This window comes from Pantoea sp. Cr_R13, from assembly GCF_029222565.1.
GTDB lineage: Bacteria > Pseudomonadota > Gammaproteobacteria > Enterobacterales > Enterobacteriaceae > Pantoea > Pantoea eucalypti.
Genome location: NZ_JARHXL010000013.1, coordinates 461373 through 689518, shown reverse-complemented (window position 1 = coordinate 689518; position 228146 = coordinate 461373). Strand labels below are relative to the sequence as shown.

Annotated in this window: 227 protein-coding genes, 2 tRNA genes, 1 other RNA gene and 1 pseudogene (2 of these 231 cut by a window edge); 106 read left to right on the top strand and 125 right to left on the bottom strand. The window is 54.4% G+C overall.

Annotated elements, in window-relative coordinates; all coding sequences use genetic code 11:
• Nucleotides 1–951 carry the 5' portion of an HNH endonuclease gene (locus P2R09_RS10925; protein WP_275769594.1) on the bottom strand. The gene continues 261 nt to the left of window position 1, outside the view, so 951 of the gene's 1212 nt are visible here — the first part of the coding sequence; the start codon lies at nucleotides 949–951; the stop codon falls past the left edge of the window.
• Nucleotides 952–1048: 97 nt separating this feature from the next.
• The gene (locus P2R09_RS10920; protein ID WP_275769591.1) at nucleotides 1049–1888 is read right to left on the bottom strand and encodes a phage repressor protein CI; all 840 of its coding nucleotides are present in this window, start codon (nucleotides 1886–1888) and stop codon (nucleotides 1049–1051) included.
• A 114-nt stretch (nucleotides 1889–2002) separates the two neighbouring features.
• Between P2R09_RS10920 and P2R09_RS10915 the strand changes: the two genes are divergently transcribed.
• The 10 genes from P2R09_RS10915 to P2R09_RS10870 all read left to right on the top strand — a co-directional run bounded on the left by P2R09_RS10915 (nucleotide 2003) and on the right by P2R09_RS10870 (nucleotide 9469).
• Entirely contained in the window at nucleotides 2003–2404 is a 402-nt protein-coding gene (locus P2R09_RS10915; RefSeq protein WP_086905965.1) for a hypothetical protein, read from the top strand.
• Nucleotides 2405–2435: 31 nt separating this feature from the next.
• Nucleotides 2436–2945, top strand: a complete 510-nt coding sequence (locus P2R09_RS10910; protein ID WP_275769584.1) for a phage regulatory CII family protein — start codon at nucleotides 2436–2438, stop codon at nucleotides 2943–2945.
• A gap of 9 nt (nucleotides 2946–2954) precedes the next feature.
• Nucleotides 2955–3143, top strand: coding sequence for a phage filamentation protein Fil family protein (locus P2R09_RS10905; RefSeq protein ID WP_275769582.1), 189 nt, complete (start codon nucleotides 2955–2957; stop codon nucleotides 3141–3143).
• Nucleotides 3107–3448: a DUF5347 family protein gene (locus P2R09_RS10900; RefSeq protein ID WP_275769579.1), complete on the top strand. Its 342-nt coding sequence runs from the start codon at nucleotides 3107–3109 to the stop codon at nucleotides 3446–3448. Before P2R09_RS10905 ends, P2R09_RS10900 begins: the two co-directional genes overlap by 37 nt.
• A 67-nt stretch (nucleotides 3449–3515) precedes the next feature.
• Nucleotides 3516–3746, top strand: coding sequence for a DUF2732 family protein (locus P2R09_RS10895; protein WP_275769576.1), 231 nt, complete (start codon nucleotides 3516–3518; stop codon nucleotides 3744–3746).
• Nucleotides 3746–3970 (top strand): TraR/DksA family transcriptional regulator, encoded by a 225-nt coding sequence (locus P2R09_RS10890; RefSeq protein ID WP_275769574.1) that lies wholly within the window; start codon nucleotides 3746–3748, stop codon nucleotides 3968–3970. The genes P2R09_RS10895 and P2R09_RS10890 overlap by 1 nt, the downstream gene beginning before the upstream one ends.
• Nucleotides 3970–6198: a replication endonuclease gene (locus P2R09_RS10885; RefSeq protein ID WP_275769571.1), complete on the top strand. Its 2229-nt coding sequence runs from the start codon at nucleotides 3970–3972 to the stop codon at nucleotides 6196–6198. The genes P2R09_RS10890 and P2R09_RS10885 overlap by 1 nt, the downstream gene beginning before the upstream one ends.
• A gap of 109 nt (nucleotides 6199–6307) precedes the next feature.
• Nucleotides 6308–6484 (top strand): hypothetical protein, encoded by a 177-nt coding sequence (locus P2R09_RS10880; RefSeq protein WP_003854585.1) that lies wholly within the window; start codon nucleotides 6308–6310, stop codon nucleotides 6482–6484.
• Nucleotides 6485–6782: 298 nt separating this feature from the next.
• On the top strand, nucleotides 6783–7745 hold the full coding sequence (locus tag P2R09_RS10875; protein ID WP_275769566.1) for a hypothetical protein: 963 nt from the start codon (nucleotides 6783–6785) through the stop codon (nucleotides 7743–7745).
• Nucleotides 7742–9469 carry an RNA-directed DNA polymerase gene (locus P2R09_RS10870; protein WP_275769563.1) on the top strand — a complete coding sequence of 576 codons (1728 nt, stop codon included), beginning with the start codon at nucleotides 7742–7744 and terminating at the stop codon, nucleotides 9467–9469. Before P2R09_RS10875 ends, P2R09_RS10870 begins: the two co-directional genes overlap by 4 nt.
• 3 nt (nucleotides 9470–9472) lie before the next feature.
• Here P2R09_RS10870 and P2R09_RS10865 read toward each other — a convergent pair whose 3' ends face one another.
• Both P2R09_RS10865 and P2R09_RS10860 read right to left on the bottom strand, forming a co-directional pair.
• Nucleotides 9473–10498, bottom strand: coding sequence for a phage portal protein (locus P2R09_RS10865; protein WP_275769561.1), 1026 nt, complete (start codon nucleotides 10496–10498; stop codon nucleotides 9473–9475).
• Nucleotides 10498–12261 (bottom strand): terminase ATPase subunit family protein, encoded by a 1764-nt coding sequence (locus P2R09_RS10860; RefSeq protein WP_275769558.1) that lies wholly within the window; start codon nucleotides 12259–12261, stop codon nucleotides 10498–10500. Before P2R09_RS10860 ends, P2R09_RS10865 begins: the two co-directional genes overlap by 1 nt.
• A 144-nt stretch (nucleotides 12262–12405) precedes the next feature.
• On the opposite strand from P2R09_RS10860, the gene P2R09_RS10855 reads away from it, so the two are divergent.
• From P2R09_RS10855 to P2R09_RS10715, 29 genes are all read left to right on the top strand, one after another.
• The gene (locus P2R09_RS10855; RefSeq protein WP_275769555.1) at nucleotides 12406–13254 is read left to right on the top strand and encodes a GPO family capsid scaffolding protein; all 849 of its coding nucleotides are present in this window, start codon (nucleotides 12406–12408) and stop codon (nucleotides 13252–13254) included.
• Between the two features lie 52 nt (nucleotides 13255–13306).
• Nucleotides 13307–14386 carry a phage major capsid protein, P2 family gene (locus tag P2R09_RS10850; RefSeq protein ID WP_275769552.1) on the top strand — a complete coding sequence of 360 codons (1080 nt, stop codon included), beginning with the start codon at nucleotides 13307–13309 and terminating at the stop codon, nucleotides 14384–14386.
• A gap of 3 nt (nucleotides 14387–14389) precedes the next feature.
• Nucleotides 14390–15058 (top strand): terminase endonuclease subunit, encoded by a 669-nt coding sequence (locus P2R09_RS10845; RefSeq protein WP_275769550.1) that lies wholly within the window; start codon nucleotides 14390–14392, stop codon nucleotides 15056–15058.
• Between the two features lie 92 nt (nucleotides 15059–15150).
• Nucleotides 15151–15621 (top strand): head completion/stabilization protein, encoded by a 471-nt coding sequence (locus tag P2R09_RS10840; RefSeq protein WP_275769547.1) that lies wholly within the window; start codon nucleotides 15151–15153, stop codon nucleotides 15619–15621.
• Nucleotides 15621–15824, top strand: a complete 204-nt coding sequence (locus P2R09_RS10835; protein WP_064704198.1) for a tail protein X — start codon at nucleotides 15621–15623, stop codon at nucleotides 15822–15824. Before P2R09_RS10840 ends, P2R09_RS10835 begins: the two co-directional genes overlap by 1 nt.
• Nucleotides 15825–15826: 2 nt before the next feature.
• A complete protein-coding gene (locus tag P2R09_RS10830; RefSeq protein WP_010255079.1) occupies nucleotides 15827–16045 on the top strand; it encodes an HP1 family phage holin in 219 nt (72 codons plus the stop codon).
• Nucleotides 16029–16538, top strand: coding sequence for a lysozyme (locus P2R09_RS10825; protein WP_275769538.1), 510 nt, complete (start codon nucleotides 16029–16031; stop codon nucleotides 16536–16538). Before P2R09_RS10830 ends, P2R09_RS10825 begins: the two co-directional genes overlap by 17 nt.
• On the top strand, nucleotides 16535–16957 hold the full coding sequence (lysB, locus tag P2R09_RS10820; protein WP_192072557.1) for an Rz-like lysis system protein LysB: 423 nt from the start codon (nucleotides 16535–16537) through the stop codon (nucleotides 16955–16957). The genes P2R09_RS10825 and lysB overlap by 4 nt, the downstream gene beginning before the upstream one ends.
• A complete protein-coding gene (gene lysC, locus P2R09_RS10815; protein WP_275769532.1) occupies nucleotides 16854–17126 on the top strand; it encodes an Rz1-like lysis system protein LysC in 273 nt (90 codons plus the stop codon). The genes lysB and lysC overlap by 104 nt, the downstream gene beginning before the upstream one ends.
• Nucleotides 17059–17526 carry a phage tail protein gene (locus tag P2R09_RS10810; protein ID WP_275769529.1) on the top strand — a complete coding sequence of 156 codons (468 nt, stop codon included), beginning with the start codon at nucleotides 17059–17061 and terminating at the stop codon, nucleotides 17524–17526. Before lysC ends, P2R09_RS10810 begins: the two co-directional genes overlap by 68 nt.
• Complete coding sequence (locus P2R09_RS10805; protein WP_275769527.1) at nucleotides 17523–17969, top strand: phage virion morphogenesis protein; 447 nt, start codon at nucleotides 17523–17525, stop codon at nucleotides 17967–17969. The genes P2R09_RS10810 and P2R09_RS10805 overlap by 4 nt, the downstream gene beginning before the upstream one ends.
• A 580-nt stretch (nucleotides 17970–18549) precedes the next feature.
• Nucleotides 18550–19731 carry a reverse transcriptase family protein gene (locus P2R09_RS10800; RefSeq protein ID WP_194717614.1) on the top strand — a complete coding sequence of 394 codons (1182 nt, stop codon included), beginning with the start codon at nucleotides 18550–18552 and terminating at the stop codon, nucleotides 19729–19731.
• The gene (locus P2R09_RS10795; protein WP_275769522.1) at nucleotides 19728–19940 is read left to right on the top strand and encodes a retron Se72 family effector protein; all 213 of its coding nucleotides are present in this window, start codon (nucleotides 19728–19730) and stop codon (nucleotides 19938–19940) included. Before P2R09_RS10800 ends, P2R09_RS10795 begins: the two co-directional genes overlap by 4 nt.
• A 110-nt stretch (nucleotides 19941–20050) precedes the next feature.
• Nucleotides 20051–20635 (top strand): phage baseplate assembly protein V, encoded by a 585-nt coding sequence (locus P2R09_RS10790; RefSeq protein ID WP_275769520.1) that lies wholly within the window; start codon nucleotides 20051–20053, stop codon nucleotides 20633–20635.
• Nucleotides 20632–20982, top strand: a complete 351-nt coding sequence (locus P2R09_RS10785; RefSeq protein ID WP_275769518.1) for a GPW/gp25 family protein — start codon at nucleotides 20632–20634, stop codon at nucleotides 20980–20982. Before P2R09_RS10790 ends, P2R09_RS10785 begins: the two co-directional genes overlap by 4 nt.
• A 4-nt stretch (nucleotides 20983–20986) precedes the next feature.
• Nucleotides 20987–21895 carry a baseplate assembly protein gene (locus P2R09_RS10780; RefSeq protein ID WP_275769517.1) on the top strand — a complete coding sequence of 303 codons (909 nt, stop codon included), beginning with the start codon at nucleotides 20987–20989 and terminating at the stop codon, nucleotides 21893–21895.
• Nucleotides 21888–22496: a phage tail protein I gene (locus P2R09_RS10775; protein ID WP_275769516.1), complete on the top strand. Its 609-nt coding sequence runs from the start codon at nucleotides 21888–21890 to the stop codon at nucleotides 22494–22496. The genes P2R09_RS10780 and P2R09_RS10775 overlap by 8 nt, the downstream gene beginning before the upstream one ends.
• A complete protein-coding gene (locus P2R09_RS10770; RefSeq protein ID WP_275769515.1) occupies nucleotides 22493–23722 on the top strand; it encodes a phage tail protein in 1230 nt (409 codons plus the stop codon). The genes P2R09_RS10775 and P2R09_RS10770 overlap by 4 nt, the downstream gene beginning before the upstream one ends.
• Entirely contained in the window at nucleotides 23722–24132 is a 411-nt protein-coding gene (locus P2R09_RS10765; protein ID WP_182685674.1) for a tail fiber assembly protein, read from the top strand. Before P2R09_RS10770 ends, P2R09_RS10765 begins: the two co-directional genes overlap by 1 nt.
• A 219-nt stretch (nucleotides 24133–24351) precedes the next feature.
• Nucleotides 24352–24651: a hypothetical protein gene (locus tag P2R09_RS10760; RefSeq protein WP_182685664.1), complete on the top strand. Its 300-nt coding sequence runs from the start codon at nucleotides 24352–24354 to the stop codon at nucleotides 24649–24651.
• A 186-nt stretch (nucleotides 24652–24837) separates the two neighbouring features.
• Nucleotides 24838–26007: a phage tail sheath protein gene (locus P2R09_RS10755; protein WP_275769514.1), complete on the top strand. Its 1170-nt coding sequence runs from the start codon at nucleotides 24838–24840 to the stop codon at nucleotides 26005–26007.
• A gap of 12 nt (nucleotides 26008–26019) precedes the next feature.
• Nucleotides 26020–26529 carry a phage major tail tube protein gene (locus P2R09_RS10750; RefSeq protein WP_010246672.1) on the top strand — a complete coding sequence of 170 codons (510 nt, stop codon included), beginning with the start codon at nucleotides 26020–26022 and terminating at the stop codon, nucleotides 26527–26529.
• 58 nt (nucleotides 26530–26587) lie between these two features.
• A complete protein-coding gene (locus P2R09_RS10745) occupies nucleotides 26588–26866 on the top strand; it encodes a phage tail assembly protein (protein ID WP_275769512.1) in 279 nt (92 codons plus the stop codon).
• 32 nt (nucleotides 26867–26898) lie between these two features.
• Nucleotides 26899–27024 (top strand): GpE family phage tail protein, encoded by a 126-nt coding sequence (locus P2R09_RS10740; protein ID WP_111207766.1) that lies wholly within the window; start codon nucleotides 26899–26901, stop codon nucleotides 27022–27024.
• On the top strand, nucleotides 27014–29476 hold the full coding sequence (locus tag P2R09_RS10735; protein ID WP_275769509.1) for a phage tail tape measure protein: 2463 nt from the start codon (nucleotides 27014–27016) through the stop codon (nucleotides 29474–29476). The genes P2R09_RS10740 and P2R09_RS10735 overlap by 11 nt, the downstream gene beginning before the upstream one ends.
• 3 nt (nucleotides 29477–29479) lie before the next feature.
• Nucleotides 29480–30007 carry a phage tail protein gene (locus tag P2R09_RS10730; RefSeq protein WP_275769506.1) on the top strand — a complete coding sequence of 176 codons (528 nt, stop codon included), beginning with the start codon at nucleotides 29480–29482 and terminating at the stop codon, nucleotides 30005–30007.
• Nucleotides 30004–31179, top strand: a complete 1176-nt coding sequence (locus P2R09_RS10725) for a phage late control D family protein (protein WP_275769504.1) — start codon at nucleotides 30004–30006, stop codon at nucleotides 31177–31179. The genes P2R09_RS10730 and P2R09_RS10725 overlap by 4 nt, the downstream gene beginning before the upstream one ends.
• Before the next feature lie 78 nt (nucleotides 31180–31257).
• Nucleotides 31258–31473 carry an ogr/Delta-like zinc finger family protein gene (locus tag P2R09_RS10720; protein WP_069026604.1) on the top strand — a complete coding sequence of 72 codons (216 nt, stop codon included), beginning with the start codon at nucleotides 31258–31260 and terminating at the stop codon, nucleotides 31471–31473.
• Between the two features lie 104 nt (nucleotides 31474–31577).
• Nucleotides 31578–32642 carry a tyrosine-type recombinase/integrase gene (locus P2R09_RS10715; RefSeq protein ID WP_275769502.1) on the top strand — a complete coding sequence of 355 codons (1065 nt, stop codon included), beginning with the start codon at nucleotides 31578–31580 and terminating at the stop codon, nucleotides 32640–32642.
• A 300-nt stretch (nucleotides 32643–32942) separates the two neighbouring features.
• Here the strand turns inward: P2R09_RS10715 and P2R09_RS10710 are convergent, their stop codons facing one another.
• The 3 genes from P2R09_RS10710 to copC are packed head-to-tail and all read right to left on the bottom strand — an operon-like array spanning nucleotide 32943 to nucleotide 34576.
• A complete protein-coding gene (locus P2R09_RS10710) occupies nucleotides 32943–33290 on the bottom strand; it encodes a DUF2511 domain-containing protein (protein ID WP_003849240.1) in 348 nt (115 codons plus the stop codon).
• A 28-nt stretch (nucleotides 33291–33318) separates the two neighbouring features.
• Nucleotides 33319–34194: a copper homeostasis membrane protein CopD gene (gene copD / locus P2R09_RS10705; protein ID WP_275769500.1), complete on the bottom strand. Its 876-nt coding sequence runs from the start codon at nucleotides 34192–34194 to the stop codon at nucleotides 33319–33321.
• 4 nt (nucleotides 34195–34198) lie between these two features.
• Nucleotides 34199–34576 (bottom strand): copper homeostasis periplasmic binding protein CopC, encoded by a 378-nt coding sequence (gene copC, locus P2R09_RS10700; RefSeq protein ID WP_003849236.1) that lies wholly within the window; start codon nucleotides 34574–34576, stop codon nucleotides 34199–34201.
• Nucleotides 34577–34726: 150 nt separating this feature from the next.
• Between copC and P2R09_RS10695 the strand changes: the two genes are divergently transcribed.
• Both P2R09_RS10695 and exoX read left to right on the top strand, forming a co-directional pair.
• A complete protein-coding gene (locus tag P2R09_RS10695; RefSeq protein ID WP_008925353.1) occupies nucleotides 34727–34960 on the top strand; it encodes a DNA polymerase III subunit theta in 234 nt (77 codons plus the stop codon).
• Nucleotides 34957–35628, top strand: coding sequence for an exodeoxyribonuclease X (exoX, locus tag P2R09_RS10690; RefSeq protein WP_008925354.1), 672 nt, complete (start codon nucleotides 34957–34959; stop codon nucleotides 35626–35628). The genes P2R09_RS10695 and exoX overlap by 4 nt, the downstream gene beginning before the upstream one ends.
• On the opposite strand, the gene P2R09_RS10685 is transcribed toward exoX, so the two are convergent.
• The gene (locus P2R09_RS10685; RefSeq protein ID WP_008925355.1) at nucleotides 35622–37685 is read right to left on the bottom strand and encodes a prolyl oligopeptidase family serine peptidase; all 2064 of its coding nucleotides are present in this window, start codon (nucleotides 37683–37685) and stop codon (nucleotides 35622–35624) included. The two genes, exoX and P2R09_RS10685, sit on opposite strands and share 7 nt — an antisense overlap.
• Nucleotides 37686–37810: 125 nt before the next feature.
• Nucleotides 37811–38467: a DUF533 domain-containing protein gene (locus tag P2R09_RS10680; RefSeq protein WP_275769495.1), complete on the bottom strand. Its 657-nt coding sequence runs from the start codon at nucleotides 38465–38467 to the stop codon at nucleotides 37811–37813.
• A 164-nt stretch (nucleotides 38468–38631) separates the two neighbouring features.
• Here P2R09_RS10680 and purT point away from each other — a divergent pair, with 164 nt between their 5' ends.
• Nucleotides 38632–39810, top strand: coding sequence for a formate-dependent phosphoribosylglycinamide formyltransferase (gene purT / locus P2R09_RS10675; RefSeq protein ID WP_275769492.1), 1179 nt, complete (start codon nucleotides 38632–38634; stop codon nucleotides 39808–39810).
• 34 nt (nucleotides 39811–39844) lie between these two features.
• Here the strand turns inward: purT and P2R09_RS10670 are convergent, their stop codons facing one another.
• Nucleotides 39845–40483 (bottom strand): bifunctional 4-hydroxy-2-oxoglutarate aldolase/2-dehydro-3-deoxy-phosphogluconate aldolase, encoded by a 639-nt coding sequence (locus tag P2R09_RS10670; RefSeq protein ID WP_008925358.1) that lies wholly within the window; start codon nucleotides 40481–40483, stop codon nucleotides 39845–39847.
• A gap of 214 nt (nucleotides 40484–40697) precedes the next feature.
• Entirely contained in the window at nucleotides 40698–42173 is a 1476-nt protein-coding gene (gene zwf, locus P2R09_RS10665) for a glucose-6-phosphate dehydrogenase (RefSeq protein WP_003849222.1), read from the bottom strand.
• 364 nt (nucleotides 42174–42537) lie between these two features.
• Between zwf and P2R09_RS10660 the strand changes: the two genes are divergently transcribed.
• From P2R09_RS10660 to P2R09_RS10650, 3 genes are all read left to right on the top strand, one after another.
• Nucleotides 42538–43416, top strand: a complete 879-nt coding sequence (locus P2R09_RS10660) for a MurR/RpiR family transcriptional regulator (RefSeq protein ID WP_275769487.1) — start codon at nucleotides 42538–42540, stop codon at nucleotides 43414–43416.
• Nucleotides 43417–43523: 107 nt separating this feature from the next.
• Nucleotides 43524–44966 carry a pyruvate kinase gene (gene pyk / locus P2R09_RS10655; protein WP_003849220.1) on the top strand — a complete coding sequence of 481 codons (1443 nt, stop codon included), beginning with the start codon at nucleotides 43524–43526 and terminating at the stop codon, nucleotides 44964–44966.
• Nucleotides 44967–45050: 84 nt separating this feature from the next.
• Nucleotides 45051–46283, top strand: coding sequence for an MFS transporter (locus P2R09_RS10650; protein WP_275769484.1), 1233 nt, complete (start codon nucleotides 45051–45053; stop codon nucleotides 46281–46283).
• A gap of 125 nt (nucleotides 46284–46408) precedes the next feature.
• On the opposite strand, the gene lpxM is transcribed toward P2R09_RS10650, so the two are convergent.
• The 3 genes from lpxM to znuA all read right to left on the bottom strand — a co-directional run bounded on the left by lpxM (nucleotide 46409) and on the right by znuA (nucleotide 49801).
• Nucleotides 46409–47383: a lauroyl-Kdo(2)-lipid IV(A) myristoyltransferase gene (lpxM, locus tag P2R09_RS10645; RefSeq protein ID WP_275769481.1), complete on the bottom strand. Its 975-nt coding sequence runs from the start codon at nucleotides 47381–47383 to the stop codon at nucleotides 46409–46411.
• A 125-nt stretch (nucleotides 47384–47508) separates the two neighbouring features.
• Nucleotides 47509–48840: a murein DD-endopeptidase MepM gene (gene mepM / locus P2R09_RS10640; protein ID WP_275769478.1), complete on the bottom strand. Its 1332-nt coding sequence runs from the start codon at nucleotides 48838–48840 to the stop codon at nucleotides 47509–47511.
• Between the two features lie 13 nt (nucleotides 48841–48853).
• Nucleotides 48854–49801 (bottom strand): zinc ABC transporter substrate-binding protein ZnuA, encoded by a 948-nt coding sequence (znuA, locus tag P2R09_RS10635; RefSeq protein ID WP_275769474.1) that lies wholly within the window; start codon nucleotides 49799–49801, stop codon nucleotides 48854–48856.
• 77 nt (nucleotides 49802–49878) lie between these two features.
• Between znuA and znuC the strand changes: the two genes are divergently transcribed.
• Nucleotides 49879–50634, top strand: coding sequence for a zinc ABC transporter ATP-binding protein ZnuC (gene znuC / locus P2R09_RS10630; protein ID WP_275769471.1), 756 nt, complete (start codon nucleotides 49879–49881; stop codon nucleotides 50632–50634).
• Entirely contained in the window at nucleotides 50631–51416 is a 786-nt protein-coding gene (znuB, locus tag P2R09_RS10625; protein WP_003849211.1) for a zinc ABC transporter permease subunit ZnuB, read from the top strand. Before znuC ends, znuB begins: the two co-directional genes overlap by 4 nt.
• Here znuB and ruvB read toward each other — a convergent pair whose 3' ends face one another.
• The 6 genes from ruvB to aspS all read right to left on the bottom strand — a co-directional run bounded on the left by ruvB (nucleotide 51417) and on the right by aspS (nucleotide 56941).
• Nucleotides 51417–52421 carry a Holliday junction branch migration DNA helicase RuvB gene (ruvB, locus tag P2R09_RS10620; protein WP_003849208.1) on the bottom strand — a complete coding sequence of 335 codons (1005 nt, stop codon included), beginning with the start codon at nucleotides 52419–52421 and terminating at the stop codon, nucleotides 51417–51419.
• A gap of 8 nt (nucleotides 52422–52429) precedes the next feature.
• Entirely contained in the window at nucleotides 52430–53044 is a 615-nt protein-coding gene (ruvA, locus tag P2R09_RS10615; RefSeq protein WP_003849207.1) for a Holliday junction branch migration protein RuvA, read from the bottom strand.
• Nucleotides 53045–53140: 96 nt separating this feature from the next.
• Nucleotides 53141–53668, bottom strand: coding sequence for a crossover junction endodeoxyribonuclease RuvC (gene ruvC / locus P2R09_RS10610; RefSeq protein WP_003849205.1), 528 nt, complete (start codon nucleotides 53666–53668; stop codon nucleotides 53141–53143).
• A 34-nt stretch (nucleotides 53669–53702) separates the two neighbouring features.
• Entirely contained in the window at nucleotides 53703–54446 is a 744-nt protein-coding gene (locus P2R09_RS10605) for a YebC/PmpR family DNA-binding transcriptional regulator (RefSeq protein ID WP_003849201.1), read from the bottom strand.
• 285 nt (nucleotides 54447–54731) lie between these two features.
• Nucleotides 54732–55163: a dihydroneopterin triphosphate diphosphatase gene (nudB, locus tag P2R09_RS10600; protein WP_275769455.1), complete on the bottom strand. Its 432-nt coding sequence runs from the start codon at nucleotides 55161–55163 to the stop codon at nucleotides 54732–54734.
• Nucleotides 55163–56941, bottom strand: coding sequence for an aspartate--tRNA ligase (aspS, locus tag P2R09_RS10595; protein ID WP_275769452.1), 1779 nt, complete (start codon nucleotides 56939–56941; stop codon nucleotides 55163–55165). Before aspS ends, nudB begins: the two co-directional genes overlap by 1 nt.
• A 211-nt stretch (nucleotides 56942–57152) precedes the next feature.
• On the opposite strand from aspS, the gene P2R09_RS10590 reads away from it, so the two are divergent.
• The 4 genes from P2R09_RS10590 to cmoB all read left to right on the top strand — a co-directional run bounded on the left by P2R09_RS10590 (nucleotide 57153) and on the right by cmoB (nucleotide 60214).
• Nucleotides 57153–57974: a DUF72 domain-containing protein gene (locus tag P2R09_RS10590; RefSeq protein WP_275769450.1), complete on the top strand. Its 822-nt coding sequence runs from the start codon at nucleotides 57153–57155 to the stop codon at nucleotides 57972–57974.
• A gap of 69 nt (nucleotides 57975–58043) precedes the next feature.
• Nucleotides 58044–58439: an MAPEG family protein gene (locus tag P2R09_RS10585; protein ID WP_003849188.1), complete on the top strand. Its 396-nt coding sequence runs from the start codon at nucleotides 58044–58046 to the stop codon at nucleotides 58437–58439.
• Nucleotides 58440–58520: 81 nt separating this feature from the next.
• Complete coding sequence (cmoA, locus tag P2R09_RS10580; protein WP_003849187.1) at nucleotides 58521–59249, top strand: carboxy-S-adenosyl-L-methionine synthase CmoA; 729 nt, start codon at nucleotides 58521–58523, stop codon at nucleotides 59247–59249.
• Nucleotides 59246–60214 carry a tRNA 5-methoxyuridine(34)/uridine 5-oxyacetic acid(34) synthase CmoB gene (gene cmoB, locus P2R09_RS10575; protein WP_003849185.1) on the top strand — a complete coding sequence of 323 codons (969 nt, stop codon included), beginning with the start codon at nucleotides 59246–59248 and terminating at the stop codon, nucleotides 60212–60214. The genes cmoA and cmoB overlap by 4 nt, the downstream gene beginning before the upstream one ends.
• Before the next feature lie 3 nt (nucleotides 60215–60217).
• Here the strand turns inward: cmoB and P2R09_RS10570 are convergent, their stop codons facing one another.
• Complete coding sequence (locus tag P2R09_RS10570) at nucleotides 60218–60841, bottom strand: LysE family translocator (protein ID WP_275769446.1); 624 nt, start codon at nucleotides 60839–60841, stop codon at nucleotides 60218–60220.
• 138 nt (nucleotides 60842–60979) lie between these two features.
• Between P2R09_RS10570 and P2R09_RS10565 the strand changes: the two genes are divergently transcribed.
• Complete coding sequence (locus P2R09_RS10565) at nucleotides 60980–62077, top strand: glycerol dehydrogenase (protein ID WP_275769444.1); 1098 nt, start codon at nucleotides 60980–60982, stop codon at nucleotides 62075–62077.
• Between the two features lie 30 nt (nucleotides 62078–62107).
• Here P2R09_RS10565 and P2R09_RS10560 read toward each other — a convergent pair whose 3' ends face one another.
• Together P2R09_RS10560 and cutC are read right to left on the bottom strand one after the other, a co-directional pair.
• Nucleotides 62108–62953 (bottom strand): hypothetical protein, encoded by an 846-nt coding sequence (locus P2R09_RS10560; RefSeq protein WP_275769442.1) that lies wholly within the window; start codon nucleotides 62951–62953, stop codon nucleotides 62108–62110.
• 290 nt (nucleotides 62954–63243) lie between these two features.
• A complete protein-coding gene (gene cutC, locus P2R09_RS10555; RefSeq protein ID WP_003849180.1) occupies nucleotides 63244–63996 on the bottom strand; it encodes a copper homeostasis protein CutC in 753 nt (250 codons plus the stop codon).
• A gap of 85 nt (nucleotides 63997–64081) precedes the next feature.
• Here cutC and P2R09_RS10550 point away from each other — a divergent pair, with 85 nt between their 5' ends.
• The gene (locus P2R09_RS10550) at nucleotides 64082–65227 is read left to right on the top strand and encodes a PatB family C-S lyase (protein ID WP_275769438.1); all 1146 of its coding nucleotides are present in this window, start codon (nucleotides 64082–64084) and stop codon (nucleotides 65225–65227) included.
• On the opposite strand, the gene P2R09_RS10545 is transcribed toward P2R09_RS10550, so the two are convergent.
• Nucleotides 65224–65814, bottom strand: a complete 591-nt coding sequence (locus tag P2R09_RS10545; RefSeq protein WP_275769436.1) for a VOC family protein — start codon at nucleotides 65812–65814, stop codon at nucleotides 65224–65226. The genes P2R09_RS10550 and P2R09_RS10545 overlap by 4 nt on opposite strands.
• A gap of 284 nt (nucleotides 65815–66098) precedes the next feature.
• Here P2R09_RS10545 and P2R09_RS10540 point away from each other — a divergent pair, with 284 nt between their 5' ends.
• The 4 genes from P2R09_RS10540 to P2R09_RS10525 all read left to right on the top strand — a co-directional run bounded on the left by P2R09_RS10540 (nucleotide 66099) and on the right by P2R09_RS10525 (nucleotide 70364).
• Entirely contained in the window at nucleotides 66099–66221 is a 123-nt protein-coding gene (locus P2R09_RS10540; protein ID WP_275769434.1) for a hypothetical protein, read from the top strand.
• 211 nt (nucleotides 66222–66432) lie between these two features.
• Nucleotides 66433–68163 (top strand): arginine--tRNA ligase, encoded by a 1731-nt coding sequence (gene argS / locus P2R09_RS10535; protein ID WP_275769433.1) that lies wholly within the window; start codon nucleotides 66433–66435, stop codon nucleotides 68161–68163.
• A gap of 90 nt (nucleotides 68164–68253) precedes the next feature.
• A complete protein-coding gene (locus P2R09_RS10530) occupies nucleotides 68254–69195 on the top strand; it encodes a LysR family transcriptional regulator (protein WP_275769432.1) in 942 nt (313 codons plus the stop codon).
• Between the two features lie 170 nt (nucleotides 69196–69365).
• A complete protein-coding gene (locus P2R09_RS10525; RefSeq protein WP_275769431.1) occupies nucleotides 69366–70364 on the top strand; it encodes an aldo/keto reductase in 999 nt (332 codons plus the stop codon).
• 140 nt (nucleotides 70365–70504) lie between these two features.
• Here P2R09_RS10525 and P2R09_RS10520 read toward each other — a convergent pair whose 3' ends face one another.
• From P2R09_RS10520 to otsB, 18 genes are all read right to left on the bottom strand, one after another.
• Nucleotides 70505–70897, bottom strand: coding sequence for a flagellar protein FlhE (locus P2R09_RS10520; protein ID WP_008925370.1), 393 nt, complete (start codon nucleotides 70895–70897; stop codon nucleotides 70505–70507).
• Nucleotides 70897–72990: a flagellar biosynthesis protein FlhA gene (gene flhA, locus P2R09_RS10515; protein ID WP_008925371.1), complete on the bottom strand. Its 2094-nt coding sequence runs from the start codon at nucleotides 72988–72990 to the stop codon at nucleotides 70897–70899. The genes P2R09_RS10520 and flhA overlap by 1 nt, the downstream gene beginning before the upstream one ends.
• Nucleotides 72983–74131: a flagellar biosynthesis protein FlhB gene (gene flhB / locus P2R09_RS10510; protein ID WP_003849164.1), complete on the bottom strand. Its 1149-nt coding sequence runs from the start codon at nucleotides 74129–74131 to the stop codon at nucleotides 72983–72985. The genes flhA and flhB overlap by 8 nt, the downstream gene beginning before the upstream one ends.
• Nucleotides 74132–74319: 188 nt before the next feature.
• Nucleotides 74320–74961: a protein phosphatase CheZ gene (gene cheZ, locus P2R09_RS10505; RefSeq protein WP_003849160.1), complete on the bottom strand. Its 642-nt coding sequence runs from the start codon at nucleotides 74959–74961 to the stop codon at nucleotides 74320–74322.
• A gap of 9 nt (nucleotides 74962–74970) precedes the next feature.
• Complete coding sequence (gene cheY, locus P2R09_RS10500) at nucleotides 74971–75360, bottom strand: chemotaxis response regulator CheY (protein WP_003849158.1); 390 nt, start codon at nucleotides 75358–75360, stop codon at nucleotides 74971–74973.
• A gap of 39 nt (nucleotides 75361–75399) precedes the next feature.
• Complete coding sequence (locus tag P2R09_RS10495; protein ID WP_003849155.1) at nucleotides 75400–76449, bottom strand: chemotaxis response regulator protein-glutamate methylesterase; 1050 nt, start codon at nucleotides 76447–76449, stop codon at nucleotides 75400–75402.
• Nucleotides 76449–77321: a protein-glutamate O-methyltransferase CheR gene (gene cheR, locus P2R09_RS10490; protein WP_003849153.1), complete on the bottom strand. Its 873-nt coding sequence runs from the start codon at nucleotides 77319–77321 to the stop codon at nucleotides 76449–76451. Before cheR ends, P2R09_RS10495 begins: the two co-directional genes overlap by 1 nt.
• A gap of 80 nt (nucleotides 77322–77401) precedes the next feature.
• Complete coding sequence (locus P2R09_RS10485; protein ID WP_275769419.1) at nucleotides 77402–79078, bottom strand: methyl-accepting chemotaxis protein; 1677 nt, start codon at nucleotides 79076–79078, stop codon at nucleotides 77402–77404.
• A 105-nt stretch (nucleotides 79079–79183) separates the two neighbouring features.
• Complete coding sequence (locus P2R09_RS10480; RefSeq protein ID WP_008925374.1) at nucleotides 79184–80746, bottom strand: methyl-accepting chemotaxis protein; 1563 nt, start codon at nucleotides 80744–80746, stop codon at nucleotides 79184–79186.
• A 193-nt stretch (nucleotides 80747–80939) separates the two neighbouring features.
• A complete protein-coding gene (locus P2R09_RS10475; protein ID WP_008925375.1) occupies nucleotides 80940–82613 on the bottom strand; it encodes a methyl-accepting chemotaxis protein in 1674 nt (557 codons plus the stop codon).
• Between the two features lie 160 nt (nucleotides 82614–82773).
• Nucleotides 82774–83271: a chemotaxis protein CheW gene (cheW, locus tag P2R09_RS10470; RefSeq protein WP_003849145.1), complete on the bottom strand. Its 498-nt coding sequence runs from the start codon at nucleotides 83269–83271 to the stop codon at nucleotides 82774–82776.
• A 23-nt stretch (nucleotides 83272–83294) separates the two neighbouring features.
• Nucleotides 83295–85277, bottom strand: a complete 1983-nt coding sequence (gene cheA / locus P2R09_RS10465) for a chemotaxis protein CheA (RefSeq protein ID WP_275770674.1) — start codon at nucleotides 85275–85277, stop codon at nucleotides 83295–83297.
• 11 nt (nucleotides 85278–85288) lie between these two features.
• Nucleotides 85289–86230 carry a flagellar motor protein MotB gene (gene motB, locus P2R09_RS10460; RefSeq protein WP_003849141.1) on the bottom strand — a complete coding sequence of 314 codons (942 nt, stop codon included), beginning with the start codon at nucleotides 86228–86230 and terminating at the stop codon, nucleotides 85289–85291.
• Nucleotides 86227–87114 (bottom strand): flagellar motor stator protein MotA, encoded by an 888-nt coding sequence (gene motA / locus P2R09_RS10455; RefSeq protein WP_003849139.1) that lies wholly within the window; start codon nucleotides 87112–87114, stop codon nucleotides 86227–86229. Before motA ends, motB begins: the two co-directional genes overlap by 4 nt.
• Nucleotides 87115–87246: 132 nt before the next feature.
• Complete coding sequence (gene flhC, locus P2R09_RS10450) at nucleotides 87247–87825, bottom strand: flagellar transcriptional regulator FlhC (RefSeq protein WP_008925378.1); 579 nt, start codon at nucleotides 87823–87825, stop codon at nucleotides 87247–87249.
• A complete protein-coding gene (gene flhD / locus P2R09_RS10445; RefSeq protein WP_003849135.1) occupies nucleotides 87822–88175 on the bottom strand; it encodes a flagellar transcriptional regulator FlhD in 354 nt (117 codons plus the stop codon). Before flhD ends, flhC begins: the two co-directional genes overlap by 4 nt.
• Nucleotides 88176–89217: 1042 nt before the next feature.
• Entirely contained in the window at nucleotides 89218–90654 is a 1437-nt protein-coding gene (otsA, locus tag P2R09_RS10440) for an alpha,alpha-trehalose-phosphate synthase (RefSeq protein WP_003849133.1), read from the bottom strand.
• A complete protein-coding gene (gene otsB / locus P2R09_RS10435; protein WP_275769406.1) occupies nucleotides 90651–91439 on the bottom strand; it encodes a trehalose-phosphatase in 789 nt (262 codons plus the stop codon). Before otsB ends, otsA begins: the two co-directional genes overlap by 4 nt.
• Nucleotides 91440–91892: 453 nt before the next feature.
• Between otsB and eptA the strand changes: the two genes are divergently transcribed.
• From eptA to P2R09_RS10400, 7 genes are all read left to right on the top strand, one after another.
• Complete coding sequence (eptA, locus tag P2R09_RS10430) at nucleotides 91893–93521, top strand: phosphoethanolamine transferase EptA (protein WP_039660016.1); 1629 nt, start codon at nucleotides 91893–91895, stop codon at nucleotides 93519–93521.
• Entirely contained in the window at nucleotides 93521–94201 is a 681-nt protein-coding gene (gene pmrA / locus P2R09_RS10425; protein ID WP_003849128.1) for a two-component system response regulator PmrA, read from the top strand. Before eptA ends, pmrA begins: the two co-directional genes overlap by 1 nt.
• Entirely contained in the window at nucleotides 94198–95256 is a 1059-nt protein-coding gene (gene pmrB / locus P2R09_RS10420; protein ID WP_078804498.1) for a two-component system sensor histidine kinase PmrB, read from the top strand. Before pmrA ends, pmrB begins: the two co-directional genes overlap by 4 nt.
• A 307-nt stretch (nucleotides 95257–95563) precedes the next feature.
• Entirely contained in the window at nucleotides 95564–96130 is a 567-nt protein-coding gene (locus P2R09_RS10415; protein ID WP_181162200.1) for a flavin reductase family protein, read from the top strand.
• A gap of 59 nt (nucleotides 96131–96189) precedes the next feature.
• Complete coding sequence (gene msrA, locus P2R09_RS10410) at nucleotides 96190–96723, top strand: peptide-methionine (S)-S-oxide reductase MsrA (protein ID WP_003849120.1); 534 nt, start codon at nucleotides 96190–96192, stop codon at nucleotides 96721–96723.
• A 176-nt stretch (nucleotides 96724–96899) separates the two neighbouring features.
• Nucleotides 96900–96987: transfer RNA gene (locus P2R09_RS10405), tRNA-Ser, on the top strand.
• A 219-nt stretch (nucleotides 96988–97206) separates the two neighbouring features.
• Nucleotides 97207–97335: non-coding RNA, RtT sRNA (locus P2R09_RS10400), on the top strand.
• A 117-nt stretch (nucleotides 97336–97452) separates the two neighbouring features.
• Here P2R09_RS10400 and P2R09_RS10395 read toward each other — a convergent pair.
• The 8 genes from P2R09_RS10395 to P2R09_RS10360 form a co-directional block, all read right to left on the bottom strand.
• Nucleotides 97453–98457, bottom strand: a complete 1005-nt coding sequence (locus P2R09_RS10395) for a LacI family DNA-binding transcriptional regulator (RefSeq protein WP_275769399.1) — start codon at nucleotides 98455–98457, stop codon at nucleotides 97453–97455.
• A gap of 93 nt (nucleotides 98458–98550) precedes the next feature.
• The gene (locus P2R09_RS10390) at nucleotides 98551–100464 is read right to left on the bottom strand and encodes a beta-glucoside-specific PTS transporter subunit IIABC (RefSeq protein WP_275769396.1); all 1914 of its coding nucleotides are present in this window, start codon (nucleotides 100462–100464) and stop codon (nucleotides 98551–98553) included.
• A gap of 245 nt (nucleotides 100465–100709) precedes the next feature.
• Entirely contained in the window at nucleotides 100710–101498 is a 789-nt protein-coding gene (gene phoH, locus P2R09_RS10385; RefSeq protein ID WP_003852284.1) for a phosphate starvation-inducible protein PhoH, read from the bottom strand.
• 572 nt (nucleotides 101499–102070) lie between these two features.
• Entirely contained in the window at nucleotides 102071–103348 is a 1278-nt protein-coding gene (gene efeB, locus P2R09_RS10380; protein ID WP_275769391.1) for an iron uptake transporter deferrochelatase/peroxidase subunit, read from the bottom strand.
• Nucleotides 103349–103350: 2 nt separating this feature from the next.
• The gene (efeO, locus tag P2R09_RS10375) at nucleotides 103351–104466 is read right to left on the bottom strand and encodes an iron uptake system protein EfeO (protein WP_275769389.1); all 1116 of its coding nucleotides are present in this window, start codon (nucleotides 104464–104466) and stop codon (nucleotides 103351–103353) included.
• 55 nt (nucleotides 104467–104521) lie between these two features.
• On the bottom strand, nucleotides 104522–105346 hold the full coding sequence (gene efeU / locus P2R09_RS10370) for an iron uptake transporter permease EfeU (protein WP_275769387.1): 825 nt from the start codon (nucleotides 105344–105346) through the stop codon (nucleotides 104522–104524).
• 190 nt (nucleotides 105347–105536) lie between these two features.
• Complete coding sequence (gene putP / locus P2R09_RS10365) at nucleotides 105537–107021, bottom strand: sodium/proline symporter PutP (RefSeq protein ID WP_275769384.1); 1485 nt, start codon at nucleotides 107019–107021, stop codon at nucleotides 105537–105539.
• A 15-nt stretch (nucleotides 107022–107036) separates the two neighbouring features.
• A complete protein-coding gene (locus P2R09_RS10360; RefSeq protein WP_275769381.1) occupies nucleotides 107037–107354 on the bottom strand; it encodes a hypothetical protein in 318 nt (105 codons plus the stop codon).
• A 116-nt stretch (nucleotides 107355–107470) separates the two neighbouring features.
• Here P2R09_RS10360 and putA point away from each other — a divergent pair, with 116 nt between their 5' ends.
• Complete coding sequence (gene putA, locus P2R09_RS10355; RefSeq protein WP_275769378.1) at nucleotides 107471–111418, top strand: trifunctional transcriptional regulator/proline dehydrogenase/L-glutamate gamma-semialdehyde dehydrogenase; 3948 nt, start codon at nucleotides 107471–107473, stop codon at nucleotides 111416–111418.
• 966 nt (nucleotides 111419–112384) lie between these two features.
• Here putA and P2R09_RS10350 read toward each other — a convergent pair.
• The 11 genes from P2R09_RS10350 to P2R09_RS10300 all read right to left on the bottom strand — a co-directional run bounded on the left by P2R09_RS10350 (nucleotide 112385) and on the right by P2R09_RS10300 (nucleotide 123440).
• A complete protein-coding gene (locus P2R09_RS10350) occupies nucleotides 112385–112729 on the bottom strand; it encodes a hypothetical protein (protein ID WP_275769375.1) in 345 nt (114 codons plus the stop codon).
• Nucleotides 112730–112963: 234 nt separating this feature from the next.
• Nucleotides 112964–114040, bottom strand: coding sequence for an acyltransferase family protein (locus P2R09_RS10345; protein WP_275769372.1), 1077 nt, complete (start codon nucleotides 114038–114040; stop codon nucleotides 112964–112966).
• Nucleotides 114041–114502: 462 nt separating this feature from the next.
• On the bottom strand, nucleotides 114503–115255 hold the full coding sequence (gene tcyN / locus P2R09_RS10340) for an L-cystine ABC transporter ATP-binding protein TcyN (protein WP_275769370.1): 753 nt from the start codon (nucleotides 115253–115255) through the stop codon (nucleotides 114503–114505).
• The gene (gene tcyL, locus P2R09_RS10335) at nucleotides 115252–115920 is read right to left on the bottom strand and encodes a cystine ABC transporter permease (RefSeq protein ID WP_003854540.1); all 669 of its coding nucleotides are present in this window, start codon (nucleotides 115918–115920) and stop codon (nucleotides 115252–115254) included. Before tcyL ends, tcyN begins: the two co-directional genes overlap by 4 nt.
• On the bottom strand, nucleotides 115920–116720 hold the full coding sequence (tcyJ, locus tag P2R09_RS10330) for a cystine ABC transporter substrate-binding protein (RefSeq protein WP_275769366.1): 801 nt from the start codon (nucleotides 116718–116720) through the stop codon (nucleotides 115920–115922). The genes tcyL and tcyJ overlap by 1 nt, the downstream gene beginning before the upstream one ends.
• 113 nt (nucleotides 116721–116833) lie before the next feature.
• Nucleotides 116834–117820, bottom strand: a complete 987-nt coding sequence (locus P2R09_RS10325) for a D-cysteine desulfhydrase (protein ID WP_275769363.1) — start codon at nucleotides 117818–117820, stop codon at nucleotides 116834–116836.
• A 217-nt stretch (nucleotides 117821–118037) separates the two neighbouring features.
• Entirely contained in the window at nucleotides 118038–118541 is a 504-nt protein-coding gene (gene fliZ, locus P2R09_RS10320) for a flagella biosynthesis regulatory protein FliZ (protein ID WP_008926851.1), read from the bottom strand.
• A 50-nt stretch (nucleotides 118542–118591) separates the two neighbouring features.
• On the bottom strand, nucleotides 118592–119314 hold the full coding sequence (locus P2R09_RS10315) for an RNA polymerase sigma factor FliA (RefSeq protein ID WP_003854529.1): 723 nt from the start codon (nucleotides 119312–119314) through the stop codon (nucleotides 118592–118594).
• Nucleotides 119315–119458: 144 nt separating this feature from the next.
• Nucleotides 119459–120427: an HNH endonuclease signature motif containing protein gene (locus tag P2R09_RS10310; protein ID WP_275769358.1), complete on the bottom strand. Its 969-nt coding sequence runs from the start codon at nucleotides 120425–120427 to the stop codon at nucleotides 119459–119461.
• Between the two features lie 224 nt (nucleotides 120428–120651).
• The gene (locus tag P2R09_RS10305; protein ID WP_105099080.1) at nucleotides 120652–121425 is read right to left on the bottom strand and encodes a glycosyltransferase family 25 protein; all 774 of its coding nucleotides are present in this window, start codon (nucleotides 121423–121425) and stop codon (nucleotides 120652–120654) included.
• 272 nt (nucleotides 121426–121697) lie between these two features.
• On the bottom strand, nucleotides 121698–123440 hold the full coding sequence (locus tag P2R09_RS10300) for a FliC/FljB family flagellin (protein ID WP_275769352.1): 1743 nt from the start codon (nucleotides 123438–123440) through the stop codon (nucleotides 121698–121700).
• Between the two features lie 337 nt (nucleotides 123441–123777).
• Between P2R09_RS10300 and fliD the strand changes: the two genes are divergently transcribed.
• From fliD to amyA, 4 genes are all read left to right on the top strand, one after another.
• A complete protein-coding gene (gene fliD / locus P2R09_RS10295) occupies nucleotides 123778–125193 on the top strand; it encodes a flagellar filament capping protein FliD (RefSeq protein WP_275769350.1) in 1416 nt (471 codons plus the stop codon).
• Nucleotides 125194–125204: 11 nt separating this feature from the next.
• A complete protein-coding gene (gene fliS, locus P2R09_RS10290; protein ID WP_275769347.1) occupies nucleotides 125205–125612 on the top strand; it encodes a flagellar export chaperone FliS in 408 nt (135 codons plus the stop codon).
• Nucleotides 125612–125977: a flagella biosynthesis regulatory protein FliT gene (gene fliT / locus P2R09_RS10285; RefSeq protein ID WP_275769344.1), complete on the top strand. Its 366-nt coding sequence runs from the start codon at nucleotides 125612–125614 to the stop codon at nucleotides 125975–125977. The genes fliS and fliT overlap by 1 nt, the downstream gene beginning before the upstream one ends.
• 101 nt (nucleotides 125978–126078) lie before the next feature.
• On the top strand, nucleotides 126079–127560 hold the full coding sequence (gene amyA, locus P2R09_RS10280) for an alpha-amylase (RefSeq protein WP_275769341.1): 1482 nt from the start codon (nucleotides 126079–126081) through the stop codon (nucleotides 127558–127560).
• A 71-nt stretch (nucleotides 127561–127631) separates the two neighbouring features.
• On the opposite strand, the gene yedD is transcribed toward amyA, so the two are convergent.
• Nucleotides 127632–128105 carry a lipoprotein YedD gene (yedD, locus tag P2R09_RS10275; protein WP_275769339.1) on the bottom strand — a complete coding sequence of 158 codons (474 nt, stop codon included), beginning with the start codon at nucleotides 128103–128105 and terminating at the stop codon, nucleotides 127632–127634.
• A gap of 241 nt (nucleotides 128106–128346) precedes the next feature.
• On the opposite strand from yedD, the gene P2R09_RS10270 reads away from it, so the two are divergent.
• A complete protein-coding gene (locus P2R09_RS10270) occupies nucleotides 128347–128670 on the top strand; it encodes a DUF6388 family protein (RefSeq protein ID WP_008926858.1) in 324 nt (107 codons plus the stop codon).
• A gap of 191 nt (nucleotides 128671–128861) precedes the next feature.
• Here the strand turns inward: P2R09_RS10270 and iraP are convergent, their stop codons facing one another.
• Nucleotides 128862–129161: an anti-adapter protein IraP gene (gene iraP / locus P2R09_RS10265; protein WP_013358264.1), complete on the bottom strand. Its 300-nt coding sequence runs from the start codon at nucleotides 129159–129161 to the stop codon at nucleotides 128862–128864.
• Nucleotides 129162–129336: 175 nt separating this feature from the next.
• On the opposite strand from iraP, the gene P2R09_RS10260 reads away from it, so the two are divergent.
• Entirely contained in the window at nucleotides 129337–129576 is a 240-nt protein-coding gene (locus P2R09_RS10260) for a DinI-like family protein (RefSeq protein WP_003854508.1), read from the top strand.
• Between the two features lie 38 nt (nucleotides 129577–129614).
• On the opposite strand, the gene P2R09_RS10255 is transcribed toward P2R09_RS10260, so the two are convergent.
• The 3 genes from P2R09_RS10255 to P2R09_RS10245 all read right to left on the bottom strand — a co-directional run bounded on the left by P2R09_RS10255 (nucleotide 129615) and on the right by P2R09_RS10245 (nucleotide 130744).
• Nucleotides 129615–129881 carry a hypothetical protein gene (locus tag P2R09_RS10255; RefSeq protein ID WP_013358265.1) on the bottom strand — a complete coding sequence of 89 codons (267 nt, stop codon included), beginning with the start codon at nucleotides 129879–129881 and terminating at the stop codon, nucleotides 129615–129617.
• A gap of 151 nt (nucleotides 129882–130032) precedes the next feature.
• Entirely contained in the window at nucleotides 130033–130278 is a 246-nt protein-coding gene (locus P2R09_RS10250; protein WP_236263628.1) for a hypothetical protein, read from the bottom strand.
• A gap of 82 nt (nucleotides 130279–130360) precedes the next feature.
• On the bottom strand, nucleotides 130361–130744 hold the full coding sequence (locus P2R09_RS10245; RefSeq protein WP_033783371.1) for a hypothetical protein: 384 nt from the start codon (nucleotides 130742–130744) through the stop codon (nucleotides 130361–130363).
• Between the two features lie 136 nt (nucleotides 130745–130880).
• Between P2R09_RS10245 and P2R09_RS10240 the strand changes: the two genes are divergently transcribed.
• Entirely contained in the window at nucleotides 130881–131513 is a 633-nt protein-coding gene (locus tag P2R09_RS10240; RefSeq protein WP_275769331.1) for a helix-turn-helix domain-containing protein, read from the top strand.
• Nucleotides 131514–131578: 65 nt separating this feature from the next.
• On the opposite strand, the gene P2R09_RS10235 is transcribed toward P2R09_RS10240, so the two are convergent.
• Nucleotides 131579–131827, bottom strand: a complete 249-nt coding sequence (locus P2R09_RS10235) for a hypothetical protein (protein WP_013358269.1) — start codon at nucleotides 131825–131827, stop codon at nucleotides 131579–131581.
• A 319-nt stretch (nucleotides 131828–132146) separates the two neighbouring features.
• Here P2R09_RS10235 and P2R09_RS10230 point away from each other — a divergent pair, with 319 nt between their 5' ends.
• Both P2R09_RS10230 and P2R09_RS10225 read left to right on the top strand, forming a co-directional pair.
• Nucleotides 132147–132347 (top strand): hypothetical protein, encoded by a 201-nt coding sequence (locus tag P2R09_RS10230; protein ID WP_010247636.1) that lies wholly within the window; start codon nucleotides 132147–132149, stop codon nucleotides 132345–132347.
• Nucleotides 132348–132741: 394 nt separating this feature from the next.
• Complete coding sequence (locus P2R09_RS10225) at nucleotides 132742–133098, top strand: hypothetical protein (RefSeq protein ID WP_275769322.1); 357 nt, start codon at nucleotides 132742–132744, stop codon at nucleotides 133096–133098.
• 29 nt (nucleotides 133099–133127) lie between these two features.
• On the opposite strand, the gene P2R09_RS10220 is transcribed toward P2R09_RS10225, so the two are convergent.
• Nucleotides 133128–133631: a hypothetical protein gene (locus P2R09_RS10220; RefSeq protein WP_275769320.1), complete on the bottom strand. Its 504-nt coding sequence runs from the start codon at nucleotides 133629–133631 to the stop codon at nucleotides 133128–133130.
• Between the two features lie 804 nt (nucleotides 133632–134435).
• Between P2R09_RS10220 and P2R09_RS10215 the strand changes: the two genes are divergently transcribed.
• The 4 genes from P2R09_RS10215 to P2R09_RS10200 all read left to right on the top strand — a co-directional run bounded on the left by P2R09_RS10215 (nucleotide 134436) and on the right by P2R09_RS10200 (nucleotide 138953).
• Nucleotides 134436–134795, top strand: a complete 360-nt coding sequence (locus P2R09_RS10215) for a GtrA family protein (RefSeq protein WP_275769318.1) — start codon at nucleotides 134436–134438, stop codon at nucleotides 134793–134795.
• On the top strand, nucleotides 134792–135715 hold the full coding sequence (locus tag P2R09_RS10210; protein ID WP_275769316.1) for a glycosyltransferase family 2 protein: 924 nt from the start codon (nucleotides 134792–134794) through the stop codon (nucleotides 135713–135715). The genes P2R09_RS10215 and P2R09_RS10210 overlap by 4 nt, the downstream gene beginning before the upstream one ends.
• The gene (locus P2R09_RS10205; protein ID WP_275769314.1) at nucleotides 135712–137316 is read left to right on the top strand and encodes a DUF6311 domain-containing protein; all 1605 of its coding nucleotides are present in this window, start codon (nucleotides 135712–135714) and stop codon (nucleotides 137314–137316) included. Before P2R09_RS10210 ends, P2R09_RS10205 begins: the two co-directional genes overlap by 4 nt.
• A gap of 1016 nt (nucleotides 137317–138332) precedes the next feature.
• Complete coding sequence (locus P2R09_RS10200; RefSeq protein WP_275769311.1) at nucleotides 138333–138953, top strand: site-specific integrase; 621 nt, start codon at nucleotides 138333–138335, stop codon at nucleotides 138951–138953.
• Nucleotides 138954–138984: 31 nt separating this feature from the next.
• Here the strand turns inward: P2R09_RS10200 and fliE are convergent, their stop codons facing one another.
• The gene (gene fliE, locus P2R09_RS10195; protein ID WP_003854485.1) at nucleotides 138985–139296 is read right to left on the bottom strand and encodes a flagellar hook-basal body complex protein FliE; all 312 of its coding nucleotides are present in this window, start codon (nucleotides 139294–139296) and stop codon (nucleotides 138985–138987) included.
• Nucleotides 139297–139527: 231 nt separating this feature from the next.
• Here fliE and fliF point away from each other — a divergent pair, with 231 nt between their 5' ends.
• From fliF to P2R09_RS10120, 15 genes are all read left to right on the top strand, one after another.
• Nucleotides 139528–141249, top strand: coding sequence for a flagellar basal-body MS-ring/collar protein FliF (fliF, locus tag P2R09_RS10190; protein ID WP_003854484.1), 1722 nt, complete (start codon nucleotides 139528–139530; stop codon nucleotides 141247–141249).
• A complete protein-coding gene (gene fliG, locus P2R09_RS10185) occupies nucleotides 141246–142238 on the top strand; it encodes a flagellar motor switch protein FliG (RefSeq protein WP_008926874.1) in 993 nt (330 codons plus the stop codon). The genes fliF and fliG overlap by 4 nt, the downstream gene beginning before the upstream one ends.
• Nucleotides 142231–142929 (top strand): flagellar assembly protein FliH, encoded by a 699-nt coding sequence (gene fliH, locus P2R09_RS10180; protein WP_275769307.1) that lies wholly within the window; start codon nucleotides 142231–142233, stop codon nucleotides 142927–142929. Before fliG ends, fliH begins: the two co-directional genes overlap by 8 nt.
• Entirely contained in the window at nucleotides 142929–144299 is a 1371-nt protein-coding gene (gene fliI, locus P2R09_RS10175; protein ID WP_275769305.1) for a flagellar protein export ATPase FliI, read from the top strand. Before fliH ends, fliI begins: the two co-directional genes overlap by 1 nt.
• Nucleotides 144300–144318: 19 nt before the next feature.
• On the top strand, nucleotides 144319–144762 hold the full coding sequence (fliJ, locus tag P2R09_RS10170; protein WP_003854478.1) for a flagellar export protein FliJ: 444 nt from the start codon (nucleotides 144319–144321) through the stop codon (nucleotides 144760–144762).
• The gene (locus P2R09_RS10165) at nucleotides 144759–146024 is read left to right on the top strand and encodes a flagellar hook-length control protein FliK (protein ID WP_275769301.1); all 1266 of its coding nucleotides are present in this window, start codon (nucleotides 144759–144761) and stop codon (nucleotides 146022–146024) included. The genes fliJ and P2R09_RS10165 overlap by 4 nt, the downstream gene beginning before the upstream one ends.
• A gap of 128 nt (nucleotides 146025–146152) precedes the next feature.
• The gene (fliL, locus tag P2R09_RS10160; RefSeq protein ID WP_008926878.1) at nucleotides 146153–146638 is read left to right on the top strand and encodes a flagellar basal body-associated protein FliL; all 486 of its coding nucleotides are present in this window, start codon (nucleotides 146153–146155) and stop codon (nucleotides 146636–146638) included.
• 4 nt (nucleotides 146639–146642) lie between these two features.
• Nucleotides 146643–147650 (top strand): flagellar motor switch protein FliM, encoded by a 1008-nt coding sequence (gene fliM / locus P2R09_RS10155; protein WP_003854473.1) that lies wholly within the window; start codon nucleotides 146643–146645, stop codon nucleotides 147648–147650.
• Complete coding sequence (fliN, locus tag P2R09_RS10150; RefSeq protein WP_008926879.1) at nucleotides 147643–148050, top strand: flagellar motor switch protein FliN; 408 nt, start codon at nucleotides 147643–147645, stop codon at nucleotides 148048–148050. The genes fliM and fliN overlap by 8 nt, the downstream gene beginning before the upstream one ends.
• A gap of 10 nt (nucleotides 148051–148060) precedes the next feature.
• On the top strand, nucleotides 148061–148459 hold the full coding sequence (gene fliO / locus P2R09_RS10145) for a flagellar biosynthetic protein FliO (protein WP_003854470.1): 399 nt from the start codon (nucleotides 148061–148063) through the stop codon (nucleotides 148457–148459).
• On the top strand, nucleotides 148459–149190 hold the full coding sequence (gene fliP / locus P2R09_RS10140) for a flagellar type III secretion system pore protein FliP (protein ID WP_275770672.1): 732 nt from the start codon (nucleotides 148459–148461) through the stop codon (nucleotides 149188–149190). Before fliO ends, fliP begins: the two co-directional genes overlap by 1 nt.
• A 26-nt stretch (nucleotides 149191–149216) precedes the next feature.
• A complete protein-coding gene (fliQ, locus tag P2R09_RS10135) occupies nucleotides 149217–149486 on the top strand; it encodes a flagellar biosynthesis protein FliQ (RefSeq protein ID WP_003854466.1) in 270 nt (89 codons plus the stop codon).
• Nucleotides 149486–150271 (top strand): flagellar biosynthetic protein FliR, encoded by a 786-nt coding sequence (fliR, locus tag P2R09_RS10130; protein WP_008926880.1) that lies wholly within the window; start codon nucleotides 149486–149488, stop codon nucleotides 150269–150271. The genes fliQ and fliR overlap by 1 nt, the downstream gene beginning before the upstream one ends.
• Nucleotides 150272–150895: 624 nt before the next feature.
• The gene (gene rcsA / locus P2R09_RS10125; RefSeq protein ID WP_008926881.1) at nucleotides 150896–151531 is read left to right on the top strand and encodes a transcriptional regulator RcsA; all 636 of its coding nucleotides are present in this window, start codon (nucleotides 150896–150898) and stop codon (nucleotides 151529–151531) included.
• 141 nt (nucleotides 151532–151672) lie between these two features.
• Nucleotides 151673–153379 carry a methyl-accepting chemotaxis protein gene (locus P2R09_RS10120; RefSeq protein ID WP_275769276.1) on the top strand — a complete coding sequence of 569 codons (1707 nt, stop codon included), beginning with the start codon at nucleotides 151673–151675 and terminating at the stop codon, nucleotides 153377–153379.
• A gap of 107 nt (nucleotides 153380–153486) precedes the next feature.
• On the opposite strand, the gene dsrB is transcribed toward P2R09_RS10120, so the two are convergent.
• Both dsrB and P2R09_RS10110 read right to left on the bottom strand, forming a co-directional pair.
• Nucleotides 153487–153681 (bottom strand): protein DsrB, encoded by a 195-nt coding sequence (dsrB, locus tag P2R09_RS10115; protein WP_008926883.1) that lies wholly within the window; start codon nucleotides 153679–153681, stop codon nucleotides 153487–153489.
• A 62-nt stretch (nucleotides 153682–153743) separates the two neighbouring features.
• Nucleotides 153744–153902, bottom strand: a complete 159-nt coding sequence (locus tag P2R09_RS10110; protein WP_003854456.1) for a YqaE/Pmp3 family membrane protein — start codon at nucleotides 153900–153902, stop codon at nucleotides 153744–153746.
• A 316-nt stretch (nucleotides 153903–154218) separates the two neighbouring features.
• Between P2R09_RS10110 and P2R09_RS10105 the strand changes: the two genes are divergently transcribed.
• The 3 genes from P2R09_RS10105 (at nucleotide 154219) to P2R09_RS10095 (ending at nucleotide 156849) form a co-directional block, all read left to right on the top strand.
• A complete protein-coding gene (locus tag P2R09_RS10105; RefSeq protein ID WP_008926884.1) occupies nucleotides 154219–154437 on the top strand; it encodes a DUF2525 domain-containing protein in 219 nt (72 codons plus the stop codon).
• Between the two features lie 369 nt (nucleotides 154438–154806).
• The gene (locus tag P2R09_RS10100) at nucleotides 154807–155598 is read left to right on the top strand and encodes a mannosyl-3-phosphoglycerate phosphatase-related protein (RefSeq protein ID WP_275769270.1); all 792 of its coding nucleotides are present in this window, start codon (nucleotides 154807–154809) and stop codon (nucleotides 155596–155598) included.
• Nucleotides 155599–155628: 30 nt separating this feature from the next.
• Nucleotides 155629–156849 (top strand): glycosyl transferase, encoded by a 1221-nt coding sequence (locus P2R09_RS10095; protein ID WP_003854447.1) that lies wholly within the window; start codon nucleotides 155629–155631, stop codon nucleotides 156847–156849.
• Between the two features lie 85 nt (nucleotides 156850–156934).
• Here P2R09_RS10095 and P2R09_RS10090 read toward each other — a convergent pair whose 3' ends face one another.
• The 5 genes from P2R09_RS10090 to vsr all read right to left on the bottom strand — a co-directional run bounded on the left by P2R09_RS10090 (nucleotide 156935) and on the right by vsr (nucleotide 159195).
• Complete coding sequence (locus P2R09_RS10090) at nucleotides 156935–157111, bottom strand: hypothetical protein (RefSeq protein WP_003854445.1); 177 nt, start codon at nucleotides 157109–157111, stop codon at nucleotides 156935–156937.
• A gap of 189 nt (nucleotides 157112–157300) precedes the next feature.
• Nucleotides 157301–157432: a hypothetical protein gene (locus P2R09_RS10085; protein WP_275769266.1), complete on the bottom strand. Its 132-nt coding sequence runs from the start codon at nucleotides 157430–157432 to the stop codon at nucleotides 157301–157303.
• A 33-nt stretch (nucleotides 157433–157465) separates the two neighbouring features.
• Entirely contained in the window at nucleotides 157466–158377 is a 912-nt protein-coding gene (locus P2R09_RS10080) for a DUF808 family protein (protein WP_275769263.1), read from the bottom strand.
• An 11-nt stretch (nucleotides 158378–158388) separates the two neighbouring features.
• Nucleotides 158389–158664 (bottom strand): hypothetical protein, encoded by a 276-nt coding sequence (locus P2R09_RS10075; RefSeq protein ID WP_003854439.1) that lies wholly within the window; start codon nucleotides 158662–158664, stop codon nucleotides 158389–158391.
• Nucleotides 158665–158715: 51 nt separating this feature from the next.
• Complete coding sequence (vsr, locus tag P2R09_RS10070; protein ID WP_003854438.1) at nucleotides 158716–159195, bottom strand: DNA mismatch endonuclease Vsr; 480 nt, start codon at nucleotides 159193–159195, stop codon at nucleotides 158716–158718.
• Between the two features lie 190 nt (nucleotides 159196–159385).
• Between vsr and dcm the strand changes: the two genes are divergently transcribed.
• The gene (gene dcm / locus P2R09_RS10065) at nucleotides 159386–160762 is read left to right on the top strand and encodes a DNA (cytosine-5-)-methyltransferase (RefSeq protein ID WP_275769262.1); all 1377 of its coding nucleotides are present in this window, start codon (nucleotides 159386–159388) and stop codon (nucleotides 160760–160762) included.
• Nucleotides 160763–160805: 43 nt separating this feature from the next.
• On the opposite strand, the gene P2R09_RS10060 is transcribed toward dcm, so the two are convergent.
• Complete coding sequence (locus P2R09_RS10060) at nucleotides 160806–161087, bottom strand: Arc family DNA-binding protein (RefSeq protein ID WP_275769259.1); 282 nt, start codon at nucleotides 161085–161087, stop codon at nucleotides 160806–160808.
• Nucleotides 161088–161158: 71 nt separating this feature from the next.
• Nucleotides 161159–161863: a phosphohydrolase gene (locus P2R09_RS10055; protein ID WP_275769256.1), complete on the bottom strand. Its 705-nt coding sequence runs from the start codon at nucleotides 161861–161863 to the stop codon at nucleotides 161159–161161.
• A 611-nt stretch (nucleotides 161864–162474) separates the two neighbouring features.
• On the opposite strand from P2R09_RS10055, the gene P2R09_RS10050 reads away from it, so the two are divergent.
• From P2R09_RS10050 to P2R09_RS10040, 3 genes are all read left to right on the top strand, one after another.
• Entirely contained in the window at nucleotides 162475–163152 is a 678-nt protein-coding gene (locus P2R09_RS10050) for a hypothetical protein (RefSeq protein ID WP_003854430.1), read from the top strand.
• A gap of 171 nt (nucleotides 163153–163323) precedes the next feature.
• Nucleotides 163324–164097 (top strand): DgsA anti-repressor MtfA, encoded by a 774-nt coding sequence (gene mtfA / locus P2R09_RS10045; protein ID WP_275769250.1) that lies wholly within the window; start codon nucleotides 163324–163326, stop codon nucleotides 164095–164097.
• A gap of 103 nt (nucleotides 164098–164200) precedes the next feature.
• Nucleotides 164201–164276, top strand: a tRNA-Asn gene (locus P2R09_RS10040).
• A 405-nt stretch (nucleotides 164277–164681) separates the two neighbouring features.
• Here P2R09_RS10040 and P2R09_RS10035 read toward each other — a convergent pair.
• From P2R09_RS10035 to P2R09_RS10025, 3 genes are all read right to left on the bottom strand, one after another.
• A complete protein-coding gene (locus P2R09_RS10035) occupies nucleotides 164682–164837 on the bottom strand; it encodes a hypothetical protein (RefSeq protein ID WP_275769248.1) in 156 nt (51 codons plus the stop codon).
• Nucleotides 164838–164977: 140 nt separating this feature from the next.
• Complete coding sequence (locus P2R09_RS10030) at nucleotides 164978–166090, bottom strand: beta-propeller fold lactonase family protein (RefSeq protein WP_275769245.1); 1113 nt, start codon at nucleotides 166088–166090, stop codon at nucleotides 164978–164980.
• Nucleotides 166091–166283: 193 nt separating this feature from the next.
• Nucleotides 166284–167693 (bottom strand): EmmdR/YeeO family multidrug/toxin efflux MATE transporter, encoded by a 1410-nt coding sequence (locus tag P2R09_RS10025; protein ID WP_275769241.1) that lies wholly within the window; start codon nucleotides 167691–167693, stop codon nucleotides 166284–166286.
• Nucleotides 167694–168158: 465 nt separating this feature from the next.
• On the opposite strand from P2R09_RS10025, the gene P2R09_RS10020 reads away from it, so the two are divergent.
• Complete coding sequence (locus P2R09_RS10020) at nucleotides 168159–169613, top strand: AMP nucleosidase (RefSeq protein ID WP_275769238.1); 1455 nt, start codon at nucleotides 168159–168161, stop codon at nucleotides 169611–169613.
• A gap of 1292 nt (nucleotides 169614–170905) precedes the next feature.
• Here P2R09_RS10020 and P2R09_RS10015 read toward each other — a convergent pair.
• Entirely contained in the window at nucleotides 170906–172204 is a 1299-nt protein-coding gene (locus P2R09_RS10015) for an NCS2 family permease (RefSeq protein WP_275770670.1), read from the bottom strand.
• A 422-nt stretch (nucleotides 172205–172626) separates the two neighbouring features.
• Between P2R09_RS10015 and P2R09_RS10010 the strand changes: the two genes are divergently transcribed.
• A complete protein-coding gene (locus tag P2R09_RS10010; protein WP_003852465.1) occupies nucleotides 172627–173370 on the top strand; it encodes a response regulator transcription factor in 744 nt (247 codons plus the stop codon).
• A 36-nt stretch (nucleotides 173371–173406) separates the two neighbouring features.
• Here P2R09_RS10010 and P2R09_RS10005 read toward each other — a convergent pair whose 3' ends face one another.
• Entirely contained in the window at nucleotides 173407–174138 is a 732-nt protein-coding gene (locus P2R09_RS10005; RefSeq protein ID WP_275769236.1) for an SDR family oxidoreductase, read from the bottom strand.
• Between the two features lie 165 nt (nucleotides 174139–174303).
• Between P2R09_RS10005 and P2R09_RS10000 the strand changes: the two genes are divergently transcribed.
• The gene (locus tag P2R09_RS10000) at nucleotides 174304–175176 is read left to right on the top strand and encodes an AraC family transcriptional regulator (protein WP_275769234.1); all 873 of its coding nucleotides are present in this window, start codon (nucleotides 174304–174306) and stop codon (nucleotides 175174–175176) included.
• Between the two features lie 98 nt (nucleotides 175177–175274).
• On the opposite strand, the gene P2R09_RS09995 is transcribed toward P2R09_RS10000, so the two are convergent.
• From P2R09_RS09995 to P2R09_RS09980, 4 genes are all read right to left on the bottom strand, one after another.
• On the bottom strand, nucleotides 175275–175958 hold the full coding sequence (locus P2R09_RS09995; RefSeq protein WP_275769231.1) for a D-lyxose/D-mannose family sugar isomerase: 684 nt from the start codon (nucleotides 175956–175958) through the stop codon (nucleotides 175275–175277).
• Between the two features lie 333 nt (nucleotides 175959–176291).
• Complete coding sequence (locus P2R09_RS09990; protein WP_003852461.1) at nucleotides 176292–177230, bottom strand: ABC transporter substrate-binding protein; 939 nt, start codon at nucleotides 177228–177230, stop codon at nucleotides 176292–176294.
• Nucleotides 177231–177320: 90 nt separating this feature from the next.
• A complete protein-coding gene (locus P2R09_RS09985; protein WP_275769227.1) occupies nucleotides 177321–178301 on the bottom strand; it encodes a ribose ABC transporter permease in 981 nt (326 codons plus the stop codon).
• A 10-nt stretch (nucleotides 178302–178311) separates the two neighbouring features.
• Nucleotides 178312–179826 carry a sugar ABC transporter ATP-binding protein gene (locus P2R09_RS09980; RefSeq protein ID WP_078805179.1) on the bottom strand — a complete coding sequence of 505 codons (1515 nt, stop codon included), beginning with the start codon at nucleotides 179824–179826 and terminating at the stop codon, nucleotides 178312–178314.
• 147 nt (nucleotides 179827–179973) lie between these two features.
• Here P2R09_RS09980 and P2R09_RS09975 point away from each other — a divergent pair, with 147 nt between their 5' ends.
• Nucleotides 179974–182592, top strand: a complete 2619-nt coding sequence (locus tag P2R09_RS09975) for an ATP-binding protein (RefSeq protein ID WP_275769222.1) — start codon at nucleotides 179974–179976, stop codon at nucleotides 182590–182592.
• Here the strand turns inward: P2R09_RS09975 and phnE (P2R09_RS09970) are convergent.
• From phnE (P2R09_RS09970) to P2R09_RS09870, 21 genes are all read right to left on the bottom strand, one after another.
• Nucleotides 182546–183430 carry a phosphonate ABC transporter, permease protein PhnE gene (gene phnE, locus P2R09_RS09970; protein ID WP_275769221.1) on the bottom strand — a complete coding sequence of 295 codons (885 nt, stop codon included), beginning with the start codon at nucleotides 183428–183430 and terminating at the stop codon, nucleotides 182546–182548. The two genes, P2R09_RS09975 and phnE (P2R09_RS09970), sit on opposite strands and share 47 nt — an antisense overlap.
• Nucleotides 183427–184287, bottom strand: coding sequence for a phosphonate ABC transporter, permease protein PhnE (phnE, locus tag P2R09_RS09965; RefSeq protein ID WP_039659943.1), 861 nt, complete (start codon nucleotides 184285–184287; stop codon nucleotides 183427–183429). The genes phnE (P2R09_RS09970) and phnE (P2R09_RS09965) overlap by 4 nt, the downstream gene beginning before the upstream one ends.
• A 95-nt stretch (nucleotides 184288–184382) precedes the next feature.
• Complete coding sequence (phnD, locus tag P2R09_RS09960; RefSeq protein WP_275769218.1) at nucleotides 184383–185309, bottom strand: phosphonate ABC transporter substrate-binding protein; 927 nt, start codon at nucleotides 185307–185309, stop codon at nucleotides 184383–184385.
• Nucleotides 185310–185335: 26 nt separating this feature from the next.
• Nucleotides 185336–186166 (bottom strand): phosphonate ABC transporter ATP-binding protein, encoded by an 831-nt coding sequence (gene phnC / locus P2R09_RS09955; protein ID WP_003852452.1) that lies wholly within the window; start codon nucleotides 186164–186166, stop codon nucleotides 185336–185338.
• A gap of 79 nt (nucleotides 186167–186245) precedes the next feature.
• Nucleotides 186246–187016, bottom strand: a complete 771-nt coding sequence (phnP, locus tag P2R09_RS09950) for a phosphonate metabolism protein PhnP (protein WP_275769215.1) — start codon at nucleotides 187014–187016, stop codon at nucleotides 186246–186248.
• Nucleotides 187017–187080: 64 nt separating this feature from the next.
• Nucleotides 187081–187617: a ribose 1,5-bisphosphokinase gene (gene phnN / locus P2R09_RS09945; protein WP_275769212.1), complete on the bottom strand. Its 537-nt coding sequence runs from the start codon at nucleotides 187615–187617 to the stop codon at nucleotides 187081–187083.
• Nucleotides 187617–188753: an alpha-D-ribose 1-methylphosphonate 5-triphosphate diphosphatase gene (gene phnM / locus P2R09_RS09940; protein ID WP_003852448.1), complete on the bottom strand. Its 1137-nt coding sequence runs from the start codon at nucleotides 188751–188753 to the stop codon at nucleotides 187617–187619. Before phnM ends, phnN begins: the two co-directional genes overlap by 1 nt.
• Nucleotides 188750–189463: a phosphonate C-P lyase system protein PhnL gene (gene phnL / locus P2R09_RS09935; protein WP_003852445.1), complete on the bottom strand. Its 714-nt coding sequence runs from the start codon at nucleotides 189461–189463 to the stop codon at nucleotides 188750–188752. The genes phnM and phnL overlap by 4 nt, the downstream gene beginning before the upstream one ends.
• A complete protein-coding gene (gene phnK / locus P2R09_RS09930) occupies nucleotides 189464–190225 on the bottom strand; it encodes a phosphonate C-P lyase system protein PhnK (protein WP_275769208.1) in 762 nt (253 codons plus the stop codon).
• A complete protein-coding gene (locus P2R09_RS09925) occupies nucleotides 190215–191063 on the bottom strand; it encodes an alpha-D-ribose 1-methylphosphonate 5-phosphate C-P-lyase PhnJ (RefSeq protein WP_008926903.1) in 849 nt (282 codons plus the stop codon). Before P2R09_RS09925 ends, phnK begins: the two co-directional genes overlap by 11 nt.
• A complete protein-coding gene (locus tag P2R09_RS09920) occupies nucleotides 191056–192132 on the bottom strand; it encodes a carbon-phosphorus lyase complex subunit PhnI (RefSeq protein ID WP_275769205.1) in 1077 nt (358 codons plus the stop codon). The genes P2R09_RS09925 and P2R09_RS09920 overlap by 8 nt, the downstream gene beginning before the upstream one ends.
• Nucleotides 192132–192707 (bottom strand): phosphonate C-P lyase system protein PhnH, encoded by a 576-nt coding sequence (phnH, locus tag P2R09_RS09915; RefSeq protein WP_008926905.1) that lies wholly within the window; start codon nucleotides 192705–192707, stop codon nucleotides 192132–192134. The genes P2R09_RS09920 and phnH overlap by 1 nt, the downstream gene beginning before the upstream one ends.
• Nucleotides 192707–193153 carry a phosphonate C-P lyase system protein PhnG gene (phnG, locus tag P2R09_RS09910; protein ID WP_008926906.1) on the bottom strand — a complete coding sequence of 149 codons (447 nt, stop codon included), beginning with the start codon at nucleotides 193151–193153 and terminating at the stop codon, nucleotides 192707–192709. The genes phnH and phnG overlap by 1 nt, the downstream gene beginning before the upstream one ends.
• A complete protein-coding gene (gene phnF / locus P2R09_RS09905; RefSeq protein WP_003852432.1) occupies nucleotides 193153–193866 on the bottom strand; it encodes a phosphonate metabolism transcriptional regulator PhnF in 714 nt (237 codons plus the stop codon). The genes phnG and phnF overlap by 1 nt, the downstream gene beginning before the upstream one ends.
• 153 nt (nucleotides 193867–194019) lie before the next feature.
• Nucleotides 194020–194829, bottom strand: a complete 810-nt coding sequence (locus P2R09_RS09900; RefSeq protein ID WP_345799214.1) for a Brp/Blh family beta-carotene 15,15'-dioxygenase — start codon at nucleotides 194827–194829, stop codon at nucleotides 194020–194022.
• The gene (locus P2R09_RS09895) at nucleotides 194826–195539 is read right to left on the bottom strand and encodes a bacteriorhodopsin (protein WP_275769198.1); all 714 of its coding nucleotides are present in this window, start codon (nucleotides 195537–195539) and stop codon (nucleotides 194826–194828) included. Before P2R09_RS09895 ends, P2R09_RS09900 begins: the two co-directional genes overlap by 4 nt.
• A 743-nt stretch (nucleotides 195540–196282) precedes the next feature.
• Complete coding sequence (locus tag P2R09_RS09890) at nucleotides 196283–197821, bottom strand: methyl-accepting chemotaxis protein (RefSeq protein WP_275769195.1); 1539 nt, start codon at nucleotides 197819–197821, stop codon at nucleotides 196283–196285.
• 575 nt (nucleotides 197822–198396) lie between these two features.
• Nucleotides 198397–198600: a hypothetical protein gene (locus tag P2R09_RS09885; RefSeq protein WP_275769192.1), complete on the bottom strand. Its 204-nt coding sequence runs from the start codon at nucleotides 198598–198600 to the stop codon at nucleotides 198397–198399.
• A gap of 91 nt (nucleotides 198601–198691) precedes the next feature.
• Complete coding sequence (locus P2R09_RS09880; protein WP_275769189.1) at nucleotides 198692–200608, bottom strand: methyl-accepting chemotaxis protein; 1917 nt, start codon at nucleotides 200606–200608, stop codon at nucleotides 198692–198694.
• A 658-nt stretch (nucleotides 200609–201266) separates the two neighbouring features.
• A complete protein-coding gene (locus tag P2R09_RS09875; RefSeq protein WP_275769187.1) occupies nucleotides 201267–202094 on the bottom strand; it encodes a universal stress protein in 828 nt (275 codons plus the stop codon).
• Nucleotides 202095–202111: 17 nt separating this feature from the next.
• Nucleotides 202112–203590 carry a SulP family inorganic anion transporter gene (locus tag P2R09_RS09870; RefSeq protein ID WP_275769184.1) on the bottom strand — a complete coding sequence of 493 codons (1479 nt, stop codon included), beginning with the start codon at nucleotides 203588–203590 and terminating at the stop codon, nucleotides 202112–202114.
• Nucleotides 203591–204083: 493 nt separating this feature from the next.
• Between P2R09_RS09870 and P2R09_RS09865 the strand changes: the two are divergent.
• Nucleotides 204084–204312: pseudogene (locus tag P2R09_RS09865) on the top strand (BCCT family transporter); the annotation flags it as partial.
• Between the two features lie 51 nt (nucleotides 204313–204363).
• Here the strand turns inward: P2R09_RS09865 and P2R09_RS09860 are convergent.
• Nucleotides 204364–205455: a mechanosensitive ion channel domain-containing protein gene (locus P2R09_RS09860; RefSeq protein WP_275769181.1), complete on the bottom strand. Its 1092-nt coding sequence runs from the start codon at nucleotides 205453–205455 to the stop codon at nucleotides 204364–204366.
• A 417-nt stretch (nucleotides 205456–205872) separates the two neighbouring features.
• Here P2R09_RS09860 and P2R09_RS09855 point away from each other — a divergent pair, with 417 nt between their 5' ends.
• The gene (locus P2R09_RS09855) at nucleotides 205873–208053 is read left to right on the top strand and encodes an EAL domain-containing protein (protein WP_275769178.1); all 2181 of its coding nucleotides are present in this window, start codon (nucleotides 205873–205875) and stop codon (nucleotides 208051–208053) included.
• Between the two features lie 27 nt (nucleotides 208054–208080).
• Here P2R09_RS09855 and P2R09_RS09850 read toward each other — a convergent pair whose 3' ends face one another.
• From P2R09_RS09850 to P2R09_RS09775, 16 genes are all read right to left on the bottom strand, one after another.
• The gene (locus tag P2R09_RS09850) at nucleotides 208081–208767 is read right to left on the bottom strand and encodes an isochorismatase family cysteine hydrolase (protein ID WP_275769176.1); all 687 of its coding nucleotides are present in this window, start codon (nucleotides 208765–208767) and stop codon (nucleotides 208081–208083) included.
• Nucleotides 208748–210064, bottom strand: coding sequence for a cytosine permease (locus tag P2R09_RS09845; RefSeq protein WP_275769173.1), 1317 nt, complete (start codon nucleotides 210062–210064; stop codon nucleotides 208748–208750). Before P2R09_RS09845 ends, P2R09_RS09850 begins: the two co-directional genes overlap by 20 nt.
• Nucleotides 210061–211497, bottom strand: a complete 1437-nt coding sequence (locus tag P2R09_RS09840; RefSeq protein ID WP_275769170.1) for an amidase family protein — start codon at nucleotides 211495–211497, stop codon at nucleotides 210061–210063. The genes P2R09_RS09845 and P2R09_RS09840 overlap by 4 nt, the downstream gene beginning before the upstream one ends.
• A gap of 484 nt (nucleotides 211498–211981) precedes the next feature.
• Entirely contained in the window at nucleotides 211982–212824 is an 843-nt protein-coding gene (locus P2R09_RS09835; protein ID WP_275769167.1) for an oxidoreductase, read from the bottom strand.
• Nucleotides 212825–212922: 98 nt separating this feature from the next.
• Nucleotides 212923–214704 carry a thiamine pyrophosphate-requiring protein gene (locus tag P2R09_RS09830; protein WP_275769165.1) on the bottom strand — a complete coding sequence of 594 codons (1782 nt, stop codon included), beginning with the start codon at nucleotides 214702–214704 and terminating at the stop codon, nucleotides 212923–212925.
• A 61-nt stretch (nucleotides 214705–214765) separates the two neighbouring features.
• Nucleotides 214766–216724, bottom strand: coding sequence for a hydantoinase B/oxoprolinase family protein (locus P2R09_RS09825; protein ID WP_275769162.1), 1959 nt, complete (start codon nucleotides 216722–216724; stop codon nucleotides 214766–214768).
• 1 nt (nucleotide 216725) lies between these two features.
• Nucleotides 216726–218771 (bottom strand): hydantoinase/oxoprolinase family protein, encoded by a 2046-nt coding sequence (locus P2R09_RS09820; protein WP_275769159.1) that lies wholly within the window; start codon nucleotides 218769–218771, stop codon nucleotides 216726–216728.
• A gap of 18 nt (nucleotides 218772–218789) precedes the next feature.
• Nucleotides 218790–219236: a GNAT family N-acetyltransferase gene (locus P2R09_RS09815; RefSeq protein WP_275769157.1), complete on the bottom strand. Its 447-nt coding sequence runs from the start codon at nucleotides 219234–219236 to the stop codon at nucleotides 218790–218792.
• 252 nt (nucleotides 219237–219488) lie between these two features.
• Nucleotides 219489–219998 carry an Lrp/AsnC family transcriptional regulator gene (locus P2R09_RS09810; protein ID WP_003852391.1) on the bottom strand — a complete coding sequence of 170 codons (510 nt, stop codon included), beginning with the start codon at nucleotides 219996–219998 and terminating at the stop codon, nucleotides 219489–219491.
• Nucleotides 219999–220164: 166 nt separating this feature from the next.
• Entirely contained in the window at nucleotides 220165–221481 is a 1317-nt protein-coding gene (gene gabT, locus P2R09_RS09805) for a 4-aminobutyrate--2-oxoglutarate transaminase (RefSeq protein WP_275769152.1), read from the bottom strand.
• A gap of 113 nt (nucleotides 221482–221594) precedes the next feature.
• The gene (locus P2R09_RS09800; RefSeq protein ID WP_275769150.1) at nucleotides 221595–222728 is read right to left on the bottom strand and encodes a M20 aminoacylase family protein; all 1134 of its coding nucleotides are present in this window, start codon (nucleotides 222726–222728) and stop codon (nucleotides 221595–221597) included.
• 1 nt (nucleotide 222729) lies between these two features.
• Entirely contained in the window at nucleotides 222730–223656 is a 927-nt protein-coding gene (locus P2R09_RS09795) for a glyoxylate/hydroxypyruvate reductase A (protein WP_275769148.1), read from the bottom strand.
• Entirely contained in the window at nucleotides 223656–224498 is an 843-nt protein-coding gene (locus P2R09_RS09790; protein WP_275769145.1) for a GNAT family N-acetyltransferase, read from the bottom strand. The genes P2R09_RS09795 and P2R09_RS09790 overlap by 1 nt, the downstream gene beginning before the upstream one ends.
• 11 nt (nucleotides 224499–224509) lie before the next feature.
• Nucleotides 224510–225841 carry an FAD-binding oxidoreductase gene (locus P2R09_RS09785; RefSeq protein WP_275769143.1) on the bottom strand — a complete coding sequence of 444 codons (1332 nt, stop codon included), beginning with the start codon at nucleotides 225839–225841 and terminating at the stop codon, nucleotides 224510–224512.
• 122 nt (nucleotides 225842–225963) lie between these two features.
• Complete coding sequence (locus tag P2R09_RS09780; RefSeq protein ID WP_275769140.1) at nucleotides 225964–227628, bottom strand: ABC transporter ATP-binding protein; 1665 nt, start codon at nucleotides 227626–227628, stop codon at nucleotides 225964–225966.
• On the bottom strand, nucleotides 227625–228146 hold the 3' portion of the coding sequence (locus P2R09_RS09775; protein WP_003852377.1) for an ABC transporter permease. 330 nt of this gene lie beyond the right edge of the window; the window shows 522 of its 852 coding nt (coding positions 331–852); its start codon lies off the right edge, out of view; it ends in the stop codon at nucleotides 227625–227627. The genes P2R09_RS09780 and P2R09_RS09775 overlap by 4 nt, the downstream gene beginning before the upstream one ends.

The following is a 228146-nucleotide window of genomic DNA, read 5'->3' as shown; positions in this document are numbered from 1 at the left end:
ACTCGCTCTCAACAAATCAGGAAGCTCAATTCCAGTTACAATACATTTTTTATGTAATGCAATTACATCCTGCCTAAACTTACCCTGCCCTATTCTTGCATCGACAAGCTGTTGGCGCTCGGTCACAGGAATGTTTATGTTTTCTTCAATTTCTGAAATGTCTTTATTTATCTCACTTATCTCAACATCATTTTTTTGTACATCAGGAACTGCTTTATCGATAATTTCAAAACCCAATTTTTTCAAAATCTCAAAACACGGTGTGCCATTACCACCTGAAAACTCGTCTGAAAACAATGGCCTGTTTATTACTTTGGCTGCTGCGAAGCCAAATATAACCTTTGGAGCAAAAAGTTCGAGTCCATACTTAAGATCATAAGTTGATGATTGCTGATATTTATAATGCGATTTATTCAATGTGTTATAACTTTTTATAACATTCAAAACATCACTTCGTTTAAGTTCAACTAGCAGTTCAGCAAGGTTATGCACTCGGTTGTTCAAACCTTTTTTTAATGCAACTGCTTTACCATTAGATAAAAAAACGCCTGCTCTTGAGAGTAAAAAATTAGCCACATTAGCTGGGATATTAGAGCAGTAACCCTCTTGGGATTTTCCCTCAGAAGTTATTGGTGAGTACTTTATTTTTTTATTATCCACCAAATACTCTTTGTGCTCTAAAATCGAAACGGGATTTTCCAATTTAAAATGCTTAAACTTTACTCTCCATAGTTCGCCTTCCTTATCTTCACTATATATAACTGAGCTTTCTGTAACTCCAATATATGAAATTATTCCTTTGGAGCAGAAGAATAACACATCTCCTTTTCTTATATCCTTGACTGACTCCCTATAATAACTGTAATTTACAGAGGGCCGCGAGTTAATGTAGCCCTCTTCCAATTCTTTAAGCTGAGATTTCGGTTTTTGTGTGATCCAGAAATAATCCATCTTAATGCACCTCCAATTTAAAAGTTTTTTTATTTTTCATGCTATCAATCTATTGAAATATTAGCAGAATAAGCCTGAATGAAAATTGCAATTCATATTAATTATAAGTCAGTGTTAGCACCACTTTACCAGCAGCTTTTATTTCCTCGACGCCACATGTAAAATTATTGCCCTTACCTGTCACGTTTAACTTTCGGCCCGGCAATAGTGCTATATCATAGATATCATATTTATCATCAATGCCAATTAGCCAGCGGCCGTTACTTATGTCTTTAACACTCTGGTCTACTATCCATGCCTCGACGTTACCTGAAATAAATATTGGCTCAATAATTGGTTGTTTAATGAAGCTAAAATCTGCTAACCAAGTCCCGCTATCAATCAACACACCTGCTGCCAAATTCTTATGCGGGATCTCATGACCACTTAAATCTTTAAGACAATTGTTGTGATGCTTACCCTTCCCTGTAGCGAGCCACTCTAATGAGGCACCTGTATCGAGTGCACAAGTCACTACTACATCTCCAGGAAAATAATTTCTGCGCACCCATGTACTGACTGTGCCGGATGATATGCCAAACAGGTCGCAGAGTTGCTTCTGAAGCGTAAAGCCATAAGCATCCATGATCCGACGTAGTACAGGCTTGCCGCCGTTTGAAGTTATCTCGCTATAAAGAGCCTCGCCTTTTGGAGCATTAGGTTCATTTTCAAATTTTGCTTTTGCAAGTTCACCCGTTACTAGCCATTGCAAATCGGCACCAGTGTCCAACGCGCACTTGATTATTGAGTTTCCTGGAACACTATCACGCTGCGTCCAGCCACTAATGTTGTTTGCAGGAATTTCAAGGGCTGCTGCAAGGTCTTTCTGCGTGCTAACACCATAAGAAGACATCAATCTTTCGAGAATCTGAGCGCTACCGCCTTTCTCTGCAATCATAAAAACACCAAAAAGTGATAAATAATCATTTACCAAATCGTTTTTACGATCTAAAGTGCATTCACACCACATGAAACACGATAGAACAAAACGGACCAAAGGAGATATTGCGTTATGCATACTGAAAATGCAAACAGCCAGAACGCATTTGACTTAGTGCAATCTCAAGATTTTATTGCCAATGTCGCAGCGATTTTGATGCCAGCTATCAGCGACGCGGTAAACGACGCCGTAAACAAAGCTGTCACGCTCGCCACATCCCCAACCATGTCTAAGCAGGACTTTGCTGCAGCCAACCGCATCAGCCTGTCTGTGCTGGAGAAATGGATTGCTAATGGCGTTGTCTTGCTTGCCCCTACTCCATCTTTCACCTACACACAGAACCGCACTAATCGTAAGACCGGCGAAGTGGTAGAAACCACCATGACGAAACATGGCAATCCTCTTATCAATGTTGCTGCATGGCGTGAGAAGAACCGCCAACAAGCAATCAAATGCCGCTATATCAAACCATAACTTGATTTTGCAAGTTAAGAAGGATCTGAGCATGTTTGATTTCAAGGTTTCTACCCATACCCATTACGATGATGCCTGTCGCAAATTCGCGTTAGCTCACAACATGGAAGACGTCGCTAAGCAGTCCGGCATGCGTGCGCAAACGTTGCGTAACAAGCTGAATCCAGACCAGCCACATCAGCTTACCGTCTTAGAGGTTTTAGCCCTTACCGATGTCACTGAGGATGCAACGTTGGTTGATGGCCTGCTGGCGCAAATACAGTGCCTCCCCTGTGTGCCGGTAAACGAAGTAGCTGATGAAAAATTCCCCCTGTATGTCATGAAAGCCACCGCAGAAGTGGGCCAGTTAGCAGCTGGGGCAACCTCTACAGAACCTATGACTGCCAATTGTAAACGTGGCCTGCTGCAAAATGTTAATAGCGGTATTCGCTGCTTAACACTGGCCGCAATGGCAGTACAGGCGCGCATTCAGGCTAACCCGGCACTGTCCTCAACTGTCGATGCTATCAGCGGCATCGGTGCATCGTTTGGCATGAGTTGAGGGGGAATCATGATCTCACTGGCTGCAAGGCTCACACGCCAAAGCCCATCCATGTCATACGGACACGGCTGGATTATGGGAGAAAACGGTAAGCGCTGGAATCCGGCAACACCGTCAGCTTCAGAAGTCAAAGCACAAGCATTACCTAAGAGGAGCAAATCATGGCTATCGAAGGCGATTCCATGCTGGTCGAACTGACAACCGGTCAACGCGTTGCCGCACTGAATCATGTCGCTCTACTCCGCGCGCAATTGATGGGCGGTAATTGTGAAAAAGATGTAGCCCGTTTTATTGCTGAAATGCGCGATGTAACAGACAGCAATTATCAGGATAACAAGCGTGCTTTAAGTGCCATTTTCTTTCTGGCAAACATCGGTAAAGACCGGCACTCAGCCGATTTTACTGATCTCACTACTGATGAAAGAAACGCGTTGATTCGCACAATGAACCACCTGAAAGCCGTTGTGAGTTTATTTCCCAAACGAATGACTCTTTTAAGCTAAATAACCCAAAGCAATTAATTGGCGTAAACCCGCCGGGATTCGCTTTGCCTGAAGAAAGGAAAATCACATGCTGAATAAATCATCTGGTACCACTAAGCCTGGTTCCTATATCGAACTCGATATGATGCTGAATGATGCGCGCAAGGAAGAGCGTCTTGCTCGTGCAGAACTTATGGCCTCACGCCTCAATGTATTGGCATGGAAGATCCGTAGTGATGGAATGACACACATCGAAGCAGCCGAGCTACTTAATCAGGAAGCGGAAAAAATTCAGGCTAAGATTGAGGAGGCGCACTAATGGCTGACTCAATGGACATCGTGCAGCAGCGCACCGATGAAATGCTGGCTCGAAATATCGCCAATATCGTCAATCGCGCGCCTGCTATAAGCGCCTCATTTTGTGAAGACTGTGATGACCCAATTCCTGAAAAGCGCCGGCGCGCGTATCTGGGTGTAACTCGCTGCGTTTCCTGCCAGGAAATTGAGGAACATCGCAGTAAACACCGGCAGGGTAATTCCTGATGCATGAGGAATTTGCTTACCCGTGGAATGCTCCACGGGAAGCCATTGCCAGCCCCTATCCCACTTATGAGGAAATGCACAGCCGCAGTCAGATGATTGCGGCTTTAGTGCGTGCGCAGGAGTTGCTCGTTATGCAGCCTGCTCTGATACAACTCGACGTTAAACGCCGCATCAGCGATCTGGAAAAGACGCAGGGAACAGCCCGCGCCAATGCGTACTTAGCAAAGACATTTGTTGAGCGCACATTGCCACGCGTTGAAACCGTTAACGCTCAATATCGTGTCGGGGTAATGAAGGGGAGCACATTAAAGTTACTCGGCGGTAACGCAACTGAGCGTGACAATGCGGCTGTAGCCGGTGGTCAGCTTTTCAATCTGATGCGCCGCTTCAACCGACTGCCTGACATGGCGCGCGCCGACGTCGATCTACTGGCCGGGGATGTTGCTAATTTCATCCTCGCCGAGCTGGTACAGGCACACGCGCAGGCCAGCGACGAGTCAGATTACAAATACACGCACCGTGTTTACATGACCGCCTCCACCATCACCCGCGAGCTGAGCCAGACGCCCCCCCTGTGGGAAAAGGTCACGTCGCGCCTTTTTGACCCGGAGGAAGTTACTCCGGCAATCCTGCGTATGCAGACGGAAAAGTGGTGGAAAGGCAGGCTGCGTCGCGTGGCCGCATCATGGCGTGAACATCTTCAGATTGCCCTGGCTAACGTCAGCAAAAAGCACACCCCCTACGCCAGCACCATGACCGTTTCAGAGTGGCGCGAGCAGAAGCGCCGCACCCGTGAGTTTCTGAAGGGAATGGAACTAGAAGACGAAGAAGGCAACCGCATCAGCTTGATTGAAAAATACGACGGCAGCGTGGCTAACCCGGCGATCCGCCGCTGCGAGCTGATGACCCGCATTCGCGGTTTCGAAAATATCTGCAATGAAATGGGCTTTATCGGCGAATTCTACACGCTGACCGCCCCCGCGCGTTATCACGCCACAATCAAAACCGGGCATCGCAACCGTAAATGGAACGGTGCCAGCCCGGCAGAAACGCAGCGTTATCTCTGCAGTGTCTGGCAGAAAATCCGCGCTAAGTTGCACCGCGAAGAAATCCGCATCTTCGGGATCCGCGTTGCTGAGCCTCATCATGATGCAACCCCGCACTGGCACATGCTCATGTTTATGCGCCCGGAGCAGGCTGAGCGCGTGCGCGAGATTATGCGCGACTACGCCTGGCAACAAGACGGCAGCGAGCTGACAACCGACAAAGCCCGTAAGGCCCGCTTTCACGCTGAGGCTATCGACCCGCATAAAGGCAGCGCGACAGGTTACGTCGCTAAATACATTTCCAAAAATATTGATGGTTATGCGCTGGATGGTGAGACAGACGACGAGAGCGGAAAAGATCTGAAAGAAACTGCCTCGGCCGTTTCTGCCTGGGCGGCACGCTGGCACATCCGGCAATTTCAGTTTGTGGGCGGTGCGCCGGTCACGGTTTACCGCGAGCTGCGCCGCATGGCAGACAGCGAAACCGCGCACGGCCTGAGCGTTGAGTTTGCGGCCGCGCATGACGCCGCCGACGCAGGAGACTGGGCCGGATACGTTAACGCGCAGGGTGGCCCGTTCGTGCGCCGCGACGAGCTGGCTGTGCGCACCTGGTATCAGGCAAGCGAAGAGATAAATGAGTACGGAGAGGAAACCGTGCGTATTAAGGGTGTTTACGCAACTGAAGTTGGCGACGATACGCCAATTTTAACCCGTCTGATGCAATGGAAGATTGTCCCAAAACGTGCCGTTGATTTGGGTTTTGAATTTAAGGACGCGCCTGCGTCCTCTCGGAGTTCTGTCAATAACTGTACGGAGCCAACAGATTCTAAAGCTGCTATCGATTTCTCTAAGCCCCCTACTCGCGCCGTGCGCAGAAGGATTATTAAGCGATTAAGAGAAAAGCCAGCACAAGAGCAACCTGAGCCGGACAAATATCACTATGAACTGAGTCATTACGCAGAACGGGATGCTTTGAAAAAGAGTTTCTTTGAGATCTCAAGGTTGACACTGTCCGACGGTGAAGCTGTCCGCATGATGAAAGGTCACAAAATCAAAGTTGGTGAGCTTTCTTACTGGAGCGGTACAAGCGGGTATCTCTTCCATAGACGTCGCAAAAATGCCGCCCCATTAAAGCGCTTCAATGCACTAGCGAGAAAAAGAGGCATACAGTTGCCTGATTAATAAAACGGCAGTCGGACTAATCTGAGCCGCACGATTGTTTACGATTTTAGTTCATCATGATACTGTTTATACATACAGTATATTTTGACTAGAAGGAGTTAATCATTTGATGAACATAGATAATCTAAGTGAAACAGTTGCCCGCATTCAATTCATTGCTGACGTATCGCTGATCGCACATTGCAAAGAAGACGAATTAAAAATGGCACTATCGATGATCAGTGACATGGCAGGGACAATCGACACAGCTATTTTCGAAGCCGCTATTTACTGTCAGGCAGAATGATTGATTGCCCCTTCCATACCGTTCACTAGCCACCTTTCAGGTGGCTTTTTGCTTCTGCATCAAAGTGCATATGCTTGCATGAATCCGCATGATCCAAATTGGATCGCTATACGTTTGTAAGGCCAGAGCTGGCACGCTCAGAGCTGGTACATGCACATGCATGAAAAGCGATGCATAAAGCGGGCAGGCGTGGCGGGGATAGCATTGCGCGAGAACACATGTAAATCAAAAAATAAATTGAGTTTTTCTTAAAAATTATTTAATTTGACCCACCTCCTTTTCAACTAAAAATAACAAAATGATATTAAGAGAAAAAAAACGTTTTCTTCCCTTAAACCAAATCCCAGTTTCTCTATGGGATGTTAAGGAGGAGACTCTAAAATTGCCCGGAGAGTTAATTTCAAGCTGGGTTCAATTACTTGATAGTGAAAACCTACGAGAGATGGCTTTAAATGATAGTGTTAGTAATAGTACAGGTGGGCAGGATAAATGCGAAACCGACACGCATCTAGCCAATAAATACACTGGCTCATGTGCCAGAACAATTCTTTCTATTATTGATCCACTAGATAAAGCTAAACTTGCATCAGATACATATATATCCATATTTTCTGGCGGAGACGTTTTCTTATTAGATATTCCTGCAGGAGCTGGTTCTGGAAGCGTATCTATATTATCAACACTATATGAATTAAGAAGTAAAAATATCCTCCCCAGATATCCACTTAACTTGAAAATACTAGCTGGCGAAATTTCGCCATCAGCAAGAGATTATTTTTCTAGGCAAATTGAAGGATTAAAACCACTATTAGCGACTCAAGCAATAATTGTGGAGTATGAGATAACAGATTGGGATGCAGTTAATCTTCAAAATAACTTAGATTTTGTTGTCAAGATGTATGAGAAAGGAAAAGGGATTCCGTGCAAACTGATTTTAATAACTAACTTTTCCGGTTTTTTAGGAAGCGAACAAAACTGGGATTCAGCAAAAAATAGCTTCGAATCAATTTTCCATGTTAACAAAGATGATAATAGTCATGTCATATGGATTGAACCACAAATCAGTAAGGCAAGAAAAATTGTCGGAAAAATAGCAAAGTGGTTCTTCACAAAGTTCCCTTTCTTTATTCAAGAAAACAAAATTGAGGATGACCTACATTGTGAAACTGAGATTAACTGCTCGCATCCACTTAAGGATGTTAAGTTCAAAACAAGAATGAAAATTATGTGTTTTAGACTAACTCAAAGGAATGATCAATGAAGACCACTCTAGCCGTCAAAGCATTATCTGCATATCGTAAAAGAGATATCATCCCTTACTTAGCTTTAAGGTATTATCTTGAAGCACCGACGTCCAAAACAGATTATTGGATAAGTAACATTTGTACACGACTTGCTAACAACACAAAAAAAAACTATATAAATGTTAAACACTTTAAAGAAACCGTTGGCGATGAATACATTTTTCGTGACATATTTTACCCTTCACCTAACGAAGCATTGGCCGAAACTTTCCTAATAACTGAGATTAGCAAAGTATCAAAAATGCACCCTGAGAACTATGTCTACAGTTACATGCTTGAGGACGCCACATCAAAAAATGGTGTTTTCATTAATTATTTCGATGGATTAATTAGAAGACAAAAAGATATAGCTTTAGCATGTAATTCAAATATTGGTAAGAAACTTTCATATAGTGATATTAAAAAGTTTTATCCTAGCATTTCCTTAGAAGATGCTAAATCCACATGGGAAGAACACACTACCAAAAACAATATTGACAGGAAGTACATTGACCTCGGGTTGGTTTTATTAGAAAACCAAATTACAGCTTCGACATTTTTTCATGACAACCAAAAGCTTCTTGTCGGCCCGTCATTCAGCCATGTTATCGCAAATCTAATATTAAAAGACATTGATATCAAAATGCATGATATAACAGATGGTCATTACTACCGTTACGTTGATGACATTATAATGATAGGTGATGAGAAAGAAATTGAATCTTGGAGAAGCATTCTAAGAGAAACCCTGCTTGAAAAGAAGTTAGAACTACACGACAAAACCAAAGATTTTGTGATATCTACCAACGAATGGCTTTCAGGTGAACACGACTTTTCAGATAATCTAAGCCGAGGCTGGGGCTATTTAATTGGTGATATTAAGAAATATTTATTACTCAATCCTGAAAAGACAGACTCTTTACAATCAGAGTTTAAAGAAAATGGAATTAGGATACCTGTTTTAGACTACTCAAATTCCATTCGTAATAAAAGTTACATTGAGAGATTCATTAGCAATTACAACTTTAAAAAGTGGTTTCGGCGAAAGTCAAAATCCTTATCGATTGAATCCATATTATTATCAGCTAAGAAATGCAAGAATAGCTTATTGAGGGTTTTGGATGAAGAAGATGCATTATTTAATTCAGCTGAGTCTGATTATGAGAAAAAAAGAAGAGTCCCTAAGATAAGATATACAGCTGGAAGACTATTATACTTGCTCAACAAAGAAGAGTTAAATGTTTTGTTGAGTAAAACGATAAAATATCCAGAGCTGTATCTGCTTAATGCAATCGCAAAGAGCTTAATTAGTAGAGATGTTACTCAGATTATTCAGATGGGTCTTAATACCACACAGGCAGCTGCGCAACTACTTGTTGCTGATGGAAATGAGGTGACATTTGATATATCAAAACTTGAAGATAGCGATCCTAGCGTAGTAGAACAATCACTATCTATTTTAGGATTATATAAAATGAATTTCCCTAACACTGAGTTTGGTGGGAACTTCATAAAACTACTTTCTGGCGATGAGAATGACATTACCGAAATGATGAGCTCTAAGAATGACTTTATCAAAGAGTTTGCTTGTCTGCATGGCATTTCCCATCCAGACCACCTAAAAGTCTTACAATCAGGGTTCGATGAGGATGAAGATATTGTGCTCGATCTTCTAGATCAAATACAACCATCGAGCACATAAAAATTAAAGGTCGTAATTTTTAAACTTGACTACATCTATTCCAACCCACTCGTTCATATCTGAGATTCTATTTTGTAAGGAATGGAGTTCATTCCTTACAAAAACTTTTGCCGCTTTTTCCACATCTCCAAATCCTCCACTGTTTTCAGGTAAAATACCCATCATCTGCGGCGGCACGCGGTGCGCGCTTAACAGGTCGTCGCGGCTGGCCTTCTTGATGTTAAAGAAATCGTCTTTCGTCGCCACTTCACTAAGCGGCAGGATCTTAATGCCGTCCGGCTTGCCGTTCGGCGCGTACATGAACAGGTTACGGAAGTTACCCAGCCCTTTTGTATCGCGCATCGCCTGGCGCATCCGGTCAACGTCGCTGCTGCTCTGCGCCGCGTCAGTCATGTAGAGCATATAACCGGCGTGTGCGCCGTTCTGATAATACTTGCGGCGGAACAGCGTCGCCGCCTCATTCAGCCAGGCGGAGTTAAGCGCGCTGAGGTATTCCGGCAGGCCGTAAAGCTCCTGATTGATATCCGGCTCCAGCAGGTGAAACACGCTGCCGGCCGAAAATTCATGCGGCTCTTTCCAGTCATTCACAAACCAGTAAACGCCATCCTTCACGCCCCTGCGGGTGAATTTGGCCGGGGTGGTTTCAAGGCGCAGCGGCTTACCCAGGCTGTTACGGCGCAGCTCGGCAAAGGCGTTACCGAAGACCAGATAATCAAGCGCAAACTTGCTGAATTCCTGCTGACTGAGCATTGGGTGCGGAATGAAGGTCGAAGCCAGAATGTTGCGCTTTACGTAAATCGGCGAGCTGTGATGCACGGCCGAGCGCAGGCTCTTAGCCAGCCCGCTGAAACTGACCGGCGGCTCAAACCAGCGCCCGTTACCGATGCACTCGGCGTAATCCAGAATGTCGCGCTTATCCATGACAGGCGTCGGATCGCCAAAGGTAAACGCTTCGGCGTGCTGCTGCGGTGCGGTTGCCTGTACCGGCTGTGTGGTGGTGTGAGCCTTGCGGCCTCTGCGTTTGCTCATCAGTAAAATTCCAGAATAGAGGGGTTAGCGCCGCCGCTGGCTGCGGTAAGCGGTTCGTTTAACAGTGCGTGCATGATGGCCCAGGCAACGTCTGCATGGCTGGCTTCTTCGCTGCGGCTCGCTTCATAGGTTGAGCGGTTGCCGCTGGCCGTCATGGTTTTGCGGATAGCCATAAACGACTGCGTGATATCTGTCGCCCCGGCGTCATACTCAAGCCGCCCGCTGCTGATAGTGTCTTTTGCCTTCAGTACCATCGCCGTTTTGACTTCGGGTGAGTATTTGATTTCGCGCGCGGCCGGATAAAACTGGCGTACCAGCTGGAAAACACCCTGGCCGATGCCGGTTGCATCCACGCCGATATATTCCACGGTGTATTTTTTCGTTAAGTTCTCGATAGATTTCGCCTGCGCGGCAAAGTCCATGCCCCGCCACTGGTGACGCTCCAGCACGCGGAACTTTCCGCCCGCAACGAGCGGCGGCGCGATAACCGCACAGCCTGCGCTGTCGCCGGTATGCGACGGGTCATAGCCAATCCAGACCGGCCGGTATGCAAACGGGCGCGGCAGGTACGGGTTAAAGTCTTCCCACTCTTCTAGGCTGTCGATCATGCAGCTTTGCAGCTCGGCGAACGGGAACACGCTCGCCTCATCATCGACAAACTCACACATCAGCAGGTTCTGATATTCCGCCGGGCTGTACTCAAGCTGCAGCTGGTCAATGTCGAACAGGTTACAGCCGCCGGTCAGCGCATCCTCAACCGTGACAATCTGCCGCCACTGTCCGTCACCGCACAGCGCGCCTTTCGCCAGGTGAGAATGCGACAGGTCTATCTCGATGCGGTCATCTTTGCTGCGACGCCCCTTGTTAAACAGCTCGCCTGACCAGAACGGATAAGCACTGTGCGACAGGGCCGACGGCGTGGAAAAGTACGTTGTGCGCCATTTTTTGTGCAGCGACATGCCGCTGGCGACCTTGCGCAGCTCCTGGAATTTCGGGATCCAGAAATATTCGTCCAGGTACAGGTTGCCGGTGTAGCTCTGCGCGGTACGCACGTTGGTGCCGAGGAATATCAGGCGCGCCCCGTTCGGCAGCACGATGGGATCGCCTTTCAGGTCAACATCAGCCTGGCGGGCAAAGTCGATGATGTAGTTTTTAAAGACGTGCGCCTGCGCCTTGCTGGCCGAAAGAAATATCTGGTTGCGCCCGGTGGTCAGCGCGTCGATCAGCGCCTCGCGGGCAAAGTAAAACGTTGCGCCAATCTGACGTGACTTCAGGATATTGCGGATGCGGTGAGTCAGCCCGGCTTTATGCCAGTTGAGCTGATACTCAAAGCAGTTATCCATAAACACGCCGGTCAGCTTGTCTGTCTGTTCCTCGCTGAATTCATTTTTAACAACCGGCTGGCGCTCGCCTTTGTTGCGATTGCGCACGTTAGGGTTTAAGTCGGCCTCGTTGCCGCTGCTGCGGTAGCGCTCAACGCGGGCAAGGCGCTCAATCTGACGGCCGAGCGCGTCTATCTCTTTGTAATCACCATTCCCCTTTACCTCTTTCATGATGAGCTGGATCAGCCGGGCTTCCATGCTGGATTCAACGCGACTGATGGGCGCAACGTCGTCCCACGCGTCGCGCAGCTTCCAGCTCTGCACGGTTGGCGTTTTCTGTCCGAGCGTCTCCGCAATCTGGCGCACGGAATAACCCTGCCAGTAAAGCAGCGCGGCCTGACGGCGCGGATCGCTGATGATGGTTGTCGGTGTCATGTTCATACCGGCAAGGCTACCGGGGCCGAAAATGGCGCGCCTGCTGTCCCTGTTTGCTGATGCATCAGCGGGCTGGCATTCGTTGAGCGATTGGGTGGCGACGGGGAAACTGGCCCCGAACCGACCCAACACCTGACCGGAGCCTGATTAATGGCAGCAATAAAAGCAAAGCGTTTTCGTATCGCAGTTGAAGGCGCAACCACTGACGGCCGTGTCATTTCCCGTGACTGGATTTCGCAGATGGCGAAAAACTACAGCCCGGAAATGTACGGCGCACGCATCAACATGGAACACATCCGGGGCTATGCCGCTGACAGCACCTTCCGCCGCTTTGGCGACGTGACCGCCGTCGAGGCGGAAGAAATCGGCGACGGCCCGCTCAAGGGCAAGCTGGCGCTGTTCGGCTGGATTGATCCGACGCCTGAGCTGGTCGGGCTGACCAAAGCGCGCCAGAAAATCTACACCTCTATTGAAGTTAACCCGGAGTTCGCCGACACGGGCGAGGCGTATCTCGTCGGCCTGGCCGTCACCGATGACCCGGCAAGCCTCGGCACTGAGATTCTGAGCTTCAGCGCCACGGCCAGAGTTAATCCGCTGGCGTCCCGCAAGCTGGATAAAGGCAACCTCTTTACCGCCGCTGAAGAAACCGTCATCGAGTTTGAGGAAGTGGCCGAGCCGTCACCGTCCCTGCTGGCGCGCATCTCGGCGATGTTCTCTGCCAAAAAGAAAACCGATGGCGAGCAGTTCGCCGACGTCAGCGCGGCGGTAACAGCCGTCGCCGAGCAGGTGCAGCTGAACGCGGAGAGCCAGACGCAGGAGCTGTCGGCGCTGGAGCAGTCCGTCACCGCACGTCTGGAGGCCATCGAGCAGCAGGCCGGGGAAGACCGCGCCGCATTCGCTGCGCTGCAGGGCCAGCTTTCGCAGACCGACGGCAGCTTTAACCGCCGCCCGGCGGCAACCGGCAGCGATCCGAAGTCCGGCGCGCAGACCGACTGCTAATCAGGCGTTGCCTGAACGTTAAACCCCAACACAGAGATAAACAGGAACGCCAATGCGCAAGAATACCCGCTTTAAGTTTAACCAGTTCATGACCCGCCTCGCCGAGCTGAACGGCGTCGAAACCGACGACATGAACAAAAAGTTTACCGTTGAGCCGTCGGTCACGCAGACCCTGATGAGCCGCGTGCAGGAATCTTCCGACTTCCTGACCCGCGTCAACATCGTGCCGGTGTCCGAAATGAAGGGCGAGAAAATCGGGATCGGCGTGTCCGGCTCGATTGCCAGCGTGACCGACACGGCAGGCGGCGATGAGCGCGAAACCGCTGATTTTGCTGCGCTGGACTCTAACGGCTATGAGTGTGTGCAGGTCAACTATGACTTTCATATCCGCTATAACACGCTCGACCTGTGGGCGCGTTATGAAGATTTTCAGGCCCGTCTGCGTGACGCCATCGTAAAGCGCCAGGCGCTTGACCGCATCATGATCGGCTTCAACGGCGTGACCCGCGCCAAAACCTCGAACCGTGCGAAGTTCCCGATGCTGCAGGACGTAGCCGTGGGCTGGCTGCAGAAGTACCGCGAGCATGCGCCGGAGCGCGTGCTGAGCAAAGTCACCGACGAAACCGGTGCCGTGGTGTCGGCGAAAATCCGCGTCGGCAAAGGCGGCGATTATGCCAACCTCGACGCGCTGGTGATGGATGCCACCAACACCCTGATTGAGCCGTGGTATCAGGAAGACCCGGAACTGGTTGTGATCTGCGGCCGTCAGCTGCTGGCTGACAAGTACTTCCCGATCGTCAACCAGTCGCAGGCCAACACCGAGCAGCTGGCAGCCGACCTTATCGTCAGCCAGAAGCGAATCGGCAACCTGCCAGCGGTGCGCGTGCCGTACTTCCCGGCCAGCGCACTGATGATCACCCGCCTCGATAACCTGTCGGTTTACTGGCAGGAAGGCACGCATCGCCGCCTGATTGACGAAGTGCCAAAACGCGACCGCATCGAAAACTATGAATCCATTAACGAGGACTACGTGATCGAGGATTACGCGGCCGGTTGCCTGGTTGAAAACATCGAAGTCGGTGAGTTCAGCGCGGCTGCAAAAGCCCCGGCAACAGTAACCCCGGAGGCGTAACGCATGTTAAGCCCTGCCCGATGTCACCGCATGCGCCAGGAGGCTATCGAAGCCTCGCAGAGTGCCGACAACCCGCTGCGTCACGCCAGCGGCTATGAGCAGATGCTCATCAAGCTCAACGACGATAAGCGCCGCCTGAAGAAAGTGCACTCTAACGAGCGCAAGGCGGAGCTTAAGCGCCAGATGCTGCCGGAGTACCTGCCGTGGGTAGCGGGCGTGCTGGAAAAAGGCAAAGGCGCACAGGATGCCGTGCTGATGACCGTCATGATCTGGCGGCTCGATGCGGGCGACGTGCCCGGCGCGCTGGAGATTGCCCGGTACGCGCTGCCGCATGGCCTTATGCCGCCTGACGGCTTTAAGCGCGCCAGCCTGCCTTATCTGCTGGCCGAGGAAGTCGCCAGCGCGGCAACGCGCGCCTGGACGGCAAAAGCGCCGGTCGATGTTGACCCGCTGCTGGCAACCATTGCGATGACAGAATCCGAAGACATGCCCGATCAGGTGCGCGCCAAGCTGCACAAGATAACCGGGTATGTGCTTCGCGATGCGGGCAGGGCTTCGGAGGCGATGACCCACCTTGTAAGGGCGCATCAGCTGCACGACGGCTGCGGCGTCAAAAAAGACATTGAGCGGCTGGGAACGGCGCTGAAAAAACAGGCCATCGCCAGCCGCTGACCGAACGCGACCCCGCGCACGGGCGGCAGGACGGCAACGCACTTACAGTGTCTGCGCCCTCCTCCACCGCCCACCTATTTCAAAGGCCGATTATGAATAACACGGTTATTATCCCCGCCCCGCGACCGGCAGACGCTGCCGAGCCGCCGGTAAAGAATACGTTTTTCTGGCCTGACGTTGACCTGCAGCAGCTGCGCGATTCGCTGCGCTATGAGGGAACGGTCACGGCGCAGCGCCTGCGCCTGGCCGTGAAGACGGCGATTTCAGAAGTGAACGCCGAGCTGTACGACTGGCGCGCCGCGCAGATTGCGGCGGGCTTTAAGGTGCTGGCCGACGTGCCTGCGGAATCGCTGGACGGCGAGAGCGAAAAGATTACGGCCTACCTTGCCGCCGTCGGCGCGCTGACCGCCGCCACCATCGTTGAGCGCTATCGCGGCTACGACGCCAGCGGCACGAAAAAGGCGGGAGAGATTGAGGCGAGCGCCGACGAGTACTGGCGCGACGCACGATTCAGTATAAGCCGCATCGCCGGTAAGCCTGGCTGCATTGTGGATCTGCTCTGATGAACGTTTACGCGCAGCAGGGCGATACCGTTGATGAAATCTGTCAGCGCTATTACGGGCGTACCGGTCAGGCCGTCGAACTGGTTTACGCGGCTAATCCGGGCCTCGCCGAAAGCGGGCCGGTACTGCCGCACGGCTGCGAGGTGACGCTGCCTGATCTGCCGGAATCTTCAGCAGGTGAAACCGTCAACCTGTGGGACTAAAAATGGAAAAAATCAGCTCTGTGATCAATTACCTGATTGGCCTCATCCTGATGTGGTTCGGCCGTCATACGCCACAGGATATCGCCTTTATGGTCGGTTCCGGCGTGGCCGTTATCACGCTCATTACTAACGTGGCGACGTTCTTTATCAACTGGCATTACCGCCGTAAAACCTACGAGCTGCAGCGCCTGCGGGGGGTGAGCCTTGAGCCAGACCGTTAAACGCTGCGCCGTGGTGGCCGTACTGGCAATTGCCGCGCTGCTGCCACAGTTTAAAACCCTGAAAACGTCCGAGGCCGGACTTGCGCTTATCGCCAACGCCGAGGGGTGCCGCACCTCGCCCTATCAGTGCAGCGCCGGAGTCTGGACTAACGGAATCGGTCACACAGAGGGCGTGAAGCCGCAAAGCCAGATCAGCGAGCGACAGGCGGCGGTCAATCTGGTGTATGACGTGATGCGCGTCGAGCGCGGGATCGATGCCTGTATGCGCAGCGATATGCCACAGCCGGTCTATGACACGGCCGTTTCATTCGCCTTTAACGTCGGCGTGCGCGCGGCCTGCAGCTCGACATTTGCCCGTTACATCATGATGCAGCACTGGCTTGATGCCTGTAATGAGCTGCGGCGCTGGATGTTCGTTAAGGGCGTGAAAAATCGCGGGCTGGAAAACCGCCGCGCTGCGGAAACGGCTTACTGCCTGCGGGGTGTCAAATGACGCGCCTGATAGCTCTGCTTCTGGCGGTGGCTCTGCTGGCGCTGGGCGTGACTGGCTGGCAGTGGAAAGTCGCCAAAGACGATCTGACCAGTGCGCAGCGCATTATCGGCACGCTGTCGGCCGGTATCGAAAGCCGCGATAAAGCGATAGCCAGGCTGGATGCCGATGCGAGGGCCAGCCAGAAACGTGAGGCCGAGCTGCGGCTGATGCAGGGACGCGCCAGCACGGCCGCGCTTAACCGTGAAATGACCATACAGAGAGAAACCGATGCTAATCCGATACTGCGTGACTGGTCTGCTGCTGCTTTGCCTGACGATGTTATCCGGCTGCACGCCCGCCCGGCATTCGCCAGCGCCAGAGATTATCTGGATTGGGTGTCCGCGCGTGACAAGCTGCCCGGTGCCGGGAAACAGCCTTAAAACCGCTGGCGATCTGGCGGCTGACAATCGTCAGCTTGAGGCCGCACTCGCCGCCTGCGGGCTGCAGGTCGAAATAATCAAAGACTGCCAGGAACAACACGATGCTGAAACCACAACAACTGCGTCAGGCGCTGACCGACAGCGTGCCGGAGCTGCAGCGAAACCCTGACGCGCTGAACGTGTTTATCGACAGCGGGCGCATCGTCTCGACGCTTGCCAGCTCGCTGTCGTTTGAATACCAGTACCGGCTTAACATGGTCATTACCGACTACGCCGGTAACATCGACCTGCTGATCGTGCCGCTGCTTGCCTGGCTGCGAACGAATGAACCCGAGATTATGGCAAGCGAGGAAAAGCGCCGGACGGGCTTTACCTTTCAGGCGGATGTTATCAGCGACACGGCCAGCGATATCAGCATTGAGCTGCAGCTGAGCGAGCGCGTGATCGTGAAGCGGGCCGACGACGGGCTGCACGTGACCCACGTCGGCGAGAACCCGCTGCCGGAGAATGACGCCCGGCCGGTGCAGCTTTATGTTCATGGCGAGCTGGTCAGCGAGTGGCAGACATGAGCGAGCTGCAGCGGGTAAATGACCGGCTTGAGGCGCTTATCAGCAGCCTGTCAGCCCCGGCGCGTAAAGAAATGGCGCGTACCATCGCGAAGAAGCTGCGCGCGAATCAGCAGCAGAACATTAAGCGCCAGCAGGCACCAGACGGCACGCCGTTCAAGCCCCGCAAAACGCAGCCGGTGCGCAGCAAAAAGGGCCGCATAAAGCGCGAGATGTTCGCAAAGCTGCGCACCGCTAAATATATGAAAACGCAGGCCAGCCCGAATGAAGCCGTGATCGAGTTTGCGGGCAACGTGCAGCGCATGGCCCGCGTGCATCATTACGGGCTGCGCGACAGGCCATTACGTGGTGCTAAACAAGTTCCATATAGCGAACGCCCGCTTTTAGGCGTGAATGAGACTGACACGCATTTAATTGGTGAAATTATCATTTCTCACTTAAGTTAAATTTATCAGTAAAGTGAAAAAAAATGTTGCTTCTGATGACTGAAGTTGTCTATTATCAAAAAGCAACATTATTCAGGTGTATCGCGCCTGTTGCCGCTCTTTTACAAATGTCATTTAATAAGGTAACGATGCCTTTTGGCGATCCCTCGGGATCATGACCGGCCTCACGGGTATCATTAGTGCGTTTCGTGCAATATGCGTTTTGCAGCATGTTATGCAGCTAATTTATCCGACTATTGTCTGGCGTACGGAGTTAGGAGTGTTTAAGTCGACATAATTTACCTTATTTGACCTCTGGTCTGGCGGCACAATTTTGTGTCCTAAACAGAGATATCAAAGATGAAATTTAATTTCAAACTTAAACTTAATATGACATTTGGTTTTAAAAAGGGTATGACATTACCTAAAACAGAATCAAGTAATGCTCATGAGCAAGTCGACGGAAACAATAAAAGCAATTTGATGACTGCGTTAGTGGCTTCAATCGCTTTGGTTAATTTTTTAACTGCGGTTATGAAATTTCTTCATGCATGGTTAATCAATTAATTTACTCCTAACTCATTTACGACGCGAAATTCTTATGGACAAGCCTTATTACCCTCATAAAGCAATATCATCTGTAAATGTTCTCGCTAAAACTCTCGGTATAAGAGAGAGTCTTCTCATTGAGTTATCAATAAAAAGTGATACTTCATATCATGAGTTTACCGTCTGCACTAAGAAGGGAAAAGATAGGACGGTTTATGAACCTAAGCCTCTCTTAAAAAGATTGCAGAAAAAAATCAATTCTAGAATTTTTGAGAAAGTGAAATACCCTATTTATCTTCAGGGTGGAATCAAAGATGAAATTAGTAAGCGTGATTACGTAGAAAATGCTCGCTTACATTCAAAGTCAAAACCAAGCCATTTGATAGGCTTAGACATTAAGTCTTTTTATGACAATATAAAGACTCCAAAAGTACATGACATTTATAAATACTTCTTCAAGTTTCCAGATCCAGTATGCGATGTCTTAACTAAGCTGACAACTCATAAAGGCAAACTGCCTCAGGGTGCATGCACTTCTTCATATCTTGCAAATCTAGTTTTTTTCAATAGCGAATACAGCCTAGTTTCTTATTTTAGAAAAATGGGTGTGACCTATACTAGGTTACTCGATGACGTGACTTTATCCTCACCTGTACAATTAAGCGAGCATCAGGTTGGGGAAGCTATAAAAAAAGTAGTGGGTTTGTTTAAAAAATATAATCTCAAACATAACAATAAAAAAACCAGCATTGAGAACAATAAGAATATCAAGAATGGTTTTCAGGTTACAGGCTTGTGGGTAGGACATTCGGAACCTAAAACAACTCGGGACGAGCGTCGATACATAAGAATTCTTGTAAAAACTTGTGAACAAAAACATAAGTCAGATCCCTATAGTCAAGAATTTCATGAACTATGGAATAAATCATCAGGCCTTGTTGCAAAACTTAAAAGATTAGGCCAGCCAAGTCATGACTCTCTTAGAGCCAGACTTTCTGTTGTATTACCTCTATATGATCAGAAAATGGCGTCAAAATTGATTATGGAGTGTAAAAGTCTCCTAACCATAAAAAACAAAATACAATACAGTGCTGGAGAAGTCAGTAATATAAATAAGACTTTATATAAGCTTGGTATTTTATCAAGAAACAATCCCATATCATCTTCTATATGGCGAAAAAGAATTAGAGCTAATTTTAAGAACCTACCCAGCAAGAAGGAGTTATGGGAATGATTATTGAAGAGGAGCATTCAGGAGTTGTAAAAACCTTTGATCCCTTCAAAGGCTTTGGTTTTATAACTCGAAAAAAAGGGAAAGACGTTTTCTTTTTCTATGAAGATATTGCTGAGGATTCACATCTTTTTGCAGGTGCTCCAGTGAGTTTCATAATTAAAAAAGGTGCTAAAGGTCCAAGGGCATATAACATAAAGAAAATAAAATGAATGTTATCCATAACTCCTTAAATTGCAGTTAACTTTTTACACTGTTTGTCTATCCTTCAGTAAACATTCATACATACTCTTTTCAATGATTCATAGTCATATTAATGGCTATGAATGAACAACTCTTAGAAATCAAGCGCCTGCTGCGCAACCTGATCCGCATCGGAACCGTGTCGGCTGTCAATCTTGACGGCGGGCTGTGCCGTGTCGATACAGGAAAAAATACGACCGGCTGGCTGCACTGGCTGAGCGCCCGCGCGGGTAAAACCCGTTCCTGGAATGCGCCATCAGTGGGCGAGCAGGTGCTTGTTCTGTGCCTCGGCGGAGAACTTGATACCGGCTTTGTGCTGCCAGGGATTTTCTCTGATGACAACCCGGCTCCGTCAGCCTCGGCCGATGCGATGCGCTGGTCATTTCCTGACGGCGCGGTGATCGAGTACGAGCCGGAAAACGGCGCGCTGACTGCAACCGGCATACAGACCGCAGCTATTAAAGCGGCGGTAAAAATCCTGTTCGACTCGCCGGAAGTGGAATGCACAGCACTGCTCAAAACAGCGCAGCTGGAAGTCACCCAGGGCGGCACGATGAAAGGCGACGTGACGCATACCGGCGGCAGCCTTTCATCAAACGGCAAGGTTCTACACAAGCATAAACATCCTGGCGACAGCGGCGGCCAGACGGGAGAACCGATATGACAACCGAAAAATATATCGGCATGAACCGGGAAACCGGCGGCGCGCTGATCGACCTCGATCATATACGGCAGTCAGTGCGTGACATTCTGCTGACTCCTGTCGGCACCAGGGTGATGCGTCGCCAGTATGGTTCGCTTTTATCCGCCCTGATTGACCAGCCGCAAAACGAGGCGCTGCGCCTGCAGATTATGTCGGCCTGCTATATGGCGATCCTGAAATGGGAGCCGCGCGTAAAGCTGACTGCCATCAACTTTGAGTCGGATATCAACGGCGCAATGGTGGTTGAGCTGTCCGGCAACCGCACCGACAACGCGCAGCCTTTTTCCTTAACCGTTCCTGTGAGCTGAGACTATGGCAACTATCGACCTGAGCCAGTTGCCCGCGCCAGATGTGGTGGAGTCGCTGGACTATGAAACCCTGCTGGCCGAGCGGAAGGAGACGCTGATTTCCCTTTACCCTGCTGACCAGCAGAACGCCGTCGCCCGCACGCTGACGCTGGAGTCAGAACCTATCGTTAAGCTGCTGCAGGAAAATGCCTATCGTGAGCTGATCCTGCGCCAGCGCATCAACGAGGCGGCAAAGGCCGTCATGGTTGCGTATGCGCTGGACGGCGACCTTGACCAGCTCGGCGTAAACAATGGCGTACCCCGCCTGATCATTACCCCGGCCGACGATACAACCATTCCGCCAACCCCCGCAGTGATGGAAAGTAACGATGATTTCCGGCTGCGCATCGCCTCCGCCTTTGAAGGGCTGAGCGTGGCCGGGCCAACCGGCGCTTATGAGTACCATGCCAGAAGTGCTGACGGCCGGGTAGCCGATGCATCAGCCATAAGCCCGTCGCCTTCAGTGGTCACGGTGACAGTGCTCGCGCGTGAGGGCAACGGCGTGGCCGGTGATGATCTGCTTGCCGTGGTGAATACAGCGCTCAATGATGAGGACGTGCGCCCGGTTGCCGACCGGGTGAGCGTGCAGTCAGCAAAGATTGTGGAATACGAAATCGTGGCCGAGCTGTACCTCTATCCGGGGCCGGAAGCGGAGCCAATCCGCGCCGCCTCAGAGGCAAAGCTCGCAGCCTTTGTCAGTGTGCAGAAGCGTCTCGGCCGCGACATTCGCCTGTCTGCGCTGTATGCCGCCATGCACGTTGAGGGCGTGCAGCGCGTCAACCTTATCAAGCCTTCTGCTGACGTGGTGCTAGACAAAACCCAGGCCGCTTACTGCACAGGCTACACGCTGACCGTGGGAGGCTCGGATGAGTGATCGCCTGCTGCCGACCGGCTCGTCAGCGCTTGAGGTTGCTGCCGCCGAGGCGCTGGCAAGTCCCGGCGCTATGAGCGTGCCGCTGCGCCAGTTGTGGAATCCCTACACATGCCCGGTGGTGCTTCTGCCCTATCTGGCGTGGGCGTGGTCGGTTGACCGCTGGGATTCAGCCTGGCCTGAATCAACAAAGCGCGCCGTTGTTGCCGCCTCGCAGTATGTGCATCGGCACAAGGGCACGATAGGTGCTATTCGCCGCGTCGTTGAGCCGCTGGGCTATCTCATCAAAATAATCGAGTGGTGGAAAACCGGTGAGGCGCCAGGCACGTTCCGGCTGGATGTGGGCGTACTCGATACCGGCATTACTGAGGAAATGTATAACGAGCTGGAGCGCCTGATAGCCGATGCAAAGCCCTGCAGCCGTCACCTTATCGGCCTGTCTATCAATCTTGACGTGAACGGCGCGCTGCCGGTTGCCGTTGCCAGCTACAGCGGCGACGAGCTGACCGTTTATCCCTATACCCCTGAACTTATCAGCGTCGGCGGGCCGGGTTATTCCGGCGTGGCGGTGCATCTTATTGACCTGACGGAAGTGAGCGCATGACGACAAAATATTTTGCCCTGCTGACCAATCAGGGCGCGGCTAAGCTGGCGAACGCCGCCGCACTTGGCACAAAAGTGAATATCACCTCGATGGGCGTCGGCGATGGTGGCGGCACGCTGCCGACGCCTGACGCGGCGCAGACTAAGCTCATCGGCGAGAAGCGCCGCGCGCAGCTTAATTCGCTGACCGTTGACGCGGCAAACAGTAGCCAGATTATCGCGGAGCAGATTATCCCGGAAAGCGAGGGCGGTTTCTGGATCCGCGAGATTGGTCTCTATGACGCCGACGGCGTACTGATTGCCGTTGCTAACTGCCCGGAAACCTATAAGCCGCAACTGGCTGAAGGCAGCGGGCGCACGCAGACCGTGCGTATGATTTTAATCGTGAACAGCACAACAGCCGTTACGCTGAAGATTGATCCGTCAGTCGTGCTGGCGACGCGCAAGTATGTTGATGATGCCGTGCTCGAGGTGAAAGCCTACGCTGACAGCGTAATGAAAACTCACACCGATGCTAAAAACCCACACAGCCAGTACCTGCAAATCGCAAGCGCCCTGGCAGAAATCAAAGACGCCGGGCTGGTTGCTGACGTTCTTAAAAACCTCGGTATTAGCGAAAAGTTTTCCGGGCGCTGGATTGGCCGCCAGATTTTCACGACGCCGGGCGCGATCAGCTACAAACCCACACCAGGCACTAAACGCGCACGAATCATCATTACCGGCGGCGGCGGGCGCGGTTATGGTTTTCTGGGCTGGGGCGAAAACTATCGCGCACGCGGTGCCGGTGGCGGCGCTGGCGGTACGGCAATCGCAATGTTGGCTGTTGATGACAGCAAAACGTATGCGGGGGTTGTTGGCGCTGGCAGCAAAGAGAGCATCAATTCAACCAGCAGTGCCTTTAACGGGCAGATTACAGCGGGCAACGGTGCGAACTCAGTTGGTGATGCAGGAGGAGCCGGGGGAACTGCAGTTGGCGGGGATATCAATATTCAGGGCGGCGACGGCAGCGATTCCCCCGGCGTTATTACCGGAGGCACTAACCCTTATCGTGGGGGTTCCGGGGACGGTGGAGCCAGCTATTGGGGAGGTGCTTCACGGAGTGGCGAAGGGATTGCATCAAACGACCGGGCTTCATTTGGTGTGGGCGGCGGAGGCAACATCCGAACTTCGCCTTACTACGGTAACTACGGGGCTGACGGTATTATATACATTGAGGAATTCAGCTGATGAAAACTTATGCCCGGATTGAAAATCAGTGCGTTGCTGAGATCGTCTCGCTGAATGGGAAGCCTGAAAAACTCTATCATCCGTCACTGGTATGGGTGGATATTACCGCGCTACCCGAACAGCCCGATGTAAATTATCACTACAGTGGCGGCGTGTTTAGTGCCCCGGCTACAGAAGCTGAGAACGCAGTACTGATTGCCAGCAGCAGGCTTGCCGCTGAAATGGATGTGGCAAACCGGACAATCGCGCCGCTGCAGGATGCGGTTGATATCAGTATTGCAACAGAAGAAGAGATTGCCCGTCTGGCTGAATGGAAACGATATCGGGTGGCTCTCAGCCGGATTGATACCAGTGATAGGCAAGGTATCGTATGGCCGGATAAACCAGAACAGTTAAAAGCTATTATTTAGCAATTTGATAGGGGTGCACGGATTACGGTTGCAGAAATGTATAAAAGATACAGTTAAGCTCAACGTCTAAAGCGTGTATGATTAAAAGTCATTAATTTAAAAGCAGTGAATCAATTTTAAACTATCATAAAAATGTATGCAATTACAGGCTAGTATTAATAGCCAAAGTTTTTATTCGATAGTAGATATAGCCAAATGCCTTATCAATAAGGAGTAAGAATGTTTAGCCTAAAAGAAATTGAAGATACGATTGCAGAATGGGAAGATGAAGCCGAGGAAGCAGTAAAAGAAGAATTAGATATACAAAGAATGAAGGAGCTATCTCAAGCAATAGATGAGCATATTCAGGAGCATCATAGCAAAGAAATTGAAGACATGATTCGCGAGTTGACCGAAAGGCAAGCCGGTATTTTCTCAGATCATGATGAACTAACTTCTGAAAGTCAGAAAGAAGACGATATTCAACAGGATGAAGCCATTGACGAATTGCTTGATAAGTTAAGGCAGTATCAAAAATAAGATCAAATATTTATTAATGCTATGACAAGATTTTTTAAGAGGATGCATGAGGAGTATTGTACTTCGTGCATCCGTTTTTTTTGAATATTGCTAATTGTTTTACTGACAGACCAACAAACCGTAACAGCATGCATCCTATTCAATGACCTGACACCCTGAGCACACCCTCAAAACGGAGTGCATCAGATGTCTGATTATCATCATGGTGTCCGCGTCGTCGAAGTCAACGACGGCACGCGCACCATTTCAACCGTATCAACCGCAATCGTCGGCATGGTCTGCACCGCGCAGGATGCGGACGCGGCAACCTTCCCGCTTAATACGCCGGTACTCATCACCAACGTGCAGGCAGCTATCGGCAAAGCAGGTAAAAAAGGCACGCTCGCCGCTGCGCTGCAGGCTATTGCCGATCAGTCCAAGCCTGTGACCGTCGTCGTGCGCGTGGCTGAAGGTGCCGACGAAGCCGAAACCACGTCCAATATCATCGGCGGCACGGATGAAAACGGCCAGTATACCGGCATGAAAGCGCTGCTCGCCGCGCAGACCCAGCTCGATGTGAAGCCGCGCATCCTTGGCGTGCCGGGACTGGATTCACTGCCAGTGGCAACCGCGCTTGCCAGCATTGCGGAGCAGTTGCGCGCCTTTGCCTATGTGTCAGCATGGGAATGTAAAACCATTTCCGAAGTCCGCCTGTACCGCCAGAACTTCAGCCAGCGCGAAATCATGGTTATCTGGCCTGATTTCGTTGCATGGAACACCGCAACCAGTAAATCCGATACCGCCTTTGCCACTGCCCGTGCGCTGGGCCTTCGCGCCAAAATCGACAATGACACAGGCTGGCATAAAACTCTGTCTAACGTCGGCGTAAACGGCGTGACCGGTATTTCCGCATCGGTGTTCTGGGATCTGCAGCAGACCGGCACCGACGCCGACCTGCTCAACGAGGCCGACGTTACGACGCTGATCCGTAAAGACGGGTTCCGCTTCTGGGGCAACCGCACCTGCAGCGATGACCCGCTGTTTCAGTTTGAGAACTACACCCGCACGGCGCAGGTGCTGGCCGACACGATGGCCGAGGCGCACATGTGGGCGGTTGATAAGCCGCTGACGCCGGTTCTGGTGCGCGAGATTATCGCGGGCATCAATGCGAAATTCCGCGAGCTGGTTAACGCCGGTTATCTGCTGGGGGCGTCAGCCTGGTATGACGAAAGCGCCAACGATAAAGACACCCTGAAGGCGGGCAAGCTCTTTATTGATTACGACTATACGCCGGTTCCGCCGCTGGAAGATTTAACCCTGCGCCAGCGCATTACCGACACCTATCTGGCGAACTTCGCCGCATCCGTGAACAGCTGAGGAGCCGGATAAATGGCACTGCCACGCAAACTGAAGGGCATGAACCTTTTTAATAACGCCAACAGCTATCAGGGCGTCGTCACCGCCGTGACCCTGCCGAAGCTGGCGCGCAAGCTCGACCCATTCCGCGCGGGCGGCATGAGCGGCGCGGCCTTCATTGATAACGGTCTGGAAGATGACGCGCTCGATGTTGAGTGGAGCATCGGCGGTATTGATGAGCTGGTACTCACGCAGTGGGGGGCGTCTGACATCCCCCTGCGCTTTACCGGCTCTTACCAGCGCGACGATACCGGCGAGGAAATCGCGGTAGAGATTGAGGTGCGCGGTAAGCATCAGTCGTTTGATTTTGGCGAAGCCAAACAGGGCGAAGACACCGAAACCAAAATCACCAGTAAAAACACCTATTACAAGCTCACCTTTAACGGCAAAGAGCTGATCGAAATCGACACCATTAACATGGTGGAGAAGGTCAACGGCGTTGACCGTCTTGAGCAGCGCCGTAAAAACCTCGGCCTGGTATAAACCCTGACGCCAGCGCCCGCCGCTGGCTTTACCTGACTACAGTGAACAGAGAACAATCATGGAAAAGAAAGATAACATTGTTGAGTTTGAAACCCCGCTGCTGCGCGGCGAAACCGAAATCAAAAGCGTGGAGCTGATTAAACCGACGGCCGGAAGCCTGCGCGGCGTGCGCCTGGCCGATTTGTGCCAGTCAGATGTTGACTCCCTGCTGACCGTGCTGCCCCGCATTACCCTGCCATCACTGACAAAGGCCGAGTGTAACGCGCTTGATCCGGTTGACCTGATTGCGCTGGGCGGAAAGGTGATCGGTTTTTTGCAGTCGAAGTCGGACGACTAGACTGGCCGCACGGCCTGACGGTCAATGACCTGATGGCCGACATTGCCACGATATTTCACTGGCAACCCTCCGAGATGTACGACATGCCGCTGGCCGAGCTGATGGACTGGCGGCATAAAGCCTTTATCCGCAGCGGAGCAACCCCGGATGAGCAATAACCTCAAGGTGCAGGTGCTGCTGAACGCGGTAGACAAAGCCTCGCGCCCCTTCAAAGCCGTGCAGACCGCCGCTAAAAACCTGTCGTCAGACATACGCCAGACGCAGACGACTATTAAGGAGCTGGATGCGCAGGCCGGGAAAATTGACGGCTTCCGCAAGGCCAGCGCACAGCTGGCCGTCACGCAGCAGAGCCTCAAAGACGCAAAGCAGGAGGCGGCCGCGCTGGCCGTGCAGTTTAAAAACACCGAGCGCCCGACGACACAGCAGGCCCGCGCATTGGAAAAGGCCCGGCAGGCGGCGGCAGAGCTGCAGACGAAGTCCAACAGCCTGCGCCTTTCGGTGCAGCAGCAGCGCGAGGCACTTAACGCCGCGGGGATTTCCACCAAAGCCCTTAGCAGCGAGCAGCAGCGCCTGAAATCCGCCTCGGCGCAGGCAACCGTCAGCCTGAGTCGGCAGAAAATGGAGCTGCAGCGGCTGAATGCACAGCAGGAGCGACTGAACCAGACCAGCGAACGCTACCGCAAAGGGCAGGAGCTGTCGGGTAAAGTGCGCAACATGGGCGCGGCCGGTATCGGTGCGGCAACGGTCGGCGGCATGGCGGCAACCTCGCTGCTGATGCCGGGGTTTGATTTCGCACAGAAGAATTCCGAGCTGCAGGCCGTGCTCGGCGTGGGAAAAGAATCGCCGGAAATGAAGGCCCTGCGTGCGCAGGCGCGTCAGCTGGGCGATACAACGGCCGCCTCTGCCGATGATGCGGCAGGCGCGCAAATCGTTATCGCCAAAGGCGGCGGCGATGCCGCTGCTGTTCAGGCCGTTACGCCGGTTACGCTCAACATGGCGCTGGCAAACAAGCGCACGATGGAGGAAAACGCCGGGCTGCTGATGGGGATGAAATCAGCCTTCCAGCTTTCAAACGATGAGGTGGCACACATCGGCGACGTGCTGTCGATGACCATGAATAAAACGGCCGCTGACTTTGACGGGCTTAGCGATGCGCTGACCTACGTCGCCCCGGTAGCGAAAAACGCGGGCGTCAGCATTGAGCAGGCGGCAGCGATGGTCGGCGCTCTGCACGATGCCAAAATAACCGGCTCAATGGCCGGTACGGGAGGCCGCGCCGTGCTGAGCAGGCTGCAGGCACCGACCGGCGAATCATTCAAGGCTATCAAAGAGCTGGGAATTAAAACGGCAGACGGCAAAGGAAATACCCGCCCGATCTTCACCATCCTGAAAGAAATGCAGGCGAGCTTTGATCGTCACAAGCTGGGAACGGGCCAGCGGGCCGAGTACATGAAAACCATCTTTGGCGAGGAGGCCAGCTCATCGGCCGCCGTGCTGATGACCGCCGCCTCAACCGGCAAGCTCGACCAGCTGACCGCCACGTTTAAAGCCTCTGATGGCAAAACCGCCGAACTGGTCCAGGTCATGCAGGATAATCTCGGCGGCGACCTGAAAGAGCTGCAGTCTGCTTATGAGGCTATCGGCACCGACCTGTTTGATCAGAACGACGGCAGCCTGCGCACGCTTACCCAGGACACGGCGGCGCTGCTGCTCAAGGTGGATGGCTGGATTAAGGCTAACCCTGAGCTGGCGGGCGGTATCGCAAAAGTGGTAATGGGCGGGCTGATGCTGGCCGGGGCGCTGGGCGCAATCGGGCTGGTAGCCTGGCCGGTGATAGCGGGCGTGAATACCCTGATTGCCGGGGCGGGCTTCCTAGGCACGGCATTCAGCATCGCAGGCGGCGCGATTACGGCCGCGCTCGGCGCTATCACGCTGCCGGTTCTGGCCGTCGCGGCAGTAATCGTGGCCGGGGCGCTACTGGTGCGGAAATACTGGGAACCCATCAGCGCCTTTATCGCGGGCATGGCCGAAGGCTTCACCGCAGCGATGGGGCCGATCAGTGACTCCTTCGGTTCGTTAAAGCCGGTGTTTGATTGGGTGGGTGGCAAGGTCAAAGAGCTTTGGGACTGGTTCGGCAAACTGCTGGAGCCGCTGAAATCCACGCAGACCGAACTCGCCGCCGCCGGAGACATGGGTAAGAAGTTCGGCAACATGCTGGCCGAGGCGCTGAAAATTCCAGGTCACGCACTCGATCAGCTTATGGGCGGCATTAACTGGGTGCTGGATAAGCTCGGCATTATCGACACGAAATCCGATGGCCTGAAAGACAAGGTTCCGACGCCCGATGCGGTAGCAACCGGCGGCGCGGGCGCAGATACCGGCGGGCTGCAATACAACATCGCTTACGGTGGCGCGCCTTACCGCCCGGTTTCAGCTCCGTCAGCCGGGAGCGGATTCACCGACCGCAGCCAGAATACCTATCAGTATGAAATCAACATGCACGAGGGCATGACCAAAGACGACGCAATGGCGCTGATGGCGCAGCACCAGGCTAAAGAGCAGCGCAACCGGCAGGCACAGAACCGCAGCAAAATGGGCTGGGAGGATTAAACGATGATGATGATTTACGGCATGATGCCGTTTATGCGACAGACCCTGCCTTACGGGGATATGCAGCAGAATATCGACTATCGCTGGCCCACTAACAGCCGGTTCGGGCAGCGTCCGGCGGCGCAGTTTATCGGGCCGGGCGATGAAAAAATCACGCTATCCGGGGAGCTGCGCCCGGAAATCACGGGCGGCTCGCTGTCGCTGATGACAATCCGCCTGATGGCCGACGAGGGGGCAGCGTGGCCGCTGATTGGCGGCAGCGGCATGATTTACGGCATGTACGTGATCGAGAGTATTTCTAACACCTTCAGCGAGTTTTACCCCAACGGAACGGCCAGCAAAATCATGTTTACCCTGAGCCTGAAGCGCGTTGACGAGGCGCTTACCTCGATGTTTGGCGACCTGAAGAAACAGGCTGACGGGCTTATCAGCGGCTCCGCCAGTCTGCCAGGGCAGCTCACGTCAGCAATTAACGGCGTGAAGTCGGCGGCCGGTAGCCTGATTTCAACTGCAGGGGGGCTGCTCGGATGATCGGGATAAGTAGCCTGCCGGTGCAGGCCGGGGCGCAGTTGACGCCAGATTTCATGCTGAAGGTTAACTCTAAGGACGTCACAACCAATATCCGGGATCGCCTTATCTCGATGACACTGACCGATAATCGCGGCTTTGAAGCTGACCAGCTGGATATTGAGCTGGACGACGCCGACGGCCAGCTGGCAATGCCGGTACGCGGCGCAGTGATAACGCTGTTTCTCGGCTGGAAGGGGCAGACGCTTTTCGGCAAAGGTAGTTTCACCGTTGATGAGGTTGAGCACCACGGCGCGCCTGACACCATGACCATTCGCGCCCGCAGTGCCGATTTTCGTGGCTCGCTTAATTCCCGCCGGGAGGTGTCCTATCACGACACCACCCTGGGGGAAGTCGTGACGCAGATAGCCGCACGAAATAACTTAAAGCCCATGCTGGCTGATGGGTTCGCCGGAATTGCCGTAGCGCACATTGACCAGACGCAGGAGACAGATGCTAAATTCCTGACGCGACTCGCCACGCTGTACGGCGCGGTTGCGGCAGTGAAGGCCGGGCGGCTTCTTTTTATAAAGCCCGGTAACGGTGTCACCGCCAGCGGCAAACCAATCCCGCAGATGACGATTACGCGACAGGACGGCGACCGGCACAGCTTCAGCATTGCCGACCGTGGCGCATATACGGGTGTCGCGGCAAGCTGGCTGCACACCAAAGACCCTAAGCCCAAGAAAGTTAAGGTAAAGCGTAAGCCGAAGGTTAAACACCTGCGTGCGCTGGAGCATCCGGCGGCTAAAAAGAAAAAGACGACTGCGACCAAAACACCAGAGGCCCGAGAGGGCGATTACCTCGCAGGGACTGAAGACAACATTTTTACGCTGACGACCGTGTATGCGACGAAAGCGGCCGCGATGCGGGCAGCTAAAGCAAAGTGGGATAAGCTGCAGCGCGGCGTCGCTGAGTTCTCGCTTACGCTCGCGATGGGACGTGCCGACCTGTACCCGGAAACGCCGGTCAGGGTGAGCGGCTTTAAGTCGGTGATCGATGCGCAGCCGTGGATTATCAGTAAGGTGACGCATAGCCTGAGCGGCAGCGGGTATACAACCACGCTTGAGTTTGAAGTGCTGCTTTCAGATATTGAATATCAGTCAGAAACAGAGGGTGAAACGGAAACTGCTTAATTCGGGTGTAATTTGCAAAACACGATTTGCATATTCAAACTAAGTAGCTCTCCCCTGCCCTTTTTGAGGATATTGATGATGATGCACTGCCCTTTATGCCAGACAGCAGCCCACGCAAAAAGCAGCCGCTATGTTTCAAAAGAAACAAAAGAACGTTATCACCAGTGCCAGAATATTAATTGCAGCTGCACATTCAAAACGCACGAGACCGTGACTGGAATGATTGTCTCGCCTGGGCAAATCAATAAGGTGCCACTCTACACCAGCCAACAGCAACCTTCCCTGCTGCATTAATTTAGCCCGCTCAGCGGGCTTTTTCATGTTTGAAAATCCATAATCATACATTGAATACTGTTTTTATATACAGTAATTTAGTCCCCTTTTATCAAGGGGGCTTCATGGCAATAAGGAAATTAAATACAGGTAAGTGGCTCTGCGAGTGCTATCTCAATGGAAGGGATGGTAAACGAGTGAGGCGGCAGTTCAGGACCCGAGCTGAAGCCATTGCCTTTGAGCAATACACTCAGGACGAAATGAAGGCAAAACCCTGGCTGGCTGAAAAAGAGGATAACCGCAAGCTTAGCGAACTTATCGAGCTATGGTACAAACTGCACGGTTGCTCACTAAGTGACAGAAAAGGCCGACTCGGCAAACTCAACATTATCTGTAATGGCATGGGAAACCCCGTTGCTGCCTCTATCACTTCGAAGGATTGGGCACATTATCGGGAGCGACGTTTACAGGGCCTCATAAAGAACGGATACAAAACCAGTGATAAATCTTTAAAGGTCTCACCGGGTACCATTAACTGTGAACATGCATTTCTGCGCGCTCTTTTTAATGAGCTGGAACGGCTTGGCGAAATCAGCTACCCCAACCCACTTAAAAATATACGGGAGTTTGATCAGCCAGAGAAAGAAATGGCATGGTTGACTGAAAACCAGATACAAAAGCTTTTTGCCGCCTGCAAAGTTCACGATAACCCTGATCTGACGCTGATTATCAAAATCTGCCTTTCAACCGGGTGCCGGTGGAGTGAAGCCGCGAATCTTAAAGCCTCACAATTGGCTCCAAACAAAATCACTTTCATCAATACCAAAGGCAAAAAGAACCGCTCGGTACCCATCGACAACGCCCTGTATAACGAATTAAAAGACAAAGAGGGACGTTTTTTTGCAGAGTGTTATCGCCAGTTTTATCGGGTCATTCGCCTAGCCGGTATTGAATTACCTGAAGGTCAGATGAGCCATGTACTGCGCCATAGCTTTGCCAGTCACTTTATGATGGCCGGGGGAAATATCATCGTGCTGCAGCGAATTCTCGGGCATTCCGACATCAGGGTGACGATGCGTTATGCGCACTTCGCGCCAGACCATCTTGAGGATGCAATTCGTTGTAATCCGCTGGCATTGATGGCGAAGAAAAATGGCGACAAAGTGGCGGCACAGAGTCCAGCAGAGTAGAACAGAAGGCAACAGGGTGGCTTTCAACTCATTGATTTTAATCTAAGATGCTGTTTTTAAATGCCAACCAAAAAAAGACCGAATACGATTCCTATATTCGGTCCAGGGAAATGGCTCTCAAGGAGCCGTGCGCTAAAAGTTGGCATTTATGAAGGCGGTGTCGCCTTGCCATTTAAGATTAGAACAGCGCGGTGGAAATGCCAGCAAACGCGGGAATCAGGGCCATAAACTGGATCAGATTGTGATCGCAACGGCAAAATTTCGGAGAGTGGGCGCAGCGCGAGGCTGCACCCGAAAGGCCTATTTTCCGCACAGCGCCTGAGTGCGTTCGATAATCGGCTGCAGGCTCATCATCTGGCCCGGATGGGCTTTGTCTTCGGCCTGAATCACGCTGATCGGCTGGGCTTTCACCTGCTTGTTTTTAAACAGTGTGTCAGCGATGTCGTTCAGCGGGTATGTCATCAGCGTACTCGGATTGATGGCAAACATCGCACCATCTTTCTCGCAGGTCAGCATCACCTCTTCACGATTAAAGGGCCACTTATCTTTACCGATCTCAAAGCGGCTGACGGTAATGATTTGCGCCGCCAGCGCCTGGCCGCATACGGATAACAACAGGATTGCGGGAATCACTTTCTTCAGCAACATAACTACCCTTTTCTCTCTTAAACTACATTCAGGCTGGCGACAGCGTGGCAAATACGCTGACCAGCCCAACCACGCCGCATGCCAGCAGTAGTTCAAGCTGCGTCATGCGAATAAATTTTTGCTGCGCCCCGCTGCCCGCCAGGCGGAATCGCGGCACCAGCCAGTATCGATTAATCAGCGCCACCAGAACCATCAGAGCAACCAGCAGCACTTTGCACAGCAGCAATATAACGTAGCGTGAATCGTGCCACATCAGCGGCCAGCCCGCGATCATTACGCTGTTTATCACCCCGCTGAGCAGCGTTAACGCCACCGCCAGATGACCATAGCGTGAGAAACGCATCATAGTGCGAATCGCATCGGTGCGGCGATCAACCTGCCGTGCCTCGCGCATCAACAGCAACAGTGGCAGTAATCCACCTGCCCAGAACGTCGCCGCAATCAGATGCAGTGCATGGTTAATCTGCTGAAGAACGCCGGGCCAGCTATCGCGCATCGCAGCATGGCCTATTAGCGCCATGCAGGACAGTTGCAGAACGCCAGCCAGCAGTAACACCTGCTGACGCAGGCGTCCGGTCAGTAATAGCGCACCAACAGCCAGCACGCCGAAAATGATTTCCCACTGCCACACCGCACCGAAGTGCGTGCTCAGCACCGCCAGCCAGATATGGATGTCGGTCAGGTTAGTGCTGGTGCCGCTCATTAACACATTCTGGCAGGCCAGCATCGCCACAGCACTGAGCAGCGCCAGCCAGGCACTCCCCTTCACCAGCGGATTTAACTGAATCGCCAACAGGGATCGGTAGCGTTTGGGCGCCAGCAGCGCACTGTAACAGGCGCTGCCTGTAAGCAACATCACGGCAGTAAAATGCAGCGCGCGCAGCAGGATCCAGAGGGTTGTCACCGGGTTACTTCACACTAAAGCGATAGCTTCCAGCGGTTTTATGTCCATCCACCGACAGCACATGCCAGTTAACCTGATAGCTTCCCGCTTTTAGCGGCTGCGGCAGGCCAACAATCAGGCGTTTTTTCTGGTCAGACTCAACGCGGGCTTTGGCGGTCACGACGGGCTTCTGTGCACTGTCCAGCAGCGTCACGCCACTGAACGCCGCTTCAATATCTTCACTGAAGTTCAGCGTCAGCGCATCAGGGGATGTCGTAACCTGCGCTTTGGCCGCCGGGAGAGAAGACTGGAGGTGTGCATGCGCCCCCGCCAGCGAGCTGAAGGCCATCATGCCCGCGGCCGTCACTGCTATAATCATGCGGGAAATAGTTTTTTTCTGCATAAGATCATCCTTTTAACCGCCGCCAGGGCGTAAACGTGGCAAAAGGATACGCTGCTGGTTTTACACTGTCGAGGCCAGCGATGCGATCCTTTATCCTTGATTCAGACCGACGAAAACATTACTTTTGCCGGCTATCGTCAGGAGATAATTATGAGCCGTAACCTTGCATTGCTGTCCCAGGAAGAGAAAGACAAGATAAATGTCGATTTGGCGGCCGCAGGCGTGGCGTTTAAAGAGCGCTATAACATGCCGGTCGTCGCCGAGATGGTGGCGCAGGAGCAGCCTGAAGCGCTGCGTGACTGGTTTCGTCAGCGTCTGATGCAATACCGTCAGGCATCACTCAGCCTGTCGCGCCTTCCTTATGAACCGAAGATGAAGCAATGATGTTCCGCGTTATTGATACCGAAACCTGCGGCCTGCAGGGCGGCGTAGTTGAAGTTGCGTCCGTGGATGTGGTCGACGGTAGAATTGTGAATCCGATGAGCGATTTGACCCTACCGGACCGCCCGATCAGCCGTCAGGCGATGGCCGTGCATCGCATCACCGAAGCAATGGTCGCCGGTAAACCCACGATTGAAGAGGCAATTCCACGCTATTACGGCAGCGCTTTTTATGTCGCGCACAACGCCAGTTTTGATCGGCGGATGCTGCCTGAAATGTACGGCGAATGGATCTGCACCATGCAGCTGGCGCGCCAGCTCTGGCCGGGCATTAAATATGGCAACCAGGCGTTACGTCATTCGCTGAAGCTGGATGTCACGCCACCCGCTGAGCTTCATGCGCACCGCGCACTGTATGACTGCTATGTCACGGCGGCGCTGCTGATCCGTATCATGGAGACCTCCGGCTGGAGTGCCTCCGAAATGATTGTGCGTTCGCAACCGGCGGCACAGCGCGACGATATTCTGCCGTTCGGCAAATATCGCGGTCAGGCGATTGCCGTAATTGCCAGAAAAGATCCTGGCTACCTGAAGTGGGTACTGAATAATGTCAGTGATTTGCGCCCGCCATTGCGGCAGGCGCTGAATAAATACCTCTCTGAATCTCAGTAATCCTGGGCTGGCGGCAAGGTACCCTGCGCCAGTCCGAGCAGGAAGGTGTACTCCATCGCGATCCCTTCGTAGGCTTTGTAGCGTCCGGACTTGCCGCCGTGACCGGCATCCATGTCGGTGCAGAGCAGCAGAAGATTATTGTCGGTTTTCATCGACCTTAGCTTCGCCACCCACTTGGCCGGTTCCCAGTACTGCACCTGTGAGTCGTGCAGGCCAGTCGTGACCAGCAGATGGGGATAATCCTTCGCCTCGATATTGTCATAGGGGCTGTACTGGCGGATATAACGGTAATATTCAGGATCATTGGGGTTGCCCCACTCGTCATACTCACCGGTGGTCAGCGGGATCGACTCATCCAGCATCGTGGTAACCACATCCACAAATGGCACCTGAGCCACCACGCCGTGGAACCGTTCTGGTGCCAGGTTAATGACCCCGCCCATCAACAGCCCGCCTGCGCTACCGCCCATGGCATAAAGCCGCTCCGGGTGGCCGATGCCGCGTGCCACCAGCGCATCCGTCACCTCAATAAAATCAGTAAAGCTGTTCATTTTGTTCAGCAGGCGACCGCCGTCATACCATTGCTGTCCCAGCTCACCGCCACCGCGTACCTGAATCAGGGCATAGACAAAGCCGCGATCCAGCAGGCTCAGACGGCTGACGCTGAAATCGGCATCCATGCTGCTGCCATAAGCGCCGTAGCCATAGACCAGCATCGGGTTCTGACCGGGCTGATAATGCTTGCGGTGATAAACCAGTGAGACCGGCACTTCGGTGCCATCGCTGACTTTGATCCAGTGGTGCTCGCTTTTGTAATCTTCCGCGTTAAAGCCTTTCACCGCGCTCTGTTTCAGAATGCGACGTTCACCCGTATCCATATCCAGTTCAAACAGCGTGGTCGGCGTGGTCATGGACGAGTAGCCATAACGCAGTTTGCTGGTGCGGGGCGTGGGATTATAAGCAAGCCACGTCACATAGGTCGGATCGTCAAAGGCGATGCCACTGGTCTCGCCGCTGGCCCAGTTGATCTGACGCAGACTGGTTAAGCCGCGCTGACGCTCTTCCACTACCAGCCAGTCGCGGAACAGCTGAAAATCTTCCATCACCACCTGTTCCCGCGCAGGAATCAGCGTTTCCCAGCGTGACTCATCCAGATAGCGACTGCGGTAGAGCCCGAAGTTTTTCCCGTCACGGTTTGATCGAATGAAAAACTGATGATCGTAATGATCGATGCTGTATTCGTGATCGCGACGGCGGGGCAAAAACACATGCGGCTGCGCATCAGGGAAGTTCGCATCGATTAACTGGATTTCGCTGGTGTTAGTGCTGTAGAGCGCAATCATGATGAACTGCTTGGAGGTGCTCTTGTGCACGCTGAGATGATAGGTGTCATCGCGTTCTTCATAGACCAGCTTATCATCGGACTGCGGCGAACCGAGTTCGTGTCGCCAGACCTGATAAGAGAGCAGCGTCTGCGGGTGCTTGCGCACATAGTAAAGGGTGCGTGAGTCATTGCCCCAGGCGAAGCTGGATGAGGCGTTGCTCAGCACTTCGGGATACCAGCTGCCACTCTCCAGGTTACGGAACCGGATGCCATATTGCCGCCGCGACAGGAAATCTTCCGCCAGCGCCATGACCCGGTTATCCGGGCTGATATGCAGCGCGCCCATGGTGTAGAAATCGCTGTGCGAGGCGCGCTGATTGGCATCCAGCAGCAGGCTCCACTCGCCCGATTCATCGCTTGCTGCGGGCTGACGGTAGTAGGCCGGGTATTCGTTACCGCTCTGATAACGACTCTGATAGCGGTAGCCGTTTTTGACATAAGGCACGGAGTGATCTTCCGGCGGCAGCCGATCGATAATCTCTTTTAACACCCGGTCCTGCAGCGGTTGCTGCGACGACATGATTTTTTTGCCGTAATTATTTTCGGCTCGGAGGTAATCAAGAACCTCGCTGTTTTCGCGTTTGTCGTCGCGCAGCCAGTAATAATTGTCAACGCGGGTCTCGCCATGCAGCGTCATCTCGTGGGGTATTTTTTTTGCGATGGGTGCTTTCATCCATCCGTCTCCATCAACGTAATGATCTGTAAGCGTAACACTTCAGCAGCGGGAAGCCAGACATAGGGTGAGAAGCTGCCGCCAGCGGAACATCTTCAGTGACCCGCTGGCGGAGAATCGAGGGTTTAACTGGCAGGCAGACGGGCTTTTTCGGCCTCGAGGTCCTGTTGAATGCCATCACGAACATCCTGAGGAATTTTCAGGGCGTCGCCCAGGGCGGAGAGATAGCTGCGCTCCATAAAGTGGTCGACGTCGATAGCGGCACAACTCAGGAAATAGAGCTCCAGCGCCTCCTCTTCATTTTTCACATCAGCTGCCAGCCACTGAGGATCCAGTGGGCGATTCATCGCTTTCTGAATCAGCTGTTCTGCATCCTGGCCATAACCGGATTGATGAATGTTCTGCTCAATCGCGGCTCGCTCCTGATCGTCGATATGCCCGTCACTTTTAGCAGCAAACACCAGCGCAGTGACCAGGCGCTCAGCGCGCAGGTCAACGGGCGTCTGTGCCACACCAAAGTCAGGCTCATTCTGATGCGCTTCGCTGACCCGCTGCTTGTATTTGTTCCACAGTACCGCGCCTGCCGCCGCACCACCTCCCACAATCAGGGCTTTGCCGCCATATTTGGTCAGCAGTTTGCGCGACGACTTACTGGAGATCAGCATCGCAGCCAGACCGCCCAGCGCGCCGGGTGCCAGCATGTCACTTAAGCCACCGCCCGACTTGCTCTCACCGCCCTTCTTTGTCAGCACCGACTGAATCTGTTGCAACCAGTTATTCATCGTTCACTCCTTTCAGGATGTCAGCCGTTATCCTGACCAAAAGGATGTCAGGAAACGTCAGAGCGGGAAAAGTACGGCAAAAAGCGATGTCGGCGGCACGAAAGATGAGAACGCAAACGTTTTCGTTTATACTTGCGCGCGAATTTGACTGCTTAGGTGAATGTATGACGACTCTCGGAACAGCGCTGCGTCCGGCGGCGACGCGTGTAATGCTATTGGGTTCAGGTGAACTGGGTAAAGAGGTGGCGCTGGAGTGTCAGCGTCTGGGTGTGGAAGTGATCGCGGTTGATCGTTACGCCGATGCCCCGGCGATGCATGTCGCCCATCGCAGCCATGTGATTAACATGCTGGATGGCGCGGCCCTGGCTGCGCTGATAGCGGAAGAGAAGCCGGATTTTGTGGTACCGGAAATTGAAGCCATCGCCACGGATACCCTGGTTGAACTGGAGCAGCAAGGCCAGCGCGTGGTTCCGACTGCCCGTGCCGCACGCCTGACGATGAATCGCGAAGGCATTCGTCGCCTGGCGGCTGAAGAGTTGTCACTGCCAACCTCCCGTTATCGCTTTGCCGACAGCAAGGCGCGCTTCGACGAAGCCGCCGCAGAGATTGGCTTTCCCTGCATTGTGAAGCCGGTGATGAGTTCATCGGGTAAAGGCCAGAGCTTTATCCGCGACGCCAGCCAGCTTGATAAAGCCTGGGACTACGCACAACAGGGCGGTCGCGCCGGAGCCGGTCGCGTCATTGTTGAAGGCGTCGTCAACTTCGATTTTGAGATCACCCTGCTCACTATCAGCGCCGTCGATGGCATTCACTTCTGCGCACCGATTGGTCATCGTCAGGAAGATGGCGATTACCGTGAATCATGGCAGCCGCAGCAGATGAGTGAGCTGGCGCTGCAGCGGGCACAGGATGTTGCCGCAGAGGTCGTTAAGGCGCTTGGCGGCTATGGTCTGTTTGGCGTTGAGCTGTTTGTCTGCGGAGATGAGGTGGTGTTCAGTGAAGTATCACCGCGCCCACACGACACCGGTATGGTCACGCTGATTTCGCAGGACCTGTCTGAGTTTGCGCTGCACGTACGGGCGTTTCTGGGTCTGCCTATTGGCGGGATTCGTCAGTATGGTCCCTCTGCTTCTGCCGTTATCCTGCCGCAACTGACCAGCCAGAACGTACAGTTTGTGAATGTCGAAGCAGCACTGGGTGCAGGGCTGCAACTGCGACTGTTCGGCAAGCCGGAGATCAGCGGTCAGCGTCGTCTTGGTGTGGCGCTCGCCAGCGGTGATAGCACCGAACAGGCGATTGCGCGTGCGGTTGCCAGCGCAGCCGCGGTCACGGTTCAGGGTTGACGTTATGCGGTGAGCAAATGCTCACCGCTATTACTTACTTCGCGCCTTCCACAGCTTCGCGTGCCAGGCGGGTAATGCGATCCCAGTCGCCCGCTTCCAGCGCATCGTTAGGCACAAGCCATGAACCACCGATGCAGAGCACGCTTTTCAGCGCCAGATAGTCACGATAGTTGGCCGGGGAGATGCCGCCGGTCGGACAGAAACGCACCTGCGGGAAAGGTCCGCCAATCGCCTGCAGCGCTTTAACGCCACCATTCGCTTCTGCCGGGAAGAACTTAAACTCGCGCAGACCGTAGTCCATACCCGTCATTAACTCAGAAACAGTGCTGATACCCGGAATCAACGGAACCGGCCCGTCAACCGCCGCTTTCAGCAGCGATTCGGTGACGCCGGGGCTGATAACAAACTGCGCACCGGCATCGGTCACTTCCTGTAACTGCTGCGGGTTAATCACGGTTCCCGCACCAACGATCGCATCCGGCACTTCTTTGATCATCGCCCGTAAGGCATCCATCGCCACCGGTGTGCGCAGCGTTACTTCCAGCACTCTGACACCGCCCGCCACCAGTGCTTTCGCCATCGGCACCGCGTGTTCGAGTTTGTTCACCACGATGACCGGCACCACAGGTCCGGTGGTCAGAATCTGTTCAGCACTCGTTTTCCAGTTTTTCATCAGTTCCCCTTGCTTGATAACACCGGGATTATGACCCGGTCATGGAGCATCGGCTCCTGCCCTGTAAATTGCGTCACTACCATACATGATTCGTTTCCTGAGCGTCTATCATCCTGCGACCATTTTGAAACAGCAGTTCAATTTTATCCGCATGCTCTGACACGTTTTAACGGCGAAAAAAAAGCCCGCGTTGCGGGCTTTATCAGTACTTTAGTTATTCAAATTCGTTCCACGACCGGCCATCGCGGGTGATCATCGCGACCGAAGCCACCGGACCCCAGGTGCCCGCCTGATACGGTTTGGAGGAATCGCCATCCGCAGCCCATGCTTCGATAATAGAATCGACATAGGTCCATGCGGCTTCCACTTCATCACGGCGCACAAACAGCGCCTGGATACCGCGCATGCTCTCCAGCAGAAGACGCTCATAAGCATCAGCGAGGTGCGACTGGTTAAATGTCTCGGAGTAACTCAGATCGAGCTTGGTGGTCTGCAGTTTGTGCTTGTGATCGAGGCCTGGCACTTTATTCAGGATCTCGATATCCACACCTTCGTCCGGCTGCAGACGAATCGTCAGCTTGTTCTGTGGCAGTTCTGAGTAGGAATCCTTAAACAGGTTCATCTCAGGGTTTTTGAAGTAGACCACGACTTCAGAGCACTTGGTCGGTAAACGCTTACCGGTACGCAGGTAGAACGGCACGCCTGCCCAGCGCCAGTTATCGATATCGACACGGATCGCCACGAACGTCTCTGTGGCGCTCGTTTTATTGGCACCCTCTTCTTCCAGGTAGCCCGGCACTTTTTTGCCCTGCACAAAGCCAGCGGTGTACTGACCGCGTACGGTTTTCTCACGTACGTTGGTCTGATCGATGCGGCGCAACGAGCGCAGCACTTTCACTTTTTCGTCACGGATGCTGTCGGCGCTGAGATCGGACGGCGGCGACATCGCAATCATGGTCAGAATCTGCAACAAATGGTTCTGGATCATGTCGCGCATCTGGCCCGCTTTATCGAAGTAACCCCAGCGGCCTTCAATGCCCACTTCTTCGGCCACGGTGATCTGCACATGGTCGATGGTGCGGTTATCCCAGTTGTTCACGAAGATGGAGTTAGCAAAGCGCAACGCCAGCAGGTTAAGCACGGTCTCTTTGCCGAGATAGTGGTCGATACGAAACACCTGGCTCTCTTCAAAGTATTCGCCAACGCTGTCGTTGATCTCCTGAGAGGTTTCCAGTGAGGTGCCCAGTGGCTTCTCCATTACCACGCGCGCCGGTTTGGCATTCAGCTTCGCCGTGCCCAGGCCCTGACAGATCGCGCCAAAGGTGCTGGGTGGCATCGCAAAATAGTTGATGGTGGTGCGGTTTTTCTGATCCAGCATCTTGCCCAGTTTCGGGAAGTGCGTGGTGTCATTAACATCGAGGTTGCAGAAGTCGAGACGGTTGCTGAGTTTATCCCACAGCGCTTCGTCAATCTTCTCCTTCATGAAGGTTTCCAGCGCTTCACGTACCACTTTGGTGTATTCCGCTTTATCCCACTCAGCACGGCCGACACCAATAATGCGGGTTTCTTCATGGATCTGACCCGCTTTCTCTAACTGGTACAGTGAAGGCAACAGTTTACGGCGTGCAAGATCGCCTTTGGCACCGAAAATCACCAGATCGCATGCCTGGGCTATTTGTGTTACCGCCATTTTCCTCTCCTCGTTGCAGGATAGTCCGGTGGTGATGCATCTTCTGCCACCGGGTCCAGGTTATTATTTTCTTTCAGCACAATGTACTTTTTTCCCTGCGCCAGGTAAACCGACTCGCCGGGTCAACCGCATTAACTCTGTACCGGATGTGCTAAGCACGTGTGATGACACGTGCGGATTGCCGTTTTTTTCTGTTTCTGTTGGTGTCAGGAAAATCTGGCACCGGTCAAAGTATCCCAAAAAAAAGAGCAATCAACTTGTCAGCCGTTGCGCTTGCCGGGTGCTGGCGCGATATAGTCTCTGTTAATCGGCTCCTGCGACAGTGATAATTGAAATTGATAAAAGTGATTATGGTCATCAGCTTATGAATATGCTGGAAAAAATTGAGGCGCAGTTTGCAGCGCTGAGCAAAGCGGAAATGAAAGTCGCCCGGCAGATTCTGGCTGAACCGCAGGCGGCGATGCACTCCAGCATCGCAACACTGGCCGGCATTGCCGGCGTCAGTGAACCCACCGTGAACCGCTTTTGCCACCGACTGGGTGCACGGGGCTTTCCCGACTTTAAACTGCAGCTGGCGCAGGGCCTGGTGAAAGGCAGCAACTGGGTCAGCCGGGGCGTTGAAGACGACGACACAGCAGAGAACTACAGCCACAAAATCTTCGGCTCGGCGCTGTCAGGGCTGCAGCGGGTCCGCGATCAGCTGAACAGCGCGCATCTGCAACAGGCGGTAACCCTGCTCGCGCAGGCCGATAAACTCGCCTTTTTCGGGCTCGGTGCGTCCGCTGTAGTGGCGCATGACGCTTTCACCAAATTTCTGCGCTTTAATCTGCCGGTCATCTGGTCGGACGATATTGTGATCCAGCGCATGAGTTGCATAAATAGTCGAGCCGGTGACGTATTTGTTCTTATTTCGCATACTGGACGCACAAAAAATATGGTAGAACTGGCTCGCCTGGCCCGTGTAAACGGTTCCACCGTTATTGCCATCACCTCTCCCGATTCACCCCTTGCTCATGAAGCAGCGATAGCTTTAGTGCTTGATGTACCGGAAGATACTGATGTCTATTTGCCGATGGTGTCGCGCCTGGCGCAGTTGACCGTGATTGATGTGTTGGCGACCGGTTTTACTCTGGAACGGGGTGCGCCCTTCCGGGAAAACCTGAAACGCGTGAAAGAGGCGTTGAAAGCGTCGCGTTACGAAAAGAACACCATTCGGGAAAAGAATGATCAGCAAAAAAATTAACATCACATTTACAATGTGAGTCGTATCACAACCCATCGATCATATAGAATAGATAACCTTGCTGTGTCCACTGTCCATGACACGCTTAAATGTTTACGGAGTCCTCGATGTCAAGACGTCTCAGAAGAACCAAAATCGTTACAACCCTCGGCCCGGCTACCGATCGTGATAATAACCTGGAAAAAATCATCGCTGCCGGCGCGAACGTTGTACGACTCAACTTCTCTCACGGCACGCCAGAAGACCATCAGCTGCGTGCCGATAAAGTACGCGAAATCGCGGCAAAACTGGGTCGCCATGTGGCTATCCTCGGTGACCTTCAGGGCCCCAAAATTCGTGTTTCAACCTTCAAAGAAGGCAAAGTTTTCCTGAATATCGGCGACCGTTTCCTGCTGGATGCCAATCTGGGTAAAGGCGAAGGCGATAAAGAGCGTGTCGGAATCGACTACAAAGGCCTGCCTGCAGATGTGGTGCCAGGCGACATTCTGCTGCTGGATGATGGTCGCGTGCAGCTGAAAGTGCTGGAAGTTCAGGAGATGAAAGTGTTCACCGAAGTTACTGTCGGTGGCCCACTGTCGAACAATAAAGGCATTAACAAGCTGGGCGGCGGCCTGTCGGCTGAAGCGCTGACCGAGAAAGATAAAGCGGACATTATCACCGCCGCCAAAATCCGTGTCGATTATCTGGCTGTCTCCTTCCCACGCTGTGGTGAAGATATGAACCTGGCACGTCGCCTGGCGCGTGAAGCGGGTTGCGACGCCAAACTGGTGGCTAAAGTGGAACGTGCCGAAGCTGTTGCCAGCCAGGAAGCGATGGATGACATCATTCTGGCCTCTGACGTGGTGATGGTTGCGCGTGGCGACCTGGGCGTTGAGATTGGCGATCCGGAACTGGTCGGCATTCAGAAAGCGTTAATTCGCCGTGCCCGCCAGCTTAACCGCACTATCATTACCGCGACCCAGATGATGGAGTCGATGATCACTAACCCGATGCCGACCCGTGCAGAAGTTATGGACGTGGCAAACGCCGTGCTGGATGGTACCGATGCCGTGATGCTTTCTGCGGAAACCGCCGCAGGTCAGTATCCGGCTGAAACCGTTTCAGCGATGGCGAAGGTCTGCCTGGGTGCAGAGAAGATTCCAAGCGTTAACGTCTCCAAACACCGTCTGGATGTGCAGTTCGACAACGTCGAAGAAGCGATCGCTATGTCTTCTATGTATGCTGCGAACCATCTGCAGGGCGTGACCGCCATCATCACCATGACCGAGTCTGGCCGTACGCCGCTGATGACCTCGCGTATCACTTCAGGCCTGCCGATTTTTGCGATGTCGCGCCATGAACGCACCCTGAACCTCACCGCACTCTATCGCGGTGTCACGCCGGTGTTCTTCGACAGCAACAACGACGGCGTCGCTGCTGCACACGACGCGGTTAACCTGCTGCGTGATAAAGGCTTCCTGGTCTCCGGCGATCTGGTCATCGTGACGCAGGGTGATGTGATGGGCGCCACCGGCACCACCAACACCACCCGTGTGCTTCGCGTGGATTAATTGAGTCTGGGTTGACATTGTCGGTGTAGAATCAATGACGCGACTGCCTGGCAGTCGCGTTTTCTTTTCTGACAAGGAGGCAAGATGCCCCGTTTCCAGCCTATCAGCCAGCTTACCGGCCGAATTTTACTTTTTCCTCTGGCGTTAGTGCTATTCGAGTTTGCTACCTATATTGCTCACGACATGATCCAGCCTGGTATGCTGATCGTCACCAGTGAGTTCTCTGTTGGCCCTGAGTGGGTCTCTACTTCGCTAACCGCCTACCTGATTGGTGGTGTAGTGCTGCAATGGCTGCTGGGTCCGCTCTCTGATAAGTTTGGCCGGCGACCGGTGATGCTGTCTGGCATCCTGTTTTTTGCAGTCGCCTGCATGCTGACGCACTGGGTCAGCTCAATTGAGGAATTTGTCAGCCTGCGTTTCATTCAGGGCATCAGCCTCTGCTTTATCGGCGCAGTTGGCTATGCCGCGATCCAGGAAGCCTTTGATGAGGCGCTGGCGGTGCGCATGATGGCGCTGATGGCTAACGTAGCGTTACTGGCTCCGCTGGCAGGCCCGCTGGCTGGTGCCGCCTGGCTCACTGTTGGCAGCTGGCGCAGCATGTTCTGGCTGTTTGCCGCCTGCAGCCTGGTCGCTTTTGTGGTGCTGTGGCGTGTGATGCCCGAAACTGCAGGCGACCGCAGTCATTCTATCGCCCTGCCCAATCTGGCGCGCAACTATGGCCGGTTAATGAAAGACCGTCTGGTGGTGTCTGGCTCTTTTGCTATCGGGCTGGTGTTTATTCCAATCCTCACCTGGGTTGCCCTTTCGCCGGTGATCCTGATGCATGATGAAGGTCTGTCACGCATGCAGTATGCCCTGCTGCAGCTGCCGGTGTTTCTGGCAATGATCGCCGGTAACCTGACGCTGAGTAAGCTGGCGGGACGGGTCCCGATTGAACAGCCGGTGAAGTTCGCCGCCTGGCCCATTCTGATTGGTCTGAGTCTTGCGCTGGTAGCAAGCCTGCTCAACAGTCATAGTTATCTGCTGATTACCGCCGGTCTGAGTCTCTACGCTTTTGGTGCCGGAATGGTAAATGCCGGGCTGTATCGCCTGACGCTTTACGCCAGTAATGAAGGTAAAGGTAGCGTAGCCGCGATGCTGGGGATGATCAGTATTCTGACGCTGGCGGTGGGAATTGAACTGGCGAAAAGTGGCTATTTCAGCGGCGGCACGCTGTGGTTCTGTCTGATTAACTTTATCAGCGGCGTGCTGTGGTTTGGGCTGGTTATTCTGTTTATGCGTGAGCGTAAACGCCGCAGCCGGCTCGAGGCGTTATAACAAGCTGCGCAGTCGTTTTTCTCAGACGGCGACCCTGGCCAAAGCGATGGAGCATAGGCCAGTAGCAAAGCATGCTCCGTAGCGCAAACTTCATGATCATAAAAGGCCGCGAAAGCGGCCTTTTTCTATTTGCGCGGATACAGCTCCTTACGCGAATAGGGTTCGATATCACCCTCTTTGCGGGTCTTAAGGAGCTTGAGGATCCAGGTGTACTGCTCGGGATGCGGACGAACGAACACTTCCACCTCTTCATTCATCCGGCGCGCCAGCTGACGATCGTCTGCTTCCAGCAGGTCATCCATCGGCGGACGCACATAAATCTCAAGCTTATGTGTTTCACTGTTATAGACCGGGAACAGTGGGACCACGCGGGCACGACACACCTTCATCAGTCGACCAACTGCAGGCAATGTTGCTTTGTACGTGGCAAAGAAATCGACGAACTCGCTGTGCTCAGGACCGTGATCCTGATCGGGCAGATAATAGCCCCAGTAACCCTGACGTACTGAACTGATAAACGGCTTAATGCCGTCATTGCGGGCATGTAACCGGCCGCCATAACGACGACGTGCCGTATTCCAGGCATAGTCCATTAGCGGTTCGCTCTGATTATGGAACATCGCCGCCATCTTCTGGCCTTCTGACGCCAGCAGCATGGCAGGAATATCCACCGCCCAGCCATGTGGCACCAGGAAAATCACATTCTGTTGTTCAGCTTTCATCTGATCGATGATGTCACGACCATGCCACTCGACGCGTTCACGGATACGTGCCGGATCGCGCAGCACCAGCTCGGTCATCATCGTCATCGCCTGCGGTGCCGTGGCAAACATCTCATCGACCAGTGTAGCGCGCTGCGCCTCACTCAGTTCCGGCAGACAATAATAGAGGTTAATCAGCGCACGGCGACGTGCACCCTTTGCCAGCTTACCGGCAAAACGGCCTAAACGGCCCAGCAGCGGATCGCGCACTTTCGGCGGTAAATAAGCCAGCCCGGCCAGCGCACCAATTGCCAGCCAGCTGCCCCAGTACTTAGGTTTGAGAAAAGAACGTTCAAAAACGGGAATAAATTCAGTGTTATTTTTTTTACGGGTTTCCATGCACTCGCCTCAAGCAATGACCGGCTTATGATAGTGACGACCTGAAAATTTGCAATCATCCTGCGCCAGATAGCAAAAAACCGACGGAGATGCCGTCGGTTTTTGTGCGATTTGACGAAATTCGCTTACTTCAGACCCAGCTGAGGCAACCAGGCTTTCACCTGCGCCATATAATCACTGCGATCTTTGCCAGTCAGACCTTCCATGCGCGGCAGTTTCGCCGTTAATGGGTTAACTGCCTGATTGTTGATCCAGATTTCGAAATGCAGATGCGGGCCGGTAGAGCGCCCGGTGTTGCCTGACAGCCCGATACGGTCGCCACGCTTCACTTTCTCACCGGGTTTCACCAGCACTTTCTTCATGTGCATATAGCGGGTCATATACTGACGGCCATGACGGATAGCCACATAGTTACCCGCAGCACCGCCGTTCTTTGCCACGACAACCTCACCATCCCCGACTGCCAGCACGGGCGTACCAATCGGCAGCGCAAAGTCGACGCCTTTATGCGGCGCAATGCGACCGGTCACCGGATTAAGACGACGCGGATTGAAGTTCGATGAGACACGATACTGCTTAACCGTCGGGAAACGCATAAAGCCGCGCGCCAGACCGGAGCCGTTGCGATCGTAGAACTTGCCATCTTCAGCACGGAAGGCGTAATAGTCTTTCCCGCCGCTACGCAGGCGCACACCCAGCAACTGGCTCTGTGCACTCTTACCCTCCAGCATTTCGCGTGACATCAGAACGCTGAACTGGTCTCCCGCACGCAGTTTGCGGAAGTCCATCTGCCACTGCATCGCTTTAATGACGGCGCTGGCTTCGGCACTGCTCAATCCCGCCCGCATGGCGCTGGCGGCAAAACTGCCGCGCACTTCACCCTGCATTACGCTGTTGCGCCATTCACCCTTCTGCATCTCCGCTTCCATCTTAAAGCCACCCGATGGGGTGCGCTCATAGGTGCGGGTTTCGCGCCGGGAAATTTCCCAGTTCAGGGTTTTCAGGCCGCCATCATCATCCAGCGTCCAGCTCAGTTGCTGACCCACCTGCAGATTACGCAGATCCCGGTCGCTTACCACCAGCGCGTTAATGTCGCTAATGTCGATGCCATACTGATTCAGTGCGCTGCTCAGGGTATCGCCGGATGAGACGGTGTAGTCGTGAACCCCAGCTGTTTCCGGCGCGTCGGTGTCCACATCGTCCGCTGGCAGCTCTTCGTCCGGTTCCGGTGTGCTTTGATCGATCGGCTCACTGGCTTCCGGCAACAGCGTGCGGAGGGTGTTCTTATCCAGCTCAATGTTTTTAACGATGGGCGTCACATCATCCGTGGGATGATAAACGTAAGGCCGCCAGACAGCGACGGCCAGAGTGACTACAGTTAACGATCCCAGCATTACGCGGTGGGGGCGCGGCAAATTATTAAATGCGAGGGCGACAGAGCGGGCTATCTGCTGCACTTTTACCTATTCCTCATGCTCCATTCAGGCAGCTTTCATACTGGCTCGACAGTTGTGAGAGGAATTTCACATAGCTGTCTTTGGCTAAGCTGATGTCTGTGCCCAGGGGATCGAGTGTGCCTTTGCGCACCTGCGTTCCACGGGAGACAGCATCGATGACTGCTGGCCTGAATTGTGGCTCAGCAAAGACGCAGACCGCCTTTTGCTCAACCAACTGTGTTCGTATCTGGTGTAAACGCTGAGCGCCCGGTTGAATTTCAGGATTGACGGTAAAGTGCCCGGTGGGCGAAAGACCGTAGTGCTTTTCAAAGTACGTGTAAGCGTCGTGAAAAACGAAATATCCTTTATTTTTAACCGGAGCAAGTTGTGCGCTAACGCGTTTGTCCGTGTCCGCCAAAGCTACCTCAAACTGCTGGAGGTTGGCGTCAAGTTTGGCTTTATCCTGCGGCATAAGTTCCAATAATTTTCCATGGATTGCAACCGCGGTTTTGCGCGCAATCTCTGGCGACAACCACAGGTGCATATTAAACTCGCCGTGATGATGGTGATGAGCATCTGCGTCCTGATCTTCGGATTTTTCCGCTGCATGATCTTCTTCATCTTCACCACCGCTAATCAATAACGGTTTTACCCCGTCGATGTTCACCATAGCGAGGTTTTTTTGGGCTGGAAGTTCAGCTGCAGATTTCGCCATAAAGGCTTCCATTTCAGGCCCGACCCAGACAACTAAGTCCGCGTTTTTTAAGCGTTTTGCATCAGAGGGGCGCAGGGAGTAATCGTGTTCAGATGCCCCGTCCGGCAGCAACACTTCTACCGGCGTGACGCCATCGGCAATGGCCGCAGCGATAAAACCTACCGGTTTGAGTGAAGCCACGACATTTGCCTGGGCAGGAAGGGTTAATAAAGCTGAAACAGTTAAAGCCCCTAAGGCGAAAATTGCGCCCTTTTTATTGTGTAACATATTGCGTCATTCCATCGTGACCATGAGGTGGAATGTGATATTATAACATTCGAAATTCTGTGCAACCTGTAAATACTATGACCTCACTTGTCACACTCGATAACGTTTCGATAAAATTTAACCAGCGCAATGTGCTATCTGGCGTCAGCCTGGCCTTGCAGCCTGGTCGCATCCTCACTCTGCTGGGTCCCAACGGTGCCGGTAAATCAACACTGGTGCGTGTGGTGCTTGGCCTGCTGGCCCCGACGTCCGGTTCCGTTCAGCGTGATCCCGGCCTGCGTATTGGTTATGTCCCTCAGAAGCTGCACATCGATCCTACTCTGCCGGTAACAGTAGAGCGTTTTATGCGCCTGACGCGTGGCAGTAAAAACGCGGAGATTCTGCCTGCCCTGAAACGCGTGCAGGCGGGCCACCTGCTTCATTCGCCGCTGCAAAAACTTTCGGGTGGGGAAACTCAGCGTGTGCTGCTGGCCCGCGCGCTGCTGAATCAGCCTCAGCTACTGGTGCTTGATGAGCCAACGCAGGGCGTGGATGTGAACGGTCAGGTTGCGCTGTATGACCTCATTAATCAGTTACGCGTGGAACTGAACTGCGCCGTGATGATGGTCTCCCACGATCTGCATCTGGTCATGGCTAAAACTGACGAAGTGCTGTGCCTTAACCACCACATCTGCTGTTCCGGTACCCCGGAAGCGGTCTCCCAACATCCGGAATTCATCGCGATGTTTGGCCCGCGTGGCGCAGAAGAGCTGGCGATTTACCGTCATCATCATAATCACCGTCACGATCTTCAGGGACGTATCGTTTTACGCAAAAGACAGGGTTCATCATGATTGAGTTGCTATTACCGGGCTGGATAGGCGGTGTGATGTTAGCGCTGGCTGCAGGTCCGCTGGGTTCGTTTGTGGTCTGGCGCAAGATGTCCTATTTCGGCGATACCCTGGCGCACGCCTCTCTGCTCGGGGTGGCATTTGGCCTGCTGTTAAATGTGAATCCTTACTATGCGGTGATTCTGGTCACGGTCTGCCTGGCGCTAGGCCTGGTCTGGCTGGAGCGTCGTCCGCATCTGGCTATCGATACCCTGCTGGGCATTATGGCGCACAGTGCGCTGTCGCTGGGTCTGGTGGTGGTCAGCCTGATGAAGAACGTGCGCGTCGATCTGATGGCGTATCTGTTTGGCGACCTGCTGGCGGTCACACCCGACGATCTCTGGATGATGGGTGGTGGCGTGGTGATCGTGCTGCTGGTGATGGCGTGGCAGTGGCGGTCGTTGCTGTCGATGACCATCAGCCCGGAGCTGGCGCAGGTCGATGGCGTCAATATCCAGCGTACCCGGTTGGTTCTGATGCTGGTTACGGCGCTGACAATTGGGGTAGCGATGAAGTTTGTTGGTGCGCTGATCATCACCTCACTGCTGATTATCCCGGCGGCGACCGCACGCCGTTTCGTGCGCTCACCGGAAGGCATGGCGGGCGTCGCGGTGGTCATCGGTGTGATTGCCGTCACCGGCGGTCTGACCTTCTCCGCGTTCTACGACACGCCTGCCGGGCCGTCGGTTGTGCTCTGCGCGGCCATCCTGTTTATCTTCAGCATGGTACGCAAACCGGCCATGTAGTTACTCTTCGCGCGTCATACCGAAGTGACGATAAGCGTGCTGCGTGGCCATCCGGCCACGTGGTGTGCGCTGAATGAAGCCCTGCTGAATCAGGAAGGGTTCAATCACATCTTCAATGGTTTCCCGCTCTTCACCAATGGCAGCAGCCAGGTTGTCCAGCCCCACCGGCCCACCCATAAATTTGTCGATGATCGCCAGCAGCAGTTTACGGTCCATATAATCGAACCCTTCGCTGTCAACGTTAAGCATATCCAGCGCGCTGCAGGAGACTTCACCGCTGAGATCACCGTTTGCCCGCACTTCTGCGAAGTCACGAACGCGACGCAGCAGGCGGTTGGCGATACGCGGTGTGCCGCGTGCGCGACGGGCGATCTCTAATGCCCCTTCATCACTCAGCGCCAGGCCCAGACAGGCAGCACTGCGGCCCACGATGTGCTGCAGATCTTTAACCTGATAGAACTCCAGACGCTGCACAATGCCAAAACGGTCGCGCAGCGGCGAGGTCAGCGAGCCAGCACGCGTGGTGGCACCAATCAGCGTAAATGGCGGCAGATCGAGTTTGATCGAACGCGCAGCCGGGCCTTCACCAATCATGATATCCAGCTGATAATCTTCCATCGCCGGGTAGAGTATCTCTTCCACTACCGGTGAGAGACGATGGATTTCATCGATAAACAGGACATCATGGGGCTCAAGGTTGGTCAGCATCGCCGCCAGATCGCCCGCCTTCTCCAGCACCGGACCTGATGTGGTGCGCAGATTGACGCCCATCTCATTGGCCACGATGTTGGCCAGGGTGGTTTTACCCAGCCCTGGCGGACCGAAGATCAACAGATGATCGAGCGCATCGCCGCGCAGTTGCGCTGCCTTGATGAATATTTCCATCTGCTCACGCACCTGCGGCTGACCGACATATTCGGTCAGCATCTTCGGGCGAATCGCGCGGTCAATAACCTCTTCTTCGCTGATACTGGCAGCGGAGATCAGGCGGTCGGCTTCTATCATGACTTACCTCAAATGGCGGCGCGTAGCGCTTCGCGGATCAGGGTTTCGCAATCCGCATCCGGTCGACCGACTTTACTGATCATACGGCTCGCTTCCTGCGGTTTATAACCCAGTGAAACCAGCGCTGCAACCGCTTCGGATTCCGCATCATTGGTTTCCGGCTCGGCGCTCGGCGTGGTGAGCGTAAACGCAGAATCGCCGCCAAACAGGTCGCCATGCATCCCTTTGAAGCGGTCCTTCATCTCGACCACCAGTCGCTCAGCCGTCTTCTTACCCACACCGGGCAGTTTTACGAGTGATGCGATCTCTTCTTTCTCGACGGCAGTCACAAACTGCTGCGCCGACATGCCGGAGAGGATCGCCAGCGCCAGCTTGGGCCCGACGCCATTCACTTTAATCAGTTCGCGAAACAGCGCGCGCTCCTGCTTGCTGTTAAAACCAAACAGTAATTGCGCATCTTCACGCACCACAAAATGGGTAAAAATTACCGCTTCGTGCTGAAGTTCAGGCAACTCATAAAAACAGGTCATGGGCATGTAAATTTCATAACCGACGCCGTGTGCCTCAAGCAGCACCAGTGGCGGCTGCTTTTCCAGAATATTGCCCCGTAAACGACCTATCACCTGAATGCTTCCTTAACTAAAGAATGTGGCGGATTTTATAACATAAAAAAGGCTGGATGAATATCCAGCCTGAGAGTGAGACCTGAGCGATAAGCGCTAACCCGAACGCAATCGTCCGCGCGTCAGCACCAGCTTACTGTCACTCATGCGTGCCGCGTTTTGGGCCACGTGACAATGAGTAATGGCTATCGCCAGGGCATCGGCGGCATCCGCCTGCGGGTTTGCGGGCAGCTTCAGCAGGGTTCGCACCATGTGCTGCACCTGACTTTTTTCGGCGCTGCCGATGCCAACCACGGTCTGTTTCACCTGACGGGCGGCATACTCAAACACAGGCAGATCGTGGTTAACCGCGGCAACAATGGCGGCACCGCGCGCCTGGCCGAGTTTCAGCGCGGAGTCGGCATTCTTCGCCATAAACACCTGTTCAATGGCGAAGAAGTCGGGTGAAAACTGCGTGATGATTTCGCAGACGCCCGCATAGATCAGCTTCAGGCGGGCGGGTAACTCGGTGGTATTGGTGCGGATACAGCCGCTGCCCAGATAAGTGAGCTGGCGGCCAGTCTGACGAATAACACCATAACCGGTGATGCGTGAGCCAGGATCAATTCCCAGGATAATCGACATTACGCCTCTCCGGTTAACAGGGCGACAGACGCCATTACAGCGTTTCCGCCACCTCGTCGGAGATCTCACCGTTGTGATAAACCTCCTGCACATCGTCGCAATCTTCCAGCATGTCGATCAGACGCAGCAGTTTTGGTGCGGTTTCCGCATCCATTTCGGCTTTGGTCGTCGGGATCATCGCCACTTCTGCGGTATCCGCTTTCAGACCAAGTGCTTCCAGTGCATCACGCACCGTGCCCATCTCTTCCCATGCGGTGAAAACATCAATCGCGCCGTCGTCATAGGTGACAACGTCTTCACCGCCCGCTTCCAGGGCCGCTTCCATTACCGCATCTTCATCCTGACCTGGCGCAAAAGAGATCACGCCTTTCTTGTTGAACAGGTAAGCCACGGATCCGTCAGTACCCAGGTTGCCACCGGTTTTGGTAAAGGCGTGACGCACTTCACCCACGGTACGGTTACGGTTGTCACTGAGGCATTCGATCATGATGGCTGAACCGCCTGGACCATAACCTTCATAAATGATGGTTTCCATGTTGGCGTTGTCATCGCCGCCCACACCGCGCGCGATAGCGCGATCCATGGTGTCGCGGGTCATGTTGTTCGCCAGCGCTTTATCCATCGCGGCACGCAGACGCGGGTTTGAGCCCGGATCACCACCGCCCAGCTTGGCCGCTGTCACCAGTTCACGAATGATTTTGGTGAAGATTTTGCCGCGCTTAGCATCCTGCGCCGCCTTACGGTGTTTGGTGTTTGCCCACTTACTGTGTCCTGCCATTTTAACGTTTCTCCGATCTTTTACAGGGTGCAGGCTATCCTGGCTGCGAGCCTGTTTACCGTCGGTGCTTACACCGTTTTTAAAAAACCGTGTACCCGCTTTGGGCGAGCATCGCGCATGATCATCACGTACAACAGTATGCTGATGACTTCACGCAGGTGGTAAACAATGTCGCAGCGTGGATGATGCCTGGCTGTTCAATATATTGGTGAAGTCCTGTTAAAACTCACCAGATTCATAAAATTTAATCTATTCGCCGCCGGAATACCGGGCGATGGCGAGCATTCAGATAAATTCTTCAATTGCCTGGCGGTTACTCCATGATCGGGTTAATGCTGCAGCCTCAGCAGGCGCCAGCCAGCGAAACGCCAGATGCTCGGTGAGCGTCACATCGCGCTCTTCCGGCAGTTGCAGGCGAAACCAGTGCTCGTGATTATGGGTGACATCAGGCGCATAGCGATGGCGGAAATGGGGAAAGATTTCAAAGTCGATTTGACGATGACAATCCTCCACCTCCAGCTGCTCAGTCAGCACGTCAATGCCGACCTCCTCATTCACTTCACGACACGCGGTCGCCAGCGGTGACTCCCCCGCTTCCAGGCTGCCGGTAACCGACTGCCAGAAGGTGGGATCGTCACGTCGCTGCAGCATCAACACCCGGCCAGTATCGCGCGCCGTAATAACCACCAGCACTGAAACCGGGTGTTTATAGCCCATTATTTACTCTCAGGCTTTTCTTTTTTAATGACCTGAATACCCAGCTCCAGCAGAGAAGCCGGGTTCGCTTCGCTTGGCGCTTCGGTCATCATGCAGGCTGCCGCCGTGGTTTTCGGGAACGCGATAACGTCACGAATGTTGTCGGTGCCGGTCAGCAGCATGGTCAGGCGATCCAGACCAAACGCCAGGCCCGCATGCGGTGGCGTACCGAACTTCAGCGCATCCAGCAGGAAGCCAAACTTCTCGCGCTGCTCGTGCTCTTCAATACCCAGAATGCTGAACACCGTCTGCTGCATTTTGCCGTTGTGGATACGCACTGAACCGCCGCCCACTTCATAACCGTTGATCACCATGTCGTAGGCATTCGCCACGGCACGGGTTGGATCCGCAGCCAGCTCTTCTGCGCTCATCTCTTTTGGTGCAGTGAACGGATGGTGCATCGCAGCCAGACCGCCTTCCTCGTCCTCTTCGAACATCGGGAAGTCGATCACCCACAGCGGTGCCCAGGCTTTTTCATCCGTGATGTTCAGCTCGCGACCCACTTTCAGGCGCAGCGCACCCAGTGCATCCGCGACCACTTTGGCGCGATCGGCGCCAAAGAAGATGATGTCGCCATCCTGCGCGCCGGTGCGGCTCAGAATGCCTTCGACGATCTCTGCATTCAGGAACTTGGCAACCGGACTCTGCACGCCGTCCAGGCCGTCGGCACGGACGTTAACTTTCATCCACGCCAGGCCTTTCGCGCCGTAAATTTCTACGAACTTGCCATATTCATCAATCTGCTTACGGCTCAGCTGCGCACCGGTTGGCACACGCAGTGCCGCAACACGGCCTTTTTCATCGTTAGCCGGGCCAGAGAAGACCTGGAACTCCACGTTTTTCAGCAGGTCACCCACGTCCACCAGCTCCATCGGGTTACGCAGATCCGGCTTATCAGAACCGTAACGATGCATCGCTTCCGCAAAAGTCATCTGCGGGAACTCGCCGAGATCAACGCCCTGCACGTCCTGCCACAGATTGCGGATTAAACGCTCCATAATTTCACGCACCTGAGGCGCGGTCATAAAGGAGGTTTCAACGTCGATCTGGGTAAATTCGGGCTGACGATCGGCACGTAAATCTTCATCGCGGAAGCATTTAACGATCTGATAGTAGCGGTCAAAACCCGACATCATCAGCAGCTGTTTGAACAGCTGCGGTGACTGCGGCAGCGCGTAGAATTTGCCTTTGTGAACCCGGCTTGGCACCAGATAGTCACGCGCGCCTTCTGGCGTCGCTTTGGTCAGCATCGGGGTTTCGATATCCAGGAACCCTTCGTCATCCATAAAGCGACGGACAAAGCTGGTGATTTTTGCGCGGGTTTTCAGACGCGTCACCATCTCAGGACGACGCAGATCCAGATAGCGATATTTCAGGCGTGCTTCTTCGCTGTTGGTCTGATTAGAGTCCAGCGGCAGTGGCTCAGAGCGGTTGATGATGGTCAGCGCCTGGGCAAACACTTCGACTTCGCCGGTCGCCATGTCGCTGTTTTTATTCTTCTCATCACGCGCACGCACGGTGCCGGTGATCTGGATGCAGAATTCGTTACGCAGTTCAGAAGCCAGCTTAAATGCGTCCTGACGATCGGGATCGAAAAACACCTGCACGATGCCTTCACGGTCGCGCATGTCGATAAAAATCAAACTGCCCAGATCGCGACGGCGGTTTACCCAGCCGCAAAGCGTGACTTGCTGACCTACATGAGACAGATTGAGCTGTCCGCAATATTCTGTACGCATAACACTATCCTTTTAACTTCGCCGCTGCAGCTGACAGCATCCGGCCGCGTTACCTGTTGCGATGCTGTCGCAAAAATGGCGGTCATTATAATGGAAAAAGCCAGGCAGGATAAGCAGATCCACGCCAAAGCAGCGATTTCCTGTGTGCATTTGCCCACCTGACCGAACATAGAAGATAATGGGGCATCTTAACCCATAGCCAGGAGCGCGCGTGACACTTCGTATTGGCCTGCCCCAGTGGGGGCATTCACACTGGAAACGCTGGGGTATCACGAGCCTGGCGGACTATGCCCGATACTTCCATTGTGTAGAGGGAAACACCACGCTTTATGCGCTGCCTGATACCGAAACGGTGATGCGCTGGCGCGATATGACGCATGATGCGTTTCGCTTCTGCTTTAAGTTTCCCAACACCATCAGCCATCAGGCGGCGCTACAGCACAGTGACGAACTGCTGACCGATTTCCTGCGCCTGATGGAGCCGCTGGCCGATCGCATCGGTCAGTACTGGCTGCAATTGCCTGCCAGCTTCTCTCCGGCGCAGATCGCCGATCTGTGGCGCTTTCTGGATAGTTTGCCGCGTCGTTTTCACTATGGCGTCGAAGTCCGCCATCCGGCTTTCTTTGCCAAAGGTGACGCAGAGCGGACGCTGAATCGCGGATTGCTTGAGCGCGGCATCAATCGCGTCATGTTAGACAGCCGCCCGGTTCACGCCTCCACCTCGCAAAGCCCGGCAGCCCTGGTGGCCCGTGCTCAGAAGCCTAAAGTGCCGCCTCATGCCCTGCGAACAGGCTCGCAGCCAATGGTCCGTTTTATCGGCAGCGACAGTGTGGAAGAGACCGTGCCGCTGTTTCAGATCTGGCGTGACAAGCTCTCGCAATGGCAGCAACAGGGCGACGCCATGCTGTTTCTGCATACGCCCGATATGGGTCAGGTGTTTCCGCTGGTTCAGGCGCTATGGCCGCAGCTGCAGCAGATCGATCCGGCTATTGGCAATGGACCCGACTGGCCGCAACAGACGTCACTGTTTTGATCACTGTACAGGACAGCGTGCTGTGCGCTGGATAGAATAGCCACTTTACGGATGGATACCGGAGTGACAATGATTAGCGCGTTATACGTCGTACTGGGTGCATTGCTGGTGATGAAATTTACAATGGACGTGGTGCGTTACCGCCGTTTCTATCGCGTAGCGTATGGCGATGGCGGCTATCACGACCTGAAAATGGCGATTCGCATTCACGGCAATGCCATCGAAACCATCCCGCTGGCGCTGTTGCTGCTGGTGATGATGGAGATGAATGGCGCCGATATCTGGATGGTGCATCTCACTGGCCTGCTCTTTTTCATCAGCCGGTTACTTCATGCCTGGGGTTTACGCAGCAGCGCCATGGCTGGCCGTAAATATGGCATGCTGCTGACGCTGTTTTCCCTGTGCGGCATGGTCATTTTTAATCTTATTTATCTGCCGTGGGAACTGGTGCTGACACTCCATTAAGTCGCCCTGGGTTAAGGGGTGCAGGCCGCCCCACTTTCTGCGAGAATAGCGCCCTTTCCGTCGTCTCTTCGGATTTTCGATATGTCTGACCGCGATCAACTCTTCTCAGCGCCCATTGCAAAACTGGGCGACTGGACTTTTGACGAGCGCGTAGCTGAAGTCTTTCCAGACATGATTCAGCGCTCGGTGCCGGGCTACTCCAACATCATTTCGATGATTGGCATGCTGGCAGAACGTTTTGTTACTCCCGACAGCACGGTTTATGACCTGGGCTGCTCGCTGGGCGCCGCCACCCTCTCGGTGCGCCGCAATATTCATGTCCCGGGTTGCCAGATCATCGCAGTGGATAACTCCCCGGCGATGGTGGAGCGTTGCCGTCGTCATCTGGATGCGTTTCGCGCTGATACGCCGGTGACGGTGCTGGAAGCGGATATCCGTGATATTGACATAGAAAACGCCTCGCTGGTGGTGCTTAACTTTACGCTGCAGTTTCTGGAGCCACCCGCACGTCTGGCTCTGCTGGAAAAAATCTGGCAGGGACTTAAACCCGGTGGCGCGCTGGTGCTGTCGGAGAAATTCAGTTTTGAAGATGCCGAAGTCGGTGAACTGTTGTTCAACATGCACCATGACTTCAAGCGCGCCAACGGCTACAGCGAACTGGAAATCAGTCAGAAACGCAGCATGCTGGAAAATGTGATGCTGACTGACAGCGTCGAAGCCCATAAAGCCCGTCTGAAACAGGCCGGTTTCTCGCACGCCGAACTCTGGTTCCAGTGCTTTAATTTTGGATCTCTGGTGGCGTTGAAATGATCGACTTTGGCCGTTTTTATCAGCAAATTGCCGTAGGTCCACTGGCGAAGTGGCTGGAAGTATTACCGGCGCAAATCAGCGAGTGGCAGCGTGAAAACCTGCATGGCCACTTCCGTGACTGGTACAAGTCGCTGGAGTATTTGCCGCTGCTGGAGCCGCAAAAGCTCGACCTGCTGCATAGCGTCACCGCCGACCGCGATGACATCAGCGATCGTCATCGTCAGGGTATTGAGAAATTACTGCGTAACCTGATGCCATGGCGTAAAGGGCCCTATTTCCTCTATGGCACCCATATCAACACCGAGTGGCGTTCTGACTGGAAATGGGAGCGTGTCCTGCCGCATATATCCTCGCTGGCGGGCCGGACGGTGCTGGATGTTGGCTGTGGCAGCGGTTATCACATGTGGCGGATGATTGGTGCGGGTGCGCATCTGGTGGTCGGCATTGATCCGATGCAGCTCTTCCTGGTGCAGTTTGAAGCCGTGCGTAAGCTGCTGAACGATGATCGCCGGGCGCACATGCTGCCGCTGGGTATTGAACAGTTACCGGCGTTACAGGCGTTTGATACCGTGTTTTCGATGGGTGTGCTCTACCATCGCCGTTCCCCGCTGGATCATCTGTTACAGCTGAAAAATCAGCTGGTGAGCGGCGGTGAACTGGTGCTGGAGACGCTGGTCATTGAGGGCGATGTGAATCAGGTGCTGGTGCCCGGTGAGCGCTATGCGCAGATGCGCAACGTCTTCTTTATTCCCTCCGCCGAGGCGCTGAAAAGCTGGCTGGAGAAAAGCGGCTTTGTCGATGTACGGATTGTCGATTTCGCCCTGACCACCACCGAAGAACAACGTCGGACAGACTGGATGACCAGCGAGTCGCTGGCGGAATTCCTCGATCCCGATGACCCGAGCAAAACGGTTGAGGGCTATCCGGCTCCGCTGCGCGCCGTGCTGGTCGCCACCAAACCTTAAGTCTCAGCGGCGAGACAACACCAGTTTCGCCGCAAATCCAATAAACACGCAGCCGGTCAGGCGATCCATCACCCTCAATACCCGCGGTTTTTGCAGATGTCCCGCAAAATAGTGACTGCCGCCGATTAATACGGCATTCCATATCAGCCCCAGCAGCATGTGTGCCAGCGCCATCAGCGTGCACCAGAGCGCCACGGACGCCCCGGCCGGAATAAACTGTGGCAGGAAGGTAACGTAAAACACGCCCACTTTTGGATTCAGCAGATTCCCCATCAACCCCCGACTGAAGCAGGCCAGATAACCCTGCGACCTGACAGGCTGTTCGTTCACGATGAGCGGTTGCTGACGCGGTTTAAGCAGTAGCCTGATACCGAGCCAGAGCAGCCAGGCCGCCCCCATCCACTTCAGCAGGTTGTATGCAATTTCAGAGGCCAGCAATAGCGCACCCAGCCCCAGGCCTACCGCCACTCCCCAGATCAGACAGCCCAGCGTCACGCCGAGCGCGGTGGCGCAGGCGCGCTGCCAGCCCTGCGCGATAGCGGTTCGCAACACCAGTGCGGTGTCAAATCCGGGTGTGAGCGTCAGAATGGTTATCGCAAGCAGAAATGAAAAGAGCATCGCGCTCATAATAATTTCTCCGTTATCTCCTGGGGTGTCCACGCAGCTTAACAGCTCCGGTGAGCGCAATCCTTCATCAACTGCCACTCTTCCCGGATTGTGCCAGACTGGATCAGGTTGATTCATTCATATCAGGGAGTTTTGATTATGAGTAAATTTATTTTTTCCTCACCCCGTAAATATGTACAGGGCGCAGGTGTGCTGGATGAGCTGGGAACGTATCTGACTGAACTGGGCGATCAGGCTTTTCTGGTGGCTGATAACACGGTCTGGACGTTGATTGGCGAACGGACGCAACACGCCCTGCATTCCGCTGGCGTGAAATTCAGCTGGCAGCAATTCAATGGCGAAGCCTCCAGTAATGAGATTTCCCGACTCAGTGCGCTGGCAAAAAGTCAGGGCTGTAATGTGATTGTCGGCCTGGGCGGGGGCAAAACGCTGGATACAGTTAAAGCGGTGGCGGATGAACTTAAACGGCCGGTGGCTATCGTGCCAACCATTGCGTCCACCGATGCGCCCTGTAGCGCCCTGTCGGTCATCTACTCTGACAGCGGTGTATTCGATAGCTATCGCTTTTACAGCAAAAATCCAGATTTGGTGCTCGTGGACACGGCAGTCTGCGCCAGTGCGCCAGCACGGCTATTTGCATCAGGCATTGCAGATGGACTGGCGACCTGGGTTGAAGCGCAGGCCGTGGCTCGTTCGCATGCGAAATCAATGGTTAACGGTGATCCGACACTTGCCGGACTGGCCATTGCCCGAGCCTGTGAAGAAACTCTTCTTACATGGGGTTACAGCGCCTATATTGCCGTTTCCGAAAAACGGGTAACGCCAGCGGTGGAAGCGGTCGTTGAGGCCAACACGCTGCTCTCGGGACTGGGGTTTGAGAACGGTGGTCTGGCCGCCGCCCACGCGATTCATAATGGTTTTACCGCCATCGATGGCGATATCCACCATCTGACTCATGGCGAGAAAGTTGCCTATGGCACGCTGACGCAGATGGTGCTTGAGAAGCGTACGGATGAGGATATTGCGCGCTATATACGCTTTTATCGCTCAATCAATATGCCAACCACACTCAGGGAGCTGCATCTGGAAAATGAAAGCTGGGAGAATCTGGTGAAAGTGGGGGCTCTGGCAAACAGTGAGGGAGATACGCTGAAAAACCTCAACCCACACCTGTCACCCGAAGATATCGCAAATGCCCTGCTGGCACTGGATACCTTTAGTCAGACTGTAAAATAGGTCAGGAGCGGGCGATCACCCGATCGCCTGTTACTCTTCTGCCGCAGGCTGGTTCCAGTACTCATATTTGTAAGCCGAACTGAGGTGGCGCTCGATAGTGCCACGCGTAAAGATTTCGGTCTCATGCAGATAGCTGAGTGTACAGTTGCCGACCTCATCCCATGACTGGCACTCATCAACCGACCGGATGGTGCTCAGCGGTGTGGTCTCGGTGCCGCTAAGTCGTACTTCACGCCATTGAGGATCATAGGTGTATTCGTCGGTGCCTCTTGCAGATGTGGTGCGCGTGATCAGACCTTTTGGGTTCCAGTGATAGTGAAATTCGCCGTTGGTCAGCGGATCGCTGCCGCGCGCCACGCTCTTCTCCAGCCGTAGCTGGGGATCATAGCGATAGGTGATGTCGGTAAAGCCGCTTTTCCCCATGCTGGTAAATCTATCAGAGGCGCTGGTGATCGTGCCATGCCGGCCTTTCTGCCAGTTAATCGTTCCCTGTCGATTATCCACGACGACTTCCTTACCTTCTTTCAGCACTTTGACCAGATAGGCATATTCCGCCACCCAGCCGCCCTGCACTCTGGCGATATGTTGCTCCATGCTGAGAATCACATTACGTTCGCTTTTATCGTAGCTGACGTCGGCGACGGTCAGATCGCCGCAGGCGTCAAACTGCCCCAGCACCCGCTTTTGCGAATTCACATCTTTGCCAAACTCGCCCGCAATCACCTGCTTCACAGCGCCTTTCGCGTTTCCCCCCAGCAGAATAAGGTTATTACTGTTCGCAACGGCCGCATTATTCGGACTGCATGCGCTGGCCGCTGCGCTTCCAGTCCAGGCAGTCAGCATCAGGCTTAAAACAAGAATCTGATTGCGTTTCATAGGGTAATTTCCAGGCGATGTTGCTTTCAGTGTAAACGCTGTGGTGATAAACAGCGCCAATCTTTGACGATTCCGGCCTGCATTGCTTTCAAAGATGAGAGAGGTGAAAAGGCATAAACGTCAGATGTCATCTTCCGCTCACATCATAACAATGCCAGAGAACCCCGAAATAAGGTCACTGCAATTGAGAGGGCTTCAGACAAAAAGAACCCCAGCAAGAATACTGGGGTTTGGTACTTGCAAACACCACGTCAATGATCGGCGTGCTGCGCGGCAAAATCTGTTGTGGTTCAGGCGACGCGGACGGTGCTCATCTGCATTACACTTTTCATCGCCTCAACGACATCACCGTCTACACAGTAGCGGCTGAACTCATCGCTTTCGGCTTCAGAACACATGGAGACCCCCGCTTTGCGGTAGCGCATCGGCGACACCATCAGGCGACTGGCCGAGCTGTGAACTTCATCAATCCCCATGTCGAGAAACTTTTGCAGGTTGCTGAGACGAACCCCGGCACCCGCCATAATAATAGGACCGGTGCTGGCCTCATTTAGTTCCCTGAGGAGTGCAATTCCGTTTTCAGCACTGTGTTGCTGACCGGATGTCAGAATGCGCGCCACCCCTAAATCTGTTAATTCTTCCAGCGCTCGCTTAGGGCTGTGACACAGATCGAAGGCGCGATGGAATGTCACTGACAGGCCGTCACATAGCGCCATAATCTGCCGCATCTGACCATGATGGATATGCGCGTCCTCATCCAGCATCCCAATGACCAGCCCCGGAAACCCCAGTTCGCGTATCAACGCCACATCCGATTTCATCGCTTCAAACTCGCGCGCGGTATAACAAAAGTCACCACCCCGTGGCCGGACAATAGGATGAACCGGGATTGAAACCTCGCGCCGGGCGGCATTAAGCATCCCTGCCGATGGGGTCAGACCACCCTCACGCGGTGCGGCACAAAGTTCAACCCGATCGGCGCCCGCCTGTTGTGCGGTCACGGCGCAATCCACGCCATAGCAGCAAATTTCCAGTGTGGTCATTCTCTTCTCCTTTACATGACTCTGGTTCAAGGCAGATTCATCAGTTAGTCTGGCTGCTGAAATGAGTTTACCGGGAAAGTTAACTATGGCATTCAATTTCGACCAACGGATAGACCGTCGTCACAGCGATAGCCTTAAATGGAACAAATATGCGGACCAGGACATTCTGCCGTTGTGGGTGGCAGATACCGATTTCCGATCGCCTGACTGCGTTATCGATGCGATCAAAACCCGCGCCGGGCATGGCATTTTTGGCTATGGCGATACGCCGGTAGCGTTTCTCGACAGCGCAGTTGCGTGGCTCGCCTCACGCTATCAGTGGCACGTCAATCCGGAATGGATTGTGGTTTTACCGGGCGTGGTGAGCGGACTGAATCTCGCCGTGCGTGCCTTCACTGCGTCGGACGAGCTGACGATTTCTCCCACGCCGATCTATCCACCGTTTCGCGGGGCGGCAAAACTGGCAGAGCGAGGTCAGATCAATGTGCCTGTCACGTTGCAACAGGGGCGCTGGCTGCTGGATCTGGATGCAGCCGAAGAACAGACTGGGGGTAAAGAACGGCTGTTAATGCTGTGTAACCCGCAGAATCCGGGCGGCACAGTCTATCGCCATGACGAACTGCAGGCGCAGCTGGAATTCGCCCAGAAACACAATCTGATTGTCTGTTCAGACGAGATCCACAGCGATTTGCTACTGGAACCGGGCGTGCAGCACATTCCGTTTGCTTCGCTAAGTGAGGATGCGGCCCAGCGAAGTGTCACGCTGATGTCGCCCTCCAAGAGTTTCAATATCGCCGGTCTGGGTGCGTCCATCACCATCATACCGAATGCTGAACTGCGCGCGCGCTTTAACCGGGTGCGACGCGGCATTGTGCCGGATGTAGATATTCTGGCCATCACCGCAGCAGCAGCAGCCTGGCGCGAAGGTGAGCCCTGGCTGAAGGCACAGAATGCTTACCTGCGCAGTAACCGGGACTGGCTGGTATCACAGGTCAATAAAATGCCCGGTCTGTCAGTTGCCACGCCGGAAGCAACCTACCTGGCCTGGATTGATGCCAGCGCGCTGGGTGTGGCCAGTCCTGCCCTCTATTTTGAGAAGCACGGACTGGGCTTAACCGCCGGACGTGAGTTCGGCAACGACCAGTTTGTCCGGCTCAATTTCGGCTGTACCCGAGCGTTACTGGACGAGGCGGTTGCCCGACTGAAACGCGCCGTGGCTGCCCGTATTTAGTGCTGCTCACTGGCGACAATCTCCTCCAGTCGCCACGGATGAAACTTGATGGTTGTCTGCCCATCCGTCACCGCCAGGGTCGGATTAGGCAGACGCTCATTCTCGCCCTGCGGTGAGCTGGTTTTAAAGAAAATGCCGGGCTGCGTCAGTGCCTCATCAGACAATAATGCCATCGCGCGCACGCCCAGCGTCCGATGATTGCCACGTAACACCACTTCAATGTGCTCCCAGCCTTCATGGCGATAACGCTTCTCACCCGGCCACGGCAGCTCAACCACATCGATCTCTCTGCCCGCCACGACCAGTGGATCATGTAGTTTAAACAGGCAAATCTGCCGTCCGTTAATCATCGTCGCTGAAAACTGAGTACCCATCTGCTGCAGGCCTTGCTGCCAGCGCATCGCCGTCGTGTCCTGATGACAACGCACCGAAATATGGTCCACTTCAAGATCGTTAAGGCGCAAACCAAGTTGCTGCGCAAAACTTTGCAACGATTCTTCAAAACGCCTTAAATCTGTCTTTAAATCGTCCAATTCTGCCGGAAAAGATCGCTCTGACACCGTAAATCCTCTCAATTTGTTTAGCATTTATAAACAGTCTCGTTTATGGTGCGCCGCGTGCCCGACGTCACATAATGATAAGATTCATCTTATTTGGACTGAAATTTAACGCAAAACCGTATAATAACATCTTTCATTTCGGATTTATCCCCTGTTTAGGACCATGAGTTCCTTGATGAAAGTGCGTTAAATGTATGATTATAATCAACTTCTTTAATACAATAAGATAACTCTCAATTGACTGGTAAACAATTGCAGCATTCTCTGCCTTCCTATAAATTTGACCTAACACAAACAAAAGGAATGGCTATATGTCTATGCTCATCGTTGTCGCTGTCCTGATCGCACTGATGGGATTCGCAATTTCGCGCCACTGGAAGGTGCTTGAAGATAAAAGCGTAAAGAACCCACGTCGTCATCTGCGACGTCGCTAACGCCTCCGGGAAACATCTTCTTCAGCTCTGTTTCCCCGCTTCATCCAACTGCTGACGCCCATCCACAATTCACGTATACTTTTCCCCTCATTTTTTTCCATTTTGTCTGCCCCATCCGTTTCTGCCCCGCCGTAACGCGATGTGCTAAGGCAAGATGATGACAGCCCGGTTTAGCAGCCCAGGGCGTTGTTCAGCTTATGAAGGTAACTCGGTGAATATTCAGGCACTTCTTTCCGCAAAAGTCAGTCAGGCAATGGTTTTAGCCGGCGCACCCGCCGATTGCGAACCGCAGGTTCGTCAGTCTGCACGGGTTCAGTTTGGAGACTATCAGGCCAACGGTATTATGGCCGTGGCGAAAAAGCTGGGACAGGCACCGCGACAATTAGCGGAAGCGGTGATTCAGCACCTCGACCTGACCGGCATCGCCAGCAAGGTTGAAATTGCCGGGCCGGGTTTCATTAATATTTTCCTTGACCACAACTGGCTGGCAACACACGCCCGTCAGGCGCTTAGCCTGCCGCGCCTTGGCGTGCAGCTGGCTGAGCCGCAGACCATCGTGGTCGACTACTCCGCCCCTAATGTCGCAAAAGAGATGCACGTCGGTCACGTCCGCTCCACCATCATTGGTGATGCGGCGGTGCGTACGCTGGAGTTTCTTGGTCATAACGTCATCCGCGCTAACCACGTTGGCGACTGGGGTACGCAGTTCGGCATGTTGATCGCGTTCCTGGAAAAGCAGCAGAATGAAGATCACGCAGAGATGGCGCTGGCCGACCTTGAAGGCTTCTACCGTGAAGCCAAGCGCACTTATGATGAAGATCCTGAGTTTGCCGAGCGTGCGCGCAGCTATGTCGTGAAACTTCAGGGTGGCGATGAATATTGCCGCCAGATGTGGAAGAAGCTGGTCGACATCACCATGAGTCAGAACCAGAAAATCTACGACCGCATGAACGTGACGCTGACGCGCAACGATGTCATGGGTGAAAGTCTTTATAACGACATGCTGCCCGGCATTGTTTCCGACCTGAAACAGAAAGGCTTAGCGGTCGAGAGCGAAGGCGCAACCGTGGTGTTCCTGGATGAATTCCAGAACAAAGAAGGCGAGCCGATGGGCGTCATCATCCAGAAAAAGGATGGTGGCTACCTCTACACCACGACGGACATCGCCTGTGCGAAATATCGTTACGAAACGCTGAACGCCGATCGCGTGCTCTATTACATCGATTCACGTCAGCATCAGCATCTGGTGCAGGCATGGACGATTGTCCGTAAAGCGGGTTATGTGCCGGAATCTGTGCCGCTGGAGCACCATGCATTCGGCATGATGCTGGGCAAAGATGGACGGCCATTTAAAACACGTAGCGGCGGCACCATCAAACTTTCTGATCTGCTGGATGAAGCCTATCAGCGTGCCTACACGCTGGTGCGTGAGAAGAACCCGGAGATGAGCGAAGCGGAAGTGAAAACCCTGGCGGAAGTGGTGGGTATCAGTGCTGTCAAATATGCTGATCTGTCAAAAAGCCGCACCACCGACTACATCTTCGACTGGGATAACATGCTGGCGTTTGAAGGCAATACCGCGCCTTACATGCAGTATGCTTATACCCGTGTGCTTTCCGTGTTCCGTAAAGCGGGCATTAATGCCGATTCGCTGGATGCAGAGATTGTGATCAGTGAAGAGCGCGAAGCGCAGCTGGCCACGCGTTTGCTACAGTTTGAAGAGGTCATTACACAGGTCGCTCGCGACGGCACGCCACATGTGATGTGTGCCTATCTCTACGATCTGGCCGGTTTGTTCTCCGGCTTCTACGAGCACTGCCCGATTCTCAGCGCAGAATCAGAAGCAACGCGCCTGAGCCGTCTGCAGCTGGCTGCGCTGACGGCGAAGACGCTGAAGCAGGGTCTGGATACTCTGGGTATCGACACCGTCGAGCGCATGTAATCTGTAAAACGGAGAGGGATTTCCCTCTCCGTTGCTGTTCTCAGTTTTCCGCTCTGAACGCCCCCCAAATTTCCGCAGCAGGATGGTGTTATGTCTGTCGCCGCGCACCTTATCAGCAGTCATCTTCCCACCATAAAACAATTGCAGTGCTTTCTGGCTGTTGCGCACGAGCTTAATTTTCGCCGGGCCGCAGAACGTCTCAGCATGACGCAGCCGCCGCTCACCCGTCAGGTTCAGAGCCTGGAAGATCTGCTCGGTCAGCCGCTGTTCAGCCGTACGACTCATGAGGTGATGCTCACCGATGCTGGCCGTGCGCTGGTTGCAAAAGCAGAATCGATTCTTACCGCGCTGAATAGCCTAAAGCAGCCTGCTGCCGTGCGACCACGTATCGGACTGACCCGCACGCTCAACTTTGAATTAATGGCACCGCTTAACCGGCAGCTCGCCAGTTTCCATGCCAGCGATGAAATGGAGATGCCCAGCCTGACCTCCGCTCAACTGCTGCAAAGCCTGGCCAAAAACAGCCTGGATTTAATTCTCACTGGCGAAAAAGGTCCTGAAGCGGAAACTCTGGTTAAGTACACCTGGGTTTACCGTGAACCGCTGCTGCTCGCTATGCCGTCAAAGCACCCTGCCAGTCTGGCAACAGAAAAGGTCTCACTGGACGCGCTGTCTGACCTGCCGCTGTTCTGGTTTGCGCGCAGTGCCAATCCGCAGTTTTACGATAAATGCGAACGCTACTTTGCGACGCTCAGCGTCACGCTAAAACGAATAAGAGAGCCGGATGATTCCCTGCTGATGCTGTCGCACATCGCCAGAGGCAAAGGATTCGCCCTGATGCCGCAGTCAAAATGTACCTTTAACCAGGCAGGACTCTGTTATCGCCCGCTGACTGAAAGCGCGGCGCGGCAATTGACGATTGATGTTTATGCGGCCATTCGCGCCAATGAAAAAAATGCGGCAGTGCTGAATGCGCTGAGCGTGCTTTCACAGTCAGCCGATCACGACGCTCACCCGCATTCATCGGACTGAGTCGCCGCCCTCTTACGCTGCGCTGCCTGTGGCTGATGATGCGCGGTTCCGCCCGCTCCTGTGTTGTCCCCGGCCTTACCTTTCCTGATACCTTTTTTGCATGACGAAAAGAGCAATTCATTGCTTTCACGCGGGGTGAAACAATCGCCTTTCACTCACGAGGAGAAACAATGAAAAAGAGAACCTTAAGTCAGGGCCTGGATGTCAGCGCCATAGGCTATGGCGCGATGGGGCTGAGCGAATTTTACGGTCACTCCGACGACCGCCAGTCTCTCCAGCTGCTTATCCAGCTGCGCGACCTGGATATCACCTTCATTGATACCGCCGATCTTTACGGACGTGGCCACAATGAGCAGCTGATCGGTGAGTTTCTTGCCGGGATGAGCAAGGCTGAACGCCTGACGTTCACCGTCGCCACCAAATGTGGTATTGAGCGTCCGGCAGATGAGGCTTATGCCCGTACCATTAACAATCAGCCGGACTACATTACCCACAGCTGCCATGCCTCCCTGAAACGATTGGGCGTCGAGCGTATCGATCTCTTTTATCTGCATCGTATCAGCCCGGCAACACCGATTGAGGAGAGCATGCAGTGTCTGAGCCGTCTGGTGAAAGAGGGGAAAATTGCCCGGATTGGATTGTGTGAAGCGTCGGCTGCCACGCTGAATCGGGCGCACGCCATCCATCCGCTGGCCGCGCTGCAGACGGAATATTCTCTGTGGACGCGTGACATTGAAGAAGAAATCCTGCCAGCGGTGAAACAGCTCGGTATCGGTCTGGTGCCCTATTCCCCGCTGGGCAGAGGTTTTCTGACCGGTAAATACCGCCAGAACAGTGATTTTGCCGGGGATGATTTCCGCAAAAATAACGCGCGTTTCCAGCAGGAGAATATCGATCACAACCTGCAGCTTGTAAACGCGATTACGCCACTGGCGGAGAAATATCACGCCACCACCGGGCAGATTGCGCTGGCCTGGCTCCTGGCCCAGTACGAAAGAATTGTGCCGATACCGGGCACCAGGCAGATCGCTTATCTTAATGAAAATGCGCAGGCCGCGGATATTCAGCTGGAAGAGAACGATATCCTGTTGCTGAATGCACTTCACCGGCAAATAGAAGTTAAAGGGGGGCGTTACTCGGAAGAGGGAATGAAAGGCGTTAATGCCTGAATTCTGACCTTTGCGTCGGTGCCTGATGTATCGATTGATAGTCAGTGCGTTAATTGTTGCTCTGTAAACGACGCAACAGCCGATGCACATATCTGGTGTGCATCGGCTTGTCCCGCGCAGGAATCAACGTTGCTGATTCATTATTCGTAATTGACCATCACTTCACTGCTGACCACCCGTAATCCGGGTGGAAGCGCCCCGCTGCCAGCAAAACCAAACACCATGTGCAATGTCTCACCGGCATTCAGATGCGCCAGACCGCGCGTGGTGCCGCTGGCACCTTCAAGCGACGTGCAACGCTGTTCACCGCACAGCCGCACTTCCAGGCCAGAGGGCGCCGGCCTGCTCAGCTCATAGCGCCAGTTAATGATGCTGACTTCCCCACCGACGTCAGCGGGTGGCGTCAGCGGCTGCGCCCGTTGCCAGCTGCCACGGTTCGCTAGTAGCGGTCCGTTAGCCGTGGCACTCCAGGCCCCTCCAGCCGCCTGAGCCATCAGCGGCATCATTAGCAATGCCATGATCAGTCTGCGCATTATTTGCCTCCAATGGTGGCAGTCATACGGATCTGACGGTTATCACTCAGCTCCAGGTTTGAGAGCACCACCAGCTGTGGCAGATTGCGGCGCAGGAATCGCGCCAGCAGCGCACGCAGCGGATGATTGACCAGCAGCACCGGCGGTGCCCCCAGCATCTCCTGGCGCTGCAATGCGGCCTGTGCCTGACTCAACAGCCGGTCGGCCAGACCCGGCTCCAGTCCGCCACCACCCTGCAACGCCTGCAACAGCAGACGTTCCAGCGTTGAATCCAGCCCGATAACCTGCACTTCGTCATTACCCGGGAACCACTGTTGCGTAATCGCACGGCCCAGCGCCACACGGACCACGCTGGTCAGCTCCTGGGGATCGCTCTGCACCGGCGCGTGTTCCGCCAGCGTTTCGATGATGGTGCGCATATCGCGAATCGACACCCGCTCCACCAGCAGGTTCTGCAGCACCTTGTGCAGCGTGGTGAGTGAAATCACGCCTGGCACCAGATCTTCAGTCAGCTTCGGCATCTCCTGGGTTACGCGATCCAGTAGCTGCTGCGCTTCCTGACGGCCAAACAGTTCGCTGGCGAACTGGCCGATCAGATGGTTGAGATGGGTTGCCACGACGGTACTGGCCTCGACGACTGTAAAGCCCTGAATCTGCGCCTGCTCTTTGAGTGCGCTATCAATCCAGACCGCTGCCAGACCAAAGGCGGGATCGACGGTCGCTTCACCAGGCAGACTTCCGGCAGCCGTGCCAGGGTTTATCGCCATCCAGCGGCCAGGATAGGCATCACCGCTCCCAATCTCTACCCCTTTCATCAGGATGCGATAGCGCGCAGGCGGCAGCTCCATGTTGTCACGGATATGCACCACCGGCGGCAGGAAACCGACATCCTGAGCAACCTTCTTACGAATACTGCGGATACGTCCCAGCAGCTCACCGTTTTGCTGATGATCGACCATCGGAATCAGGCGGTAGCCCACTTCCATGCCCAGGGTATCTTCCAGCTGCACATCTGTCCAGGACGCTTCGGTGGCGGCAGGCGTGTCTGCCGGTTTGTTGCTGATGCTGCCTGCAACGTCCACTTTCTTCTTCGGCTGTGCTTCGCGACCACGCAACCACCAGGCCAGACCCAGTAAGGCGGCGGTGAACAGCAGGAATACGAAATTAGGCATGCCAGGCACCAGACCCAGTAAGCCAATCACCCCGGCGCTGAGCATCAGTACGCGGGGATCTTTGAACAGCTGAGTGACCATCTGCTCACCGACATCCTGATCGGTGGCAACGCGCGTCACGATAACACCCGCAGCAGTGGAGATAACCAGCGCCGGGATCTGCGCAACCAGTCCATCACCAATGGTCAGCAGCGTATAGGTTTCTGCGGCATGACCCGCATCCATACCGTGCTGCACCACGCCCACCAGCAGGCCGCCGATGACGTTGATGACCATGATCATGATACCGGCGATGGCATCACCACGAACGAACTTACTCGCACCGTCCATCGAACCGTAGAAGTCGGCTTCCTGGGTCACTTCTGCACGGCGGCGTTTGGCATCATCTTCACCGATCAGACCGGCGTTGAGGTCGGCATCGATTGCCATCTGCTTACCGGGCATTCCGTCCAGCACAAAGCGCGCACCCACTTCCGCGATACGACCGGCACCCTTGGTGATAACCATAAAGTTGATGATCACGAGGATGATAAACACCACGATACCGATGGCGAAGTTACCGCCCACCAGGAAGTGACCGAACGCTTCAACCACCTGTCCGGCGGCAGCGGCACCAGTGTGCCCTTCCATCAGGATGATACGGGTTGACGCAACGTTCAGCGCCAGACGCAGCAATGTTGAGAAGAGCAGAATGGTCGGGAACGCCGCAAATTCCAGGGTCCGCTGGGTGAACATCGCCACCAGCAGGATCATGATCGACAGCGCAATGTTAAAGGTGAACAGCAGATCGAGGATAAACGGCGGCAATGGCAGAACCATCATCGACAGGATCATCAGGATCAGTACCGGCCCGGCCAGTACCTGCCACTGCATATCTTTAAAGCCCGGTAAACGTAGCTTTACGGCCAGGTTATTAGCCATCGTTTTTGCTCTCTCCTGCAAAGTCCATCTCTGCCGGAACCGGCAGGTCTTTTGGTTTGGTTGGAATCAGGCCGCCTTCGCGCTTCCAGCGACGCGACTGCCAGACCCACGCCAGCACCTCGGCCACGGCAGCATAGAGCGCGCCAGGGATGTGCTGACCAATTTCGGTATGACGATATAACGCACGCGCCAGCGGCGGTGCTTCCAGAACCGGGATGCGGTGTTCAGCAGCCAGTTCACGAATTCTCAGCGCGATCTCGCCGGCCCCTTTCGCCACAACTTTTGGCGCACTCATCTTTTTCTCGTTGTACTGCAGGGCGACGGAGTAGTGCGTCGGGTTGGTAACGATGACATCGGCTTTCGGCACATCTGCCATCATTCTGCGTCGCGCAGCGGCGCGCATCTGCTGACGGATGCGTCCTTTAACATGTGGGTCGCCTTCCTGCTGCTTATGCTCGTCGCGAATCTCCTGCATCGACATCTTCAGCTTTTTAAAGTGGCTGTAGAGCTGCCAGAAAACGTCATAGCCCACCATCGGTATCAGCCCCAGCATCACCAGCGAGCAGCAGACCGCAATCATCTCCATGCCGTGGATGAGCGCGGTCACCGGTGCTTCACTGATCAGTCGCAGCATCTCGGGCCAGTGACTCCAGATGTACCACCAGCCCACTGCGCCAACCAGGATAGTCTTGAGGATACCTTTAAACAGTTCGGTCCAGGCCTGAGCGGCGAACATTCGCTTAAAGCCGGCAATCGGGTTCATCTTTTTCGGATCAAACTTGATCGATTTACCGCTGAAAACGATACCGCCCAGCAGCATAGGGGCGGCAATCGCCACCAGCACCAGACCGCCCATCAGCGGCAGCAGCGCCATCAGTGCCTGCGTGATTAGGCTGCCAATGTGGCTGACGATAATTTTGTCATCTCTGACCATGCCGTGGTCAAAACGAAGTCCGGTGGCGACCATCGCCGCCAGCCGGTGCGCCATCATGTTGCCGCCCATCCACAGGATCATGATGCCGGCCAGCAGCATCAGTACGGATGTCAGTTCGCGCGAACGCGGAATCTGGCCCTCTTCACGCGCTTTCTCAAGTCGGTGGGCCGTGGGCGATTCTGTTTTGTCCTCGTCGCTATCAGACACGACAAACCTCGGTTGGCAGGAATTCTGAGCATAGGATGCCAAATCTGGCTTAAGTCAAAGCGGAGATAAGATGGGAAAAACAGGCGTTCTTTCGGGGATGGATCTGACAATGCAGAACGGGGCCACCGGACGGTGACCCTGTTTATTATAATATTCAGCTGTTTCGCCCGCACGCGGGCGAACGACGCTTAAAACCCTAAGCTGTCCAGCAGGTCATCAACCTGATCCTGGTTCGCCACCACGCCTGGTGCATCAGCGTGAATCTGCGGTCCGTTCAGCAGGCTGGTGCCTTCCTGACGCTTTTCAGCACTGACTTCTGGCATGTTTTCCAGCAGCACCATTAACAGCTGGCGCTCAATTTCCTGAATCACATCCATCATACGCTTGATCACCTGACCGGTAAGGTCCTGGAAATCCTGCGCCATCATGATTTCAAGCAACTGCTTGTTGGTAAAGGCGGTATGCTCTGGCACGGCGGTGAGGAATGCGCGCGTATCCGTCACCAACTCCCGCGCATCACCCAGTTCAATTGGGTTCTCAAACCACTCATCCCAACGTCCTTTCAGCTGGGTTGCCCCGGCTTCCATTTTATCCTGATGAGGTTGTGCTGCTTCAACACAGTTCAACGCACGGTCAGCGGCCTGCGCCGTCATCTGCACAACATAATCCAGACGATCGCGGGCATCAGGAATGGCTTCAGCCGCATCGGCAATGGCTTTATCCAGCCCCAGCTCGCGCAGACTGTCGCGCAGCATGCGCGTCAGAGAGCCAATACGTGAAATGATGTCGTGTGCCGCGGCATCCTCAGTTGGTTTCGGAAAGTCGCTCATCACATCCCCTTACATGCCCAGTTTTTCGAAAATTTTACCCAGCTTTTCTTCCAGGGTTGCCGCAGTGAAAGGTTTCACTACATATCCGCTGGCACCCGCCTGGGCGGCGGCGATAATGTTCTCTTTCTTGGCTTCCGCAGTGACCATCAACACCGGCAGCGTACTCATTGCCGCGTCAGCACGAATGGTCTGCAGCAGCTGCAGGCCATCCATGTTTGGCATGTTCCAGTCGGAAATCACGAAGTCGAAACCACCCGCTTTCAGTTTGCCGAGGGCATCCACACCATCTTCCGCTTCTTCTACGTTATTGAAGCCAAGCTCTTTCAGCAGGTTACGCACAATACGACGCATCGTATTGAAGTCGTCTACTACCAAAAAGCGCATGTTTTTATCTGCCATATCTACTCCTGAGTTGTCTCGCCCGGCGGGACGGGCCTGTTAAATACGCAATGCCTGTCCGGCGCTAATTTTCGCCAGCATGTGCTGGCTGATGTTGCTTAAATCTACGACTTCGCTCACGCCGCCCGTGGCAATAGCCTCACGCGGCATGCCAAATACCACACAGCTGGCTTCGTTCTGGGCGATGGTCCAGGCGCCTGCCCGGTGCATTTCCAGCATCCCGGCCGCACCATCGTTGCCCATTCCGGTGAGGATGACCCCCACCGCATTTCGTCCGGCGTTAATCGCCACCGATTTGAACAGCACATCCACAGAGGGTTTGTGCCGGTTTACCGGGGGCCCTTCATTCAGTTTCACCACATAGTTGGCACCACTTCGGCCCAGCTCCATGTGCATTGCGCCTGGGGCGATATAGGCGTGGCCTGGCAAAATACGTTCACCATCTTCGGCTTCTTTTACCGTGATCTGACACAGCTTGTTCAGACGCTCGGCAAAGGAGCGGGTAAACCCTGGCGGCATATGCTGGGTAATCAGCAGTGCCGGGCTGGTTGCCGGTAAGGGCTGCAGCACATGGCGAATCGCCTCCGTTCCGCCGGTTGAGGAGCCAATCGCAATCAGCTTCTCACTACTCAGCAGCGGACCCGCTTTCAGTGTCGCCGGCACCGGCATCGCTGTGCGGTTATGCAGGCGCGCACGGGAAGCCGCACGAATTTTGTCGCCAATCATCTGGCTGTACGCCAGCATCCCTTCACGGATGCCGAGCTGCGGCTTGGTCACGAAATCCACCGCGCCCAGCTCCAGCGCCCTCAGCGTAATTTCGGAGCCTTTTCCGGTCAGCGATGAAACCATCACCACCGGCATTGGCCGTAACCGCATCAGTTTTTCAAGGAAATCGAGGCCATCCATGCGCGGCATTTCCACATCCAGTGTCAGCACCTGCGGATTGAACTGCTTGATCAAATCGCGGGCGACCAGCGGATCGGGCGCCGTAGCGACCATCTCCATATCCGGATGGCTGTTGATGATCTCTGTCATCAACTGCCGCATCAGCGCAGAGTCATCTACGCACATCACGGTGATTTTGCTCATCATCTTTCCTTCGTCAGTCCATAGACGGTTTGCCCACGCAGCCAGAACTCTTTACTGATCTGACTGAAGTTTTCTGAGTGTCCGGCGAACAGGATGCCGCCCGGTTTTAGCAGTGGGACAAACCGACGCAGAATCTTCTCCTGCGTCTCTTTATCGAAATAGATCATCACATTGCGACAGAAAATAGCGTCGAACTGACCCGGCAGCGCCCAGTCATTCGCCAGCAGGTTAAGCTGCGCGTAAGTGACCATATTGGTCAGCTCGGGACGCGCCCGCACCATACCGGCATGCGGACCGGTTCCGCGCAGGAAGAAACGCTGCATTTGCGCCGGTGACAGCGTGCGCAGCTCTTCCTGGCGGTAAACCCCTGCCACCGCCTTTTCCAGTACCTGAGTATCGATATCGCTGGCATGAACCTGGAACTTGCCAGGTCCTGTGCCCAGCGTTTCCGCCAGCGTCATGGCGATCGAATAAGGCTCTTCACCCGTTGACGCTGCGGTACTCCAGACGCTGAAGTTGCCCTGTCGCTTACGTGCATGCTCCGCCAGAATCGGGAAGTGATGCGCTTCGCGGAAGAACGCGGTCAGGTTGGTCGTCAGCGCATTGATAAAAGCCTGCCACTCGGCACTGTTTGGATCGGACTCCAGCAGCGCCAGGTAGCGACCAAAATCGTCGATATTCAGCGTACGCAGACGACGAACCAGACGGTTGTAAACCATCTCACGCTTGTGGTCGGCCAATACGATGCCGGCACGCTGATAGATCAGCTGGCTGATACGGCGAAAATGCGTATCGGAGAGCGGCAAACGCTGCACCATTTGCGACAGCAGCGTTGTCGTCTCATTTTGATCTAAAATCGTCGATTTTTTCATCTCTGCACCTGGCCCGAACTTAATACATTAACTGTCTGCTGCGATGCCCGGCGCTGTAACAGCGACCGGACCACGGGCGTTTAAAAGGTTTCCCAGTTGTCGTCGCTGCGTGACGCAGACGAACGACCAACGGCTAACGGTGCATCTAACTGGAGAGTTTTCATCGCCGTTGTCTTGTTAACGGCCTGAGCGACAAATTCTTTACCAATATTGAACACTGACACCGCTTGTTTTAAGTGACTTGCCTGATCTTCGAGCGCTGCAGCGGCGGCGGCTGACTCTTCAACCAGTGAGGCGTTCTGCTGTGTAACGCGATCCATCTCGGTCACCGCAAGGCCCACCTGGTCAATGCCACGGCTCTGCTCGTCTGACGCGGAGGCGATCTCACCCATGATGTCAGTGACGCGGGTAACCGCGCTGACGATGTTGCTCATGGTGTCACCGGCACTCTCTACCAGCACTGAGCCGGTATTAACGCGGCTAACGGAATCTTCAATCAGCCCTTTAATCTCTTTGGCGGCCTGGGCGCTACGCTGTGCCAGGCTGCGGACTTCACCCGCCACTACCGCAAAACCGCGACCCTGTTCTCCGGCACGCGCGGCTTCAACCGCGGCATTCAGCGCCAGGATGTTGGTCTGGAAAGCGATGCCATCAATCACGCTGGTGATATCGGCAATCTTCTTAGAGCTGCCCGCAATCTCTTTCATCGTGGTGACCACACCATCCACCACTTTGCCGCCCTGCTGCGCGGTTTCTGAGGCAGTCAGCGCCAGCTTCGACGCCTGACGGGCGTTTTCAGCATTCTGTTTCACGGTTGCGGTCAGCTGCTCCATGCTGGCGGCAGTCTGCTCCAGCGAGGCGGCCTGCTGTTCCGTTCGCGAAGAGAGATCGTTATTGCCGATAGAAATTTCGCTGGCACCGGTATAGATGGCGTCGGAGCCATCACGGACAGTGCGAACGGTACGCACCAGCTCCTGCTGCATGTGCTGCAGTGAAGTCAGCAATTCGCCGATTTCATTTCGTACGTTAATCTCCACCGGCTGGGTCAGGTCACCACGTGCAATGTGCTGGATGTGCTCAATGCTCTGACGCAATGGACGGATCAGCACTGAACGCATCACGTTCCACACCAGAACAATCATCAGCAATGTCACGGCCAGCGTGGCAATAACAATGGTGATAGAGCGGCTGTAAGCCTGCTGGTTTGTTTTTACACCCTCCTGTGCCAGCTCTTTGTTGTGCTCAAGCCAGGCGGTGTAATCTTTCTGGAATTTGTCCTGGAAACTCTGCGTAGGCTGATCGACAAAACCTTTGAAGTTACCGGTCGTGAAGAAGACCATCAGTTCTGCCAGGGCATCGTGATAGGCCTTATAGTTCGCCTGTAACGTCAGGACGTTTTCAGCTGTTTTGCCCTTTTCTGACAGGTTATCGTTGAAAATCTGATAGCTGGCTTCGGCCTGTTTCAGTTCCTCGCCCGCCAGGGCGACCAGATCTTTCACGCTGGCTCCCGACCCCGACATCTGTGCATCCTGCAAAAAACGGATACCGGCGCGGTTAAGGGTGTTGCGCGCCTGAACAAGCGAAACCCATGAGGTGCCCATCGCCTGTTGCAACGTATTCAGACGCTGGTTATAAGCAAAATTCTCTTTATCTGAGCTGACAGTTTTGAAAAACATTCCGCCGGAAAAAATCTGCAGCAGCGCAAACAGCGCCAGCACACACAGCAGGCCGGAAACGACTCGTACACGACTAAACATACACACCTCATTGGTTGGCGATTCGTGTTTATTTATCGGCGGAGTCAGGGGGAACTTTATGCATGGCAGCAGCTTAAAGCCGCTGCCATGGTGAAAAGCAGGAAATCAGGCGCGGGAAATTTTGAATACTGAGACTGCCTGGGTCAGAACGCTGGCTTGCTGCTCCAGAGCGGCGGCGGCGGCGGCAGACTCTTCAACCAGAGAAGCATTCTGCTGCGTCACGCGATCCATTTCAGTGACGGCCACGCCGACCTGTTCAATACCGCGGCTCTGTTCATCAGACGCTGAGGCGATTTCGCCCATGATGTCGGTAACGCGGGTCACGGCACCCACAATCTCATTCATGGTACTGCCGGCGCTCTCAACCTGCAGTGACCCATCGTTAACGCGAGAGACGGAGTCTTCAATCAGGCCTTTGATCTCTTTTGCGGCCTGGGCGCTGCGCTGTGCCAGGCTGCGCACTTCACCCGCCACCACTGCAAAACCACGCCCCTGCTCACCGGCCCGCGCGGCTTCAACGGCGGCATTCAGCGCCAGGATATTAGTCTGGAAGGCAATACCGTCAATCACACTGATGATGTCAGCAATTTTCTTCGAGCTGTCCGCAATCTCTTTCATCGTGGTGACCACGCCATTAACCACTTTTCCGCCCTGCTGTGCGGTTTCGGAGGCGGTCAGCGCCAGTTGCGACGCCTGACGGGCGTTGTCCGCATTCTGCTTCACCGTGGCGGTCAACTGCTCCATGCTGGCGGCAGTTTGTTCCAGTGAGGCGGCCTGCTCTTCGGTTCGTGACGACAGGTCGTTGTTACCGGCGGCGATTTCGCTGGCACCGGTAAAGATGGCATCTGAGCCATCACGGACATTACCCACGGTCATCACCAGAGACTGTTGCATCTCATGGATGCCTGCGGCCAGCTGGCTCATCTCATTGCGTCCCTCAACCACAATAGGCTGAGTCAAATCACCGGAGGCGATAGCACGAATCTGTGCCAGAAGCTGTTGCAGGGGCTGAATCAGCACCTGACGCAGGCCAAACCAGCAGATAATAATCACCGCCAGTACCGCAACGCCAATGATGGCCAGCAGCCACATCATCTGGGTGTACGCGTTGTGGTTCTGCTCCATGCCCTTGTCGGAAAGTGCAGTCTGCAGCGCACGCCATTTATTGTAACTCTCCTGCATCGCCACCTGCTTCTGTTCGATGTTCTGTTTGAACATCCCTTCCAGGTCACGTGCCTGCAGACTTTTTACCATCGCTTTCAGGCCGTTTTCATAACTGGCGTAATCAGCTTCAAGCTTGTCCCCCAGCGTCTCGTCAAGACCGGCTGTGGTAGGCAGATGGTAATAGATTTTGAAGTGACGATCGGCCTCTGCTAACTGGTTATTGGCTTTGGAAATGAGTTCATCAAGCTGACCGCCGTTCATCTGCGATGCCATGCTGGTCTGTAATCGAAGCATGCCGCGGTTCAGCGTGGTACGGCTGTTGTTTAAAGAAATATAAGCATCTGTCATCTCAGTAACATTACGATTAGAGACCTGAGACAGCGCGAAGGAAGCTTTGTCTTTATTAAGTGCTGACCAAAAAAGGCTGCCAGAGACTAACTGGAGCGCGCCAAAGATAACCAGTACTGCGATTAAACTGGTTACCACTTTTATTTTTTTTAACATCTTGTTCCCCTGCAGGTTGATTAAGGTGCAGCGGCTATATCGGCGACCCTTCAGGATTAATTAACGCTTTTTGGTGCTTTCAGGAGAGAAGTGGCTTTTGTAATTATTTTTATCAGCATGAGCTGCTGAGTTTGGCTTTAAGCAGAGGAATAACGGGGAGGGTTGCGCATCCCTCAGGATGCGCAACGGGACATCAGAAGGTTTCCCAGTGGGTATCACTGACGGGGGCCGTCAGGGCTTTGCGGGGGATCTGCGCAACCGTGGCTGGCGCGGCAATCGGCAGATGCTTTGTCAGTGTCTGCTGCACGGTGCCGCGTGTAATGTTGAACACAGACACGGCCTGGCTTAACCGGCTGGCCTGGTCTTCCAGCGAGGCTGCCGCCGCAGCGGATTCCTCCACCAATGAGGCGTTCTGCTGGGTCACGCGATCCATCTCGGTGACCGCCTGACCGACCTGATCGATACCACGGCTCTGCTCGTCCGACGCCGAAGCGATTTCACCCATGATGTCGGTGACGCGTGTGACTGCACTGACAATATCGCTCATGGTTTCGCCCGCGGTGCCAACCAGCTGCGAACCGACGTTGACCCGGCTCACGGAGTCATCGATCAATCCTTTGATCTCTTTTGCCGCCTGGGCGCTGCGCTGCGCCAGACTGCGCACTTCACCCGCCACCACAGCAAAACCGCGACCCTGTTCTCCGGCACGCGCCGCTTCAACGGCCGCATTAAGCGCCAGAATATTGGTCTGGAACGCAATCCCGTCAATCACGCTGGTGATATCGGCAATTTTCTTCGAACTGCCGGCGATTTCGCTCATGGTTTTCACCACGCCAGCCACAACGTTCCCGCCTTTCTCTGCGGTTTCGGAGGCGCTGAGTGCCAGCTGTGACGCCTGGCGGGCGTTTTCAGCATTCTGTTTTACCGTGGCGGTGAGCTGCTCCATGCTGGCTGCCGTCTGCTCAAGTGAGGCCGCCTGTTGTTCCGTGCGGGCGGAGAGATCATTATTCCCGGCAGAGATCTCGCTGGCGCCGGTGAAAATCGCATCCGATCCTTCACGTACATTGGTTACGGTGCGCACCAGCGACTGCTGCATATCATGCAGGCTGGCCGCGAGCTGGGTCATTTCATTGCGCCCTTCCACCACGATAGGCTGGGTTAAATCGCCCCGGGCAATATGCTGAATGTGATGAATGCTGCTGTTCAGTGGCGCCATCACGATTTTGCGCAGGCCAAACCAGCACAGCACGATCACCGCCACCACGGCAGCCATAATGGTAGCGAGGATCCACATCATATGGCTATAAGCACTGCTGTTCTCTGCCACGCCCAGTGTAGTCAGCCGACTCTGGTCGGCTCGCCACTCGCGGTACAACGTCAGAAAGGCACTCTGGCTCGGTGCAACCGGGGCTTTGCCCGCCGCGACCATATCATTGACCTGCAGCGCGCTCTGCAGGCTGTTAAGCGCGGCCGCATAGTCGCCGTATCGCTGATCAAGCTGGTCGTTAAGTTGCTGATCCTGTCCTGGCGTATCTGGCGTTTCTTTGAACGTCTTATAGAAGCCCTCTGCCTCCTGCTGGAAGCGCTGACTGTCTGTAAACAGCGTGGCAACATCTGCTGTTTTGCCTTCCAGTTTACTGGTGGCGAGACGGAGCTGAATGCGTGTCAGTAATACACGGCTCTGGTTAAGGCTCATATAGGCATCATTTAGCGCCTGCGTATTTTGCATCGCCAGCTGAGAAACAGCGAAACTTTGCTTATCGTGACTTAATGCGGAGTAAAAGACGGAACCGGAGAAGGCCTGTAACAGCCCAAACACCAGTAATACCAGCAACAGACTGGTGACAACACGGATTTTCGTTAACATGCGTAACCCTGAAAAAAGGAGGTAATCAAAAAAGTGACGCAGGGATTATCGGCAGGTGATGGCGGGAAATTAGGGGGAGTCGCTTTATTCTTTGATTTTAAAAGGCTTGTTCACGATGCAACTATCACGGGCCAGTGTTAACCAGCCCGTGATAACCCGATTACGCGCTACGCAGATTATCAACCAGCGCCATCTCGTCGCTGCTCAGCAGCTTTTCGATGTCGACCAGAATCAGCATGCGATCGCCCAGCGCACCCAGACCGGTCATGTACTCGGTCGACATGGTCACCGCAAACTCCGGTGAAGGTCGGATCTGGTCCTGAGTCAGCGACAGCACGTCAGAAACGCCGTCAACCACAATACCAACCACACGATTTTCCAGATTCAGCACGATAACCACAGTGTTTTCATTGTACTCAACATCGGGCTGCGCAAACTTCACGCGCAGATCGATAATGGGCACGATGACACCGCGCAGGTTAGTCACTCCGCGGATAAAATCAGGGGTATTCGCAATACGTGTTACCTGATCGTAACCGCGAATTTCCTGAACTTTGAGGATATCGATGCCGTATTCTTCGTCGCCCAGCGTGAAGACCAGAAACTCCTGACCCACAGTTTCGCCAGCAATTTTTGTCACGGTTGCCATTCCATTCATGTTATTTACCCTTTCGTTATCAATCAGGCGGCAGCGCCAGCCACACGTTTTTCACGGTTAAGTGATTGCAGTGCTGAAACATCGACAATCAGCGCTACGCTACCATCGCCAAGAATGGTGGCAGCGGAGATGCCCGGCACTTTGCGATAGTTACTTTCCAGGTTCTTCACCACCACCTGATGTTGACCAATCAGCTGATCGACCAGCAGCGCATAGCGTTTGCCCGCGCTTTGCAGGATCACCACGATGCCCTGAGTGGCTTCGGTTTTAGCATCCTGCACATCAAAGACGTTCCACAACTCAACCAGTGGCAGATATTCACCACGGACTTCCAGTACGCACTCGCCACCGGCCATCGGTTTGAGATCTTCGGCACGCGGTTGCAGCGACTCCATCACCGCATTCAGCGGCAGAATAAAGACTTCATTGGCGACGCGAACGGACATGCCATCAAGGATGGCCAGCGTCAGCGGCAGCAGAATACGAATGGTCGTGCCTTTGCCCTGCTTCGAGGCGATTTCAACGTGACCGCCCATCTCCTGAATATTTCGTTTCACCACGTCCATACCGACGCCGCGTCCTGAAACATCCGTCACCTGCTCTGCTGTAGAGAAGCCTGGGGCGAAAATCAGCATGCCGACCTCTTCGTCGCTCATGTTCTCATGAACGGGCAGGCCTGATGACAGCGCTTTTGCAAGAATACGTTCACGGTTCAGACCGGCACCATCATCAGAGACTTCGATGCAGATATTGCCACCCTGATGTTCCGCTGAAAGCGTCAGGTTACCGGTTGCCACTTTACCGGCGACAAGGCGTTTCTCTGGCGTTTCGATACCGTGGTCAAGACTGTTACGCACCAGGTGTGTTAATGGATCAATGATGCGTTCAATCAGGCTCTTATCGAGTTCGGTTGAACTGCCCAGCAATGTCAGTTCGACCTCTTTGCCAAGTTTGCTTGCCAGGTCACGCACCAGACGCGGGAAGCGGCTGAAGACATATTCCATTGGCATCATACGAATCGACATCACCGATTCCTGCAGATCACGGGCGTTACGCTCCAGCTGACCCATGCTGTTCAGCAGGTCGCCGTGCGCCACCGGATCGAGTTCGCCGGAACGCTGGGCGAGCATTGACTGGGTAATCACCAGTTCGCCCACCAGGTTGATCAGCTGATCGACTTTCTCCACGGCTACGCGGATGCTGGTGGATTCGCTTGATTTAGCCGGCGCCGCAGCGCGCTTAGTTTCACGCTTCGCCGCTGCCACAGGCAGTTCGGTGACGGTCGCGGTGTGAACCTCTTCCACCACAGGTGCGGCGGGGGCCACGACGGCAACCGGTGCAGCAACCGCGTCATCAGCGGCCGGGAAGCGAATTTGCGCTTCGTCAATGACGAAACAGAGCACCGCCACGATGTCATCTTTACCGACGCCATCAATGCAGACGTCCAGCATGTTGCTGCCCTTCTGCACATTGGTCAGCGTGCCCAGATTACTCATCTCTTCCAGCATCAAATCGACCTCTTTCTCTTTGAGATCGATCAGCTGTACACGCAGGCCGCTGGTGCTGGCGGGCTCTGCGCTGGCAGTGGCAACACTGGCCGGTGCTTCAACCGGCAGACCTTTGGCCTCTAACGCCAGCTGGCGCAGCGCTTCACAGATATATTTGAAGCTCTCCGCGTTAGGCTCCTGCGCGGTTTTATAAGCATCGAGCTGTTCCTGCATAATATCTTTGGTTTCCAAAAACAGGTTGATGATGTCGGTGCTGAGCTGCATCTCGCCGCGACGAGCACCATCCAGAATGTTTTCCAGGATATGAGTCGTTTCCTGCAATACCGTAAAACCAAAGGTTCCGGCCCCACCCTTTATGGAGTGAGCGGCACGGAAGATGGCGTTAAGCTGTTCCGAATCTGGCTCCTGTGGGTCCAGACCCAACAGGTGTTGTTCCATATCCGCTAATAGCTCATCGGCTTCATCAAAAAACGTCTGGTAAAAATCGCTGATGTCCATACTCACGGGAATCACCTCGGCTGTGAGGGGGCTGCTGTATTCACCGCGCTGCCTGGTGTTGCAGGTGCGGTAATCTGTTCAATCGCCGCCGGATCGCTGATCTGGACGGCATCACTTTCTGCGTTCTCTTTTTCAATTGCCGCTTCGGTGTCGTGGTTCAACACCAGCAGGCTAATGCGGCGGTTCACTGCATCATTCCCGCCACGATTTTTCAGGCTCATGGTGTCGGCCATGCCTAACACCCGTAAAATCTTGCCACTGTCCAGACCGCCAATAACCAGTTCACGGCGTGAGGCGTTCGCACGGTCAGCCGACAGTTCCCAGTTGCTGTAGCCTTTATCACCGCTGGCATACTGAAAATCGTCGGTATGTCCGGCCAGGCTGATGCGGTTCGGAATGTCATTAAGGATGGGCGCTATTGCACGCAGGATATCGCGCATATAAGGCTCCACCTCGGCCCGACCGGTTTTAAACATCGGGCGATTCTGACTGTCGATAATCTGAATACGCAGCCCCTCTTCCACCATGTTGATGATCAGATGCGGGCGCAGCGTTTTAAGGCGCGGATCCGCTTCGATCAGCTGGTCGAGCTTTTCACGTAAACGGTTGAGACGAATCTCATCCAGCTTGCGTTTCTGGGCATCCATATCGACAACTTTATTAACTTCGCCAATCTTTTTGGTCGGATCGTCACCGCCGCCAGGGATTGGACTGGTACTGTCGCTGCTGCGTTGACCACCGGTAATCGCAACTTTAAGGGGTGTTTTAAAGTAGTCTGCAATCTGCACCAGCTCCTGCGGGTTGGCGATAGAGAGCAGCCACATCACCATAAAAAAGGCCATCATCGCCGTCATAAAGTCGGCGTAGGCAATCTTCCACGATCCGTGGCTGCCTTCATGGCCTTTATGTTTGCGCTTTTTGATCAGCACAATTGGGCGATTGCCGTGTTTCATGAAGCCTCGTCTGACGTCTGTTTAGCCGGGTTCTTGGCGTTACGCACGTGCTCTTCCAGTTCGCTGAACGATGGGCGCTCGGCGGAATAAAGCGTCTTGCGACCAAACTCCACCGCGATTTGCGGCGCATAACCATTCAGGCTCGACAGCAATGTCACTTTAATGCACTGCATCATCTTGGTGGTTTCCGCACACTTCTGGCGCAATACTGACGACAGCGGGGAGACAAACCCGTACGCCAGCAAAATGCCAAGGAAAGTCCCCACCATCGCATGCGCTACCAGCGCACCCAGCTCAGCGGCCGGACGGTCAGCAGAAGCCAGTGCGTGAACCACGCCCATTACTGCTGCGACGATACCGAATGCAGGAAGACCATCACCTACTGCAGCAATACTTTGCGCTGGTACGTCACACTCATGTTCGTAGGTCTCTATCTCTTCATCCATCAACGCTTCGATTTCAAAGGCGTTCATGTTGCCGCTCACCATCAGACGTAAATAGTCAGTGATAAAATCGACTAACTGTTTATCGGCAAGAATACGAGGATAATTAGCAAAAATTTCACTCTGGCTCGGATCTTCAATATCCCGTTCCAGCGACAGCATCCCCTGCTGGCGCGACTTCGCCATCAGGCGATAAAGCAGCGCCATTAAATCCATGTAAACGGCTTTATTGTATTTGGAGCCGCGAAATAATTTAGGCAGCGCTTTCAGCGTTTTTTTAATCGACTTGCCATTGTTGCCGACTAAAAAAGCACCCGCACCGGCACCGCCGATCATTAATAATTCAGCAGGCTGATAAAGCGCGCCCAGATGGCCACCTACCAGCGCATATCCGCCCAACACGGAGCCTAAAACAATCAGGTAACCTATAATTATCAGCACAAAAAATCCTTACGTCCGTAACGTGTTGGTGGAAGTTAAGCCAGAGAGCTGCAGGTGCTATTCCTGAACCGCAAGCAAAAAAAAAGCAGCGGTATTAACCGCTGCTGGATGGCTTCCACAATGCGAACAAATTTAAACGGCGTGTTTAACCTGTTCATCCAGCAGTTGTGGAAACATATCGGCAGGTTCTGCAGAAAGTTTACGTCTTTTTACGGCACGTGATGGCGGCTGGCACAGGCTGCAGGTAAAGCTGCCAACCGGCTGATGCGCATGGTTAATAAAGCTGCCGCTGCAGCTCTTACAATCCGCCAGTTCCAGCATACCGCTATCAACAAATCGGACCAGGGTCCAGGCACGAGTCAGCGCCAACAGAGGGCCCTCGTCCGATTGAGGACACTGTTCAAGATACAGGCGGTAAGCTTTAATCACGGCATCTACGCCGCTGCACAGGCCAGTTTTCAGTAAAAACTTCCAGGCATTACAGAACATCGAAGCATGGATGTTCTGCTCCCACGTCATAAACCAGTCCGTGGAGAACGGCAGCATGCCTTTCGGTGGCGGACTGCCACGTAATTCTTTATACAGCTTGATCAGACGACCACGACTGAGCTGGGTTTCACTCTCTAACATCTGTAAGCGTGCACCCAGTGTGATCAACTCCATTGCGAGCTGAATATCACGTGCTTCCTGAACAATACTTTTCTCACTCATGACATTGCTCTCTTTTTAGCTGGCGCATCATCTTTAGACGCATTACGCAGTAAACGGCTGGATAATAAAATTCCTGTATGGATTTGTTGTAAATCATCCACGCGAGATTCCTGCGTCAGCCGACTAATGCTGCTGCTGTCGGTAAAACGAAACTGACAAACCAGTTGATTGGTTTCTGCCATTTTTACCATTTCAGGCAATGTTAATTCAGATAATGCGTTCGCCATTTTTTCGTCAATGCCGAGGCGAAACATCGCTGAGGCTTTATCCTGGTTAATTAAGCGCTGTGCCAGCAGTAAATAAGACAAGTTGAGATCGTAAATATGTTTCAGTACTTCAGAGGTGCCCATTATTTTTCCATCCTGAGAGATGCGACGTAACTGTATCGCAGAGAAAACTCTGCGGTTCGAGCTGCTGTTTGTTAAATCAAAAGATGGCAAAAAAAACTTCACATATAATTAATGTCACCGTTTTCGCCTTCTGTTTTTTGTGGGTTTCAGACCCACCGAAGGTCGAAAATCCATGCCATTCTATTTTCGAGTTCTGGACATCTTCCGTGACATCTTCTTACGTTTTTTAGGACTAATCCGAAAACAAGGCAAATCTATATCGTCTGATTTCGACATACAACGACAGTGACGCGTAATTTTAGATAAAGTGTGACGCAGGTCACACTTTTAAGGCAAATTTCTTCAGCAACCCTTTACGATCTCTTACCGACTGGTCATTTTTCGCTCAAAAAAGAGCAATTTTAAGTCCAATTGGTCCTGAGAAAGGTTTAATAGGGGGTAAAATCATCGCTATTCGACGCTTTGAGCAGTCAGGAATGAATATGGGGTGTTAATCGTTTTAACACCCTATTTAGAACCAGCCAAACACGCGTTATCAGAAGATTGTGCTGGCAGGCGATGCGCGTAATTGCTGTTAAATTAGTTACTTAACGGGAGTATCGCAGCAGGTAAGTAATGAAACCGTTAAGGTTTATACGGCAGTACGCGAATTTTCTGACAACGGGTGTTAACAGTTGCAGAGATGTGTCCGGGCTGAGATATCCGATGTAACAAGGGGTTACATAAGAATGTCGAATGAATTAACGAGGAGTTATAGGTTGGCACTAACACTATCGGCAGCCTGCCGGAAAACTTGAGTAAAGAAGGTAAATAAAGCGGCAGGGGCCGTGCTGAAGGGGTTTGGGACATGGTGGGCGTTGCAGGAATTGCGGAGATTGCAGGAATCGCGCCACTCTGCGTACTCTCGGCAGGCACTATCGCATGCTTACCACATAGGGTCCATAACAGATGCGGAGCGGCTTTTCTGTGAGCGGTACCAAAAAAAAGCAGCGAAACCCTGACTCAGGTATCACTGCTTTTATCATCTTAACCTGGACTCAGATCAAGCCAGTTTTGGGAAGGTTGCAACCTTGTTGGCCGTGTTATGGTCAACGCTACGTGGGTCGATGCGTTCCAGGTCTTTCAGGAAGCTTTCACGCCATGCGGTAATATCATTTTTACGCAATACCGCCATCATGTCGTTGTAGCGTGAAATCCTTTCGGTACGCGGCATGGTAATCGCCTTGTCCAGTGCAGCGGCCACTTCATCACGGTCATAAGGATTGACTATCAGCGCAGAGGTCAGCTCATTTGCTGCCCCGGCAAAGCGCGACAGCACCAGTACGCCTGGATCGTCCGGGTCCTGCGCAGCAACATACTCTTTAGCCACCAGGTTCATCCCATCACGCAGCGGCGTCACCAGACCGACATCGGTGAGGCGGAAGATCTTCATCAGCAGGCGACGGTCGAAATGCTGGTTAAGATAGTAGAGCGGGGTCCAGCCCAGCGTTCCGTACTTACCGTTGATGCGCCCTGCTTCGGTCTCCAGCTGATGACGGATATCCTGGTACGCCTGCACATCGCCACGGGAAGTTGGGGCGATCTGCGAATAACGGATCTTGCCGCGATGCTCCGGGAAGTTTTCCAGCAGCGCTTCATAAGCCAGGAAACGCTCCGGAAGACCTTTGGAATAGTCGAGACGTTCGCAGGCAATGATGTTGCGCGCATCGCCAAGCTCTTTCTTCATGGCAGCCATTTTCGGCGGCAGCGGTCCTTCGGCCATCTCTTTAATGCTGTCTGGCTCAATCCCGATTGGATACACCTCCGTCATAAAGGTGTTGCCAAAGGCACGATGCTTTTTGTCGCCCTTATTCTGCAACTGCGTGAGCTGGCTGACGCTGTCAAGGAATGCCACCCGATCGGATTCGGTCTGGAAGCCCAGCAGGTCATACTCACACAGCATTTCCAGCAACTCTTTGTGTGGTGGCAGCGCGTTAAAGATTTCAGGCGTCGGGAACGGAATATGCAGGAAGAAACCGATGCGGTTATTGATGCCTGCGCGACGCAGTGCGGCGGCAAACGGTAAAAAGTGATAATCGTGGATCCAGACAATATCATCAGGCTTGATCAGCGGTTTTAAACGCTGCGCCACCGAATCATTGACGTCGCAATACCCTTCCCACGCTTCACGCTGGAACTGCACCAGGTCGAGGCGATAATGGAAGGCAGGCCAGATTACTGTATTGGAGAACTGACAATAATAGAGATCGTAATCGTTTTGGCTCAGCGGGAACGAGGCATATTCGATACCTTCATGTTCCTGAACCTTAACGTCCTCTACCTCTTCGCCAGTGAACTCGCTGATTTCACCGTTCCAGCCAAACCACATTCCACCGGTGCTTTTCAGAGCATCGAGAATGCCGACGGCCAGGCCGCCAGCACTGGTTTTAGACCCATCTGGCATGGCGACACGGTTAGAAACAACCACTAAACGACTCATAACCTAAACTCCTTACCGACGTTGTCTTGCTCTAATAGTAATAATGTTTTTTCCAGCCAGCCGTAAACCGCATCGACATCACTAAGCCGATAATCGGCCTGGCTGTACCCTTCGCCGACTTTGATAGAGACGCCCTGTCGTTCGTTGACGGCCAGAAAGCCCTTCTCATCAGTGAGATCGTCGCCAATAAAGACCGGCGTACGTCCGGCAAAAGGGGACTGCTGCATAAAGTCGCCTATTGCGGCGCCTTTATCGATACCTGATGGTTTGATTTCTACCACACATTTTCCCGGCTGAAGCGCCAGTCCCGGGAAACGCTTTACTGACTGTTCGGCCAGTCGCATGACATCCTGCTCATGCTGCATCGCCTGACGATAATGAAGCGCAAAGGCCATGCCTTTGATCTCCATTTGAGTGCCTGGCCACGCGGCCATGGCCGCCTGCAGTTCGGTTCTGAGCGGTTGCTCAACCTCAGCTGGCAAGCTGATGCGATGCAGATTACCTTCGGCATCACGGCGCTCAGCACCATGCACACCCGCGGCCGGGCCGTGCAGAGGCGCGGCCAGCGCATCAAGTTGTTCTATGGGTCTGCCAGAAACCAGCGCAAGTGCACCCTGTGAGAGCGCAGAGAGTCGCTGCAGTTGCGCAATGACCTGCTCAGGAATAAATACCGCTTCGGGACGGAACTGTATCGCTGCCAGCGTGCCGTCGACATCAAAAAAGAAGGCGTATTGCCCGCTGCTTAATGTCGGGTACCTGGCATGGGTATCTGCCGCTTGAGTCACGTTACTTCTCCTGAAAATCGAATTTTAATAAAACATTGAGTTAAAACAAGAATGTCCTGACGCAGTCAGGTCAGCAAGCGGGAAATTCTGATAAAACGGTGATTGAGGGATAAAATGCGGTGATTGAATAGGTCACTCTCCTCAAACTTGCAAGCGCATTGCTGACAATACTGGCTAACTGAGAACATCTTCACATTAAGTGTAGTCATTAACAGGGGTTATGCCAGAAATATGCAGTTTTCATGCCAGCCGCTGCGGTTAAGACAGCATAAGAGCGCACTGCACATCTGTTTTTTTTAGCTTTACGGGCCTTCGCCGATCCACTGTTCGCTGCGGCCGTTGTTGTATCGCTGCCTCACCAGCCAGCCACATTCAAACCTTAAGTTTCTTAAGGTATTCCTAATATTGAAAGTGCATTCTCGTGACACTTTTATTACTTTGGTTCCTGCTCACATGGCGTTAACCCTTAAAAGGCCGCTAATCAGCCGCCTTACGTTGTTGATTCTGGCTGCGGTTTACATCGCGATTTTCCTTAATATTGCCTATTACCGTCAGGTTCTGACGATAATGCCGCTGAACGACCTGCATACCACGCTGGTGTTTTTATCGATGCCGCTGGTCGCCTTTAGCGTCATTAATATCGTGATTACACTGGCCTCGTTTATCTGGCTGGATCGCCTGCTGGCCGTGCTGTTTATTCTGCTCTCCGCGTCGGCACAATATTTTATTCAGACCTATAACATCGTGGTCGATCGCTCGATGATCACCAACATGATGGACACCACGGCTTCGGAATCCTTTGCGCTGATCACGCCAAAGCTGCTCGTGACCCTGCTTAGCTCAGGGGTGCTGATGGCGTTGCTGGTGTTCTGGCCGCGAATCAAAAAGCAGCGGTGGCGCGGCGTGCTGGCGCGACTGCTCAGCGTGCTGCTCTCAGCCGCACTGATCGTGCTGGTCGCCCTGCTCTTCTATAAAGATTACGCCTCGCTATTTCGCAACAACCGCGAGCTGGTTAAAGCGCTTAGTCCTTCTAACAGCATTGCGGCGACGCTCTCCTGGTATAAACACGAGCAGCTGCAGAACGCGCCGCTGATCCGTATCGGTGAAGATGCCCACCTGCAACCCAGCCGCAGCAGCGGCAAGCCGAATCTGACGATTCTGGTGCTGGGTGAAACCTCACGCGCGCAAAACTTCTCGCTGGGCGGTTATGGCCGTCTGACCAATCCCTTACTGGCGAAAGATGATGTGATCTATTTCCCGCACACCACCTCGTGCGGCACCGCTACGGCGGTTTCCGTGCCCTGCATGTTCTCTAATATGCCGCGCGCACATTATGATGATGTGCTGGCCGCGCACCAGGAAGGATTGCTCGATGTCATTCAGCGTGCCGGGATCAGCGTGTTGTGGAATGAGAACGATGGCGGCTGTAAAGGTGCCTGCGATCGTGTTCCACATCAGGATATGACCAGCCTGAACCTGCCTGGTATGTGCATTGAGGGTGAGTGTTATGACGACGTGCTGTTCCACGGTCTGGATGAATACATCAGTCAGTTAAAAGGCAATGCGGTGATCGTGCTGCACACCATTGGCAGTCATGGTCCGACTTACAGCCATCGCTATCCGCCGCAGTTCCGTCAGTTTGAACCGACCTGTGATACCAATCAGATACAGGACTGTTCGCAGCAACAGCTGATCAATACTTATGACAATACGCTGGTCAATGTGGATCATATTGTCGATAAAGCCATTAACGTACTGCGTGCGCATCAGGATCGCTTCACCACCAGCCTGGTCTATCTGTCAGACCATGGCGAATCGCTGGGTGAAAACGGGGCTTACCTGCATGGCCTGCCCTATGCTATTGCACCGGATACCCAGAAACATGTGCCGCTTCTGATCTGGCTTTCCGATGATTATCAGAAACGCTATGCCGTTAATCGCAGTTGCCTGAATAAACTGGCGGCGACAGACGAATTTTCACAGGATAATCTGTTTTCAACCATGCTGGGATTAACCGGCACCGCGACTCACGAATATGTGCCAGCGGATGATATTTTGACGTCGTGTCGGAGCCAACCTTAATGAAGATACTGATTGTTGAAGATGATGCTCTGCTGTTGCAGGGTCTGATACTGGCGCTGGAGGGTGAAGGCTATGTCTGTGATGGCGTGACGCGCGTGCGGGACGCTGAAGCGCACTTCGCCAGCGGCCTCTATAGTCTGGTGGTGCTGGACCTTGGCCTGCCGGACGAAGATGGCCTGCATTTTCTGATACGACTGCGTCGCCAGAAGCAGATGACACCCGTGCTGATTCTGACCGCGCGCGACACCATCAACGAGCGGATTGCCGGACTCGACGCGGGTGCTGACGACTATCTGATTAAACCGTTTTCGCTGGATGAGCTGCTGGCGCGTATCCGCGCATTGATCCGCCGTCACGTTAATCAGGGCGACAGTCATGTCAGAGTGGGTGCGCTGGCGCTGGATATGACCCATCGCCAGATTATGCTTAATGACGTGCTGCTGGACCTGACACCTAAAGAGTTTGCGATTCTGTCACGGCTGATGCTCAAGGCTGGAAATCCGGTGCACCGTGAAATTCTCTACCAGGATATTTACAACTGGGAGACCGAGCCTTCTACTAATACGCTGGAAGTACATATCCATAATCTGCGTGACAAAATTGGTAAAAGCGCTATTCGCACCGTGCGTGGCTTCGGTTATGCGCTGGTAACGCAGGATGGCGTTCGTGAGGCAACATGATAAGAGGTTTCGATCACCGTAGTATGCGCTTTCGCCTCATTCTGGCTATCGGCCTGATTCTGCTGGTCTTTCAGATCATCAGCGTGATCTGGTTATGGCATGAGAGTAAAGAGCAGATTCAGTTTCTGGTGGAAGCGCAGTTGCAGAAACGTAACATGGACAGTCACGTTAAACGTGAAATTCATGAAGCGGTAGCCAGCCTGGCGGTGCCTAGTCTGGTCATGATTACTCTGACGCTGTTGCTTTGCTATCAGGCGGTAAAATGGATTACCCGGCCGCTTTATCAGTTGCAGCGTGAACTGGAGAGTCGCAGCGAAGAAAATCTCGAGCCTGTCGCCTGTTACAGTCAGGTCCATGAGATCGATGCCGTGACCCAGGCGATCAATCAGCTGGTCGCGCGTCTGAACAGCAGCCTCGAGCGCGAGCGGCTGTTCACTGCTGATGTGGCGCATGAGTTGCGAACGCCGCTGGCGGGATTACGTCTGCATCTGGAATTAATTGAGCGTAATAGCGATGTCAAAGTTCAGCCGCTGGTGCAGCGCCTGGATCAAATGACACACAGCGTGTCGCAGTTGCTGAATCTGGCGCGTGCCGGGCAGTCGTTTACCTCTGGTACCTATCAGAACGTCGGGCTGATCGAAGATGTGATCCTGCCGATGGAGGCGGAGCTGAGTATCATGCTGGAGGCGCATCAGCAGACGCTGTTGCTCAATTTGCCGCAGGAGCAGTTTGTGCGCGGTGATGCCACGCTGCTGAAGATGTTGTTGCGTAACCTGGTAGAGAATGCTCATCGCTACAGCCCGGATAACAGCACGATCAGTGTGCAGTTGCTCTCTGCTCCCGACCTGATGTTGGTGGTGGAAGATGAGGGACCCGGTATCGATGAGAGTAAAAGTGGCGAGCTGAGTAAGGCATTTATCCGCATGGACAGTCGTTACGGCGGTATCGGACTTGGGCTGAGCATTGTCAGCCGTATCGTCCAGCTACACCGGTTTCAGTTTTTCCTGGGGAATCGTCGCGACCGAAGCGGGTGTCGGGCCGTCGTTAAATTTTAAGCAGTAAACCAGGCTGACAGGAAAAGAACAACGGTGGCTGCGGCAATCAGGAATGCAGCATATTCACTAATCGGACGTGAAGCAGTAACAGGAAGAGAGACAGGTACAGTTTTCATAATATTATCCTCACTTAGAGCGGGCAGTATCGCGACGGCATATTAAGGAAACCTTAAGGTCGCGATACTGCAGTAAAATGTCAGCGCTCTTCCCTCCGCTATCAACCTCGCATTTCTGACCATTGAGGCTCCTGCTCTCCGCGCCGGGTGCTCTACACTTAATGGCACCCTTACGCTAAAGGAGTTATGTCATGAGCCAACGCATGCACAAATATGCTTTCCCGGTCAGTAAAGCCCGTAAATATCTTGAACCCGGGCCGGTGCTGCTGCTCAGTTCACAGTACAAAGATCACCATGACATCATGACACTTGGCTGGCACACGGTGATGGAGTTCTCGCCCTCCCTGGTCGGCTGCGTGATTGCCGGCATGAATCACAGCCATGAGCTGATTCGGAATAGCGGTCAATGCGTGCTGAATATCCCTTCGGCCTCACTGATTGATGAAGTTGTAGGGATTGGCAACAGCCACGGAGACCAGCTGGATAAGTTCGAGGCTTTTGGCCTCACGCCTGAACCGGCTCAGGTCGTGGGCGCGCCGATGATTGCCGAATGCTTTGCCAGCTTTGAGTGTCAGCTCTATGACGATTCGATGGTCGCTAATTACAACCTGTTTATTTTTGAGATCGTGAAAGCCCATGTTGCTGAGCAGCCGGAATATCCCACTACTCTGCACTATACCGGCGAGGGCCGGTTCAGCGTGATGAGCGAGAAAATAGTGGACAGGAGCAGAGATTTTAAACCGGAGATGCTGATCTAGTTGAAAGCGGTCTGTCGCGCCCCCATTCACCTCTTTCGACCTGACAGGAGTAAATTATTATGGCTATCGAATATGCAGTTATCGCCGGCGGCTGTTTCTGGTGTACCGAAGCGGTGTTTAAAGATGTGATCGGCGTAGAGTCGGTTGAAAGTGGCTATACCGGTGGTGCCCGTCCTAATCCGACTTATGAGCAGGTCTGCAGTGGTGCAACCGGTCATGCAGAAGCCATCCGCATTGGCTTTGACCCGGAGAAAGTGACCTACGGCGATCTTCTGGATATCAGCTTTGTGACGCATGATCCGACCCAGCTTAACCGTCAGGGCAATGATATCGGCACCCAGTATCGCTCGGCGATCTTCCCGGCCAACGCAGAACAGGAAGCAGAAGCGCGCGCCGCCATTGCCCGTGCTCAGGCTGACCATGATGTGCCGGTGGTAACCACCATTGAGCCGCTGAAAGAGTGGTACCCTGCCGAAGCCTATCATCAGGATTACTGGGAAGGCGCGGGCCAGCGCAACGGCTACTGCATGGCGGTAATCCCACCGAAGCTGCAGAAACTGCGCAAAAGTTTCGCGAATCGGGTGAAGAGCTGATTTAGCCTTTAACGAAGCAAAATATGCGACATAAATCCCCGGTTTTATGTCGCAGTAAATCGATTCGTTCAGAGCTTAAGCGAATAGATCAAAAGAGAAAAATAGTGCTTGACCCTTTTCAGCCGACTCCCTATAGTACCGCCCCGTTGACCCAGCGCGGTCGGCGAAGTAAATGTGGTGAGGTGTCCGAGTGGCTGAAGGAGCACGCCTGGAAAGTGTGTATACGGCAACGTATCGGGGGTTCGAATCCCCCTCTCACCGCCACATTCTGAAGAAGAGCCTGAACGTTTGTTCAGGCTTTTTTTTTGCATATTGCACAGAGAGAGGGGTGTGAGAACCCCCGCCGGTGTTCGACAACGGGCAAAGCCCGCTGGACAGCGGAGCCTGCGACGCTGCCCGAAGGGTGAGCGCAGCGAATCAATCCCCCTCTCACCGCCACATTCTGAAGAAGAGCCTGAACGTTTGTTCAGGCTTTTTTTTTGCATATTGCACTGAGAGAGGGGTATGAGAACCCCCGCCGGGGTTCGACAACGGGCAAAGCCCGCTGGACAGCGGAGCCTGCGACGTTGCCCGAAGGGTGAGCGCAGCGAATCAATCCCCCTCTCACCGCCACATTCCGAAGAAGAGCCTGAATGACGGTTATTGTGAGAGCCGTACACCTTTTAAATGCAAAGTCACAGCCTTAAATTTGCGCAGGGCAGACACTAGTGTTTGCGCCTGCCACCAGTCTCACACCGCCACAGCCTGTGGCGTCACTGAATCCCGGCTTACCAGCTTTCCCTGATGAGAAGACGGGACGCTCTCATCGGGATGCAATAAAATCTTAATCGCATCCTGTATCATTTCATCAATAGGCACACGAACAGTCGTTAGAGAGGGTGTGTAATACTTTCCAATCACTGAGTCATCAAACCCGGCAAGTGAAATATCACCAGGTATAGTTTTGCCCGCGTCCTGAAGCGCTTTTGCCACACCAATGGCCATGTCGTCATTGGCCGCCAGCACGCAGGTGAACGGAATATTGCGCGCTAATAGCTGGAGTCCGGCGTCGTATCCACTCTCCGTGCTCCAGCTTCCCTGCACCACTAATTGCGGATCCGGCTCGATCCCCGCGTTCAGTAGTGCATTACGATAGCCCTGTAAACGACGCTCACCTGTCGGTGAATCATTGCATCCCGATATAAATGCGATCCGGGTATGCCCGTGCGCCAACAGATGCGCCATCATCTCTTCACTACTGCGCTGATGGTCGGTGAACACACAGCGGCGTCGATTTCTGATGAGTTCACGATTAATGACCACTATCGGCGTCTGAATTTTATCGACAATATCATCCAGCTCACTGACTGAAAGATACTTGGGGTAGAGCATAATCGCTTCGCAACGGAGCTCGATAAGCAAGTCAATCGCATTGCGCTCGTCCTGAGCACTGTGTTTACCGTCCGCGAGCACCAGCTGACGGTTTTGTTTCTCGCTGAGCGTTGCCGCCTGATAAACCAGGCTTGAAAAGAACGGCCCGTTGTACAATCCGTTAGTGATAACCAGCCCAATCGAATGCGTTTTGTTAGTAGAAAGATTTCGTGCCAGCAGATTGGGTCGATACCCCGTATCAGCTACAGCCTGCATAATTCTGGCTTTCACCTCTTCCCGCACAAAAACCTTGCCACTTAACGCACGCGATACGGTGGCTTTTGATACACCAGCCACCCTGGCGATGTCCTGTATTGTGACCATTAAGGAACCTCAATCATTGGATGGCTTAAACCACCCAGGCTGAACCAGGCCGTAAAGCGTTATACGCATAAATCGTATCGACTAACACCTGGATCATTTAACCTGTGCGCGCCCAGCCCCCTCTCTTTGTGTCATAGACATCAGCGGCATCCCTGGCCCGATGGGACCCTGAGACTGATATTCTGTTAAAATAAAGTCTTCGCTGTTCACCACCAGGACGGGTGTTGTCAGGTCATAGCCTTCACGTTCAATGCAGTCTTTGTCGAATTCAAGAAGTGGTGTACCTGCTTTAACCACATCCCCCTCTTTTACCAACGGCCGGAAATATTGCCCCTGCAACTCGACCGTATTTAATCCAACATGGATCAGCAACTCTGCGCCATTATCACACAATAACCCGATGGCATGATGGGAAGCGATCAGGGATTCCACCCTCGCATCACAGGGTGCCACCACTTTTCCCGCGGCCGGCTTAATGGCGATACCGTCACCCATCACCTTACCGGCAAAGACCTCATCAGTAACACTTTCCAGCGCGAGGACCTCTCCTTTTAACGGGCTAAGAATATCAATCGCCTGACCACTCGCCGCTGTGGATGTTGCCTGCGGGGTGGATGCCAGAGGCGCAGACTCTTCTTCATCGACGGGATCGTCGAAGCCTACAAACTGCACCATCAAAATAGTCAGCACTATTGTCGTACCCGCACCTGCAAGCTCACCAATAAACGACATCGGCGCATCAGGGCTGATGGCATTAACCAGCGTAAACAGACCCGGCAGTGCAGCATACGCGTAGTAAAGGCTACCGAACAGGCTGGCAACAACGGCACCAATTGCCCCACCAATACAGCCACAGATAAAGGGTTTTTTAAAGCGCAATGTCACGCCATAAATCGCCGGTTCAGTGATGCCAAAAATAGCGGTGACGCCGGCAGAGAGCGAAGTTGCTTTTAACCGTGCGTTGCGGGTTTTCAGAAAGACACCTAACACTGCCGCCATCTGACCGATAACCGCGATAGTCTGATAAGCCTGGAAGGAGTCATGACCCTGCGTATCAAAGTTCGCCATAATGACGGGCGTAATACCCCAATGAACGCCAAAAATAACGATAATCTGCCAGATGCCTCCAATTACCGCCGCGGCCAGCATGGGCGCAGCATGGAACAATGCGTTATAGCCATTTGCTACCGCCAAAGCCGCCCAGGTGGTAATCGGACCAATGACGATCAGAGTCAGCGGCACAATCACCACAAAGCAGATTAATGGGGTAAAAAGCGGACTGATGACCTCTGGTAACCACCTGACTACACGATGTTCAAGCCAGGAGAGTGCCCAAACCAGAAACAAGGGAGGTAAAACTGAAGAAGTATAAACTGTTTCAGAAAGCGGGAAGAAAAGGAAATTGATGCTTTCTCCCCCGGCAATGCGCGCTGCCAGCGAAGTCCAGTCCGGACTAATTAACGCACAACAACACAGGACAGCAATAAACGGGTTACATTGAAAATGCCGTGCGGCCGTAATAGCGATAAATACGGGCAAAAAAGCAAACGGCGTCCAGGACATGAAGTTGAGTACAGCAAATGTACCGGTTGTTTTAATATCAACATCAATCAAACCCAGAACAATCAGCAGTCCCTGAAGGATACCTGCCGCTGCAAGAATATAAACAATAGGCGCGAATACCGCCGACATCGTGGCAATGACCGCATCCAGTTTGCGTGTTTTTCCCAGCTGTTTCGGCGTTCCTGTCTCTTTTACCAGGCCGCACATTGCATTAAACACATCGGCGACATGGGTACCGATCACAACCTGAAACTGACCGCCACTCTCGACTACGGCAATGACACCTGACAAACGTTGCACGTTACGCTTCGCCTCAGCGGGCGTTTTAACAAGCACCAGCCTTAAACGCGTGGCGCAGCGGGTAAAACTTTGGATATTCTCTTCCCCACCAACTTCATAAAGAATATCGCTTGCTAACTTATTGTAATCCCTGATGCCTGTCATATTTTTTCCCTTTCATTGTCACTGACTATACCGTCTGAAAAAGTGAAAATATTTGCATAACAGTCTGGAAACCGGCCATGCAACCGGTTTCACGGTATCCTGAGAGATATTTCATGCAACCGGTTTCATGGGAAAATGAGAGTGAAATCACTTATTAGATGAGAATGAACTCTGTTGAGGGATTGCCTGAAAAGAAAACCCGGCCGAAGCCGGGTTTGGGCGCTACACTTCTACTCAATCAAACGCTAGCTATACGCGTGCAGGGTGCGCTGACACAGCGCAGAACGCACACAATCCTCTTTGCCAAAGCGCACAATGCCAACCATCTCGTCCTCTTCAAAACGCGCCAGCGCGTCCGCGAGACCGGAAGGCACCCCAGCGGGCAAGTCGCACTGGGTAATATCGCCGTTAACAATGACTGTGACGTTTTCGCCCAGTCGGGTCAGGAACATTTTCATCTGCGCGGCGGTAACGTTCTGCGCCTCGTCCAGAATCACCACAGCATTTTCAAAGGTGCGGCCTCGCATGTAGGCGAAAGGCGCAATCTCTACTTTGGCAATTTCCGGACGCAGACAATATTGCATAAATGATGCGCCAAGACGTTTAACCAGAATGTCATAAACCGGGCGGAAATAAGGGGCGAATTTCTCAGAAATATCACCAGGCAGGAAACCCAGATCCTCATCTGCCTGTAGTACCGGGCGCGTAACGATAATCCTGTCGATATCCTTATTAATCAGGGCCTCAGCTGCTTTCGCAGCACTGATCCAGGTTTTACCGCATCCGGCTTCACCGGTTGCGAAGATCAGCTGTTTCGTTCCTATGGCATTAAGATAGTGCGCCTGAGCTTCATTACGGGCCTCAATTGGTAGCCGGTCACGCGTATCACGCGCCATGCCAATTGCATCCAGTCCACTCATATGCACCAGCGAAGTGACCGACTCTTCTTCGCGCTGACGATGACTGCGAGAGTCACTGCGAAGCACTCTTCTTGCTTCACGACGCGCTTTGATCACTGCTTTCTGTCTTCCCATAGTGGCACCTTTCAGTTGGTTTCATTTCCCGCGCGAGGTCGTTGACCCGTTGCGATTACGTGAACGCTTTAGAGGTTTCAGTTGGCTTCCTTTAGAGCCATGACAGGACAGGATAATGGGTATGCAGCAACACTATGACGTGGCTGAACACCGGATAAAACAGGATGCGATAAGACAAAAGAAATGGTTGAAGGAAGGGAGAAATAACGAGGCAGAATTGCCCTCGCGGTCAGGCGCAATTTATTTAGTGACAGTGACTTTCCATTAAAGACTCGACCCATTCGCGAACTCCAGTGTGATACATCAACACATACGATTACGCCTGATTAATAAATTGCACCATTTTGTTGGGCCTTTGCAACAGTAATTTTACCTGCTGGCAAAGGAATTGCTAATCGCGGGTAAGTATTTCTTTTAAGGCAAAATGTAAAATCTTTATATTTCAGTTAATTACCATATTTTATATAAATCCGGCGCCCGGAAAATCTCAGTTAAAACTTAGCCATTAATACCTAAAAATGGTAAACCGCGGGCGGCATGAGACAGGCCCGCCCGCATTGTTCAAAAATTAATCAAGCTTCCAGTAGCGACTGCCCTAAATAATGGCTGGCGTCGGCAACTCCGGGTAAAGCGAAAAAGTAACCACCGCCAAAAGGACGGATATATTCTTCCAGCGCTTCACCGTTCAGACGCTGCTGCACCGTGAGAAAACCACGCTCCAGATCGTGCTGGTAGCAGACGAACAATAATCCCATCTCCAGCTGCCCGGATGCAGAGATACCCGCAGAGTAGCTGTAGCCACGTCGCAGCATCAGGCTACTGGCGGTCTCAGGCGTGCGGGGGTTCGCAAGACGAATGTGCGCATCCAGTGCAATGACCTCACCATCCGGGTCACGCGCGTAATCCGGCACGTCATGTTCATGCTGCATGCCCAGTGGCGCGCCGCTCAGCTTCTCGCGACCAAAGATAGTCTGCTGCTCACCCAGTGGGGTGCGGTCCCACATTTCAACGTGAAAGCGGATGAGTCGTACTGCCTGATAGCTACCATTGCGCGCCCAGACAGGCTCATCCTGATCGGCGGTCACCCACAGCAACTGGTTCATAAGAGCAGGATTGTGCGTATCCGGGTTGGCGGTGCCATCTTTAAAACCCAGCAGATTGATCGGCGTCTCCTGCCCCTGACTGCGTGCCGCGTGGTCAGAGATAAAACCTTCGCGTCGCCAGCGTACACCCAGCAGGTCAGGCGTATGCTTGATGATGTCACGCAGAGCATGAATCACCGTATCCTGCGTGTTAGCACAAATCTGCAACAGCAGATCGCCATGACACTGACTGGCATCAAGCGAATCATTGGGGAAGCGCGTCATCGGCTGCAATTTTTTCGGCTTGTGAGGCGCTAAACCGAAGCGATCATCAAACAGTGAATGGCCCACCGACACGGTAATCGTCAGATTATCAGGCGCGATCGTCGCCCCAAGAATGCCGGAATCCATTGGCGGCAGTTGCGGATTAGTCACCGCAGGTGCCGGCCCTCCCGTGGTGAGAAAGGCGATGCGCTGGGTCAGTAGCTGGAACAGACGCTTCAATTCCGTTTTATCACTACTCAGCAGGTCAAATGCCACCAGCATCATTGATGCCTGCTGGGGCGTTGTGATGCCCGCCTGATGTGGACCGTAAAACGGCTGCGTCTGCTGTCGCGCCTGCGGCGTGACCGTACCGGGCGAAAAGCTGTCCGCAGCAGCGGCATGGAACGGACAACCGCCGCCGATTGCCGCCGCGCCGCCCAGCAGACCCAGGCCTTTCAGTAAACGACGACGCGCAGGCTGCGCGTCATCTTCCTTACGACTCATGATTAATCCAGACCTAATGTGCCACGAAGTAACGAAAGATCTTCCGCCAGCGCGGTGATCGGTCCTTTCAGCGCATTACGATCGGCGCTGGTCAGTTTCTCATAGGATTCGAAACCGGTTTTGGTGCGGTACTTACTCAGGATTGCATCGACTTTTTTGAAGTTAGCGTCAACCTTAGCCAGCAACTGCGGGTTCGCTTTGCTCACCATCGGGCGCAGCAGCTCAACAATTTTCTGCGCGCCATCAATGTTGGCCTGGAAGTCCCACAGGTCAGTACGACTGTAGCGATCTTCCTCACCGGAGATTTTGCTGGAGGCCACTTCTTCTATCAGACCGGCCGCGCCGCCAACCACTTTAGCTGGTGGGAAGGCCAGTTCGCTGATGCGCACCTGCAAATCTTTCACATCTTTATTCAGCTTATCCGCGTAGTCCGACATGCCTTTGGTGCTGTTATCTGCAAACAGTGCTTTTTCCAGACGGTGGAAACCGGTGAACTTAGGATCGGCTGCCTTCTTCTCGTAGTCATCTTCACGGGCATCAATGCTGCCGTCGAGATCGGAGAAAAGCTCAGCAATCGGCTCAATGCGCTCATAATACTGACGGGTCGGCGCAAACAGCGTTTTGGCTTTTTCCACATCACCCGCTTTAACAGCGTCAGTAAACGCCTGGGTGTTACTGACCAGCTGATTCACCTGATCCGTCACATACGCTTTATAGGCGGTGATCGGGCCTTCTAACTGCATACGCGCGGACGTGGTGCTTTTCGCCGTGCCCTCGCCCGCCTCAACAATCAGCTTGCCTTTAGGATTGCTCAGCAGACCACAGGTCATCTCATATTCGCCTGCTTCCAGATTGGCGGTCAGCTTCTGACTGAAACCTGGCGCGATGTTCTCACGCTCTTCAACCACCAGCACGCCCTTGAGGATTTCCCACTCCAGCGCTTTCTGGCTGTTGTTTTTGATCAGGAACTGAGTCTTGCCGGCCTTGACCGTTAAGCTCATCGGCTCACACTGCTTGTCGTTGACACTAACGGTGACCTGAGGAACCGCTGCCGCAGCCGAAGCGGAGATCGCCAGCAGAGGAAGCAGCAGTGCCTTGCGGCGGAAACGCATTGTCATCTCGATATTCCCTGTTAAGTTGCCGGCGCGGCGGGCGCGCCTGTTAAATGTCTGATTACACCGTGGCCGACGCAGCAGGACGCGCAGGCATAAAGAACAAAATTAGCACCGGGATCAGGTAGACGAAGTAAACGGTCACTTCACTCACGCTTGGGGCCTCCTGATATCCCAGAATCCCTTCCAGCAAAGTGCCGAACAGCGAATGGGTCGATAAAGTATTACTGAGGTCGAACGCCACATCCTGAAAGCGATTCCAGAGGCCCGCTTCGTGGAACGCACGAATTGCGCCCGCCGCCAGGCCCGCCGCAACAAACAAAATGAATACGCTGGTCCAGCGGAAGAAGTGCGCCATATTCAGGCGGATACCGCCCCAGTAGAGCAGCATGCCCAGCACCACCGCCGTTGCCAGCCCCAGCACCGCGCCAATCGGCGGCGCATAACCAACATCCTGAGTAAAGGCCGCCAGCAGGAAGAAGACAGACTCCAGCCCTTCACGTGCCACGGCCAGAAATACCATCAGCACCAGCGCCAGACCGCCACGACCGGAGCGGTGCAGCGCCTGATCGACCGCCTGCTCAAGCTCGACCCGGATATTGCGTGCCACTTTGCGCATCCAGAACACCATTGAGGTGAGGATGACGACCGCAATCAGCGCCACAATACCTTCAAACAGCTCCTGCTCTTTTTGTGGGAATTCACCGGTGGTGGCATTGATGAACAGACCCAGGCCCAGACAGAGTGCAGCGGCGATAAACACGCCCGCCCACATCGCCGGAAACCATTGGGTGCGCTGGGTGCGTTTGAGATAGCTGGCTATCAGGCTGACTATCAGCGCGGCTTCAAGCCCTTCACGCAGCATGATGAGAAAAGGAACAAACATCGCCAACCTCTTGAATGTTAAGCAGCGTCAATAAATAGTAAAATCAGGTAAAGTGTAAACGATACCGATTATCATTATCGCTGCGAAAAAAACAAGTTACTGGCGGAGATAATTTCATCTTTAGGTGATTTATCTTTGTAACAAAAAGGCCCGCCCCTTTCGGGACGGGCCTTGAGGATCAACGCTTCGCTTATTTGGTCTGGAACTCCGCCTCTGCGGCGACAAAGCGCTGTTGCGCTTCTGCTGAAGGTTCACGTCCCATCAGGCTGAAGACCACGATCGCGATGCTGGCAAAGATGAAGCCAGGGATGATTTCATACAGTCCCAGCCAGCCATACTGTTTCCACACCAGCACGGTCAGCGCACCGATAATCATACCCGCCAGCGCACCGTTACGGTTCATGCGCTTCCAGCAGACGCCAAACAGCACAACCGGACCAAACGCAGCACCGAAACCCGCCCAGGCGTAGCTCACCAGGCCCAGCACGCGGTTTTCCGGATTAGACGCCAGTGCAATGGCAATCAGTGCCACCAGCAGCACCATCAGACGCCCTACCCACACCAGCTCTTTCTGGCTGGCATTTTTACGCAGAAAACCTTTGTAGAGATCTTCAGTCAGGGCACTGGAGCAGACCAGCAGCTGACAGCTCAGCGTTGACATCACGGCTGCCAGAATCGCTGACAGCAGAATCCCCGCAATCCATGGGTTGAACAGAATACGCGCCAGCTCAATAAAGACGCGCTCAGCATTATCATTAACGCCCGTTGCCAGCGTCGGGTTGTTCTGGAAGTAGGCGATACCAAAGAAGCCCACCGCCACAGCGCCCGCCAGACAAAGCACCATCCACGTCATACCGATGCGACGTGCGGCACGAATTGAGCGATGTGAATCTGCCGCCATAAAGCGCGCCAGGATATGCGGCTGCCCGAAGTAACCCAGACCCCAGCCAAGCAGCGAGATGACCGCGACGAAGTTCAGCCCTTTCAGCATGTCGAGGTTTTCCAGGCTTTTCGCTTCAATCACTGCCATCGAATCAGACCAGCCGCCAACCGCGATAATCACAAACACCGGCGTCAGGATAAGCGCAAAAATCATCAGGCTTGCCTGGACAGTATCGGTCCAGCTTACCGCCAGGAACCCACCCACCAGCGTATAGAGGATAGTCGCCGCTGCACCCGCCCACAGGGCAGTCTCATAGCTCATACCAAAGGTGCTTTCAAACAGACGCGCACCGGCCACCACGCCCGAGGCGCAATAGATAGTAAAGAACACCAGGATCACAAGGGCAGAAATGACACGCAGGATTTTACTGTGGTCTTCAAAGCGGCTGGAGAAGAAGTCCGGCAACGTCAGCGCGTTGTCATGATGCTCGGTCTGGACCCGCAGGCGACCCGCCACGATTTTCCAGTTCAGCCAGGCACCGATGGTCAGGCCAATTGCAATCCAGCTTTCAGAGATACCGGAGATGAAAATGGCACCCGGTAATCCCATTAGCAGCCAGCCACTCATATCGGATGCACCGGCAGAGAGTGCCGTGACCACGCTGCCCAGACTGCGGCCACCGATGATGTAATCATCGAAGTTTTTGGTTGAGCGATAAGCCGCAAAACCGATTAATACCATCCCAAGAATATAAACCACAAAGGTCACCAGCATTGGTGTACTTACACTCATCTGTCTCTCCACTTATTATTTGATATCCCAGAGAAATCGCCAGCTACCCGCCAGCCGGAACGGGGCAAAGCGGGTCGATTTTTTCGTCAGGGCGTCAGTCATTTCCCAGCGGCGCGGTATCCTGCCGGAAAGGCGTGGCGCGCACAATGGATTTAACACAGGCGTTACAGTGATTTCACTAACCGTTTGTGAAAACGTGCTGATAGGTTGCACTCGCTCACAGTTATCCGGTTGCACCACCCGATTACCCGCCAGAAAACCGCTTTCTATCAGGCTTGCCAACCTGGCGAGGATCTTGCAGCAATACCCATACCGCTTTGAGAAATTTAACAATCGGCCTCATTTAAAGGGTGTTAACTGGCTCACATTTAACACGGTTGCACAAAGTTGCAACTTAAGTGATAGTGCAGCCAACGCCGTACCGAACCACTACAAGGAGCTCTGGAGTCATGGCTACAACCACCATGGGTGTAAAACTGGATGACGCAACACGTGAGCGCATCAAACTGGCTGCACAGCGGATTGATCGCACGCCACACTGGCTGATTAAACAGGCGATCTTTAACTACCTGGGCCAGCTTGAAAGCGGCGACGCCGTGCCGGAAATTCCGCTTTCTGCCCTGGCGGTCGCGGAGTCCGATGACACCCAGCCAGAGGAGTCTCACCAGCCGTTCCTTGACTTCGCAGAGCAGATTTTACCTCAGTCAGTGACCCGTTCAGCGGTGACCGCCGCCTGGCGTCGTCCGGAGACTGATGCAGTACCAATGATGCTGGAGCAGGCACGCTTGCCGGCAGCGCTGGCAGAGAAAACCCATCAGCTGGCTTATCAGCTCGCCGACAAACTGCGGCACCAGAAAGGGGCAACAGGACGCGCTGGCATGGTGCAAAGCCTGCTGCAGGAGTTCTCTCTTTCCTCACATGAAGGCGTAGCGCTGATGTGCCTGGCTGAAGCGCTGCTGCGTATCCCTGACAAGCCCACGCGCGATGCGCTGATTCGCGACAAAATCAGCAATGGCAACTGGCAGTCACATCTGGGACGCAGCTCATCAATGTTTGTCAATGCAGCGACCTGGGGCCTGCTGTTTACCGGCCGCCTGGTTTCGACCCACAATGAGTCAAACCTCTCCAGCTCGCTTAACCGCATTATTGGTAAGGGTGGCGAGCCACTGATCCGCAAAGGCGTGGATATGGCGATGCGTCTGATGGGTGAGCAGTTCGTTACCGGTGAAACCATTGCCGAAGCGCTGGCTAACGCCCGCAAGCTGGAAGAGAAAGGTTTCCGCTACTCTTACGATATGCTGGGCGAAGCGGCACTCACTGCAGGCGATGCCAAAGCCTATCTGCTCTCTTATCAGCAGGCGATCCATGCCATTGGTAAAGCGTCGAATGGACGTGGCATTTATGAAGGACCTGGCATCTCTATCAAGCTCTCCGCACTGCATCCCCGCTACAGCCGCGCGCAGTATGAGCGGGTGATGGACGAGCTCTACCCTATTCTGAAATCACTGACGCTGCTGGCCCGCTCTTATGACATCGGCATCAATATCGACGCAGAAGAAGCCGATCGGCTGGAACTGTCACTCGATATGCTGGAAAAACTCTGTTTCGAGCCAGAGCTGGAAGGCTGGAACGGCATCGGGTTTGTGATTCAGGCCTACATGAAACGCTGTCCGTTTGTCATTGATGAGCTGATTGATCTGGCACAGCGCAGCCGCCGTCGCCTGATGATCCGTCTGGTGAAAGGCGCGTACTGGGACAGCGAAATCAAGCGCGCCCAGATGGAAGGCCTGGAGGGCTACCCGGTTTATACCCGCAAGGTTTACACCGATATCTCTTACCTGGCTTGTGCCCGCAAACTGCTGGCTGTGCCAAGCCTGATCTATCCGCAGTTCGCGACGCACAACGCACACACTCTGGCGGCAATCTATCAACTGGCGGGCAATAACTACTATCCGGGCCAGTATGAGTTCCAGTGCCTGCACGGCATGGGCGAACCCCTGTATGAGCAGGTGGTCGGCAAAGTGGCGGACGGCAAGCTTAATCGTCCCTGCCGTATCTATGCGCCAGTGGGCACCCATGAAACCCTGCTGGCCTATCTGGTTCGTCGCCTGTTAGAAAACGGGGCCAACACCTCCTTTGTTAACCGTATTGCTGATACCTCGCTGCCGATCGATGAGCTGGTAGCCGATCCGGTGACTGCCGTCGAGAAACTGGGTGCCAGCGAAGGCGCCATTGGCCTGCCGCATCCGAAGATCCCTCTGCCACGCGAACTGTATGGCGATAACCGCGTTAACTCTGCGGGTCTGGATATGGCCAACGAACATCGTCTTGCCTCACTATCCAGCGCTCTGCTGAGCAGCGCCGCACAGCCCTGTCTGGCCGAGCCCATTATTGAGGGTGAAGCGGGTGCAGGCGAATTGCGCGATATCCTCAACCCGGCCGCACCGGGTGACCGTGTTGGTCAGGTTCGTGAAGCTACTGAGCAGGAGGTCTCTGTGGCACTGGATGCCGCCGTGAACAGCGGACCGATCTGGTTTGCCACGCCGCCGCAGGAGCGTGCTGCGATTCTGGAACGCGCTGCACAGCAGATGGAAGGCCAGATGCAACAGCTGATTGGTATCCTGGTGCGTGAAGCGGGCAAGACTTATAACAACGCTATCGCGGAAGTCCGTGAAGCCGTTGATTTCCTCTATTACTACGCCGGTATGGTGCGGGACGATTTTGACAACGAAACGCACCGTCCACTTGGCCCGGTCGTCTGTATCAGTCCGTGGAACTTCCCGCTGGCGATTTTCACGGGTCAGGTTGCGGCTGCACTGGCAGCTGGCAATAGCGTGCTGGCAAAACCGGCTGAGCAAACCCCACTGATTGCCGCGCAGGCGGTTCAGATCCTGTTGGATGCGGGTGTGCCGCCAGGCGTGCTGCAACTGCTGCCAGGCCAGGGCGAAACGGTCGGTGCACAGCTGACCGGAGACGATCGGATTCGCGGCGTGATGTTTACCGGCTCGACTGCCGTGGCAACCCTGCTGCAGCGCAATCTTGCCGGTCGCCTTGATCAACATGGTCGTCCGGTGCCGCTGATTGCGGAAACCGGCGGGATGAACGCGATGATCGTCGACTCTTCCGCGCTGACTGAGCAGGTGGTGATCGATATCGTCGCCTCGGCCTTCGACAGTGCCGGACAGCGCTGCTCTGCCCTGCGTCTGCTCTGTATTCAGGAAGATGTCGCCGACCATACGCTGAAGATGCTGCGTGGCGCGATGGCGGAGTGCCGCATGGGCAATCCGGAACGCTTCTCTACCGATATCGGCCCGGTGATTGATGCCGAAGCCAAAGCCAATATCGACCGTCATATTCAGGCGATGCGTAACAAGGGCTTCACGGTGTATCAGGCGGTGCAGGATAACCCGCAGGACAGCAAAGAGTGGAATAGCGGCACCTTTGTGAAACCGACGCTGATTGAGCTGAATCAGGTCAGCGATCTGGATAAAGAGATTTTTGGGCCGGTGCTGCACGTCGTGCGCTTCACCCGCAACAACCTGCCACAGCTGGTTGATCAGATCAACGCCTCCGGCTATGGCCTGACGCTGGGCGTGCATACGCGCATCGACGAAACTATCGCGCAGGTGACGGCGAACGCCCGGGTTGGCAACCTCTACGTTAACCGCAACATGGTCGGCGCCGTGGTCGGCGTTCAGCCGTTTGGTGGTGAAGGCTTATCAGGGACCGGTCCGAAAGCGGGTGGCCCACTCTATCTTTATCGCTTGCTGGCCCATCGCCCGGATAGCGCACTGCGTCTGACCTTTGATCGTCAGGATGCCGAGCGCCCGGCCGACAGCACGCTCCGTCACTCTTTGCTGGCACCGCATCAGGCACTCAGCAACTGGGCTAAAGATAAGTCCGAGCTGGCTGAACTCTGCCAGCACTATGGCGAGCTGGCCCAGGCGGGCGTGGTCCGCCTGCTGCCTGGCCCGACCGGCGAACGTAACACCTTCTCGCTGTTGCCGCGTGACCAGGTGCTCTGTCTGGCTGACAACGAGCAGGATGCATTAGTCCAGCTGGCTGCGGTCACCAGCGTGGGCAGTAAAGCGCTGTGGCCGGATGATGAGCTGCATCGCACCCTGCGAGCGGCACTGCCTGACGCCGTGAAGGCACGCATCACGCTGGCGCGTGACCCATTAGCGTCGGAGTTTGATGCGGTGATCTATCACGGCGATGCCGATCAGCTGCGCACCCTGTGCGAACAGATTGCGGCGCGTGACGGCGCGATTGTGTCGGTGCAGGGCTTTGCCCGCGGCGAGACCAACCTGCTGCTGGAACGTCTGCTGATTGAGCGTTCGCTGAGTGTGAATACTGCGGCAGCGGGGGGTAATGCGAGTCTGATGACGATTGGGTAGCGCTGAAGCTTAAGGGGGGGTTCGCTGCGCGAAGGGGCTGAGGTGCACGCAGGTGCCTGAGGTGTTCGCTGCGCGAACGGGGCTAAGAGAAGGTTTCGTTCGCCTGGTGGGTTGTCATCTCCCTGGTGTTCGCTGCGCGAACGGGCTATGAGAAGGTTTCGTTCGCCTGGTGGGTTGTCATCTCCCTGGTGTTCGCTGCGCGAACGGGCTATGAGAAGGTTTCGTTCGCCTGGCGGGTTGGGCAGTTTCAGTCACGCCTCTGCAGGCGACCAACAAGGGGGCGCCAGTCGCCGCGCCCCCTTGACCCCGGGCTCCGGCCTGCTTCACCGCCGCTTCGCGGTCCCTTCGCTTCTTCCGGATTTCTTACGGACCGGCGGGACGCGCCCTCCCTGGCGCGAGCCCGCCTCTTCGCGGCATCCCTGCCGCTCGTCCTGAAATCCCTCATCCACTCAGCGGTTCTGACGGCCTCCCTCCCCGCTTTTATCTCTTCTGTCTGTATTGGGTACTTCATCGCTGTAAGTCTGAAGGATTATTTGTGGCTCTCTGCCTGGCAGGAAGAATGGCCTTCTACCCTATCTAGTTTTATCTCTTCTTTTTGTGTTGAGTATGTGTCTGAAGGATTATCTGTGCCTCTCTGCCTGGCAGGAGAAATGGCCTTTCACACCATGCTCTGTTGTCTCTTCTTTTGAATGCTGGTGCATTGCAGCTGATAGTTTTCAAAATTAGTTTTGGTTTTCAAACCACCAGACAACGCTGTGTCCGATAATACCAGGATATTAAAGGCGGGGGGTTTACCAGAGGCATCCGAAGCGCTGAGGAACAACCGGAGGCAAGGATGAGCCGACAGGACGTCGGCGAAATGACGGAACGCGCCAGGGATGGCGCGTCCGGACGGTCCGCGGGCCGCAGGGCGTGACGAAGGCACCCCGCAACGCGGGGCGCGCAGGCTGCCGGACGCCGGGATTGTTAAGGGGCGGGCGTACGCCCCTTAACGCGTCCGCCTGCACGGACAACCTGAAACTCCCCACCGCCTGGCGGGCGTAACCCGCTCAATGGGCAGGCACCGCGCAACGTAACCCGCTCAATGTCAGCCCGCTGCAAAGCGAAACCCACCAGGCCCTCCCCCGCTTTCAGCGGCCTGAATCCCCCACCGGGCAGGAAACCCACCGGCAGGGGTTTACCAGAGGCATCCGAAGTGCTGAGGAACAACCGGAGGCCAGGATGAGCCGACAGTACGTCGGCGAAAGGACGGAACGCGCCACGGATGGCGCGTCCGGACGGTCCGCAGTCCGCAGGGCGTGACGAAGGCACCCCGCACAGCGGGGCACGCAGGCTGCCGGACGCCGGGATTGTTAAGGGGCGGGCGTACGCCCCTTAACGCGTCCGCCTGCACAGGCAAACTGAAACTCCCCACCGCCTGGCGGGCGTAACCTGCTCAGTGCCAAACCGCTGCAAAGCGATATCCGCCCATAATCACCCCGCTGCAAAACCTACCCTGCCCGCTTCCGGGTGGAAGCTACCGCACACCTCGCTGCAAACCGACTCTTATCCCCTTCCATGCGCCCGCTTAACCAGTGTCGGAAATACAAACAGCGACTGCCCCACGCCGCGATTGGTCAGCGACCAGATAGCCACTGAGCAGAGCGAACACAGACCGACTATCGCCACCGGATAGAAGCAAGCCCAGAGAAACGAAAACCACGCCTGCTCAAACAGATGATGACGCTGCGCGAACAGAATCGCAGACATACCAAAGAACTCGATGAAGATACGATGGATAACGTAAATCTGCAGTGTATTGCGGCCAACCCAGTTGAGATAGCGCATGCTGAAATGCTGATTCAGCCAGCGGCACGCGGCAATACTGAACAACACAGCCAGTACGCACAGGAACAGACTCTTATCCAGACCGAAAATCACATGAATCCCGGCAACCGCCGCCAGTAGCGCCCAGGGCATCAGGTTCTCGCGCCGCCACTCGCTAAGGCGCAGCATGGTCTGACTCCAGAATGCCCCTAACAGGAAGAACAGGAAATATTGGGCCAGACTCTGGGGACCCCAGAACGGAATCACTTTTTCCACCGCCAGATAATTCAGCAGGATCGCCACCACCACCAGGGCCAGCTTATATTGACGAAAAACTTTGGCACAGAGGAAATAGAGCCCCAGCCCATACAAATACCATGACGTACTCATGGCCATAAAAGTCAGCTTAAGAAATTCCAGCAGCGAACCGGCATAGGCAGCATTGAGATTCTGGGAAATACGGTGGCCGGTAATTTCAGTAGAGATGCCTATGATGGACCACCACTGAATAAAGCCCCACAGAATATAGAGATAAAAGAGGTTGGTGATACGACTGGTAAACACCTGTTTCCAGGGCCGGTTAATAATGCCATTCGTCGCCAGCAATCCTGAAACAAAGAAAAAGGCGGGCATACGCAGCGGCGACAATACCGTATTAAACTGTATCCATATTTCGGCAGGAATCCAACCGGCAGTGAGATATTTCATGGTTCCTTCAAAGCCGGGTAAAACCGTGTGGTACAGGACCACCAGCAATATGCAGGCGCCCTTAAGGGTATCCACCCATAATATCTGGTCTGACTTCGTCTGGCTCATTCAATGACTCCTGCTGTGTAGGTCAGAATGCTGGAATGTAAAAGCGAGGAAAACAGTTTTGCTTTTATGGTTATCCAGCGATTATTCGCCATTGAGCCGAAGTTGAATGTAGCGAAACTCTTAAAAGCCGTGGAGTGGCCCTGCTGCTACAGTTATTTACCTGACTGAACGTTTCCTTACACTTATTAATTGGCAAAACGATACGCTTATTACCGCCACTTCACTCAGGAAAAACGATAATATTCCCTGATGATCGCTAAAATATAAATAAGAGAAAGTGGCATCAGTAAAAGCCATTTAATATCCGATGAAAAGAAAAGATTTGTCAGATGTGCCAAAAGGTTTAACGGCTAAATAAATAGTTATGATACTGCGCCGCACACTCAGGAAAAAGCAGTCCATTGCTGCGTTAAAACAGGCGTACGGGAGGAATAAAACTGCCTTCCGGAGAAGGCAGTGGAATTACTGATTAAGGAATTTATCGAGGAACTGACGGGTTCGCGGCTGCTGAGGGTTACTGAACAACGTTTTCGCATCGCCCTGCTCGACAATACGTCCCTGGTCCATAAAAATGGCGCGGTCAGCAACGTCGCGGGCAAAGCTCATCTCATGCGTGACGATGACCATGGTTCGTTTCTCCTCGGCCAGGGCACGAATGGTGCTGAGCACTTCGCCTACCAGTTCCGGGTCCAGCGCGGAGGTCGGCTCGTCGAACAGAATGACTTCCGGCCGCATCGCCAGTGCACGTGCAATTGCCACGCGCTGCTGCTGTCCTCCTGACAGACGGCGCGGATAGCTTTCCTCCTTACCGTTCAGCCCGACCTTTTCCAGCAGAGTGCGGGCACGGGCTATTGCATCCGCTTTCGCCTCGCCTTTAACGATGACCGGCCCTTCAATAATGTTCTCCATCACCGAACGGTGCGGAAACAGATTGAAGTTCTGGAAGACAAAGCCGACCTGCTGACGCAAACGACGCACCTGCTCTTTCTGCTTGCTCTGCGCCAGCGCGGCATCGACAGTAATCTCCCCGACGCGGATGGTGCCGCTATCCGGCACTTCCAGCAAATTAATACTGCGCAGCAGCGTGGTTTTACCTGAGCCGCTGGGGCCGATAATCGCCACCACTTCACCAGCGGCAACATCAAGGTCGATGTCGTGGAGCACCGTCTGGCCGTTAAACGATTTCACCAGCTTTCTGACTTCAATGGCGCTCATTTCGACTCCGAATCCTGACGATTAACATGCTGTTCCAGCCGGTTCTGCAACGCAGACAACACCGTTGCCATCACCCAGTATATTAGCGAGGCCGCCAGATACATGGTGAAGACTTCCAGCGTGCGTGAGGTGATCAACTGCGCCTGACGGAACAGTTCCGGCACCTGAATGGTCGCTGCCAGCGAGGTATCTTTCACCAGACTGATAAAGCTGTTGCCCAGCGGTGGCAACGCGGTGCGCGCGGCCTGCGGCAGAATGACCCGGCGCAGCGTTTGCCAGCGCGTCATGCCGATACTGGCAGCCGCTTCCCACTGACCGCGTTCAATTGATGAAATCGCGCCGCGCAGTGACTCTGAGGCGTAAGCGGCGGTATTCAGGGAAAGACCAATCATTGCAGAGGGGATCGGATCCAGTTCAATGCCAAACTGCGGCAGGCCGTAATAGATCATAAAAAGCTGGGCGATCAACGGCGTGCCACGGAAAATCGAGACATAGATCCGCGCCAGCCAGCGAACCGGCCAGAAGCGTGACAGACGCATCAGCGCCAGAATAAAGCCCAGCAGCAGACCAAAGAACATCCCGCCGATGCTGAGCTGCAGCGTAAACAGCGCGCCTTTTAATAAAAAAGGTGCTGAATCCAGCACCAGTTGAAGACTTTCCTGCATTATTTCGTCACATCCGCGCCAAACCATTTCTGAGACAGCTTGCTCAGCGAGCCATCTTTCTGCATGTCAGCAATGGCCTGGTTGACCGCTTTCAGCAGATCGTCGTTACCTTTACGCATCGCCACGCCCGATTCCTGACGGGAGAACGCATCGCCCGCGACGGCCATGGTGTCACCGGTTTTCTTCACCAGATCCAGCGCGGCCAGACGGTCAACCAGAATCGCATTCAGACGGCCAGAACGCAGATCCTGATATTTGGTCGGGTCATCATCATAGGTACGGATGTCCACGCCCTTCACATTCTCGCGCAGCCACTGCTCGTAGTTGGTGCCCAGACCCACGCCCACTTTCTTACCGGCCAGATCAGTCGGTTTGGTGATGGTGCTGGCGTTGGCTTTCATGGTCAGTGCCTGAATACCGGAGACCGTGTATGGCGTAGAGAAGTCATACTTCTTCTTGCGCTCATCAGAGATAGTGACCTGGTTGATCACCACATCGATGCGCTTCGCGTCGAGTGAAGCCAGCATGCCATCCCACTTGGTAGGTTTAAGGCTCGCTTTGACGCCCATGTGCTGCGCCAGCTGTTCCGCAAATTCCACTTCAAAGCCGGTCAGCTTGCCCTTTTCATCCTGAAAGCTGAATGGCGGATAAGTGCCTTCCAGCCCCACCAGCAGCGTGCCGCGCTCTTTAATTTTGTTCAGCAGGTTTTCCGCTGCAAAGGTTTTAACGTTGACGCCTGCAATCAGCGCCACAGCCATAACGCCCATCACCATCTGACGACCTGCACGAGAAAAGGACATATTCACCCCATTATTGACAGTATTGTGTGTGTGTTCTTATAAGGGCAGCACCGCGTATCGCTGCCTGTTCAAAATGATAACGCACGGAGTATAAACTGTTTTATTCGCTTGTCTCAGACTGAAGGATGATAAGCAAATAACGCCGGTGCCCCGCCCGTATGAATAAACAGCAACGGACCTTCACGGCGGAAACGATTCTGGCTGATGCCATCCAGCAGTCCGGCCATCGCCTTGCCGGTGTAAACCGGATCCAGCAGGATCCCTTCCAGCTGCGCCAGCAGTTTTACCGCCGCCATGCCTTCATCATTCGGCTCGCCGTAGCGTGGCGCAAAATAGTCATCCCACAGGGTGATCGGTGCCTTAACCTGTACTTCCAGCGTCTCTGCCAGCGACTGACGCAGCCGCTCAACCAGCGGCAGCTGCGCGTCAACCTGACGTGAAACGGTGACGCCCACCAGCTCGGTTTCCGGCAGCAGATGCTCCAGTCCTACCGCCAGTCCGGCATGGGTGCCAGCACTGCCGGAAGCAACGATCACCGCGGCAAAATCAACCACGCCTTCGCTCTGATGCGCGATCTCCTGTGCGCACTCCACATAGCCTAGTGCACCCAGCGCATTTGAGCCGCCGACCGGCACTATGTAAGGCCGGAAACCCTGAGCTTCCAGCCGGGTTGCCTCTTCAACCAGCTGTTCAGTGGGATTGTGCAGCGTATCCACCATGATCACTTCAGCATCCATCAGATCCAGTAACATACGGTTGCCGTTGCTCAGGTAGTTTTCAGCGTGTGTACCGATCGGGTTTTCCAGCAGCGCTACGCACTTCAGGCCAAGCCGGGCAGCAACTGCCGCCGTCTGACGCACATGGTTGGACTGAATAGCCCCCGCAGTCAGTAACACATCGGCACCTTCACGCAGGGCATCGGCCGCCAGAAATTCCAGCTTGCGCAGCTTGTTGCCACCCATCGCGACAGGCGTGAAGTCATCGCGTTTGATGAAAATATCGCGCCCCAGATAATCAGAAAGCCGTGGCAGATGTTCTAACGGCGTCGGTGCGCCCAGCAGTTCAAGACGTGGGAATTGGTGTAACAAATGTAAAGACAATGCGGCCTCCGTTTGGGCACGGGAATTATCCTTACAGTGTTGCAGAAGATGCGAAAAGGATCACCCTGATTCAGGTGTCAGCAGATGCGGTGAGACGGAAGTGCAGGGAAAAAACCAGGAGGAAGAAGCGCCGTGCTCCCCCGCCCCTTTTTCCCGGCTGGCGGGAAAAGAGGATTGTGCCACAGGCACGCGGGGGAACAATCGGTGCAGATCAGGCTTACGCCTGCTGCCAGCCTAAGAACTGATCGTACTTGCGCAGCGCAATGCGGTAATTGTTATTACCGGCATCGGGCAGATCGCTTTCCAGACACTGATGCCAGCTATTTCCTTTAAGCTTTTCGGCCGGGAAATTTTTGGCTTTCAGCATCTCATCCAGTCGACGGAGACGCACCACATACTCACGAATCGTGCTCGGGCTCATCTCTGTCTGTTCAAACAGGTACTGTTTAAACGCCATAATGTCGAAGTAATTAGGATGGGTATTGCAAAAAATATCACTACAAAAACGACAAAGCGCGGTCAGCTCGGGCTGAAGCTTCAGCCACAGCTGTTCATCAATCATCTGGTCCATCCGAGCGATGGCCTCTTTATTGATGATCTGGCCACGAAAAACGAGCGCCATTCGATCTAATACCTTGCCACAGTGTGAACAATTGCTCTGGCTGTGTTTATAGTCTTTAAGATAACGACTTAACGGTCTGGCCTTGGTCTTGGCTCCCATTACTGAGTCCCCGGTTTCTTATAATTTTGAATCGCCAGGAACTGATACTGCTAGCGCGCTCCCGCAAGTCGGGCCCGCAGGCGTTTAATCGCCTGACTGTGCAGCTGGCTGACACGGGATTCACCCACATCAAGCACCGCACCAATCTCTTTCAGGTTCAGTTCTTCCTGGTAGTACAGTGTCAGCACCATCTTTTCACGATCGGGTAACGCTTCGATCGCTTCAATGACGCGCTCACGCAGACTCCCTTCAAGCAACTGGTGAAGTGGATTGGCTTCTTCATGGCCTTCCGTCACCAGCTCCGCGCTGTCGCCGTGCTCTTCCCGATACTCGTCGTAGGAGAAAAGTTGACTGTTGTTGGTGTCCAGCAGGATCTGCCGGTACTCCTCCATTGAAACGTTCAGCTGCTGCGCGACTTCCTGCTCGGAAGCAGAACGCCCCAGCGACTGTTCAACTCTGTGCATTGCGCCAGCCACCTCACGTGCGTTACGACGCACGCTGCGTGGTGCCCAGTCCCGACTGCGAAGCTCATCGAGCATTGCGCCACGAATACGCTGCACGGCGTAGGTGGTAAAGGCTGTACCCTGAAGCGCGTCGTAGCGCTCTACGGCATTTAACAGCCCTATCCCACCTGCCTGCAGCAAGTCGTCAAGCTCAACACTTGCCGGCAGGCGAACCTGCAGACGCAACGCTTCATGACGCACCAGCGGCACGTAGCGCTGCCAGAGCGAATGCTTGTCCATCACGCCTTCGGCGGTATAGAAATCGTTCACGTTGACTACCCTGCGTTAATGAAGTTATCGGCATGATTATGCAATTCTGTAGCGTTTTCGATTGACTGAATAGGCGGGGTAAAACGAGGCTATTTCATTTTTGTTAAGTCAGGGTGCATATCGTTCTGCACCCATCAATAGAAATTAACGACGGGCGCGAAGCCGTTGCCGCGTGGCGGGTGGTACGGCGGCCCACAGGCTGCAGACGCGACCATCCAGCTCCTGATACCAGGGTGCGATATGCTGCCGCGCCTCCTCGCCAGGGTGCACCTGAATCTCTCCCGACTCACCATTTATACTAATCAGTCGGTTAATAAATAACCGCTGTAAATCGCTGCGTAAAAACAGGCCATTATCGATGCTGTTATCGGCCAGGATACCGTCATCGCCTTCCTGTGTGTCGATATGGCAGGCTTCCACCCACGGCCAGTTATGGCGTTCGGTCAGCTCGGTTCCGGTCATCACACAGGCGCCGTAGCGTGCTTTGACACCGGCGCTGAATTCCGCCTGACTGGCGCGTTGCAGCACCCGCGCTTTAACCCGACGCCCTACCTCCGTTCCGGGCATCACCGCCGCAGGAACTTTGTGCTGCGGCGTACTCAGCACTACGATGAACTGAATGCGCTGCGACTGCGGAAAACAGGGATCGGCCTGGGGACTGAAGAGCTGCCAGTAAGCGTCATCATCATCCTGATGCATCAGCACCAGTTTGTAGCCGCGACTGTTCAGCAGATTTTGTGCCGTGGCGGATTGCGGATCGATCATCGCGAAAACCTGGCTGCTGCCCATCACTTTCCACAGGTTTTCGCGCTTCTCGTTCTCGCTACGACGGAAGTAGAGGAAAGAGAGATTCTGCTTCAGGTAGTGCTCAAAACGACGCAGGTAATTTTTTCGCTCGTTGTCATGGGAGATGAACAGCAAGTCCTCCAGCGGACTATTGCTCTCTTCCTGCGCGAACACCGCACGAATTTTTAGCGTACGCAGGCCCGTTGAGGGACTGAGCAACGCGCGGGCTGTCAGCTCTTTCTCATCAGGGTATTGCAAAGCATAACGCCGGGCGATCTCGTCGAAGGTCAGCCGCTCGCCCGGTAACAGGTCGTAATTGAAGCGCATAGACACTCCACAAAGTGAAAATCAAAATTGATGTTGTTCTGTAGAGGGTTATCGGCAGGCGTGGGGGGAACTGTAACGGGATGAGTAGGATGCGTCGGCTTTGAATATGCTCAGCATCGATTTTTTAAATTCTGATTCTTAAGACAGTCATGTCAGGGCTATCAGCGCACTGATGGAGACATTTTTTCTGGTTGTTCCACCGTGCGCAAAGTTTTCCGCAAGTTTTATGACTGCTTAACAGCGGCTTTAACATCAACAATTTCATGCAACAGAGGTAGCACGGCGCGACGGTAACGCTGACGGAGCTTTGCACGAAGTGGACGTTTCGCCATAATTTTGGACCAGAGTTCACGTTTTAGCCGATTATGATTTTCAACATCATCAATCTGCTGAATGGTCGTCTGTTGTGCTACTTCGTGCAACAGTACTGGCGCGGGATGCACAGCCAGTAACTGGAATGCCCCATACTCCTCAAACACGCACCATTTATCCGCTGCCATCCAGACTGGATAAAGAAGAGTAAGCAACCGCTTTGCCGCTTCAAAATTAATGACATAAGCATGTGAGGTCGTGGCACTGTAAACCGGATAAAGTTGAGCACTTTCAGTCACAGTTGCGATTGGATTATCTACATATTTATTAACACTTGATAACAACACCAGAGTGGGTTTAACCGTACTCAGCTGCAGTGCCGGACTGCCTAACACTATTGGCAATGGCTCAGTTAACAAGGCATCATCTTCCAGAATTAGCGCCTGTGGGATTTTCTCATCTACAATTTTTCTATAAATATTAATATGGCTTAATGCACAACCAATTTCACCGGCTTTAAACGCATAGTTTAGGGGTTGCGTGTGTAGCGCTATCTCTTCATTGCTCAGTTGTTTGCCATTTACAGCCTGAATAAATTCGTAGCTGATGCCTGCATTTTGACACTGGGCAGCAATAGTGGCACGGCGTTCGGTTGAAGAATCGAGATTGATAATAAAAGCTTTCATTTGGGGGCAGCCTGACTCAGGTAACAATTTATTTCAAAGGCCTAATCATAGCGTTTCCGGGCAGTGGGTTGGAAGCGTAATGCTCAATTTAGGCATTGCTTGTATAAATAAAAATCATCTATTGAGTGCGCTCAGCCGGCCTGATCTGAAAAAGTACTTTGTTAAATCGATGACACTGCCAAATGAGATTCAAAATGATGTGGGCGCAGCGCATAAATTCGGGGCAAAAAAAACCCCGCCGAAGCGGGGTTTTATATCGGACTTTAGAGCGATTAGCCCTGCAGCAGAGACAGAACCTGCTGTGGAACCTGGTTCGCTTTCGCCAGCACGGAGTTACCCGCCTGCTGTACGATCTGCGCTTTAGACATGTTTGACACTTCGGTCGCGTAGTCAGCATCCTGAATACGAGACTGTGCAGCAGTCAGGTTAGTGGTGGTGTTGTTCAGGTTAGTTACCGCTGAGTTCAGACGGTTCTGAATCGCACCCAGTGAAGAACGGAACTTGTCGATGCTGCTGATAGCGGCATCCAGCGCTTTCAACGGGTCAGCAGTGGTTGCTGATGTAGTTGCTGCATCAGTGGTGAATTTACCAGATGCATCTTTAAACACAGCTTTACCAGAACCATTTGTTACTGAACCATCTGTCTGCAGGAAGATGTTTTGTTCATTGCTGGTAGTAAGAGCCCCTTTAGCATCAGTAAAGGCAGCTGAGAAAGTCGTACCATCCGCAGTAGTTTTAATATCACCGTTGGCAGCGACTTGAATGTCACCAGCTGAACCGGCGCCATTGCCATCAGCATCAATGGTAAATGCTTTACCAGCAGTAGATGACTGCAGAGCTGAGGCACTGATTTTAACATTCTGCAGAGCAATTGAGCCTGCTGTAGTACCAGTATCTGCACTGCCTGCTAACGTGATTGTAGTATTATCTGCAGTTGTGATTGATACGCCGACAGCAGCAGCACCATTGTTATTCTTAGTTAAACCATCAAGAGTAGCGGCGGTCACAGAGCCTGAGTTGTTTTGGGTCAGGTTACCGGTACTATCGATAAACAGTGCTGAACCATCTTTTGCAGCAATTTTGCCATCGCTGGACAAGACGACATCTACAGAAGTAGAGCCGATCTTAACATTGAGGTTAGCTGTATCACCTGCTTTTGGCGTCAGGAAAGATTGCAGTTGAGCTGCTGAGGTATTGTCGCCGGCTGCAACGTTATAAGAATAACTGCCTGACGTTTTGTCCAGTGTGTAGGTATGGTTTGCTGCAGCTGCAGTTGCATCGCCAAGTCCATTAGCAAACGCGGCAGTAACTTTCGCACCATTACCCAGGCTTGCAAATGCTTCACTGGCTGTTGAAGCTTTAAGTCCGGCACTTACAGTATATTTAACTGCGCCGCTTGGCTCAGTTGTCGCTGCACCAGCACTGGTAAGCTGAGCTGCATCAAGGTCAGCTTTGGTCGCTGCAGTGTTAGCTACTGAACCAGTACCATTTACGTTGAAGCCAGTCAGACCCAGGGTCTTGCTGTCAATCTGCTTCAGGTCGATAGAGATGGTTTCGCCATCGTTTGCACCAACCTGGATTTTCATGGTGCCATCTTTAGCCAGCACGTTCACGCCGTTAAAGGTAGTCTGACCTGATACGCGGTCGATCTCATCCAGACGGGATTTGATTTCGTCCTGGATGGAGTCCTGGTCAGACTGGCTGTTGGTGCCGTTCTGAGACTGTACAGTCAGCTCACGAACACGCTGTAAGTTGTTGTTGATTTCTGACAGCGCGCCTTCAGTGGTCTGCGCAGCAGAGATACCGTCGTTGGCGTTACGGGCAGCCTGAGTCAGACCTTTAATGTTTGACTGAAAACGGTTAGCGATAGCCTGGCCTGCAGCGTCATCTTTCGCGCTGTTAATACGCAGACCTGATGACAGACGCTCCATTGAAGAAGAGAGAGCAGACTGGTTTTTGTTGATGTTGTTCTGAGTGATCAGCGAGAGGCTGTTGGTGTTAATGACTTGGGCCATGATAAATTTTCCTGTTAATCAAGTCTTTCGGTTAAGGTGTGGGCTTCAACCCGCCGGCTTCAGCGCCGTCAAAGTTGTTATCGTCTGCCGTTAAACAACCTTTAGAATTTTTTTAGTACCAGGCGAACTTTTCTGCTTCAGCCTGTCACGTTTTAAGTTATCGCCACCCGTCCGAACTTCTTTAGACTTAATTCATCAATTTTCTAGCCGCTGAATTACCCTTCTCTATAGCGCTTATTTATCGGATTACACTAAGGCAAATAACTTTAAACTTTCCTTATTAAAGGCCGATAACCCAGGTATTCAATTTCCCTGTCGACCTTATAAAGGAAGTAACATGGCCAGTATCAGTAATCTCGGTGTGGGCTCCGGCCTGCCACTCGCTACCATGCTTGACAGCTTACAAACTGCTGAAAAAGCAGCACTGACACCTATTTCAACCCAGCAGTCGGCTTACACCGCAAAGCTCAGTGCCTATTCCACACTGAAAAGCTCACTGACGACGTTTCAGACCGCGAACACTGCCCTGAGCAGTGCAGACCTGTTTACCGCTACCACGGCGTCAAGCAGCTCCTCCGCGTTCACAGCCACAACCTCTGGCAGCACTGTGGCCGGTAAATACGCTATTAACGTGACGCAGCTGGCGCAGGCGCAGGTCCTGACGTCAGGGGTGCAGAGCAGCAACAGCGATGCGCTGGGCGACAGTTCGGTAGCCAGCCGCAGTATTGCGATTACCTTAAAAGATGGCACCAGCAAAACTGTGACGCTGTCCAGCGATCAGACTTCGCTGACCGGCATGCGGGACGCTATCAATGGCGCGAATGCCGGTATCACCGCGACGATTATCAAAGTGTCGGACGGTAGCTTCCGTCTCTCCATGAGCGCCAATAAAACCGGCAGCAACAACGCGGTAGCTAACATCACTGTCACTGGCGATAGCAAGTTGCAGGGAATTGTAGGTTTTGATTCAACCGCCAGCAGCAATGTAATGACGGAAAGCGTGAAAGCGCAGAATGCACAGCTCACGGTTAACAACGTGGCGATTGAGAACAGCAGCAACCAGATCAGTGATGCGCTGGAAGGCATTACCTTAAATCTGACTTCGCAGACCACGGGCGATCAGACGCTAACCATCACCAAGGATACGTCAAAAGCCTCAAGTGCCATCACCAATTGGGTGAATGCTTATAACTCGCTGCTGGACCAGTTTAATACTCTGACCAAATACACCAAGGTCGATGCTAACAGCGGTTCCCAGGACACCAGTAATGGCGCCCTGCTGGGTGACAGTACACTGCGCACAATTGAAACGCAGCTGAAAAGCATGCTGACCAACGCACAAAGCTCGTCTGCCTATAAATCGCTGGGGCAGATTGGCATCACTACCGATCCTTCAACGGGTTCACTGAAACTGGATGCCACAAAGGTCAGTGCTGCGCTGGATAAAGATGCTGCAGGCGTTAAAGAGATGATTGTAGGCGACGGTAAAACCACCGGTATTACCACCAAAATCGGGATCAACATCACGAGCTGGTTGTCGTCCAAAGGGATTGTTCAGTCGGCCACCGATGGCGTCAGTAAAACACTGAACAACTTAACCGCCCTCTATAACACCACCAGCGATCGTATTGATGCCGATATTGCTCGTTACAAGACGCAGTTTACCCAGCTGGATCTGGCCATCAGCAAACTTAACTCGACCAGTACCTATCTGACGCAGCAGTTTGACACGTCCGATTCGTCCAAAAAATAACAGGAGTGACCATGTACACCGCTACAGGCACCAAAGCCTATGCAAAAATTGGCGTCGAAAGCGCCGTCATGAGCGCCAGCCAGCAACAGCTGGTTGGAATGCTGTTCGACGGCGCACTGAGCGCGATAATCCGCGCACGTCTGTTCATGCAGGATGGCAATATTGCAGGCAAAGGCAGTTCTATCTCCAAAGCGATCAATATTATCGAAGCGGGCCTGAAAGAGAGCCTGGCTGAAAGCCGTGGAGATGAACTGGCAGATAATCTGCTGAGTCTCTACGACTATATGACCCGTCGCCTGGTGCATGCCAACATGCACAATGATGTTGCAGCGGTCGAAGAGGTCGAAGGCCTGCTGCGCAATATCGCAGATGCCTGGAAAGAAGTGGTTCAACCTAACCCTGTTCAGGACGCCGTTTAATGACAACTGCACCGCATCTGCTTGCCGTTTACCAACAGTTACTCGATCTCAGCCACGGAATGCTGCGTCATGCAGCACAGGGCGAATGGGATGAATTGATCAGCAGGGAGATGGAGTATGTCAGTGCGGTGGAGAACTTAGCCCAATCGACAGATGCTGCTTCACCTTCAACACAGACGCAGGAGCAGTTACGCCCGGTGCTGCGCCATATTCTGGATAACGAAAGCGAAGTGAAGCGCCTGCTGCAGGCGCGGATGGATGAACTGGCCTCGCTGGTCGGTCAGAACACCCGTCAGAAATCGGTCATGTCTGCTTATGGTAGTCAGGGCGGCTTAGTCATGGTGCCGCGCGAAACGCTCTCCTGATCCCCTTCTCTGCTACGCCGCCAGATTTATTTCTCTGCGCGGCGTCTCTTTTCTGCCGCTTACTCCATACTTGATTCTCATCATCCCCTGGAGTGTGGTACATGCAAAACCCAACGTTATTACAGTTTTTCCATTGGTATTACCCGGATGGCAGCAAACTGTGGTCGGAAGTCGCCGATCGCGCGGCCTGGCTCAGCGAAATTGGTATCACCATGGCGTGGTTGCCACCGTGTTACAAAGGAGGTTCAGGCGGCTATTCAGTCGGTTACGACAGCTACGATCTGTTCGACCTGGGGGAATTTGATCAGAAAGGCGGCGTTGCCACGAAATATGGCGACAAACAGCAGTTACTGGCGGCGACAGAAGCCCTGCGCAGCCACAACGTTGGGGTACTGCTGGATGTGGTGCTGAACCACAAAATGGGTGCTGACGAGAAAGAGGCGATCAGTGTTAACCGCGTCAATCCGGATAACCGTGATGAAATTTATGACGAGGTCGTGCCCTGCGAGGCCTGGACGAAATTCACCTTTCCTGCCCGTGCCGGTGAGTATTCGAAATTTGTCTGGGACCACAAATGCTTTAGCGGCGTAGATCACATCGAAAACCCGGACGAAAACGGCGTCTTCAAAATCATCAACGATTATACCGCCGAAGGCTGGAACGATCAGGTCGATAACGAGCTGGGCAACTTCGACTACCTGATGGGTGCCAACATCGATTTCCGCAACAATGCGGTCAGGGAAGAGCTGAAATACTGGGCGCGCTGGGTGATGGAACAGGTGCCCTGCACCGGCTTCCGCCTGGATGCGGTAAAACATATCCCGGCCTGGTTCTATAAAGAGTGGATCGATCATATTCAGGAAGTGGCTGAAGAGCCGATGTTTATCGTCGCGGAGTACTGGTCGTTTGAAACCGAGAAGCTGCAGGAGTATGTGCATCAGGTGGAAGGCAAAACCATGCTGTTTGATGCGCCACTGCATATGAACTTCCATCAGGCCTCAACCGCAGGCAGCGCCTACGACATGAGCCAGATTTTTGCTAACTCTCTGGTGGTGGCGGATCCGTGGCATGCCGTGACGATCGTGGCCAACCATGACACCCAGCCGCTGCAGTCGCTGGAAGCGCCGGTAGAGGCCTGGTTCAAACCGCTGGCCTATGCGCTGATCCTGCTGCGTGAGCAGGGCGTGCCGACCATTTTCTATCCTGACCTGTTCGGGGCGACTTACGAAGATGAGGGAGGCGACGGCGAGACGCACAAAATTGAGATGCCGGTCATTCCTGAACTCGAAGGATTAATCCGGGCGCGTCAGCAGTATGGCTGGGGCGTACAGACCGACTATTTTGATCATCCCAACTGCGTGGCGTTCAGCCGCAGCGGTACCGAAACGCAGCCTGGCTGTGTGGTGATCATGTCGAACGGCGATGCGGGCGAGAAAAGTGTGCCGATGGGCGAAGGCTTTGCCGATAAGGTCTGGCGCGATCATCTGGGCAACCGTGAAGAGACCATTACCGCAGACGAGCACGGTACCGCAGTCTTTGTCTGTAACGGTGGCAGCGTCAGCGTCTGGGTAGTAGCAAAATAACTGACTGAGTAAACGTAAAACCGCCCCGGCAGACGCATGCGCTGCCGGGGCGGTTTTTTTATGGGCTGCGGTTACGACTGCGCGTTATGTTCAGTAATCGGCGTGCGCAGCAGCTGCGGTTCAATATTCTGAATCACTGCGGCTTTCGGCTGTTTAGCCACTTCTTCCAGGGCCTGCTGACACTCTATTGTCGGACGCGCCACCTTGCGCAGGGTCAGACCGTCATAGTTGAGTTCGCTGTTATCGACGACCAGCGGCATCACGCGTATCCTGCGCGTCACGTTGACATAGTCACCGTTCAGACGGGTCAGTTTGCCTGGCTTCGCAATCACACGCATCCACTGACGGCAATCCAGCGTGCTGCCATCCGCATTGACAATCAGACTGGCCATGGCCTGTCCATTGATCAAGCTGCTCTGCGGGCCGACGGTTTGCCAGTTCCCCTGCAACTCAGCCGGTGCCGGCGTTTGTACCGCATTTTCATAATCGTTGATTTGCGCACAGCCACTCAGTGCCAGCGCGGCAATCAGCATCCACTTTTTCATGTTTAATCCCTAAGATCGCGTCAATGGCGGCTACGTTATAATTTTTCCACTGCGTAGCGCAAGGTATCTGGCTGTTCAGACACCCGCGAGCGGCTGTTTACAGCAGAATTTACCCTTGAGCCAGGAGACCGGTCAGCCTTTTGATCGGCAACTGGCCGTCTGAATGGGCTCTGGCACGCCTGACAAGCGGAAGACAACCCGATACACTGACGCGCTGCATCAGACTTTCAGGAATATAAATATGAAAACGCCAGAAGCCTACTATGCCCAGGCACGTGAAATGTTTTTTACCGCGCATCCCGACTTTCAGTCAGCACTGGATGAGTTGACGGAGAGCGACGCCCGTGCCGCTAATCTGTCGCTGCGACAGCTGCGTGAATGGCATGCCGAACGCATCTATGCAGCCTTTTTGCGGCAGAAAAATCTGGATGGGATGATTTTTTCTATTCAGCTCGCTGAGCCGGATAAAGCGGTAGCGGCTGAGGCTATCGAGACCTATCTTAAATCTCATGCTGAGTCGCTGGGGATGAGCTGGGAAGAGTTCTGCATCAAAAACGAGCTGTAATTTTCAATGCACAGGACAGGTGTAAATTACACCTTTCAGCCTGCCGTACAGCATCGGATGAAGCAGTAGAGTACAACGCGATACTTTCACGTCATGCCGCAGGAGATGATTGCCCTTACAGGCAGAGCATCTTAACTGCCTCCGGAGAGGTTGCCGGGCTTTCCTCTCCGGAGGCGTATTGATAAATGGCCCTACTCTCGCTCTTCCGTGGCTTTGCCTTTCACTTCTACATAGCTTGCAACCGCAAGCAGACGATTGATGTGCGTCAGCAGCAGATCAACATCCGACTGCAGAAACTCGGTCGACGATTGCGAAGCGGTAATGATGGCATCCTGCACCGTTTCTGTAATGGTCAGCGAGTTGTCCTGTTTCGCTTGTACCAGCAGCGCTGCAACCAGCAGGGACTGCGCTTCAAGCTGCGCCGTCAGCTCTTTTGCGTCGACGTCCATCTTTGCCAGCTTTAGCAGAATATCAATGACCAGTTGTCGCATCGCGGACCTCCTGAAAAGTAAGCCGACATTATGTCGCGATGCGTGCGCATTTTGCTAGTCGAAGATTGAGGTTTGAGCGAGATAAAAATTTACGCGAAATCAGGGGTACTGCCTTGCTACTGTTTTTATTTACAGTATTATATATCAGCGATTTTGCCCTGAATGGATTGCCATCATGTTTGTTGAGTTGATTTATGACAAGCGCAACGTTGCCGGTTTACCGGGTGCTCGCGAGATGATTCGTGAGGAGCTGGAAAAGCGGGTACATCGGGTGTTTCCTGACATCGAAGTTAAGGTCAAGCCGATGGAACGTAACGCGATTGATACTGATTTGAGTAAGAACGACAAGGCGACAGTTGCGCGTATTGTTGAAGAGATGTTCGACGAAGCGGAAATGTGGCTGGTGGCCGACTAATCCTTTAGCGGCCACCGCATCAGTCAGCGGGAGATGAATCAGCTCTCCTGCTCACTGTGATTAATTTCAATCTCGATGTCCTGAATGGCGGCATCCAGATCTTCCAGCAGTTTCCCCTGCTTATTCAGCAACGCATCGATACGATCGGCGTTCGTCTTGTCTTTATACTCACCCGCATCAAAAGCTAACCAATGGCTGGACAGGGTTTCGGTGTTGGTCTGCGCGTAGTGGCGCATCTCTTTCAACTGCGAAGTCACATCGCGCAGATAGTCATTTTTGGTCTTGGTTTCTGTTGAATCGCTCATGCTAAATTTCCTTCTGGTCAGTTATCAAAAGTGTTTAGGCTTAGCGGTTCATCTACCGGCCAATCAGCGGACGCCAGTTCAGATACAAAATGTCGTCCGGAGATTTAAAACTAGTCGATAATAGCGAAGCCGCACTAAGAATAATCGGAAGTTATGGTTTCTCCGTGGGTTTCGCGGATGGCACCTCCTTCTCAATCACGACTTCTTTCACTTTTGTGATCGTTTTGTCGGCGACGCGCTCCGGTATTACATCAAGCTTATGCTGTAAGGCTGCAACCTGACTGGTCAGCAAATCCACCCGGTCATCACGCCGCGCTGCAATGACCCGATAATCTGCCCGAATCTCCTCAACCCGCTTATTTGCCGTGTTACTGACGTAAACAAAAATAATTGTCATCAGAATGCAAATCATCGAACAGCTTAGCAGAATGCAGCCGAGGATAACTTTGCGCTGGTATGACATAGGTGCCTTAAGCCTGTTAATCGTTGACATCGCTGCGATCCTCCAGAGTTGAGATCAGCCGATCAATCTCATTACGAAATTTATCGTTCTGATCGGTTTCGGTCATTGCCAGTAAAATACCTACGGCATTCTTGATTAACCGCAGATCCGTTTCGAGTGTCGCAATACGTCGCAGATTTCTGTCATGACGTTCACGTAACTCATCGTTCTCCTCCCGTATCAACAGGTTGCTCTCTTTCAGCAATACCACCTGCTCTTTGTAGCTGGTAATAATTTCGCCGCCGGCTCGATTACTGGTTACGATTGACGCAATACCCGCCAATAACGGTTTCCAGAACAGTGCAGCCGCCCCCCCACCCAGAACTAATGCACCCATACTGGTAATCAGACTACTTTCCATGCCACACCCCTTTGTCCGGTAAGGTCTCTGGAACACACTGCGTGCAGAACAGCCACGTCCTCCACCCTGAATTTAAGATTGCTTAAATACCAGAGTTAAGTATACTTAAGTCAATCTCAACTAAAAAGTCAAGCTGATGAAAAACGAAACGCTGGGTGACCGCATCCGACTCCGACGTAAATCACTGCAATTAACGCAGAAGCAACTGGCGCAACAGGTAAAAGTTTCCCATGTAGCTATTTCACAATGGGAAAAAGAGGAGACGCTGCCGCGCGGTGAAAACCTGCTTCGGCTTGCCGAAGCGCTGGGCTGCACGCCGGCTTATCTGATAGATGGGGATGGTCCTGTTTTCAGCGAAAATAGCTGGGCTGGCCTGCACCAGATCCCGCTGCTTTCTCAGCGCGATGTCGCACAATGGCTGAACGACGCCAGCTCTGTGCGGCATGAGCTACTGATGCACAACGATATGGCGCTTTCGCAACAGAGTTTCGCCATCCGGGTAGAAGAACAGGCGATGACGCCCGCGATTCTGCGGGGGGATGTGGTGATCATTGATCCCAGCCTGGCACCTCAGCCCGGCGACTGCGTGCTGGCAATGCTGCAACAGAATGCCCTGCTGCGCACCTGGCGTCAGCGAGGCAGTGAAGAGGGTGTTGCGCAGTTTGAACTGGCTCCGGTCAATATCAACTTTCCCGAGCTGCATTCAAGCCGGGACAGCCTGCAACTGATTGGAACACTGGTTGAATTACGCCGCTATCGGCAGCCATAAAAAAAACCGCCGGGTGCGGGTTAGCTTTTCAGCGAACAACAGTCGCCAGAGTCATAGCCGTGCAACTACAGGGCGTCGACCAGTTGATCCACCACTACCTTGCCCTGCAAATCAGTCTGCATAATGCGATAGTTGACTGGCCATGAGCGGCGGGTGCTGAGTTTGTCGAACAGGGTCACGCCGCCTTTTTTGACACCCTGACGGCTCACAATGATCCACTCCGTCACCTCTTCCTGACCACGATTTCTCAGGCTCAGTGTGCGCTGTTCAATCAGCTGGTCTTCTGCTTCAATCTTTAAATAGTCTCGTAACATAATTTCTATCTCCTAGTAACGCAGGTCACTATATGCCTTTTATTAATCTCTTCAATCGAATTTATTTATCGACATTTTTATCGTCGGGAATGTGACCTGCCGCAGGTGATATGACAGATTTGTCCATTTCTGCATCAAACTTTTCCCGTTAGCATGATTGTGCTGCACACACCCGAACATCGAAAAATGACGTGTTCAGTATGAGAGAAACTCCGATTAGCCCGCCTCTGGCGGGCTTTTTTTGCTCTCCTGAGCCCGATGTAATGCGCGATGTCAGGGCTGGTCTAGACTTAAGGCACTGGAACAAAAGGAGTGAGTTATGTTTAAGCACAATACGAATGAAGAACGTAAGAAAGAAGGTGATGTCAGCAAAAGCCTGCCGGAAGCTGCACCAAACGCGGGCAATGCCTATGAAGAAGATGATCATCCTGCCACTGATGCGCCGAAAGATCATGGTGAAGTGCCGCGCAAAAATGATGACAGCCAGGATGATAAAAAAGATCCTTACAAAGCAAGTTGATGTGCAAGAGGCGCGCCCTTTGGGCGCGCTGGATACTGTTGCTTAAGTAAACCTCAGGGAAGTGGTACGCCGGTATTCCCAGACCAGGAAAGCTTTGTGTAATATCGTTTCTCACCGCTTCGTTATCTTCCTGTTTTACTATGGCAAAAATCCCCTGACAGACTGTTCACTAAACCCTGAGGGTTTATTTTCGAGCAGCCAATTGTGTTCAATTTCCGTAAATTGACCATGCCATCCAGCCTCAGTTAACTGTAAGTAAAGCGGGTATGCATTGTATTCATGAATCGGTGACGCTGAGTGTTGTACTATCTGCTCTGGCTGATTTAATCACAGGTCCGTAACCATGCCTTAAGGGCGCAGATTAGCCGGGAAAATAATAACGAGAGTGGATGCCATGAATAGATTAATAATTGCTCTGAGCGTAAGCCTGCTGAGCGGATGCGTGGATATGGGTCGGGTTGGATTGCACCCGAAAACGAAGACCGCCTGGTTCGACGGTCATCCTTATCAGGTTGAATCCTGCCTTACCGAAATGGCACAGAATCAGCGGGCTTATCTGGAGCAGGATGATCCGCTGCCAAATGGCACGAAGCGATATAACCTCGAAAAGGATAATGAAACCGTTGCCTGGATTGAAATTGCGAAGTTCAGCCATCATCAGACCAGCGCGACGTTTTACTACGATCCAAAAGCGCCGGACATCAGCGCACTGGTTTCAGCGATGATTACAAACTGCAAAACCATGCGTTAGCGGCATCGCTGGACTGGTCGCTGGTCAGGCTATTTAGCCGGTTCACAATCATAGAGCCCTCGTAAGCGGATCTGACTATGACTGGTGCGGACGATTTGCGCCCTTAACATTCCTTTGCCCTCCAGATTCGTCAGCTCCATGTCTATCATGCCCGGCGCTTTGCTGTTTTTAACCAGCAACTTTATCGTGGCGTTATCGTAATCGCCCTTCTCTTTTGAAAACGTGACCTTCTGGATCTTCGCGCGTTCCCCGTTGACTGAGAACCAGCCACTTTTATCAGTTTGAAGGTTAAACGGCCCGCACTGTGTGGCGGCAAAAGCTGGCGCCGTTAAGCTGATTAGCGAAGTTATCAGAATAAGTTTTTTTAGCATCCGGCTGGCGTCCTGTTGATAGGAAGTGAGATATCGCCTGTGCCAGAAAGTGAGACCACTGCTGCAAGGCTCATAATATGAGTCAGTATAGCCAACGGTGCCTGCATGGATGCCAGTGCAGGCCCAAAGACTCAGCAACGTAATTGAGGGGGTTGCTGGCATCCATCATCCGCAAGGACGCAAGTGCTCATTAAGCAGCGAGTTCAGTTCACCTAAACCTGCATATTCATGATTTCACTTTGAATATTTAGCGTATCAGGTTGCTGTGCGTTGAGACGTGGTTTTACGGAGGCATATCGCAAGTCACAAACTGCCGTGGTGGTTTTGAGTTGATTTTAGGTTTTTTGCTACATGTACATACTCCAGCAAAAATTAGGCCTATGAAGGCTCATGTACCAACATCGGCTCAGAAGTATCTATCTGAAATAAAAAGCCCTTGTACAGCCTATTCCTGTAAACATTTTGCTTTGAGAAGCCATAACCTTTGAGATAAAAAATTCTCTATTTGAGAATAGTGATGAATAATCCACGTCGCGAATGTGAGGTTTTGCCTGTGCCAGCCTAAGGGGATGCGCGATACAGGCCGAATCTTTAGCGTATGGCGTGGGTTATGAGTTAGGTCCAGAAAAATTTTTCGCATTGAGATAACTCTGGATAACTCTTATAGTAATAATGTTGAACTCAAGGTTTCACCCCAATAGCCTTGTTGCCATTTGATAATTTAATTTTTAATAATATCAATAACATACTACTAAATATTTACTCATGCGCTACATGTAGTGATTAAAGCTTTCAAATGGCTTGTAATGGTTAAAGCTTCGGATTGAAGTTGAAAGTGGGTTACCAGTCAATACCAACATGCCAAAATCGTCCAATTTTGCACCGCTCAAGGGTATATAAAAGAACCATTACTTGATCATAAAAGGCTAGAATGAGAATATTCTACATCTTTTTATGGAGCATAAGATGGTCCAGTTATTCGCTCGCTATATGACCGTTGGGGTTGCAAACACCCTTATACACTGGGTGGCATTTGCTATCTGCATAACAAATGGTCAACCACAATCTCTATCAAACTTTATTGCTTTTTGTTTGGCTGTTACTTTTTCATTTTTCGCAAACGCGAAATGGACCTTTAATGCTGAAGTAACCACAATCAGATACATGATGTATGTTTTCTTTATGGGAGCATTAGCGACACTGGTAGGCTTCTGTGGTGATCTAATGAAAATCAACCCCTTGGTTACTTTAATTGTATTCTCTGCAATCAGTCTTGTAAGCGGTTTCCTTTATTCTAAACATGTAATATTTAGGGAGAGAAAATGAAAGTTTCCCTGGTCGTACCCGTCTTCAATGAAGAAGATGCTATAAGATATTTTCATAGGGCGGTAAGAGAGTTAAATGCTCTTGATAAATATGAAGTTGAAATTGTCTTTGTTGATGATGGAAGTTCGGATAAAACTCCTGGCATTATGAAAGAAATTCAGAAGAGCGATCTCTTAATTAAAAATGTCTTTTTTACACGTAACTTTGGAAAAGAGGCTGCTCTATTCGCTGGTATTGAGCACGCGACGGGTGATGCTGTGATCCCCATTGATGTCGACCTTCAGGATCCTATTGAAGTGATACCTAAGCTCATCGAGTGCTGGGAGAGAGGGGCTGATATGGTTTTAGCGAAGCGCATTGACAGAAGCACTGACGGACATCTCAAACGCAAAACTGCCGAATGGTTTTACCGCTTACACAATAAAATAAGCTCGCCAAAAATCGAAGAAAATGTTGGTGATTTCCGTCTGATGTCTCGCGAAATTGTCGAACACATTAAAAATCTTCCTGAGAGAAATCTTTTTATGAAAGGTATTCTTTCCTGGGTAGGCGGAAATGTTGATGTGGTCGAATATATCCGAGCAGAAAGGTCAATCGGCATATCTAAATTCAACGGCTGGAAACTTTGGAATCTTGCTCTTGAAGGAATCACGAGCTTTTCTACCTTTCCACTTCGCATATGGACTTACCTCGGCCTGATTGTTGCAGCAATGGCTTTCTTTTTTGGAGGATGGATGATCGTTGACAAGATTTTCTTCGGTAATCCGGTGCGTGGCTACACATCAATCATGGTTTCTGTCCTTTTCCTGGGCGGCATTCAGCTTATAGGAATTGGTGTGATGGGCGAATATATTGGCAGAATTTACCTTGAAACTAAAAAAAGACCACGATATATAACTAAAAATGGGGCTGGCAAGTGAAAATAAACTACTACCTGATATCTTCGGGCATAATTGGTCTGATTTTTTTCTGCTTTGCAGGCGGAATGAATACTCTTGATGTAACTAATATAGGCTTTCTGATGTCTGGAGATCCTGCTCAACACTGGCTTGGATGGGAATTTTTCAGACATACACCCATTCTTCAGTGGCCAATTGGAAAAAATAGTTCATACGGCATTGAGCTGAATAACTCTATTGTTTATACTGACTCAATTCCACTGCTGGCTATTTTTTTTAAATCTATATCATCGCTTTTACCTACTACATTTCAATATACTGGCATTTGGATTTTATCTTGCTTTATACTACAGGGTATTTCATCTTTTCTTCTGATAAAAGAATTAACTGGAAAAAATCTTTACGCTTTATTGTTCTCAATAATATTCATAACTGCTGTACCATTCACTAACCGTACGGGAGGTCATTTTGCACTTTCTGCACATTGGATTATTATATTTTCATATTTTTTCTATTTTTCCAAAACTTTTAAAGCTAAGTCATGGATAGTTCTTTTATGTTTGTCATCATGGGTTCATGCTTATCTTTTAGCCATGTCATTAGCTATCTATCTCGCAGATAATTTAAATCGAGTAATAAAGAGAGAATTATTACTTAAAGACATGTGCAGGCAAATGGCAACATGCCTTCTTGTACTATTTATTTTAATGTATGCAATAGGGTACTTTACTATTTCAAACAGTTTTTCTGCTGATGGTTATGGATATTACAAACTAAATATCAACTCTTTTATCAATCCTTATTATGAACCCTATTCATCAATAATAAAGCCGATGCCTTATGGAGGTGGCGATTATGAAGGATTAAATTATATCGGTTTTGGGGTAATAATCGCTTTAATGACTATAGGATTTCACGCGTTAAAAATTAAATCTTCGGATTTTAAAAGCTCAATAAAAAATAATAAGATAATAGTTTTTGTAGTGGCTTTAATATTTGCCTATGCCTTATCCAACAATATAACAATAGGTAAAAGCACTTTAATCTCTTTCTATGACCCCTCGTTTCTTAAAGGAATAACAGGCACATTCAGAGCTACCGGTAGATTTGGCTGGGTTGCTTTTTATGGGATACTTGCATTCACAGCGGTATATATTAGTAAGCATTTCAATGGAAAGAAGTTGATTATTATTGCATCAATAATTTCTTTCCTTAATGTATATGATGTGCATAAAATATACAAAGAAAGAAGTAAGTCATATTCTAAACAAAATTCTTCATATATTATTGAAGACAGTAATATTACTTATGTATCCAAAAACTATAAGAAACTTTTAACTCCTGTCCCATGGAGCTTTTCAAGTGAATATGTCAAGTGGGCTTATTTAGCCTCCACAAATGATATGTCTATGAACTTCGGTTATTTTGCAAGATTTAATGGTGACACATGGAATAAGCAAACTGAAGAAATAGTTAATGCCATTAACAATATCAACCTTGATAAAGATGCAGTTTATTTATTAAAGGATGAATCTCAATACGCGAAAATTGTGAACGCTCTTGGCAGCCGTTCTTTTAATTTCAAATATGGAGATGTTTATATAGTCGGCATTAAAAAATAAAAAATTACAGCCGCTTATGCGGCTGTAACTCTCTTTATCACTATATGACCGGCGTCGAATTTATCTTAGAATATAAATTGATAACATCGACGGGAATAAAATCTAAAAGAGACGTATTAACTTTAAGTTAAAATGCCATTGAGAATACCTTAGCGTTTTTGATATCATTATTTTCATTTAACCTTTGCTTATAAAAAATTTTGACCTTTTCATACGACTCAGGCCGAGGCACAAGCCAACGTCGAAGCTACAATCCCTTCAACTCAAGACTTGTTATTTAATAACCTCATTCCCTTACAGATTTATTCCAGATTGTTCATTGCTGCTAATATTTTACTTCAAGATTAGTGAGCGGGATTTTCCAACCACACGATGTTCCAATAGTTTTGGATTTCGCTAACAGGAAGCTAGCCCCCGATGACTGCAATGTGTAAATTTATAAATTCAATCTCGTAGCTTTAATTAGGTTGGACAATGCCAACTTAACTTATTTTGATATTCAGCACCATCTAAAACATCTGATCCATGATAAACAATTTTACCTTACAATAATATCTGGCTGACAATGACTAAATCGCATCGTAATATGCATTAAAACCTTTACTGACAGAAATTATTGGAGCCTGACCAATGCGAGATATTACATCATCTAACACTTAATCATATCTATTATGAAAAACAAGCTTCCCTGATGCGCTATAACTTTATAAGGGGTTTATTTTTATGCCCGCAAAGTGACATACCTTGCCTGCTTTTTCTTTGAAAATTCATAAACCCCTCAAATACAATCACAGACAATCACAGACAATCACAGACAATCACAGACAAAATTATTCTGCCTGTAAACCTCCGGCTATTTTATTATTTAAATAATTATCATCTATCGGGCGTAAAAAATGTTTTAATGAACTAGCTCACTCTTTATAATTATCATCATATGGCCGTTTAATAATTCTATGCTTTAATTGGGGTATGCCTGCCTCATCAAAATAAGGGCAGTAAGCGAGACGGCAAATATGTGGGCACTCGCCATTGTGACAGGATTACGCTATTGCAAGATATGCGCTCTGGCTTGGGAGGATGTAGACCTTGAGGCAAAGACGCTGACAGTCAGCCGCAACCTGACACCGCAGGGATTATTCACGCCACCCAAGACAGAGGCTGGCAACCGTGTCATATGCCTGATAGATGCAGCAGTCGATATTCTTCGCGACCAAAGGGAGCTGACCCGAATGTATCCTCAGACCTTATTCAACTTTCATACCAGGGAGTATGGCGGGCGCATTGAGGAACAGAAGACATTCGTGTTCAATCCCAGCGTGACTGCAGTCAATAGCCGGTCGGGAGCCTATTACTCAACAGAGTCTCTTGGGCAGACATGGACCGGCGCACTGAGGCGTGCAGGCCTGCGTCACCGGAAAGCCTATCAGTCCCGTCATACGTTCGCGTGCTGGGCGCTCTCAGCAGGCGCAAACCCGAACTACGTTGCATCGCAAATGGGTCACTCCGATGCGCAGATGGTGTACCGGGTTTATAGCGCCTGGATGTCAGAAAACAATACCGAGCAGCTATCACTCATCAACACGAAAATGAGCGATCATGTGCTACATACGTGCTCCACGAAAGTGGCAATATGATAAACCTCAACAGCTTCAGACAGTTACCTGCCTAAACCTGCATATTCATAATTTCGCTGTACGCCGACACCAGTTTGTTCCTGACCTGAATCCCCATCTGCATTGAGATTGAAGACTTCTGCAGATCGACCATCACATCATTCAATGCGATGCCGGGTTTCCCCATTTCAAAATCCTGCGCCTGGGTGCGTGCGGTAGTCTGCGTCTCGCTGATCTTATCCAGCGCCGCTTTCATGGTCGCGCCGAAATCGATCTGATTGGGTGCTTCACTGCTGCGATTACTGGCCTGCAGTGAGGTCGCCTGTAGCTGCTGCAGTACGCCGTCAATTGCCTGAATGGACATGAACGATACCTTTTAAAGAGGGTGACATTTTTGATGTGAGCAAAAGTTAGCACGTTGTCAATGAGACAAAGCCGCTAAATAACATCAAAAACCCTACCTTATCCAGCCATCGAATTTTGCTTATCACCTAATAATGCCTGGCATTGAAGTGGAAATTTTATCTACGCAGGTCAGGGAGTCTGTTTTGCCATCTCAACTTACCCGGTCAATTACGTCAGGCAGGAAACGGTCATGAATGCGAGTACAGCCGCCACAACAGAACAAGAAAAGAAAGGCTTCGGTGACCTGTTAGCTCGCCTGCGCGCAAATCCGCGTATTCCTTTAGTCATCGCCGCGGCTGCTGTCATAGCAATCGTGATCGCGATGGTGCTCTGGGCGAAACAGCCATCTTATAGCGTCCTTTATAATAACCTCACTGATGAGGATGGCGGTGCCATCGTCACGCAGCTGACGCAGATGAACATTCCCTATCGCTTCGCCGAAAACGGCGGCGCATTAATGGTGCCTGAAGCGAATGTGCATGAGCTGCGTCTGCGTCTGGCTCAGCAGGGTCTGCCGAAAGGCGGCTCGGTAGGCTTCGAGCTGCTGGATAAAGAGAAGTTCGGTATCAGCCAGTTCAGCGAGCAGGTTAACTACCAGCGCGCGCTGGAAGGCGAACTGGCGCGCACCATCGAATCGCTGGGCCCGGTCAAAAGTGCCCGCGTTCATCTGGCGATGCCTAAACCCACCTTATTTGTGCGTGAGCAGAAAGCGCCCTCCGCCTCAGTCACCTTAACGCTGCAACCTGGCCGTGCGCTGGACGAAGGCCAGATTCAGGCCATTGCCCACATGGTCTCAAGCAGCGTCGCCGGTTTACCGCCGGGCAACGTGACGGTGGTCGATCAGACCGGACGCCTGCTGACCCGTTCTGATTCTGCCGGTCGCGATCTTAATGACGCGCAGCTGAAGTACTCCTCTGAAGTTGAAGCGCGTTACCAGCAACGTATTGAAGCGATCCTGAATCCGATTCTTGGCCAGGGCAATGTGCATGCGCAGGTTACCGCGCAGATTAACTTCGACACTGCTGAGCAGACTGACGAGAAATATCAGCCTAACGCTAATCCGTCGAACTCAGCGATTCGTTCGCGTCAGACCAGCACCAGCGATCAATCAGGCAGCCCTTATCCGGGCGGCGTGCCGGGCGCACTTTCTAACCAGCCGGCGCCAGCCAACACCGCGCAGGTTACACCTAACAACGCAGCCAATGGTCAGGCCGCGAATGGTCAGAACAACGCGGCGAATAACGCCAGCCAGACCACCAGCACTGCACCGGCCAGCTCAGGCCCGACGAATTCACGTCGCGATGACACGGTTAACTACGAGCTGGATCGCTCCATTCGTCATACCAAAGTCAACGTCGGCGACGTACAGCGCCTGTCGGTTGCGGTGGTGGTGAACTTCCGTGCAGATGATAAAGGCAAAGCCGTTGCGCTGAACGAACAACAACTGAAGCAGATTGAAGACCTGACACGCGAAGCGATGGGCTACTCCCAGAGCCGTGGCGACAGCATTAACGTGGTGAACTCGCAGTTTAACACCACTGAACCTGTGACCACTGATTTGCCATTCTGGCAACAGCAGTCCTTCTTTGATCAGCTGATGGATGCCGGTAAGTGGCTGCTGGTTGCTCTGGTCGCCTTCGTCCTCTACCGCAAGATGGTTCGTCCGCATCTGGTTCGCAAGCAGGCCGCAGAGAAAGCCGCTGCTGAAGCCGTTGCCGCCCGCGCCGCTACTGATCAGCCGCAGGAAGAAGCCTTTAATGTGCAGCTCAGCAAAGATGAGCTGGATCAGGAACGTAAGTCAAACAACCGCATGAGCGCAGAAGTGATGAGTCAACGCATCCGCGACATGTCAGAAAACGATCCGCGCGTCGTCGCGCTGGTAATTCGCGAATGGATGAGTAAAGAGCTATGAGTCTGACCGGAACCGAAAAAAGCGCCATCCTCATGATGACCATTGGTGAAGAGCGTGCTGCGGAAGTTTTCAAACACCTGAATCAGCGCGAGGTGCAGCATCTTAGTGGTGCGATGGCCAATATGCGTCAGGTGTCGCACAAACAGCTGACAGAGGTGCTGCGTGAGTTCGAAGCGGATGCTGAGCAGTTCGCGGCACTGAGCCTTAACTCTAACGAATACCTGCGTTCGGTGCTGACCCGGGCGCTGGGCGAAGAGCGCGCCTCCAGCCTGCTGGAGGACATTCTCGAAACGCGCGACACCACCAGCGGCATGGAAACGCTCAACTTTATGGAGCCGCAGGCTGCCGCCGATCTTATTCGCGACGAGCATCCACAGATCATCGCGACCATCCTGGTCCATCTCAAGCGTGCTCAGGCGGCCGATATTGTGGCGTTGTTCGACGAACGTCTGCGTCACGATGTGATGCTGCGTATTGCCACCTTTGGCGGTGTCCAGCCAGCTGCGCTGGCCGAACTGACCGAAGTGCTGAATGGCCTGCTGGATGGTACCAACCTCAAGCGCGCGAAGATGGGCGGCGTGAGAACGGCAGCCGAGATCATCAACCTGATGAAAACGCAGCAGGAAGAAGCGGTTATCGAAGCCGTACGCGACTTCGATGGCGAACTGGCGCAGAAAATTATCGACGAGATGTTCCTGTTCGAAAACCTGGTGGAAGTGGACGACCGCAGCATCCAGCGTCTGTTGCAGGAAGTGGAGTCCGAGCAGCTGCTGGTTGCACTGAAAGGTGCCGAACAGCCACTGCGCGAGAAATTCCTCAAAAACATGTCAGCCCGTGCGGCCGATATCCTGCGCGACGATCTGGCCAACCGTGGTCCGGTTCGTATGTCGGCAGTGGAAAACGAACAGAAAGCAATCCTGCTGGTGGTTCGCCGCCTGGCCGAATCTGGCGAGATGGTGATTGGTGGTGGCGAGGAAACGTATGTCTGATGCATTTTCTGCCCGCCCATGGCAGCTGTGGCAACCCAATGATTTAGGCCGTTTTGATGCGCCTGAACCGGAGCTGCAGCCAGAAATTTACGACGCTGAAGATGGCGATGGCATTGATGAGCAGCAACAGCAGCTTGAACGTCTGCAGCAGCAGATGCGGAAAGAGGCACAGAGTCAGGGTTACAACGAAGGCTATCAGCAGGGTGTAACCGAAGGTCAGAAAGCGGGCTATGACGCCGGTTTTCAGCAGGGTCTGGCCGATGCCCAGCAGCAGCAGGCGCCCCTTCAGGCACGGATGCAGCAGCTGGTGACGGAATTTCAGAACACGCTGGAATCACTGGATAGCGTGATTGCTGCCCGTCTGATGCAGCTGGCGCTGGAAGCGGCTCGCTCGGTCATTGGTCAGGCGACCACGGTAGATGGTACCGCCCTGCTACGCCAGATTCAGGGATTACTGCAGCAGGAACCGATGTTCAGCGGCAAACCACAGCTGCGTGTTCATCCGGATGACTTACAACGTATCGAGCAGACCCTGGGTCCGACGCTGGACCTGCATGGCTGGCGCCTGATTGCAGACAGCACACTCCATCCTGGCGGCTGCAAACTCAGCGCAGAAGATGGCGACCTGGATGCCAGCGTCGCGACCCGCTGGCAGGAACTTTGCCGTCTTGCTGCACCTGGAGAAATTTAATGACCACCCGTCTGAATCGCTGGCTTGGCTCGCTCGACGCCTTTGAGAAACGGATCGCCCAGGTGCAGCCAGTGCGCCGTTATGGCCGCCTGACCCGCGCCACCGGCCTGGTGCTGGAAGCGACTGGCTTACAGCTGCCACTGGGTGCGACCTGTGTGATCGAACGCAACGATGGCAAAACCATCAGTGAAATCGAAAGCGAAGTGGTGGGATTCAACGGGCAGAAACTGCTGATGATGCCACTGGAAGAAGTGGACGGCATTTTACCGGGTGCGCGTGTCTATGCGCGCCAGAACGGTGAGAACCCGCAGGCAGGCAAACAGATGATGCTGGGCCCGGAACTGCTGGGCCGCGTACTTGATGGCAGCGGTCGACCGCTGGATGGCCTGCCGTCGCCGGATACCGGCTATCGCGCACCGCTGAACACCCCGCCGTTTAACCCGCTGCAGCGTACGCCGATTACCGACGTGCTGGATACCGGCGTGCGGGCAATTAACGCCCTGCTGACGGTCGGTCGCGGACAACGTATGGGCCTGTTCGCCGGTTCTGGCGTGGGTAAAAGTGTGCTGCTCGGCATGATGGCGCGCTACACCAAAGCCGACGTAATCGTGGTCGGTCTGATTGGCGAACGTGGCCGTGAAGTAAAAGATTTTATCGAGAACATTCTCGGTGCTGAAGGCCGTGCCCGTTCAGTGGTTATCGCCGCGCCGGCCGACGTGTCACCGCTGCTGCGTATGCAGGGTGCCGCTTACGCCACGCGCATCGCGGAAGATTTTCGCGACCGCGGCAAGCATGTGTTGCTGATTATGGATTCCCTGACCCGTTACGCCATGGCGCAGCGTGAGATCGCCCTGGCAATCGGTGAACCGCCCGCAACCAAAGGCTATCCGCCGTCCGTGTTCGCCAAACTGCCTGCGCTGGTTGAGCGTGCCGGTAACGGCATCGACGGCGGGGGCTCGATCACTGCCTTTTATACCGTTCTGACCGAAGGCGACGATCAGCAGGACCCGATTGCAGACTCGGCGCGCGCCATTCTCGATGGCCACATCGTGCTGTCGCGCCGGCTGGGCGAAGCGGGTCACTATCCGGCCATCGATATTGAAGCCTCGATCAGTCGTGCGATGACGCATCTGATCGATGAGAACCATTATGCACAGGTGCGCCAGTTTAAGCAGTTGCTTTCCAGCTTCCAGCGAAACCGCGATCTGGTCAGCGTCGGCGCCTATGCCGCCGGCAGCGATCCGATGCTGGATAAAGCGATCACGCTCTATCCGCAGATGGAAGCTTTCCTGCAACAGGGCATCTTTGAGCGCAGCGATTACGACGACGCCACCCTGCATCTGCATGCGCTGTTTGGCCAGTCACGATAATTAACGCAAGGTAACGGCAATGAAAACTGCAAATGCCATTGATACGCTGCGCGACCTCGCGGAGCAGGATCTCGAACGTGCCGCCATCTATTTAGGCGATATGCGTCGCGGCCAGCACGCCGCAAACGAGCAGCTGACAATGCTGCTCGATTATCAGGATGAATATCGCAACAAGCTCAACGACGATATGTCATCCGGTATCGCCAGCACCCGCTGGACCAACTATCACCAGTTTATTCAGACGCTGGAAAAAGCGATTGAGCAGCATCGTAACCAGCTCAATAACTGGAATCAGCGGCTGGAGCAGGCGCTGATCAACTGGCGCGACAAACAGCAGCGGCTGAACGCTTATCAGACGCTGATAACGCGTGCAGCAGAAAATGCATTACGACAGGAAAACCGTCTCGATCAGAAACGGATGGACGAATTTGCCCAACGGGCCGCATCGAGGAGAGGCGAATGATTACGCTGCCAAATATTGCCATGAAAGCGTCGGTTAAAACCGACGCGGAACCATCAGTTTCAACCGATCTTGCAGCGGGTGAAGACGCGCTGCCTAAGGACTTTCTGACTGCACTGGGGAACCAGCTGCTCGGCCTGGCTAAACAGCATGGGAAAGTGGCGCAATCCGCTGACGCCAAAGCAGAAACAGCCGAAGATACCCGCGTAAAAGCCCCCCTCAATGCACTGATGGCGGCGCTGGATAATCCTGCTGCGCTGACCGCCCTGTTTAAACCGGAAAATATTAAAGCTGGGTCAAAATCAGCCGATGATAAAGACAAGCCGGACGTGGCACCCTTAAGCGCCACTGACATGCAAAATGTGCAGGCGTTGTTCGCCATGTTACCCGGTGCGGTGACACCGACAGCGACGCCTTCGAACCCAGTCAGCAGTGAGGCGGGCGAGCTGATTGCCCAGACCGACACCGGCCGGAAAAGTCAGACGTCGCTGACGCAACTGCTGAGCAGCGCACAGCCGAGCCACGAAGCAGGTGACGATGAGAAGGCTGAAGTCAGAAGCGACGCACAAAGCAAACCTGCCGTCACGACTGCCGCCAGCCAGAGCAACACCGCCGCGCAGAGTGCAACAGGCAATGGCCTGACGCTTGATAGCAGTTTTCAGCAGGCACTGAGCAATATGGTTAAGCAGGATGATCATGCGATCAAAGCCAGCACCAGCGATAGCACGATCAACGCGATGCCCGTCGCCACCGCCAGCAGCCTGCCCGCCGCGGTGACCGCCTCCGCGACCATCAGCACCCCGTCAACGCCAACGCTGAACTCACAGCTGGGCAGCGGCGAGTGGCAACAGGCGCTGAGTCAGCAGATTGTGATGTTCACGCGTAACGGCCAGCAGAATGCGGAATTGCGATTACATCCGGCAGACCTTGGCGCTATCCAGATCAGCCTTAAACTGGATAACGACCAGGCACAAATTAATCTGGTTTCCGGCCATAGCCACGTCAGAGCGGCACTGGAAGCCGCAATACCGCAGCTGCGCAGTGCGCTGGCAGAAAGCGGTATTAACCTGGGCGAGAGTCAGGTGAGCAGTGACAGTTCCGCGCAGGGCCAGCAATTCCAGCAACAACAGGAGGCGCGCCGCGATGGACAGCACGGCCGCTTCTCCCTCACCCAGGACAGTGATACCGACATTACGCCGATTGCCGTTCCCGCCGCCCTTCAGGCTCGTGTTAGCGGCAACAGCGCCGTCGATACTTTCGCCTGACAGCGGCAAACGCTGAAGGTAAGCGTAAAACCCGCGTCTTTTCTACCCATTGGTTTGACTTAAGACGCGGATAATCTGTCCCGTGAGCCGAGAGGCTTGCCCATAATTCACAGGAAGTAACTGCAACCATGTCTGATAACGCGAAAGCAAAAGGCCGCAAACGTAAACTCTTAATACCAGTGTTGCTCATTGTGACGCTGGCTGCTTGCAGCGCGGCAGGCTATGCAGTCTGGCGAATGATGAATAAACATGAGGGCGATAAGCCTGAGGTGGCGAAAGTTGAACCGCCTCCCGCTCCGGTCTTTTTTGCACTTGATACATTTACGGTTAACCTGGTCAATCCCGACAACGATCCCGACCGCGTGCTTTACGTAGGCTTTACCCTGCGTCTGGCCGATGAGGATACCCGGCGTCGGTTGAATGACTATCTGCCTGAGGTGCGCAGCCGTTTGCTGCTGCTGCTCTCGCGTCAAAGCGCTGCGGCGCTGGCGACAGAGCAAGGAAAGCAGGCGCTTGTTGAACAAATCAAACAGGCGCTGACACCCCCGCTGGTAAAAGGTCAACCTCCGCAGGCTGTAAGCGACGTGCTGTTTACTGCCTTCATTTTGAGGTGAATCAATGGGCGATAGCATTCTTTCCCAGGCTGAAATTGACGCCCTTTTAAACGGCGACAGTGGCAGCGCGGAAGAAGAAAAGAAACAAAACGGACCGGAAGGCGATATTCGTCCTTACGATCCGAATACCCAGCGCCGCGTGGTGCGCGAGCGTTTGCAGGCGCTGGAGATTATTAACGAGCGTTTTGCCCGTAGTTTCCGTATGGCGCTGTTCAACCTGCTGCGCCGTAGCCCGGATATCAGCGTCGGGGCGATCAAGATTCAGCCGTACCATGAGTTTGCCCGCAATCTGCCGGTGCCAACCAACCTGAACCTGATCCACCTGAAACCGTTGCGTGGTACAGCACTGGTGGTGTTCTCACCAAGCCTGGTGTTTATCGCTGTCGACAACCTGTTTGGTGGCGACGGACGTTTTCCGACGAAAGTTGAAGGCCGTGAGTTTACCCATACCGAGCAGCGCGTTATTCGCCGCATGCTGAAGCTGGCGCTGGATGGTTACAGCGACGCATGGAAAGCCATTTATCCACTGGACGTTGAGTATGTACGTTCAGAGATGCAGGTTAAGTTCACCAACATCACCACTTCACCGAACGATATCGTGGTTAACACGCCGTTCCAGGTGGAGATTGGTAACCTGGTGGGTGAGTTTAATATCTGCATCCCGTTTTCAATGATTGAACCGCTGCGCGAGCTGCTGGTGAACCCACCGCTCGAAAACTCTCGTCAGGAAGATAACCACTGGCGCGACAACCTGGTCAAACAGGTGCAGCACTCTGAGCTGGAATTGATTGCTCACTTTGCCGAAACCTCACTGCGTCTGTCACGGATTTTGCAGCTGAAACCCGGTGATGTGCTGCCGATTGAGAAGCCGGAACGCATTATCGCCCATGTCGATAGCGTCCCGGTCTTAACCAGCCAATATGGCACGATGAATGGTCAGTACGCGCTCCGTGTCGAACACCTGATTAACCCGATTTTGAATTCGCTGAACGAGGAACAGCCCCATGACTGACAGTAATAAACCGTCTGACGATATCTCTGCGGACGATCTGTGGGCTGAAGCGATGAATGAGCAGGTCGGCAGCAGCAGTGCGCCGCAGACCGACGACGTCTTCAAATCATTCGACAGCGCCAACGTTGCTGGATCGCTGCAGGATATCGATCTGATTATGGATATCCCGGTGAAACTCACCGTGGAACTGGGTCGCACCAAAATGACCATTAAAGAGCTGCTGCGTTTAACGCAGGGTTCGGTGGTCTCCCTGGATGGCCTGGCAGGTGAACCGCTTGATATTCTGATCAACGGCTACCTGATCGCTCAGGGTGAAGTTGTGGTGGTGAACGACAAATATGGCGTGCGCATCACTGACATCATCACCCCATCTGAACGTATGCGTCGTCTGAGTCGCTAAGAGTCACATTATGAATAGCCAGAATCAAACGCTGCAACCGGCTGCACCGCACGCTCAGGCGATCTCAACCGGCTCTATGCTGGCTCAGGTCAGCAGCGTATTAGCCGTGATTATCTTATTGATTCTGGCCTGCGCCTGGCTGGCGCGCCGTGTCGGCTTCGCGCCGAAAAAGGTCAGCAGCCAGGAGCTTAAACTCACCGCCAGCGTATCGGTGGGCCAGCGTGAGCGGGTGGTGATTATCGATACCGCCGATGCCCGTCTGGTGCTGGGCGTCACCGCACAGCAGGTTACCCATCTGCACACGCTGCCGCCGGGTGAACCGGTCGCTGTGACGCCGGTGAACAGTGCGCCACAGGATTTTCGTCAGCTGTTACAGAACCTGGTTAAACGTCCCGGAAAACCACAATGATGCGTCGACTGCTTCCTTCACTGCCACTGCTGTTACTGGCACCGGTTGCCCATGCCCAGCTGCCGGGCCTGGTGAGCCACTCACTGCCGAACGGCGGTCAGAGCTGGTCCCTGCCGGTTCAGACGCTGGTTTTTATCACTGCACTGACCTTTATTCCGGCCGTGCTGCTGATGATGACCAGTTTTACCCGCATCATCATCGTGTTTGGCTTACTGCGTAACGCCCTTGGCACGCCCTCGGCGCCGCCTAACCAGGTACTGCTTGGACTGTCGCTGTTTCTGACCTTCTTTATTATGGCGCCGACGTTCGACAAAATTTATCAGGACGCTTATCTGCCATTCAGTCAGGACAAGATCAGCATGGATGTGGCGATTGATAAAGGCGCCCAGCCACTGCGCGAATTTATGCTGCGTCAGACCCGCGAAGCCGATTTAGCGCTGTTTGCCCGTCTGGCGAATACCGCCCCGATTGCCGGCCCTGAAGCGGTGCCGATGCGCATTCTACTGCCCGCCTATGTCACCAGCGAGTTGAAGACGGCGTTCCAGATTGGCTTTACCGTGTTTATCCCGTTCCTGATCATCGATCTTGTGGTTGCCAGTGTGCTGATGGCACTGGGGATGATGATGGTCCCGCCAGCGTCTATCGCGCTGCCGTTTAAACTGATGCTGTTTGTTCTGGTCGATGGCTGGCAACTGCTGGTCGGTTCACTGGCGCAAAGCTTCTACTCCTGATCCCCCTTTTCTTACCGGAGCAACATATGACACCCGAATCAGTAATGGTAATGGGACAGGAAGCGATGCGCGTCGCCCTGATGCTGGCCGCCCCGCTGCTGCTGGCAGCCCTGGTCAGTGGCCTGCTGATCAGCCTGATCCAGGCGGCGACGCAGGTCAACGAACAGACCTTATCCTTTATTCCTAAGATTCTGGCCGTTGCCACCACCGGTATCATTGCCGGTCCGTGGATGCTGAATCTGCTGCTGGATTATATCCGCACCGTCTTTACTAACCTGCCATACATCATCGGCTGATGATTACTCTCGATAGCAGCCAGCTGGTTCATTGGGTCAGCCAGTTCTTCTGGCCTCTGGTGCGCATCATGGCATTATTCGCCACTGCTCCCATCCTCAATGAACGATCTATCAGCAAGCGTGTCAAAATCGGTCTGGCGGTGATGATCACCTGGCTGGTCATGCCGCTGTTACCGGCTGTTAATGTGACGCTGTTTTCACCTCCCGGCTTTCTGCTGCTGATTCAGCAGATGCTGATTGGTATTGCCCTCGGCTTCACCATGCAGTTCGCGTTTGCGGCTGTGCGCCTTGCCGGGGAAGTGATTGGTTTGCAGATGGGCATCTCGTTCGCCACCTTTTTCGATCCCGGCAGCCGCCTGAACATGCCGGTGCTGGCCCGTTTTCTCGACATGCTGGCGATGCTGCTGTTCCTGAGCTTTAACGGGCACCTGTGGCTGATTTCGTTGCTGGTAGACAGCTTTCACACGCTGCCGATTGGCGGTGAGCCGATAAATGCCAACGCGTTTATGGCGCTGGTGAAGTCGGGCGGATTAATTTTCCTTAATGGCATGATGTTAGCGCTGCCCTTAATCGTTTTGTTACTCATGGTAAATCTGGTACTGGGTTTGTTAAATCGTGTTTCACCACAGTTATCAATCTTCGCAATTGGCTTCCCTATTACCTTATCAGTTGGAATTTTAACCATCAGCTTGCTGATGCCCCTGCTAGCCCCGTTCTGTGAACGTTTGTTCGGTGAAATTTTTGATTTACTCGCCCTGTTCCTGACAGAACTATCCCGTCCCTGAACGTTAAGTTTCTAACTATCTTTGCATAGCGACACTTAAGTATCACAAAACCATCCATGCATCTTCAGAACCATGTTTTCAAGAATGCAACTAAGGAAATTCTGATAAACGTGCGCAGAGTCTGAAAATAATTCTTATTAAACCGGGCTTCGCGTATTTTAGTCGGGTGGTTCACAGAAGCGGTCAGACTGTGAATGTGCAGGCAAAACCGGCAAAACACTGTATTTACACGAAAAAATTCTTTAAGTGATTTTTCTTGTTAAAAAATGTTTTTTCCGGCATTGTCAACGCACGCTGAGACATCACACTTTCGTAAAACAAATGCTTTTGAGAATTGTCCTATCAGAAAACGCTTTGTTTTCGCGGATAGTGATACAGCTCTCAAAAATGCGTTTTACTGCTTCCGACATTTCACTGGCACTCCCCCGCCATGGTCGGAGAGTGTGTGACGTCATGGCGGCACAAAATTTTTGCAGAACGGGTCAGGGATGAAGACTTTTATGGGCGGTTGCCTGTTGCCAAACTGCACGAGCAGAATAAAAAGTATCTAAGAAATCTCTCTCGTACCGCAACGCGTATTCATCGTTGATTTAAACGGATAACAAATTGGTGAGGGTCGCTATTATGCCAACTATTATTATGGATTCCTGCAACTACACACGCCTGGGATTATCAGACTATATGTCTTTAAAAGGAGTTAAGAAGAAAAATATCTCTTCTGTCTCCGATATTGAGCAACTACAGCAGAAATGTGAGCAATTAAATCCTGGTGTCGTCTTTATTAATGAAGATTGTTTCATTCATGAGTCAGATTCCAGTGAACGTATTCGCAGTATTATTACGCAGCATCCGGACACGCTGTTCTTTATATTCATGGCGATTAGCAATATCCATTTTGAGGAATATCTCTACGTTCGTAAGAACCTGATTATTACATCAAAATCGATGAAGACATCGACCCTGGACTCCTTACTCGGCACCTATTTGCAGAAGAAGCTTAACCAGTCTGCACGCATCTCTTCAGGCATGGATGTTCATCCATTAACGTTGAGCCAGACTGAGTCAAACATGCTGAAGATGTGGATGTCAGGTCATGATACCATCCAGATCTCAGATAAAATGCAAATTAAGGCTAAAACAGTATCGTCACACAAAGGTAATATTAAACGCAAAATCAAAACCCATAATAAGCAGGTTATTTATCATGTGGTGCGTTTGACCGATAATGTGACCTCGGGTATTTACGTTAATATTCGCTGAACGTAAATCCTGAAGAACCGGCCGCTATGGCCGGTTTTTTTTTGCACTAAATTGCGATCCATGTCTCATTCTTACTGCTAACCTTTTTCGCTCTTTTGCCGATGTTATGCCTTATAACAACAGCCTCAAGAGAGCAAGGATATGAACACTGCATTAGATAATGATGGACAGAAAAGCGCTGGCATCTGGCAAAATCTCCGCCTGGTGCCGCTGTTTAGCCTGATCTTCGGCGGCATTTTGCTGCTGTTCGCACTCTGCATTGGTGTCGCCAGTTACTTTCTGATTTTAAGCAACCACTCACTTGATGATGCCACGGACGAAATTCAGGTTCGTATGGGCCTCTCTAACAGTTCAAACCACCTGCGCACTGCGCGACTGACCATTATTCAGGCCGGTGCCGCCGCACGTATCGGCGAAATGGACGATTTTCGTGCCAATATCGCCGCCGCTGAAAAACGTATTCAACAGGCAAAGCAGGGGTTTGCGGTCTATATGGCGCGTGTAGTGAAGACGCCAGCAGACGTTGAACTGGACGCCACACTGCAGACCCGCTTCAACAATTACATCAATAAAGGCCTGATACCGATGATCGATTCCGGTAAACAGGGCAGTTTTGAGGGCATTATCGCTCAGGAGACGGACGTTACCCGCAAGCTGGATGACGAGTACAACGCGGTATTACTCAAAGCGATCAAGATTCGTACTGACCGCGCCAATGCCATTACCGCTGAAGCGGATCAGCAATCGCGCATCGGCTTTATCTCAATGGCTGTGGCGTTCAGTGCCGCACTGGTGCTGGTGCTGCTGACCTTTGTGTTCCTGCGCCGCGTGGTCATTAACCCCCTGCGTCAGTCTGTGCTGCGTATCGAGCGTATTGCGCAGGGCAATCTGACCTCCGCTCCCCTGCCCTTTGGTCGCAGTGAGATTGGTACACTGATCCACAATCTGCAGATGATGCAGCAGTCGCTGGTGACCACCGTCGGTACGGTGCGTGAAGGCGCAGTGGCCATTTATCAGGGTTCCAGCGAAATATCAGCGGGTAACACCGATCTCTCGTCCCGTACCGAGCAGCAGGCGGCGGCACTGGAGCAGACTGCAGCCAGCATGGAACAACTTACCGCCACAGTGAAACAGAACGCCGAGAATGCGCATCACGCCAGTCAGCTCGCCGCGGATGCCTCAGGCAAAGCGCGCAGCGGAGGCGATCTGGTCAATAATGTCGTGAAAACCATGACCAATATTTCCGGCAGCTCGAAGAAAATCGCTGAGATCACCAATGTCATTAATAGCATTGCGTTCCAGACCAATATCCTGGCGCTGAACGCGGCGGTTGAAGCGGCACGGGCTGGTGAACAGGGACGTGGTTTTGCGGTGGTAGCGAGCGAAGTGCGAAGTCTGGCCCAGCGCAGTGCGCAGGCTGCTAAAGAGATAGAATCTTTAATAGCGGAGTCGGTTACGCTGATCAATGACGGTTCGCATCAGGTCGGCGCGGCCGGGAACACGATGGGTGAAATTGTAGAAGCAGTCCGTCGCGTCACAGACATTATGTCAGAGATTGCCGCAGCGTCGGATGAACAGAGCCGCGGCATTCAGCAGGTGAGCCAGGCGGTTACCGAGATGGATAACGTTACCCAGCAGAACGCCTCGCTGGTGGAAGAAGCTTCAGCCGCAGCAGCCTCGCTTGAAGATCAGGCCGGTAAATTAACACAGGCGGTGGCCGCATTCCGCCTGCACGATTCCCCCGCTACCGCAGGTGTGGCTCCACGCGCTGCTGCACCACTCAAAACACCGGCACTGGCAGCACGTCCTGCGCTCGCCACCGGTACTGATAACTGGGAAACCTTCTAAGGTCATCGCCAGTCATTCCTGGCGGACGACGACTGCCGAGGGATGACCAACAGCAAAAAGCCGCGTTCCGGTATACGGAAACGCGGCTTTTTTATTGCGCGTCAGGTTCAGGAATCCTGGCAAGGCTCTACAAAAATGCCATCCGGCTGGTTTGTTTCATTAAAAAACCAGATACCCAATGGGTAATCTTCCAGCGCCACTAAAAACATAGTGCCTTCATTGAATGGCTCCATAGCCAGAATGTTGCCTGTGCGACGGGGGCCGCCATCGGTTTTAACGCTGACGCGGTCATTTACCTTCATTTCGGTTCTCCAGATAATATCCTGAATACAGTCTAAACGAAGAACCGTGCCAATGCAGCGCGTTACCGGCGGGCAATAACCCAGACGGCGTGAATGATGCCCGGGATATAACCACAGATCGTCAGCAGGATGTTCAGCCAGAATGCGCCGCCAAAACCAACCTGCATAAACACGCCCAGTGGTGGCAGCAATATCGCAATAATAATTCGTAAAATGTCCATAACCATTCCTTTAGGTATTGATAAAAATCAGATTTATTATCAACTATAGCTGAATCTGCTCTGTCAGGACAAAAAGTCAGGTAAATCTGAGTAAGGATAAAGTTTTGCAGTATCTTAACGTTTTACCGCAAGATTTCTTACGCGACTCGCCTATACACTTCTCTGACTGCATCAGCCCAATAGGTGCAGCCAACATGAAAGTAACAAGGATTTTGCCCGCGCAGCGCGGGCTTTTTTTTGCCTGAAATTTGCCCGCCCCCGCCTCTCTGCATCAGGTTCTATACTCAATATTCTGTTTGCTCTCAGGAGTCAGAAAATGAAAGACGAAATGCAGCACAGCGAGGGTCAGCCGTCAGATTTACAGGTTGATATCGAGGGTTTACTAACGGCTATTCAGGCCAGAACGTCTGGAGAGATTCGGGAGTATATGGATCAGGACCAGCAGCCACGGGTGGAAGTTGAAGGCCGGGTTTTTCACTCCTACACCGAACTGGCAGAGGCGTTTGAGATCGACATTTCGAATTATCGCGCCTGAGAATTTGATGGCTGAAATCGATTTCAAAAAAATACCCGGCGGGAAGGCCGGGTAAAAAATTCATTCGTTACACCAGGGAATTCTTAACACCTCTGCAGATTACCCTATCCCTGAATTGAAACAAGCATCAGATATGCACATTTTTGCAACATGTCAGACAGATATGGAAAAAATGTTACCGGAAACACCGCGCCAGCTGGTCATTGCGCCCCCGCACACTTCATGCATCCATCTGGTTATTGCGGCCTGGTTTTAAGAATTATCCTGGATTTCAGGCCAATGGCACAGGAAAAAAAGTGTGAGCCATATTCAACTATAATATTGAAAAATCGCCGCTTTAGTCGCGAACGTGATGTAAGGAGCCTGTAAATGCCCGATCTCCACCAGCCGTTAATGGTTATTACCGATCTGGATGGTTCACTACTAGACCATCATACCTATCGCTGGGATGCGGCCACCGAGTGGCTCACCACCCTGAATCACCATGCGGTTCCGCTGGTGATCTGTTCCAGCAAAACGGCAGCCGAGATTATTCCGCTGCAAAAAAGGCTCGGCATCAGCGGTTCGCCGTTTATTGCTGAGAATGGCGCCGTGATACAGACACAGGATCAACAGCGGATTCGCCTGCCTGATAATACGCTGACTTATGACAACCTCTGTCTTCGTCTGGCTGCTTTAAAAAAAGAATTTCGCTTTACCGGTTTTCATGACTTCTCTGATCCGGAGGTTGCCTCAATGACTGGATTAAGCGAAGCGGAATCAGCGCTGTCCCGTCAGCGCGACGCTTCTGAAGTCATTGTCTGGCGCGACAGTGACGAAGCCTTTGACCGTTTTCATGACACACTGCGCGCTGAAGGTCTTGCGCTGACCCAGGGCGGGCGTTTCTGGCATGTCCTTCCCGCCGGGAGCGGTAAAGGCGAAGCGCTGCGCTGGCTGCTGGATCACTTCCCCGGAGAGACACGCACCACAATCGGTCTGGGCGACGGGCCTAATGATGCCCCGATGCTGGATGCGGTTGATTATGCCGTGGTGATTAAAGGCTACAGTAAAACGCCGGTGACACTCAGCCGGACAGACCCTGCTCAGGTTTATCACACGGCTCATCATGGCCCTGAAGGCTGGCATGAAGGGCTGGACTATTTTCTGACTCAATCTCAATAAGCTGCCCACGGGCATTAAAAGGATGATGCGATGAGTGACTTTTACCAGAATGGCGTAATCACTAACTTCCACAACCTTACCCACCGCAGTGTGGAGTCGCTGGAAAAAGAGATGGTACGCTTTGCCCGCAAACGCAAAATGGGGCTGATCCTGCCATCGCTATTTTCCGAACTTGAAGGCCCGGCGCTGACAAAAATCGTTGATGAACTGGCTAAAGTGCCTTATCTGGATGAAATCGTGATTGGTCTGGACCGCGCCGACCGCGACCAGTTCCTGTTTGCCCGGGAATTCTTCTCCCGTCTGCCGCAACGGCATCGCATTCTGTGGAACGATGGCCCACGCCTCAAGGCGATCGATGCGGAACTGGACAAAGAGGGTCTGTCACCCACCAATCCGGGTAAAGGCCGCAATGTCTGGTTTTGTACCGGTTATACCCTGGCGTCGGACCGCACCAGCTGTGTGGCGTTGCATGACTGCGATATTGTCACCTATGAGCGCGGCATGCTGGCCCGTCTGCTTTACCCGCTGGCAAACCCGGCGTTTCAGTATGAATTCTGCAAGGGTTTCTATGCGCGGGTTGCGGATGGCAAGCTTAATGGCCGCGTAGGCCGTCTGCTGGTCGGGCCGCTGCTGCGCTCGCTGCAGAAAGTCTATGGCCATTCTGAATATCTGGATTATCTGTCAAGCTTCCGCTATCCGCTCTCCGGCGAGTTCGCTATGCGAACCCATGTGCTGAACGGCATTAAAATCCCCGGCGACTGGGGGCTTGAGATTGGTGTGCTGTCTGAGATTTACCGTAACTACACCACCCGTCAGTCGTGCCAGGTGGAAATCGCCGATAATTACGATCACAAGCATCAGCCTCTGGCGGAAGATGATGGCACCGGCGGCCTGAAGCGTATGAGCAGCGATATCGTCCAGTCACTGCTGCGTAAGCTCGCCACCATGGGTGTGCCACTTACCAGCGACTCGTTTCGTGTGCTGAAGGCAACCTATTACCGTAATGCGCTGGATATGATGGAGACCTATAACCATGAGGCGGCGATGAACGGGCTGAAGTTTGATCAGCATGTGGAAGAGGCAGCAGTAGAGATGTTTACCCAGTCCATTCTGGAAGCGGGCCAGGCTTTTATTGAGCGACCTAACGATAAGCCGTTTATACCGAGCTGGAGCCGTGTCCAGTCTGCTTTCCCGGACGTGCTGCAGCGTATCTATCAGGCAGTTGAAGAGGATAACGACGGGAATGTCTGAAACAGGACGGCACAGGGACGTGCCGGGCCATCAATAAACTTTAAGCGGGCCTGGCGGGTCACTGGACCCACAGGCCTGTATGCTGTCAGCTCGCCAGTTGCTCAGGATTCAGGGCGCTCAGCTCATCACTACGAAAGGCTTCACTGCGCACAGCATAACCGTCGTACCAGCGGCATTCCACCATGCCACTCGCGAAGCCGGTCACCACCATCGTCTGTCCCTGTTCCTTGTGCTGCACTTCTTCACTGATTGCGAAAACCATATTGCGCTCCTTTGATTACCTGTGTGTTATTAACCTGAGTGACTATTTTCTTTATAGCAGGCAAAGAAGGTTCCTGCCTGTTAAGGCACGCAAAAAAAGGGCAAATTCGGAATTAATCAGCTGGATATGCGGAAAATAAAAAAAGCGGATAAAAAACTTATCCGCTTTAGTGAGGTCTTGACGCTGACGTCAGATTTTACAGCCTTCGCAATCGGCTTCGTCGCCGAGATCATCCGGCACTTCGCTGGCTTTTTTCTCCGCTTTCGCTTCAGCCTGCTCAAGTTGTGCGTCGATATCAAATTCAAAAATGTCGTCGTTCATCGTCATTCTCCTGACCGTAAATCACAGTGCGCTTTATACCGATTTTCCGCGCACTCTGGCAATAAGGTTAACCACTAACAGCACGATCGACCCAATGATGAAACCAAGCACCAGGTTTGCGCCATTACTCAGGAGCATGGCGATCCAGCCGCTAAAGCCGCTGCTGACTTGCCCGATGAGGTGATGCAACGGTGCAATGCCATGCACCACGATGCCACCACCCACAAGGAACATCGCGATGGTGGCGACCACTGAAAGAATCTTCATCAACCAGGGCGCTGCAGCCAGCAGCACGCTGCCGATGCCCTGCGCAAGCCGCGAGGTTTTTTCACGCAGCCAGAAGCCAAGGTCATCAATTTTTACGATGGCGGCCACGATGCCGTACACGCCAATGGTGACCAGAATCGCGATGCCCGCCAGAATAATCACCTGGTTAAGCAGCGGTGCTTCCGACACAATCCCTAAGGTGATCGCGACAATTTCAGCAGAGAGAATGAAATCAGTGCGCACCGCGCCTTTGATCTTCTTCTTCTCGAACTCTGCCGCATTCTCTTTAGCCAGTGAGTCAAGTCGCTGCTTGCGCGCTTCCGGTGATTTGCTCTGCTTGTCCTGTTGTAGCGTGTGCATGACCTTTTCAACGCCTTCGTAACAGAGATAGGCCCCGCCAATCATCAGCAGCGGCGTGATAAGCCAGGGCGCAAACGCAGAAATGACCAGCGCCATGGGCACCAAGATCAGTTTGTTAAGGAACGAGCCCTTGGCAACGCCCCAGACCACAGGCAGCTCACGATTGGCTTTTACGCCGGTTACCTGCTGTGCATTCAGCGACAGATCGTCGCCCAGTACGCCAGCGGTTTTTTTTGCCGCCACTTTCCCCATGACGGAAATATCGTCCAGAAGTGTTGCAATATCATCAAGTAAAGTCAGTAAACTGGTGCCTGCCAAAATTCTTATCCTTAGTCTGGTTCGTTATGTTGACAACATGGGCAGCGCTCAATTTCCGTAACGGTCATCTCTGCGATGCCCTCACAATCCCACTCCACCCGTACCGTCTCACCTGCTTTGCCTTCAGCATGCAAATATTTGCTGACCGGGCTTTCGGTCATGCCGGTAATCTCCTCCGTGGCAATAAGCCTGTCACCGCAGTAGACCCGCGCAGTCGCTTTGGTATTAACCATCCGCTCGTCACGAATCTGATAGAGGCGTTTTACCGTCAGTTTTATGCTGCTCATTTAGGCTCCTGGCCACGGAGAAAGCGCAGATCTAACCAATTATGTTCCTGATTAGCAATCAGCGTTGTAATGATGAATACCCTGATGGTCGACCTCGGCACTCTCCGACATCGCCATCAGCCACTCCTCCAGCCGTTCCAGCAGATCCTGATCCGTGAGGCGCAGTTTGCCCCGTAGCGCACACTCCCAGATGATCAGTACTTTCCAGCCGCCTTCCTGCAGCTGGCGCACATAGCGCCGATCACGTTCAACATTGCTGTTTATTTTGCCGGTCCAGAACTCTGTTCGCGTCGCCGGCATCTTAAACAGATAGCAGTGATGGCGATGCCAGAAACAGCCATGAACAAAGATAATTGCCTGCTGTTCTGTCAGAACGAAATCAGGCCGACCCGGCAGGTTTTTATCCTGCACGCGAAAGCTGAATCCCCGGTCTTTCAGCAACAGTGCAATACGTTGCTCAATGGCCGTATCCTGAGCGCGAATAGCACGCATATTTTTGCTGCGCGTTTCGCTGGAGTGAACATCAGCCATAACCTCTCCTTTTTTGCTGGTTCTGTAACTTTAGTCTGCACCACGAAAAGCGAAAGCTGTCGCCGGATGACTTCGGAGAGTATGCCGCAAAAACAGAACTTTCCGGGGCGCTGACATGGGGCTCATCCCGGCAATTTCCTCATAGCGTCTGGAGTGATAGCATAGGCGCCTTACTGTTAAGGAAAAACGCATGCATTCCGCCGCTCTCGCTGCCCCACTCTCTGCTGCACCCTCATCTGCTGACGCGTCTGATCTCGTTCAGCAGGTGCTGGCAATCTATTCAGTTCGTGATCTTACGGCCCGCCTTCATCAGGCAGGGTTTTCCTGCTGGACGCCATCACTGCTGAACCGGATACGTCAGGGTAAAAGCGCCTTGCCGCCGTTGTGCGAGGCGGAGCTGTCGCTGTTGCAAAGTCTGCTGCCGACCCGACCGGCCCATTATGATAATCCTGAGTTTCGTTTCATCGATCTTTTTGCCGGGATTGGCGGCATTCGTAAAGGATTCGAGGCAATTGGCGGCAAGTGCGTCTTCACCAGTGAATGGAATAAAGAGGCGGTTCGCACTTACAAAGCCAATCACTACAGCGATCCGCTGGAGCATCACTTTAATACCGATATCCGTCAGGTTACCCAGCCGGAAGGTCTGACCGATGACGATGCGATTTACCGCGCGATTGATGCGGCGATCCCTGATCATCAGGTACTGCTGGCGGGTTTTCCCTGCCAGCCCTTTTCGCTGGCGGGCGTCAGCAAGAAAAATGCGCTGGGCCGCGCGCACGGTTTTGAATGCCAGGTGCAGGGCACACTGTTTTTCGATGTCGCCCGTATTCTGGCCGCCAAGAAGCCACCGTTCTTTGTGCTGGAGAATGTGAAAAACCTTAAGAGCCATGATAAAGGCCGCACCTTCGCCATTATCATGGAGACGCTGGATGAGCTGGGCTATGACGTGGCCGATGCCGGAGCCGGTAGTCCGGATGCCAAAGTGATCGACGCGCGTCACTTTCTGCCACAGCATCGCGAACGCATTGTGCTGGTGGGTATCCGCCGCGACCTGAAGAAGCAGGACTTTACGCTACGCGACATCCGCCGTTTCTATCCGGCGCAGGTGCCCAGCCTGCAGAGCCTGCTGGAGCCCGCGCCAGACGACAAATATATTCTGTCGCCGGTGTTATGGCGCTACCTCTACCAGTATGCGAAAAAACACAAAGCGAAAGGCAATGGCTTTGGTTTTGGTCTTAACGATCCGCGTAATCCTGATTGCTGTGTGCGAACGCTGTCGGCACGGTACTATAAAGATGGCTCAGAAATTCTGATCGACCGCGGCTGGGACAGCGCTCCTGGCGAAGCAGCGTTTCAGGATGCGGAGAACATGGCACGACGGCCACGTCGTCTCTCCCCGCGCGAGTGCGCCCGTCTGATGGGCTTCGATGTGCCAGGCCGTGAGCCGTTCCGCATTCCGGTCTCGGATACGCAGGCTTATAAACAGTTTGGGAACTCGGTGGTTGTGCCGGTGTTTGCGGCAGTCGCGCAGTTGCTGCTGCCACATATTCGTCAGCTGAAATCGTAATGGTTCTGATATAAAAAAACCCGTCCTGCGACGGGTTTCTGTTTTATTTCTTCTTCTTGCTCTGTTTCTTGAGCAGCAAACGAATTTGCTTCAACTCGCTGGCGCTCAATCCATCGGATTTCACGTCAGTGGCACCTGATCCCTCAGTCCCCTCTTCAGTGATGTACTGATTATCAATCGCCGGATGGGGATGCGTTTCCAGACTGGCCTGCAAACGTTGCACAATTTCCTGACTCATTGAAATCTGGTTTTCCAGCGCCAGCTGTTTAATCGTTTCTTTCAACTCAGGATCAATTTTAATTGTTAAATTAACAGTTTCGGTCATCGGGCAGCTCCTTTTTGTTATTGCTACACGCTACCGGATGCCCGTTTCGATTAACATACTGTCATAAAAATTTAATATTCAGTTTTCAATGGGGTGAAGTCCCGCAGTACGCCCTCATCCAGCCCCACCAGATTGCCCTGCAGTTCGGCATAAAGTTTCGCCATGTAGCGTACCAGGAAATCGGCGTTATGCTCAGCTAGCATGCGGCCGGTTTCGGTATGCATGGTTTCCGGCAGGCGCAACAGCTTCTTCTGGAAATGGTCCAGCGTCCACTTAACATCATTCAGCTCGCGATCTTTGCCCAGCGGGTCCTGACTGTCGAATAACGGGCGATTCAGCGCACCCGCCGTGTAAAAAACGCGCGCCAGTCCGATTGCGCCCAGTGACTCCAGCCGGTCAGCATCCTGGACGATTTTAGCTTCCAGTGTCTGAGGCGGTATGCCAGCACTGAAACTGTGAGTTTTAACGGCATGCATCACCGCATTAATCTTCTCAGCAGGGAAATCGAGAAAGTCCTGCTGCAGAATGCGCTGGGTTTCCGTGGCGGCATAGGTTGAGGCGAGATGACGTTCCGGATGATTTTTTGGCAGATTAACCACATCGTGAAAATAACAGGCGGTGAGCACTACCAATGGATCAGCGGGTGTACCGGTCATGATTCGCTGCGCGCTCATCCAGACGCGCCGTAAATGGGCAATATCGTGCGCGCCGTCGTCGTGGATCCAGTTCGCCTGAAACCAGCTTTCATAGCGAGATTGCCAGAGTGTGAGTGACATAGTCTATCTCCCTGTAGTGACCGACAGCAGATTCTCTGTCGTGTTCAGTGCACGAACGGCAAGCCATCATAGCGACTGGCTAATGACACTTTTTTTACAGTGCTGTTGAAAAGAGCGGCGCTGCCAGTTTTTCGGGCAGAAAAATGAGATCTGGATCATCTGTATAGCATCTCTGTTACACAATAACCGCAATTTCGGCGGTTTTCAGCCTTTCCTCAGTGAATTGGCGCTAAGAAAATTAGTTTAACAGCTGTAATGTTTTGTCGATGTTTAACCGATAATACAGACCCTGCTGAACTTTTTTTTGTCACGTGTTTAATTGTAAAACTGTGCACAAAAGCAGGTGAAAAAGTCTGAAAAGGTTCCTATTTTTATCGTTATAACGTACTGTATCCGGGCTAATCGTCATGTTGCGTCCATGATATCTAAAGCGTTGGTGCGCTTTTTGCATTTTGCGTTTTTTTAATACCCAACGTGACAACTTTAAAGTGACTGTCAGGCGACAAATTATTAAGCAAAATGATTTAAAGCTTTTATGATGACTCTTAGATGTGAAGTGAATGGATGTATACAGCAGTAACCGGGTTCTACTAATAAAAAAGAGGTAATCAATGAAAGAACGGCCGATTCTTTTTTCCGAACAGCGTGTTCGTGCCCTGTTGGTTGGCCAGCAAACGCAAACCCGGCGCATTATGAAAACTCAGGCTTTCGGTCCGGGACAGGATCATCACGAGGGCGTGCACGCCTTCGATGTGAGTGCTAACCATCTGCACGGCTACAAAATGATGTCGATGGCTGACATCAGCTATCAATGCCCCTATGGCAAACCGGGTGACATACTCTGGGTGCGTGAAACCTGGCGTGGCCCAATGGTGCCAGAAAGCGATCTGGCCGAATATGAACGTGACCCGACGCCGTTTCGCCTGCCGGAATATTGCCAGTATCGGGCCGACAGTAATGAGCTGGGTCAGCATGCACTGAGTACGCCAGAGGCCGAAGAGTTTGGCTGGCAGACCGCCATCCATATGCCTCGCTGGGCCAGCCGTATCAACCTCGAAATTACCGGCGTCCGCGCGGAGAAAATTCAGGACATCAGTGAAGATGACATCCGGGCAGAGGGCGTACAGACCGATTCGCACTTCCTGAATAACTTCTTCACCATGAACGCCAACTCAGAATCGCCTAAAGAGGCGTATCGCAAAGCCTGGGAAAAACAGTACGGCGCGACCAGCTGGGAAGTGAATCCCTGGGTCTGGGTCATTGAATTTCAGCGCATCGAACGCAACTGATGCTTTAGCCCTGCGCTTTGCGGGTTGAATCACAGACAACGGTCGCGCTAACGGGTTGAATAGACGGCCTTCAGCCCTGTAGCCAGAAACTGGTGCCAGCATTCGATGCTGGCATTTTTATATCTGCCGCGTCAGGATAGTGAAATAGTCCGATTCTCTGCGGGAGTTGCGATGTTTAAATGGCCCTGGAAAACGCATGACGACATGCTGGCTACATTACCGTGGCAGCAGGGTCTGGCACAGCCGGTATTCAGCCTGCTCAGCAATGACGAGCAACAGGCGTTGGTTGAGCTGGCAAAGCGCTTTCTGCAGCAGAAAAAACTGGTGCCTCTCGAGGGTGCACAGCTTGATGAACTGCGGAGTGTGCGACTCGCCCTGCTCTTTTCTCTGCCTGTCCTGAAGCTGGGTCTGGAGTGGCTGGACGGGTTTCACGATGTGCTGATCTATCCCGAGCCATTCGAGGTTGACGATCACTGGCAGGATGAGCATGGGCTGGTTCACAGTGCGCCTGCCGTTCACTCGGGACAGAGCTGGACGCAGGGACCGGTAGTCCTCAACTGGCTTGATATTCAGGACTCCTTTGACCTCTCCGGCTTTAATCTGGTTATTCATGAGGTGGCACATAAGCTGGATGCGCGCGGCAGTGGTTACACCAGCGGTGTTCCGGTGATACCGCTGCGAGACGTGGCGCAGTGGGAAAAGGATTTGCGTGCCGCGATGTCAGAAATTGAGAGTGAGGTCGAACTGGTGGGCGAACAGGCTGCCACTATTGATCCTTATGCCGCCAGCGATCCGGCTGAGTGCTTCGCTGTGCTCTCTGAATATTTCTTTACGGCCCCGGTTCTGCTGGCCGAACGCTTTCCCGCCATGTATCAGCATCTGCGACAGTTTTATCAGCAGGATCCGCTGACCCGGATCGCTACTGACACGGCGCAAACTGCTTAAATCCCGATCGCTTTGCGTTAAACCTAGCCAGTTGAATGATAATGTATTTTTTGCTGTTGACACCTTAGAGCGACGCCGTTAATATTCGCCTCGTTCAAACGATTCCTCTGTAGTTCAGTCGGTAGAACGGCGGACTGTTAATCCGTATGTCACTGGTTCGAGTCCAGTCAGAGGAGCCAGATTAGAAAAAGCAGATATCTTCGGATATCTGCTTTTTTGCTTTATACCCGCTGGATATCCCTTCCTTCATATTTATCCCCTTTCAATTAACAACACGTCATCCCACACCCTTTTTCAGATAAGCATTTTGGCAATGGTTGTTCCATTTCATTATTAGCCAATAAGTGGTAGATGCCGTTATGCCACTAAGTTGGCTCAAAGAAAAAACGCCGGGCTTTTTAGATCTGAGATGATATTCGTGGCGTAAGAGACGTTCAGGAGACGTCATTATTGTTTTGCCTGAGTGCATTTTTGCCAAATTGAGCCTCTAATCATCAACGGAATCAGCCCAGCCTCTCAGTCCCCTTGCGTAAAAAAGCCCGCTCAGATGACGGGCCCTTTAATCAGACAAAACACAACAACCACTATTTTTCATGATAGCGATGTACAGCCGGATAATATTCCAGCCCATACAGCTGGCTCAGCGGCAGCAGCAACTCGACGTTAATATCATGCCCATGCTCACTCGCCCCGGGGCCACTCAGCAGCTGTTCAAACCAGGCTATCAGTTTCTGTTTCATCTCAGGTTCTCCGCATCGGTTGATAACCTGAGTAAACCTGCTTGTGCGCGCAATCTGAAGCAAAAATTTCTGCGCTGCTTATGCCGGAGATGGCATAAGCAGCCTGCCCGGCTGATTAGTCAGCGCCAGAAACAGGTCTGTTACTGCGTAATCAGCGTCACCCAGTTCGCGCCTTTACCAGCAGGTGCTTCAGCGACCCGTTTCAGTTCGCCGCTGGCAGGATCGATAGCGTAACTGCCAATCACGGCACTGTTCTCGCCGCTGACGATCAGCCATTTGCCCTTTGCATCGATAGCTATACTGCGCGGCTGCTTTTCAACCGGCCAGCTGCCGATTAGCGTTAACTCACCGGATTGTTTATCTACCCGGTAGCCGCTGACGGTGCTGGAGGTGCGCTCGGTCACGTAGATAAATTGCCCATCCGGCGTAATTTTGATGTCTGCCGCCCAGATGCGCGGTGTCGGATCGCTGTAACCCGCCGGGCGCTGCTCGCCATGCTGCAGGTTATATTTCTTCGCCACCGCATTTGGCCAGCGTTTCAGCTCTGACAGCGAGCCATCCGCTGCACGTCGGAATTGCGTGATGGTGCCGCTCATCTCCGCGAGGTTATAGAGAAATCGATTATCTGGTGAAATCACCGAGTGACGCGCGCCGCTGTTTTTCTCACCCTGAACAAAACCGGTGCCCAGCGGCGTGATGGCCCCGTCACTGGCAAAGGTATATTGCAGCACCCGATCCGCGCCAAGGTTGCCAACGTAGAGTGAATGGTTCGTGACGTCGGTAATTACGGAATGGGCGTGTGGTCCGGTTTTCACTTCGCCTGTGACCTGCGTGGTCACAATCCCTTTGTCATCAATCCGGTTGCTGGTGACGATATCGCTGTCATAGGAGGCGGCCAGCAGATAGCGTCCGCTCTTATCAGTGGTAATCCACGGAAAGCTGGCTGCAACCGGTGTGACCGCCAGTTTCTGCAGATCACCCTGCGGCCCGGTAACGCGCCAGCTGATGATCGAATAAGGCGGACTGCGCAGCGCACCATAGAGATGTTTACCATCCGGGCTGGCCGCCAGCGGCATGATTTTTTTTCCGGCCGGCGTATCGCCCCGCCATTTCAGGCTGCCGTTCGCCTCACTGAGCTGATAGCGAGAAACGGTGCCGGATTCAGCATTCGACACATAGACAAAGGTTGTCGCCCACAGCGGGCAGCTACACAGCAGCGGCAGAAGTGCCAGCGCCGTTTTGAGACGGATCATAGGGTCACCTTGATAAGTAGTCTCTGCGTCAGTGCGCAGCAGGCATTACGCTAACCCTGTCCGATGAGGCTGGCTTTGTGCAACTGTCTGAATTTAGGACCGGAAGTCTGGAGATGTGACGGAGATTTTATTTTTTGGGGCGGGAATGAGATTTGACGCCTTCCCCAGGATCAGGGAAGGCGTAAGCAGAACGCTAACCGGTTTTGGCGATCATCTTCCGGTAGCGATTGAGCCACTTACCACTGTTGAGCCGCCACCAGAAGAAGATGCCGCGCACCGTCCAGTCGAGGAACATCCCCAGCCAGACACCGGTGACGCCCATCCCAAGCACAATACCGAGCAGATAACCGACCACCACGCGGGCACACCACATGCTGAACATTGAGACATACATGGTGTAGCGCGCATCACGCGCGCCCTTAAGTCCGGCGGGCAGCACCCAGGACGCGGCCCATAGCGGCATAAAGAGCGCGTTAAGCCAGAGCAGGTGCTTCGTTACGTTTATTACCTCCGGATCACTGGTATAGAAGCGGGCCAGTAACCCGGCCAGCGGTACGGTCAACAGCGCTATCGCACTCAGACATGCCGTCGCCAGCCAGAAAACATGCCGCACCTGGCGTTCCGCCTGGAACACCTGATTCCTGCCTAATCGGGTGCCGGTAATAATGGTGGATGCAGAGCCCAGCGCATTGCCCGGCAGGTTGATCAGGGATGCAACAGAGAACGCGATGAAGTTACCGGCAATTTCACTGGTGCCCATCCCTGCCACAAAGACCTGGGTCAGGAGTTTGCCGCCGTTGAACAACACGGACTCGATACTGGCAGGCACACCTATGCCTAAAACTTCCATCAGTATGCTGCTGTTCCAGCGCCGGAAATAGCTCGATAGTGTGATTTTCAGCGAGGCGTTAAAGCCGATCATCAGCACGTAAATCACCGCGATCGCCCCGATATAGCGGGTGATGGTGAGTCCGAGTCCGGCCCCGACAAAGCCTAAACCGTCCCACGAGAAGCAGCCATAAATCAACACGCTACTGATGATGATGTTCAGGATGTTCATGCCGCCGTTAATCAGCATCGGAATTTTGGTGTTGCCTGCACCGCGCAGCGCCCCGCTGCCGATCAATGTGATGGCCGCAGCCGGATAGCTCCAGGCGGACGTCTGCAGATAGCTCAGCGCCAGTTCTTTCACTTTGGGATCGGCCGCACCGGCGATCGCATCGACAATCAGATGGCCCCAGAACTCAATGGCGATCACCAGCACAAAGGCGAGTATCGTCATCATAGCCAGCGACTGTCGCGTGGCGGCGCGGGCGCGTTTCCCGTTGCGTTTTGCCAGGCTGAACGCCACCACCACCGTGGTGCCGAGATCGATGGCAGCAAAGAATGAGATGATCACCATGTTGAAGCTGTCAGCCAGGCCCACGCCTGCCATCGCCTCTTTACCCAGCCAGCTGACCAGGAAGGTACTCAGAACGCCCATCAACAACACACAGGCGTTCTCGAAGAAGATAGGCACTGCCAGTGGCGATATTTCACGCCAGTAGAGCGTGCGATAAGAGCGGCGTTTTGGATACCACGCCGTGCGCTTGATCGCCTGCATCACTGCTACGCCGGGATTTTGCAAAGGATTACCAAATCAGAAGTGACTGGATAGGAGATCTAATGATGATAGGGGGCTGAGAAATATGCAAAGTCTTTCCGGCGCAAATTAATCATGGTTACAAACTTTTTAATCCCGTTACGGCAGATTCTGCCTCACTGCCCTGCCCGCTGTAGCATTTCTCATTATTTACCTGACGTTATGATCGATTACCGCCGGCTTGCATAAGGCTGCTTTACGGCGAGTTCGTCACCCGCAACGCGATTAATGACGGCTAACCACCCCTTCTGACAGTAAAGATTTTCTTAACATAACTCAGTACAGCAAACTCTTCCTTAAAGCCGTACTGCTCAGATTTCCCGCTTCGTTAGCGCGAAAAATCAGCAATCACAGATTCTTCACCAATCTCTGCAACAAACCCGCTAAGCTTGGGGCAAATTGCGGAAAAAAAAGGAAGGAGAAACCATGCCGACACTACGGAAAAACCTGACCAGCCAGCAGGCGCTGGATGAACTTGAACGCCTCTACGACAGTGCCGTTGATGCGCTGCGTGCGGCGATTAAAGCTTTCACCGAAAATGGCACGCTGCCGGATGAAGCCGATCGGGCAGCGGGACTGTTTGTCTACCCTGAGCTGCGCATCACCTGGCACGGCGAAGGCCCGCAGCAGAACCGCACGCGTGCCTGGGGTCGCTTTACCCACACCGGCAGTTACAGCACCACCGTCACCCGCCCGGCGTTGCTGCGTCACTATATTGCGGAACAGCTGGCAATGCTGGAGAAGGAGTATCAGCTGGAGATTGACGTGGTGCCGTCCAGCCAGGAGATCCCCTATCCTTACGTGATCGACGGCTCCGATCTGTCACTGGATCGCACCATGAGCGCCGGTATTGCACGCCACTTCCCGACCACCGAGCTGTCACAGATTGGCGATGAGACCACCGACGGTCTGTTCCACGCTGACGCCAAATTCCCGTTGTCGCATTTTGACGCACTGCGCACCGACTTCTCGCTGGCCCGCCTGCGTCATTACACCGGCACCAGCGTGGAGCACTTCCAGCCGTTTGTGCTGTTCACTAACTACACCCGTTATGTTGACGAGTTTGTGCGCTGGGCGATTGAGCAGGTACGCGATCCCAATACCCCTTACGACAGCCTGGCCTGTGCCGGCGATGTGGTGCTGACCCCGGACACCGCCGACAGTGAGTCGATGCTTTCTGATCTAGCGTGGAAGAAGCACCAGATGCCAGCCTGGCATCTGACTTCGCCGAATCGCCGTGGTATTACGTTGATCAATATCGGCGTCGGCCCGTCGAATGCTAAAACCATCTGCGATCATCTCGCAGTAATGCGCCCTCACGCATGGCTGATGATTGGTCACTGTGGCGGTCTGCGTGAGAGCCAGCGAATTGGCGATTACGTGCTGGCCCATGCCTATCTGCGTGACGATCACGTGCTCGACAGCGTGCTTCCGCCAGATATTCCAGTGCCTAGCATTGCCGAAGTGCAGCGCGCGCTCTACGACGCCACAAAAGCCGTGAGTAATATGCCTGGCGAAGAGGTGAAGCAGCGTCTGCGTACTGGCACCGTGGTGACCACTGACGATCGCAACTGGGAGTTACGCTACTCCGCGTCGGCTCTGCGCTTTAACCTGAGCCGCGCCGTCGCAGTCGATATGGAGAGCGCCACTATTGCCGCGCAGGGTTATCGCTTCCGTGTGCCGTATGGCACGCTGCTGTGCGTTTCAGATAAGCCGCTGCACGGCGAGATTAAGCTGCCTGGTCAGGCGAACCGCTTCTACGAAGGGGCGATTTCGGAGCATCTGCAGATTGGTATTCATGCGGTTGAGTTGCTGCGCGCCGAGGGTGATAAGTTGCATTCGCGTAAGTTGCGGACGTTTAATGAGCCGCCTTTCAGGTAAGTTTTTCGCCGCTGGCGAGGGGGGAAATGTTCGCTGCGCGAACGGGCTTGCTGCGAAGCTGAGGCTGGTGTTAGTTCGCTGCGCGAACGGGCTAAAGTGCACGCAGGTGCCTGAGGTGTTCGCTGCGCGAACAGGGCTATGAGAAGGTTTCGTTCGCTTGGTGGGCTGTCATGTACCTGGTGTTCGCTGCGCGAACGGGGCTATGAGAGGGTTTCGTTCGCCTGGTGGGCTGTCATGTACCTGGTGTTCGCTGCGCGAACGGGGCTATGAGAAGGTTTCGTTCGCCTGGTGGGCTGTCATGTACCTGGTGTTCGCTGCGCGAACGGGGCTATGAGAGGGTTTCGTTCGCCTGGCGGGTTGGGCAGTTTCAGTCACGCCTCTGCAGGCGACCAACAAGGGGGCGCCAGTCGCCGCGCCCTCTTGCCCCCGGGCTCCGGCCTGCTTCACCGCCGCTTCGCGGTCCCTTCGCTTCTTCCGGATTTCTTACGGACCGGCGGGACGCGCCATCCCTGGCGCGAACCCGCCTCTTCGCGGCATCCCTGCCGCTCGTCCTGAAATCCCTCATCCGCTCAGCGGCTCTGACGGCCTCCTTCCCCGCTTTTATCTCTTCTTTTTGTGCTGGGTACGTCATCGCTGTAAGTCTGAAGGATTATCTGTGGCTCTCTGCCTGGCAGGAAGAATGGCCTTCTACCCTATTCGCTGGAATCTCTTATTTTTGTGTTGGGTATGTCATCGCTGTAAGTCTGAAGGATTATCTGTGCCTCTCTGCCTGGCAGGAGAAATGGCCTTTCACACCACGCTCTGTTGTCTCTTCTTTTTAATGCTGCTGCATTGCCGCTGATAGTTTTCAAAATTAGCTTCGGTTTTCAAACCACCAGACAACGCTGTGTCCGATAAAAACCAGGATATTAAAGGCGGGGGTTTACCAGAGGCATCCGAAGCGCTGAGGAACAACCGGAGGCCAGGATGAGCCGACAGGACGTCGGCGAAAGGACGGCTCGCGCCACGGATGGCGCGTCCGGACGGTCCGCGGGCCGCAGGGCGTGACGAAGGCACCCCGCAACGCGGGGCGCGCAGGCTGCCGGACGCCGGGATTGTTAAGGGGCGGACGTTCGCCCCTTGACGCGTCCGCCTGCACGGGCAAACTGAAACTCCCCACCGCCTGGCGGGCGTAATCCGCTCAGTGGGCAGGCACCGCGCAACGTAACCTGTTTAAACCAGGCCCGCAGAAAAGCGTTACCCGCTCATAGCCGGCCCGCTGCTAAGCGCCCCCCCCACCGCAACGCGGCAAATCAGGCACTTAACCATCCCAGCTTAATCACAAACAGAATCGACAGAATCACCAGCGCCGCATTTATCTCTTTAACACGACCGCTCAGCAACTTCACCAGCGTCCAGGTAATGAAACCAAACGCAATGCCATTAGCAATAGAATAGGTCAGCGGCATGGTCAACGCAGTCACAGTGACTGGCGCAGCGGTAGTAATATCTTTCCAGTCAATATCAGCCAGACCGGATGTCATCAGCACAGCCACAAACAGCAGCGCAGGTGCGGTGGCATAGACCGGCACGCTGGAAGCCAGCGGTGAGAAGAACAGCGCCAGCAGGAACAGCACACCCACCACGATCGCCGTCAGGCCGGTACGGCCTCCTGCACTCACACCCGCCGCCGATTCCACATAACTGGTGGTGGTCGAGGTGCCGAGCAGCGAACCAAACAGCGCAGCGGCACTGTCGGCAATCAGCGCACGGCCCATCTTCGGCACGTTACCCTGCTCATCAGCCAGACCGGCACGTTTGGTCACGCCCAGCAGTGTGCCCGTGTTATCAAACACATCGACAAACAGGAAGGCAAAAATCACGCTGACCAGACCAACGTTAAATGCCCCGGCAATATCAAGCTGCAAAAAGGTCGGTGCAATCGATGGCGGTGCAGAGAAAACGCCCGCGAACGGTGACAGGCCAATGCCCATGGAGATAAAGGTCACCAGCAGAATGCCGATCAGCACCGCACCGGTTACGCGGCGTGCTTCCAGCACCACGATCACCACAAAGCCCAGCATCGCCAGCAGCGGGCCGGGTTTAGTCAGATCGCCAATACCCACCAGCGTCGCCGGGTTATCAACCACGATGCCTGCCCCTTCCAGCGCAATAATTGCCAGAAACAGCCCGATACCAGCGCCAATTCCGGCACGCAGCGGCAGCGGAATGCTGGCAATAATCCACTCACGAATCTTAAACAGTGACATCGCGAAGAAAATTACCGCCGAGAGAAACACCGCACCCAGCGCAATCTGCCACGTGTAGCCCATATGCAGCACCACGGTATAGGTAAAGAAAGCGTTCAGTCCCATACCCGGCGCCAGCGCAATAGGATAGTTGGCAATCAGCCCCATCAGCACACAACCAATCGCCGCCGCCAGACAGGTCGCGACAAATACCGCGCCCTTATCCATGCCGGTTGCGCCCAGAATGCTCGGGTTTACAAACAGAATATAAGCCATCGCCAGGAAGGTGGTGATCCCGGAGATAATCTCGGTACGAACCGTCGTGTTATGCGCTTTGAGTTTGAATAGTTTTTCTAACATCATCATCTCTCGATACAGGAGACAGGAGTCTCACTTGCCAAAGGGGTTTGCATGCTGATTTATTCTGTTTCCGGGACATTGCCCTGGCCGCTGCATACTTGCTTGCCAGAACCACCTGAAATCCCTGTGTTACCTGTTGCCCTAAGCAATTGCCATGCCACCTGCCGACGCAATCGATTACCTGGCAGAGCCGGCCACTCCTAAGAAGATTCCGAATCACAACAGGGCGCGATTATGGTGCAATGCACCGATTCCGCGCAATCGTTTTCCTGCGGCAAATACGTCACCCTGAAAAACTCTGCGCCAGCGCACGCTTCCGCACTCTCACAGGCGAAGCTGGTCACGTTTCAGCACGCTGCCTCAGCAACCATTTCTGGCCTGTGTAGACTCCAGAATTAACTCCTTCGTAACATTGAGGCCGCGCCATGAAGCCAGCGATTTTGGTGGTGGATGATGATCCTGCTGTCTGCGACGTCCTGCAGGATGCGTTAAGTGAACATCTGTTAACTGTCTACAGCTGTCATCAGGGACGCGAGGCGCTCTCCATGCTCAGCGAACACCCGGAAATTTCGCTGGTGATGCTGGATATGATGTTGCCCGATACCAACGGATTGCTGGTGTTGCAGCAGCTCCAGCGTCAGCGGCCGGACGTGCTGGTGATTATGCTGACGGGTATGGGTTCGGAAGCGGAGATGGTCGTGGGTCTGGAGATGGGCGCAGATGACTATATTGCCAAACCTTTTAATCCACGCGTGGTAGTGGCGCGCGCCCGTGCAGCACTGCGTCGCAGCGGACGCATTGCGCAGGCTCACCCCGAACAGGCGGGCTGGCGTTTTGGCGGCTGGCAACTGGACGATGGCCGCTGCCAGCTGTTTAATCCGCAGCATGAACTGGTGCCGCTGACCCAGGGAGAATACAGCCTGCTGCACGCGCTGGTGCGTCATGCTCGCAAAGTACTGACCCGTGATCAGTTGCTGGAGCTGACCCACAGCGAAAGTCTGGACGTATTTGACCGTACTATCGATGTGCTGATCATGCGACTGCGCCGCAAAATCGAAACTAACCCGCATCAGCCCGACCTGATTCGCACCATTCGCGGGCTGGGCTATGTCTTTTCCGCTGACGTGATGAAACCCGAAGCGGCGCTACGCGCCAGCCAGATCGCCTGACTCCCTTTACCCGGCCTGCATTCCGCTGGCCGGTACTCATCCCTCATAACTTCCGCCATAGACGCGTGGCACCAGATCGACCTGCGCCTCTCCGCTCTGAATGACGGTGAGAATCGTTTCAGCCACGCGCTGCGGCGTATGCGCAATTGCGGCGCTCTGCTGTGCCTGCGCAATCGCAACGTCCTGTCCCGATTTCACCGACTGGTAAAATTCCGAGGTGGTCATAAATGGATAAACAACAGACACCGTTATCCCGGCGTCTGCCAGCTCCAGCCGTGCCACGCCGGAGAGCATATTCAGTCCCGCTTTGGAACTGGTATAGGCCGCCGATCCCGGCCAGGTTGCCAGGGTCGCACCGGAACTGACGTTGATAATGCACCCCGCGCCCTGCGCCCGCATCTGCGGGATCACCGCCTGCATCATCATCAGCGGCGCGATCAGATTCAGGTCGAGCAGCGCTCTGAACTCGCTTGCAGCAATCTCCTCAACCGCCGCGAACAACCCCTGCCCGGCATTGTTGATTAACACATCAATCCGACCAAAGCGTGCTATCCCCTGCCTGACAGCATCTGCAATCTGCTCTGGTTGCGTCACATCGCAGGCCACAGCCAGTGCTTTGCCTGATTCTCCCACAAGGGCAACCAGGCGGTCTTTGCGTCGTGCCAGTAAAATAACCTGCGCACCCGCCTCCAGCGCCGCACGCGCGGTGGCTTCTCCGATGCCCGACGATGCGCCGGTAATCATGATCACGGCGTTCTCAATTCTCATGTCATCCCCTCCAGTAAAATGGTCAGAGAGCGAGAATAATCCTCAGCCGATTGTGCGGCGGCTGTAATCCTGCCTAAAATTTGCCTGTTACTGCTTTTCTCACTCTGCACGCGGCAACCGCCGGAGAGGTGTCCCATAAACAGGCTTGATGCATTAAGAGATGAAATGCTGGCATGCACGGCTGATGAACTCACTGCGACGGCGATTCCGCGCGTGGATCTTTACCGCGTCAGTCAGCCGATGCCCCTGCCGCCGGAAATCTATTCGCCTTTCGTCAGCCTGATCCTGCAGGGAGAAAAAAGGCTGCAGATGGGCGAACGCTCTCTCCGCTATTCCGCCGGAGAGATGTTCACGGCGTCGTTCGACCTGCCCGCCACAGGCGAGATTACAGCGGCCAGTGAAACCTCCCCTTATCTGGCGGTGCGCCTGACACTGGATTTCACTGCTATCAGTGAACTGCTGCATCAGATGCCCATGATCGATGCGCCCAAAACAAAGAGTGGCATGTCAGTCAATCGGGTGGATGAGGCGCTGGCGGATGCCTGGCTGCGGATGGTGCGCCTGATAGCAAAGCCTGGCGAGATTAGGGTGATGGCGCCGTTAGTGGAGCGCGAGATTCTTTATCGGCTGTTGCTGAGCCCACAGGGCGGTTTACTGCGTCAGGCAGCAGAGGTAAACGGACATTTCGCGAAGATCAGAAAGGCGCTGGACTGGTTGCGCACACACTATGCCACCGCATTTCGTATGGAGGATCTGGCGGCGATTGCGGGCATGAGTCTCTCAGCTTTTCATCGTGGTTTCCGGGCCAGCACCGGACTTTCCCCGCTGCAGTATCAAAAACATCTCCGGCTTTACGAGGCACGCAAGGCGCTTATGTTACGCCCCGGTAATGTCGCCGCTGTTGCGGCAGATGTGGGTTACGAAAGTCTGACGCAGTTTACCCGTGAATATGCACGCCTGTTCGGTGAGCCGCCCGCCCGCAGTATCAGAAAATTCAGGCTGAATAGCGCTGAACACCTCGCGAAATCATTGACGTGAACACACCGCACGCTCAGCGCGGCCTGCCGCCGTGAGGCCGGCAATGTTGCACTGAGATTGATAGAAAAGAGTCAGGCAACGAACGCAATAAATGCAGCTCAGAGAAAGGCATGCGCATAGTCATTACACAGCAGCCAGCGCGGCGCTTCATCCTCATCCAGCGGGTTGAAACGGGCCAGCGGTGTCAGAAATACATTGTCGTGTTCGTCATCATTGGGCATCGACACTTCGCCCACCAGCACGTCACCAAAGCCGCTTTCGCCCCAGAAACTGTGCCAGATACCCGCCTCCAAGGTCACACTTTCACCCGGTGAAAGCCGCAGCTGTGTTCCGGCCGCATGGGTCTGTCGCATGCCATCCAGTGATACTTTTACCGGTGAGTCACCCAGGCTATCACCGTCGCGGTTATGCAGCTCAACAATCAGGTTGCCACCACCGCGATTGATGATGTCCTCCATCTTGCGCGGATGGTAGTGCATGGGTGTCAGTTGCCCTTCACGTACATGCATAATTTTTTCAGCGTAGGGTTTATGCCAGGGCTGTCCGCCAGGGGAGCCATTACGCAGAGTAAACAGCGTCAGCCCGGTCTGAAAAAAATCAGCCTCACCAAAACTGGTGAGATCCCAGCCCAGCCGCAGCGCCAGAATCTCCTGTATCACTTCACGATCCTGCGCGCGCCACTGACTGATGCTGTAATCGGCCCAGGGCGGAAGATGCACATCCTGCTGCCGGAAAAATTCGCGGGTATGTTGCAGGTAGTCGTTAACCTCTGAACGTTGCATATTGGCCTCCTGAAAGCGGCACCTGAAGGTGCTAACAAAGTCTGGCCTGGTTAGCGGTAAGACCGAGCCTGCGAAGGGAACACGGTCAGATCGGAAAGTCGCTTAAACCATCCCTGGACGCTCGGCCCGCGTGATTACGCACCTCATCCCTGAGGTGCGCCCGTGGCCGGGCCAACGCTCTGCGTTGTTCAAAAACGCTCCCTGCGTTTTTGTCCCTGCAGCGGGACGCTTTCCTCCTCTGCCCGTGTTACCTGCGCAATAAAATCATGCGTTGCTGCCAGATTCAGTCTGCAAGCCGTTTGGAGGCGGCACCTGAAGGTGCCGCACTAACGCTTATTTCACCGTCCAGCCCTGATAGCTGCCGATATTATTACGATCGATCAGCTTCACCGGGATCAGCACAGGTTTATCCGGCGCCGGTTTGCCCTGCAGAATGTCATAGCCAATCTCAACCGCTTTGGCGGCCATTACCTGCGGGTCCTGAGCTGGCGTGGCGACAAACAGTGAGTTTTTACGCTTCAATGCCTCTTCCCCGTCCGGCGATCCATCGACGCCCACGATAAAGAACTCGCTGCGCTGCGCCTGTTTCGCCGCTAAATCCGCACCGATAGCCGTCGGGTCATTGATGGCAAATACCGCATCAATTTTCGGATTAGCCGAGAGCAGACCGGTCATGACTTCCAGTCCGCCTTCACGACTGCCTTTGGCGTTCTGGTTGTAGGAGAGCAGCTTAATGTCCGGATGGGTTTTCAGCTCGTTCATGCAGCCTTCCACACGGTTCTGCACGGCAGAGACAGGCGGTCCGTTAATGATCACCACATTGCCTTTGTTCTTCAGACGGTCAGAGATATATTTACAGGCCATTGCGCCTGCCTGGGTGTTATCGGAGGTGATGGTCGCATTCGCGCCATCGGCTGCCACGTCGACTGCTACCACCACGATACCGGCGTCACGCGCCCGTTTAACGGCTGGGGCGATCCCTTTTGAATCGGCGGCGTTGAGGATAATCATGTCGACTTTCGCCGCAATAAAGTTATCAATCTGGCCGACCTGCTGACCAAGATCGTACCCGCTGGAGACCAGCGTGACGTTAACCTTATCGCCCGCCAGCTGACGCGCCTTCATCTCTGCGCCTTTGGTGATCTGCACGAAGAAGGGGTTAGCCAGATCGCCGACCGTTACGCCGATAGATTTGAGTTCTTTTGCCTGAGCCAGGCCGGTGCTGAACAGCGTTGCCGCCAGCAGCCCGGTTACAATCGGATTAAAACGCATAGACCTTCTCCTGCTGTTTTCAAGGTGCCAACCGCTTAATGGCGTTTTTTAGGTGGCGGAGGCCAGATAACGCATCCGCCCTTTTAAGCCTCAACTCACATGATGACGGGTACGGTATTTGTCGATCAGGACGGCGATGATGATAACTGCGCCTTTGATCACCAGCTGCCAGAAATAGGAGACGCCCATCAGCGTCATGCCGTTATTCAGCGTGGCGATAATCAGTGCGCCAATCAGCGTGCCGGTGATGGTGCCGATACCACCGACAAAGCTGGTGCCGCCGAGGATCACCGCCGCAATCGCATCCAGCTCATAACCGACGCCCAGGTTGCCGTTGGCGCTGTAGAGCCGCGAGGCACTCATCAGACCGGCCAGCCCCGACAGCAGGCCACTCATGCCGTAGACAAACAGCAGCACGACGCCAACCTTGATGCCCGTCAGGCGTGCAGCCTGGATATTGCCACCGACGGCGTAGATATGGACGCCCAGCGTGGTGCGACGCAGGATGAACCAGCAGATGGCAATCACCGCAAAGGCAATCACAATCAGCCACGGCACCGGCCCGAGATAGCCGTTGCCAATCCATTCAAAGTTAATATCGGAGTTGATCACCGTGGTGCCGTTCGCCAGCAGATACGCCGCCCCACGCAGCGCGGTGTAGGTACCCAGCGTGACAATAAAGGGGGGCAGTCCGGCCCAGGCGACCAGGATGCCGTTGAACAGCCCCATCACCAGACCCGCGCCCAGCGCTATCGGAATGGTCAGCGAGGCGAGCATCGGGTCAAGCGACGCCACCAGCGCCACCACCGCCGTGGTGCCCAGCATCGACCCCACCGACAGATCGATACCGCCGGTGAGGATGACGAAGGTCATGCCCGCCGCCAGCACAATGTTGATCGACGCCTGACGGGTAATGTTGAGCAGGTTGGCTTCAGTAAAAAAGTTTGGCGTGACGAAACCAAATACCGCCACGATCAGGATCAGAATCGGCAGGATACCCACCGTTTGCAGCAGATCGCCCATCAGGGCGCGTTTCAGCGTCGGCGCTTTGGTGCGGGCCAGTTGTGTCATGGTGGTCTCCTTAGATTTCGCCTGTTGACGCGCTGTGCGCACCGGTTGCCAGCGTCATAATATTTTCCTGACTGATGTGGCTGCCCTCCAGCTCACCGACGATGGTGCCTTCGTGCATCACGTAAACGCGGTCACTCATCCCGACCACTTCCGGTAGTTCGCTGGAGATCATTAAAATCGCCACGCCCTGCCGCGCCATCTCCTGCATCATGCGGTAGATCTCGCTTTTAGCGCCGACATCGACGCCGCGCGTCGGCTCATCCAGAATCAGGATGCGCGGACCAATCGCCACCCAGCGCGAGATCAGCAGCTTTTGCTGGTTGCCGCCGGACAGGCCGCCCGCCCGGACCTGAGCATGCGGAACACGAATATTGAGTGAGGCGATCGCCTCATTGGCGATGGTCTGCCCTTTGCGTCGGTTGAGCATCCCGTAACTGGCGTCACGTTCCAGCGTCGCCATCACAATGTTTTCCTGCGCGGCCATCTCCAGAAACAGTCCCTGCTCTTTGCGGTTCTCGGTGAGGAAGCCGATGCCGCGCGCAATCGCATCACGCGGCGAATGAATGGTGACCTTCTCACCGTCGATCCAGATCTCGCCCTCTTTCGGCTTATGTACGCCGAAGATCAGCTGCGCCAGTTCGCTGCGACCGGCGCCTACCAGCCCGGCCAGCCCGACAATTTCTCCGGCCCGCACTGCCAGACTGCTGGGATGCACTTTGCCGCCATCAGTAAGGTGATTCACCGCCAGCCGGATGTCGCCTAAAGGGATCGCACGGTCTTTGTTAAACAGGTCGCTGAGCGGGCGTCCGACCATCATCCGCACCAGTTCACTGGCGTTAAGCTGGTCACGGGTCAGGCTGCCCACATATTGCCCATCACGCAGCACGCTGACGCGATCAGACAGCTCATACACTTCCGCCATGCGATGGCTGATGTAGATAATCGCCATGCCTTCGCTGCGCAGCCGTTTGATTAGTGCAAACAGCTGTTCGGTTTCGCGGTTAGAGAGCGCGGCGGTCGGCTCATCCATTACCAGAATGCGGCTGTTGCGCTGCAGCGCACGGGCGATCTCCACCTGCTGCTGCTCGGCGATGCTCAGACGGCTGACTAAATCCCAGGCGCTGAACTGTGCGCCAAGCCGGTCAATGACCCGCTGCGCCTCTTCAGCCATCTGCCGCCGCTTTACCAGCCCGCCGGATGCAATTTCGCTACCCAGAAAAATGTTCTCTGCCACCGTCAGGTTAGGTGCCAGGTTGATCTCCTGATAAATCAGGGTAATCCCGGCAGCCAGCGCCTCTTTCGGCCCTTTCAGTGCCCAGGGCTTTCCTTCAATTAAAATTTCCCCGCTGCTGGCGGTATAGGCACCGGCCAGAATCTTCATCAGTGTGCTTTTACCCGCGCCGTTCTCACCCATCAGTGCGTGAACCTCACCGGGCCAGACCGTGAGATCGACACCCTTCAGGGCATAAAAATTGCCGAAGCGTCGGGTAATTCCCCGCATTTCCAGTATTGGTGTGGCTGTCATCGCCTCGCTCCTGCGGACTGTGGATAGCCGCCAGTAAAACAACGCCAGATAAACGGAAAATGTCAGCGGCCGTTCATATTTGTCATAAACGCCTGACATCACGCTCCTATACTCGGCGCATCGTTGCAGTGATTAAGAGGTCGTGGGATGCAGCGCAGTTATCCGTGGCAGGCCGGGGCGCGTGGACGCCTGTTGATGTTCAATCTGCTGGTGGTGTCGGTCACGCTGATGGTAAGCGTGGTGGCGATCATCGGCTTTCGTCATGCCGGCGCGATTCAGGAACAGGCCCAGGCGCAGACGCTGGCAGATATGAACGGCAGCCTGGCGCTGGCGCGCGATACTGCCAATGTGGCGACGGCGGCCGTGCGGCTGTCGCAGGTGGTCGGGGCGCTGGAGTATCAGAGCGAATCACAGCGCCTGCAGCAGAATCAGCAGGCGTTGCAGCAGTCGCTGAGCCTGCTGGCCAGCGCACCGCTGGCGGCCCGTCAGCCGGAGCGCATCGCGCGGATCCGCGCCCGCAGCCTGATGCTGGAGCAGACGATTAATAGCCTGCTGCTGAATGGCCATCAGCGGCATCTGCAGCGCAACAACATGCTGAGTGATCTGTGGCAGACCCAGATTCTGCTCAGCCATATCAACCAGCTGGTGCAGCGGGAACAGCTCACACTGCCGGATGCCGCACTGCGTGAGCAAACCGAACGGCTGATCACCATCGCCATTCGCACACCCACGCCCATTGCCGTCATTGAACAGCTTCAGCAGGTGATGACGCAGTGGCGCAGCGTGCCGCTGACGGGCGTCACGGGCGAGAACGTGCAGCGACTCCTGATTACCCAGCAACGCCTGCTGCCGCTGGCGGAGGCGCTGGAGCAGAGCGACCTGGCAATCGCCTATGCTACCTACCGGATTAAAGCACTGGTGGCGATGCTGAATGACGATATCAATGCGTCAGTGCAGCAGGTTGCGCTGCAAAGTGAGGCGCGTACCCAGGCCACTCACCACGAACTTGATTCGATCATCGGCTTTATCGCGCTGTTTGTGCTGCTGGCGCTGGCGATTACCGGCTATGCCGGAATCTACATCTACCGCAATCTCGGATCGAGCCTGACAGCGATTGCCGGCGCGATGACGCGTCTGGCGCAGGGCGAACAGAACGTCAGCGTGCCGGGGCTGCAACGGCGTGACGAACTGGGTGAACTGGCGCGGGCCTTTAACGTCTTTGCCCGAAATACCGCCTCGCTGGCCCACACCTCACGGCTGCTGAAAGAGAAGAGTAACCAGCTGGAGTCCACCTTCCTGGCGATGCGCGACGGCTTTGCTCTGTTTGATCACAATGGTCAGCTGGTGGTGTGGAATGCGCAGTATGCCGAACTGCTCGGCCTTGCGCCGCGTGAGGTCCATCGTGGCGTCCACTATCAGCAACTGCTGGCCCCGCTGGCGGTGGATCTGCACGATCCCGGTGAGCAGCAGGAGATCCGGCTGGCCGATGGCCGTACGCTGGAGCTGCGTTTCAGTCCGATTCCGCGGCGCGGCATGGTCAATACCGTGCTGGACCGCACCTCACGTAAAACCCTGGAAGAAGCGCTCCAGCACAGCCAGAAGATGAAGGCGGTCGGTCAGCTGACCGGCGGGCTGGCGCACGACTTTAACAATCTGCTGGCGGTGATTATCGGCAGTCTGGCGCTGACTGAAGGCCAGCTGATGCCCGGCCCCCTCGCCACCCGCATTGAGCGGGCGCGGCAGGCGGCCGATCGCGCCGCCCAGCTGACGCAGCGCCTGCTGGCCTTCTCGCGCAAACAGGCGCTCTATCCGCGCGCAGTGTCGGTGGTGACGCTGGTGGATAACCTGCAGGGCTTGCTTCAGCACTCGCTGCTGCCGGGACAGCAGCTGATTATTGATGCCCAGCGCCCCGGCTGGCCCGCCTGGATCGATGCCAGCCAGCTGGAAAATGCGTTGATGAATCTGGTGGTGAACGCGCGCGATGCCATGCACCAGCAAAACGGCGAAATCCGGCTGCGCATCTGGAATCAGCGTCGTCTGGAGGGAGGAGAAAAACGTGACCGCGTCACAATTGAGGTAATCGACCACGGCTGCGGCATGTCCGCCGACGTGCGCGAACAGGTTTTCGAACCTTTCTTCACCACCAAAGCGACCGGCAGTGGCAGCGGGCTTGGGCTGTCCATGGTTTACGGCTTTGTGCGGCAGTCAGGCGGACAGATAGAACTGGAAACCGCGCCGGGCCAGGGCACCACGGTGCGTCTCTTGTTGCCGCGTGCAGCGGAAGCCGCCGTCATCGCCCCACCACCGCCTGTGCCCGGTGAGGCTGACCTTGCAGCAGATGTTGAAGCGGCCAGTAACCGGCTGGTGCTGGTGCTGGATGATGAACCGGCGGTGCGGCAAACATTGTGCGAGCATCTGCATCAGCTGGGTTATCTGACGCTGGAGTGTGGCGACGGTGAAGAGGCGCTGGCGCTGCTACGCCAGACACCGGATATCGACCTGCTGATCAGCGACCTGATGCTACCCGGCGAGATTAACGGCGCAGAGGTGATCCGGCAGGCCCATCAGAACTGGCCGCAGCTGGCGACATTGCTTATCAGCGGTCAGGATCTGCGCCACCAGCCGGTCACGCTGCCGCTGTGTGAACGGCTGGCGAAACCCTGGCAGCAGGCACAACTGGTGCAGGCGCTAAAGCGCGCCTGGCAGCGCAGCGAACGGCTTAATCGCGCGCAGCAGGCTGCCACAACGGCACCGGTTTCCCACTGATGTAGCGCTTACGCAGGCGGCTGGAGATCACATCCATGACCATCACCACCACCACCAGGATCAGCGTCAGGAACATCACCACATCCCAGTTCCACAGGCGCATGTTCTCGGCGTAGACCAGACCGACACCACCCGCGCCGACAAAGCCCAGCACCGCCGCCGAGCGGGTATTGGACTCAATCTGGTAAAGGCTCAGCGCCAGAAACTGCGGGAATGACTGGGTGAAGATGCCGAAGCGGTGTTTCTGCAGACTGTTGGCGCCCACGGCACTCAGTCCGCGACCTGGCGATCGCTCCACCGCTTCGTGCCCTTCGGCGTAGAGTTTGCCGAGCAGGCCGACATCCTGCAGGATAATCGCCAGCACCCCGGCCAGCGGCCCCATGCCCACTGCACGCACGAATATCAGCCCCCAGATCGCCATGTCGATGCCGCGCAACACATCGAACAAACGGCGCATCAGAAACGCCAGCGGTTTTGCCGCGCGATCGTGCATGACGTTGCGTGCCGCCAGAAACGAGAGCGGCAGCGCCAGCAGCGAGGCGGTCAGCGTCCCGGCGAACACAATCCCCAGGGTAATCCCGACCTGCGAAAAATAGTAGCCAAACGGCCAGTTCATAAAGTCATGCCAGACAAACATTCGCAGGAAATAGCGTCCAAGTTGCTGGCAGCCCATCAGCAGGCGCGACCATTCCAGGCCAAATACGGAAAAGAAAAAGAGATAGTAGAGCAGCACCGCCAGCGCCATCAGTCCTATACGGCGCAGATAGCGCGGCTGCGCGGCAAAGAGTTCACGATGCTGCTGCTTCATTAGCGTGACATCAGGTACGTGGCTTATCATGTCCGATCTCCTGTCACACGGCGACGAAGCTGACCAGATAGCGTATCCAGCAGCGATACCACAATCAGAATCAGCAGCAGCGTGATACTGACCTGATCGTAGCGGTCCAGTTTGATATTGGTCATCAGCTCCTGGCCGATACCGCCCGCGCCAACCAGCCCGAGGATGGTTGAAGAGCGGAAGTTAATTTCCAGTCGCATAAAGCTGTAAGAGAGAAAGACCGGTTTCACCTGGGGCCAGAAGGCGAAGCGCATCCGCTGCAACTTGCTGGCGCCGCAGGCGGCCAGGCCGCGCACCGGCTTGTCCGATGCCGACTCAATCGCCTCATAAAACAGCTTAGTCAGGCTGCCCACGGTGTGGAGCGCCAGCGCCAGAAAGCCGGGGATCGCCCCAATGCCAAAGGCCATCACAAACATCACTGCCCACGCCAGTTCCGGCATGGTGCGCAGAAAGGCGACAAAGGCACGAATGGTCATCCGCACGCTGACCGGCGTCTGGGTGTTGTCGGCGGCGAAAAAGGCCAGCACCGCCGCCACGGCCACCGCGATCAGCGTCGAGGCCAGCGCCAGCTGCAGCGTTTCCCAGATCAGTGGCAGCTGAATCGGCAGACGGTAGCCCCAGTACGCCAGCGAACCTTCGGTTTTGCCGTCGGCAAACAGCAGCGGCAGATGCAGCACCGGCAGGATTTCATGCAGATAGTCAAAAAAATGCGGCAGCGACTGCCAGACGGTGAGCAGATTAAATTCTGCCACCCTGCCCGCCGCCAGATAGAGTGCCACCAGCAGCAGTGACCAGAGCAGCGTGTCACGTTTCTGCTGGCGGCGGATGCGTTGGTAGTAGTGTTCGAATTCGGTCAAAGGAGGATCTCCGGCGCTAAAGCAGCGGGACGCAGGCGGGGTTGCCGCGTCCCGCTCTCCCCGTCTCGACGGGGAAAGTCAGGGCACCGTCGGCCTTAGCCGCGGCTGCCTTTCATCAGGTCACGCTTCATATCGATGATGTTTTTATAGTCAGCGACCGTCGCCTCACCGATATGCTGTTCACCACCCACGGCTTTTACGAAGCAGGCGTGCTCGTCCTTATCCAGTTTTTTAATCGCCGACACCACTTTCGCTTTGAAGTCAGCGGGTAGCTTATTGCTGACCAGCACCGGGCCGTTAGGGATCAGCGGCGACTGCCAGATGATGCGGATCTGCTTCATCAGGTCCGGATGGTCCATGCGGATCAATCGGCCAAAGGCGCCAGAGGTGTAACCGCTGTTGTAGTCACCGACCAGGGACGTCCAGGTGACTGCGCCATCAAACTGGTTATTCAGCACGCCCAGAATGTCCTGCTCATGACCGCCAGAGAAAGTGACGCTGGAGAAGAAGTTGTTATATTTGTCATCCACCGTGCCGCCGAACATCTTCTTAAACGCCTGGTTTGGCATCAGGAAGCCGGACGTCGAATCGGGATCGGCCATACCGAATGATTTGCCTTTCAGGTCTTCCAGCTTTTTATACGGGCTGTCCGCTTTAACGATGACGACAGAGTGGTAGCCACGTGACTGATCTTTGTCATCGACGACAATACCCACCACATCCACCGCTTTCGGGTCCTGAATGTAGACCGACGCAAACGAAGCCGGTGACATGCTCAGCACCATATCGATCTTGCCGCCCAGCAGGCCCTGAATCACGCCGGAATAGTCAGAGGCGTTGCGCATCTGGGTATCCACACCCAGCTCTTTATCGAAGAAGGTTTTTACACACTGATTATCGCCAATCTGCTGGGTGGCGTTCTGCCCGCCCATAATCCCCAGATTAAGCTGTTTCGGCGCATCCGCTGCGCTGACACCAAACGCCATGACACTGGTCAGAAGTGCTAAAGAAGTCAGTTTCATTCGGAATTATTCTCTTGCTGTGGACGTTAATGGATTTGGTTAAGTTCATCGCCGTACAGCTGGTGCAACAGGCTGTCGGTGAGTCGGGAAGGATGGCCATCAAACAGCACGACACCGCGCTGAATGCCAATAACCCGGGTGCAGTAGCTTTTGACCAGCTCAATCGAGTGCAGGTTGACCATCACGCTGATGCCCTGCTCGCTGACCTGGCGCAGCACATCCATAATGCGTTTGGTATTTTTAGGGTCGAGTGAGGCCACCGGCTCATCAGCCAGCAGGATTTTGGGGTTCTGCATCAGGGCGCGGCAGATCGCCACGCGCTGCATCTGTCCGCCTGAGAGATTTTCGGCCCGCTGCAGCGCCTGCGGCAGCATGTTCATCCACTGCAGCAGTTCGATGGCGTGCGCCCGGTCCTGGTCAGAAAAGATTTTGAAGAAGGATTTCAGCGTGCTGGTCTGGCTCAGGCGGCCCAGCAGCACGTTGGTCAGCACGTCGAGGCGCGGCACCAGACAGAAATCCTGAAAGATCATGCCGCACTGACTGCGCCATTCGCGCAGCTGGCGGCTGTTAAGCGTGACCACGTTACGATCTGCTTCGCCCTGATGAAGACTGATAATCGCACCGGACGTCGCGTTAATTGTGCCGTTGAGCATGTGCAGCAGTGTCGATTTACCCGCGCCAGAGCGGCCAATCACCGCCACCAGCTCACCGGCGTGCAGGTCGAAACTGACCTGATCCAGCACCTGCGTGTCGCCATAGGCTTTACTCAGTTTCTGCACCGACAACACTTTTTGTCCGCTGAGGCTGGCCGGTGGCAGATCGTTGTCGACCACCGTTTTCAGAAGTGCCTGTGCCATGGTGTTCTCCGTCATCGCTGATTGCGTTCTGCCGGTTATTAAGGCGTGACGCGATGAACACGAGATGACAGCCAGATGATCAAACCGTGACAGGCCAGTGCGCGCCGCACAGCAAAGTCTGGCCGTCACGGGCTGGCAGCACGCCTTCTGGCAACGGGTTTTCGGCTAACCAGTTATCCATCTCATGACTGAGGTGAGTGAGCCAGGTCTGACGCGGCTGGAGCCTCTCTGCTATCGCCAGCGCCTGGGTCAGATCATTGTGATTTCGTGGCTCTGCACGTGGCGGATCGTTGCAGTCAATCACCAGTTGATCCAGCGGCTGGCCGCGCAGGAAGTCGGCGGTGTCGGGCGGCAGTCCGCAGGTATCACACAGCCAGGCGAGCCGGGTGTCGTGCCAGTCAAACAGATAACCGTGCGTTAGCTTTGAGTGCTGCAGCGGCAGCGGCGTAACCTGCAGCTCGCCAAAGGCATGCGCCACAAACGGGGTTAAAGCGGGACGGAAATCCAGCAGGCCAGGGTGTTTGTAGAGATCGTCACAGCCACGCGGATCGGGCGGTCCCCAGACCGGAATCGGCACGCCCACTCCCCAGCGCAGCGCAAACAGGCCCTGAACATGATCCATGTGATAATGCGTCAACAGAACGCGGGTCAGCGAGCCAGGCGGAAAGCGTGATGCCAGCAGCGGCAGACCGGCATCCAGCAGGATGCGTTCGTGGCCAAACTCAATCAGCGCACTGCAGGGCGCTCGTGCATGAGTGCTGTTACGCTGCGCCCGCAGACAGGCGTGACAGTCGCAGCCCGGCAGCGGCGCGGCGGTGACACCGCCAGTGCCGAGAAAAGTGATTTTCATGGATGCGCTCCTGGTCGCGAATGTCGCTGCCGGGCGCTTACTGCCCGTGCCGGAAAAGTCGATGTCATTGATGCGCCTCCAGTATCTGGCGAAGCTGGCAGACGGTTTCCGCCAGCGCGCCGTCGTTGTTGAGTATCAGACAACCATCGGGCTGCGGTTGGGCGGCACGCGCCAGCCGACGGGCAATCTCCACCTCATCTTCCCGTCCACGCTGACGCAGCCGCGCCGCCAGCACAGCGGGCGACACCTGCAGACAGACCGGCAGCAGCTGTGAGCCAAAGCGGGCCTGTGCCTGAGCCAGATGCATCCGCGACCCGTTCACCACCACATTCTGTCCACGCAGCAGCCACTGTTCTGTCTCACAGCCAATGCCGTAGCGGAAACCGTGCGCTTCCCAGCTCACGGCAAACAGACCGAGCGCGGCGCGGCGGGCAAACTCCGCCTCGGTGAGTGCCACATGGTTTTCACCGCCCGCATCGGCGGCGCGGGTGATGTAGCGATGGGCGATCAACAGCCTGGGCGGCGGTGCCTCCCGCAGCGCATCCAGCAGGCTATCCTTGCCGGAACCGGAGGGACCGGTGAGCCAGATCAGCCGCGCCATCAGTACACCTGCCGGCCTTTGCTCCAGACGTGCCGCACGTGCGGGTAGCCGTGTGCGGTGTGCGCCAGCACCAGGTCGGCGCGGCAACCTTCCGCGATGACGCCGCGATCCTCCAATCCTAATGCGCGGGCCGGATTACAGGTCACCAGCGCGATGGCCTGCGCCATGCCAAGGCTGTTGCGCTCATCATCCGCCAGCCGGAACGCCGCATCCAGCAGGCTGGCCGGGTAGTAATCGGACGACAGAATGTTCAGCAGGCCGTGTGACGCCAGTTCCCAGGCGGCGACGTTGCCGGAGTGCGAGCCGCCGCGCACGATGTTGGGTGCACCCATCAGCACCTGCATGTTGCGATAGCGTGAGGCACGTGCAGCTTCCAGCGTGGTCGGAAACTCCGCAATGCGACTGCCTGCCGCATGGGACTCCTCCACATGCGCGGCGGTGGCGTCATCATGGCTGGCAATGGCGATGCCATGTTCCCGGCACAGTCCGGCAATCGCCTGACGATTGGGCTGCGACCACGCTGCCGCGAGGGTGAGCTGGTCATGCTCGAACTGATCCATCTCCGCGTCGTTAAGCTGATATTTGCCCTGATAATATTCGCGATATTTGGTCAGCGACGCGTATTGACGCTGGCCCGGCGAATGGTCCATCAGCGACACCAGCGCCAGCTCCGGCGTGCCCATCAGCGCTTCAAACAGCGGCGCAGTGGTGGGATGCGGCAGTTCACAGCGCAGATGCAGCAGATGCTCAGCCCGGTTCAGTCCCTTGCGGTTGCTGTCGCGGATGGCGTCGATCATCTTGCTGAGGTTATCCAGCCGGTGCCCGCCGTCGCGCACATCCCCGACGCCTATCGCGTCCAGCACCGTGGTAATGCCGCTGGAAACCATCAGCGCATCGTGGCTGCTCATCGCCGAGTGTGCGGGCCAGTCCACTTTCGGGCGCGGGGTGAAAAACTTGTCGAGGTTATCGGTGTGCAGTTCCACCAGACCTGGCAGCAGCCAGGCACCTTCGCCGTCCAGCGCACCGGGCTGCTGGCTGGTGGTTTCGCTGAAGCTGCTGATGCGCTCATCGCGGAACTCCAGTGACCCGCTGACCACTTCGTTTTCCAGCACCAGTCTGACGTTATTGATGATCATGCCTGCACTCCTGTGTCGATCGGGTGCATCAGGTGCAGCCGGTCGGCGACCCGCTCGCGCACCGCCCGATCGTGAAAAATACCGACGATGGCGGCACCACGTGCGCGCGCCTGTTCAATTAAGCTCACCACCGCCTCGCTGTTGACGTTGTCGAGCGAGGCGGTGGGTTCATCCAGCAGCAGCACCGGATAGTCGGCGATAAAGCCGCGTGCGATATTCACGCGCTGCTGCTCACCGCCAGAAAAGGTAGACGGGGCGAGCGACCAGAGACGCTGCGGCACATTCAGCCGGCTGAGCAGTTCGGCGGCCCGCGCTTCGCAGAATTCGCGATCGACGCCGCGCTCCAGCAGCGGCTGCATCACAATCTCCAGCGTCGGTACGCGAGGGATCACCCGCAGAAACTGGCTGACCCAGCCCAGCGTGTCGCGACGCAGGGCGATAATCTGGCGCGCTGATGCCTGCGCCATGTCGATCCATTCACCCTGATGTGCAACCCGGATATGACCGCTGTCGGGCTGATAGTTGCCGTAAAGCGCGCGCAGCAGTGTGGATTTGCCACTGCCGGAATGACCGTGCAGCACCACGCATTCGCCCTCGCCCACCGTCAGGCTGGCGTTGTGCAGCACCGGCAGCGCTGCGCCGTTCTGGTTGTGCAGCACAAAGGTTTTACACAGGTTTTCTACCCGCAGGCGCGGAGTGAGCGTTGTCATTTAATTGAGCACCGAAGAGACCAGCAGTTGAGTGTAAGGATGATGAGGATCGTCCAGAACACGGTCAGTCAGACCGCTCTCCACCACCCGCCCCTGTTTCATCACCAGCAGGCGATGCGCCAGCAGTCGCGCCACCCCGAGATCGTGGGTGACAATCACCACCGCCAGATTCAGCTCGCGCACCAGGGTGCGCAGCAGATCCAGCAGTCGCGCCTGCACGGAGACATCCAGCCCGCCGGTCGGCTCATCCATAAACATCAGCTGGGGCTGCGTCACCAGGTTGCGGGCAATCTGCAGACGCTGCTGCATCCCGCCGGAAAAAGTGGTCGGCAGATCGTCGATACGACTGGCATCAATCTCCACCGCCTGCAGCCACCGGCTCGCCTCGGCGCGGATGTCACCATAGTGGCGCTCTCCGGTCGCCATCAGCCGTTCGCCGATGTTGCCGCCCGCGCTGACCTGCGAACGTAGTCCGTCCATGGGGTGCTGATGCACCACACCCCACTCGGTGCGCAGCAGGCGACGGCGGTCGCTTTCACTCATCTGATAGAGATCGCGATTCTGATAGAGAATGCTGCCCACCTGCGGTGTGAGACGGGCTGACAGGCTCTGTAGCAGCGTGGTTTTACCGGAACCGGACTCGCCGACAATCCCCAGCACTTCGCCGGGCCAGAGATCAAAACTGACCTGCTCAAACCCTTTGCCCGGCGCATAGAGATGGGTGAGCTGGTTCACCGCAAGCAGCGGCTGTTCACTGTGCATGTTGCTGTTCCTGCTGCTGATGGCAAAAGTCGGTGTCGGAGCAGACAAACATCCGCGTTCCCTGGTCGTCCATCACCACCTCATCGAGGTAGCTGTGGCGCGATCCGCACAGCGCGCAGGGTTCATCCCACTGCTGAACGGTGAACGGGTGATCGTCGAAGTCCAGGCTCTCCACGCGGGTATAAGGCGGCAAGGCGTAGATACGCTTTTCACGCCCGGCACCAAACAGCTGCAGCGCGGGCATCATGTGCATTTTCGGGTTGTCGAATTTGGGGATAGGCGACGGATCCATCACGTAGCGATCGTTAACCCGGACCGGATAAGCGTAGGTCGTGGCGATATGGCCGTAGCGGGCGATATCTTCATACAGCTTCACCTGCATGATGCCGTACTCCTCCAGCGCATGCATGGTGCGGGTCTCGGTTTCGCGCGGTTCGATAAAACGCAGAGGCTCAGGAATCGGCACCTGGAATATCAGGATCTGGTCTTCCTCCAGCGGCGTTTCCGGGATGCGGTGCCGGGTCTGGATCAGCGTGGCATCGGCGGTGCGTTCGGTGGTCGCTGCCCCACTGACCCGCTTAAAGAACTGACGGATCGACACCGCATTGGTGGTGTCATCAGCGCCCTGATCGATCACCTTAAGCACATCCTGATCGCCAATCACGCTGGCGGTAATCTGGATGCCGCCTGTGCCCCAGCCGTAAGGCATCGGCATCTCGCGTCCGGCGAATGGCACCTGATAGCCGGGGATCGCCACCGCTTTCAGGATGGCGCGACGGATGGTGCGTTTGGTCTGCTCATCGAGATAGCCGTTGTTATAGCCGGTGAGTTCAGCCATGGTTGCGCTCCTGATAATCGTGCTGCAGCTGTTTCAGCAGTTCCAGCTCAGCCTGGAAATCGACGTAGTGCGGCAGCTTGAGATGCGAGACAAAGCCCGCGGCTTCGACGTTGTCGGCGTGCGACAGCACAAACTCTTCGTCCTGCGCCGGGCTGGTCACGCGCTCATTCTGTTCGCGGCTTTGCAGCGCCCGATCCACCAGCGCCATCGCCATCGCTTTCCGTTCGGCGCGGCCAAATACCAGCCCGTAGCCACGGGTAAACTGCGGTGCGGCATCATCACTGTGGGCGACGCCGTTGACCATTTCACATTCGGTCAGCAGCAGTTCCCCAATCTCCAGCTCAAACCCCAGCTCTTCGGGACAGATGCTGATGCTGAGATAGCCGGTACGGATCTCGCCGGCAAAGGGATGGGTACGGCCATAGCCGCGCTGGGTGGAATAGCCCAGCGCCAGCAGAAAACCTTCATCGCCACGCACCAGCTGTTGCAGCCGCGCAGCGCGCGAAGCGGGAAAGCTCATTGGCTCGCGGGTGATATCAACCGGCTCGCTGCCGTCATCACTCTCGGCGGTGGCCAGCCCTTCTTCCGTCATCATGCTGAACATGTGCGGACACTGATCCGGCACCGAACGGTCGTCACGCGGCGCGGCAGGCGTTTCACCGTTTGCCAGCAGGGTGAAGTCGAGCAGACGGTGGCTATAGTCATAGGTTGGCCCCAGCACCTGGCCGCCCGGCAGATCTTTATAGACCGCCGAGATGCGGCGTTCGATGCGCATCGAACCGGTCGCCAGCGGCGTGCTCTCTGCCAGACGTGGCAGCGTGGTGCGATAGGCACGCAGCAGAAAAATCGCCTCGACCAGATCGCCACTGGCCTGCTTAATCGCCAGCGCCGCCAGTTCAGGATCGTATATTCCGCCTTCGGTCATTACCCGATCCACCGCCAGCCCCAGCTGCTGGGCAACCTGATCGCAGCCGAGTTCCGCTACTGCCCGATCGCCCCGTCGCAGATCAGCCTGTAACTGATGGGCATTAGAGATGGCTTTTTCGCCACCTTTCACCGCGACATACATCAGCACACCTCCACAACGGTGGTGCGCGGCACAGCCATGATCGCTTCGCCACAGGTGAAGATCAGATCCACGCCCTGAGGGAACGGATGCGGACGGGTGCGCAGATATTCCAGCACGCTTTCTGGCAGCTGTGGCGCAATGGCGCGGGTTTCCCGCAGGCCAGGGCCGGAGAGACGCAGCGTTAATCCGCCATTCAGCGACGGCACTTCGATAATCAGCGTGGTGCTTTTCTCCGGCGACATATTGTCACCCGCCGCGAACTGCGTCGGATCGGGCTGCGCTGTTGCATGGCTCAGGGCGAAGGGGGCGTCCTGCTGCGTAGTGATGGGTGCACCGGTATGGAAGCGCAGATTGTTACGCAGCTGTTCATTGTCAATTTGCGCATCCAGCCAGACCGGACTTTCCTGATCGACCAGCGTCAGCAGCAATGCTGTGGCCGCCGGTGACAGTGCGCCCCAGCCCTGCTGCAGCGGCAGCGAGACCATCACGCCCGGCTCGCTCATCGCTTTCAAAATACGGCGAAACGCACGCTGCGCATCCGCGACCGGATGGTTAAAACTTGCCAGTAAAGTCATCAGTTATCTCCGCGAACCAGCGTAAAGAAATCCACTTTGCTGCTGGCGATTTCACGGGCGCGCAGCTGTCGCTGCTCCTCGCGCCACGCCGCCAGCGGGGTAATAATCTTCTCTTCCAGCAACTGCCGTGTTTCCGGCTGCTGCAACAGCGCATCCAGCAGGGCGCAGCGTTCGGCATGGGCTTTGTCGCGCCCCAGCAGATAGCTGTAACCCAGGGTACCGTCGCTCAGTTGCACCACCGCACGTGTCACCGTGGCATCGCCCATGACAAAGCGTTTGCCGGTAGCGCCCATCCGCGCCTGGAGTCGCGTCAGCCCAATCTCTGCCGGACGGACCAGGGTGAATTCGGGCTGGAGGCTAAGCGCCTGCCAGTGCGCTTCAAGCAAGGCGGCGCTGCTGTGCGCCAGTACCGACAGCCAGCGCTGGCGATCTGTTTGCTGTTCCATTAGTGCTCCAGAGTCAGTTCGATCATGTCGCCGCGCGTCAGGCTGACGGAGTATTCCGCCACCGCGCCATCACTGGTTTTGTTGAGCGTCCGCACGCAGAGCAGCGGCGCATGCAGGGCGATGTCGAGCTGCCGACACTCTTTGGCCTGCGCCCGGCGGGTGCTGATACGCGTCTGAGTGCGCACCAGCTGTTTGCCGGTGTGTTCCACTAAGAAGTCGTGCAGCGAGCCGCTATTAAATTGCTGAAGCTGCGGCCACCAGCTGAGGTCGGCGAGGAAATGATTAATCAGGCAGAGCGGCACGCCATTGGCGCGGCGCAGGGTGCGCAGATGAATGACGTTGTCGCCCTCTTTCACGCCCAGCGCATTGGCGACGTCGTTGCTGGCCGGACGCAGTACCGCCAGCAGCCGTTCGCTGGTCGGGTGACTCCCCTGCTCCATCAGGTTCTGACTGAAGCGCGCCTGGGCATGTAGCGGATAGTCATAAGGACGCATCAGTACAAGGATGCCAACGCCGTGACGGCGCTGCAGCAGCCCTTTGTGCACCAGCTCATCGACAGCCCGGCGCAGCGTGTGGCGGTTGACCTCGTAGTGATCGGCCAGCTGCTGCTCGGAAGGAAGATAGTCGCCGCAGCGGTAGCGCTCTTTCAGCGCCTGCTCCAGTTGTGCGGCAACAGCCTGATAAACAGTGGTCGGATGTCTGGATAACTCCATCACGATGAAATCCTCACGGGTTACAGAGTGGGAACGCAGTGATAAGACGCTGCGGGATGGTGTTAGCCTGAGGGAAGCAGATGACAGAACCGTGACGCGGGGGTGAAGGAGAGGTGAATATGCTCAGACGTTTACCCTGCCAGAGGGAGGGTTTCACGCCCGATGTTGTGACTCAAACCAGGGCGTAATAAGCATATGCGGAATCGCCAGTGCAGCCAGTGCCGCAAAGAGTGCCTGAATTCCCGCTTTATCCGTGGGATGCATCATCACAATGGTGCCCACCGCCAGCAGAATGGCTGCCGTCAGTACCGGCCATGTGGCATGCAGATAGCCTATATAGCTTTTGCAACCCAGCTGATCGCGCCGCTGCCTGGTTTGCGGAAGCGCATGCAAAATCAGAAACCCCATTGAAAAACCGACGAAAGGCGGAAGCAGTAACAACGCCAGCGTACCGGTCACAAGACGTCTGTCCTGGCGGCGCAACCCCATAAAAATAAGACCTGACGCACAGAGTCCCCCTGTAATGGCAATGCCCATAGCAAGAGAGTCCGGCAGTGAAAATCCTGGTGCCGCCTCATGCAGAATCGCGCTAAAGGCCTGCAGATGCAGTGCCGCGGGAGCCGCTATCATAGTTATTCCCCGCGCCAGACGTTCGGGGCTGCGTCCATCAGGGGCGTCTTCAAGCGCAAAATGCAGGGCAGATGCCAGGAGAAAAACGGGCAACGCCAGTGCCGGAGCACCGTGCCACCAGTACAGACAGATCACAATGACCAGCCCATAGACGGCAAGAAACGGGAACTGACGCTCGCGTTTAACGACGTCAAGATCGCTGGCACCGTGCGCCATGCCGATAACGCCAATGGCCAGGGTCGCAAAAAGCACTTGCCACGCAGGGGGGCTGATAGAGGCAGCGAGCGCTGCCCCCCAGAGTCCTGCCCAGCCGAACCGCACCTGGCCTGTCATCTCTTCACAGCACCAACAGGGATGGTATCAGAGAGCGCTTTTTTCATGTTAGCCGCAGCGTAGAAGGCGTAGAAAACTTTAGCGATAATATCCAGAATCAGGAATGCCTGAACAGATGTCGCATCAGTGATGACACTGAGACCTTCCGGGCCGACCAGAAAAACGATCGGATAGATAAACCACACCAGGGTCAGCAAGGCCACATTCTTGTAGTAGGCCCCTGCCAGCGTGTTGCCTCGCGTCGCGGCCAGTGCGCGCAGTGGCCCCCAAAGCAGATAAATAACGCCCAGAAATGCCGCACACGACCATGAATACCACACCCATTTCGCGACAGCATTTTCCGCCAGGGAAGAGATCAGACCGGTGATAATCATCATCACATCCAGCACAATGATGGCGGTCAGAAAGCCGCCCATTTCGCCGGGTTTACCCTGTTCATGGAAAGCCAGCATAACCAGTCCGGCCAGTAAAAGCGGCGTGGTAATCGACCAGTCAGCATAACGTGCCAGATACACGATGGTGCCACTGTCCAGCGTGAGATTACCAAAGCCAAATGCCATGGCCAGATACGCAGTAGCGGCAATAAACGGCACGGACGCGTGTACCAGAGTGTGGTGACCAAAGGGATATTTCTTGTCACCCGTCGCGTAAATAAGCAGTGACGCGATGGCCATGACCGAAAACCCAATCATAAATGCAGTTTGATCCATTTTACTCTCTCCTGTGCTAAGCGCCGGTATCGTGCCAGCCATGCAGCTATGAATAATCGTTAATAAAAGAGGCTTATATTCATTCAAAGAATATGCTGTCAGTATATGGCGATATTCATATTCTGCCCGGCAAGCGATATTCACACTGTTAATTTCAGGCAATTTGATTAAATTAACCTCATTCAGCCACCCGGCGATCACCGGTTAAAAAAAACCAATGTAAAGTTGTGTTTCCCGACGTTTCATTTCTCTGCTGAAATCTTATTGATCGATAAACCCATTAATTAATAAAACATTAACTATCAGAAGGTTAAATATAAGGGCGTTAAAATTATTGCACCTCTGCACAAATTGAAAAAAGTGCAATAATTTTATTTTTCTCTGGAAAATCTGACGGTGGACGCTATGAGAGTGATATAGCAAAGCGATTCTGGCAGGCGAAACGGCATCAAACAAGTCCGGAACAGATTCCGCCAATCCTATCCGATGAATGTGTTTCGCACGTTTGTATTATTAAATCGCTGTGTAAAGGTGCGCATCGTTCGTCAGGCGTACGCAGGGGAGTTCAGAGGGGTGTCATCATTACCGGCAGCGGAATTTTGCAGTACGGAGGCGAATCAGCGGAGAATTGTTCATGCGGGCTGGCGTTAAAAATCACTCAGCAGACGTGAGGCGACAGGCCGGAAAAGTGTAAATCATTATTTTCCGGCCCGGCCGTTAACCGTGGCTGAATCCAGGTTGACTCAGAGCTTAAATGCGCTGACCTCGGTCAGCAACCTGCCCGCCTGCTGGCTCAGTGAGCCCGCAGCGGCAGACATCTGCTCGACCATCGCGGCGTTCTGCTGCAGATTGCTTTCCATCTGCGTGACCGCGATGTTCACCTGGTCGATTCCATAGCTCTGTTCTTTAGACGAATTATTTACCTGATTAATCAACTGCGTTGTTTCATCAACGACACTCAGGGCTTCATCCATTCGCGACGTCACATTCGCTGCGTAGACCACGCCTTTATCCACATTCTGAATGGCTTCCTCAATCAGGCCACGGATATCCTGCGCTGCGGAGGAAGAACGCTGTGACAATGAGCGGACCTCGCCGGCGACCACGGCAAACCCCTTGCCCTGTTCCCCGGCACGGGCGGCCTCCACGGCGGCGTTAAGCGCCAGGATATTAGTCTGAAAAGCGATACCATCAATAATAGAGATGATTTCTGAAACCTTATTTGAAGAGACAGAGATATCGTTGATCGCACTTTTTAACTCGTTAAGCTCCCGGTTGCTGTGGTTGACGATGGAATGAACCTTACCGATGAAGTTATTCGCCTCTGCCGTGTTATCCATGTTGTGTTTCACGGTAGCGGAGAGCTCGTTCATACTGGCTGCGGTTTGCTCCAGTGAAGACGCCTGAGACTCTGAGCGTGACGAAAGGTCGTTATTGCTGTGAGCGATTTCTTCCGACGCCGTATCCACCTCTTTGCTGGCATCCCTGACGCCAGACAGCACGTCCCGGAACTTAGCAACCAGAGCATTGAAACTGCCAGCCGTCGCGCCCAGTTCATCCTTTTTAGTAAGATTTACCTGAAGGGTCAGATCGAGGTTTTCCTCGATGGTTTTCATCGTGCTCTGTAAATTCTGCAGGCCTTTTCTGATATAGCTCAGGACAGAGTACGAAGAAAGGGCTGTCAGTATCACCGCGGCGACAATAATGCTGCTCAGAAGCCAGAGCGTATGCAGATACTGTGCGTGGTTCTCCGCTGCAAAGTTGTTGGCTATCTGATAGTTATAAGCCAGCAGGTCCTTCAGATTCTGGCTCACCACAACCGAAGCCGCCGCTGTCTCTCCCTGATCGGAAACCATTGCTCTGGCAGCATCGATTCCGCCGGTCTGATAAACGCCCGCCATCTTATTTACTTTCTCGAGATAGACACCGAAATTCTGAATAACCTGGTTTATTGACTCCCCGTCCTTCTCATCTGAAATCAGGTGGGCTTTATAATAATCCATTGCCTCGCGCGTTTTGGTCAGATATTCCTTAGCGGTGACCATATGCTTTTCAAAAATCGCTTTATCGGTACCCAGAAGGCCCATCAGTATCTGTCGTCTTGCCTCTTCACGAAGTTGAGAGATTTCACTGATTTTATTGATACTGGGCAGGGAGTTGGTGGCCACATAATCGAACCGATCCTGTGCGCCGCCCAGAGAGCGGATGCTGAGGATGCCCAGGAACAGCAGCGCCATCAGTGTAAAAGTGAAGACCAGCGTAAGTTTCTTTAAAATTGTCATGAGAGATTACCCGAGGGAGAAGTCAAGATACCTTTCGTTTATCGGTCATGCCCACCTGCACTTTATGGTTGCTCAGTGCAACTAAACAATTATTTTTATGTTTTTTTGCGGTATATCAAAATCTGCACTCATTACGGCAAATGATTTCTTACGGAGAAATCCGTGACGCGGCACGACTGATGATGACTGTGCAGAACGCAGTGCCACGGGAGGGATAAATGAGAAAGGCGGGCAGATCATTGCCAGACACCTAAGAATGGAAAAGTGCTAAAAATCACGAGCAGGTAAAAAAACCTGACTCAAGCACCAAAAGCCATTAATAAAACTACTGAAAACAAGGCACTGCGACAGCCACGATCCCATTACATTCATCAAAATATTTACTGATATCTGACCGCGATGTCACAGGCTTGCTTATCCGGACTGATACAGCCTCTGCGGTGATACGTTCTGACACCCGAGAAGCAGTCCGATTCCCTATGCTCGTCTTAACGCGCCACGTTGCCAGGGAGCGTGATGAGTAAAACCATAAATCTGAATCTCTGTCGCGACGGAGGGTCGCAACCCACTCCCTCTCATTTTGTGGCGAACGGGTAAGTGAGCAGGCTGACGGCGCTGGCTATTTCGTTTTGCAGGATGCCGTCAGGTTCTTCATCTAACAGCAGACATAACTGGGCAATGACTTTTGCACAAGTGACTGACTCACCAGCATAAAAAAGGGCCTCCACCGCTTTACCAACGTGAACATGCAGTGCTTTAACGGAGTTTTCATCACACATTTACCACCTCCGATGGCATTAACCCTTGAAGGAGGCCACCGGATGCCAGAAATGACGTCAGGCGGCCCCTCAGGATGCTATACAACGATGATCAGAAGGTTTCCCAGTTTGCTTTCGATGCCATCAGCGATACCGACGGTTGTGCGTTGCGCCTGGTGGGCTGTGCCCGGGGCGTAAATGTTCCGGAAGACGGCACACGGAAAACGGCAACGGTTTTTTCAAGTTCAAGCGCCTGTTCTTCAAGACTGCTGGCCGCCGCAGAAGACTCCTCAACCAGCGCAGCGTTCTGCTGGGTGGTGCTATCCATCTCCGTCATGGCCTGCGCAATCTGGGTAATGCCGCGATTCTGCTCGTCTGATGCAGCGGCAATTTCGCCCATAATGTCCCTTACCTGCGTCACAGACCTGACGATCCCCTCCATTGTCACGCCGGCGCGGTTAACCAGTTCGGTTCCGTTACTCACTCTGTCCAGTGATTCCCGAATCAGCCCTTCTATCTCTTTTGCGGCCAGTGAACTGCGCTGTGCCAGATTGCGCACTTCGCCTGCCACCACGGCAAAGCCCCTGCCCTGTTCACCTGCGCGCGCGGCCTCGACCGCCGCATTCAGCGCCAGAATATTCGTCTGGAAAGCGATACCGTTAATCACGGTAATGATTTCGCCGATTTTGCCTGAGCTCTGACTTATTCCGCCCATTGTGGTAATCACCTCACTGATGATGTCCCCGCCGCGGCTGGCATTGTGTGACGCATCCGTGGCCAGCTGGCTGGCGTGATGGGCGTTCTCCGCATTCAGCTTAACGGTGGAGGTTAATTCCTCCATACTGGCAGCCGTCTCCACCACGGCAGCCGACTGCTGTTCTGTGCGTGAAGAGAGGTCGGTGTTACCTGCTGCAATCTCAGAGGAGGCGCGGGCGACATTATTCACCCCATCCCTGACCCGGGAGATTATGTTACGCAGGCTCTGGTTCATGGCTCCCATGGCCGTCATCAGTTCCCCAAGCTCATCAGAACGGGAACTGGTTATTTCGGCGGTCAGGTCACCGTCAGCGATACGCTGTGCCGAAGAAAGCGTCTCTCTCAGCGGCACGGTGATGCTGCGGGTCATTCTCCAGGCAATCAGGAGACTGAGGGTGATACAGGCCAGGGTGGCAAAACCAATCTGCCAGAGTGCGGTATTCATATATTTCTGAGCCAGTTCAGACTGAAAGAACGCGAGGTCTGTGATTGACTGATTCAGTTTTCCTGCCGCTGTGGTCATTTCATCTGAGGCGCGTTTTTCGACCTGCACCGACTGGAGATATTTATTTAACAGCGCGGTTCCCGAGGTGGTTTTTTGCTCTATATCGGCCAGAAACGCACCGAGTGAAGTATCCGCGAGGCTTCTCAACTGGCTGATGAGGGGTGAAAGACCCTCTTTAATTTCGTTGTACTTATTCAGTGAGGAAGCGTCTGGCTTGTGTATGAACGCCTGAACATAAAATGCAGCCTGTTCAGTTTTGAGGCTGAGGGACAGCAGGGGTGCAACGAGGTCTGCCGCGACAGAAGTCTGCCGCGCAGCCAGTTTTTCCGCCACTGAATCGAGACCGATAGCCTGAGCTTCGTTCATAGAAAGGGCTGCACTGTGGCTGCTCGCAAGGAAGTTTTGACGCTTTTCCTGATACTGAGTCAGGGCAGTACTGAGCACAGAAAGTTTTTCACGCCCCTCTGTTGACCACGAATACTTTTCGAGACTCTTGTGCAAAGCAGACAACTGATTCATCGCCTCACCGTTGAGTTCGATGAATTTATTGTCGCGGGTATACTGAAATAGCGTGCGGTTCAGCCTCGCTTTCGCCAGCGCATTAACCATTTCTACCGTGACATCGCGCTTTGCTGAGTTAACCTGAATTTTAAAAAAACAGAGGGTAGCTAGCGCTGATATCGTCAGTGACGCCAGTATAACCAGCACAAATCCCAGCGTAAGTTTGCTGCCTATATTAAATTTCGACACTTTTTTTATAATATTCATTTAAATAATCCCGGTATTGGAGAAGACCCGCGCCTGACATTTTTTCAGGGTTACATCCTGTATCGGCATAGCGTAGAAATTTATTATACTCAACCTCACAATCTGCCCATAAAAAGTGATATTTATTGATATAGATCACTTCCCTTAATATTATTATTCAGGCGTTTAAATTAAGGCTTCTGATAATTTACCAGGTTATCATTCAGGCTCTAACCTGAAGAGACCCTGCAAAAAAAACCCAAAACTTATTCATCAACTTATTGATTTTAAATCACAAATAACAACACCCTGGCCGGAAGGATGTATTAACCGGATAAATAAAGAGAAGCCACTTTGATTTCTTAAGGTTTTATTAATCTTTGCCGCTATTCTGGAAAAATATTTCCGGATTAACAGTAACTCAGGGAATAAGCCTTCTTGCTTCTCAGAATAAGAAAGCCAGGTTAAAGCGAGGCTTAATTATGTCAGCAATCAATTATGCAAATGAAAAATGATTAACCGGCTTGCTGTAACATTCAGCCTGAATCATCACCCCGAGGGCGCAACCGCCGTTATTCGACGCGTGTCTGTGGAGCGAAATTAAGGTGCTCCGGGGCCTGCCCGCTGGCACCGGAGCCGGGTTATAAAAAGGGCCGGCAAGCGCGCTGACCCCTAAGGTTTACCGTAACATCAGCAGAGGCTGACGGCTTTCAGCCAGCATCTCCGAGGTATGACTACCAATAAAGAACCGGCGCAGCCGGGAATGTCCGTAAGCCCCCATCACCGTCAGGCCAATCTCATTCTCATCCGCATACCGGCACAGCGCGCCGGTGACGGAGTGGTCCTTCAGCCGCCGCGCCTCTGTGACGATGCCAGCCTTCTCAAGAATGACCTGCGCATCCTGCAGCGTCGTGGCGTCGCCGTTAACCATGACCAGATGACAGATCAGACCGCTCAGTAGCGGGCTCACGCTCATACGCATCAGATTTTCCCGGCTCGCCTCGCTGCCGTCCCAGGCAAACATGACCCGTAATGGCGGAGAAAAGGTTTCCGGTACGATCAACGCCGGCCGCTGCTGAAGCCGGATGACACTTTCCAGGTGGCTGCCAACAGGATGACGGCTTCCTTTGCGGCCCAGCACCATCAGACGGATATCACCCAGCTCTGCCACGATTTCGTCCAGTGCACCGTGTTTCTGTAGCCGCTGCACGTCCGGATAACCGCCCTGCTTCAGCCATGCCGCACACGCTGCCAGCACGGCTTTTCCCTGTGCCATCAGCAGACGGCTGCGCTCTCCCTCAATATGGGCAAGCTCTTCAGTCAGCTGCTCCCGGCTGTCAATGCCGAGAGTGCCGGTCAGATCGGAGACGGCGGGAGGGTCATTTTTTTCCAGCACGTGCATCAGAACGAGCGGCACACCCAGTTTAGCGGCCGCCCAGGCCGCATATTCACAGACAGAACGGGTTGACGGCGAACCGTCAACACAGGCAATAACGCGGTTATCCATAGTAAATCTCCGGTGAATTAATGGCCGCCCATCAGCTTTTCAACCTCTTCGGGTTTGTCATGCACACCAAAGCGGTCAACGATAGTGCGGGTCGCGTCGTTCATGCCCCTGATCTCCACGTCGGTGCCTTCGCGGCGGAACTTAATCACGATGCGGTCCAGCGCGCTGACCGACGTAATGTCCCAGAAATGGGCGAGCGACACGTCGATGACCACACGATCCAGCGCCTCGCGGAAGTCGAAGTGGCGGGTAAACCGGTCAGCCGAGGCAAAGAAGACCTGCCCGGTTACGGTATAGGTACGCGTATCGCCGTTCAGCGTCGAGGAGACCGCCATAAAGCGGGCCACTTTGGTGGCAAAGTTCAGAGAGGCAATCAGCACACCCGTCAGCACCCCAAACGCCAGGTTGTGGGTAGCCACCACCACGGCAACGGTCGCCAGCATCACCACGCTGGTTGAAACCGGATGGGTGCGCAGGTTCGCAATCGAGCGCCATGAGAAGGTGCCAATGGAAACCATAATCATCACCGCAACCAGCGCCGCCATGGGTATCTGCGACACCCACTCACGCAGGAACACCACCATGAACAGCAGCACTACGCCCGCCGTGAGCGTGGAAAGCCGCCCCCGTCCGCCAGACTTCACGTTAATGACCGACTGACCAATCATGGCGCAGCCCGCCATCCCGCCAATGAACGCGGTGCAGATATTGGCAATACCCTGCGCCTTACACTCGCGGTTCTTGTCGCTCGCTGTATCGGTCATGTCGTCTACGATGGTGGCGGTCATCATGGACTCCAGCAGTCCCACGATGGCAAGCCCCGCCGAGTACGGCAGAATAATCAGCAGGGTTTCGAGGTTGAGCGGGATATCCGGAACGAGGAACACGGGCAGGCTGTCCGGCAGCTTGCCCATGTCACCCACGGTGCGCACGTCCAGATGCAGCCACATGGAGATAGCGGTCAGCACGACGATGCACACCAGGGGAGAGGGAAGGGTTTTATTCAGGTATGGGAAGAGATAAATGATCCCAAGACCTGCCGCGGTGAGCGCATAGACGTGCCAGGTGACGTGGGTCAGTTCCGGCAGCTGAGCCATAAATATCAGTATCGCCAGCGCGTTCACGAAGCCGGTCACGACCGAACGGGATACGTAGCGCATCAGGCTGCCGAGCTTCAGGTAGCCGGCGAGCAGCTGTAATACGCCGGTCAACACCGAGGCCGCGAGCAGGTACTGCAGCCCGTGGTCTTTAACCAGCGTGACCATCAGCAGCGCCATCGCGCCAGTAGAGGAGGAGATCATCGCCGGGCGGCCGCCAAAGAAGGCCATGACGATGGGGATACAGAATGCGGAATAGAGTCCGACCTGCGGATCTACGCCAGCGATAATGGAAAAGGCGATCGCTTCAGGAATCAGTGCGAGCGCGACAACAATACCGGCAAGGACGTCACCACGGACGTTGCCCAGCCAGTCCTTACGCGTCGAGGACAGCAGCATAGTCATTTCTCAGATTTTGAATACAGTCAGCCCGTCAGGGCACAAAATTTCAGGGACGAAAAAGCACATCCGCAGAGGGGATGTTTAAGGATTCGCGACTGAGATTGCTCAGTGCGAAAGAGGAGGGTGACGACTCAGGGTGGCGTAAGACGCATGATGTTTTGATTTCTCCTTTACGGCAACAGGCTGCCTTCAGGACGGCGGTTAACCCGCGCATCGCGATGATGAACGCGGGCAGCGAAGTCTGTTCTCAGCGAAAAACTGATCAGAACAGGCCAATAACTATAAACGAAAGCACGATGAGGTCAATCTTTGTCCGGCCCGATCAGGGCATTTAAAAGGGCAGACAAAAGTCCGGTGAGACGTCGCTGGATACGCCACAGACGCGTTCATTCTGTTCCGTCCGGCAGGATTTTTATCAGGGCGTGCAGATGTTAATGCTGAATCTCAGGGCAATTCTTACTTCTGAACCAGATACAGGAGGGTAAGCCTGGTCACCTCCGCGGACTCAGGTGCCAGGGGGGTCGATACGCTGGCATCGGGCGTCACCGACAAGGCCCCCGTCTGGCAGTGCATATTCTGGGCTGCCATGATGGGGGTAGTGGCGGTCACGCTGCTGCTGGCAGGCGGCATGAAAGCGTTGCAAACAGTAACCGTTGCCAGCGCTGCCCCTGACAGTTAGCCTGTTAATGTCAATATGTAGCTTGTTCAAGGCTCTACGCGTTTACACCTGCTTACACCGGTAAACTGCCATTCCGCACCGTAACCCCCCGCTATTCCTCCATTGCCTTTACTGACTTTTCACCCCCGTTATCCGTCAGTGACGCCCTGACCTGTGGCAGGCTTTCCGGATAATTCTGCTGAATAAACTCAATCATCTTCTCCCGGACGTAGCAGCGTAAATCAAAGGCGATCGGCGAGTTCTGTGCGGTCATCAGCATCCTGATGGTCATGGTTTTTTCGGTGGTGTCGGTCACCTGAAGTACCGACGTTTCCTGATCCCAGAGTTTGGTTTCACTCAGGACTTTTTCAAAATGCTGGCGCAGCGGCGCCAGCGGCATCGAATAATCCACATAGAGAAAAACAGACCCTAAAATCTGGGCGTTATTGCGTGTCCAGTTCTGAAACGGATTCTCGGTAAAATAGGTAATCGGCAGCACCAGCCGACGCAAATCCCAGATGCGCACCACGACATAGGTCAGGTTGATCTCTTCAATCCAGCCCCACTCTTTTTCCACCACCACCGCATCATCAATCTTAATAGGCTGAGTGAACGCGATCTGAATACCGGCGAACAGGTTGACCAGCGACTTCTGCAGGGCAAAACCAATAATGATACCGGCAACACCTGCACCGGCCAGAATAGTGGTGCCAAATTTACGGACGCCGGGGAAGCTCAGCAGAATCAGCGAAACGCAGAATAAAACCAGGATGACAATGACCACTTTTTTGACATAGATAATCTGCGTACGGATTTTTCGCGCACGAAGGTTATTGGAGATATTAATGTCATAGCGGATATAGAGCATATCCTGTGCCACGTTGGTCAGCCGTATTAAGACCGAGCAGAATGACATAATAATAAAGACGTTAATGATGTTAGTGATTAACTCAAGCGACTCAGGGTGAAAGTTAATGTAGTTAATTCCGACATTGATCATTAATAGCGGGACGAAAAAGAACATGGAACCGCTAAGGTGCTTCTCAAGGGATTTGAACAGCTTTCTGTCACGAATCTGCCAGTAACGGATGAAGGCAAGCAGGATAAGCCGGGCCAGAAAGCCCAGAATAAACGAAAGCGAGACGAGTAATACAACAGGCACCCATGACGGGAAGCCAGATAACTCACCGAATAACAATGGCATTATTTTCCCTTATCGTAAGCTGACAACCTCAGACTGTCAGCGAAGTGGCACACACAGTAACCGTTGTCTTCACGGTTATCCGTTCGTCACACAATCAGCGCCCATGAGTATGAACCATAGCAGCCAACCTGGCACGCAATGCCGGGTGATACCGTTATTGACACTTTCACGGCCCGGCCTGACTGCGCCTGCAGACCGTGTTTATTGTCGGCCTCACGGGCACCTGATTGATTGCCGATCCTCATTAAACTAACTGATGTAACACGTCGTCTTCGCTGCCCTGTTTTTTCACCCACCCTTACCCACCAGGCGATTAAAAACGTTGCCTGCTTCACTAACCGTAACGGTTATCGTGAAACAATTTGTAACTTCTGCTAATTTTTAAGCTGCTCCCCCGCTGCTGAGAAAAACAACAATATGATTAACACCCTTAAACTTTCCTCTGATTTTCGCCGCAGCTTCCTGCGTGAAGTACTGGTTCCACTGGTGGCTATTCTGTTGCTGACGTTTGTGGGTGCAGGCGCTGCGCTGTTTGTCGGTACCTCACTCACCAATGCCGAGGCCCGACATCAGCAGCAGCGGATGGTTGAGGCCTCTTTTTCACAGAGTCTGAATGAGCATCTGCGCCAGTTGCATAGCCTGTCGCACTGGGGACCGCTTGAGCAGCATCTGACGGAGGGCAATAACGGCAGGTGGCTGGATGAGAACATTGGGCAGTGGCTGTATGAGATGTTTGGCCATCAACTGATTATGGTGCTGGGCCCGCAAAACCAGATTGTCAGAGTATGGCGTGAAGGCCAGCCCGTCTCCGCCGCTGACAACGATCCGCTGATTAGTGAGGTGCTTCAAACCCCGCTGGTGAAAGATCCAATGCACCAGGATAACGCTGATTTTGCGCATGTGACGAACCGTGCTGCTGCGCTGGCGGTAGGTCATATTCAGCGTGGCAGCGACGCCCAGCCTTACTACCGGCTGGTGAGTCTGAAATTTATCGATGATGACTATCTGGCGGGACTGGCGGAACGTAACCAGTTACAGGGACTGCACTTCTCCGACGCCACCCCGCAGACGGGCACCGATGCGCATTATATGCTCATCGCGCAGGCGGGGACCGCTGTGGGGTATCTGAACTGGATCCCGTCGCGTCCCGGTGCGCAGATGCTGCGTACCATCGGGCCGTCTACCGGGCTGGCGGTGCTGGCTATCTCCCTGCTCTGCCTGTATATGGTGCGGCGACTCTGGAATTCCTCGGTCAACCTCTCGCAATCGATGCTCAGGCTCGGCGCGTCAGAGGCGCAGGCACAGCATCTGGCGTTTCATGATGTGCTGACCGGTCTGCCGAATCGCGCGCGGGTGGAGGACCACTTAACCCAGGCCCTGGCCCTGGCGACACGCCACGATCAGCGGGTCGCGCTGCTGCTGATCGACCTCGACCATTTTAAAGCCGTCAATGATACTCACGGTCATCACGCTGGCGATGAGCTGATTATCGCGGTGGCGCAGCGCCTGAGCCGTATTGTGCGGGCCTGTGATACCGTGGGCCGCATCAGCGGTGATGAATTTATCGTGGTCATGCCGGAGGTCGATAACCTCGGTCAGGTGAATAGCCTGGCGCAGCGCATTATCGACGCGTTAGCTCAGCCTTTTACGCTGTTTGGCAGCGATGTCTGGAGCGGTGCCAGCATCGGCCTGGCGCTGGCACCCAGAGATGGTATCGATCGGCTGGAGCTGATGCGCAAAGCAGATATCGCCCTGTATGAAGCGAAAAGCGGCGGGCGCGGACGCTATCGTCAGTTTGAACGGGCGATGGATGAGTCAGTGCGAACCCGGCAGACCATCGCTGACGATTTGCGCACGGCGCTGCAGACCCATCAGGCGCTGGAGGTCTGGTATCAGCCGCTGATGGATATTGGCGGTCAGCAGATGGTGGGCATTGAGGCGCTGTTGCGGTGGCAACACCCTTCGCGCGGCCTGATAGCACCGGGTGAATTTATTGCGATTGCTGAAGAGACCGGCCTGATTATTCCGCTGGGCGACTGGGTGCTGGCTGAAGCTTGTGTCACTCAGCAGCGTTTTCCCACGCTACGGGTGGCGGTTAACGTCTCACCCGTACAGTTCCGGTCTCCCGGCTTTGTTGAAAGGGTGATGGCAATTGTCAGCCAGCATGGCGGTGATCCGAAGCGGCTGGAGCTGGAGATTACCGAAGGGGTGTTAATCGAGGATGAACGTGAAGCACGCGAGATCATTGTGACGCTGCGTGAAGCAGGCTTCCGCATCGCGCTGGATGACTTCGGCACCGGCTACTCCAGTCTTAATTACCTCAGCACCTTCCCGGTGGACAAAATCAAAATCGACCGCTCGTTCACCCAGTCGCTGGGTGTGGCGGAAAATTCCGTGGCGATTATTGAATCGGTGGTGAAGCTGGGTCACGCCATGGGCCTGATAGTGACGGCAGAAGGCGTAGAGACGCCAGCGCAGATGTCTGCGCTGGCGGATGCGGGTTGTAATCAGCTGCAGGGCTATCTGTTCAGTCAGGCAGTGCCCGCCGATCAGCTTGAGGCACTGATGAAGTCCCTCGTGCAAGACAGGCGGGATTAATCACCTGAAGGGATAGCCTGAGCGGGGCTAAACGCCCAGGCTATCCCGCAGTGCGGCAGAGGTGGCGACCGCGCCAAAGATACCGCCCTGCATATGGATCATGCTCAGCGCCGCCTCATGATGGCGCCGCTCGGTCGCGGCACAGCAATCGGACAGCACCAGGCACTCAAAGCCACGATCGTTGGCTTCACGCAGCGTGGTGTGAACACAGACATCAGTCGTAATGCCGCTGAGAATCAGATTACGGATGCCGCGACTGCGCAGTATCAGCTCCAGATCGGTGGCGTAAAACGACCCCTTACCGGGCTTATCGATGATGACTTCACCCGGCAACGGAGCCAGCTCCGGAATAATCTCCCAGCCTGGTTCGCCGCGCACCAGAATACGGCCGCACGGTCCGATATCGCCAATACCGGCATTCATGCGTCGTGACCGCCAGCGCTTGTTAGCAGGCAAATCACTGAGGTCGGGACGGTGGCCTTCGCGGGTATGGATGATCGGAAACGTCAGGGCGCGCATCGCGGCCAGCACCTGCTGCAACGGCGCGATGGGCGCGCGGGTCAGGCTCACGTCATAGCCCATACTGTCAACATAGCCGCCGACGCCACAGAAATCGGTCTGCATATCAATCACGATCAGCGCCGTGTCAGCCGGGGTGAAGCTGCCATCAAACGGCCAGGCATACGGGGTTGAATTAACGCTGTAGTCGGGCATTGCTGTTCTCCATTACCGGGCGCGGTATGCGCATTTTGCTGATCACGGTGTAGCTGATGGCGGCGGTCACCAGACCGATCACCGCTTCACCAAACTGTGGGAATGCCACGTGGGCGATCACCGCACACACGCTACCGATTGCCCAGGCGGCAAATGCAGTACCCCGGAAACGCTGCGCCGGTCGCTGCTCGCTGATGCGCGCCATAAAAATCAAATCTACAATCATCACAGCACCAAACGGTGGCACCACCATCCCCAGCAGGCTGAGCCACGCCAGGAAATAAGACCAGACACCCGCCAGCGCCAGCGCGCCGCCAATGACGCCGAGAATCAGCGTCCACAGACGCATTTTGCTGCTGAACAGATGGCTGAAACCTACCGCGCCGTTGTAGAGACAGTGTGTGCAGACCGATCCCAGATTGATAAAGACAAACAGGCAAGCCACCACCGACAGGATGGCATTGTGCCCCATCAGCATCGGCAGGAAGTTACCGCCATTGGTCAGCGGATCCACCGCCGCGCCTGTGGCTACAATTACCACGCCGAACAGATACGAGATGACGTTCGCAACCGGAAAAGCGGAGAAGGCGGCGATGACCGCTGAGCGTCCGTTCTTCGACCAGCGGGTAAAATCAGCGGTCATGGTACCGGAGTCGGCAAAACCGGCCACCACCATGGTGACCGCGGTGCCCATGCTCATTGCGCCGGCGGCACTGGCGCTGCCTTTCCACTGCGTCACCACGGAGAAATCATGCTGTTTGCTGATCAGCCACAGTGCAACCATTCCCAGCACCACAAACAGCGGCGCCGCGATCATCCCTAATACCGACAGCGCCCGCACACCCAGGAACGTGATGCCGGTGTAGAGGATCATGGCAAAGGCCGTGACCGCCAGAGCATTCCAGCCAAAGGTCTGATTAATGACTGTGCCCGTGAGGCCGGTCTGAAAGGCATACCAGCCGATCACCACCGTTGAGAGAAACCCCGAGACCAGGATGTAGCCTTTGTTGCCAAAGGTGCGTCTGGCCTGCAGAGCAAAGTTCATTCCGCTGTTTCCGGCGTACCAGCTCAACGCGCCGACATAGGCGAAGAGCACCAGGTTCCCCAGCAGAATGGCCATCAACGCGGGCCAGAAGCCCAGATGCCAGGTAATGATGCCGCCAAACAGCGCATTGGTGAGGATCATTGGAAATCCAAACCAGACCGCTGAGACGGAGCGAGTTGAATGGCGATGCGACAGCGGCACCGGCTCATGTTCAAATTCCTGCTCCAGCGCAGGTGTGTCAGACGTTTTCATTGGGCGATTCCGGGTTGAAGGTGATTCCACGGCTGAATGCGCTCGAAAGCGGCACTGGCAGCCAGCACTAAAGCATCATCAAGATGACGACCAACAATCTGCATACCGACCGGCAGGCCGCTGGCGGTGAAACCGGCAGGCACTGACGCGGCGGGCTGGCCGGTGAAGTTGAACGGGAAGCAGAATGAGAGCCAGTGATCGTTGCGAACCATACGGCCATCAATGATCTCTGGTCCCTGCATTCCCAGCGGAAACGGTGGCACGGCCAGCGTCGGCGTGATCAACAGATCAAAGCGCTGCATAAAGCGCCAAAGGCTGTTGCTGACCGCTTTGCGGGTGGCGATGGCATCGGTAAAGTTCTCTGCCCGCCAGTCGCGCTGTAACATAGCGACCAGATGCGGTGACATCGCGTTGCCCTGCTCCGCCATCATCTGGCGCATGCCGGTGAGATCACTTTCCATCGCCACCAGTGCGCCAAAAGCGGCAGCCGGATCCAGGAAGCCAGGATCGGCCAGCTCCAGTTCCGCACCGATTTCAGCAGCAAATCGCCTTACCGCCGCGCTGACCACTGCGCGGACTTCCGGGTCAACGGCCACATAGCCAAAATCTGCGCTGAATGCGATACGCAATTTGCCCGGAAGATGTTCTGGTGCACCCAGCCAGTCAACGTCGCTGCAGGGGATCGAGTGGCGGTCCCGCATATCCGGTCCTGCCATCAGTGACATCATCAGAGCGGCATCGCGCACGCTGCGCGTCATCGGCCCGATATGCTCCAGCGACTCCCAGCTTGAGACGCCGGGATAGCGCTCATCACGACAGCCAGGCCATAACGGCACCCGCCCCATCGACGCCTTGAAGCCAAAAATGCCGCAGTGCGCTGCCGGAATACGAACCGATCCGCCGCCATCGCTGCCCAGGGCAATCGGGCAAAGGCGTGCCGCCACCGCCGCCCCGGAACCCGCGCTGGAACCGCCCGGCGTCATCGCCAGACTCCAGGGATTGCGCGGCGATGGAAACAGCGGATTGTGTCCAACACCGCTGTAGCCAAACTCCGGCGCGGTAGTTTTACCCAGCAGAATGGCGTCAGCGGCCAGTAGCCGTTCCACCGTGATGTCGTCATCTTCGGGTATGAACTCTTTGTACGCTGCTGAACCGGAGGTAGTGCGGACGTTTGCGGTGCAGATGAGATCTTTTACCGCCAGCGGCACGCCTGCCAGCGCGCCCAGTGTTTCTCCCCGCGCGCGTCGGACATCTATGGCTTTAGCCTGTGCCATCGCAAGCTCGGGTGTCGGGGTGCAAAAGGCCTGCACCGCCGGTTCACGCTGTTCCATCCTCGCCAGCGCCGCAGCGGTCAGTTCGCAGGCTGATACTTCCCCGTTGCGGATCAGAGCGGCCATCGTGGTGGCATCGTCGTCTAATAAGGAGTCAAACATGGGTTACCTCGCCAAAAGTGTACCCATGCGCTAGTGCATGAAGCGTGCCAGATAGCCGCGAACTCACGAGTCTGCGTCAGGGATGCGAGGTGGAATACGGGCTGGGATACAAGATCGAATTCTTATGGTGTCAGAAGCAGGTCGCTGTTTATTTTTTCAGCACAGTGATGGCGCAGGGCTGCGCAATAAGGGTGCGTGTAAAAAGGCATGAATTTGCGGGTGTGTTGATAAACGCTCAATGCAGCAGCGTCGGTCTTGCAGGAATGGCTAATTACAGCTGTCACGAGGCGGTTTGACAAGACAGAGCCGTAACGATAATGACTGGATTCACATGATGCCTGCAGAAAAGCCTGCAGGTGCGGCACACAGTGAGGACCTGCCTCTATACTTCGTTAAAAACCCTGAAATGCGGGTCTTGCTGCTTTTTAGTTTACGCGGTTTCACAAATACGGGCAGTATCTGACTGCCCGTCATGTCTTTAACTCTATTCCGGAAAATCCGTCTCCACCGACGTCTGTTTCCACGCGTCTATCTCAGCCAGACGCTCTTTGAGCTTGCTGGTCACGGCGTCATGGCCCCAGGCACCCATCACCAGATGACGTGGCGGGTTTTCATGCTCGGTAATAGCAATCATCGCCGCGGCGGCCCGCGCCGGATCGCCCTTCTGAGTGCCGCTGTATTCGGATGTCGCTTTCATCCGCGCGGCGGCGGTCTCCGCATAGTCTGGCAGCGTGCTCGGCGTCTGATGCAGTGAGCGTCCGGCCCAGTCGGTGCGGAACGGACCTGGCTCAACACAGGTCACGCGAATGCCCAGCGGACCGGCTTCCAGCGCCAGCGAATCAGACCAGCCTTCCACCGCATGTTTGCTGGCAGAGTAGTAGCCTGAGCTGGCAAAACCGATTAAGCCTGCCACCGAGGTAATGTTGATCACGTGGCCGCTGCGCGCTTTTCTCATTGCGGGCAGCACGGCGCGGGTCAGGGCAAACAGACCGAAGACGTTGGCATCAAACTGCGCGCGGATTTCGCTTTCCACACCCTCTTCCACCGAGCTCTGATAACCGTAACCGGCGTTGTTTACCAGCACATCAATGGTGCCGAAAGTGTCCAGGGCCGCACTGACGGCCTGGTCAATACTCGACTGCTGCGTCACATCGAGCGCTACCGCCAGTGCGTTGTCGTGTCCTTCAACCAGATCGGCAATGGACGCGATGTCACGCGCCGTCACAACCACCTTAAAGCCACGCGCGATGGTCTGCTGCGCCAGTTCACGACCAAAACCGGTCGAACATCCCGAGATTAACCAGACAGGGCTGGAATGAGCAGTCATAACAAGACTCCCGTTGAGAATGATGAAGGGGTTTAAGACCCGGACGCGAGGGCATCCGGGAATAAAGGTTAGTGAGACGCGACCGCCCCACTTAGCCCTTAATGCTTTTTATGAAACAGCTGGCTGGCGGTGTCGCTGATGATTTGCGCTGCGCCGCGATCGCCCTTCACCATCGACGCCATAAAGGCTTTCGCCTGCTTAAAGGTGATGTGTGGCGGTAATGGCGCGACTTCCGGATCGGTTTTCACCTCCAGTAATACCGGGCGATCGGCGCTGAGCGCTCGCTGCCAGGCACCTGCCAGATCGTCAGGGTTGTCGACAAAAATACCGACCATACCCAGCGACTGCGCAAACTCAGCGTACTTCACATCCGGCAGCTGCTGTGACGCGTCGAAGCGAGGGTTACCCTCCATCACGCGCTGCTCCCAGGTGACCTGATTCAGATCCTGATTGTTGAACACGCAGACAATCAGGCGCGGATCGGCCCACTGCTGCCAGTATTTCTGAATAGTGATCAGCTCGGCCATGTTATTCATCTGCATCGCACCGTCTCCCACCAGCGCCACCACCGGTTTTTCCGGGTGAGCAAATTTCGCGGCAATCGCGTAAGGCACCGCCGCGCCCATACAGGCCAGACCGCCGGAGAGTGACGCGCGCTGTCCCTGCTTCACCCGATAGTCGCGGGCAAACCAGTTGGCGCAGGAGCCGGAATCCGAGGTAACAATGGCGTTGTCCGGTAACTGAGGTGACATCTCCCACACCACCCGCTGCGGATTGACCGGATTAGCCGGTGCCATGGCACGCTCTTCCATCAGCGTCCACCAGTCACGTACCTTAACCGCAATATCCTCCTGCCAGCTGCGATCCGCTTTGTGCTCCAGCAGCGGCAGCAGCGCGCGCAGAGTTTCTGCCGCATCGCCATGCAGATTCACTTCACTGGGATAGCGCAGGCCCAGCATGGCGGGATCGATGTCTATCTGCACCGCACGCGCCTTGCCCTCTTCCGGCAAAAATTCCGTCCACGGGAAGCCGCTGCCAATCATCAGCAGGGTGTCGCAGTTTTGCATTAAATCGGATGAAGGTTTCGTGCCGAGCAGGCCAATCGAGCCGGTAACAAACGGCGCGTCGTCCGGCAGCACATCTTTGCCGAGCAGCGCTTTTGCCACACCCGCACCCAGCACATTAGCAACCTGTACCACCTCGACGGCAGCGTTGCGTGCACCCGCGCCGATGAGAATCGCCACTTTTTTACCGGCGTTAAGCACATCGGCGGCGCGTTGCAGGTCCGCTTCGTAGGGGATAACTTTGGGACGCTGATAGCCGCTGCCGGAATGGGTGAAGCCGTGCAGATGCTGCGGCGGCTGCCACTCTTCATCCTGAATATCTTTAGGAATGATGATCACCGCCACGCCGTTTTGCGCTTTGGCAATGCGCACGCCACGATCCAGCAGATGGCGCACCTGTGTCGGGGTTGAGGCTTCCTGAACGAAGTTAGCGACGTCCGAGAAGATGCGGTCCAGGTTCATCTCCTGCTGATAACTGGCTCCACGCGCAGTCGCTTCTGCCTGTCCGGCAATCGCCAGCACCGGCGCATGGTCCATTTTGGCGTCATAAAGCCCGGTCAGCAGATGGGTTGCGCCCGGCCCGCCAGTTGAGAGACAGACACCCAGCTCGCCAGTAAACTTCGCGTGCCCGGCCGCCATAAAGGCCGCCATCTCCTCGTGCCGCACCTGAATAAATTCGATGCCGTCACCTTTAGCGTTCGCGCGCTGGATAGCTCCCAGCACGCCATTTATCCCGTCACCTGGATAGCCGTAAATACGTGTAACGCCCCACTCTTTCAGGCGCTGGACAAAAAAATCACTGGTTTTCATGCTCATCGTCACGTTGCCTTCATAGTCCATGCAGACTTAAAGCGTAGTCGACGATGCGCAGTCTTCGTTAATTGTTCGCCATGGCTGGGTATCGCTGATGCAAATCACTGAATATTTGATTCATATCCGCCGTTTCGCCTGTCTCCGCTACCGCCCGGAATACCTGGGTTTTCAGGAAATGACGCCAGCTGACCGGTGCGCCTGCCAGAAAAGCGGTCAGCAACTGGTAACGCTGAGGTGTCCAGAGCGTTTCAAAGCGACGCCGTGCCTCGCCGTGCTCAAAATGCTGCGCAGCGCGTTGCGGCATCCCGGCGCGCAGGCGCGCTGTGGCTGACTCATCCACACCGTCATCAACGATCACGACGCCATACTGCGCCCGGGCTGCTGCGACGCTGAGATAACCACAGCGCACATCCTGCATGACCGCCTCAGTTTCGCGCTGTGACGGCAGGCCATAACCGCCCGCGCCAGGGCCGCGCACTTCGACCACGTCACCCGGCTGGCAGTGGATTACGTCTGTGTTGCCGTGATTGATCACCTCGCCATCGCGCCGGGTGCGGAAGTAAGAGAGCGCCCCGTTCTGCCCGCCCACCACGCCCGCCGAGGCAAACACCGACCGGTTACGGTTGCGCGCGGTAATCGTGGTGTTGGGCGAGAAAATCTCAAATGCCATTTCGGTCGCTAAGCCGCCGCGATAGCGACCTGGGCCGGCGCTGTCCTGAGCCAGCCCGTAACGATGAAAACGGATCGGGACTTCCGCTTCGTTGATCTCAATGGGGGTATTTTTCAGGAAGGCGGACAGCCCGCCAGAGCCGTCAGGCCCGTCATGACGCGGCGTACCACCCGCGCCACCGCCCACTGGCCCCAGCGAAGCAACCACGCTGCGGTTATGCGTCTGCGTGCGGATATTCATGATTGAATTACCGCCCGGTGAATTGGCGGGAAGACGGTCCGGCATCGCCAGCGAGAAGACGCCGATTGTCGCAATCTGCGACAGTGCACAGGTCAGGGAGCGCATGCCTACCGCCGCCGGTGCTTCACAATTCATCACCGTACCCGGCGGCAGGATCGCCCGGGTCGGTCGCAGTGTTCCCGCGTTCAGCAGCAGCGAACGATCAAGTGTGGAGAGCACATAAGTGACGCCCACCAGCGCCAGCGGATGCCGTTCACGGCCGCCGGTCGGCATGTTCAGTGACGAGGCCAGCTGCGGGTCGCTGCCGGTGTAGTCCAGCTCCAGCTGATCGCCCTGCACCCGCAGTGTAATGGCGATACGACAGGGATAACCGCCCTCGCCATCTTCATCGGCGTAGTCGGCATAAAAATACTCTCCATCGGGAATGGTTCTGATAATGCTGCGGGCCTGCGCTTCGGCGTAATCGAGAATCCCTTCTATGCCCTGTAAAAAATCGTCGATGCCAAAACGGGCGATAATGTCGTGGATTTTACGCTCACCGACGTTTACCGACGCCAGCTGTGCTTTGAAATCACCCCAGTTCTGGTCCGGCACCCGCACGTTGAGCCGCATGATGCTGGCGACCTCTTCATTGAGCTGCCCCTGCCGCATGATTTTCAGTGGCGGGATGCGGATCCCCTCCTGCACGATATCGGTCAGCGAGCGCGACAGTGAGGCGGGCACCGCGCCGCCGACGTCGGTGTTATGAATGTGCCCCACCACGAAGCAGACAATTTCGCCCTTGTAAAACACCGGCTTCCAGATGTGGATATCGGGCGAGTGCGTCGCCACATTGCCGGCGTAGGCGTCATTAGTAATGCAGATATCGCCGTCGGCGTAATCGTCAATCAGTGCCAGTACTGGCCCATAGTCGATGCCGCTGTACCAGGGTGCGCCAAAACTGCGCGGCGAGGCAAACGCCAGTCCGGTGCGGCTGACAATCTGGCAGGAGAAATCTTCCGTCTCTTTAACAAAGGTGGAGTGCGCGGTACGCATCAGGGTAAAGGCCATCGCATCTGCAGCAGCGGCGCAGTAGTTCGCCAGGATTTGTAAGTTACGTCCATCAATCGCCATGTTATGCCTCGTTCGCCGTGATCAGCAGGTTACCAAAGGAATCGACCGTAACATTCATGCCGGGCGGCACGCAGGTGGTGCAATCGTTCTGCGCAATGATGACCGGCCCCCGTAACTGATGGCCGGCAAGCAATACGGTTCGCAGCACCACATCCACCTGATGCCATGCGCCGTCGATCCATGCATCGGTCTGTTTCAGCACTGGCACCGGTTCTGTCGCCGTTGCGAGCCGGTTAATCACCGGTTTTGGCGTGGGGGAGGCGATCACCAGCCGCAGGTTAATCAACTGCACCGGTGCCTGCGGGTCACTGTGACCAAACAGCTGCTGATGCTGGCGATCAAAGGCGTCATGCAACGCAGTGAAATCTGCCTGCATCAGCCAGTTCGCCTCCAGCGGCACGTCGATTTCAAACGACTGTCCGTGATAGCGCATATCCGCGCTGAACTGCAGGCTGTAGGGCATGTCGCTGCCGTGCTCCTGCGTCAGCCAGCCGCAGGCGCGCTGCTGCAAGGCTTCGGCTTCACTGGCTAATGTGTCAGCGAGCGCAGGCGTCAGGTCGCCGTAGAGTGTGCGGATAAAATCGTTGCGGATGTCCGCTACCAGCCCGCCCAACGCGGAGAGCACGCCTGGCGTAGGCGGAACAATCACCCCTTTCATGTTCAGTTCGCGGGCAAGAAAACAGCCCATCATCGGGCCCGCTCCGCCAAAGGCGAGGAACCAGAATTCACGTGGGTCGAGGCCAAAGCGCGACAGCAGGCCACTGGTGTCGCTGTACATGCTGGAGATCGCCAGTTGAATAGCGGTTTCCGCGGTCTCCTCGATTGAAATAGTGAGCGCATCGGCAAGGGGCTGCCAGGCCGCCCGGGCGGCGGCAACATCCACCGTCACGGCGTTATAACCCAGCGCGCCGTGGCCCATCATGCCGCAGGCGGCAAAGGCATCGGTGGCCGTCGGCTGTGTGCCGCCGCGCTGGAAGCAGACCGGACCCGGCAGCGATCCGGCACTGTCCGGTCCCATCTGCAATACGCCCTGCCCGTCAATCCACGCCAGCGAACCGCCGCCTTGCCCCACTGAGGTGACGGCGACAGAAGGAATAAATATCGGGAAGTCGCCGATGATTTCGCCGTTTCCCTGCGCCACTTTGCCGTCAATGATCACTGCTACGTCGGCGCTGGTGCCGCCAATATCCAGGCTGAGGATTTTGTCAAAACCGCAGGCGCTGGCCAGATAGCTGGCCCCGATCACCCCGGAGGCGGTGCCGGAGAGCACCATCTGGACGCATTCGCGTTTCGCCTGCCCGACGCCCATTACCCCACCGTTGGATTTGGTGATACGCGGCGGTGGCTTTACGCCAAGCCGTTTCAGCGCCTGCTCAAAGGATTCCAGGTAGTGAATGACCATCGGCTGCACGTAGGCATTAATGGTGGCGGTGATGGTGCGTTCATACTCACGAATAATCGGCCAGATGTCAGCGGAACAGGAGGTCAGCAGCTCAGGCGCGACTTCCTCAATAACCGCTTTTACTGCTGCTTCATTATGCCGGTTGCGATAGCTGTGCAGCAGCGAGACCACAATGCCCTGACAGCCAGCAGCGCGTGCCTGCTCAATGGCGTCCAGCACGCTCTGACGATCAGGCGCGTGCAGCACATTACCGTGGGCGTCAATGCGTTCGCGGATGGCAAATACCCTGTCGCGGGTAATCAGCGGTGCGGCTCGCCGGGAGAAAAGATCATGGATATGCGGAATTTTCAGCCGCGCCAGCTCCAGAACATCGCAGAAGCCCTCGGTAGCAAACAGCGCCAGCCGCACACCGCGCCGCTGGATCACCGCGTTAATCCCTACCGTCGTGCCGTGGGTAAAGTAGCCAATTTCAGCGGGATCAATGCCCTGATGCTGCTGAAATTGCGTCAGCCCGGTCTCGATTTCGCTGCCGGGTTTGTCCGGGCGTGACAGGACTTTGAGGGTATGGATCTGGTTCGTTTGCTGGTCCAGCACGGCGAAATCAGTAAAGGATCCACCAATATCCACGCCAACGCGGTATCGCATATCGGGTTAACTCCAGAGTTATGAGAGCGGGAATTCCATCAGCGTCTCGGGATGCTGCACAACGCGCCAGCCGAGCCGCTGGTAGACCTGATGGGCATCCTGGGTTGAAAGCATCCAGCGGTGCACCGTTTGCAGCTCCGGATGTTCACGGACGCAGGTCGCCAGCCAGCTGCCCAGCCCGTGACCGCGCCAGTTTTCATCAATGATCACGTCGCACAGCCAGCCAAAGCGGGTGTAGTCAGTGATCAGTCGGGCAAAACCTATCTGAGTCTGCTGGTGATAAAGACCAAACGGCAGCGAACCGGCAATCGCCCGCGTGGTTTTAGCCAGCGGCTGACCTTTGGCCCAGTAGGACTTCTCCGCCAGCTGGATATGGATCCAGGCAAGGTCCAGCCGCTGGCGATCGGTAGAGACGGTGAACATATCGCGCTGCCACTGCTGATCAGCAATCTGTAATGAGTCCATGGCAACTCCTTGTATCAGTTGAAATCATTTTAAAAGGGTTCGGACGACGGTTGAGGCTGTAGCGCGCCCTGAAACCGGGTGCAGCCACTGAATTTTGTAACGGAAAAAAATTTTATGCTGAGGGATGAATGGGCAGATCAAAGCGGTATAGAGGTAACGGGATGACGGGTCAGGCAGGCAGCCAAAAAGCGGGATGGGTGTGACGGCCCTCTCTCCGGTGGACGCAGGAGAGAGGCGACGCCGGGCCGACATTTATACGCCGAACTCCACAGTGTGCTTGCCGATGAGCGATCGTAACGGCACGCTGCTTTTCATGATCGGGGATTTAATCACGATATAGCTGAAGTACTTATCAATGCCGATCTGCGCATCCAGCATCTTCTCTATCACTTCCTGGTAATGTTCAATGCTGCGGGTAATAAAGCGCAGCAAATAGTCATAGCCGCCGGTGATCAGATGGCACTCCATCAGCTCATCGACGTCGCGCATCGCACTTTCGAACTTCATAAAATCTTCGCGGCGATGGCCTGAAAGGGTGACTTCGGTAAAGACGGTCACCGAATCGGTAATGCGGGTGAGATTAATGTGCGCTTCATAACCGGTGATAAAACCAGCCTGTTCCAGACGTTTGACCCGTTGCAGACAGGGACTGGGCGAGAGACCGACGGCGTCGGCGAGGTTAACGTTGCTGATACGGCCATCTTTCTGGAGTTGCACCAGGATGTTGATGTCGATGCGGTCAAGTTTCATTAAGCCGTTCATAGCACCCCCCTCATTGTCAGAGCCTGTTGGGCCAGGCGCTTAATCAAATGTTCAGAACCTCCCGAAGATATAACACGCTTTACTGTAAACGCGCCAGCGCTTCGCAGTGGTTATACCAGCGGGAGGCTTTCAAATTATTCTAATAAAATCAATGAGGAATGCAGATTTAACCCAGCCGGCCCGTGGCGCGGGCCAGCGCAATATCAAAGATATGCAGTGCCTCTTCCAGTTGTGAGTCGGTCGTGACCAGCGGCGCCAGGAAACGGATGGTGTTGCGATGCAGGCCGCATTTGATCAGCAGCAATCCTTCCTGGCAGGCGCTGTCGAGGATCTTCTGGGTAAGCGCCGCATCGGGACGCCCCGTTTCGAAGTCGAGAATTTCCACCGCCTGCATAAAGCCCACGCCGCGCACATCACCAATGCAGGCATATTTGTCCGCCAGCTGTCGCAGACGGGCGTTGAGCTGTTCGCCGAGCTGACAGGAACGCTGTAACAGGTTCTCATGCTCAAACAGATCCAGTACCGCCAGCGCTGCCGCACAGCCCAGTGCGTTGCCGCCGTAAGTGCCGCCTAACCCGCCTGGCGTTGGCGCATCCATGATCTCTGCACGGCCAACCACGCCGGAAATCGGCAGACCGCCGCCGAGGCTTTTCGCCAGGGTAATTAAATCCGGTTTGATCCCCAACTGCTGGAAGGCAAACATGGTGCCGGTACGCCCAAAGCCGGATTGCACTTCATCGCAAATCAGCAGAATGCCGTGCTGGCTGGTGATACGACGCAGCGCCTGCATAAAGGCCGGTCCGGCTGGCAGGAAGCCGCCATCGCCCTGCACCGGCTCGATGATAATCGCAGCCACACGCTCAGGCAGGATCTGCACGGCGAAGAGTTGATCCATCGCCTTCAGGCAGTCCGCTTCGGTGATGCCGTGCAGCGGGTTCGGGAATGGCAGACGATAGATGTCGCCAGGGAACGGACCAAAGTTCTGTTTGTAAGGCGCGGACATACCGGTCAGGGTGACGCCCAGCAGGGTACGCCCATGAAACGCACCATCAAACGCGATGATGCCAGGTCGCTGGGTGTGCGAGCGGGCAATCTTCACCGCATTTTCCACGGCTTCGGCGCCGCTGGTGAAGAAGGCGCTTTTGTATGCCTCATCGCCGCCGACCAGTTTGTTCAGCCGCTGTGCCAGTTCAATGTAGCCCGGATAGGCCACCACCTGAAAACAGGCGTGAGAAACCAGACCCAACTGCCGGGTTACCGCATTGACCACCGCAGGGTGATTGTGGCCGACGTTCAGCACGCCGATGCCGCCGACAAAGTCGAGATAGCGATTGCCCTCCACGTCCCATACTTCACTGCCTCTGGCGCGTTCGATCACCAGCGGATGGGCGGTCACTACACCGCGCGGCACATTCTGCTCACGTGCATCCAGTAACAGGCTGTTATCGGAATATGCTTGCTGCTCTGCCATGACATTCTGCATTTTAAACCCTCATCCACGTAACGTTCGGTTGGTTCAAGTATCGCAACCTGCTGGTTTCTTACGCTGCCGTAATTCCCCAGGCAGCGGCATTTCCTGTCAAAATCCCGCTGCATTCAGCAGGGAAATTTCTCTGCCAGCCCCTGACGAATCAGGGCGACAAAAACGTTAATGCCATGCGGGATCAGCGCATCATTGAAGTCGTAAGCGGCATGGTGCAGCGGCTTGCAGGGTGCCGATCCCAGCCACAGATAGGCACCGGGGCGCGCCTGCAGCATAAAAGCAAAATCTTCTGAGGTCAGCGCGGGCTGTGGTGCGAGGTCAGCCGGGATGCCCGCCTGCTTTAGCGCCTCAAGGGAAAACTGCGCTTCCGTTGCGCTGTTGATCGTCGCCGGGTAGTAGCGCCGATAGCTGACCTCTGCGTGCAGGCCGTGGGCGGCGGTGATGTGCGCCGCCATCTGGCGCAAACGCGCTTCAATCGTATCCTGTGCGGTCGGGCTGAAGGTGCGCACCGTGCCGGTGATGTTCGCCTCTGCCGGGATCATGTTGTGTGAAAAGCCACCCTGCATTCGGGTAACGGTGAGCAGCGCGGTTTCGCATGGGTCGAGTGCGCGTGAAACCAGGGTATTCAGCTGCACCACCAGCTCACTGGTCGCAAGAAGCGTATCGCATGTGAGATGAGGCTGCGCAGCGTGACCGCCTCCACCCAGCACCCGAATATCAAAGCGGTCGGCTGCCGCCATGATGGCGCCGGGCCGGGTCTGCACCTGACCGAGGGGCAGTTCAGGCCAGTTATGAATGGCGTAGACCGCCTCACAGGGAAAGCGGCTGAAAAGGCCATCCTCGATCATCGCCTTTGCGCCCGCCTGCCCCTCTTCGGCAGGCTGAAAGATAAAGCAGACGCTGCCGTCAAAGCTGACGTCGCGCGCCAGTTTTTCGGCGGCCCCCAGCAGCATCACAGTATGACCGTCATGGCCGCAGGCGTGACTCACCTGCTCTGCCTGGCTTTGCCAGTCTGTGCCGCTCTGATCCTGCATCGGCAACGCATCCATATCGGCGCGCAGGCCGATCATGCGGTCACTGCTGCCCTTTTTCAGTATCCCGACCACGCCGGTTTTACCGATGCCGCGATGCACCTCAATGCCCAGCTGTTGCAGGAAATTCGCCACTATGTCGCTGGTGCGCTGCTCCTGAAAGCCCAGCTCCGGGTGCGCATGCAGATCGCGGCGCAGTGCCACTAAATGTTCCATCTTAATATCCTCGCGAACGGTCAATTTCACCGTGCAGCGGTTCGCCACGCTGGTAGCGCCGCAGGTTTTCCAGCAGTGCCGCAATGGCGCTCTCATTCTGCGTCTGGCTGGCAATGTGTGGGGTGAGCCAGATGGCGGGATGGTGCCAGAACGGATGATCCGGTGGTAACGGCTCCGGGTCGGTGACATCAATCACGGCAGCACGGAGCTGACCGCTCTCCAGCGCGTCGAGCAGATCGTCATGGTTCAGTTGCGGGCCGCGACCGGCCTGCACCAGCGCCGCGCCCTGGGGTAACTGATTGAACAGGGTGTGGTTCAGCAAACCCCGCGTCGTGTCGGTCAGCGGCAGCAGGCAGATCAGAATCTCGCTGTGCGCCAGGAAATCAGCGAGCTGATCTGCGCCGTGCCAGCAGCGTACACCAGGAAACTGGCGTGGTGTGCGGCTCCAGCCTGCGCAGTCAAAACCCAGCGCCACCAGTTGCGCTAACGCGGCCTGACCCAGTTCGCCCAGTCCCATCACGCCGACCCGCCGCTGTGAGGCGGGTAATGCCGCATGTGCGAGCCACTGCTGCTGGCGCTGCTGATGAAAATAGCGCGGCATATCACGATGCAGCCCGAGCACCGCAAAGGTGACATATTCCACCATGCCCTGCGTCAGGCCCGGTTCGATCATCCTGATTACCGGCAGGTCGGGCGGCAGCACACTGAAGTCAAACTGATCGGCGCCGGCACCTACCGAGAAGAGCAGTTTCAGGTGTGGAAACCGCGCCGGAATATCTGCCGGAGGCTGCCAGGCAACCAGCGCCTCAACCTGGTCTGGATCACCGGTCTCTGGCCAGATATGCAGGTGAATATCAGGTGCATGTTCTGCCAGCCAGCGCTGCCAGATCCGCCCACGTTCCGGATCCGATTTATAGACGATATGCATCAGGCCATCGCCTGCGTCATCAATCCAAACGCCTGCATACTCTGCGGTGTCCAGGGCGTGCCGCGCACCATTGTGGTGGGCGCATCGACCTGAGAAATACCCAGGCTCTCAAGCCAGGCCGCCATCGGCAGCGCGGCGTCGGTGTCAATTCGCAGGAATTCACCCTGTAGCGACTGCATCAGCGAGGCGACCAGCGCCTGCGCGATCGCAAAGTCAGCTGCGATCACCGGGCCAATTGCCCAACCGTGCCCAAAGCGGCGCAGGCCGGCGAAGCCCTGAATCTGCTGTGCTGCGTCCTCTAAAATCACCGTCTGACAGTCGCGCAGTAAATGTGCAATAAGCGCCGGGCGATGCATACCGTGTGCCTGCTGATCCAGCATCACCAGCGTGCTGTGATCGGCCAGTGTCGCCGGGCGCAGCTGGCATCCCGCCGGGATCACAACGTCTGGCAGCGTGGTGACTTCACGGGTCTGGTGCTGACGAATCTCACCACAGCTGACAAACCCGAGCTTTTCATACAAGCCTTTGCCCATTTCAGTGGCGTGCAGACGCACGTTGTAATCCGGTACTTTTTCCAGTTGCGCCAGCATCAGCTGTTTGCCGAGACCACGCCCCTGCTGCTGGTTGTCGACAATCACCAGACCCAGCGTGGCCGCACTGTCGCCCCAGCGCCAGAGCACGGCGCTGCCAATCAGCCTGCCCTGCTCTTCAATCACTGTGCCCTCGCCCAGCTGCAGCGCCAGCGCCCAGTCTTCACGTCGGTGGGGCCATTTCAGTGCCTGCGTCATGCTGAAGCACGGGTCAAGATCGTCTGGCGTCATTGCGCGTATTGTCAGGCTCATTAAAACTCTCCTTACATCATGCCTGGTGTTTCAAGTCCGCTGCCGTCCACCAGACGGCTGTAGCGGTACGGCGTTGGATCAACGATAGGGGTGGCTTCGGTGGCAAGATCCGCCGCCAGTCGACCAGCTCCCGGTCCGATACCGAAGCCGTGGGCGCTGTAACCTGCAGACAACACCAGCCCCGGCAGTTTCGCCACGGTGGAGATCACCGGAATCGCGTCCGGGGTACTGTCAATCATGCCGCCCCACGACTGCGCCAGCCGGAGGTTCGCCAGCGCCGGGTATTCACGCCGCATCGCCGCCAGCCCCTCTTCCACGATTTTTGCATCGGCAGCCGGATCGAGAATGCGCATGCGTTCAAACGGTGACTCGCGGTCAAATGCCCAGCCACCCATCGCCTCCGGGCCGTTGAAGAACGGCGACAGTCCAAGGTTCAGGGTGAGATTCTTGCGGCGACTTTTAAATGTGGGATAGAACTGGCGAGCGTAACGCAGCCCCTGTGCGCCGGGCTCCAGACGCCCGCGACCCGAGACGGACACGGTGTAACTGCCGTCCATCTGCGGCCGACAGGCAAAGCCCGGCGTGTAGAGCGGCATGGCGATCGCCTGCTCGATAGGCTGGGTACGGAAAGCGGTGCCAATGACGTTGCCCAGTGGCAGATCAATGCCATGACGACGGCAGAACATCGAGGTCCAGGCCCCGCCGGCGCAGATAACCCGGCTGGTTTTGATCAGACCGCGTTCGGTCCAGACGCCGCTGACACGGCCGCCAGCGATATCCAGCCCGCGCACCGCACACTGCTGAAACAGCATTGCGCCTTTTTTCAGCGCGCCCGCCACCAGCCCAGGCGCAGCGAGGCGCGGTTCGGCGTGGCCGTCGGTCGGCGCTGAGAGACCGCCCCGCCAGGTAGTGGTGCTGCCCGGCGTCATTGCTTTGGCCTGCTCCGCCGTGAGAATCGAACTGTTTACGCCATAGCCCTTTGCCATCTGGATCCACTTGTCCCAGGCCGCAATGTCCGACTCTTCCTGCGTGGCGTAGACCAGACCACTGCGCCGGAACCCAAGCTCTTCGCCGGTTTCATCATTTAGCTCACCCCAGCGTTGCAGCGCATAAATAATCAGCGGCAGTTCGCGCTCATCGCGGTTCTGCTGACGACACCAGCCCCAGTTGCGGCTCGACTGCTCTGCCCCTACCAGGCCTTTCTCAATCAGCACAACCTTCACTCCCTGCTTTGCCAGCTCCCAGGTGGCTGCGGCACCGGCAATACCGGCGCCAATCACCACCACATCGGCGGAATCAGGGAAATTCGCACTGTCCTGTACATAACGAATGGGTGCAGGCATAACACAATAACCTCTGTTGTCAGTATCGGGTCTGGCGCAGGGCAACATCGCCGCTGTGCGTAAGTACGTCGCCTGCGCAATGCATCACTGCTCTGCAGGCGGGTAAATCAGAGCGCGCTAACTCACTCTGCTTTTAAAATCTCTTCATGCTCATCCAGCCAGCCCTGACGCAGCTCCGGCACCGCGCGCTTCAGCCGCTCGAAATAGAGTTCACTGGTCGGCTTGTCGTAGTCGTTGCGCGCCAGCTGGGTGACGATGCGACCGCTCTTCATTACCACAATTTCGTCGCACACCGCGCGAACGGCATGCATGTCGTGGCTGATAAAGATCACCGAGAGCCCCAGCTCACGGCGCAGCTCGCTGATTAAGTCGAGTACGGCGGCGGCAACCACGGTATCCAGCGCCGAGGTCACTTCATCACACAGGATCAGGTCCGGTTCAGCCGCCAGCGCACGCGCAAGATTGACGCGCTGCTTTTGCCCGCCAGAAAGTGCCCAGGGACGCCGCCACAACACGCTGCGTGGCAGCTGTACCAGATCCAGTAGCTGATAAAGTCGCTGCTGGCGGGCCGAACCACTCAGGCCGTGAAACAGCGTCAGCGGTCGCGACAGGATACGTTCGACGCTGTGGGCCGGATTCAATGCGGTATCCGCCATCTGGAACACATACTGAATGCGCCGCAGCTCGTTGTCAGGGCGTTTTTGCATATCGCCCGCAATGTAGTGGCCGTTAAACAGGATGTGGCCGTGACTGGGGGCATTAAGACCGGCAATGGCGTGCGCCAGGGTGGTTTTGCCCGAGCCTGATTCACCGATAATGCCAATCGCCTGTCCTTTCCACAGTTTGAGGTTGATCTCCTCCAGAATGCGCACTTTCGGGTGGCCGTCGCTGCCACGCGGGCCATAACCTGCGTTGAGGTCGCGCACCTCCAGCAGCGGCTGAATATCAGCAGCGGCCGGGCACCAGTTGCTGGGCCGCTCTTTCTGCCGCGCGGCGTCCATCAGTAAACGGGTGTACTCCGCCTTAGGCGCGCCAATCAGATGCGCCGTGCTGCCATACTCCGCCATTTTGCCGCGCAGTAGCACCAGAATCCGGTCAGCCATCTGTGCCACCACGGCCAGATCGTGACTGACGTAAATCGCGGTGACCCCACGCTGCACCACCACGCGGCGAAACGCTTTCAGCACTTCCACCTGGGTGGTCACATCCAGTGCGGTGGTCGGTTCATCGAGGATCACCACATCGGGATCGCCAATCAGCGCCATCGCCGTCATCAGACGCTGTAGCTGTCCGCCCGATACCTGGTGCGGAAAACGGTCGCCAATGGTCTCGGGGTTCGGCAGCGCCAGTTCGCGGAACAGGCCTATGGCCTTCTCTTTCGCCGCTTTGCGCGTCAGGGTGCCGTGAATAACTACGGGCTCAATGACCTGGTCGAGAATCTTCATGCCCGGATTAAACGATGCCGCCGCGCTCTGGGCGATATAGGCGACTTTGTTGCCGCGAAAGGCGCGTAACTGGCCTGGCGTCAGGCTGTTAACATCGGTGCCAGCAACGTGAATGTTACCGTCGGCAATGCGGCAGCCGCTGCGGGCATAGCCCATCAGCGCCATGGCGATGGTGGTTTTACCTGAGCCGGATTCGCCTATCAGCGCCAGCACCTCACCCTTCTGCACGGTAAAATGAATGTCGGAAACCAGGTCAATCTCTTCGCCGCGATCGGTCTGCGCGGTGACGCGCAGTTTATCCACCGATATCACTGGCATGGCGGTATGTGGTGTCACGTTCATGCTCCCTCCTTCGCCAGCGTCATCGGACGCATCGCCTGAAGGCTGTCAATAAACAGGTTGGCGCCAATGGTCAGGCTGGCAATCGCCAGCGCGGGCATCAGGACGGCAGGCGAACCGTCAAATAGCCCCTGCATATTTTCACGCACCAGCGTGCCCCAGTCGGCATACGGCGGCTGAACGCCCAGACCGAGGAAACTCAGCCCGCTCAGCAGCAGCACGATATAGACAAAGCGCAGGCCAAAGTCCGTCAGCATCGGGTGCACCATGTTAGGCAGGATGTCGTGAATGGCGATATACCAGCGGCTTTCGCCCCGCAGCCGTGAAGCCCGGACGTAATCCATGCTGCGCAGCGAGCTGGCCATGGCAAAAGCGATACGAAATGCGCCCGGCCAGTAGGTGAATACCGCTGTGAGGATCAGCATCGGCAGCGAGGAGCCAAACACCGCGACGATCATCAGCGACAGCACTTTGCCTGGGAGCACCAGCAGCGCGTCATTAACACGGCCCAGTAACTCCTC

Bases quoted from the DNA above. Each gene is read 5' to 3' on its own strand.
- P2R09_RS10920 (WP_275769591.1), bottom strand. From the start codon at position 1,888: ATGATTGCAGAGAAAGGCGGTAGCGCTCAGATTCTCGAAAGATTGATG.
- P2R09_RS10915 (WP_086905965.1), top strand. From the start codon at position 2,003: ATGCATACTGAAAATGCAAACAGCCAGAACGCATTTGACTTAGTGCAA.
- P2R09_RS10910 (WP_275769584.1), top strand. From the start codon at position 2,436: ATGTTTGATTTCAAGGTTTCTACCCATACCCATTACGATGATGCCTGT.
- P2R09_RS10905 (WP_275769582.1), top strand. From the start codon at position 2,955: ATGATCTCACTGGCTGCAAGGCTCACACGCCAAAGCCCATCCATGTCA.
- P2R09_RS10900 (WP_275769579.1), top strand. From the start codon at position 3,107: ATGGCTATCGAAGGCGATTCCATGCTGGTCGAACTGACAACCGGTCAA.
- P2R09_RS10895 (WP_275769576.1), top strand. From the start codon at position 3,516: ATGCTGAATAAATCATCTGGTACCACTAAGCCTGGTTCCTATATCGAA.
- P2R09_RS10890 (WP_275769574.1), top strand. From the start codon at position 3,746: ATGGCTGACTCAATGGACATCGTGCAGCAGCGCACCGATGAAATGCTG.
- P2R09_RS10885 (WP_275769571.1), top strand. From the start codon at position 3,970: ATGCATGAGGAATTTGCTTACCCGTGGAATGCTCCACGGGAAGCCATT.
- P2R09_RS10880 (WP_003854585.1), top strand. From the start codon at position 6,308: ATGAACATAGATAATCTAAGTGAAACAGTTGCCCGCATTCAATTCATT.
- P2R09_RS10875 (WP_275769566.1), top strand. From the start codon at position 6,783: ATGATATTAAGAGAAAAAAAACGTTTTCTTCCCTTAAACCAAATCCCA.
- P2R09_RS10870 (WP_275769563.1), top strand. From the start codon at position 7,742: ATGAAGACCACTCTAGCCGTCAAAGCATTATCTGCATATCGTAAAAGA.
- P2R09_RS10865 (WP_275769561.1), bottom strand. From the start codon at position 10,498: ATGAGCAAACGCAGAGGCCGCAAGGCTCACACCACCACACAGCCGGTA.
- P2R09_RS10860 (WP_275769558.1), bottom strand. From the start codon at position 12,261: ATGAACATGACACCGACAACCATCATCAGCGATCCGCGCCGTCAGGCC.
- P2R09_RS10855 (WP_275769555.1), top strand. From the start codon at position 12,406: ATGGCAGCAATAAAAGCAAAGCGTTTTCGTATCGCAGTTGAAGGCGCA.
- P2R09_RS10850 (WP_275769552.1), top strand. From the start codon at position 13,307: ATGCGCAAGAATACCCGCTTTAAGTTTAACCAGTTCATGACCCGCCTC.
- P2R09_RS10845 (WP_275769550.1), top strand. From the start codon at position 14,390: ATGTTAAGCCCTGCCCGATGTCACCGCATGCGCCAGGAGGCTATCGAA.
- P2R09_RS10840 (WP_275769547.1), top strand. From the start codon at position 15,151: ATGAATAACACGGTTATTATCCCCGCCCCGCGACCGGCAGACGCTGCC.
- P2R09_RS10835 (WP_064704198.1), top strand. From the start codon at position 15,621: ATGAACGTTTACGCGCAGCAGGGCGATACCGTTGATGAAATCTGTCAG.
- P2R09_RS10830 (WP_010255079.1), top strand. From the start codon at position 15,827: ATGGAAAAAATCAGCTCTGTGATCAATTACCTGATTGGCCTCATCCTG.
- lysB (WP_192072557.1), top strand. From the start codon at position 16,535: ATGACGCGCCTGATAGCTCTGCTTCTGGCGGTGGCTCTGCTGGCGCTG.
- lysC (WP_275769532.1), top strand. From the start codon at position 16,854: ATGTTATCCGGCTGCACGCCCGCCCGGCATTCGCCAGCGCCAGAGATT.
- P2R09_RS10810 (WP_275769529.1), top strand. From the start codon at position 17,059: ATGCTGAAACCACAACAACTGCGTCAGGCGCTGACCGACAGCGTGCCG.
- P2R09_RS10805 (WP_275769527.1), top strand. From the start codon at position 17,523: ATGAGCGAGCTGCAGCGGGTAAATGACCGGCTTGAGGCGCTTATCAGC.
- P2R09_RS10800 (WP_194717614.1), top strand. From the start codon at position 18,550: ATGGACAAGCCTTATTACCCTCATAAAGCAATATCATCTGTAAATGTT.
- P2R09_RS10795 (WP_275769522.1), top strand. From the start codon at position 19,728: ATGATTATTGAAGAGGAGCATTCAGGAGTTGTAAAAACCTTTGATCCC.
- P2R09_RS10790 (WP_275769520.1), top strand. From the start codon at position 20,051: ATGAATGAACAACTCTTAGAAATCAAGCGCCTGCTGCGCAACCTGATC.
- P2R09_RS10785 (WP_275769518.1), top strand. From the start codon at position 20,632: ATGACAACCGAAAAATATATCGGCATGAACCGGGAAACCGGCGGCGCG.
- P2R09_RS10780 (WP_275769517.1), top strand. From the start codon at position 20,987: ATGGCAACTATCGACCTGAGCCAGTTGCCCGCGCCAGATGTGGTGGAG.
- P2R09_RS10775 (WP_275769516.1), top strand. From the start codon at position 21,888: ATGAGTGATCGCCTGCTGCCGACCGGCTCGTCAGCGCTTGAGGTTGCT.
- P2R09_RS10770 (WP_275769515.1), top strand. From the start codon at position 22,493: ATGACGACAAAATATTTTGCCCTGCTGACCAATCAGGGCGCGGCTAAG.
- P2R09_RS10765 (WP_182685674.1), top strand. From the start codon at position 23,722: ATGAAAACTTATGCCCGGATTGAAAATCAGTGCGTTGCTGAGATCGTC.
- P2R09_RS10760 (WP_182685664.1), top strand. From the start codon at position 24,352: ATGTTTAGCCTAAAAGAAATTGAAGATACGATTGCAGAATGGGAAGAT.
- P2R09_RS10755 (WP_275769514.1), top strand. From the start codon at position 24,838: ATGTCTGATTATCATCATGGTGTCCGCGTCGTCGAAGTCAACGACGGC.
- P2R09_RS10750 (WP_010246672.1), top strand. From the start codon at position 26,020: ATGGCACTGCCACGCAAACTGAAGGGCATGAACCTTTTTAATAACGCC.
- P2R09_RS10745 (WP_275769512.1), top strand. From the start codon at position 26,588: ATGGAAAAGAAAGATAACATTGTTGAGTTTGAAACCCCGCTGCTGCGC.
- P2R09_RS10740 (WP_111207766.1), top strand. From the start codon at position 26,899: ATGGCCGACATTGCCACGATATTTCACTGGCAACCCTCCGAGATGTAC.
- P2R09_RS10735 (WP_275769509.1), top strand. From the start codon at position 27,014: ATGAGCAATAACCTCAAGGTGCAGGTGCTGCTGAACGCGGTAGACAAA.
- P2R09_RS10730 (WP_275769506.1), top strand. From the start codon at position 29,480: ATGATGATGATTTACGGCATGATGCCGTTTATGCGACAGACCCTGCCT.
- P2R09_RS10725 (WP_275769504.1), top strand. From the start codon at position 30,004: ATGATCGGGATAAGTAGCCTGCCGGTGCAGGCCGGGGCGCAGTTGACG.
- P2R09_RS10720 (WP_069026604.1), top strand. From the start codon at position 31,258: ATGATGCACTGCCCTTTATGCCAGACAGCAGCCCACGCAAAAAGCAGC.
- P2R09_RS10715 (WP_275769502.1), top strand. From the start codon at position 31,578: ATGGCAATAAGGAAATTAAATACAGGTAAGTGGCTCTGCGAGTGCTAT.
- P2R09_RS10710 (WP_003849240.1), bottom strand. From the start codon at position 33,290: ATGTTGCTGAAGAAAGTGATTCCCGCAATCCTGTTGTTATCCGTATGC.
- copC (WP_003849236.1), bottom strand. From the start codon at position 34,576: ATGCAGAAAAAAACTATTTCCCGCATGATTATAGCAGTGACGGCCGCG.
- P2R09_RS10695 (WP_008925353.1), top strand. From the start codon at position 34,727: ATGAGCCGTAACCTTGCATTGCTGTCCCAGGAAGAGAAAGACAAGATA.
- exoX (WP_008925354.1), top strand. From the start codon at position 34,957: ATGATGTTCCGCGTTATTGATACCGAAACCTGCGGCCTGCAGGGCGGC.
- P2R09_RS10685 (WP_008925355.1), bottom strand. From the start codon at position 37,685: ATGAAAGCACCCATCGCAAAAAAAATACCCCACGAGATGACGCTGCAT.
- P2R09_RS10680 (WP_275769495.1), bottom strand. From the start codon at position 38,467: ATGAATAACTGGTTGCAACAGATTCAGTCGGTGCTGACAAAGAAGGGC.
- purT (WP_275769492.1), top strand. From the start codon at position 38,632: ATGACGACTCTCGGAACAGCGCTGCGTCCGGCGGCGACGCGTGTAATG.
- P2R09_RS10670 (WP_008925358.1), bottom strand. From the start codon at position 40,483: ATGAAAAACTGGAAAACGAGTGCTGAACAGATTCTGACCACCGGACCT.
- zwf (WP_003849222.1), bottom strand. From the start codon at position 42,173: ATGGCGGTAACACAAATAGCCCAGGCATGCGATCTGGTGATTTTCGGT.
- P2R09_RS10660 (WP_275769487.1), top strand. From the start codon at position 42,538: ATGAATATGCTGGAAAAAATTGAGGCGCAGTTTGCAGCGCTGAGCAAA.
- pyk (WP_003849220.1), top strand. From the start codon at position 43,524: ATGTCAAGACGTCTCAGAAGAACCAAAATCGTTACAACCCTCGGCCCG.
- P2R09_RS10650 (WP_275769484.1), top strand. From the start codon at position 45,051: ATGCCCCGTTTCCAGCCTATCAGCCAGCTTACCGGCCGAATTTTACTT.
- lpxM (WP_275769481.1), bottom strand. From the start codon at position 47,383: ATGGAAACCCGTAAAAAAAATAACACTGAATTTATTCCCGTTTTTGAA.
- znuA (WP_275769474.1), bottom strand. From the start codon at position 49,801: ATGTTACACAATAAAAAGGGCGCAATTTTCGCCTTAGGGGCTTTAACT.
- znuC (WP_275769471.1), top strand. From the start codon at position 49,879: ATGACCTCACTTGTCACACTCGATAACGTTTCGATAAAATTTAACCAG.
- znuB (WP_003849211.1), top strand. From the start codon at position 50,631: ATGATTGAGTTGCTATTACCGGGCTGGATAGGCGGTGTGATGTTAGCG.
- ruvB (WP_003849208.1), bottom strand. From the start codon at position 52,421: ATGATAGAAGCCGACCGCCTGATCTCCGCTGCCAGTATCAGCGAAGAA.
- ruvC (WP_003849205.1), bottom strand. From the start codon at position 53,668: ATGTCGATTATCCTGGGAATTGATCCTGGCTCACGCATCACCGGTTAT.
- P2R09_RS10605 (WP_003849201.1), bottom strand. From the start codon at position 54,446: ATGGCAGGACACAGTAAGTGGGCAAACACCAAACACCGTAAGGCGGCG.
- nudB (WP_275769455.1), bottom strand. From the start codon at position 55,163: ATGGGCTATAAACACCCGGTTTCAGTGCTGGTGGTTATTACGGCGCGC.
- aspS (WP_275769452.1), bottom strand. From the start codon at position 56,941: ATGCGTACAGAATATTGCGGACAGCTCAATCTGTCTCATGTAGGTCAG.
- P2R09_RS10585 (WP_003849188.1), top strand. From the start codon at position 58,044: ATGATTAGCGCGTTATACGTCGTACTGGGTGCATTGCTGGTGATGAAA.
- cmoA (WP_003849187.1), top strand. From the start codon at position 58,521: ATGTCTGACCGCGATCAACTCTTCTCAGCGCCCATTGCAAAACTGGGC.
- cmoB (WP_003849185.1), top strand. From the start codon at position 59,246: ATGATCGACTTTGGCCGTTTTTATCAGCAAATTGCCGTAGGTCCACTG.
- P2R09_RS10570 (WP_275769446.1), bottom strand. From the start codon at position 60,841: ATGAGCGCGATGCTCTTTTCATTTCTGCTTGCGATAACCATTCTGACG.
- P2R09_RS10565 (WP_275769444.1), top strand. From the start codon at position 60,980: ATGAGTAAATTTATTTTTTCCTCACCCCGTAAATATGTACAGGGCGCA.
- P2R09_RS10560 (WP_275769442.1), bottom strand. From the start codon at position 62,953: ATGAAACGCAATCAGATTCTTGTTTTAAGCCTGATGCTGACTGCCTGG.
- cutC (WP_003849180.1), bottom strand. From the start codon at position 63,996: ATGACCACACTGGAAATTTGCTGCTATGGCGTGGATTGCGCCGTGACC.
- P2R09_RS10550 (WP_275769438.1), top strand. From the start codon at position 64,082: ATGGCATTCAATTTCGACCAACGGATAGACCGTCGTCACAGCGATAGC.
- P2R09_RS10545 (WP_275769436.1), bottom strand. From the start codon at position 65,814: ATGCTAAACAAATTGAGAGGATTTACGGTGTCAGAGCGATCTTTTCCG.
- P2R09_RS10540 (WP_275769434.1), top strand. From the start codon at position 66,099: ATGTCTATGCTCATCGTTGTCGCTGTCCTGATCGCACTGATGGGATTC.
- P2R09_RS10530 (WP_275769432.1), top strand. From the start codon at position 68,254: ATGTCTGTCGCCGCGCACCTTATCAGCAGTCATCTTCCCACCATAAAA.
- P2R09_RS10525 (WP_275769431.1), top strand. From the start codon at position 69,366: ATGAAAAAGAGAACCTTAAGTCAGGGCCTGGATGTCAGCGCCATAGGC.
- P2R09_RS10520 (WP_008925370.1), bottom strand. From the start codon at position 70,897: ATGCGCAGACTGATCATGGCATTGCTAATGATGCCGCTGATGGCTCAG.
- flhA (WP_008925371.1), bottom strand. From the start codon at position 72,990: ATGGCTAATAACCTGGCCGTAAAGCTACGTTTACCGGGCTTTAAAGAT.
- cheZ (WP_003849160.1), bottom strand. From the start codon at position 74,961: ATGAGCGACTTTCCGAAACCAACTGAGGATGCCGCGGCACACGACATC.
- cheY (WP_003849158.1), bottom strand. From the start codon at position 75,360: ATGGCAGATAAAAACATGCGCTTTTTGGTAGTAGACGACTTCAATACG.
- P2R09_RS10495 (WP_003849155.1), bottom strand. From the start codon at position 76,449: ATGAGCAAAATCACCGTGATGTGCGTAGATGACTCTGCGCTGATGCGG.
- cheR (WP_003849153.1), bottom strand. From the start codon at position 77,321: ATGAAAAAATCGACGATTTTAGATCAAAATGAGACGACAACGCTGCTG.
- P2R09_RS10485 (WP_275769419.1), bottom strand. From the start codon at position 79,078: ATGTTTAGTCGTGTACGAGTCGTTTCCGGCCTGCTGTGTGTGCTGGCG.
- P2R09_RS10480 (WP_008925374.1), bottom strand. From the start codon at position 80,746: ATGTTAAAAAAAATAAAAGTGGTAACCAGTTTAATCGCAGTACTGGTT.
- P2R09_RS10475 (WP_008925375.1), bottom strand. From the start codon at position 82,613: ATGTTAACGAAAATCCGTGTTGTCACCAGTCTGTTGCTGGTATTACTG.
- cheW (WP_003849145.1), bottom strand. From the start codon at position 83,271: ATGAATGGAATGGCAACCGTGACAAAAATTGCTGGCGAAACTGTGGGT.
- cheA (WP_275770674.1), bottom strand. From the start codon at position 85,277: ATGGACATCAGCGATTTTTACCAGACGTTTTTTGATGAAGCCGATGAG.
- motB (WP_003849141.1), bottom strand. From the start codon at position 86,230: ATGAAACACGGCAATCGCCCAATTGTGCTGATCAAAAAGCGCAAACAT.
- flhC (WP_008925378.1), bottom strand. From the start codon at position 87,825: ATGAGTGAGAAAAGTATTGTTCAGGAAGCACGTGATATTCAGCTCGCA.
- flhD (WP_003849135.1), bottom strand. From the start codon at position 88,175: ATGGGCACCTCTGAAGTACTGAAACATATTTACGATCTCAACTTGTCT.
- otsA (WP_003849133.1), bottom strand. From the start codon at position 90,654: ATGAGTCGTTTAGTGGTTGTTTCTAACCGTGTCGCCATGCCAGATGGG.
- eptA (WP_039660016.1), top strand. From the start codon at position 91,893: ATGGCGTTAACCCTTAAAAGGCCGCTAATCAGCCGCCTTACGTTGTTG.
- pmrA (WP_003849128.1), top strand. From the start codon at position 93,521: ATGAAGATACTGATTGTTGAAGATGATGCTCTGCTGTTGCAGGGTCTG.
- pmrB (WP_078804498.1), top strand. From the start codon at position 94,198: ATGATAAGAGGTTTCGATCACCGTAGTATGCGCTTTCGCCTCATTCTG.
- P2R09_RS10415 (WP_181162200.1), top strand. From the start codon at position 95,564: ATGAGCCAACGCATGCACAAATATGCTTTCCCGGTCAGTAAAGCCCGT.
- msrA (WP_003849120.1), top strand. From the start codon at position 96,190: ATGGCTATCGAATATGCAGTTATCGCCGGCGGCTGTTTCTGGTGTACC.
- P2R09_RS10395 (WP_275769399.1), bottom strand. From the start codon at position 98,457: ATGGTCACAATACAGGACATCGCCAGGGTGGCTGGTGTATCAAAAGCC.
- P2R09_RS10390 (WP_275769396.1), bottom strand. From the start codon at position 100,464: ATGACAGGCATCAGGGATTACAATAAGTTAGCAAGCGATATTCTTTAT.
- phoH (WP_003852284.1), bottom strand. From the start codon at position 101,498: ATGGGAAGACAGAAAGCAGTGATCAAAGCGCGTCGTGAAGCAAGAAGA.
- efeB (WP_275769391.1), bottom strand. From the start codon at position 103,348: ATGAGTCGTAAGGAAGATGACGCGCAGCCTGCGCGTCGTCGTTTACTG.
- efeO (WP_275769389.1), bottom strand. From the start codon at position 104,466: ATGACAATGCGTTTCCGCCGCAAGGCACTGCTGCTTCCTCTGCTGGCG.
- efeU (WP_275769387.1), bottom strand. From the start codon at position 105,346: ATGTTTGTTCCTTTTCTCATCATGCTGCGTGAAGGGCTTGAAGCCGCG.
- putP (WP_275769384.1), bottom strand. From the start codon at position 107,021: ATGAGTGTAAGTACACCAATGCTGGTGACCTTTGTGGTTTATATTCTT.
- putA (WP_275769378.1), top strand. From the start codon at position 107,471: ATGGCTACAACCACCATGGGTGTAAAACTGGATGACGCAACACGTGAG.
- P2R09_RS10345 (WP_275769372.1), bottom strand. From the start codon at position 114,040: ATGAGCCAGACGAAGTCAGACCAGATATTATGGGTGGATACCCTTAAG.
- tcyN (WP_275769370.1), bottom strand. From the start codon at position 115,255: ATGAGCGCCATTGAAGTCAGAAAGCTGGTGAAATCGTTTAACGGCCAG.
- tcyL (WP_003854540.1), bottom strand. From the start codon at position 115,920: ATGCAGGAAAGTCTTCAACTGGTGCTGGATTCAGCACCTTTTTTATTA.
- tcyJ (WP_275769366.1), bottom strand. From the start codon at position 116,720: ATGTCCTTTTCTCGTGCAGGTCGTCAGATGGTGATGGGCGTTATGGCT.
- fliZ (WP_008926851.1), bottom strand. From the start codon at position 118,541: ATGGGAGCCAAGACCAAGGCCAGACCGTTAAGTCGTTATCTTAAAGAC.
- P2R09_RS10310 (WP_275769358.1), bottom strand. From the start codon at position 120,427: ATGCGCTTCAATTACGACCTGTTACCGGGCGAGCGGCTGACCTTCGAC.
- P2R09_RS10305 (WP_105099080.1), bottom strand. From the start codon at position 121,425: ATGAAAGCTTTTATTATCAATCTCGATTCTTCAACCGAACGCCGTGCC.
- P2R09_RS10300 (WP_275769352.1), bottom strand. From the start codon at position 123,440: ATGGCCCAAGTCATTAACACCAACAGCCTCTCGCTGATCACTCAGAAC.
- fliD (WP_275769350.1), top strand. From the start codon at position 123,778: ATGGCCAGTATCAGTAATCTCGGTGTGGGCTCCGGCCTGCCACTCGCT.
- fliS (WP_275769347.1), top strand. From the start codon at position 125,205: ATGTACACCGCTACAGGCACCAAAGCCTATGCAAAAATTGGCGTCGAA.
- fliT (WP_275769344.1), top strand. From the start codon at position 125,612: ATGACAACTGCACCGCATCTGCTTGCCGTTTACCAACAGTTACTCGAT.
- amyA (WP_275769341.1), top strand. From the start codon at position 126,079: ATGCAAAACCCAACGTTATTACAGTTTTTCCATTGGTATTACCCGGAT.
- yedD (WP_275769339.1), bottom strand. From the start codon at position 128,105: ATGAAAAAGTGGATGCTGATTGCCGCGCTGGCACTGAGTGGCTGTGCG.
- P2R09_RS10270 (WP_008926858.1), top strand. From the start codon at position 128,347: ATGAAAACGCCAGAAGCCTACTATGCCCAGGCACGTGAAATGTTTTTT.
- iraP (WP_013358264.1), bottom strand. From the start codon at position 129,161: ATGCGACAACTGGTCATTGATATTCTGCTAAAGCTGGCAAAGATGGAC.
- P2R09_RS10260 (WP_003854508.1), top strand. From the start codon at position 129,337: ATGTTTGTTGAGTTGATTTATGACAAGCGCAACGTTGCCGGTTTACCG.
- P2R09_RS10255 (WP_013358265.1), bottom strand. From the start codon at position 129,881: ATGAGCGATTCAACAGAAACCAAGACCAAAAATGACTATCTGCGCGAT.
- P2R09_RS10250 (WP_236263628.1), bottom strand. From the start codon at position 130,278: ATGACAATTATTTTTGTTTACGTCAGTAACACGGCAAATAAGCGGGTT.
- P2R09_RS10245 (WP_033783371.1), bottom strand. From the start codon at position 130,744: ATGGAAAGTAGTCTGATTACCAGTATGGGTGCATTAGTTCTGGGTGGG.
- P2R09_RS10240 (WP_275769331.1), top strand. From the start codon at position 130,881: ATGAAAAACGAAACGCTGGGTGACCGCATCCGACTCCGACGTAAATCA.
- P2R09_RS10235 (WP_013358269.1), bottom strand. From the start codon at position 131,827: ATGTTACGAGACTATTTAAAGATTGAAGCAGAAGACCAGCTGATTGAA.
- P2R09_RS10230 (WP_010247636.1), top strand. From the start codon at position 132,147: ATGTTTAAGCACAATACGAATGAAGAACGTAAGAAAGAAGGTGATGTC.
- P2R09_RS10225 (WP_275769322.1), top strand. From the start codon at position 132,742: ATGAATAGATTAATAATTGCTCTGAGCGTAAGCCTGCTGAGCGGATGC.
- P2R09_RS10220 (WP_275769320.1), bottom strand. From the start codon at position 133,631: ATGCCAGCAACCCCCTCAATTACGTTGCTGAGTCTTTGGGCCTGCACT.
- P2R09_RS10215 (WP_275769318.1), top strand. From the start codon at position 134,436: ATGGTCCAGTTATTCGCTCGCTATATGACCGTTGGGGTTGCAAACACC.
- P2R09_RS10210 (WP_275769316.1), top strand. From the start codon at position 134,792: ATGAAAGTTTCCCTGGTCGTACCCGTCTTCAATGAAGAAGATGCTATA.
- P2R09_RS10200 (WP_275769311.1), top strand. From the start codon at position 138,333: ATGTGGGCACTCGCCATTGTGACAGGATTACGCTATTGCAAGATATGC.
- fliE (WP_003854485.1), bottom strand. From the start codon at position 139,296: ATGTCCATTCAGGCAATTGACGGCGTACTGCAGCAGCTACAGGCGACC.
- fliF (WP_003854484.1), top strand. From the start codon at position 139,528: ATGAATGCGAGTACAGCCGCCACAACAGAACAAGAAAAGAAAGGCTTC.
- fliG (WP_008926874.1), top strand. From the start codon at position 141,246: ATGAGTCTGACCGGAACCGAAAAAAGCGCCATCCTCATGATGACCATT.
- fliH (WP_275769307.1), top strand. From the start codon at position 142,231: ATGTCTGATGCATTTTCTGCCCGCCCATGGCAGCTGTGGCAACCCAAT.
- fliI (WP_275769305.1), top strand. From the start codon at position 142,929: ATGACCACCCGTCTGAATCGCTGGCTTGGCTCGCTCGACGCCTTTGAG.
- fliJ (WP_003854478.1), top strand. From the start codon at position 144,319: ATGAAAACTGCAAATGCCATTGATACGCTGCGCGACCTCGCGGAGCAG.
- P2R09_RS10165 (WP_275769301.1), top strand. From the start codon at position 144,759: ATGATTACGCTGCCAAATATTGCCATGAAAGCGTCGGTTAAAACCGAC.
- fliL (WP_008926878.1), top strand. From the start codon at position 146,153: ATGTCTGATAACGCGAAAGCAAAAGGCCGCAAACGTAAACTCTTAATA.
- fliM (WP_003854473.1), top strand. From the start codon at position 146,643: ATGGGCGATAGCATTCTTTCCCAGGCTGAAATTGACGCCCTTTTAAAC.
- fliN (WP_008926879.1), top strand. From the start codon at position 147,643: ATGACTGACAGTAATAAACCGTCTGACGATATCTCTGCGGACGATCTG.
- fliO (WP_003854470.1), top strand. From the start codon at position 148,061: ATGAATAGCCAGAATCAAACGCTGCAACCGGCTGCACCGCACGCTCAG.
- fliP (WP_275770672.1), top strand. From the start codon at position 148,459: ATGCGTCGACTGCTTCCTTCACTGCCACTGCTGTTACTGGCACCGGTT.
- fliQ (WP_003854466.1), top strand. From the start codon at position 149,217: ATGACACCCGAATCAGTAATGGTAATGGGACAGGAAGCGATGCGCGTC.
- fliR (WP_008926880.1), top strand. From the start codon at position 149,486: ATGATTACTCTCGATAGCAGCCAGCTGGTTCATTGGGTCAGCCAGTTC.
- rcsA (WP_008926881.1), top strand. From the start codon at position 150,896: ATGCCAACTATTATTATGGATTCCTGCAACTACACACGCCTGGGATTA.
- P2R09_RS10120 (WP_275769276.1), top strand. From the start codon at position 151,673: ATGAACACTGCATTAGATAATGATGGACAGAAAAGCGCTGGCATCTGG.
- dsrB (WP_008926883.1), bottom strand. From the start codon at position 153,681: ATGAAGGTAAATGACCGCGTCAGCGTTAAAACCGATGGCGGCCCCCGT.
- P2R09_RS10110 (WP_003854456.1), bottom strand. From the start codon at position 153,902: ATGGACATTTTACGAATTATTATTGCGATATTGCTGCCACCACTGGGC.
- P2R09_RS10105 (WP_008926884.1), top strand. From the start codon at position 154,219: ATGAAAGACGAAATGCAGCACAGCGAGGGTCAGCCGTCAGATTTACAG.
- P2R09_RS10100 (WP_275769270.1), top strand. From the start codon at position 154,807: ATGCCCGATCTCCACCAGCCGTTAATGGTTATTACCGATCTGGATGGT.
- P2R09_RS10095 (WP_003854447.1), top strand. From the start codon at position 155,629: ATGAGTGACTTTTACCAGAATGGCGTAATCACTAACTTCCACAACCTT.
- P2R09_RS10090 (WP_003854445.1), bottom strand. From the start codon at position 157,111: ATGGTTTTCGCAATCAGTGAAGAAGTGCAGCACAAGGAACAGGGACAG.
- P2R09_RS10085 (WP_275769266.1), bottom strand. From the start codon at position 157,432: ATGAACGACGACATTTTTGAATTTGATATCGACGCACAACTTGAGCAG.
- P2R09_RS10075 (WP_003854439.1), bottom strand. From the start codon at position 158,664: ATGAGCAGCATAAAACTGACGGTAAAACGCCTCTATCAGATTCGTGAC.
- vsr (WP_003854438.1), bottom strand. From the start codon at position 159,195: ATGGCTGATGTTCACTCCAGCGAAACGCGCAGCAAAAATATGCGTGCT.
- dcm (WP_275769262.1), top strand. From the start codon at position 159,386: ATGCATTCCGCCGCTCTCGCTGCCCCACTCTCTGCTGCACCCTCATCT.
- P2R09_RS10060 (WP_275769259.1), bottom strand. From the start codon at position 161,087: ATGACCGAAACTGTTAATTTAACAATTAAAATTGATCCTGAGTTGAAA.
- P2R09_RS10055 (WP_275769256.1), bottom strand. From the start codon at position 161,863: ATGTCACTCACACTCTGGCAATCTCGCTATGAAAGCTGGTTTCAGGCG.
- P2R09_RS10050 (WP_003854430.1), top strand. From the start codon at position 162,475: ATGAAAGAACGGCCGATTCTTTTTTCCGAACAGCGTGTTCGTGCCCTG.
- mtfA (WP_275769250.1), top strand. From the start codon at position 163,324: ATGTTTAAATGGCCCTGGAAAACGCATGACGACATGCTGGCTACATTA.
- P2R09_RS10035 (WP_275769248.1), bottom strand. From the start codon at position 164,837: ATGAAACAGAAACTGATAGCCTGGTTTGAACAGCTGCTGAGTGGCCCC.
- P2R09_RS10030 (WP_275769245.1), bottom strand. From the start codon at position 166,090: ATGATCCGTCTCAAAACGGCGCTGGCACTTCTGCCGCTGCTGTGTAGC.
- P2R09_RS10025 (WP_275769241.1), bottom strand. From the start codon at position 167,693: ATGCAGGCGATCAAGCGCACGGCGTGGTATCCAAAACGCCGCTCTTAT.
- P2R09_RS10020 (WP_275769238.1), top strand. From the start codon at position 168,159: ATGCCGACACTACGGAAAAACCTGACCAGCCAGCAGGCGCTGGATGAA.
- P2R09_RS10015 (WP_275770670.1), bottom strand. From the start codon at position 172,204: ATGATGTTAGAAAAACTATTCAAACTCAAAGCGCATAACACGACGGTT.
- P2R09_RS10010 (WP_003852465.1), top strand. From the start codon at position 172,627: ATGAAGCCAGCGATTTTGGTGGTGGATGATGATCCTGCTGTCTGCGAC.
- P2R09_RS10005 (WP_275769236.1), bottom strand. From the start codon at position 174,138: ATGAGAATTGAGAACGCCGTGATCATGATTACCGGCGCATCGTCGGGC.
- P2R09_RS10000 (WP_275769234.1), top strand. From the start codon at position 174,304: ATGCTGGCATGCACGGCTGATGAACTCACTGCGACGGCGATTCCGCGC.
- P2R09_RS09995 (WP_275769231.1), bottom strand. From the start codon at position 175,958: ATGCAACGTTCAGAGGTTAACGACTACCTGCAACATACCCGCGAATTT.
- P2R09_RS09990 (WP_003852461.1), bottom strand. From the start codon at position 177,230: ATGCGTTTTAATCCGATTGTAACCGGGCTGCTGGCGGCAACGCTGTTC.
- P2R09_RS09985 (WP_275769227.1), bottom strand. From the start codon at position 178,301: ATGACACAACTGGCCCGCACCAAAGCGCCGACGCTGAAACGCGCCCTG.
- P2R09_RS09980 (WP_078805179.1), bottom strand. From the start codon at position 179,826: ATGACAGCCACACCAATACTGGAAATGCGGGGAATTACCCGACGCTTC.
- P2R09_RS09975 (WP_275769222.1), top strand. From the start codon at position 179,974: ATGCAGCGCAGTTATCCGTGGCAGGCCGGGGCGCGTGGACGCCTGTTG.
- phnE (WP_275769221.1), bottom strand. From the start codon at position 183,430: ATGATAAGCCACGTACCTGATGTCACGCTAATGAAGCAGCAGCATCGT.
- phnD (WP_275769218.1), bottom strand. From the start codon at position 185,309: ATGAAACTGACTTCTTTAGCACTTCTGACCAGTGTCATGGCGTTTGGT.
- phnC (WP_003852452.1), bottom strand. From the start codon at position 186,166: ATGGCACAGGCACTTCTGAAAACGGTGGTCGACAACGATCTGCCACCG.
- phnP (WP_275769215.1), bottom strand. From the start codon at position 187,016: ATGAAAATCACTTTTCTCGGCACTGGCGGTGTCACCGCCGCGCCGCTG.
- phnN (WP_275769212.1), bottom strand. From the start codon at position 187,617: ATGGCGCGGCTGATCTGGCTCACCGGTCCCTCCGGTTCCGGCAAGGAT.
- phnM (WP_003852448.1), bottom strand. From the start codon at position 188,753: ATGATCATCAATAACGTCAGACTGGTGCTGGAAAACGAAGTGGTCAGC.
- phnL (WP_003852445.1), bottom strand. From the start codon at position 189,463: ATGACAACGCTCACTCCGCGCCTGCGGGTAGAAAACCTGTGTAAAACC.
- phnK (WP_275769208.1), bottom strand. From the start codon at position 190,225: ATGCACAGTGAACAGCCGCTGCTTGCGGTGAACCAGCTCACCCATCTC.
- P2R09_RS09925 (WP_008926903.1), bottom strand. From the start codon at position 191,063: ATGGCTGAACTCACCGGCTATAACAACGGCTATCTCGATGAGCAGACC.
- P2R09_RS09920 (WP_275769205.1), bottom strand. From the start codon at position 192,132: ATGTATGTCGCGGTGAAAGGTGGCGAAAAAGCCATCTCTAATGCCCAT.
- phnH (WP_008926905.1), bottom strand. From the start codon at position 192,707: ATGACTTTACTGGCAAGTTTTAACCATCCGGTCGCGGATGCGCAGCGT.
- phnG (WP_008926906.1), bottom strand. From the start codon at position 193,153: ATGGAACAGCAAACAGATCGCCAGCGCTGGCTGTCGGTACTGGCGCAC.
- phnF (WP_003852432.1), bottom strand. From the start codon at position 193,866: ATGGAGTTATCCAGACATCCGACCACTGTTTATCAGGCTGTTGCCGCA.
- P2R09_RS09900 (WP_345799214.1), bottom strand. From the start codon at position 194,829: ATGACAGGCCAGGTGCGGTTCGGCTGGGCAGGACTCTGGGGGGCAGCG.
- P2R09_RS09895 (WP_275769198.1), bottom strand. From the start codon at position 195,539: ATGGATCAAACTGCATTTATGATTGGGTTTTCGGTCATGGCCATCGCG.
- P2R09_RS09890 (WP_275769195.1), bottom strand. From the start codon at position 197,821: ATGACAATTTTAAAGAAACTTACGCTGGTCTTCACTTTTACACTGATG.
- P2R09_RS09885 (WP_275769192.1), bottom strand. From the start codon at position 198,600: ATGTGTGATGAAAACTCCGTTAAAGCACTGCATGTTCACGTTGGTAAA.
- P2R09_RS09880 (WP_275769189.1), bottom strand. From the start codon at position 200,608: ATGAATATTATAAAAAAAGTGTCGAAATTTAATATAGGCAGCAAACTT.
- P2R09_RS09875 (WP_275769187.1), bottom strand. From the start codon at position 202,094: ATGGATAACCGCGTTATTGCCTGTGTTGACGGTTCGCCGTCAACCCGT.
- P2R09_RS09870 (WP_275769184.1), bottom strand. From the start codon at position 203,590: ATGCTGCTGTCCTCGACGCGTAAGGACTGGCTGGGCAACGTCCGTGGT.
- P2R09_RS09860 (WP_275769181.1), bottom strand. From the start codon at position 205,455: ATGCCATTGTTATTCGGTGAGTTATCTGGCTTCCCGTCATGGGTGCCT.
- P2R09_RS09855 (WP_275769178.1), top strand. From the start codon at position 205,873: ATGATTAACACCCTTAAACTTTCCTCTGATTTTCGCCGCAGCTTCCTG.
- P2R09_RS09850 (WP_275769176.1), bottom strand. From the start codon at position 208,767: ATGCCCGACTACAGCGTTAATTCAACCCCGTATGCCTGGCCGTTTGAT.
- P2R09_RS09845 (WP_275769173.1), bottom strand. From the start codon at position 210,064: ATGAAAACGTCTGACACACCTGCGCTGGAGCAGGAATTTGAACATGAG.
- P2R09_RS09840 (WP_275769170.1), bottom strand. From the start codon at position 211,497: ATGTTTGACTCCTTATTAGACGACGATGCCACCACGATGGCCGCTCTG.
- P2R09_RS09835 (WP_275769167.1), bottom strand. From the start codon at position 212,824: ATGACTGCTCATTCCAGCCCTGTCTGGTTAATCTCGGGATGTTCGACC.
- P2R09_RS09830 (WP_275769165.1), bottom strand. From the start codon at position 214,704: ATGAGCATGAAAACCAGTGATTTTTTTGTCCAGCGCCTGAAAGAGTGG.
- P2R09_RS09825 (WP_275769162.1), bottom strand. From the start codon at position 216,724: ATGGCGATTGATGGACGTAACTTACAAATCCTGGCGAACTACTGCGCC.
- P2R09_RS09820 (WP_275769159.1), bottom strand. From the start codon at position 218,771: ATGCGATACCGCGTTGGCGTGGATATTGGTGGATCCTTTACTGATTTC.
- P2R09_RS09815 (WP_275769157.1), bottom strand. From the start codon at position 219,236: ATGGACTCATTACAGATTGCTGATCAGCAGTGGCAGCGCGATATGTTC.
- P2R09_RS09810 (WP_003852391.1), bottom strand. From the start codon at position 219,998: ATGAACGGCTTAATGAAACTTGACCGCATCGACATCAACATCCTGGTG.
- gabT (WP_275769152.1), bottom strand. From the start codon at position 221,481: ATGCAGAATGTCATGGCAGAGCAGCAAGCATATTCCGATAACAGCCTG.
- P2R09_RS09800 (WP_275769150.1), bottom strand. From the start codon at position 222,728: ATGGAACATTTAGTGGCACTGCGCCGCGATCTGCATGCGCACCCGGAG.
- P2R09_RS09795 (WP_275769148.1), bottom strand. From the start codon at position 223,656: ATGCATATCGTCTATAAATCGGATCCGGAACGTGGGCGGATCTGGCAG.
- P2R09_RS09790 (WP_275769145.1), bottom strand. From the start codon at position 224,498: ATGAGCCTGACAATACGCGCAATGACGCCAGACGATCTTGACCCGTGC.
- P2R09_RS09785 (WP_275769143.1), bottom strand. From the start codon at position 225,841: ATGCCTGCACCCATTCGTTATGTACAGGACAGTGCGAATTTCCCTGAT.
- P2R09_RS09780 (WP_275769140.1), bottom strand. From the start codon at position 227,628: ATGAACGTGACACCACATACCGCCATGCCAGTGATATCGGTGGATAAA.